This window comes from Streptomyces sp. NPDC093586 (assembly GCF_044764905.1).
Lineage (GTDB): Bacteria > Actinomycetota > Actinomycetes > Streptomycetales > Streptomycetaceae > Streptomyces.
Map to the genome: position 1 here is coordinate 159,467 of NZ_JBIWJA010000001.1, position 225,556 is coordinate 385,022.

Sequence of the window (225,556 nt, forward strand, 5' to 3'; positions counted from 1 at the left end):
GGGTGCTCCCCACGCCCCTCTGGGCGCTCCCGCACCCTTGATCTTTGGCCAATGATTGGGCGTTCCGTCATCGTTACGGAATTCAGTCAACAGCAGCCGTAACCTCTGGTCCGCACCTTTGCGGACCAGGGGTTTTCGGCATCCGAACACCCGTCCTTTAGGGCGGTCTTGTCCAGATTCGTCGATAGATGTGTAACAGCGGTTAAGGGGCGGACCGGACCCGGGAAAGTCCCGGTCATGACGCACAACACCCCGCTCTCCCCCCGCCCCCTCCACCACCTGGCCGACGGCCGGCGCCGCCTGATGACGGCCGCGCAGCTGCGGGCGCACGGTGTCTCGGCCGCCGAGGCCGTCGAGCAGTGCCGACCCGGCGGGCCCTGGCAGCAGCTGCTGCCGAACGTCGTCCTGCTCCACCCGGGTCCACCGACCAGTGACGAGCGGCTGCACGCGGTACTGCTGTACGCGGCCCGGGAGCGGCCCGCCGGCCGGGCCGCCGGGGTGCCGGTCCAGCCCGGCGCGGAGGGCTCGCCGGACCCCGCCTACGCGGAGGCCGTGATCACGGGCCTGGCCGCGCTGACCCTGCACGGCCTGTGCGCCGCTCCCCCGCTGCCGTCCCTGGACGCCATCGACGTCCTGGTGCCGCGCACACGCCGGCTGCGTTCCACGGGCTGCGCGCGGATCGTACGCACGGCCGCGCTGCCCGCCGCCGTGCAGGTGACCGGGGTGCCGGTGGCACCGGTGGCGCGGGCGCTGGCCGACGCGGTGGCCGGGCTGACGGACGCGGGCGTCGTCCGCCGGCTGCTCACGGAGGCGGTGCGCGGCGGACACTGCGAACCCGCGGCGGTGGTGCGGGAGCTGAACCGGGCGCGGCTGCTGGGCCGGCCGCACGTGGTGGACGCCGTGGACTCGCTGGTGGCCGAGGGGCGGGCGATCGCGGAGCAGCGCCTGTACCGGATGGTGCGCGAGCACGGTCTGCCGGACCCGGTGTGGAACGTCGACCTGCGGCTGCCCGGCGGCCCCCACCTCGGCGGTCTGGACGCCTACTGGCCGGAGCAGGCGGTGGCCCTGGAGCTGGACACCCGCGCCCACCGCCGGGAGGACGACGCGCTGTGGTCGGAATACGCCCGCAAGCGCGAGCACTTGGAACGGCTGGGCATCACGGTCGTGCACATCACGCCGCGCAAGCTGCGGGAGTCGATGGAGCACCAGGCGGCCGTGGTCCGTACGGCGTTGATGGCGGCCAAAGACCGGGAACCCGCCGCGTACGTCGTGGTACTGCCCCGGTAGTGACGGACCGGGACCGTACCAGGAGGGGAGAGGAGGGACCGGCGGGCGCGACTGCCCACCGGTCCCTCCTCACGTCCCACAGGATTGTCACAGGCCGTCCCTTACATCCCCGATGGCGTATGGCGGAAGTACGCCAGGACTCGCTGACATCTCGAACAACTCTCCCCGAACAACAACCCCTTGGGTAAAGCTGAGCGGTCATCCGGGATCGCATTCCGGACCGCTTCGACCAGGGCCGATCGACCCCGGTCGTTCCCGCTCGCTCCTTCACCCCAAGGGATGCCGATGACCCACACTCCCCAGCGCGAACCGATACCGGGCGCGAGACGTGCGGCCCGCACGGCCGTGGCCGCGGGCCTCGTGGCCGCGCTCTGTGCGGCCGGGCCGATACCCCTGGCCCTCGCGGCCGACGGTCCGGGCACCGGGATCGTGCCGCCGGCCGACGCTTCCGTCAAATCCGCGCCCGACAAGCTCGGTTCGGACGACGCGGACCGGCTCGCCGAGGCCAAGGCCGACGGCGCGAAGAACGTCACGATGATGATCGCCACCGCGCCCGGCAGGACCGAGCAGGTCGCCGAGGAGCTGGACGCCGTCGGCGGCGGCGCCGTCGGCCGCACCGACGACGAGCTCGGCTACGTCCGCGCCACCGTCCCCACCGGCAAGGCGGACTCGGCCATCGCCGCCGCCGCGAAGCTCTCCTCCGTGCACGGCATCGACCTGCGCGACGAGATCCCGCTGGACGACCCGACCCCGAGCGCGGACACGGCCAAGGGCGCCTCGCACCAGGGCCGCCCCTACCCGGCGCCGGACCGGAACACGCCCGCCGAGAACCCGTACAACCCGTCCTTCGAGACGGGCGCCGTCGACTTCGTGGAGAAGAACCCGAAGGCGGACGGCCGCGGCGTCACCATCGGCATCCTCGACTCCGGCGTGGACCTCGCCCACCCGGCGCTGCAGAAGACCACCACCGGCGAGCGCAAGATCGTCGACTGGGTCACCGCGACCGACCCGGTCGTCGACGGGGACGCCACCTGGCGGCGCATGGACACCGCGGTCTCCGGACCCGCCTTCACCTACGGCGGACAGAGCTGGACGGCGCCCGCCGGGTCCTACCAGGTCAACGTCTTCCGCGAGTCCGTCACCGCCGGCGGCGACGCCCAGGGCGACGCGAACCGGGACGGCGACACCACCGACTCCTGGGGCGTCCTGTACGACGCGCAGGCCGGCACGGTCCGCGTCGACCTGAACAACAACCACGACTTCGCCGACGACACCCCGATGAAGCCGTACAAGGACGGCTTCCAGGTCGGGTACTTCGGCACCGACGACCCGAAGACGGACGTGGCCGAGCGCCAGCCGTTCGTGGTCGAGATCCGCAAGGACGTCGTCGTGGGCGCCGGCGCCAAGGCCGACTTCGTCAACATCGGCGTCATCGAGTCCGAGCACGGCACCCACGTGGCCGGACTCACCGCCGCCCACGGCCTGTTCGGCGGGAAGATGAACGGCGCGGCCCCGGGCGCGAAGATCGTCTCCTCGCGCGCCTGCTCCTGGTCCGGCGGCTGCACCAACATCGCGCTCACCGAGGGCATGATGGACCTCGTCAAGAACCGCGGCGTCGACATCGTCAACATGTCCATCGGCGGCCTCCCGGCGCTGAACGACGGCAACAACGCGCGCGCCGAGCTGTACACGCGGCTCATCGACACCTACGGCGTCCAGCTGGTGATCTCCGCGGGCAACTCCGGCCCCGGCGCCAACACCATCGGCGACCCCGGCCTGGCCGACAAGGTCATCTCGGTCGGCGCGTCCATCTCCCGCGAGACCTGGGCCGCCAACTACGGCTCCGCGGTGGAGACCAAGTACGCGATGATGCCGTTCTCCTCGCGCGGCCCGCGGGAGGACGGCGGGTTCACGCCGACGCTCACCGCGCCGGGCGCCGCGGTCAACACCATCCAGACCTGGATGCCCGGCGCCCCCGTCCCGGAGGCCGGCTACCCGCTCCCGGCCGGCTACGGCATGCTCCAGGGCACCTCGATGGCCGCCCCGCAGGCCGCCGGCGCCTCCGCGCTGCTGCTGTCCGCCGCGAAGCGCGAGGGCATCGACCTCACCCCGGCGAAGCTGCGCACCGCGCTGACCTCCACCGCCGACCACATCAAGGGCGCGCAGGCGTACGAGGAGGGCGCGGGCCTGGTCAACGTGCCCGACGCCTGGCGGGCGATCGAGCGCGGCGCCGCCGCGCACGACTACACGGTCAAGGCGCCGGTCGACACCGCGATCGACCAGTTCCTGAAGACCCCGGGCTACGGCACCGGCCTGTACGACCGCGAGGGCGGCCTGAAGGCGGGCCAGAAGAAGACGTACGAGATCACGCTCACCCGCACCTCCGGCGCCGACAAGGCGATCCGGCACGAGCTGCACTTCGAGAACAACGCCGGGCGCACCTTCCGGATCGTCGGCTCCGACGAGGTGAAGCTGCCGCTGAACGAGCCGGTGACCGTCAAGGTCGAGGCGCGGCCGGGCTCCGCCGGCCTCAAGAGCGCGATCCTCGAGGTCGACGACCCGCGCACCGAGGGCATCGACAAGCAGGTCCTGACCACGGTCGTGGTCTCCGCGCCGCTGAAGTACACCTTCTCCGCGAAGGACTCCGTGCAGCGCAACAGCACCCGGTCGTACTTCGTGACCGTCCCCGAGGGAGCGAAGACGCTCGAGGTGGCGATGGGCGGGCTGAAGGACAGGAGCCAGACCCGGTTCATCTCCATCCACCCGTACGGCGTCCCGGCCGACACCACGTCCACGCCGTACTGCTACCACAACTACCTCGACGGCAACGGCTGCCGGCCCGACGTGCGCGCGTACGCCGACCCGCAGCCCGGCGTCTGGGAGATCGAGGTCGAGTCGCGGCGCACCTCGCCGCTGCTGGACAACCCGTACACCCTGGACGTCTCCGTCCTCGGCGTCGCCTTCGCCCCGGAGGTCGTGACCGTGCCCGAGGCCGAGGCGGGCACCCCGGTGACCGCCTCCTGGACGGTGACGAACCGGTACGCCGCCCTGGAGGGCAGGCTCGTCGGCGGCCCGCTCGGCTCGGCCGCGTCGTCCCGCCCGACGATCAAGCAGGGCGAGACGAGGACGACCACGGTCGAGGTGCCCGCGGGCGCCACGTCGCTCGACGTCGCCGTCGGAGGCGTCTCCGACGCGGCCTCCGACCTGGACCTGACGGTCTACGACAAGAACGGCAAGGTCGTCGGCACGTCCGCCGACGGCGACTCGGAGGAGTCGGTGTCGATCCCGGCCCCGGCCGCCGGCACGTACACCGTGAAGGTCGCGGGCTACTCGGTGCCGTCCGGCACCACCGAGTACGACTACCGGGACGTGTACTTCGCCGCGTCCCTCGGCTCGGTCACCGTGGACGGCTCGGCGCCGGTGAGGCTCGGCACGGGCGCCTCGGCGACGGTCACCGGCAACGCGACCGCGCTGGCCGCCGCTCCGGAGGGCCGTGAGTTCTTCGGCCGGGTCCAGCTGGTGAACGCCCGCGGCACGGTCGCGGGCCAGGGCAGCGTGCGGATCGGCACGGTCGTGCCGTAGTCCGGTCGTGCCGTAGTCCGGTACGGCGGACCTCGGGGGCGGGCGCCCGGTGGGGCGCCCGCCCCTTTTCCGTGCCCCCGGCGACCGGCCGGGCGCGGGCGAGGCGGCGGGGTGCCGAGGACCGCGCCGGTCTCCTCCCGGGGCCCGCGCCGTGGCGCGAGGCGTATGTCACATCGTCGTGTGCGGCCGAAAGGGATGGGCAGGGGCGGGACAGCACAGCTTGCGGCGCGGGGTCCGGCCGGGCTGAATTTCTGCAGCTCAGAGCGGGTTTTCACCGAAGGACCACGCCCGCTGCCCGAGCCACCGCGTCCCAGGGTGCGGGCACCTCGCGCAAAGGATTGGACAGGTGTGCCCGGCTGAGCCCCATGATGGAAAGGTCTCGGCCGAGCAACGCGCGCGTGAAGACACGCGCACAGACGGAGAAGGAGTCACCGTGAGGGTCGGAATCGTCGGAGCCACCGGTCAGGTCGGCACGGTCATGCGCAGGATCCTCACGGAGCGGAACTTCCCGGTCACCGAGCTGCGCCTGTTCGCCTCGGCCCGCAGCGCCGGCCGGGAGCTGGACGGGGTGACGGTGGAGGACGCGGCCACCGCCGACTACTCCGGCCTGGACATCGTGCTGTTCTCCGCGGGCGGCGCCACCTCCAAGGCGCTGGCCGAGAAGGTCGCCTCCCAGGGCCCGGTCGTGATCGACAACTCCTCCGCCTGGCGTCGCGACCCCGAGGTCCCCCTCGTGGTCTCCGAGGTGAACCCGCACGCGATCGCCGACCGCCCCAAGGGCATCATCGCCAACCCGAACTGCACCACGATGGCCGCGATGCCCGTGCTGCGTCCGCTGCACGCGGAGGCGGGGCTCGAGGCGCTGGTCGTCGCCACCTACCAGGCGGTGTCCGGTTCCGGCCTGGCCGGCGTGGACGAGCTGTTCGAGCAGGTGAAGAAGGTCGGCGACGACGCCCCGAAGCTCACCCACGACGGGTCGGCGGCCGAGTTCCCGAAGCCGGAGAAGTACGTCGCGCCGATCGCGTACAACGTGCTGCCGCTGGCCGGCTCGATCGTCGACGACGGTCTGCACGAGACGGACGAGGAGCAGAAGCTCCGCAACGAGTCCCGCAAGATCCTGGAGATCCCGGAGCTGAAGGTCTCCGGCACCTGCGTGCGCGTGCCCGTCTTCAGCGGCCACTCCCTCCAGATCAACGCGCGCTTCGCCCGCCCGATCAGCGTCGAGCGCGCCAAGGAGCTGCTGGCCGGCGCCCCCGGCGTCGCGCTCACCGAGGTGCCGACCCCGCTCCAGGCCGCCGGCCAGGACCCGTCGTACGTGGGCCGCATCCGCCGGGACGAGACCGTCGAGAACGGCCTCGCCCTGTTCGTCTCCAACGACAACCTGCGCAAGGGCGCGGCCCTGAACGCGGTGCAGATCGCGGAGCTGGTGGCGGCGGAGCTGAAGGGCTGACGCCCCCGGTCAACCCCTGGCGACCTCGTAGAGGAAGCAGCCGTACTCGACGGCCCGGACGTGGACGAACGCCACGGCCGGGTCGTCGAACGCTTCCCGGAGGGCGGGCTCGAAGGCTTCCGGCTCCTCGACCAGCCGCCCGCCCAGGATGCGCCCGTCGGCGGAGTAGCGGCGCAGGGTGCGGTGCGAGTTGGTGAAGGCCGGGCCGTCCCCCTCCGGCCCCGCGCACTCCTCGGCGTGGACGAAGACCGGCCCCTGCTCGTCGTACGGGCCCGGGTCGGCGCCCGTCGCCGCCGCCCAGCGGCGCAGCGGGGCGTAGGAGACCAGGGTGATCCGCTCCCCGGGCACGCTGTGGCGCAGGCAGCAGCGCAGGGGCGTGCCGCCCTCGTCGTCGGTCACGGGGACGGGGACGCGGCCCGCGTCGTCGGCGGTGCGCAGTTCCTTCAGGACGGTCGGCGCGATGGGCCGTACGGTGTGGTGGCTGCTCATGGCACCAGGCTCGCCCGCCGACGACCCGGCGACCGGCGGGAAACGGACATCGCGTTCCGTGCGGGTGCCGTGGAAGGATGGTGCAACCCACACATAACGAGGAGATGACCGCGTGCCTGGCACAAACCTGACTCGCGAAGAGGCGCAGCAGCGGGCGAAGCTGCTGACCGTTGACTCGTACGAGATCGATCTCGACCTCACCGGCGCGCAGGAGGGCGGCACCTACCGGTCCGTGACCACGGTGCGCTTCGACGTCGCGGAGACCGGCGCCGAGTCCTTCATCGACCTGGTCGCGCCGGCCGTCCACGAGGTGACCCTCAACGGCGACGCGCTCGACCCGGCCGAGGTGTTCCAGGACTCCCGCATCGCCCTGCCGGGGCTGCTGGAGGGCCGCAACGTCCTGCGCGTGGTCGCCGACTGCGCGTACACCAACACCGGCGAGGGCCTGCACCGGTTCGTCGACCCGGTCGACGACCAGGCCTACCTCTACACCCAGTTCGAGGTGCCGGACGCCCGCCGCGTCTTCGCGAGCTTCGAACAGCCGGACCTGAAGGCGACCTTCCAGTTCACCGTGAAGGCGCCCGAGGGCTGGACGGTCATCTCCAACTCGCCGACGCCCGAGCCGAAGGACAACGTCTGGTCCTTCGAGCCGACCCCGCGCATCTCGTCGTACATCACGGCGCTGATCGTCGGCCCGTACCACTCGGTGCACAGCGTGTACGAGAAGGACGGCCAGTCGGTGCCGCTCGGCATCTACTGCCGGCCCTCGCTCGCCGAGCACCTCGACGCGGACGCCATCTTCGAGGTGACCCGGCAGGGCTTCGACTGGTTCCAGGAGAAGTTCGACTACCCGTACCCCTTCAAGAAGTACGACCAGCTCTTCGTGCCGGAGTTCAACGCGGGTGCGATGGAGAACGCGGGCGCGGTCACCATCCGCGACCAGTACGTGTTCCGCTCGAAGGTCACCGACGCCGCGTACGAGGTGCGGGCGGCGACGATCCTGCACGAGCTGGCGCACATGTGGTTCGGCGACCTGGTCACCATGGAGTGGTGGAACGACCTGTGGCTGAACGAGTCGTTCGCCACCTACGCCGAGGCCGCCTGCCAGGCCGACGCGCCCGGTTCCAAGTGGCCGCACTCGTGGACGACGTTCGCGAACTCCATGAAGACCTGGGCGTACCGGCAGGACCAGCTGCCGTCCACGCACCCGATCATGGCGGACATCAGCGACCTGGACGACGTGCTCGTCAACTTCGACGGCATCACGTACGCCAAGGGCGCGAGCGTGCTCAAGCAGCTCGTCGCCTACGTCGGCCAGGACGCGTTCTTCCGGGGCGTGCAGGCGTACTTCAAGCGGCACGCGTTCGGCAACACCCGCCTGTCCGACCTGCTGGGCGCGCTGGAGGAGACCTCCGGCCGCGACCTGAAGACCTGGTCGAAGGCGTGGCTGGAGACGGCCGGCATCAACGTCCTGCGCCCCGAGATCGAGACGGACGCCGACGGTGTCATCACGTCCTTCGCGATCCGCCAGGAGGCCCCGGCCCTGCCCGCCGGCGCCAAGGGCGAGCCCACGCTGCGCCCCCACCGCATCGCGATCGGCGCCTACGACCTGGACGCCGACGGCAAGCTGGTGCGCGGCGACCGCGTCGAGCTGGACGTGGACGGCGAGCTGACGGCCGTGCCGCAGCTGGTCGGCAAGGCCCGCCCGGCGGTGCTGCTCCTGAACGACGACGACCTGTCGTACGCCAAGGTCCGCCTGGACGAGCAGTCCCTCGCGGTGGTCACCGAGCACCTGGGCGACTTCACCGAGTCGCTGCCGCGCGCCCTGTGCTGGGCGTCGGCCTGGGACATGACCCGCGACGCGGAACTCGCCACCCGCGACTACCTGTCCCTGGTCCTGTCCGGCATCGGCAAGGAGTCCGACATCGGCGTCGTGCAGTCGCTGCACCGCCAGGTGAAGCTGGCCATCGACCAGTACGCCGCCCCCACCGCCCGCGAGACGCTGCTCACCCGCTGGACCGAGGCCACGCTGGCCCACCTGCGCGCCGCCGAGCCCGGCAGCGACCACCAGCTGGCCTGGGCGCGGGCGTTCGCGGCCACGGCACGGACGCCGGAGCAGCTGGACCTGCTGGACGCGCTGCTGGACGGCACGACCACGATCGAGGGCCTGGCCGTCGACACCGAGCTGCGCTGGGCGTTCGTGCAGCGACTGGCGGCCGTGGGCCGGTTCGGCGGGGCGGAGATCGCCGCCGAGTACGAGCGGGACAAGACCGCCGCCGGTGAGCGCCACGCCGCCACGGCGCGGGCCGCCCGCCCGACCGAGGCGGCCAAGGCGGAGGCCTGGGAGTCGGTCGTGGAGTCCGACAAGCTGCCGAACGCCGTGCAGGAGGCGGTCATCGCCGGCTTCGTCCAGACCGACCAGCGCGAGCTGCTGGCGCCGTACACGGAGCGGTACTTCGAGGCGCTCAAGGGTGTCTGGGAGTCCCGTTCGCACGAGATGGCCCAGCAGATCGCGGTCGGCCTGTACCCGTCGGTGCAGGTCTCCCAGGAGACCCTGGACCGCACGGACGCCTGGCTGGCCTCCGCCGAGCCGAACGCGGCCCTGCGCCGACTGGTCTCGGAGTCCCGTTCGGGCGTGGAGCGGGCCCTGAAGGCCCAGGCGGCGGACGCGGCGGCGGCCGGCGAGTAGGCGGTACGCGTATCAGGGGCGCCCGGCACTCACGCCGGGCGCCCCTGGTGTTCCTTGAGGGCGCCGACGAAGGCGGTGAAGGCGGGAGCGGGGAGGGAGAGGGTGCCGCGGGAGGGGTTCTTGGAGTCGCGGACGGCTATGCGGCCGTGGCGGCGGGCCACTTCGACACAGGCGTTGCCTTCGCCGCCACCGGAGTAGGACGACTTCTTCCAGATGTCGCGGTCTGTCATCGCGGTCCTCACAGCTCCTTGGCCAGGCGGTGGATGAACTCACGGGAACGCCCTGGTTCGAGCGCCACCGTCTCCAGCCTATGGAAGAGTTTTCGAAAGCGGAGGAGCTGAGCCTCGGCATCGATGAACACCGTCCCGTGCGGTCCGTCGCGGACGACGGTGTCCAGTGCGGGAACCGCGCCGCCGGCGTACACCATGGCGCTTCCGGCCCCGCCGAAGCCGTCCATGTCGAAGGGGATGACGCGCACGCTGATGTGGTCCGCATCGGAGAGGTCCAGGATGCGCCGCAGCTGGGTCTTCGCCTGGGCGCGGTCACCGACCCTGATCCGCAGGGCGGCTTCGTGGATCACCGTTTCGTACGGAACCGGGTCCGGTCTCTCGATGATGACCTGGCGCCGCATGCGGTGCTCCACCCAGCGGTGCACGGCCTCCTCGGGGAACTCGGGGTTCACGTACGAGAAGAGGGCGCGGGCGTAGTCCTCCGTCTGCAGAAGCCCCGGAACGTGCAGGAAGTCCACGTCCCACCGGAAGCGGGCGTGGTGCTCCAGCTCCGACAGGTCGAGGAACGAGTTGGCCAGCACGCCCCGGTACTCCTCCCACCAACCTCGGCTCCGGTCGGTGGCCATGGCCACCAGCGCCGACACCAGTTCCTCATCGGTGCAGGCGTAATGGGCGGCGAGCCGCCGCAGACGTTCTTCACTGACTCCCGCGATGCCGGACTCGATCTGGCTCACCTGCACGGAGTTCACCCCGAGCAGACTCGCCGCCTCGGTCGCCTTCAGACCGGCGGCTTCTCGCAGCTTCCGAAGCTCGGTGCCCAGGCGCTCCTGGCGGGCCGTGGGCTGTCGTCTGGGCGGCATGGCCCCCTCCTCTCAACGGCCGCTTCGGAGCGACTCGTTCGGGGAGCAGATTACGCGACGGGCTTGCACCGTAATAAATTTATGCCATACCGTCGGTGACGCAGTGAGCACCCAACGGAGTCACGGATGCCGGAAGTGCACCGTTCCGTCCTGCCATGACGGAACGGCAACGACACCGCGTCCCGCGACCACGGCCCGCCTGCCCTCCTCTTCCTTTCCTCCTCCTCCGGACAAGCAGGAGTCCGCATGCCCGGGACCGAACCGTGGGAGTACTCCCTGTACATCCCGAACGACCCGAGAGCCGTCACCGTCTGCCGCCGCACCCTGCGCCTGGTCCTCACCGTGCACGGCCTGATCCGCCTGGTCGACGTGGCGGAGCTGCTGGCGACGGAGCTGGTCTCCAACGCCGTACGGCACACCAAGGGGCCGGCCGCCCTGCGGGTGCGCTGGTCCGGGTCCGGGGTCCTGCGGATCGGCGCCTGGAACGCGGACCCGACGCCGCCCGAACCCCCGCAGTCCTTCGTCCCCGACCTGGAGCGGGAGGACGGCCGGGGTCTGGCCCTCGTCCGCGCCTGCGCCGACGTCTGGGGCTGGCAGTCACTGACGAGGGACGGCAACCAGGGGAAGTACGTGTGGTGCGAGCTGGGTGCGGCTTAGGGCACGGCATCGCCCCCTGCGTTCTGACGAACCTCGAAGTCAGCCGCCGACGGACGGTCTACGGCGCACTCGATGCCGGGGCACGCGACCGGCTTGGCTCATAGAGCGGTCTCGCGCGGCGCGTCTTCACCCTCCCGAGGGGCCGTGGCGAGAACGGCGTCCAGCATTCGCCGGGAACTCTCCAGTCGGCTGATCGCCTCGGTGATGCGGACGCGTTCGCGCCGCAACTCCCCGACGAAGGTCGGGCATCCGGACGGCACCCTCAGTTCGTCCTTGTCGCGCACACAGTGCACGACCTTGCCGATAACCGCGGTGGAGAGCCCTGCGGCGAGCATGGCCCGGATGTGGCGCACCATGGCGACGTCTGCCTCCGCGTACTCGCGGTAGCCGTTGCCCGACCGGGCCGGCCGGAGCAGCCCCTGCTCCTCGTAGTAGCGCAACAGCCTTCTGCTGACCCCGGTTTCGCGGGCGAGGTCGCCAATTCGCATCGGAGGCCTTCCCCTTGACCTTCACATTGATGTGACGCCTTACCGTCCCCAGTATCGCTGATCACGAAAGGGAGGAGCCGGATCATGCCGGGTGCGGTGATCATTGGTGCGGGACCGGGGATCGGGCAGGCAGTCGCCTGTCGGTTCGCCCGGGAGGGGATGCCGATCACGTTGATCGCCAGGAGCGGGCAGACGCTGCGCGTCGTCGCGGACGGGCTTGCTCCCCATGACGTCCCGATCATGACGTTGCAGGCCGACAGCACCGACCGGGCCGAGCTGGACGCGGCCCTGGACCAGGCCGTCGGCGAGCACGGCGTACCGGAGGTTGCCGTGTACAACGCCGCGCTCGTCCGCGCGGACGGGCTGGGCGAGTTGTCGGTGCGCGAGCACATGGAAGCATGGGCGGTCAACGTGGTCGGCGCACTGAATGCCGCAGCGCGCCTCGCGCCGGCAATGGCGGCGCGAGGGAGCGGAACGTTCCTCGTCACAGGCGGCATGCCCGAACCCAAGCCGGAGTATGTGAGCCTCTCCCTGGGCAAAGCGGGCGTCCGGACCCTGATCGCGCTGCTCGATCAGCGGTACGGCTCCTTCGGGGTCCACGCGGCGAGCGTCACCGTGGATGGCCCGGTCGCCCCCGGCACCGACTTCGACCCCGACGACATCGCCGAGCACTACTGGCGCCTGCACACACAGCCGCGCCACCTGTGGGACCGCGAGGTGCTGCACGCCGGCCCCTCCTGACAGCACGCCGCCGCCGAGAACCGGCGAGCCGCCCGTTCCGTCGAACGATCCGCTTCACGGACTGCCGCTCACGACCGACGGGAAGCCCCTGAGGGGCCGTCACACCGGGCGCGAGGGAAGCCGCTTCAAGTGGGCGGAGGCTCCGCGGGGGCGCGGTGGGAGCATCCCCGTACCCGCGGAGATGCTCCCCTGCTGAGGGGCTGCCGCCTCGTCCGGTCTGTGCGACGGGAGGAGCCCGGTGCCGACGAGGTCGAGCGCCGGCGGTACGAGCGGTTCGGCCGGCCGGGCCGCTTCGCCGGGTGTGAGCGCGCCCCCAGAGGCGGCTGCGAACTCGCCGGTGAGCTTCTCGACCGCGGGTACGGACCAGGAACCCCGTTCAGCGGCAGTCTCCCGCCGCTGGACGGCGACCCCGCCGAGACCTTCCGCGCACTCGTCGATGACCACCCCGCCGCGGAGGTTCCGCAGCCGACCGCCGCCTTCAGCCGTCGATGCCTCCCGCGGCCTGTCGCAGGGCCGTGAGGACCCTGCCCACCGCGCCGCCCTCGCCCGCGCCCTTGCGGACGGCCGCGACGATGTGGCGGACCGGGCGGTCGGTGCGCAGGTCGCGCATCACCACGCCGTCGCGCGGCACCGCCGCCGTGCGGGGGACCAGGGCTACGCCCATGCCCGCCTCGACCATCGCCAGGATCGCCGTCCAGCCGGCCGCCGAATGCCCCTGGTGGGGGCGGAAACCGGCGGCCTCGCAGGCGGTTCGGGTGATGTCCGACCAGGGGCCGCTGCCGCCGAAGATCCACGGCTCGGCGGCCAGGTCCGCCAGCCGCAGCCCGGCCGCCGAGGCCAGCGGGTGGTCGCGGGGCAGGGCGACGTCCAGCGGGTCGGCGAGCAGCGGTACGCGGGTGAAGCGGGGGTCGGCGGCGGTCGGCGCCTCGGCCGCCAGGGACAGGGCCAGGTCCACGTCCTGGGCGGCCAGCAGTTCGTACGCCTCCTGCGCCTCGGTCTCCCGCACCCGCACCGTGATGCCGGGGTGCGTCGCCCGCAGCGCGGTCACGGCCGGTACGACGAGGGCGGGCACGGCGGTGGAGAAGGCGCCGACCCGGACCTCTCCGGCCTCGCCCCGGACGTGGGCCGCCAGGTCGGCCTCCGCGCGCTCCAGCTGCTCGAACACCGCCTCCGCGTGCCGTAGTACCAGGCGGGCCGCGTCCGTCAGGCGGACCCGCCTGCCGTGGGCCCGGAGGAGTTCTACGCCGAGTTGGCGGGAGAGGTTCGTCAGCTGCTGGGACACGGCCGACGGCGTCATGTGCAGCGCCTCGGCCGTCGCGGTCACCGTGCCCCGGTCGCGCAGCGTCCGCAGGATCTGCAGCTTGCGGATGTCCCAGTCGGCCATGGCGGCAACCTATCCGCGGGCCGCCCTCCTCACCGACGCGCCCCCGCGCCGAGTACGACCCCGCCCAGGATCAGCGCCATGCACCCGGCCTGTGCCCAGCCGGTCGGCTCGGCCAGCAGTACCCAGGACAGCAGGGCGACGCACACCGGCTGGAGGTAGTAGACGACGCCCGCGCGGCTCGGGCCGATCAGGGAGACCGCCTTGTTCCAGGCGAAGAAGGCCACGGCCGAGGAGGCGACGCCGACGTAGAGGAGGGGCAGGACGGTGCCGGCCGTCAGGGTGAAGCCGCCCTGGACGGCGAGGCTGACGCCCTGGGCGGGCAGCAGGAGGACGGTGCCGAACAGGAACGTGGTGAAGAGGAAGGCCACCCCGTCCAGGCCGTCGGGCCGGCGGCGCAGCAGCGCGCTGTAGGAGCCGAAGCAGCAGGCGGCGGCGATCATCCACAGGTCACCGGCCGAGAAGGACGCCCCGTCTCCTCCGACGAGCAGCAGCACGCCCGCGCAGGCGATGAGGAGCCCGGCGATCCGGCGGGCGCCGAGGCGGGTGCCGCCCGCGCGCTCGTAGACCGCCATCAACACCGGCGAGGCGGCCATGATCATGCCCATGTTGGCGGCGGGGGTGGTGACTCCGGCCTGGTTGACGAGCGTGTTGTAGACGGTCACGCCGAGCAGGGACGCGAGGAGCACGAAGCCGAGGTGGCGGCGGATGAGCGCGCGTTGCCGCCAGGCCCGGCGGGCGCCGAAGGGGGCGACGACGGCGAGGGCGATCACCCAGCGCCAGAAGGCGTGCTGGACGGGTGGGACGCTGTCGCCGAGGGCGCGGGAGGTGACGAAGCTGCCGGACCAGACGAGGGTGGCGAGGACGGCGAGCGCGAGGCCGAGGGCGACGGGGCCCGTGGGCTTCGGCCGGGAGCCGGGAGCCGCCGGGCCGGAAGCCTCCGGGCCGGAAGCCGCCGGGGCGGGACCCGTCGGGGCGGGACCCGTCGGGGCGGTGGGCGGTTCGGTGGGTGGTTCGGCGGTCCGGCGGTCGGCTATGGCCACGGAGGTCCTTTCCCGGTCAGAGGTCTGGCACGCCTACCGTCGCAGGGCCGGACCCGTCAGGTCCATCGAATCTTTTCGACCGTTCTTTGAAGGAGAACTGAAAGGTTCGGTGGTCCCCTCTCCGGTCCGTTTCCCCGTCCTCTCTCCGGTCCGTCCGCCCGGTGCGAGCTGGCCCGCGACGGTCGCGCCGAACGCCAGCGCCATGCCCGCCAGCTGTACCGGCGTCAGCGCCTGCCCCAGCGCCACCCAGCCGACCACGGCGGCGGTCAGCGGGGAGAGCGGGCCGAGGAAGGTGACCTGGGTGGCGGTGAGGCGGCCGATGCCGCGGAACCAGAGCCAGTAGGCGACGGCCGTGTTGGCCAGCGCGAGGTAGAGGTAGCCGCCGATCGCCGGGCCGTCCAGCGCCGGGGGCGCACCCTCGACCAGGAGGGCGAGCGGTGCGATCAGCAGGCCGCCGGCGGTCAGCTGCCAGCCGGTGAGGGCGAGGGGGCCGACGCCGTCGGGGCGCCCCCACCGCTTGGTGAGAACGGTGCCGGCGGACATGGAGGCGGTGGAGGCGAGGGCCGCCAGCGCGCCGAGCGGGTCCAGGGCACCGGCCGCCCTCAGTACGACCAGGCTGACCCCGAACGCGGCGACGAGGCCGGTGAGGACGGCTCGGGCGGTGGGTCGCTGTCCCAGCAGCAGCGCCGAGAGGCCGACGACGAAGAGCGGGCCGACCGAGCCGACGACGGCCGCCATGCCGCCCGGCAGCCGGTAGGCGGACAGGAACAGCAGCGGGAAGAAGGCCCCGATGTTCAGCGCGCCCAGCACCGCCGCCTTCCCCCACCAGGCGCCGCGCGGCAGCACCCGGGCGAGGGCGAGCAGCAGCAGGCCGGCGGGCAGGGCGCGCACGAGCCCCGTGAACAGGGGGCGGTCGGGCGGCAGGAACTCGGTGGTGACGGCGTAGGTGGTGCCCCAGGAGACGGGGGCGAGGGCGGTGAGCGCGATGAGGGCGGGGCGGCCGGTGGCCATGGAGGCACCCTTCGTGACGGAGGAACGGCTCCGGGGAGCGGCTCGGGAAGCAATCCGGCAAGTAGCTTGCTTGAGAGTAGCTTAGCGCTAAACAAGTTTCTGGCAAGCCGCTTTCTTGCGGGTGACCGGAAGGGCCTCGATACTCGTGCCATGACTGAACGCCCCCAGCCCCTGCCCGACCGGCGCCAGGACCCCGTCGACGCGATCATCGCCCAGTGGGCGGCGGTGCGGCCCGACCTGGACACGGCCGCCATGGAGGTGTTCGGCCGCGTCTTCCGGCTCTCGCGCGCGATGGGCGACCGGATGGAGAAGGCGTACACGCCCTACGGGATCTCCCGGGGCGAGTTCGACGTGCTGGCCACCCTGCGCCGCTCCGGCGAGCCCTACGCCCTCTCCCCCCGGCAGCTGTCGGCCACGCTGATGCTCACCACCGGCGGTATGACGGGACGTCTCGACAAGCTGGAACGGGCCGGGCTGCTGCGCCGCTCCCCCGACCCGCACGACCGCCGGGCACTGCGGGTCACGCTCACCGACAAGGGGCGCGAACTGATCGACGAGGCGGTCGGCGCCGGACTCGCCGTCCAGACCGAGGCCCTGTCCGTCCTCGACGCCGACCGGGCCGGCCACCTCGCCGACCTGCTGCGGGACCTGCTGGCCGGCACCGAGGGGTGATCGGGCCCGGGGGGCCGGGCCCAGGGAGGGGGCCGGACCCGGGGAGGGGCCGGGCCTCAGCCCACGTGTGCGGCGAGCACCGTCTCCGTCTCCCGCGCGTCCGCGTCGTCCGCGGCCCAGGCCACGTACCCGTCGGGCCGCACCAGCAGGGTCGTCCGCCGGTCCCCGGCCCAGCGTTCCACCGCGAGCCGGTCCTCGCGGCCGGCCCCGACCCCGTCGGCCCACGGGCACGCGCGCGCGGTGATCAGCACGAACCGTCCGCCGCGCAGCGCCTCGTGGAGCCGCCCGCCGTCCGTCAGGGCCACGTCGGGGACGCGGACACCGGTGAGGCGGTGCGCCCCGCGGGGCGCCGGGTAGCGGTAGCCGACGCCGGTGACCTTGCCGACCACGCGGCGCCGCACCGGGCCGACGTGGTCGACGGCGCCGGTCAGCACCGCTCGCAGGGCCAGCGTCCAGGGGTGCTTGGCCATGGCCAGGCGCACGATGCCGCCGCTGCTGCGCAGGACGGACCTGCCGACGGGGTGCCGTTCGCTCTGATAGGTGTCCAGCAGCCCGGGTGCGGCGTGGCCGTGCAGGACGGCGGCCAGTTTCCAGCTGAGGTTCGCCGCGTCCTGCAGCCCGGTGTTCATGCCCTGCCCGCCGGCCGGGGTGTGCACGTGCGCGGCGTCGCCGGCGAGGAAGACGCGGCCGACCCGGTAGGCGGGCACCTGACGCTCGTCGCTGTGGAAGCGGGACATCCAGCGGGCGTCGTGCATCCCGAAGTCGCGGCCCAGCGCGAGCCGGGTGATCTCCTTGATCTCCTCCAGGTCCAGCGGTGCGTCGTCGGGCAGGTTCCGGCCCCGGTGCCAGCCGATCACGCGGTGGTAGCCGTCACCGAACGGCGCCAGGAAGGCGAAGGCGTCGCCGACGGCGTCCGCGGTCATCAACGCCTCCGGTTGCTCGGCGAGCCGCACGTCGGCGAGGACCACGGAACGGATGACCGACCGGCCGGGGAAGGGCAGACCGATCGCCTCGCGCACGGTGCTGCGCATACCGTCGGCGCCGACGACGTACGCCGCCCGCAGCGTCCCGGGTTCGCCGCCGGGACCGCGGACCTCGACGGTCACCCCGCCGTCCGCGGTCTGCGTCAGGCCGGTCACCTCGGTCTCGTGGCGGAACTCCACGCCGGCCCGCACCGCCCGCCGCTCCAGCGCCTTCTCGACCTCGTACTGCGGGATCACGATGAGGTGCGGGAAGCGGGAGGGCAGGGTGGAGATGTCCAGGGCGAGCCCGTCGAAGAGGCGGAGGCGGTCGAGGGGGCGGCCCACGGCCTCCAGTTCGTCGGCGAGGTCCCGCGCGTCCAGCTGCTCCAGGGTGCGGGCGTGCAGGACGAAGGCGCGCGAGAGGTTGCTGACGCGGCGCGGGCGCTTCTCGACGAGGGTGACAGGGACGCCGGCGGCGGCGAGGTCACCGGCCAGGAGCAGCCCGGTGGGGCCGGAGCCGACGACGATCACGGTGCGGAGGGTGCTGTTCGGAGTGCCGTTCAGGGCGCCGTTCGGAGTGCTGTTCATCCGGGCCTCCATGCGGGGTGCGATGCCAACGCTTTTTGCACCAACGGTTGTTGTACCGGCGGCTGTTTGCCTACGACTATTGGCCCACGACTGTTTGCCTACGACTGTTAGCCAACAAATGCTGACCGACGTTCGCTCGCCGACACCCGGCGCCCACGCCCGTTCACCGGAGCCCGTTCGCCAACATTCGTTTGCCAACGCTTGTTGTCAAGCGTAGAACCACGACCAACACGCGTCAACACTTGTTGGCCAACACGTGGAGACCTACGCTCATGGGCATGTCCGTCGATCAACCCTCACCGTCCACCACCGCCCCACCCACCGCCGCCTCGTCCACCGCCACCCCGTCCCCCCGGCGCTCCGACGCCACGCGCGCCGCGATCCTCGACGCCGCCCGCGAGCGGTTCGCCACGGACGGGTACGAGCGGGCCACCATCCGCGCCATCGCCCGGGACGCGCGCATCGACCCGTCGATGGTGATGCGCTACTACGGCAGCAAGGAGGGCCTCTTCGCGGCGGCCGTCTCCGTGGACCTGAAGCTGCCGGACCTGTCGGGCGTGCCCCGCGACCAGGTGGGCCGGGCCCTGGTGCGGCACTTCCTCACCCTGTGGGAGGAGAACGAGGAGTTCACGGCCCTGCTCCGGGTCGGCGCCGGCAACCGGGCCGGTGCCGGGCGGATGGAGGAGGTCTTCCGCGAGCAGTTGCTGCCGGCCGCCCGGCAGGTGTGCCCGGACCCCGAGCAGGTGCCCACGCGGGCCGCGCTCCTCGCCACGCAGATGCTCGGGCTGGCCCTCACGCGGTACGTGCTGCGCCTGCCGCCCGTCGAAGCGCTGCACGGCGAGGAGATCGTGGCCTGGCTGGCGCCCACCGTCCAGCGCTACCTGACGGCACCGTCCCCGTGAACACCGTGAACACCGTGAACACGCCGAGGGCGCCGGTCCCGCCCGCGTACGGCTGGTGCGTACGTGCGGCGGGGCCGGCGCCCTCGGTGGAGCGGTGGTGGGCCGTCAGGCCTTCGCGTTGGCCTTGGTCTTCACGTTGCGGCTGGTCACGCGGTGCTTCTCCTGGGACCTGTCCAGGACCATGACCAGGCCCGCGATGACCACGAACAGGCCGATCGGGAGCAGGACGTAGAGGCCCAGCGTCTCGATGACGCTCAGGCCCGTGCCGGGGTCGTCGCCGTCGTCGCGGGTCAGCGCGAGCGCGGGGGACGACATGAGCAGCATCATCAGCGTCGTACCGGCTGCCAGGGCGCCGGCGCGCAGGGCGTTCTTCTTGTCCACGGTGCAAAGTTAGCGAACGCCCGGACAGGGCGCGCGCCCGGGGTGCCGTACGGGGCCCCGGGCGTCCCGTTCAGCGTGCGGAGCGGGCCCGCATCACCTCGATCAGGGCGTGCAGGCGTGGTGAGGCGGCCAGTTCCTCCAGGGTCACCGGGCGGCCGTCCGCGTCGGCGACGGGCAGCCGCCAGTTGGGGTACTGGTCCCAGGTGCCGGGGAGGTTCTGCGGGCGGCGGTCGCCGACGGTGTCGGGGAGCCAGAGGCCGACCATGCGGGCGGGGGTGCGCAGCAGAAAGCGGTGGACGGCCTGGATCCCGGCCTCCTCGGAGGGGGTGTCGGTGCTGCCGCCGGTGCCGTGCAGCAGACCGAGGCGGGCGAGCAGGCCGAGCCACTCCGCGGTGTCCGTCGCCGCCTCGGCCCGTTCCTGCTCCAGCGGGCGGGTCAGCAGGCCGAGGCGGTCGCGGAGTTCGACGTGTTCGCCGGTGAGCCGGGCGGCGGTGGACGGCAGGTCGTGGGTGGTGGCGGTGGCCAGACAGTCGGCACGCCACCGTTCGGGAGGCAGGGGCCGGCCGTCGCCCGTCCAGTCCCGTTCGAACCAGAGCACCGACGTGCCGAGCACCCCGCGTTCGCGCAGGGCCTCGCGCACGCCCGGTTCCACGGTGCCGAGGTCCTCGCCGATGACGACGGCGCCGGCCCGGGTGGCCTCCAGGACGAGGACGGCGAGCATGGCCTCGGCGTCGTAACGGACGTAGGTGCCCTCGGTGGGCGGGTGGCCCTCGGGGACCCACCAGAGCCGGAACAGGCCCATGACGTGGTCGATGCGCAGGGCGCCGGCGTACCGGAACAGGCCGCGCAGCAGGTGCCGGAAGGGCGCGTAGCCGGAGTCGGCCAGGCGGTCGGGGCGCCACGGCGGCAGTCCCCAGTCCTGGCCGCGGGCGTTGAAGGCGTCGGGCGGGGCGCCGACCGACATGCCGGTGGCGAAGTACTCCTGCTGGGCCCACGCGTCGGCGCCCTGCGGGTGCACGCCCACGGCGAGGTCGTGGACGATCCCGACCGGCATGTCGGCCTCGCGGGCGGTGTGCTGGGCGGCGGTGAGCTGGGTGTCGGTGAGCCAGGCGAGCCGGGAGTGGAAGTCGACGCGGTCCATCAGCTCGCGGCGGGCGCGGGCGGTCTCGGCGGAGCGCGGGTCCCGCAGCCCCTCGGGCCAGCGGCGCCAGTCGGAGCCGTGCATCTCGGCGAGCGCGCACCAGGTGGCGTGGTCCTCCAAAGCCGTGCCCTGTTCGGCGAGGTAGTCGCAGTAGGCGGCGCGGCGGCCGGGTCCGAGGGGGACCTCGCGGAGCAGCTCCAGGGCCTCGCGCTTGAGCTCCCACACGGCGTCCCGGTCGATGAGGGCGCCCTTGTCCAGTACGTCCTCCCGCAGTCGCCCGGCCCGTTCCCGGAGGGCGCGCACGCGGTCGGGGCCGGGGACGTACGCGAACTCGGGCACGGCCTCGATCCGCAGGTGGACGGGGTCGGGGAAACGCCGGGAGGAGGGCCGGTAGGGCGAGGGGTCGGTGGGGGTTCCGGGCACGGCCGCGTGCAGGGGGTTGACCTGCACGAATCCGGCGCCGAGGGCGCGTCCGGCCCAGGCGGTCAGTTCGCCGAGGTCGCCGAGGTCGCCCATGCCCCAGGAGTGGCGGGACAGGAGGGAGTAGAGCTGGACGAGGAGCCCGTAGGAGCGTCCGGGCGGGGTGGGCAGCCGGTCCGGGGCGACGATCAGGTGGGCGGTGGCGGTCCGGCCGTCGGGCGCGGTGGCGGTCAGACGGTGGTAGCCGGCGGGGAGCCGCCTGGCGTCGGCGCGGGTCTCGCCCTGCTCGGTCTCGACGCGCAGCGCGGTGCCCTCGGGCAGCGCGGCGAGGGCGGCCGGGGTGCCGCCGCCGGCGCGGGCGACCACGGTGGGCGGCAGCAGGCGCTCGCGCAGTTCGTCCTCGCGGGCGGCGAGGGCGGTGCGCACCGCCGCGGGACCGTTCGCGTCGACGCCGAGGGCGGCCAGCGCGAGGGTGACGGCGGTGACCGAGGCGGCGACGGTGCGGTCGGGCGACGGGTTGTAGGAGGTGGCGACGCCGTGCAGGGCGGCGAGCCGGATCAGATCCTCGGGAAGGTCGTCGACGGGGGGCTCGGCCGGCCGGTCGGCTGTCATCTAGGACCTCGGGGACCGCGTGGGTTCCGGGACGGCGAAGGAGGGGCCGCCCTGCTCCGGCACGTCCGCCGTGAGTTCGGGCGAGGACTCGCTGGTCAGCGGTACGGCGTCGGCGAACGGCGACTCGCTGGTGAGGGGCTCGGCGTCGGGCAGCGGCGGTTCGCTGGTGAGCGGCGTCCCGGCGCAGCTGCCGGAGGCGCCGAAGACGCGGTAGTGGGGGGTGCCGGCGTCGGCGGAGGGCTCCGCCCAGGGGGCGGACGGCTCCGCCACGGGTTTGGAAGGGGCCGGGAGCAGCAGGGGTGCCGGTGCAGCCACGGAGGGGTCTCCTTGTATGTCGAGCACGTTTTTGACGGGTTACGGCAGCCCTACCCAGTCGGCGCGCGGACAGACGCTCCGGGGCGGACAACGTGACCCTGGCCACATTCTGCCCCGGGGAAACGTCTCGGATCCGGACGAACGGTCCACCTGGGCCGTCACTCGTCCGGGTGCGACACGGCCCGACTATTCACTCAGTACATGTACGTGTTGAATACTGATCGGCATGAGCACCCGTCACATCCTGCTGGGGCTGCTCGCCTCAAGGCCGAGCCATGGCTACGACCTGAAGCGGCGCCACGACGAACGCTTCCCGCAGGCCCGTCCGCTGGCCTACGGGCAGGTCTACACGACTCTGCAGCGCCTGGTCCGGGACGGCCTCGCGGAGGTCGACGGAACCGGATCGGACGGCGGCCCGGAACGGACCGCGTACCGCGTGACGGACGAGGGCGCGCGCGAACTGGCGCGCTGGGCGGCGGAGGTCACGCCGCCCGCGCCCTTCGTGACGAACGAGGTCTTCGCCAAGCTCGTCGTCTCGATCCTCACCGGCGCCGACGCGGACGCGTACCTGCTGGCCCAGCGCGCCGCCCACATGCGGCGGATGCGGGAGCTCACGGCGGTCAAGACCGCCCCGGGCACGGACCTGACGACCGTGCTCTCGGCCGACTACGCCCTCAACCACCTCGACGCCGACCTCCGCTGGATGACCACCACGGCGGCCCGGCTCACCACTTTGACCGCGGAGGTCCGCACGACATGACGGACGAGGAGACGAGCGTGCCGCTGCTCGCCGCCACCGGGCCGGTCAAGGCGTACGGCAGGACCGAGGCCCTGCGCGGCGCGTCCGTCGAGCTGCGCACCGGTGAGGTCCCCACCGTCACCGGGACCAGCGGCAGCGGGAAGTCGACGCCGCCGCACCGCCCGGCCGGGATCGTCCGGCCGGACACCGGATCGGTGACGTACGACGGGCAGCGACTGGACCGGCTGCCGGAGAAGCGGCCGGCGCGGGTCGAGCGCGCCGATCCGCACGTCCTCGGCCGGGGCGCGGCGCCGCACGGCCCGGGGATTTGATGGACTGGCCGGTATGACCACGCTGCCGCACCGGGTCCTGCGGGCGCTCGACCGGTTCAACGCCGCCCACCCCTGGGATCACAACGCCCATTACCACCGGTGGATCCTGCGGCAGCTTCCCGGACGCTTCGACAGGGCGCTGGACGTCGGCTCCGGCAGCGGTGACCTGGCCCGCCTCCTGGCCACGCGCGCCGCCGAGGTCCGAGGCGTCGACTCCGACCCGGTGATCACCGCCCGGGCGCGGCGGCTGACTCCCCCCACGGCCCCGGTGGCCTTCACGATCGCCGACGCCCTGACCGGTGTCCCCGCCGGGCCGTACGACGTCATCACCTGCGTCGCCACCCTCCACCATCTGCCGTTCGCCGAAGCGCTCACCGTCCTGCGGCAGCGCCTGGCCCCGGGAGGCACCCTGGTGGTCGTCGGCCTCTACCGGGCCGACACGGCCGTGGACCATCTGCTCGGCGCGGTGGCCGCCCCGCTGAACGCCGCCACCGGGTGGCTCAAGAACAAGGGCGGCAGCGCGCCCCGTCCCCTCTCGATGACGGCCCCGACCCGACCGGCGGGCATGACCTTCGCCGACATCGTCGGCGGGGCCCGGGACGTCCTGCCCGGCGCGCGGCTGCGCCGTCGGCTGTTCTGGCGCTACACGCTCGTATGGCGTCGCCGCTGAGGGCGGAGCGAGCCGGGTTGCGGAGCGGTCCTCACGCAGATCACTGGTCTGATGACCTCATGAACGCCGCCCGGGCCCGCGGCCCGGGACGGAGTGCCGGGCCACCGCCCGAGTCCTCGGAGTCGCGGACGGCCACGGTGCGGGGGATGCTGCGGACGACCTCGACGCACTCGCCGCTTCCCCCGCTGCAGCCGGGCTTCACGGACTCGAATCCGTTCATCGCTGCGTGCCCTCGCTGATGTTCTCGGGCGGAGGTGAGCGACCCACGCGGCGAGCGGTTGCCGGGGACGTCGCCGGGCGGTTCGGGCGGGAACTGTTGCCGGTCGGAGCACTGGCCACGCGGTGGGACCGGGAGTCTCACGGACCGTGTACGCCGAGTGGGATCTCCCCGCCTGCCAGGCCGGTCTTCCCCTACGCTGAGCGTGTGGACCCCCGCGCACCCGGAGGAGCCCTGCGACCGTGACCGCCGACAGGCCCCAGATGCTCGTCACCGAGTTCGAGGAACTCGCCCGCCATGCCGCCCGGAGCATAGAAGGCGCACGGCTCGAGTTCATCAACGGACATCTGGGGGGGAAGGCCGTGCCCGACGGCGGCCACGGACGCGTCATCCAGTGGCTGACGCGCATCTGCCTGCAGCACCGGCCCGACCTCTGGCTGGACCCCACGCAAGGACTGGTGATCGAGGCCTACCGCGAGGGTCGTGCCCGCCCGGACTGCTCCCTCGCCCCGGCGGAGGCGTTCGTCGGCCAGGGCGAATGGGCCGACCCCGCCCCCGTCCTCATGGTCGTCGAGGTCACCTCGTACGACTCCGACACCGATCGGCGCGACCGGGTCGAGAAGCCCCGGGCGTATGCCGAGACCGGCATCCCGGTGTACCTGCTGATCGACCGGGACACCTGCGAGGTCAAGGTGCACAGTCGGCCGGACGGCGGGCGGTACGAGACCGTGCAGACGCTGCCCTTCGGCAAGGAGGTCGTCCTGCCCGAGCCGGTCGGGATCCCCCTGGACACCGAGCCGCTGAAGAACTGGGTGCGCCGAGCGCCGCGCCCCCTGCCCCGGACCCCTCCGTGAAAGCGTGAACACTTCGGCCCCGAGTGTTCACGCTTTCCGACGGAGCCCCGCGGCGCCCGCACAGGAAGGCCCGGATCGTCAGGCGGAGATGCCGTCGATGCGGGCCAGCGCGTCGTCCGCGCCGTACGGCTGCAGGTACGGCAGCCAGCGCGGGTCCCGGTGACCCGTGCCGATGATGCGCCAGGCCAGACCGGTGGGCGGGGCCGGTTTGTGGCGCAGGCGCCAGCCGATCTCGCCGAGGTGCCGGTCCGCCTTGACGTGGTTGCAGCGGCGGCAGGACGCCACCACGTTGTCCCACGCGTGCTGCCCCCCGCGGCTGCGCGGGACGACGTGGTCGACGCTGGTGGCGACCCCGCCGCAGTACATGCACCGGCCTCCGTCGCGCGCGAAGAGCGCCCGCCTGGTGAGAGGGACGGGCCCCCGGTAGGGGACCCGCACGAATCGCTTGAGCCGGACCACGCTGGGTGCGGGGACGGTGACGGTCGCGCTGTGCAGGAAGGCGCCGGACTCCTCGAGGCACACGGCCTTGTTCTCGAGGACGAGGACGAGCGCGCGGCGGAGCGGTACGACGCCGAGTGGCTCGTACGACGCGTTGAGGACCAGGACATGCGGCACGGATGCCTCCTTGTACGCCGGCGGCGCGTGGCTCGCGCCGGGACGATCCGTAGTCAGTCTCCCCTCATGCCTGGTGGACGCGCCACCATGTCCCGGTAACGGGCTGGGAGTGTTTTCGACCACACCTGATGCATCCCCCGCTGCCTGACCAGTTCAAGCGCGGGTGAGCACCGTCTCTCCTGTGAACTTCACGCCGATCCACCCGCGGTGCCCCGTTAGTGTGGTTGTTCTGCCCGTCCGGTGACCTTCCCGTGACCTTGGACCAGACCCTCGGACCGTAGTCGCCCGGCCGCGCGCCGCGGACGGGCCGTCGCACCTGGAGGTATCCGTCGTGTCCCTGTCCACCGCCGTCTCACTGGCCGCCGGTACGTCCCCGTCACCGTCGCCCTCCACGACGGCCCCGGGAGTGCCCACGCTCCAGGACGCCCAGGAGCACGCGACGAACGCCGCCAGCTGGGTCGAGCAGAACTGGTCGACCTGGCTCGCGATCGGGTTGCGCGTGGTGCTGATCCTGGTGATCGCGACGGTGCTGCGCACGGTGGTGCGGCGGGCGATCACCAAGCTGATAGACCGGATGAACCGCACCGCCGGGGCCGTGGACGGCACCGCGCTGGGCGGACTGCTGGTGAACGCCGAGCGCCGTCGGCAGCGGTCGCAGGCCATCGGCTCGGTCCTGCGTTCGGTGGCCAGCTTCCTCATCCTGGGCACCGCCGCCCTGATGGTCCTCGGCACCTTCCAGATCAACCTGGCCCCGCTGCTGGCGTCCGCCGGTGTCGCGGGCGTCGCGATCGGTTTCGGCGCCCGCAACCTGGTCACCGACTTCCTCTCCGGCGTCTTCATGATCCTGGAGGACCAGTACGGCGTCGGCGACACCATCGACGCGGGTGTGGCCTCCGGCGAGGTCATCGAGGTCGGGCTGCGCGTGACCAAGCTGCGCGGCGCCGACGGCGAGATCTGGTACGTCCGCAACGGCGAGGTCAAGCGGATCGGCAACCTGTCCCAGGGCTGGTCGACGGCCGGCGTGGACGTGACGGTCCGCGCCGACGAGGACCTGGACAAGGTGAAGGAGACCCTCGACTCCGTCGCCGAGCGGATGAGCAAGGAGGAGCCCTGGAACGAGCTCCTGTGGGGGCCGATCGAGGTGCTCGGACTGGACAGCGTCCTGCTGGACTCCATGGTCGTGCGCGTCTCGGCGAAGACGATGCCCGGCAAGTCCCTCACCGTGGAGCGCGAGCTGCGCTGGCGCATCAAGCGGGCCTTCAGCGCGGCCGACATCCCGATCGTCGGCGGCGCCACGGTCCCGGCGGACGGGGACGCGGCCCCCGACCCGACGGCGGGCGTCGCGGCGCCGTCGGTGTACGCGAGCACCGCGTCGCCGCAGTCGATGGCCGCCTCTCCGCTCACCCCGCCGAGCACCGCCAAGTAACGGCCCGCTCCCTTCTCCCGCCCCCGGGGCGACGACCGCGTCGCTCCGGGGGCGGTCGCATGCGCGGCCCCGCCACCTCGCCCGGAAGACCGGAAGAGCAGAAGACCGGAAGGCCGGAAGGCCGGAAGGCCGGAAGGCCGGCGGGCCGGGGCCGCCTCGACGACCTGGTGCGGGAGCCGCAGGCGGCCCGCGCGCGCCCAGGGCCGTGGTCCTCGGCGCCGTCCTTGTCGCGGCCCGGCGCCGGCGGCCCGCGCCCCCGGTGCCGCGGGGGCCGGACCGGGCGGGAGCGGCCGTCGAGACGCGGGCGCGGGTGCGGGCGCGCTCCGGCGCGTGAGGTCACCGCGGGGAACCGAACCGGTCCCGCAGGCGTGTTCATGGGCGGGGCTGAGGGCGGTCCGCCGGTCGTCCGGCGCCGGGAGCGGGGAAGCGGAACCCCGCGATCGGATCAAGATCGGGTGAAGACCGGTGCGAATGTCGGTGCGGGACGCGATACTTGCGGCGACGGATGACCACGGGGGAGGTCAGCAGTGACTCGACCGCCGGCGAACAGCTCGGTGCCACCGCCCGGCACGGGCGTGCCCTCGCTGCCCGCCGTGCCGCCGCAGCCGCTGCCGCCGCAGAGGTCCACCGGCGGGGCGCCGCCCGCGTCCCCGCCGCCGGCTCCCCGCCGCACCGCGTTCGCCGAGGGCGTGGACCGCCTGCGCGCCGCGGCCACCACCGAGCCAGGCCGGCTGCGCATCATCGGTGCCCTGCTCGCCGCCCTCCTCCTCGCCTTCGGCGCCGTCACCGCCTGGCAGACGACCGAGCGGTCCGCCGCGGCGGACGACGTGCTGAACCGCAGTCAGCCGCTCAGCTCCGCCGCCGCCGACATCTACCGCTCCCTCGCCGACGCCAACACCGCGGCGTCCAGCGGGTTCCTGGCCGGCGGCCAGGAGACGAAGGCCTCCCGCGACCGGTACGAGAAGGACGTCCGCGCGGCCGCCGAGGGGCTCGTGGCGGCCGCCGCCAACTCCGACGCCGGCTCCCCCTCCGCCGCGACGATCACCAAGCTGAACCGTCTGCTGCCCGAGTACAAGGGCCTGATCGAGCGGGCCCGCACCTACAACCGGCAGGGCTACCCGGTCGGCGGCGCCTATCTGCGCTACGCCAACGAGAAGATGCAGAAGGAGATGCTCCCGGCGGCGGAGGACCTCTACACACGGGAGAACCAGCGGCTGGGCGACGACTACGCCGACGCCGAGCCCTACCCGTGGGCGGCGATCGCCCTCGGCGTCCTCGCGCTCGCGGCCCTGGGCTGGGCGCAGTACCGCACCTACCGGCGCACCAACCGGGTGTTCAACCACGGCCTGGTCGCCGCCACGGCCACCGCGACGGTCGTCCTGCTCTGGCTGGTCGTCGGTCACAGCGTCGCGCGGTCGGACCTGGACGACTCCTACGACCACGGCGTGCGCTCCCTGAACGCGCTGCACGGGGCCCGCATCGCCTCCCTCAAGGCGCGCGGCAACGAGAACCTCACACTGGTGGCGCGCGGCGCGGAGACGAGGACGGTCGGCGCCAGGAAACTCGACGCCTACGACCTCGACTTCCGGAAGAACATGGACACCCTCGGCAAGGGCCTGGCCGTGGCACGGCGGCTCGCCGACGACGAGGCGGGCGAGAAGCCGGTCGCGGCGGCCGGCGCCGACATGACGGAGTGGAACAAGCGCCACGCCGCCGCCCGCAAGCAGGACGACGACGGCAACTACCGGCAGGCGCTGGACCTGGTGATCGGCGGCAAGGGCGCCACGGGCGAGTGCTTCGACGGCGTCGACGCCTCGCTGGCCGCCGCACTCGACCACGAGAAGAACGAGTTCGAGCAGGCGGCGGGCGACGGCCTGGACGCGATGGGCCTCCTTCCCCAGGGCGCCGCCGTCCTCGCCGTCCTGGGCGCGGCCGGTGCGCTGCTGGGCATCGGCCGCAGGCTGTCGGAGTACCGGTGAGGCGGGGCCGGAGCCCGGTGAGCGGGTGGGAAGAGGTGACCGTGAGAGGGGGCGTGAGGATGCGTGTGCGACGGCTGCGGACCGGCCTGAAGGGCTGGGGCGGGGTGGGTGCGATGGCGGTCGCCTGCGCCCTGGCGGTGCTCTTCGCCCTGCTCCTGCCGGTGGTCCGGTCGCACGGTGAGAGGGGCGGCGCGGACGCCGGCGGCCACGGCGTCGTCCAGAGCCGCCAGGCACGCGCCGCCGAGGAGTGCACGGACCCGGAGAAGCAGACCCTGCCCCCGAGCGGCGCGGACGGCCCCACCATCGAGGCCATCCGCAACCGCGCGGGCGCCAAGCGCAAACTGGTCGTCGGTGTCGACCAGAACAGCTACCGCTGGGGCTACCGCGACCCGAACAGCGGCGGTGACGCGAGGCTGGAGGGCTTCGACATCGACCTGGCGCACCGGATAGCGGAGGAGATCCTCGGCGACCCGGACGCCGTGCTGTTCAGGGCGGTCCCCACCAACCAGCGCGAGGAGGCGATCGACAACGGCACCGTCGACCTGGTGGTCCGCACCATGACCATCACCTGCGAACGCCTCGCCAAGGTCGCTTACTCCGCACCGTACTTCAAGACCGGCCAGCAGGTGCTCGCCCCCAAGTCGTCCCCGATCACCGGTTACGACGACACGCTGGCCGGCCGGAAGATCTGCACGGCGACGAGTTCCACCGCGCTCAGCACGCTGGAGCAGGACCGGAAGGACGGCGGACCCGCCGCGGACGCCGACCTGAGCACCACCGTGCCCAACCAGCTCGACTGCCTGGTGCGGCTCCAGCTCGGCGAGGTCGACGCGGTGGTCACCGACGGCGCCCTCGCCGCGAGCCAGGCCGCGCAGGACCCCACGGTCGAGCTGAAGGGCGCCCCCTTCACCACCGAGTACTACGGCGTGGCGATGAAGAAGGACGCCGACGACCTGGTACGCCGGGTCAACCAGGTCCTCGTGGAGTGGCGCGCGGACAGGACCGGGGGCTGGCAGCACTCGTACGACGAGTGGCTGAAGGAGACCATGGGCGCCGATTCCCGGCAGTCGGAACCGCCGGCCCCCCAGTATCTGCGCGGGAGCTGAACGGCCGCCGCACCACGGGGCAGGAAAAGCACGAGTCCGCAACAGCGAAAGGTGATCGATGGGCGACACGGGACCCACCGGGCCGGTGATGGACCGGGACGAGGTGGACCGTGCGCTGGCGCGGCTCGGCGCGGAGCACGAGGCCATCGAGACCTCGCTCCTCGCCCTCCAGGACCACGCGGGCCGCAGGCTCCTGGAGGGCGCCGAGCTCACGGGCGTGACCCGGGAGCGCTGGGCCGCCGCGGAGGCGTCGATCACCCTGCTGTGGACCTACTTCGACGCCTACGCGGGCGCGTTGCGCACCGCCCGGGAGATCCGCGCCCGGCGCCGCTGGTCCAGCCGCGAGGACCTGGCGGAACTGACGGAGCTGCTGCGCGGCGAGGCGGTCACCGTGGCCGGCAGCGCCGCCACCGCGGGCGCGCCCGCCCCGCACGGCGGTCCGGGCCGGCTCAGCGAGCGGTACTCGCTGGTCACGCTGGTGGACCGGATGAACCAGCTGTACGCGGCCTCCCTCGACCTGGTGGTCGCCGCCGACGCGGTGTGGTCGGCCCTGCCCGCGCGCATCGATTTACTCGCCGCCGAGCTCCAGCGCACCCGTCGGCTCGCGCACTCGGTGGGGGTGCGCCCCGGCGAGCACCCGGCCGGGGACGACCTGGAGCGGATCACCCGCTCCCTGACGAAGCTGCGCGAGCGGGTGGTGTCCGACCCGCTGGCGTTCTGGCTGCCCGCCGAGGGCAGTTCGGCGCCGGGCGGCGGCCGGCCGGACACCACGGTCTACGACCGGGAGGCGCGCGCCCTGGAGGACGTGCGCCGGGAGATCGACGCGGTGCTGGCCGTCCGTCAGGACGCCGAGCAGCGGATCGTGCGACTGCGGGACCTGCTCTCCCGCGCGGACCGCACGCTCGCCGAGGCCCGCACGGCGCGCGGCGAGGTGCTGGCGAAGATCGCCGCGACGGAGGTGCCGGTGGTCAGCGGACCGCCGACCGTGCTCCAGGAACAGCTGGCGACGGCCGCCGAGTACCGCAGACACGCCCAGTGGCACCGCCTGTCGCCGCTCCTGGAGTCCCTGGAGCAGAAGGCGGAGGACGAACTGCTGCGGGCCCGCGAGTCGTTGACGGCGGTCACCGCGCCGCTCGCGGTCCGCGCCGAGCTGCGCGGCCGGCTGGACGCGTACAAGGCGAAGGTCACCCGGCTGGGCTTCGCGGAGGATCCGGAGCTGGTCGAGAAGTACGAGAAGGCGCGCCGCATGCTATGGAGCGCGCCCTGCGACCTGCGCGTCGCCGAGCAGGCCGTCCTGCGCTACCAGCGGGCGGCGGCCGACGTGCTGGGCTCCGCACCGCGCGTGCCCGGGCAGGGCGGGCCGGTGGACCGGACGGGTCCCGGCGCATGAGCGACAACGGGGAGGCGGCGGCATGAGCCAGGAGCAGCGGACCTGTCAGCGTCCCGGTTGCGGCGGGTCCTACGAGGACGTGGGCGGCGGCGAGCTGTACTGCGACACCTGCGGTCTCGCACCGGTCGTCGCGTCCAACGGCACGGTGGGCGGGGCGCCGACCGGCATCACCGGCGGCGGACGGGGTTCGCGCGGCTCGGCGGGCAGCGGGAGCGCGCGCTCCGGCGGCCGCAGCGCGCGGACGTCGTCGCAGTCGTCGCAGTCGTCGAAGTCCCGGCGTTCGGTGTCGGGGCGGCTGTCGCGGTCCGTGTCGGGCCGGTCCACGGGCCGCTCGGTGTCGGTGCGCAGCTCGGGGACGCCCGCCGGTTCCTCCGCGCGGGGCCGGCTCGGCGCCGGCCTGGTCGAGGTCCCGGCGATCCCGCGGCCCGACCCGCGCGTGATGGTCCTGGACCGTCCCGAGGTGCCCGAGCGCAAGCGGTTCTGTTCGCGCTCGGACTGCGGGGCGCCGGTCGGGCGGGCGCGCGGGGACCGGCCCGGCCGCACGGAGGGCTTCTGCACCAAGTGCGGCCACCCGTACTCGTTCGTGCCGAAGCTGAGGTCCGGGGACGTCGTGCACGGCCAGTACGAGGTGGTGGGCTGCCTCGCGCACGGCGGGCTCGGCTGGATCTACCTCGCCGTGGACAAGGCGGTCTCCGACCGCTGGGTGGTTCTCAAGGGACTGCTGGACACCGGCGACCAGGACGCGATGGCGGCGGCGATCTCCGAGCGGCGCTTCCTCGCCGAGATCGAGCACGCCAACATCGTGCGGATCTACAACTTCGTCGAACACCTCGACCAGCGCACCGGCTCCCTCGACGGCTACATCGTCATGGAGTACGTGGGCGGCAAGTCCCTCAAGGAGATCGCCAACGCCCGCCGCACGCCCGAGGGGCGGCGCGATCCGCTGCCGGTGGAGCAGGCGTGCGCGTACGGCATCGAGGCGCTGGAGGCGCTCGGCCACCTGCACAGCCGCAACCTGCTGTACTGCGACTTCAAGGTCGACAACGCCATCCAGACCGAGGACCAGCTCAAGCTGATCGACATGGGCGCGGTGCGCCGCATGGACGACGACGAGTCGGCGATCTACGGCACGATGGGCTACCAGGCGCCGGAGGTCGCCGACGTGGGCCCCTCGGTGGCCTCCGACCTGTACACGGTCGGCCGCACCCTCGCGGTGCTGACGTTCGACTTCCAGGGCTACACCACCGTCTACGCCGACTCGTTGCCGGACCCCGACACCATCGAGGTCTTCCGGCAGTACGAGTCGTTCTACCGGTTGCTGGTGCGCGCCACCGATCCCGACCCGGCCCGCCGGTTCGCCTCCGCGCAGGAGATGGCGGAGCAGCTGACGGGCGTGCTGCGCGAGGTGGTCTCGTTGCAGACGGGCCGCGCCCGGCCCGCGCTGTCCACGCTGTTCGGACCCGAAGTACGGGTGACCGACACGGAGTTGTTCCCCCGGCTGGACGGCGAGGTGTCGCTGCTGGGGGCCCGGACGACGGGCACCGGGAGACGCGGTGCCGGTACCGGCGCGGCGATGGTCCCGCAGGCGGGCGGCGGTGCGGTCCCGGCCGTCGGGGCGCCCGGCGGGACGGTCGCGGGCACCGCGGTCCACGGCGGGGCGGGTGCGGCGGCCGCACTGCCCGCCGGAGCGGGCGCGAGCGCCTCGCTGCCGGGCTCCGTGAGCACGGTCGGCAGCGTCGGGGGCGGTTCCTCCGCCCTGGTCGAGCCCGTCGACGCGCCCGCCGCCGCCCTCGCCCTGCCGGTCCCCCGGGTCGACCCCGGCGACCCCAACGCCGGTTTCCTGGCAGGTCTGATGGCGTCGGCGCCGGGTGAGCTGCTGACCGCGCTGGGTGCCGCGCCGGCGCCGTCGACCGAAATCCGGCTGCGGCAGACACGGGCCCGGCTGGAGCAGGGCGACGCGCGGGGCGCGCTGGAGGTTCTGGACGTGCTGGAGGGCGAACGGCCGGACGACTGGCGGGTGGTCTGGTACCGGGGCCTGGCCTCGCTGGTGACCGGCGACCACGAGGGCGCCGCGCTCGCCTTCGACGCGGTCTACGACGCCTTCCCGGGCGAGATCGCGCCCAAGCTGGCGCTCGGCCTGTGCGCGGAGGTGCTGGGCCAGCTCGACAACGCCGCGGAGTACTACCGCCTGGTGTGGTCGGCCGACCCGAGCCATGTGAGCGCCGCGTTCGGCCTGGCCCGGGTCCAGCTGGCCGGCGGCGACCGGTCCGGTGCCGTACGGACGCTGGAGTCGGTGCCGGAGTCGTCCGTCCACTGCACGGCCGCGCGCGTGGCGGCCGTACGGGCGCGGCTGCGGCGGCGCACGGCGGCCCCGGGCGATCTCGCGTTCCTGGACGACCTGGCCGCGGCCGCGCGGCAGGTCGAGGCGCTGGACGTGTACGGTCTGGATCCGGCGCGCCGCGAGCAGTTGTCGGTCGAGGTCCTCGGCTGTGCCCTGGACTGGGTACTCTCCGGGGGCCGGGGTTCCGTTCCACCCGCCGCCGGGGGACGGACGCTGCTCGGCAGCGGCCTGGACGAACGCGGCCTGCGTTTCGGCCTGGAACGTTCGTACCGCACGCTGGCCCGGCTGGCGCGGGGCGGCGAGGAGAGGATCGACCTGGTGGAACGTGCCAATCGTTACCGCCCCCGGACGTGGGTGTAGTTGATGTCGCAGATGCCCCAGCAGGCCGCTGTGTCGAAGTGCCCGAGCTGCGAGGAGCCCCTCGAGCCGGGTGACCGTTTCTGCGGCGCGTGCGGATACGACCTGTCCGCCGTGCCCGCGCGGCCCGAGGACAGCCCGACGATCGCCATGAACGGCGCGGTGCCCGCCCCGTCGACGCCGCCCGACGGCGTCGACTGGCCCGCCGCCCGGGAGACGGACGGCTCCGGCCGGCCCGTGCCCGCGCACGCGCCGGCCGACGTGCCGGGCACGGACTCGGGCGGATCCCCGCTGCCGCCACCGCGGCCGGCCGCACCGCCGCCGCCGTCCGGCACCCCGGCGCCACCGGCCGCGCCGCCCGCCGCGCCGCCCGCCGCGCCGCCTGTCGTGCCGGGTCCGGCCGGGTCCGAACCGGCCTCGTCCGGTGTGCGGTTCGACCGTCCGGGCGAGCCCGACGAGTACCCGTTGCAGGCACCCGACCCGCGAGCGGCGCCCGACCCGGTGCCGGCCCCGTCGACCGCCCCCGTGCCGGCCGCGTCCGGCACGGTGTGCGTGGCCTGCCGCGCGGGCCGCGTGGACGGCGACGGCTACTGCGAGAACTGCGGGCACGCCCAGCCCCGCGAACGCGACCACATAGAGCAGGAGTCGGGCCCCGTGGCCGCGGTCAGCGACCGCGGTCTGCGCCACCACCGCAACGAGGACGCGTTCTGCGTCGGCCACACCGCGCTGCCCGACGGGACGCCCGCGAGCGTGGCGATCGTGTGCGACGGCGTCTCCTCGGCGACCCGTCCCGACGACGCCTCCCTCGCCGCGTCCCGCGCGGCCGGCGAGTCGCTGCTCGCGGTGCTGCCGCGCGGCACGCACCCGCAGCAGGCCATGCACGACGCGATCGTCGCCGCCTCGCACGCCGTCAACGCGCTGGCCGACGAGCCCGCCACGGCCCGCGAGCAGGCACCGCACCAGAACGCCCCGGCCTGCACCCTCGTCGGCGCCGTGGTGACCTCGGACCTGCTGGTCGTCGGCTGGGTCGGCGACAGCCGCGTCTACTGGGTGCCGGTGGACCGCAGCGCCCCGCCGGCCCGGCTCACCGAGGACGACTCGTGGGCCGCGCAGATGGTCGCCGCCGGCCTGATGAACGAGGCCGAGGCGTACGCCGACGAGCGCGCCCACGCGATCACCGGCTGGCTCGGCGCCGACGCCTACGAACTGGAGCCGCACACCGCGTCGTTCAAGCCCGACCGGCCGGGCGTGGTCGTGGTGTGCACGGACGGCCTGTGGAACTACGCCGAGTCGGCCGAGGAGATGGCCCGCGCCGTGCCCCTCGACGCCGCCGCGCGCCCGCTGCACAGCGCCCGGGTCCTGGTCGGCCACGCCCTGGACGGCGGGGGCCACGACAACGTAACAGTGGCCGTCGTGCCGTTCCCGGCCCCGCCCGCGGGGGCAGGATCGGGCTGAGGCCGCGCAGCCGGGCCGCGCACGCGCGGCCGGGTACGCGGCGGGACGGCCGCGCGGACCGCAGGGGGCGGTCCGCACCACGAGCCACACCCCACCACCGTGGGGACGTAGAGGGGGATGCGATCCGGCATGGCCAATTTCTCGAAGTCGAGCGTGCCGCAGTTCTCGGTGGACGTCTACCAGAACGAGTACCTGCCCGAGGGCGGCCGTGAGGTCAACGCGATCGTCACGGTCACCGCGACCGGCGGCGGCACGGTCGGAAGCGCGGTGGCCGCGCCCCACCTGTACTCGCCCGGTCAGGGGCCGTCCGCGGCCGTGGCGCTGATGGTCGACTGCTCGGGCTCGATGGACTACCCGCCGGCCAAGATGCGCAACGCCCGGGACGCGACGGCCGCCGCGATCGACACCCTGCGCGACGGCGTGCACTTCACGGTGATCGGCGGCACGCACGTGGCCACGGAGGTCTACCCCGGCAACGGCCGGCTCGCGGTCGCCGACGCCACCACCCGGGAACAGGCCAAGCAGGCCCTGCGCAGGCTGAGCGCGGGCGGCGGCACGGCCATCGGCACCTGGCTGCGGCTGGCCGAACGGCTGCTGTCCACCGCGGACGTCGCCATCCGGCACGGCATCCTGCTCACCGACGGCCGCAACGAGCACGAGTCGCCCGACGACCTGAGGGCGGCACTCGACTCCTGTGCCGGGCGGTTCACGTGTGACGCCCGTGGCGTGGGCACCGACTGGGAAGTGAAAGAAGTCACAGGGGTCGCCTCCGCCCTGCTCGGCACCGCCGACATCGTCGCCGACCCGTCGGGCCTCGCCGACGACTTCACGCGGATGATGGAGGCGGCCATGGGCAAGGAGGTGGCCGACGTGTCCCTGCGCCTGTGGACCCCGGTCGGCACCACCGTGAGGTTCGTCAAGCAGGTCGCTCCCACGGTCGAGGAACTGACCGACCGCCGCACCGAGGCGGGGCCGCGCGCCGGGGACTACCCCACCGGTTCCTGGGGCGACGAGTCCCGCGACTACCACGTCTGCGTGGAGGTACCGGCCGCGGACATCGGCCAGGAGATGCTGGCCGCCCGAGTCTCCCTGGTCGTCCCGGAGCCCGGAGGGAGCGTCCGGAACCTCGGCGCCCAGGGTCTCGTGCGCGCCGTGTGGACGGACGACATGACCGCGTCCACGTCGATCAATCCCCAGGTCGCCCACTACACCGGCCAGGCCGAACTGGCACAGGTCATCCGACAGGGTCTGGATCTGCGCAAAGCGGGAGACATCGACGGAGCGACGGCCAAACTGGGCCGTGCGGTCCAGCTGGCCGGAGCCTCCGGAAACGCCGATACGGCGAAACTGCTTGCGAAGGTGGTGGACGTGGTCGACGCGGCGGCAGGTACTGTGCGACTGAAAGCGAAGGTCGAGGAGGCCGACGAGATGACTCTCGAGACCCGGTCGACGAAGACTGTTCGCGTGAAGAAGTGACGCAGTACCGCAGGACAACGCAGTACCGCAGGACAACACAGCGACAAGCTCCGCAAGAGGGGGAAGCTCCGACATGCCGACCTGCCCGAACGGACACCAGTCGGGTTCCGACGACTGGTGCGAGGTCTGCGGTCACCGCATGGCCGGTGCCGTGCCGCCCCCTCCGCCGCCACCGCCCCCGGGCGGGGGTTACGGCTTCCCGCCGCCCGGTGGTCCCGGTGGCCAGGGCGGCCCCGGCGGACAGGGCGGCCCGGGCGGCCCGGGCGGGGAACCGCAGCTGTGCCCGCAGTGCCGCACGCCCCGCGAGGGCGGTGCGCCGTTCTGCGAGGAGTGCCGGTGGAACTTCCTGACCAACACCGCCACCTCGTACACCCCGGCGGCCCCCCGGCCGCCGGCGCCCGGTCCGGGGCCCCGGTTCCCGCAGCCGCCGGGCGGCCCGTCGTACGGCGGCGGTGACGCGTACGACTACCAGGGCTCGCGCCCGTCCCAGATGAACCGGCCGGCCGAGCCGATCCCGCCGGGCCCGCCCTTCGGCGGCGACCCGTCGGGCCCCGGCGGCCAGGGCGGTCGCGGTCAGCACGGCCAGAGCGGTCCCGGAGGTCGCGGTCAGCACGGCCAGGGCGGTCCCGAGGGCCCCGGTCCGCACGGTCCGGGTGGCCCGAACGGCCCCGGTCCGCACGGCCCCGGCGGTCCGAACGGCCCCTCCGGCTACCCGGGCCCCGGCGGCCAGGGCGGTCCCTCCGGTCCACCGGCCCCGCCCTTCGGCGGCGACCCGTCGCGGCCGGTTCCGCCGCCGCCCGGCCCCGGCGGTCCCGGTGGCCCGGGAGGTCCCGGCCGTCCCGGTGGGCCCGGTGGCCCCGGTGGGCCTCCGCAGGCGTTCCAGCAGTCCGCGCCGCCGGCCCCGCCCGGCTTCCCGCAGGAGACCGGCCGCCCCCAGCAGGGCGGTGGCCCCCGGCAGGGCGGTGGCCCGTCCTTCGGCGGCGGTGACGACGACTGGGTGCTCTCCCCGCCGTCGTCCGGCCCTGGCGGTCCGGGTGGTCCTGGCGGTCCGGGTGGCCCCGGCGGTCCCGGCGGCGGCCCCTCGCAGGGCGGCGGCTACGGCTACCCGCAGCCCGGCGCCACCCAGGCCCCGCCCGACCAGGGTTTCCCGCCGCGCCCCCAGCAGCCGGCGACCTGGACGGCGACCATCGGTCCGGACCGCGAGTACTTCATGGCGATGATGCAGCGCTCCGGCCCCGAGGCCGCGGGCCTGAACCTGCCCGCGTACTCGCCCGAGCAGCAGCGCACGCTCACCGGCAACCAGATCACGATCGGCCGCCGCCGGCACTCCACCGGCGACACCCCGGACATCGATCTCGCGGTGCCGCCGGAGGACCCGGGCGTCTCGCACCAGCACGCGGTGCTGGTGCAGCAGCCGGACGGCAACTGGGCGGTCGTCGACCAGAACTCGACGAACGGCACGACGGTCAACGGCGGCGAGGAGCCGATCCAGCCCTTCGTGCCGGTGCCGCTCCAGGACGGCGACCGGGTGCACGTCGGCGCCTGGACGACGATCACGATCCGCCGCGGCTGAGGCGGGCCCGGGCCGTCAGGCGAAGGGCCAGGCGTAGGGACCCTCCGGGTCGTCCAGCCAGGCCCAGGCCCGCTCGCCGCGGACGGTGATGCCGTAGCGCTCGCGCCGGGGGGCGTCCTCGCGCTCCCACAGCGCGTACGCCTCCTGCGGGTCGAGGCTGCCCCGGGACAGGGCGAGCAGGAACCGGAACAGGTCGTCGCCGCGGGCCCCGCGCGGCACCCCGGCGAGGCCCGGCGGCTCCGGCTCGGTGTGCCCGGTGCCGCGCAGCGGCACGAAGTAGGCGGGCGTGTGCAGGAAGCGGCCCTCGGCGTGCCCGGCGTCGTGGACGATGAGCGCGATCAGGCCGGTGGCGAGCGGCGCGAGGATCCGTCCTCCGGGCCGGCACTGGACGAGCCAGGCGCGGGGGATCGCCGACAGCGCGCAGGTAGCGATGATCCGGTCGAAGGGGGCGCGCTCGGGCACCCCGCGCGCCCCGTCGCCGGTGACGACGGCCGGACGGTACCCGGCGGCGGTCAGGTGCCGACGGGCCGACTCGGTGATCTCCGGGTCCAGGTCGATGGTGGTGACCAGGCCGTCGTCGCCGAGCCGGTGGGCGAGCAGGGCGGCGTTGTAGCCGGTGCCGGCGCCGATCTCCAGGACCCGGTCGCCGTCCGTCACGTCCAGCTCCACCAGCATCGTCGCCATCAGGGACGGCTGGCTGCTGGAGGAGAGCAGCTCGCCGTCGCGCAGCCGGGTGGCGAGCGGGACGTCGGCGTACGCGCCGCGCACCCAGCGCTCGCGGGCCGCGGGGTCGGGGTGCTCGCCCCACCGGCGCTCGTAGCCGCCCCGGACGCCGACGTAGTAGGAGGGCACGAAGAGGTGGCGCGGGACCGCCTCGAACGACTCCCGCCAGACCGGGTCGGCCGCCCAGGCGCCGCTCAGCTCGATCTCGCGCACCAGCGCCGCCCGCGCGGAGGCGGCGAGGCCCTCCAGGTCCTGCTGCCCGCCCATGCCTCCACAGTAGGGCCCGGCACCTGCCTGTGGCGGCCCGCGCGCGGACGGTCCGGAGAGGTCCTGGGTCTCCGGACCTGTGCCGCCCCGTCTGAGACCATGGACGGCGTGAATGAGATTCGGCGCGGCACGCTTCAGGAGCAGACCTTCTACGAGCAGGTCGGCGGGGAGGAGACCTTCCGCCGGCTCGTCCACCGTTTCTACGAGGGGGTCGCCCAGGATCCGGTCCTGCGGCCGATGTACCCCGAGGAGGACCTGGGCCCGGCGGAGGAGCGTTTCGCGCTCTTCCTGATGCAGTACTGGGGCGGTCCGACGACGTACAGCGAACGGCGCGGCCACCCCCGCCTGCGGATGCGGCACGCCCCCTTCGCCGTGGACCGCGCGGCGCACGACGCGTGGCTGAAGCACATGCGGGTGGCCCTCGACGAGCTCGGTCTGTCCGAGGAGCACGAGCAGACGCTGTGGAAGTACCTGACGTACGCGGCGGCCTCGATGGTGAACACCGAGGGCTGACTCCCGGGGCGGCTCCCAGTGGCTGTCCCCCGACGGCTGCCCCCCCCCCGGCGGTTGATGAGCGGATTCCGGTTCCGCATCGCCGGAATTCGGTCACGATCCGGTCAAGTCCGTCCCCCGAGCGGTTACCCGCGCCGTGCGCCCTCTGACAGCATCACCGGAAGGTCTGGACAACGGCGCCGGGGGGCCGGGTGGCGGGGAGCGGGGGACTCGGAGGGTTCGTGCTGCTGCGCGCGCGGGCGCATCGCCTGCTGCTCGCCGCCGCGCTGCTCACCGTCCTGCTGACCACGGCGGTGCTGGCGACCCTGGCCGCCTACTCGGGCGCGATCGGCGACGCGGCCCTGCGGCACGCCCTCGCCGATCCGCGCAACGCCGCCGACACCGCGCTGATCGTCAAGGCGGACGTGCCCGAAGGCGGGCGCGAGGAGGCCGACGCCACCGTGCGCAAGGGCGCCCGGGACACCTTCGGCGGGCTGCCGGTCACCGTCCGCGCCCTGACGCGGTCGGGCCCGTACGCCCTGCCGGCCACCCTGCGGCCGCGCGGCGAGCGGTCCGGCGGCGACCCGGACCTGACGTACCTCGCGGCGCTCGACCCGGCGCAGGTGCGGATCACCGAGGGACGGATGCCGCGGGAGGGCGGCCCGGTGACCGAGGCCGCGCTGCCGACGGCCGCCGCCGAGCGCCTCGGCGTCCGGACCGGCGCCCGCCTCACCCTCGCCGACCGGTTGGACGGCCCGGCGGTGCGGATCGAGGTCACCGGCCTGTACCGGCCGGCCGAGGCCACGTCCCCGTACTGGCGTCTGGACGACCTGGGCGGGCGCGGGATCAAGCAGGGCGGCTTCACCACGTACGGGCCGCTGCTCGCCGCCCCCGGTGCGCTGACCGGCGGCCGGGTGAGCACCGGGCCGTCCGGGTGGCTGGCGACGGCGGACTTCTCCACGCTGACGGCCGGCCGGACGGACGCGCTGCGCGGGGCGGCCCGGGACGGGACGGCGTGGCTGCGCGGCCGGCCGGTCCTCAGCAGCACGACGGCGGTGAGCACGTCCCTGCCCGAGGTGCTGGACCGGCTCGACCGCTCCCTGCTGGTGTCCCGCTCCACCCTCCTCGTGGTGGCGCTCCAGCTGGTCCTGCTCGCGGGCTGCACGCTGCTGCTGGTGGCCCGGCTGCTGAGCGCCGAACGCGCGGGCGAGCTGCGGGTGCTGCGGGCGCGGGGCGCCTCCCGGGCCAGGATCGGGTGGTTCGCCGCGCTGGAGGCGCTGCTGCTGGCCGTCCCCGCGGTGGTCTGCGCGCCGCTGCTCGCCGGTCCGCTGACCCGGCTGCTGGCCGGGCAGGGTGCGCTCGCCCGGATCGGGCTGCGGCTGGAGGTGCCGGTCCTCGGCGGGGGCGGGGTGTGGCTGGTCGCCGGGGTGGCCGCCCTGGGGTGCGCGCTGGCGGTGACGCTACCCGCGCTGACCGCCTCCCCGGCCGCCGGTGGCCGGGCCCGGCCGCTGCCCGCGCCGCTGCGGGCGGGTGCGGACGTCGGCCTGCTGGTGGTGGCCGGTGTCGCCTACTGGCAGCTCTCGCGGCAGACCTCGGGCGCGGTGACCGGTGACGACAGCGGTGTCCTGGGCATCGACCCGCTGCTGGTCGCGGCGCCCGCGCTGGCGCTGCTGGCCGGCACCGTGCTGACACTGCGGCTGCTGCCGCCGGTGGCGCGGCTCGCCGAGCGCCGGGCGGCCGGCGGGCGCGGACTGGCGTCGGCGCTGGCGGGCTGGCAGCTCAGCCGCCGCCCGATGCGCGGGGCCGGCCCGGTGCTGCTGCTGGTCCTGGCCACGGCGCTGGGCATGCTGGCCATCGGCCAGGGCGCCTCCTGGGATCGCTCGCAGGACGACCAGGCGGACTTCCGCGCCGGGGCGCCGGTGCGGGTGCTCGCCGCGGGGACGGCGGACCTCGGCCGCACGGAGACGTACGCGGCCGTCCCGGGCGTCCGCGAGGTGGCCCCCGCCGCCCGTACGACGCTGCAGCTGTCCGGCGACCGGACGGCCACCGTGCTGGCGCTGGACACCGCGAGCGCCGCGGACACGATGCTGCTGCGCCCGGACCTGTCCCCCGAACCGGCCCGGACACTGCTGTCCCCTCTGGGGCCCCAGGGCGCGACGGCGGGCGCGAAGGTGCCGCAGGGCACCACGCGACTGGCCCTGACGGCGACCCTGGGCAGCGCGGGCGGGGACACGGGCACGACGGCGGACGTGACCGTCTCGGTGCAGGACAGCCACGGCACGCCGTACCGGCTGCCGGCCGGCGTGCTGGCAGCAGACGGCCGCAGCCACACCCTGGACCTCACCGTCGCCTCCGGCCCGCTGACCGTGACCGGCCTGGAGCTGGTCGAGACCCAGCCGGTCGACCGGGCGCAGCAGCACCGCTTCACCCTGGAGTCGCTGACGGCCACGGCGGCCGACGGCACCGTGCGGCGGCTGGCGCTGCCCCGCTCGTGGACGGCCTCCGCGCACGGCACCGGCCAGTCCTGGCTCCCGGACGCGTCCGCCGACCCGACGAAACCCCGGCTGCGGGCGTCCGGGCCGCCGACGATCGAGTACGGCACCGGGTACGTCCCGGCCGACATGGCCTGGCAGGCGGCGCCGCTGATCGTGCGGCTGGACGCCGAGCAGCCCGCGCCGCCGCAGCTCACGGCCGTGGCGACCGACCGTTTCCTCGCCTCCGCGGGCGCCCGCGCCGGGCAGTCGGTGGACATCGCGCTGAACGGCCGGACCGTCACCGTGCGGATCGCGCACACGGTCCACGCCCTGCCGACCACCGGCCCGACGGACGCCTCCGAGCACGACGGCGGGGCCCTGCTGGTCGACCTGCGGTCGGTGAACCGGGTACTGCAGGCCCGCTACGGGGAGAGCCTGACGCCCACCGAGTGGTGGCTGCGGACGGCACCGGGGAAGGCGGCCGGGACGGCCGTGGCCCTGCGCGCCTTCCCGGACGTCGATCCGGCGCAGGTCGTGGTGCGGGACGAACTGGCCGAGCGGTTGCGCGACGACCCGTTCGGCACGGGATCCGAAACGGCGTTCACCGCGGCGGCCGGGGTGGCGGCGGCGCTGGCGGCCGTCGGGTTCGCGGTGAGCGCGACGGGATCGCTGCGGGAACGGGGCACCGAGTACGCGGTGCTGCGCACCCTGGGCGCCACGCGCCGCCGGCTGGCCCGCGCGGTCGCCGCCGAGCAGGGCGTCCTGGTGGCGCTGGCGCTGCTGGTGGGCGCGGCGCTGGGTGCCGTACTGGCCCGGGCGGTGATTCCCCTGATCGTGCTGACCCCGGAGGCCGCCCACCCGGTGCCGGCCGTCCTCGTCGACCTCCCCGTGGGTCGCGTCGCCGTCCTCCTGGCCTCCGTGGCGCTCACCCCCCTGCTGGTCACGGCGGCCCTCGCCCTGCGCCGTACGGACCCGGTGTCCGCACTCAGGGAGCAGGGGGGCGAGGCCCGGTGACGACGTCCCGCGCGGCGCGGGTGGCAGGTGTGCCGTCGCCCCACCGCCCTCACCCGGCACACGTGGACGTCCGGCACCCGTCACGAAAGCACGGTCCGCTCGTCGTGGGACAGGGAGTGGGACAAGGAGGTGGGCGCAGGTGAACCCCGTCGCCGCCCCGTGGGTGCGGACCCGGCTGCGCACCGCCCCCGGCGCCGCGTGCGCGCTGGCGCTGCTCGTGGCGCTGACCGCGTGTCTGGCCGCCGCCTTCCCGAGGGCACTGGACCGGTACGCGGACGCGGGCCTGCAGCACGATCTCCGGCAGGCCCGCCCCGCCCGGACCGGCGTGCAGCTGACCGCCGGGCTGCCCGACATCGGCTTCGGCCCCGTGCTGGAGCGGTGGCAGCAGGACATGCGCCCCGACTCGCTGCGCGAGCACTACGGCAAAGCGCTCGGCATCGTGGCCGGCCGGCTCCCCGTCGACCGGGCGCGGTCGACGTACGGGGTGCGCACCACCAAGAGCATCGAGGTCTCCGATCCCTGGCTGCCCCGGCCCAGTGGGCTGCCTCCCCAGATGCATCTCGCCGCCCAGCAAGACCTCGGCGACCACGCCCGGCTGCGTTCCGGCCGACTGCCGCACGCGTCCGACACCCCGGTCACCGCGTCCACCGGCCGGGTGGAGGCGGTCGTCACCACCGAGACCGCCGAGGCCCTGCACATCGAGGCGGGCAAGGTCATCCACGTGCCCCGCGCGGCACGCGCCCCGCTCGCCGTCCACATCACCGGCGTCCTCGCCCCGCGCGAACCCGACGGCGCCTACTGGGCCACCTGGCCCGATCTGCGCACCCCGTCGCTGGTGAAGGTGCCGGGGCCGACCAGCGACACGTACTGGGTCGGCACCCTGCTCGTGGCCCCCGACGCGGGGCCCGCCCTGCTGGGCACGACCGGTTCCCCCATGCGCTACTGGCAGTTCGCGCCGGACGCCGGCGCGCTGCGCGCCCACGACCTGGACCGGCTGAACTCGTCCGTCGCCTCCCTGGAGGCCGGGCCGGACCTGCGGAGGGTGCGGTCGGCCGTCGCCCCGGACGCCGACGTGAGCACCGATCTGGACGAGGTGTTCTCCTCCTTCGACCGGCTGCGGTCGGGCATCGGACCGCTGGTCATGATCGCCGCGGTCGGCACCGGCACCGTCGCCGGCGTGGTCCTGCTGATGGCGGCCGGCCTCGCCGCCGACCGGCGCCGCGCGGAACTCGCCCTGCTGCGCGCCCGGGGCGCGTCCCTGCGGGGCCTGGCGGGGCGGCTGCTGGCCGAGACGGCGGTGGCGGCGGTGCCCGCGGGCGCCCTCGGTCTCGCCGCCGCGCTGCTCGCCCTCCCCGGCGCCCGTCCCGGCCCGGCCGTCGCGGCCGCCGTCGCGGTCACCGTCGTCGGCTGCGCCGCGCTGCCTCTGCGGGCCGCGATCGCCCACCGCACCGTCCGCGTCCACGGCGGCCGGCAGGACGTGGCGTCGGCACGCCCGTCCCGGCGCCGTACGGTCGCCGAACTCACCGTCGTCGTCCTGGCCGTGGGAGCGGTCGAGACACTGCGCCGACGCGGTGCGCAGAGCCCGGCCGACGATCTGGTGTCGCTCGCACCGGTGCTGGTCGGGGTGATCGCCGCGCTGGTCCTGGTCCGCCTCTACCCGCTGCCGCTGCGGCGCCTGGCCGGCCCGGCGGGGCGGCTGCGCGGCGCGGTGGGACACCTGGCGCTGGCCCGCACGGGCCGTACGTCCGTCTCGGCGGTGCTGCCCCTGCTCGCGCTGCTGACCGCGCTCACCACGGCGGCCTTCGGCGGCTCGGTCCTGGCCGGCGTGGCGGACGTCCGGGACCGGGCGGCCCTGCTCACCACCGGCGCCGACGCCCGCGTCGAGGGGACCGGCCCGCTGCCGGCCGCCCTGGCCGACCGGGTCCGCCACACCCCGGGCGTGACCGGGCTGGCCGAGGTGAGCATCGCCTACCAGGCCAAACCCGGCGACGCCCCCCAGCCGCTGCCCGTGGCGGGCGTCGATCCCGCCGCCTACGCGAAGCTGGCCGCGCGGACGGGCCTGGGGACCTTCGACGCGGGCGGGCTGAAGCAGCCGGGCGGCCGGGAAGGGCCCCTGCCCGCGCTGGCCTCGCCCACGGTCGCCGAGCGGTTCGGCACCGAGCCGTTCCCCGTGCGCATGGAGGACGGCACCTTCGTCACTCTGCGGATCTCCCTCGTACGCGAACGGACCCCGGCCGTGTCCAGCGACGAGTTCCTGGTCGTGGACCGGGCCGGGCTGTCCGCGGAGGCTGCCCGTCCGACCGTCCTGCTGCTGACCGGCGACCGGATCGACGCGGGCGCGCTGAGCCGGGCGACCGGCGACGCCGGCTCCGTGCTCCTGCGCGAGCAGGAACGGACCCGGTACGTCGACTCACCCCTCCAGACGGGTGCCGAACGCGTCTACACGGCGGCCGTGGCGGCCGGTGCCGGGTACGCCGTGCTCGCGCTGCTGCTGTCCCTGCTGCGCGCCGCACCCGAACGGGCCGCGCTGCTCGCCCGCCTGCGCACGATGGGCCTCACCCGGTCCCAGGGCCGGCGCCTGCTCGTCCTGGAGTCGCTTCCCCAGGCCGCCCTGGCGGCGGCGGGCGGGGCGCTGACCGGCTGGGCGGCCGTGCGGCTGCTCTCCCCCGGCATCGACGTGACGGCGATCGCGCTGGCGGCGGCGCCGTCCCCGGGCGGCCGGGCCGAGCTGCGCGTCGACCCGTGGTCGCTGGCCGTGCCGACGCTCGCGGTGCTGGCGGTCGCGGTGGGGGCCGCGGCTGTGCAGGCGTGGTGGTCGGGCCGGCGCGGGTCGGTCACGGAGCTGCGGGCGGGGGACTCCGGATGAACGGACCGGGCCGAGCGCGCCACCGGAACGGCCTGGGCATCGGAAGCGACCCGCACCACGGGAACGGCCCCGACCACCGCCTGCGCCACGAAAGCAGTCTCAACCACCCGCACCACCTGAGCGGCCGGAACGGCCCGCGCTGCCGGAGCAGCCCCGACCACCGCCTGCGCCACGAAAGCAGCCTCAACCACCCGCACCACCTGAGCGGCCGGAGCCGACCAGGTCACCTGGACCGCCCGAGCCACCCGAGCCGCCTCAGCGGCCTGAGCCACACCCGCCACCCCAGCCGCCCGAGCCGCGCACATCACCCGCACCCCCCATACCTCGCGCACCACGCGCACCACCCGCACCGCCCGCGCCGCCCGCGCCGCCCGGCCCGGAGACACCCAGGGCATCTGCCGAGGAGGCCCCGATGACGACGAACCCGACCCTCGCCGACCTGGCCGACCGCGCCACCGCGTCCCGTGACCGCCCCGCCTACGGCCACGACGCCCTCATCGCCTGCGACCGTCTGGTCCGCGTCTTCACCGCGGACGGCGTCGAGGTGCAGGCCCTCCAGGGCCTCGACCTGCTGGTCCGGGAGGGTGAGCTGATGGCCCTGGTCGGTGCGTCCGGCAGCGGCAAGTCGACGCTGATGAACATCCTCGCCGGGCTGGACACCCCGACCGCCGGCGCGGCCCGCGTCGCCGGCCGGGATCTGCTCACGATGACCGCGAAGGACCGTCTCGCCTACCGCCGCGAGGTGGTCGGCTTCGTCTGGCAGCAGACGTCCCGCAATCTGCTGCCCTATCTGACGGCTGCCCAGAACGTCGCCCTGCCCGGGCAGCTCGCGGGCACCCGCGGCCGGGGCCGTGCGGCCCGGCGTGCCCGCTCCGAACGCGCCTTGGAGCTGCTGGAGCTGCTGGATGTCGCCGACTGCCGCGACCGCCGTCCGCACCAGATGTCGGGCGGCCAGCAGCAGCGCGTCGCCATCGCCGTGGCCCTGGCCAACGACCCCGCGGTCCTGCTCGCCGACGAACCGACCGGCGAACTCGACTCCCACACGGCGGAACAGATCTTCGCCGCCTTCCGCACCGCGAACGAGCGGCTCGGCACCACCGTCGTCATCGTCACCCACGACCAGGCGGTGGCCGGTGAGGTCCGCCGCACGGTCGCCATCCGCGACGGCCGCACCTCCACGGAGGTGCTGCGGCGCAGCGAGGTGGACGCCGCGACCGGCCACGAGACGGTGGTGGCCCGCGAGTACGCCATGCTCGACCGCGCCGGCCGTCTCCAGCTGCCCGCCGAGTACACCCGGGCCCTCAACATGCGCGACCGCGTCGCCCTGGAACTGGAGCCCGACCACATCGCCGTACGGCCGGACGACAGCGAGCGTCCCTGACCCCCCTGGCCGGTGCGGCGGGGCGGGCGGTGTCAGGGGGCGCGGCTCAGCGCACGCTGAGGCCCAGCGTCCCGGTGCCCGCGCGGCGCAGGGCGACGGATCCGTACGGGGTGCGCAGCCGCAGCCACGCGCCCGAGGAGACCAGCGCGAGCCCCTCCCCGGCCGGGTCCGCGGGGCGCAGGAACCCCAGCGACTGGGCCGCGTGCACGGCCCGCACCGGCAGTCCGGTGTCCGCGACCGTCCGGGACCATATCTCCCGGCCGATCCGGTCGAGCTCGGCCCGGGTGCGCTTCTCGGGGGGCAGCTCCCCGGTCCGTGCCCGGAACTCGGCGACGGCCGCGGAGACGAGGGCGCGCAGCGCGTCCGGGGCGGGCAGCCCCGGCTCGGGCCGCCAGCCGCCGCGCGGGGGCAGCACGCCGGCCCACGGCGGTCCGGTGACCGCGCCGGGCACGGCGGCGGTGGCCGCCGGTTCGTCCACCGACTCGAGGAGCTCACCGGCGGACACGGTCACGTCCAGCGTGACGTCGAGCCCGTTCTCGTACGGCTTCGCCAGCCGTACCGCCCGTACGGCCAGCACCTCGAAGGAGGGCGGCCGGCCGAAGACGGCGAGCGCCGTGCCGTGCGCCTGGAGGCGGACGGCGGCGCCGCGGTCGTAGTGGAGCAGGCGGGAGAGGAAGGCCGCGAGGTCGGCGGCCTCCCCCTGGTCGGCGAGATGGAGGACCGTCATGCGGCGACGGCCTCCTCCTCGTTCTCCGGGTTCTTCGGGCCGTTCGTGCCGTCGTCGTCCGTGTACTCCTGGAGGAACTCGCGCTCCGCCGCGGTGATCCGGCGGGGCCGCTGCGCCTCGAAGTCGAACGGCACGATCACCGTGGACGCGCGGACGTAGACCTGGTCGCCGTCCTTCACCTCGTAGGAGATCGTGAAGGACGCCGCCCTGATCTCGGTGACCCACAGCTCGATGTCCACGGGCGCGTGCCGGTGGACGAGCTGCCGCTTGTAGTCGATCTCGTGGCGTGCCACCACCGACCCCTGCTGGAAATCCTTGTCCGGGCGGAACAGGAAGTCGATACGGGCCTCCTCCAGGTAGCGGAGGAAGACCACGTTGTTGACGTGGCCGTACGCGTCCATGTCCGCCCAGCGCAGCGGGCAGCGGTAGATGTGCCGCAAGATCGATCAGCCCCGGGTCAGCTTCTTGTAGGTGGCACGGTGCGGACGCGCCGCGTCCGGGCCGAGTCGCTCGATCTTGTTCTTCTCGTACGACTCGAAGTTGCCCTCGAACCAGAACCACTTGGAGTTGCCCTCGTAGGCGAGGATGTGCGTCGCGACGCGGTCGAGGAACCACCGGTCGTGGGAGACGACCACGGCGCAGCCCGGGAACTCCAGCAGCGCGTTCTCCAGGCTGGAGAGGGTCTCGACGTCGAGGTCGTTGGTCGGCTCGTCGAGGAGCAGCAGGTTGCCGCCCTGCTTGAGGGTGAGCGCGAGGTTGAGCCGGTTGCGCTCACCGCCGGACAGGACACCGGCCGGCTTCTGCTGGTCCGGGCCCTTGAAGCCGAAGGCCGAGACGTAGGCGCGGCTCGGCATCTCGACCTGGCCGACGTTGATGTAGTCCAGCTCGTCGGAGACGACGGCCCACAGCGTCTTCTTCGGGTCGATGTTCTCGCGGCTCTGGTCGACGTACGAGATCTTGACGGTCTCGCCGACCTTGATGGAACCGGAGTCCGGCTCCTCGATGCCCTGGATCATCTTGAACAGGGTGGTCTTGCCGGCGCCGTTCGGGCCGATGACACCGACGATGCCGTTGCGCGGCAGCGTGAAGCTGAGGTCGTCGATGAGGACCTTGTCGCCGAAGGCCTTGCTGAGGTTGTTCACCTCGACGACGACGTTGCCCAGGCGCGGGCCCGGCGGGATCTGGATCTCCTCGAAGTCCAGCTTCCGCATCTTGTCGGCCTCGGCTGCCATCTCCTCGTAGCGGGCGAGGCGCGCCTTGGACTTGGCCTGGCGCCCCTTGGCGTTGGACCGCACCCACTCGAGCTCGTCCTTGAGGCGCTTCTGCCGCTTGGCGTCCTTCTGGCCCTCGACCTTGAGGCGGGTGGCCTTGGTCTCCAGGTACTTGGAGTAGTTGCCCTCGTAGCCGTGCAGCCGGCCGCGGTCGACCTCGCAGATCCACCCGGCGACGTTGTCCAGGAAGTACCGGTCGTGGGTCACGGCCACGACGGTGCCCTCGTACTTGGCGAGGTGCTGCTCCAGCCAGTTCACCGACTCGGCGTCGAGGTGGTTGGTGGGCTCGTCGAGCAGCAGCAGGTCGGGGGCCTCGAGCAGCAGCTTGCAGAGCGCGACGCGGCGCTTCTCACCACCGGAGAGGTTGGCGACGGGCCAGTCGCCGGGTGGGCAGCCCAGGGCGTCCATGGCCTGCTCGAGCTGGGCGTCGAGGTCCCAGGCGTTGGCGTGGTCGAGCTCCTCCTGGAGCTTGCCCATCTCCTCGAGCAGCGCGTCCGAGTAGTCGGTCGCCATCTGCTCGGCGATCTCGTTGAACCGGTCGAGCTTGCCCTTGACCTCGGCGACGCCCTCCTGGACGTTCTCCAGGACGGTCTTGTCCTCGCTGAGCGGGGGCTCCTGCAGCAGGATGCCGACCGTGTAGCCCGGCGACAGGAAGGCGTCACCGTTCGACGGCTGCTCCAGACCCGCCATGATCTTCAGAACGGTCGACTTGCCGGCTCCGTTCGGGCCGACGACGCCGATCTTCGCCCCTGGCAGGAAGCTCAGGGTGACATCGTCGAGGATCACCTTGTCGCCGTGCGCTTTGCGCGCCTTGCGCATGGTGTAGATGTACTCAGCCAAGAGAAACCGTCCGGCAGCTTGATCAGGCAGTGGGCAGATACACCCCATCTTGCCTGACCGCCACCCCTGCGAGGAAATGCGTCAGCCCGGGGAGCTCTGACCTGGCATTTCACGGGTGATGCCGGAGTTCCGGCCGCCTACCGGGCCACCGCGGGGCGTGTGACCGGCTGGAGCCGGAACGAGATGGCCTCCATCAGGCGCTTGCGCCGGGTCTTCTGGACGGCGGCGATCTGGCCCGCGGCCGCTGGCAGCGGTGGCCCGACGATCACGCCGGTCCGGTACGCGAGTTCCTGCACGCCTGGTGGGTGCGGAGCCTCACCGATCCGGACGCGGCCGTACCGGCGCACCAGGTCTTCGCACTGTGTGCCGAGGCGTCCGGAACGCTCGGCCCCTGGCTCGCCGACCGGGAGACGCGGACCGGGGACCTCAGCGACCGGCGTCTCGCCGAGGCGGCGACGGAGTGGGAGTACGAACTCCTCGGGGACAGCCTGCCGTGGTACGTCCACTGGTACGAGCACGGCGAGGACGGGAGGCGTGCCGAACTGGTCGCCCGGCTCCTCGGCCACGGCGCGGCGCGCCTGCGCGAGTCGGGCGCCTTGGCGGAGGAGCGGCACCGGATACGGCTGCTCGGACTCACCGGCGCGGACCGCTGGACGGACCCGCACCGGCCCGGCCACCGCTACTGACGGTGCCGAGCGAATGCGCCGGCGGGCGGATGAGCCGGCGGGCGAATGCGCCGGCAGCGGGGGCGGCCGGGGCTCACCCCCGTCCCGCCCCGGCGCCGGTCAGCCCTCGCCGGGCTCGTTCCTCCTGCGGAGGAACAGCAGGACCGCGCCGCCGATCACGACCAGGCCGATGGCCGTGCCGCCGATCAGGGGCGTCGCGACGGAGCCGCCGGTGTCGGCGAGGTCGGTGTCGGGGGCGGGGTCGACCACCGCGGCGGGAGCCGGCTCACCGAGGGTGTGGGTGGTCCGGTCGACCGGACTGCTCTGCGTGCGGCAGTCGAGGACGCCGGTGAAGCGCTTCTCGAAGCCGTCGGGGCCGCGGGCGGCGAAGTCGTAGGCGCGGTCCTCCGGCAACGGGATCGTGACCGTCCGGGTCTCGCCCGCCGCGATGATGTACTCGCTGTCCAGCACCTCGAAGGCGAACGCCTTGTCGCCCTTGTTGACCGCGGTGATGTCCAGGCCGCCCTTGGCGCAGTTCTTCGCCCCGGACAGCGCGGGTACCGCGCCCTGGTCCGCCCAGGTCGCGCTCGCCGTCGCCGCCACCGTCGACTCGCTGGAGCCGGCCAGGATCTGCGTCTGGCTGCGGCTCTCGGAGGCGAAGGCGCGGCCGACCGGCACGGTGGTCGAGGCCTGGACGGTCAGCCCGACGGTGTCCGCCGCGGTGTCCTTCGGCACGTCGAAGAAGACCTGGGTGCCGTCGGTCACGGAGGTGACGGGTCTGCCGTCCTTGTCGACGAACCGCACCCCGCCCGTGGTGGCGTCCGCCGGCGGGGTGACCGTCGCCCTGTCGGCGTTGGTGTGCACCGTCACGGGGCCGAGCCGCTCGCCCGGACGTCCGGAGACCGCGGGCGGGTTCAACGTGAGCGACGCCGTGGGCTCGGCCAGGTTGCGGGCGTGCTTCTCCAGGTAGTCCGCGAGCCGCTCGGCCTGCGGGTCGAGGGCCTCGACGTCCGTGTCGTCCGAGTAGCGCCAGATGGCCACCTGCGTGCCGGCCGCCGCGTCCTGCTCGGTGAGCCCGCCGCGCACCCCGGCCTTCTTCGCGAGTTCCGTCAGGTCGTTGACCTGCGGGTAGGAGTTCTGCAGGATCCAGCGGATGCGGCCGGCGTCCTTGTTGGTGCCCAGCGAGGTCCCGCTCCAGGGCGTCTCGTGGTACTTGGCGTCCTTCTGCGTCGGGTTCTGGATGTCGACGCAGTAGGTCTGCAGCATGCCGCCGCCGTCGACGGACATCTCGAACAGGCCGGCCGACACCTCCTGATCACCGCCGGCCCCGTGTATGACCGCGGTGCCGTAGGTCTTCAGGCCGCCTATGGTGGCCGCGGCTCCGCCCTCGCCCCGCGTCTCCCCCTGGGCGGCGGCCGGGGCGGCACCCGCCGCCACGCCGGCCGCGGCGAGCGCGGAGACCAGCACCGTGGCGGTGAGCCGTGCCGCCGCTCCACGGCCGGGCAACAGGACAGAGAGCGAAGAAAACACCAAATTCCCCTTCGAGCAGGACCCGTTGACGTGGGGGCACGGTCCCACCAGCAGAATCAGCAGCCCCGCAGGACATGTTCGGCATCCTAAGGACGTGGCACACCGCGCCCCTCGGTGAGGTCGGCCCGAGCGGGGATCCGACTCGGAATCGTTATGGCCGACACCCTCGTGAGCAGGGCTTATCGACAAATCCACCCGGGTTGATCCGTGCGCTTTCGCCGATAAGCCGCACTTCGGTCACCGACGTCGAGGCGCCCGCGTCATGCCACCACGGCGGGCTGCGGCCGCTGTTCGCCGCTCACGGACGACGAGTCCACCGGCGGCGTCTCCCAGTTGGGCTCCGGCTGCGGCGGGGAGGTGGCCGTCTCGGCCCTGTTGGTGCGCCGGAACGCCGCCGTCCCCCGTGAGAGGTCGTGTCCGATCGCCACCGCGTCGATGTCCGCGGAGGTCCAGTTCTGCCCCTCGCGCACGTCCGTGCGCACCTTCAGCCGACCGTGCACGACGACGGGTTCGCCCACCGCCAGCGACGCCGACGCGTTGGTGGCGAGTTGCCGATTGGCCCACACCGTGAAGAAGTTGGTGTGGCCGTCCGTCCACGCGTTCTTCTCGCGGTCCCAGTAGCGTGCGGTGACCGCCAGCCGGAACCGCGCCGACGGCCCGCTCGCCAGGTCCCGGTACACCGGCTGCGTCGCCACGTTGCCCACGGCACAGATCATGGTCTCGTTCATCGCGAGTCCCTCCCTCCACGCGTACGGGCCCGGCCCGTACGGCTGTCGCGTCTGCCTGCCGGCGATCGCTTCCGCCGCGATCGCCGCGAGGCCAGACTGCCTCCGTCCGGTCCGGGCCCGCCGAGCGCTGTGGACCATCCGCCGCCTGTGGAGAACCCCGTCACCCGAACGGGTGGGGAGGGCTCGAGACCGAGGACGGCCCCGCCGGGCGGCGTGATCCGCCACCCGAACCGGTGGGGAGGCCCCCCACCGGCCTCCGTCCGCTACCTCACCCGGGCCCCCACTCCCGCACCGGCTCCCGTACCGACCCCGGCCCCTACGCCCGTTCCCGCGACGCGCCCGTACTGCTCCCGTACCTCCCGGTACCGCAACAGCTCCGCCGCCAGCGGATCGAGCACCCGGGCCCGGCCGCACCCCGCGGCCGCCTCGCGCAACCGGCGTTCCGCCTCGTACCCGTAGCGCCGTGCCGGTCCGCGCGCCGCCATGCGGCAGCTCCACTCGATGACCGGACCGCCGATGATGCCGGACAGCATCAGCAGCACCGGCACGCCCAGGTTCGGCGACATGACGCCGACGATCTGGCCGAGCAGCCACAGGCCGTCCACCACCTGGAGGAGCGTCATGGACGCCTGGGCCAGCACGGCCACCGGCCACCACCCGGGGCGCGGCGGACGTCCCGCCGGCAGCCCCTGCCGCGCCGCCAGCTCGTCGAGCGCCTCGGGCAGTCCCTGCGCGCCGCGGACGGCCGCCTCCCGCACCGCCTGCGCCCACGGCGCCGGCAACCCGGCCGACGCCCGGTGGGACACCGTACGCACCGCCTGCTCGACGCGCTGACGGGCCGTGACCTCCTCGTCCGCCGGGGTGCGCAGCGGCAGCCGGCCCGTGGTGGACTCGCGTCGGTCGTGGCACCAGCGCCACAGCCGCAGCCAGGGCGTGCCGCAGGCGCGGTTGGCGTTGCGCAGCCAGGCGCGTTCGGCCGCGTCGCCCGCCGCGGTGGCGCCCACCGCGTCGGCGAGCCGGTCCGCGAACTCCTCCCGGGCCTCCTCGCTGAGCCCGGTGCGCCGCCCGGCGACGTACACGGGCCGCAGACGCCGGGCGGCGGCGTCCACGTCGGCCGCGATGCGGCGCGCCGGCGCCTGCCGCTCGGCGACGAACTGGCCGAGGGTCTCGCGCAGCTCGCCCATGCCCTCCCCGGTGAGCGCGGACAGCGCGAGCACGGCCGCGCCGGGTTCACCGTGCTCTCCCAGGGCGATGCCGTCCTCGTCCAGCAGGCGCCGCAGGTCGTCGAGGACCTGTTCGGCGGCCTCCCCGGGCAGCCGGTCGACCTGGTTGAGGACGACGAAGGTGACCTCCGCGTGGCCGGCCATCGGCCGCAGATAGCGTTCGTGGAGCATGGCGTCGGCGTACTTCTCGGGGTCGACGACCCAGACGACGGCGTCGACGAGCCCCAGGATGCGGTCCACCTGCTCACGGTGCTGCACCACCGCCGAGTCGTGGTCGGGCAGGTCGATCAGGACCAGCCCGCGCAGCGGCGAGTCGGCGTCCGGGGGCTGGATCGGGCGGCGGCGCAGCCGGCCGGGAATGCCGAGCCGGTCCAGCAGGCTGGCCGCGCCGTCGCTCCAGCTGCACGCGATGGGCGCGGCGGTGGTAGGCCGGCGGACGCCCGTCTCGGAGATCATCACCCCGGCGAGCGCGTTGAACAGCTGCGACTTGCCGCTGCCGGTCGCGCCGGCGATGGCGACGACGGTGTGCTGCCCGGAGAGCCTGCGCCGCGCGGCGGCCTCGTCGAGGACCCGTCCCGCCTCGGCCAGCGTCCCGCCGTCGAGCCGGGTGCGGGAGAGCCCCACCAGTTCGCGCAGCGCGTCCAGCCGCGACCTGAGGGGCCCGTCGTAGGCCAACGGCATCAGGGACGAGGAACTCGCCGGTCTGCCCGGCACGGCGGTGAACCGTTCCGCGCCGCCGTTCTCGTCCACCCGCCGCGCGATGAGCCCGTCGTCCCAGACCTCCTCCTCGTCCCGGGCGTCCCGGGCCCCGGCTCCGGCCGCCGATCCGCTCCGGACGCCGTCCACCCGCTCCTTGCGGTCCGTACGCCGAGGGGCGACGTCGTCCGCCACGCGCGCGTGGGGACGGGACTCGCGGGCACGCTCACCGTCCCCGCGCGCCTCACGCTCGCTCCCTCCCCTCCGCGCGCGCTCGTCCTCGCCCCTCCCCGCGTGCTCGCCCTCCGCCCGCCCCGCGCGCTCGCCCCCACCGCCCGCCGCCCGCTCGCGCTCAACGCTCCGGGCACGTTCGCGCTCGTCGTCGCGGGCTCGCCCGCCCCGGCCCGCGTCCGCGGCGGCACGGTCCTCCCCGGCACGCCTCTCGCCGGCGCCCGCCCCGTGTGCGCGCTCCCCGGCATCGTGTTTCCCGGCATCGCGTTTCCCGCCGAGCCCGCTCCGGGGGCCCGCCTCCTCCGTGTGGTCGGTGTGCTCGGTGGGGTCCTGGTCAGTGACGGCGGTCACCGGTCACCTCTCCTTCTGCAGTACGGACAGCGCGGCGATGAGCTCGGCCTGCGGCTCGGGGTGGACCTCCAGCGCGTCGAGCGGAGCGAGCCGGCGCTCGCGCTCCGCGTGCATGACGCGGTCCATGTGGTCGGTGAGCAGCCGTCCGCCCCGATCGCGCAGCCGCAGCGCGCCATGGGCGCCGATGCGTTCGGCGAGCCCCTCCCCGGCGCTGCGCGCCCGCCTGCCGCCGAGCAGCGCGGTGGCGCCGAGGGCGGCGACCATCTCCGGATCCGGTGCCAGGCTCCGGTCGAGCCGCCGCACCTCCTCCTCGGCGTACTCCTCCAACTCCCGCCGCCACCGCCGTACGGCCACCCCGATGCGGTGCTCGGTGCCCTCGGACGAGGACGCGCGGGCCGCGAGTTCCGGGGCACCCGCCGCGGGCTCGCTCCGCCATGCCTCGTCGACGTGTTCGTCGGCGGCGGTGACGGCGCACAGCAGCAGTGCGCCGAGGCTCTCCACCAGCGAGTCGAGGAGTTCGCCGGGAGTGCAGTCGAGCGGGAAGGCCCGCCACCGCTTCAGGGCGTCACCGGCGAGCACGGCCCCCGCCTGCAGCCGTCCCCGTACGCGCGCGTACTCGGCGTCGTACGCCCCGTCGACGGCGGCGGTGAGCCGCAGCGCGGCGGCGTACTGCGCGGCGGCGGCACTGGCCAGCTCGGGCATCCGGGCCCTGAGGGAGTCGAGGACTCCGTAGGCCGTACGGGCCATGGCGTCGTGCCGGGCCGCGAAGTCCTGGGCCCGGTGGACGAGCCAGGCCCGCAACGGCGCCACGGCGGTGGCCGGCAGCAGCCCGCCGCCCCAGGCCGACTCGGGCAGTTCGGGGACGGTGAAGCGGGGGGCGTCGCCGAGCCCGGCCTTGGTGAGCAGCGCCGCATACTGACGTGACACCTCGGCCACCACCTGGTGGGGCACCCGGTCGAGCACGGTGACCAGCGTGACGTCGTACTCCTTGGCGGTGCGCAGCAGTTGCCAGGGCACGGCGTCGGCGTACCGGGCGGCGGTGGTGACCATCACCCAGATGTCGGCGGCACAGATCAGCTCGGCGGCCAGGACGCGGTTGTCGGCGATGAGGGAGTCGATGTCGGGTGCGTCGAGGAGGGCGAGTCCGGGCGGCAGGGTGTCCGCGGTCTCGACGCGCAGCACGCGCTCGGGGTTCTCGCCGGGCAGGAGCATGTCGTCGTCCGGGGAGTGGTGGGGCGCCCACACGCGCGTGAGGTCGGGCAGTACGCGCATGCCGCTGAACCAGTGGTGGTCCTCCGGGTGGCACACCAGCACCGGTGTCCGGGTGGTGGGCCGCAGGACGCCCGCCTCGCTGACCCGCCGGCCCACGAGCGAGTTCACCAGCGTGGACTTCCCGGCGCCGGTGGAGCCGCCCACGACGGCCAGCAACGGCGCTTCGGGATCTCTCAGCCGGGGCACCAGGTAGTCGTCGAGCTGGGCGAGCAGCTCGTCGCGGTTGGCACGCGCACGGGGAGCCCCCGCGAGGGGCAGCGGGAAGCGTGCGGCCGCGACACGGTCGCGCAGGGCGGAGAGTGCGTCGAGCAGCTGAGGCCGTACGTCCAAGGTCACCACATGTGAAGAATGCCCAATTTTAGGGGAATTCTGAAGCATATGAGCATGTCTGCGCGCCGACCAGACATTACGGACGGAAGGGACTACTGGGACGCGAGGAGAGTCCAGGCATAACGAGTGCACAACACCCGATGCGCGAGACGCCAAAAGCGATGCACGATTCGTACCTGCCTGCGATTATCGGGACCGCTTCACCGAACCTCCACATCGAGCCACGGAGGCGAAGCGTCAGGGACACGGAACCGGGAGCCCTATCCTTGTCCCCGGCAACGTCATGGATCGGCCCCACCCGGCCACCACGACCGAGGCCACCACACCAGGCCCCCGTAGCTCAGTGGATAGAGCAGGCGCCTTCTAAGCGCTTGGCCGCAGGTTCGAGTCCTGCCGGGGGCGCCCATCTCTGCCCTCCCGTCGGGGAGGGCTTTTTGCTGGTCAGGCCGGGTATCAGCCGCCACGACGAAGCCCCGGGCACCCTTCTGACGATCAAGGGCGGGCTCCGGGGCTGTCCGGCTGTCACCGGGTTTTCGCGGGTGGCCGTGTCGAATACGTGTCGAAGTTCTCGGCTGGAGATCAGCCGGCGCCGGGTGCCTCCGGCAGGTCCCCCGCGGCTTCGAGCCGCCGCTTCAGATCCGGCAGCTGCCCGTCGACGCACCGGGCGTACGTGGCGAGGAGCACGGCCACGCTGTTCCCGGCCCACTCCGCCACCTGGGCGGGCGGGATCCCGTCGTTGAGCCACTTGGTCAGGCGCGTGTGCCGGTTGTCGTACACGCGCCGTCCGGTCGGCGACTCGAAGACGTGGGGAGGCAGCACGGCCTTACGTGCACTGCGCCAGGCCCGACGGATGACCGAGCCGGCGAGGATGCCGCCCGACTCCCCTTGGAACAGCAGATCGCCTGGCTTCAGCTGCTCCTCCTGGATGTGCTGCCGCAGGATGCGGGTGAGGGCCGGATGCCCCGGCACGGTGCGTGTCTCGCCCTCCGCACGGCCCTTCAGGTCACGCCGTTCGTGGATCTCCCCCGTGTCGGTCCACTGCTTCCCGACCTCCGGAGTCGCCGTGTGGATCAGCAGCTCGCACCACTGGTCCTCGGCGTCGGGCTCGGGCAGCGTGACGTCCTCCACCCGCATAGCCACGGCTTCCTCGGGTCGCGGACCGCAGTAGTACAGCGTGGCGAAGAAGGCGTGGAGCCGCCTGCCACCGCGCGGCCGACGCCGTATCCAGTCGAGGATCGCCGCCGCCTGCTCGGGGTTCAGCAAGGACCGCTTGTCCACGGCGTTCGAGGTCTTCGTGGCGGCCGTCGCCTCCTTGCCCTTGGGAAGGGGATTGACCCGCAGGATGCGCCGCCGGACCGCGTGCTTCATGACGACGTTGAGGATCCGCCGGTTGCGCTTCCGGGACCAGGCCGCCGCCTGCTTGCCATCAAGGCGGGTGTCGATGGCCCGCAGGACCTGGTCGACCTTCTCGGGGTCCTCCCAGGCCGAGACGGGCAGAGAGTTCCGTTCGACCCACCTGAGGATGGCCACCACGTCCCGCGGCGCGTCAGGACGTCGGTTCGTGTTGAACGCCCACTCACGCAGGGCGGTGCGCACGGTCGCGGGCGCGAACTGGGTGGGCTTGGCCCGCAACAGCGCGATGGTCGTCGCGGTCAGGGTCTTGGCGATGTTCTTGCGGCTGTTGCCGCCGAGCTGGGACCAGCGGGCATCCACGTACTCGACGGCGAACTTATACTAGCTCATGGCAGCCGACTTGGAGCGGTGGGACACCGGAAGACCGGTGGTGACGACGAACGCCTCCCCCTTACCGGTGGCCCGGATGAGTTCGGACCGGAAGCCTTCGGCGAGCGCGACCGTGTCGAAGGGCTCACGCCAACGCTTCCCCGCGACCACCCAGCGCACGGTATACGTGTTCTTCCGGGCGCCCTTGTACGCGAGGATCTTGTAGACCTTGACGTCGTACGTCGTCTCCATCAGGCGGCGTCCTCACGGGCGTAGAGCCAGTCTTCGAGGTCGCTCCGACGGATCCGGAGGTCGCCGTTCGGGAGCTTGATGCAGCGCGGCGCACGGTGCTTGGCCCGCCAGTCGTAGAAGGTCGAGCGCGAGATGGCCAGTTCCTCGCAGACCTCCGCAAGGGTGAGCATGCTGCGTGACCGGACGGCCGTGGTCATTCCGTGCTCCCTTCGTCCAGGAGGGCTTCGCGAGCGGTCTCGCGGTTGGTCCGGAGGTCGCGGGCGATGGTCGCGGCGAGGGCGGCTTCACCCGGCGTGTGGCCGTGGCCGGCGTACTGCCAGTCGGCCAGGACCAGGACGGTGTCCGGCTCACGGTCGTCGAGGCCGAGGACGGAGGCTTCCTGGGCGGCGCGGTAATCGGCCCGTTCCTGGCGGAGGACGCCGAGGGTGGTGGAGTAGCTGCGCGACTTGGACGAGAAGTGCCCGCGGAATCCGAGCATGTGTGCCCAGGCCCAGAGACGGCGATCCGGATAGAGGCCGTCCAGGTCGCGGCACACGGTGATGAGGCGGCGAGTGTGGTCGGGGACGCCGTGGCGGTCGAGTTCGGAGAGTTCGCCGATGCGGCGGTCCAGGGTGCCGGTGTTCTCGGCGGCCTTAGTGGCGTACTTGGCCACGTACGAGGCGACGGCCTGTTCGGTGATGTCGGAGCCGTCGCCGAAGGCCTGCACCGGGCGGACGTCGAGTTGCCGACCCCAGCGGAAGATCCGGCTCGGCTGGTCACCGGCGGCCGGGACGGAGACCGACGTGTACGAGTGCGCGGCGGCAGCACGTAGCGCGTCCGTGAGCACGTCGACCGTGGCCCAGGCGGGCGGTGGCGTCCCGGGCCCTTCCGGGCCGTCGAGGCGTACGACGGCATGGAAGTGCAGCGCCCCGCGCTTCTGGAACTCGGCGACCTTGCCGTACGAGACGCGAAGGTGATCGGCCAGTTCCCGGCGGGTCAGACCGGCGCGGACGGCGAGTTCGCGGCGGAGTCGCGTGGTGAAGCGCTGCCAGAGCTGCCCGGCGTGGTTGTTGAACAGCACGGCGCCCGCGTAGTCGTATGCCTCGGGGTCGAGGGCGGTGCCCAGCTCCGGGGCGTCGGGCGCGTGCGGGGTGCCGCAGCGGCAGCTGCCGTGGTCGGGTCGGTTGTGGACCGGGCCGAACGACGGGGCCGTGAGGGTGACGAAGACCCGCGGGTGATCGCGGACGGTGGCGGGGACATCGCGGCGGTCGTCCCCGGCCAGGCCGGCGCGGATGAGGTGGTAGGTGTCGCCCGCGTAGGTCCAGGCGCAGGACGGGCAGCGGGACGCGCGGCGGTTTCCGCAGGCGAGGCGAAGACGTCCGCCCGGCTCGTTCGCGGTGGAGTAGTGGTGCAGGGTCTCACCGCTGGTCTTGTCCTTGTGCAGGATCCAGCCGGTGAGGTGGATCGGGTCGGAGCAGCCGCCAGTGCGACGGATCTGGTCTTCCCAGCGTGCGTAATCGGAAGCCGAGGCCACTCGGAGCACGTCCCCGAGGGCGATCGGGTCGAGCAGGATGTCTGGCGTGGGCGCACTCGGTGTCGCGGATGAGGCGCGGTGGGCCATGCTGGATGTTCCTTCCGGTTGCGAGATCGGACAGGGACGGCGCCCGGGCGGCGGATGCTTGGCGGTATCGAGGCCGCCCGGGGGCCGGTCAGCGTCGCTTGGCGTCCGCGTGGACGAGCGAGCGGATCACCAGGGCGCAGATGGCGACCGAGACGCCGGTGACCGCGACGGCCAGGAGCATCGAGACGAGGACGGCGCCGACGACCAGGACCACAGCGGTGCCGCCGCCGACGAGGGCGAGCGCGGTGCCGGGGGTGAGCTGGACCGTGGGCCGGGACGACGCCGGGGTCGGCGGGGTAGCCGGCGGGGGCGCGGTGGTCGGGGTGATGGTGGTCGGCTCGACGACGGCGGGCGGGGTGGCCAGGCCGGTCGGCGTCGGCATGGTGGGGATCTTCGGGCGGAACATCGGTGATCTCCTTCGGGCGGTTACTTGATCAGGCTGTTGACGGCGGGGGCCAGGACGCTGTCGGCGAGGAGGAAGCCGCCGAGGAGCAGCACGGCGATGAGCCAGGCGGGCGGGCGGATGAGCTTGACGCCGAGGTAGCCGACGACGAGGAGCGCGAGCCAGAGCGGGACCTGCATGGCGGTTGCCTCCTAGCGGACGCGGCAGCGGTGGGTGCGGGCGGCGAGCTGGGCGGCGGTCTGGCTGGTGTAGTCGGCGGACCAGCCGCAGCCGTCGGAGCTGCATACGGCGGCGTGTTTGGTCCGGCCGTTGCGGTCGCGGTGGGTGCCGATCTGTACCGGGCCGATGCGCATCACGGAGTGGAAGTTGTCGCGGGCGGGCATGGCTGGTTCTCCTTCCGGGTCAGGCGAGGTGGGCGGCGATGGCGTCGGCCAGGTGGGGCGGGACGCCGAGGCGGGCGCGGAGGGTGTCGGTGTCGATCGGGGAGCCGGTGCGGACGCGGTACTCGTCGGCGACCTTGCGGGCGTGGTCGACGAGGACGGGGGGAACCGCGGGGGCCGGGGGCGGAGCCGGAAGGGCTGGGGGCTCGTCGTCGGCTGCGGGGGTCGAGGGCTCCGGTTCGGGCTCGGAGGCCGTGTCCCGCTCGGGGATGGTGTCGGGCTCGGGCTCGGAGGCCGGCGGTTCCGGCTGCGTCTGGTGCTTGGCGGAGTGGGCGAGCAGGGTGCCACCGAGGAAGGCGAGGGCGGGCCATCCGGCGATGCCGAGGCGGAGCAGGGCGGGCGGGTCGGCCAGGTCGAGGAACCCGGCGGTGGCGACGTTGGCGCCGAGGGAGGCGAACAGGGCGATGAGGAACCAGGACCAGGCGAGCCGGGATGGTCCCTCGCTGCGGAGCCGTCGCCAGGCGGCGACCAGGAGCAGGTCGACGCTGACCGGGTAGGCCCAGGCTTTCCAGCCGTCCTGTCCGGCAGCGGCGGCCAGGTCGTGCAGGTGGGCGAAGGACAGGGCTCCGGCGATGACGGCCTGGACCAGGACGGCGTCGACGCGCAGACCGAGGCGGCCGGCCATCAGAAGTCCTCGGCGGCGGTGTCGGGCGGCTCGGGGAGCGAAGCGGCCAGCGAGGGGCTGACGGCTTCGACGAAGTCGAGGTCTGCGCCGCTCGTGTCGGCGTAGAGGGCGAGTTGGCCGAGCAGGAGCACGGTGCGGGCGAAGTCCTCGCAGTCGGGGCACATGGCGGTCGTTCTCCCTTCATCAGGCATGGCGGGGGTAGGGACGTGGCGCGAGGGCGGTCGCGCCGACCGGGGAGGTGCGGAAAGGTCAGGCCGTGACGGGTGCTGTCTTGGACAGCGGCGCGGGGGCTGCGGCGGTGCCGATCAGCGCGGGGCGGAACGGGGCCAGCTCGGGCAGTTCCGGGGCGCGGTCGGCATACCGGTTGCAGATGTTGGCGGCCTGGCGGAGCGAGGTGTGCGGGGCGCGGATACGGTGCCAACCGCCGGTCGAATCACCGGCGATGGCGAGGCCGCGCATCTCCGCAGGGATCTGGATGGCGGCGAGGACGGCGTCCGGCGAGATGTCGCCGAAGGCCATGTTCGCGCTGGTCTCGTCGTTGACGCGGTGGGCGGTGCGGCCGGTGAGCTGGGCGCGGAGCATGGTGATGCCCTTGCCGAGTTCGGAGCCGAATCGCTGGCCGCAGACTTCGAGGTAGATGCCGGACGCGCGGCCGAGCTGGGCGAGGCGGACCAGGGCGGTGATGATCCGGTCGCGCCGCTTCTCTTCTTCCTTGGTGGCGAAGAGGGCGAGTTCGGCGACTTCGTCGATCAGGACGACGATGGGGGGCGGGCGAAGGTGGTCGGGCAGGTCCCAGATATCGGCGGCGATCTCCGCATCCGGGACGTCGGCAGTGATGCGCTGCTCGGCCCGGATGAGTTGGTAGACGTCCTCCATGAGGGCCACAAGTGCGTCGAGGAGTTCGGCGGCGGTGTCGGGGTTGTCGGCGAGCGCGGAGAACCGACGGGCGAGCGGGAAGAGTTCGACGCCTTGCTTGCAGTCGATGCCGACCAGGGCGACGTCCATCGGAGCGAGCCCGGCGACGAGGTTGCGCTGGTAGACGGACTTGCCGGACTCGGTGGCACCGAGGGTGAGCGCGTGAGGTATCGCCCGGTAGTCGCGGTAGTGGATCGAGCCGTCCTCGCGCAGGGCGACCGGAACCCGCATCGGACGGGTGTCGGCCTTGGCCGGCATCTGCACCCGCTTGAGTACGTCGTAGCCGGTCATCCGCACCTCGACCACCCCTGAGCGCAGCTCACGGGAGGTGACCCCGTACATCGAGAAGGAGTGGCGGAGCCGGTCGGAGGCGGCGGCGATGTCGAAGGCGTCCTGTCCGGGCCGCAGTTTGAGCCGTAAGACCAGGCCGGTACGGGTGGGCCGGACGCGGAGGATGCGCGGCGAACGGGACTCCGGGACCGGCCGGTTGGTCATCCGGGCGACGGCGAGGCGCCAGCGCGGAGCCGGGACGGTGAGCCCGCAGGCGTCCATGACCGAGGCGTACCGGATCAGGACCCGCAGCGCGGCGAGGGTGATCCCGAAGGTCAGCCAGTACCAGGCGGGACGCCGCCACCGCAGGAGACCCGCAGCGGCGACGACCAGCACGAGCGTGACTGTGAAGGCGGTCATGGTCAGGCCGCCTTCGTCTGCGCGGCCATGTCGGCGAGGGAGGTCACGGCGACCGCACGGAAGGCGATGCCGTGCCGCTTCTGGCCGTTGAACTCGTTCTCCCACGGCCGGGCGATGAGCCCGGTGAGGGCGACCGGGGTGCCCATGGCCAGCTCACCGGAGATGCCGGTCTCCGGAACGGTGATGGACAGGATCTCGACCTCGTCGTTGGCGGCAAACATCACGTCGACGGTCATGAGCTTGGCGCCGGTGTCGATGTCCGTGGCGATCTCGCCCGTACGGCGGTCCTTGACCTTGGGCTGCGGGGTCTTGGCGACCATCACGGTGGCGGCGGTGGTGTCGACCGGGATCTGACGCATGGCAAAGCACTCCTATGCAGAGGTGGGACTCCGTCACTCATGTATATGAGTGACATGAAGAAGAGTGCATCACTCCTATATATGAGTCAACCCGCCGCGGCTCAGAAGTCGCGACGGGTTACGAAGAGTTGAGGGCGCGTCAGTCGTCGGCCGGGATGCGGTACTCAAAAACGAACTGGTCAGCGGCCATGAGCGTGTCGCAGACCTCGACCACGCGCCCCTCGGTCGTACGGGCCTCGCGGATCAGATGGACCACGGGCGCACCGGGGCTGAGGGCGAGTTCCGATGCCTCCGCCTTGGAGGCCGGCCGCGCCTGCAAGGTCTCGACGAACTCCGCGAACTCGTGCCCGTGGTCCTCGAGTCGGGCGTAGATGCCACCGCCACCGGGGTTCTCGGCGAACAGCTCGGGGATCTCCTTCACCACGTCCCACGGGAGGTAGGAGGAGGCGGTCTCGACCGGAGTGCCGTTGCGGAAGTAGAGGCGGCGACGGGCGAGCACCTGGGCGCCGGCGTCGACACCGAGCCGTCGGGCGGCATCCTCGGGGGCCTCCATGGGGCCGATGTAGAGGACGCTGACCTTGGCGGTGGCGCCGGACTGTGCCGACTCGGCCAGGTAGGCGGCCTTGCCGCCGCGCCGGTGCGAGCGGCGGAAGCGGTCGGAGGAGCGGTGCCGTACCGGCGGCCGGTCCTTCACAATCGAGCCCTTACCGTGCCGGGTCTCGACGAGCCCGCTGGCCCGCACCTCCACCATGGCCTTGCGGATGGTCCCGCCGGACACGCCGTAACGGTCGACCAGCTCCGATTCACTTGGCACCATCTCACCGGGCTTGAGGACACCAGCCCGGATCTGCTGCACGACCTCCTCGGCGATCTGCACATACCGAGGTACGGACCGCTCACCTCCTGCTGCGGTTCCCATAGTCCTTCCCTGCCTCCTATGCTCCTGTACATGAGTGAATCACAAGGAGCAACGTCCGCGCCGCTGCACTCGGTATCCGTAGCCGGGGTGGTGGTCCGCGAAGACGGTCGGCTGCTGGCGATTCGCCGCGCGGACAACGGCACTTGGGAACTCCCCGGCGGAGTACTCGAACTAGACGAGACCCCGGAGGCCGGCGTCGCGCGCGAGGTCCTGGAGGAGACGGGCATCCATGTCGAGGTCGACGAGCTGACCGGCGTCTACAAGAACACCACCCGCGGCATCGTGGCCCTGGTCTTCCGCTGCAAGCCATCCGGCGGCACCGAGCGCACGTCCAGCGAGTCGACAGCCGTCGAGTGGCTCACGCCCGACCAAGTCAGCGAGCGCATGGCCGAGGTCTACGCCATCAGGCTCCTGGACGCCTTGGACGGCAACGGCCCCCACGTACGGAGCCACGACGGCAAGCGCCTCATCTCAGCGGGATAAGACTTTCTCTACTTCATCAAGGCGGCTCGCTCCCGCTCCCCGCGCGCGGCCCGGCCCCCGGCCGGGCCTGCGCTCCTGCCTCCGTCCCGCTCCAGCCCGGCCGACGCCCGTGCCGCGCGCACAGCAATCAGCCGCTTGCGTCAGAGAAGGGGTACGTCGTGGCCGGGGCGGTCGGCTCCACGGCTTTAGGCAGCCACTTTGGCGCGAGCCTCGAAGATCATGGCCCCAACGTCGTGCTTTACCGGGCAGGTCCACAGACTGCCCGACGCGCAGGAAGCTTACGGGGCCATGATCACTCGCGCCAAAGCAGCTCCAGCCCAAAGCCGCTCCACCGCCCGCGATGCCCCGCTCAGGTCTGCGCTCGCACCTGAGTCGAAATGGGCACAGGAAGTACCGACAGAACAGGGAACTCCGCCTGAGCCAACTGGTAAACCGGTACGCCAGAAAGCGACATTACGGTAACCAGCAGCGTGAAGTCCACCGGTGCCGCGCCGCGAGTGAGGATGCCGCCAGCCCGCGTCAAATACTCAATATCCAGCCTGGGAAGCCAAAGGCTATTCGCCCGGAGACGATCCTGCCCCTGCATGACCGTCTCCCACTTACCCCCGCGACGCCTCCTGGCCTCGGATTCTTTTGGCCCCTTCCCCTGAGACCGAGAGATTGGATTTTTGCTGCGGACCCAGCCCTCCTCCTCCAGTTCCGCCGCCCGCTCTGATTCGTCACGAATATTAACCTTCACGACATGCGACGAGTCTTCCGGGTCACGAAAGGAGTAAATCGCCGCATGCGGCCTTAGCGTGAACTCAAGGCCGGATTCCGTATATTCAACCGCCTCAGTCGGATCCGTGGGTGATGCATAGGCGAGCGTCCACCTCACCTTCACCAGCCCTCGATCAAGACCTTCCGGCACTGGAAGTTGGAATCCCAGAACCTGATCACGCTCAACAGAAGCCTGGTACATGACAGTGACTTCATTACTGTCACACCAAAGGGCGGAAGCATGGTCACTGATAAGCCGTCCATGCCCAGTACTTATGTCCGGGTCAGCATGCGATTCTGCAAAATGGACCGCAAATGCCTTCAGCGCCGAAGCACTTGCTCGGTCCCCAAGCTCACCAGACAACACGGCCAGCTCGTGGGAAACCAGGGGCGCTGCGTAACTTGTCCCGCAGTCGTACGAGATCCTGCCGTCGGCCCTTAGTCTAGCGAATGGCAGCTGGTCATCGCCCCCGAACGCCACGACCGTCGGCTGTATTAGGGCACCAGGCCGCCCGGGACCAACGCAACTATAGGGCGCGCGTGTCCACAATGCCTCAGGGTAGGGGCGATCACACGCTCCGACACTGAGCCCGTTAACCATATCCGCCGGAACCATTATCCGGTTGTCGTTGGTTTCACCGTTGTTTCCAACTGCGGTAACGAAAAGAATGTCCCTTTCGTAGGCCAGGCTATCAAGAACAGCTGTCCAGCGGTGCGGCTCTCCATCGTCTACGGAGACTTCCGGTCCAAGACTTAGATTGACAATCATTGCGTCTTTTTCCGTTACTGTTTTCTGGATTTGATCCAGAAGCCAGTAAAGTTCCGTGCCGTCCTCGGCTGGCCCCGGAATGCACCTGTAGTGGGTGGCCTTGACCGGTGGCTTCGACAACTTCTCCCCAGGTTGCACATTCCCGTAAAGGACGGCTCCCGTAACAGCGCTCCCATGCTCAATACAGCCGTATTCGGGGTTTTCGTTTGTCAGATGCACTTGTTGAGCAGAGCCTGCGAAGTAGTCGCCGTCATCATCTATTCCGGCATCAAAGATAAGAACCTCGGGCGCAGTCGCGTCAGCTGCTGGAGGTGCCGGCCGCGCTACCCGCGCCGCCGACCGGAGCGGCGACGTAGGAACGGGACGGATCCGCGGCATACGCCGAATCGACCGCAGGGGATTGAAGGCAGCAGCCTGCTCTGCCTGCTCCTCGGGCAGCAACACAGGGACGAACGTCAACCCGCCAACTACATCGCGACGCGTAGCCGCTACTTCTCCACCCAGGCTCACAATGTACTCTTCGAATTTATGGAAGAGTCGATTATTCATCGGCTGACGGCCCGATCCAGGGTTATCTGGATCAGGGTGTAGGACTGCCTCATAGACCACACGATCACGGCCAGAAGCACCAGTATCTGCCCGAGGACCCCGTAAAACTTCTTCCCGACGCGGCAAGTTGATTTGTGAGAACTGACGCAGTTCTTCTGCGGCTGCCTTTTCGGCGCGGTTTAGTTCGCCCCCTTCAAGCATGTTAGCCAAGCGACTTAGGCTCGCATCATTGCCGGCGACGATCAGCGATTTGGTGGGCACATCCGGTGTGGTGCCACTCCGAAGTGTTAAGTTCCCCGTGGCCGGACGAGATCCGAGCGGAGTGAGATCCAGCAGCCTGACTAGGCGATCTGGGAAGTAACTGTTGGCGAGAAAATTGGGCAACAGAGTAGCCTCGAAGACTACATGATCAGCACGCAGTGATGAATCAATCTGTACTGCAGAGTCACGGAGTGACCGTGCTTGGGGGCCAAGGATCTCCCTGGTCTCCTCCATAGAGTACGGGTAGAACTTGTTTCCTCCTCCTGAAGCTCGATCAATCATTTCGGACATCTGCTCGCCTCCGACGAGGATTCGTCCACCCGTCTTTTGGTTCATTTATTCCCCCCCAGGAAAATTAGCTACGGTTCCGTCATTTTTCTTGTGAAGCCAGAACTCGACTCACTGTCGGATGGCTTACACCAAGAATGCCTGCGATCTTTCGTTGCGAGTAGCCAAGTGATTGATAGGCAAGACGGATGATCTGAGATCGAGTTTCTGAGTCTAACTTCGAATGTTCCCGAAGCGTGACCATGGCGTACTCAGCAATACGCTCCGAATATTTTTCCAAATTGCCATCTTGGATTATCACTTCCCTCGCGAGCCCACTCACAAGCTTAACGATATCGGAATGCGATTTCCCTTCAGTTGCGAGCGCCAGCAAAGAGATGCAGTCTGCGCCGATACTCGCAGCTGCGATAACGGGAACCTGAGATAGAAGGTTTTTCCGCTGCTCGCATTCGGGCATAGGCATTTCGATTTTCACATCGAAGCGCCTTGCGATAGCCGGATCAACTAGGTCTAGGTGGTTGGTGGCGGCGACCAAGAAGCTTCCAGCGGGCCAGCGGTCGAGTTCCAACAGCAAAACGTTGACCAACCGCTTTAGTTCGCCGACGTCAGTATTGTCGTCTCGCCGTTTCGCTAGAGCGTCGAACTCGTCCACAAAAAGGACGCACTCCGTTTGTGACGCATAATCGAGTACCGCCCTCAAATTGCGCCCGGTCCGCCCCAAGTAACTCGACATTACGGATGCCAGATCCACGATGAGGAGCGGCTGCTTCATTTGCTCAGCGATGTACGCAGCGGTCATGGACTTACCTACCCCTGGGGGACCGCTCAAGAGAACGCTGCGAGACGGCTGCAGGCCAACTTCCAGGAGACGCTCACGTAGGGGGCGCTCAGCGACAACCCTGTCGACTTGGGCCCTGCAAGCCTCATCGAGCACGGGACCTGAACTTGGAGGCGGCTCACCCAAGCGAAGCAACGTTTGGTTGGTTTCCGGGTCTCTAGGCAAGTCGACGGTGGCCGGCGGCCTCCAGTCAGTGCTAGGTGCCGCGCCACCTCGAAGAGGAGAGCGTCCAGGCAGAGCCGTGAGCAAGGCCCTCAGCTCTGCCCGGAGAGCAACTGCATGACCTGACACTGTGGGAGGCTTTCGCATCCACCGTCGGCATAGTTCCTTCGCGGCTTCCTCGTCCGCCTTCAGCGCAGCCGACATCAGCTCAAGCAGCGCGTGTTCTGTGTCGCTCAGGCCCGACCAGCTGCCATCCTCCGGCTTACTCATGCCGCGTAGGTTACCAACTGGTTTTCCGCCCTGACCAGGCCGCATACGTCAACTGGTACATGACGTTCACTCTCGGCGCGTACATGTACCACAGAGACAGCGCTGGTCAGCGAGTCCAGCGCGCTCTGACCTCGAAGGTCGAGTCAGCCTTGACTTTGCCCACCAGGGGAACGCCTCCCTCACCGCTGAGGGATACCCCGAACTTGACCTCCAACTCGTTGGGCGCAGCTTCGGCAAAGCGTTCACGAATCGCGGCTGACACGTCTTCGCAGGTTTGGACGATGGCATCTCCCACCTGACGCAAGCTGGTCAAGGCCTGCTCTGGCGCTCCGCGCCCCCTCAGAATCTTTGACTGGTCGACGCTCTCAACAGCGAGAGGAATGACCTCAACGAGGAACTCCGACTCGCTACCATCGATCTTGACCGCTTTGTACACATCCGCCCCCTGTGGCTGATCAATTGCAGCCCGATGATCCCGCACGAGGGGTCTCCCGCGGAGGGGTTGGTACGAATCATCGCGCAGGATTGGCTGATTACCGCACTTTGGCCTAAAAGTGTCGCTGCCACCAGTACCTATTTCCTAGTGTCGGCTCCCAGGAACACCAGAACAGCGAGCCATATGCCCCGGTCAGATAGGGCTGTGCAGCGTCCCGGCACCTGGGCCCTCTGCGGGATGCCGCCGGCACGGCTGATCCACATGAGTGCGCCACGCCGGTCGCTCTCAAAGCTGAGGCTGACATCAACGGCGCCAGACGGACGCGTGCCCCTGGGCATCTGACCGGCTGTCGCACCAGTCAGCGGAAGCGTCCGGAGCAGGCTCGGATCGAACTCCTAAAGGTGCTCAGTCGGTCGTGGGCCTGCCTGTGGACTCGTACTGCCTGATGTGCCGCATGTAGGGCGGCGATGCCTTGAGCAGGGCCGTCGCCAGCACGTCATGTCCGAGCCGAAGCCGAGGTCCTGAGGCAGGTACTCCCACTGGATCACGGTGTGCAACACGTACAAGATCCCGCACAGTACATCCCTGTCCGGCAACGGCTTGCGGCCCGGATGCCGGAACCTGCGCTCACGCTGCGGCAGCAACGGCTCCAGGAGATCCCACAGCTCGTCCGACACGATCCACGGTGACGTCCCCGCAGCGGACAGAACGCTCAACTTCCGCCCCGGACACGGCAGCCAGGAGCGATACGCCTCATTGTGTTAGCCGTTACTAGGCCCTGGTCTCGGTGTCAGTGGTGGCATCTAGGCTCACCTCGGTCCAGAAGGTGCTGTCTGCGCAGGTGTGACCACGAGCAGTGTGCGTCCCCGTCCGAGACGCGATCGCAGGTAGGAGGCCGCACCATCTGATCCCACAGGAAGATGCCCACACGTAAATGACAATAATGAACGATAGGGACGGCCAAAATGACCGTGAAGATGTGCGCTTTTCGAGGCTGCGGTCGGCCCGCAAAAACCATGCTCCTCTGCGCTGGGCATTACACCCAACGCTCAAGAGGATTGGATCTGAAGCCTTTGAGGATGCGAAAGGGAAATGGTCTGCCTAGTGCCGCCATCGCGGGGTCTTGCTCCTTTGATGGATGCGAGAAGCCTCACCATGTTCGAGGTCTCTGCATGGCGCATGATGGACAAAGACGGCGCGGCGTGGAGTTGAAGCCTCTCCGCAGGCGGCGATCGAGGGGGGAGTCTCAGGCCAAGAATGGGCTTAAGGAATGTAGCGACTGCCTTGATATTAAGCCAGTCAAAGAGTTCACATTCGACACCGGTTCACTTGATGGTCTCGCGCACAAGTGCCTTGAATGTCACCGCTGGTACAAGACTCTTCGCATGTACAAAATGACTCGAACGAATTACGAAGACATGCTGGCTTCCCAAGGGGGAGGATGTGCCGTATGTTCGACTGCCGCTTGCGGAAGTGGCATGAGATTTTGCGTAGACCATGACCACAGTTGTTGCCGCACCGTGCCCACCTGCGGAAATTGCAACCGCGGCCTCTTGTGCCATTCTTGCAATCGAGCGATTGGGCTTTTGGGGGACTCACCAGTTCTGCTAATTAAGGCACTTGCATACCTGAAAGGCGGCTCGCGACCCGATGATCGTGTTGAATTAACCGAGTGACGCAATCGCCGAAAATGTTCCCACACGCCTGAACCTTGCCGACAATCCGCAGTTGCTAGCTTTTCGTGGCTCAGAACACAGGCGCCGCCATTTTCCCCTCGTCTCGGCGTCACGGCGACGGCCCTGACACTGCCCGGCTGCCGCGCCTATGGGGTTACCTCTTACTTGTTCGATCCAAGGTGACCGAGGTGTATATTCGCAGCCATGATCAATGGTGAGCGGAAGACCATCGCGGAAGTCCACGGTGAACGCATTGAAGAGATGTATCGAGATGGCGAGTCAATGGCTCGAATTGCCCATCTACTGAACATCTCCTTCGCTTCGGTCCGCAACACTCTCGTCGCCAGAAGCGTAGACATCGCCCGGCCCGGCGGCACCAGCAGTCATACGGTTGACGCCAGCGAGGTCCTCCAAGCGTACGCATCGGGCACCAGCATGACGATCCTGGCCGAGAAGTTCGCAGTTCCTTACTCGGTCATACGCAGAACCCTGCTTCAGAACGGCGTCGAGCTTCGAGAGAAGAGCCCCAAGCGTCAGTTCAATGAAACCGAGGCAGCTCTGTGCATCGAGATGTACGCCAGTGGCTCATCGGTGGCGGCGATAGCCAGGGCTGTAAATGCAGGCAACGTGGTGGTTAGGCAGTTTCTCATTGATCGAGGCGCGTATGTGCCAAAGTCCAAGACCCGGGCTGAAGTCTGTACACGCTGCAAGTCCGCGCCTGTCTATATCAAAGGCAAGTGCAAGCCATGCCTCAGTGAGTACCACCGAGAGATGCATCTACTGCGCAAGTACGGCATAGATATCGCCGAGTATAAGCGTCGTCTGGATTCTCAGGGCGGCGCGTGCGCAATTTGTAGGCGCACTGATACCGGAAAGACGAACGCTCCGTTCCAGGTTGACCACTGTCATGAGACAGGAAGGATTCGAGGGCTCCTGTGCTTTCACTGCAATAAGGGACTCGGGTACTTCGGTGACAATTTGGAGGGGGTGATGAAAGTAGTGAGGTACCTCCAGCAGCATGAGTCTTGATATACGCACCATCAACACTACGCCGCCTACTCGCTGACTCACGACACGTGGTTTACGAGCAAGGCTACGGCTGCGAAGTGTGGTGCCCTGCTGAGGGCTGTCCCATAATTCCCGGCGGGCACGCGACGACAGCTACGGCACCTTGCCGCGTTGTCGGATCGCCCGAGTACGCCCAGCATGAGGACGACCCTCCGCATTGCGATGCACCGCATCAGACGCCGCGCGCTGACCCACCCGGGATTACAGGACAGCTCTTACGGCGGCTAACACAATGAGGTCGTCTGTCAGCCCATGCAGGCGATGCAGTGCGTGAGGTCCTCTGCAAAGACTGCACACTTGATGGTCATATGCCAGCCTTCCTTGCCGACGAGCCGCGGCAGAAGCGGCGTGGCAGCGCATGCGTGCCAGGCCCGGGGGATCGTGGACCATCCGTGGACGGGAAGATGTGAGGCAGCGGGCTGTATGGCTCTGAGGTGGGCGAAAGGCCCACTATCCAACGCCCTCCGGAGCCGTCGCCGTATCGCCGCCTCTCTTGGTGCACGCGCAATCAGTTGGTCCGGCCCGACATGACAGGACGGGGAGGGGACCCAGACATTGTCTGGGTCCCCTCCCCGTCGAGGTGGAGTGAAGTGTGACGAACGCCGTCGCTGTACGCAGTCACCCCTCAGCGGCTTTGAGGCTCATTCGCCGCTAGGAGGTGCCCCCGGCTGATCGCAACGCGGAGCACGTCTCGCAGTGCACCGGTCAGCTCCTGTGCCAGCCGTCGTACGTCCTCGCGGCCGGCGCCCTCCTCGTCGAGGGTTTCCAGGGCCTCATCCAGCAGCTCGGCTGCCGTTCCCAGCTGCACCGCTTCGATGTTGTCCGCCAGGCGGGACAGGTAGCCGCCCCTGTCGTCGGTGCTCAGGTAGCACGGCTTGCCCTCCGGTCCCGACCACGGGAGGAGTCGCAACTCGTCCGATGCCGTCATGCTTGCGTCTGCCTCTCGTCGGTCATGTGGTGGGTGGTGAAGACCGCGTCGACGCGATCCCCCGGGAGCACCAGGAGCGCGGCCTCGACAACCCGACCAGTGGCGTCGGTCGCGACGCGTGTGATCGCGAGGATGGGTGCGGTGGAGTTGGTCCGGAGGGTCGATGCTTCGTCCGGTGTCGGTGGGCGGGCACAGACCGTCTCCTGGACAGCAGCCGGCGGCACGCTGAGGACGGCGAATCTCGCGACCGCCTCACGGCACGACGCTTCGTCGTCGAGCACTCCAGCCGGGGCCAGGTCGCGCGGGATGTAAATGCGTGCCAGCCCGTGCGGTGACTCCCCCTCATGGCTTATGCAGACGAACTCTGCGAGGGGGCTGCCCGTCGGCACCTTCAACAAGGTCGCCAAATGCCCCTGTGCCTGGACCGTGGTGCTGCGCACGGTGACGTGTAGGGCCGCTTCAGCGGCCGTCCACGGGTCCAGCGTCCCCCATCCGCCGACATACACGATCTTGCGGGGCGGACGGCGGACGAAGTTGCCTTTGCCGTGGATCTTCTCGACGAGACCTTCGCCCTGGAGGACCGCGAGGGCGCTCCGCAAGGTCACTGTGCTGACCTTGTACCGATCGGCCAGGCCGGCCTCGGACGGCAAACGTTCGCCGGGCTTGATGCGGCCGGTCGTGATCTGGTGCCGGATGTCATCGGCGATGTCGTGATGGCGCGAGGACACGGACCGGTCACCGCCTTCTCATCAGCCGCACGGCGCCGAGCCGGGTACGCGTGTGTATGGTCAGCAGCTCACCCGACTCGAAGAGCAGTTGCTTGGCGCCCTGGGGCAGTTGGAAGAGATCCCGCACCCGGCAGGCCCGGCCGCCGAGTTGGATGATGTCGCCGCGCTGCACCGTGGCCGCGGTCACCTCGATGTTGGAGGCCAGCGCGCTCCTGGGGGTCCGGTCGATCACTGTCCCGCCTCCGCATCTGTGGACCGGCCGGGCATCGAGTGGCACGGGCAGTCGCACGTTTCGTAGACCAACGGCAGTTCGACCGGTGCCAAGGCCGGGGAGGATTCCGCGCAGACGAGATGCGTGCCGATCCGGCATGCGGCCGATCGGTAGGGGACGGCCGCCGCGTCGGTGAGGTGAGGCTGTCGGCGAGAGGTCATCAGCGGACCCCCACAAGGGCCGACCAGGCCTCAGCCGATAGACGGGGAGCAACGACCACTGAACGCGTCCGGACGCGCCTCTCACAGGCCAGCACGTACGGACGGACGAGCGCGACGTCCTCACTTGGGAGCGGGTGCCGGCGGTTCACGCCGCCGAGGGCCCGGCTCGGGGTTGCCGTCGGCTCGTCGGTGGACGCGGGGAAAGCAAGAACGGCCGACGGCCGATGGAGCATTAACGGGCGGCGGTGCCTGCCCTTGGGGAAGTACCGCGCTCTGGTGAGCGATACGGCACGGCGGACACGGTTGAGCACGCTACTCAGCTCCTATCGCTGATGGCTCGGTCCCCCGACATCGCCCGTCGTGGGGACCGCTTTGCGTACGACCGCCCAGAGGGTGCGGCCGTTCAGGCTGGTGGCAAGGAGCCCGAACCGATCGGCCTCGGCCACCGCTTCGAGCACCTCCCGCCATAAGTCGGCGGAGGGCGCTTCCGGCACCTCCGCCTCGACCGTCGTGTACCGGTCGTGCTCCTCCACGCGGGTGAAAAGCCCGACGGTGGACAGCCGGGCGGCGATGGCCGCCGCGCTAACTCCCGAAGCGGGCACAGGGCAGCCTCCGTCACCGGCGATCACTTTAAGTAATGCTAGTTAACTAGATTAGAGCTAGTGGACTAGATTTTCCATATGCCTGAGCAGCCGCCCTATCTCCGCGTCGCCGACGAACTCCGACGGCGGATCGCGGAGCACGTATGGGAGCCCGGGGATCGCCTGCCGTCCCGCGCCCAGATCGGACAGGAGTGCGGTGTTGGCGAGAACGTGGTCCGGCGGGCCCAGGAGCTGCTGATCTCCCAGGGCGTGCTGGAGGGTCGCGCCGGTTCGGGCACGTACGTCGCCGAGCCCCGGCAGCGCGTACGCATGGTCCGGTCGTCCGCGCGCGAGCAGCCCGACGGGTCGCCGTTCCGGGCGGACATGAAGGCCGTGGGCAGGCAAGGGGACTGGGAGAGCCGGACCGACGCCAAGATGCCGGCGCCCGCGGACATCGCGGCACGGCTCGGCATCACCGAGGGCGACCTGTGCGTCCGCACCGCGTACGAGTTCCTGGCCGACGGCAGGCCGGTGCAGCTCGCGACGAGTTGGGAGCCGTACGACCTCACCGGCGGCACGCTCGTCGTCCTCCCCGAGGGAGGGCCGCACGCCGGCGCGGGCGTCGTGAACCGCATGGCCGCGATCGGCGTCACCGTCAGCCACGCCACCGAGCAACCGGAGCCGAGGCAGGCGACCGCCGAGGAGGCGTCACTCCTGGGCGTCCAGAAGTCCGCGCTCGTCACCCACATCCGCCGGACGTACTACAGCGACCAAGGGCGGCCCGTGGAGACGGCGGACATCGTGGTGCCCGCCGCTCACTGCGAAATCGTCTACGAGATCCCGGTCAACCGTCCCTAGCCCTGCCACTCCCCCGGTCGAATGCGTGTCGAAGTCCGGCCGACGCGACGCCGAGCGTGGGAGGGTGACCAGGTCAGCGAGGGTGCGGCACTCGATACAGCAGGCGCCTTCTAAGCGCTTGGCCGCAGGTTCGAGTCCTGCCGGGGGCGCCCGTTCCCGCGGTCGCCGTTTCTCCGGGCCCGTGCGCGCCCTCTCGCCGGGTGTCATCCCCTCGCGCGGACGCCGGGTCGCGGCGCGGCAGGCGCCCGATTCGCACGTTCATTCACAGGATCGCCCACAAATGAGTGGTTACGGCCAATCGGTGGGGCCGTTGGTCATCATGGGCTGGTTCGTCGTTCCCTTCGCCGCGGAGCCGTCCATGCGCACCACACCCACCACCGTCCAGGACTCGTCGAGCACGCAGGGTCACGGGTCTGCTTCTCCCGCACCGGAGCAAGTGGAGGAACGGAACCTCGTTTTCGAGGGCTTCGGATACACGTGCCGAGTCGTCCACCAGGGTGCCCCCCGGACGGAGCCGTTGGTGCTGCTCGGCGGCTCGTCCCAGAACAGGTACTCGTGGCAGGGACACGAGAAGTGGCTGTCACCGCTGTGCACGTTGATCACCGTGGACCTCCCCGGTTACGGCACCTCGGACTTCCTGCCCGCCGAGTACGACATCGACTTCCTCGCCGCAGCGATCGAGCACATGCTGGTGACTCTCGACATGCCGAGAGTGAATCTGTTCGGCGGCTGCTTCGGTGAGGTCGTCGGTCTCCGCTTCGCGCAGCTCCATCCCGGGTTCGTCCGCCGCATCGTCTTCTGCGGCGCGGCCAAGCGCCTTCCCGAGATCTACACCGACGCCGTACCGCGTCTGTCGCGGGCGCTCGAACGCGGCGAGATCGACGAGGCCGCCGACGGACTGGTGCGGCTGTTCATGTCGAACCCGGAAGCCGGTCGGGTCCACAAGCACGCGGCCGTGGCGCGTCTCCTCCAGCGGCAGTTCATCAACCAGACGCCGGACGAGATCAAGAAGGCGGTCGAGCACAACACGAGGTTGATGACGCACGGTTGTTACCGGTCCCTGCCGGTCCCCGACGTGCCGTCCCTGGTGTTCACGGGGGAGTACGACACCCTGTGCACCCCTCAGATGGGCCGTGAACTCGCCGCGACGATGCCCACGGCGTGGTTCACCACCGTCAAGGAAGCGGACCACCTGGTCACCGTCGAACGCAGGGAGGAGTCCTCCGAGTTGATCGGCCGGTTCATCACCGACCGCTCCGTCGACGGCCTGCCGTACTGCAACGCCGTCGAGTCGCTGTGCGCCGGTACGGTCCGGTGATCCGACTTCTGGAAGGGGTGGGTGACGCCGGCGGTGCCGCCCACCCCTTCCGCATGACCAGCACCCCACAACCAGCGCCCCACAACCGGCTCCGCTCCTCGGAACAAGCACAGAAAACGCCGAGAATGGCCGGGACCCGGTATCGGATCCCGGCCATTCTCGGCGGCAGGAGGGGCGTCACGACGGGCGCCGTCCTCACACAGGGCGCCTCGGCTGCCTCGTCGAACGTCAGTGCTTCTGCTTGGGCAGGACAACGTCGGTGTTGCAGCTCATCTCACCCGCGGTCGAGCAGGTCAGCGACTGCTTGTTGACGAGTTCGACCTTCCCGCCCTTGTCGGTGAGCCGGTACTCGCTCACCTGAACGCAGCGAATGTTGCCGTTGCTGTCCTCGACGCACTTGGCGGGCTCGCTCCCGGCGAAGGCGTGGCCGGCACCCATGCCGGCCAGTGCGATGCCCCCCAGGGCCCCCACCGTCGCTGCGATCTTCTTCGAAATGAACATCTGCTCTTTTCCTTAACGGGCGCCCCTCCGTGGATGGACGGAGGGTCGTTCCGAATGCCTGGATCGGCATATAAGCCGAGCAGGCCCGGGACTCGAGCACCTGGGCTCGAGTCCCGGAGCCTGCCTGGATCAGCTGGTCAGCGACCGTCAGCCACCGAGGGCGACGGTGGCGTTGCAGGTCGCGGAGTGGGTGTCCGTGGCCTGGCCCTGGACGCCCGCGAGCACGTTGGCGACAACGTTCACGTCGCTGACGTTCACCAGGCCGCCGAAGGCGGACTCGTCCGACGAGCACTTGGTGCTCTGCTGGTTGTCCAGCTTGAAGCTCGGGCCCTCACCGGCCTGGCTGACGCCAGCACCGAGGAAACCGACACTGCCGAGCATGGCCGCGACGACCGCAACCTTCTGGATCTTGCGCATTACCTCTCCGTTTCTGGTTCATGTCGATACAGTCCGTCGTGGACTGCTCACCGACAGTCACGACTATACGTCGTCTTTCAGGCTCTTGGTAGCCGAAACGCCCGAACGCGTAAATTTCTTCAGAAATGCCTTGGATGGGCCGCCCCGGCTCATCCGTACCGGTAGATCCGGCCCACGTCCTCCAGCTCGCCCGGTGTCACGTCCCACGGCGGCAGCTTCTCGTGGCGTGCCACGACGCGGCCGTGCTGCGTGTCGCCGGAGCCCGGCGGCGTCGCGGGGAGGTAGCGGGCCCCGCCGTGCCGGCGCTGCCAGCGGTACCACTGCAGGTCGACGAAGGCGTGGTGCAGCCAGAAGACGGGGTCGTTGACGGAGGCCGCGCCGAGCATGTCGCCGCCGATCCAGCGGTGCACCCTGTTGTGGTTGCGCCAGGAGGCGCTGCCTCGGCCGGGCCCCCACCCCTCCAGCTTGTTGCGGAAGCCCCGCGTGACCGTCGAGTTCCAGGGGGCCACGTCGTATACGGGATCCTTCAGCGCCTCCTCGACGTCGCTCTTCGCGGGCAGGGCGATCGGGGCGCTCCGGCGGCCGAGGTCCCGGGTGAGGAAGCCGCCGTCGGTCACGCCCACCCTGATGGTCCAGCCGCCCCCCTGATACGCGAACGGGCCGGTCGTCACCCGGTGGTCGGAGGCGCGTCCGTTGCCACCCATGAGGTCCTCCGTCCAGGGCGGGGAGACGGCCGTGCGGTCACGGGTCCAGTCCCAGTACGGAAGGGTCACCGAGGAGTCCACGCGGCGCAGGGCCTCCTCCAGGTCGAGGAGGAACCGGCGGTGCCAGGGGAGGAAGGAGGGGGCCATGTGCGCGGTGCGCAGTCCGCGCTCGCCGTCGGAGGCGTAGTACGCGATGTGCATGCGCACGAACTCGTCGTACTCGCCCCGCCGTTTGACCTCCAGCAGGGCATTGACGAAGCGGCGCCGCTCGGCCCTGGTGAGCGTGGCGGCGTCTTTACGCACGTACACCATGCCGGCCCCCCGCGTGTCCGTGCGCCTGTCCCCCGCCCGTCGGCGCCGGGGCCGGGTCGCGCAGCCGTCGTCCGGGGCCGAGCGCGTCGACGGCGGCGCGGGCGGCTTCGAGCGGTGTCCGGTACGAGCAGTAGTGGTCGGCCATGCTCAGCCAGGTGCCGTCGGCGCGGCGCATCAGGTGCAGGGGGCGGCCGTCGACGGTGACGTGCCACCGGCCGCCCTCGTCCGCGCCCCGGGCGGGGGTCCGGACTCCCCGGATGCGGTGGCTGCGATACGTCACGTCGAACCCGGTGTCGTGCGGGGCGCTTCCGGGCAGGGCCCTGGGCGCAGGCCCGCGGGCGGCGAGCACCGGGGCCAGGGCGGCGGCGAACGCGAAGGCGCGCAGACCGCGCGCCATGTCCCGCCGTGTTCCGCCCACCGGTTCGGGCGGCGTGGGATCCGGCGTCCCGTCCTGGGCGCCTGTCGGCGCCCCGCCCATATTGATGTTCATGGAGACTCCTCGTCCGTGCGGTCGTCGGTAGCGGTAACCGGCGCACGCACCACGCGGTCACCGTCGTACGGCGAAGACGGTGACCGCCCGGCGGACCGGTCCCCCGCCGGGGGACCGGTCCGCCGGTGGCGTCGGGAGCCGGTGGCGTCATCGGCCGCGGCAGACGAACGCCGGCCCCCATGTCCAGGGGGCCGGCGTCCAGGTGGCGCGGTGTCAGGCGTGCAGCCCGAGGTCGCCGTGCACCGGCTTGGCCGCGTTGACCGCGGCCGCCGCGTCCTTCGTCGTCTTCAGCAGCGAACCCTCGTCCCGGGTGCCGGGGGCCTGCGACTCCGACTGCGGCGACGTCAGTTCGAAGGGGACCGCGGTGCGCAGGCCGGTGTCGAGGCCGGTGGACGCCAGCTCGGTGCTCCCCGCGTACGCGGGTGCGGCGGCGCCGGCGACGATCAGGGACCCGGCGAGGACGGCGGCAGCCTTCAGGGATTTCATCGTCTTCCTTTCTTCGGCAACCCAGGTCGCCGGTGGGGGATCCGTCGCCGTGCCCAACGATCCCCGGTGGGAGCGGAAACCGGAGAGCCGAAGATTGCCGAGTTCTCATATGAGAACTTCGGACGGCGGCCGCGCCGACGCTCCGGAGGCCGGCTCCGGGCCGGCGTCCTACCGGGCCGCGCCGCTCACGGAGCCGTCAGCAGCGGAGGGAGCACGGGGAGCTTGAGGCCCGCCAGCAGGGGAACCTGCGTCGCGGAGGCCGGGGCGGGCAGGGTCGACGCCTGCGGGGCGGAGGGGTCGAGCAGCGCGTCGACGAGGTCCTTCACCTCGGTCAGCAGGCCGCCGAGGGACGCGGGCGCCGACGCGTCGTCCGTCTCGTCGTCGGAGAGCAGCAGGTCCGTGAGGTTGCCGATGGCCTCCCGCACCATGTCCAGCAGGTCGCTCATCCCCTCTGCCGTGTCGTCGGCGAGCAGCGTGTCGTCCGCCGGGTCCGACGCTTCCGACGCATCCGGCGCTTCCGGCGTGGCCGTGCTCGTGGCCGCCGGGTCCGACGCTTCCGGCGTGGTCGCCGGAGCCGGTGCCGCGGGCGCGGGCGCGGTCTCCCGGGCCTTCGCGACCGCCTCTTCCAGGGCCTTCTCGGCGGCCTCGCCCAGTCTCTTCGCCTCGGCGGGGGGAAGGTGGCCGCCGTCCGCCGCGAGCACGGCCTCCAGCAGGTCGACGACCGGGGCGAGGTCGCCCTCGTGCGCGTGAAGGGTCCTGACCTGCGCGAGCAGCGTGTCGGACGACGCGACAGGGGGGCGTTCCCGGAACGAGTCGGCCGCCATGGCGACGGAGCCGGTGGTTCCGACAAGGAGGGCGGCGCACAGTGCGCCGAGTGCGATGGGCCGTGCGGGCAGGGCGCGCATGAGGGTCCTTTCGACGGAGGTCGGAGTTTGAGCCCACCGTCGGTGCGCCCGTGCCGGCCCGCAACCGGTGTCGGGCCGCCGTCGGCCCGCCGTTCACCCTGCTGCCGCGGCGTTCCTGATGGGGCACCGTGTCGGGCCGGCGTGCCGCCGTCCCCGTACGGCGGCACGCGGGCGGCCGCACGCGACGGACGTGGGCCGGCTCCTGGTCCGCGTCACCCGGAGGACGACACCTTCACGCTTTCAACACAGATCGCGCTATGCCCCGAATTTCGGTGAATTCGTCCACTTGGTGACTAGAGTTGCGAAACGCTGACGCACTCCTCCAGGCGGACGTATCGCACCCGTGCCGCTGCCTGGCATCCCCCAGTTCCGAAAGGGCACCGACGGTCATGCGCCATTCCCCGGGCCAGCTGCTTCGCCGTGCGACGGTGGGCGTGCTCGCCCTCGTCTCGATGTGGGCCTCCAATGGCTACGCGGCGGCCGCGCCGCCCGCACCCGAGGCGGACAGCCTCACGTTCGCCCAGCGGTACACCGCACTCCAGCACGGCGACATCGTGCGCGCCGCCAACACCTCCATCACCTGCCGCGCCCAGGCACCGTCGTGCTCCGGCGCGCAGGCCGGCGGCTCCGGGGTGAACGGGGACTTCGACATGTTCTACGTCGACGTCGACCACGACCCCAACACCTACAACTCCTCCCGCGCCGAGGTCCGCCTGCCCGCGGGCGCCCGGGTGACGTACGCGCGCCTGTACTGGGGCGGCAACCTGCGCGTGGGCGAGCAGAAGCCGTCGGCGGACAACGGGCGCGTGCTGCTCGCCGAACCGGGCGGGGAGTACAAGGAGATCCTCGCGGACACGCTCGTCGGACACCGCGTGGCCGACGGCGCGGACGCCTTCCAGGCCTCGGCGGACGTGACGGGCCTGGTGCGGGACAGCGTGCCGGGCCTGTACACCGTGGCGCAGGTCAACGTGGCCGCGGGCGGTTCCGCGGCCGGCGCGTGGGGCGGCTGGACGCTGGTCGTGGCGTACGAGGACCCGGCGCAGCCGCTGCGGCGCCTCGCGCTCTGGGACGGCTTCGTCCCGCTGCGCTCCCGCGCGGCGGAACTCCGGCTGAGCGGCGCGGACTTCGCCGCGGGCGCCGGGGGCCGGGTGGGCATGGTCGCGTACAACGGCGACCGCGGCACCACCGGCGACTCCCTCACCCTGACCACCGGTTCCGGCTCCACGCCGCTCAGCGGCCCCGCCGATCCGCGCGGCGACGTCCTGAACTCCACCATCAGCGGACCCGCCGGGGCCTCCCCGGCGCGGGTGCCGGCGTACGGCAACACCCTCGGCTACGACTCGGACGTCTTCGACGTTCCGGGCGGCATGCCGCGCGCCGGTGACCAGGCGACCGTCCGGCTCGCCTCCGAGCGCGACGCCGCGTGGGCCGGCGTGCTCTTCGCCGCCGTCGACGCCCGGCGGTGAACACACCGCCGCCCGTCCCGAGCACCTTCGTGAGCGAGGAAACCGTGTCCGTGGCCCCGTCCCCCCGCGGCCGTCCGCCGCGGGTCCTGCACCTCACCCAGCCGGTGGACGGCGGGGTCGCGCGCGTCGTGACGGACCTCGTCCGGGCCCAGGTGGCGGACGGCCTGGACGTCACCGCGGTCTGCCCCGACAGCGTGCTCGCCGCCCGGCTGCGGGCGGCCGGCGCGCACGTCCGGCACTGGCGGGCGACGCGGTCGCCGGGCCCCTCGCTCCTCGGGGAGGTGCGGCGTCTCGCGCGGGCGATCGACGAGGTGCGCCCCGACCTGGTGCACGCGCACAGCGCGAAGGCCGGGCTCGCCGGCCGGCTCGCGGTGCGCGGGCGGATCCCGACCGTCTTCCAGCCGCACGCCTGGTCGTTCGAGGCGGTCGGCGGGAGCACCGCGGCCCTCGCGCTCCGCTGGGAGCGGTGGGCGGCGCGCTGGGCCGCGCGGACGGTGTGCGTGAGCGAGGCGGAACGCGCGACCGGCGTCCGGGCCGGGATCACCGGCAGGTGGGCGGTCGTCCCCAACGGCGTCGATCCCGAGCGCTACCGCCCGGCCGTGCGCGGCGCCGTGCGGGCCGGGCTCGCCCCGCTCGCCGACGTCCATCCGTCGGCACCGCTCGCGGTCTGTGTGGGACGGCTGTGCCCGCAGAAGGGACAGGACGTCCTGCTGCGGGCGTGGGACGCCGTCGTGCGCGAGGTGCCCGAGGCCCGTCTCGTCCTGGTCGGCGACGGACCGGACCGCGAGCGGCTGCGCCGGGGCGCCCCCGGGTCCGTGCTGTTCGCGGGGGCCGTCGCCGACACCTCCGTCTGGTACCAGGCCGCCGATCTCGCCGTCCTGCCGTCCCGCTGGGAGGGCATGGCCCTGGCCCCGCTGGAGGCGATGGCCTGCGGGGTGCCGGTGCTGGTCACGGACGTCGACGGCGCCCGCGAGAGCCTGCCGCCCTCCTTCGCCGCCCGGTGCGTGGTCCCGCCGGAGAACCCGGGGGAACTGGCCGCGGCCATCACCGCGCTGCTGCTCGACGCGCCGCTGCGGGCGTCCCTCGGCGTCCGGGGCCGTCGGCACGTGCTGTCCCTCCACGACGTACGACACACCACCGAGGCGGTCGCGGACGTCTACCGCGACCTCCTCGGCCCATGGCCCGCCTCACAGGGCGCGCGCCCGTCCGCAGCGGCCGGACGCGCCACGGCCCACGGTGCCGAGCGGGGCCGGCCGCTCGGCACGGGCCGGGGCTCCGGGGCGGACCGGACCACCCAGGACGCCGAGTCCACCGAGCACAGGGAGTCCATCCACTCGTGACCGCCGAACGTACCGTGCCCTCCCCCGGTGTAACGCCACGGGACCACGGCCTCTCTTCCGTATCCGTCATGCCGCCGCTCGGCACCGCGACCGGCGTGCGGGCCCCCGTCCCGCGGCCCCCGGCGCCGGCGGCCTCGCCGCTGCCGCTGTTCCTCGTGGACGGCGTCGCCGCCGTGCTGGGCACGCTGGCGCTCACCGGTACCCAGCGGCGGCCGTCGCTGATCGCCCTGCTGATCGTCGTCTCCCTGCTGCTGCGCGTCCGCGACGGCCGGTCGCCGGTGCCGGGCCTGCTGGAGGAACTGCCCGCCGTGTGCGGCCGCACCGCCGTCACCTGGCTGTCACTCGCGGCGCTGTGGGCGGCGTACCGGCCGGAGCACGCGCTGTCCGCCGGCACGGTGCTGACGGGCGTCGTCCTGCAGGCGGGGGTGTGCTGTGCGCTGCGCGCGGCCGTGCACGGGCGGCGGCGCGCCGCACTGCTGCGTCACCCGCACGCCGCGCTCGTCGTGGGTCCGCCGGCGACCGCGCAGCGCGTGGCCGCGGCCCTGCTGCGCCACCCGCGGTGCGGGGTGCGGCCGGTGGGCGTCGTCGCCGGGCAGCCGGAGGGCGCCGAGGGCGTCCCGGTGCTGCGGACCGGCGAGGAGGTCGAACGGGCGGTCATCCAGAACGGGGTGCGCGCGGTGCTGACCGTCCACCCCTCGGTCCGCGCCGAACAGGCGCCGCTGCTGCGCACCCTGGCCGGGGCGGGCTGCGTGGTCTGGGAGCTCGACGCCGACTCCCCGTCGTACACCACGGGGGAACGGCTGGCCGGGTTCGCCTGCCGGCGTCTGGACCTGTCCCCGGCGCGCCCCGGCGGCGCGGGCAAGCGCGTGCTCGACGTCCTCGTGTCGGGCACGCTGCTGCTGCTGGTCAGCCCGCTGCTGCTGGTGTGCGCGACAATCCTGCGCCTGAGCGACGGTCCGGGCGTGGTGTTCCGGCAGGAGCGGATCGGCCGGGGCGGCGAGCCGTTCACGCTGCTGAAGTTCCGTACCCACCGCCCGGTGAACGAGCACGAGTCGGCGACCCGGTGGAGCGTGGCCGACGAGAACGAGATGAGCCGCTTCTGCCGGATGCTGCGGCGCACCTCGCTCGACGAGCTGCTGCAGCTGTGGAACGTGCTGCGCGGCGACATGAGCCTGGTCGGACCACGTCCCGAACGCGCCTATTTCGTCGCGCAGTTCAGCGGGGCGTACCCCGGTTACGCGGCCCGTCACCGGATGCGGACCGGCATCACCGGTCTCGCCCAGATCCACGGGCTGCGCGGCGACACCTCGATCGAGGACCGCTGCCGGTTCGACAACGCGTACATCGACGACTGGTCGCTGTGGCGGGACATCTGCATCCTGCTGCGCACCGCGGCCACGCTGGTACGCCCGACGGGGAGCTGACCGACGTGAGCCACGCTCTCGCACCGCTCCCGCACCGGGCCGCCTCGCTCGCGCCGGTCCTGCCCCTGGCGGCGGTGCTCGCCCTGCTGGTGCTGCCACCGGCCGGGTCCGGCGCGGGGCCCGCCGACGTGGGCTCCGGGCTGGTGGTGGGGTACTGCGCGATCCGTCTGCTGCGGGAGCGGCGGCGCCCGCTGTCGCCGGCCGCGGCCCTGGTGCTGGGCCTGCCGGTCGTGGGGATCGCGCTCGCCGCGCTGGGGACGTCCTCGCCCGGGGCCGGGCCGGCGGGCCTGGGCCGCTACCTGCAGATCTTCGTGCTGGTCCCGGCGGCGGTGCTGCTGCTGCTGCGGGACCACCGCGACTTCCGGGTGCTGGCCTGGTCGTTCGTGGGCCTCGCCCTGTGCGAGGGTGCCGTCGGCGTGCACCAGTACGTCACCCGGACCGGCGCCTCCTACCAGGGCGAGGACATCCGGGCGGTCGGCACCTTCGGCGCCCAGGACGTGATGGGCATGGCGTCCGTGGTCTCCCTCGGCCTGGTGTGCGCCGTCGGGATCGCGCTGGGCCGTACGCCGGTGTGGCAGCGGGCGGCCGCCGTGGGCTGCGCGCTGGCGCTGCTCGCCCCGCTCGCGCTGTCCTTCAGCCGGGGCGCCTGGATCGCGACCGCCCTCACGTGCACCCTGCAGCTGGTGCTGACCGGACTGCGCCGGGCCCTGAAGGTGGCCGCCGCCCTGGCCGCCGCGGGGGTGGTCCTGGTGGGCGGGTTCGGTGCCGGCACCGCGCAGCTGCAAGAACGGATCGACAGCATCGCGCAGGTCACCGACGCCCCCGACCAGTCCGTGGTCGACCGGTACGCCCTGTGGTCGTCGGCCACCGGCATGTGGCGCGACCACCCGCTGACCGGCGTGGGCCTGAAGAACTTCCCCGAGTACCGCGACGGACACGCCACGCTGGCCCTGTCGTCGGGCAGCGACGTCGAGGGCGCCGGAGCGGAGTACCGCAGGCAGGAGCTGCTGTCGCCGCACAACATGTACCTGCTGGTACTGAGCGAGCAGGGACTGGTCGGACTGCTCGCCCTCGCCGGGAGCTGGCTGGCGCTGCTGGTGTGCGGGACGCGCAGGCTGCTGCGCGTGCGCCGCCGGGGGCCGGGGCTCGACTGCGCGCTGGTCGCCTGCGGGCTGCTGGTCTGGACGCTGACCGACTTCCTGTACGGGGACATCGGCGGTCCCTCGACCATGGTGACCGCCCTGGCCCTGGGGCTCGTGGCGTGGTGGGCGCTGGGCGACGGCGAGCACCGGGACGTCCTGCCGCGCGGCGGCGTCCGGGACCGCGTCGAGAAGGCGGTGGCCCGATGACGGTGGCGCCTTCGCAGCTCCCCGGGCCCGGCACCGGCGAGGCGGCTCCCGTGCCCGCGGTGCGTGCGGCCGGCCCGGTGACGGCCGGGCCCGACCACGCCTCGGCCTCCCGGAAGTTCCTCGCCCGGGCGACGCTCGTCACGGCGGCGCTGTCCATCGCCGGCTCGCTGCTCGGCCTGGTGCGCGACCAGTCGCTGGCCCGGCTGTTCGGCGCCGGGAGCGACACGGACGCCTTCCTCGTCGCGTGGACCGTGCCGGAGCTGGCCTCCACGCTGCTGATCGAGGAGGGGCTGGCGCTGGTGCTGGTCCCGGCGTTCAGTCTGGCGCTGGCCCGCCGCGCCCGGGGCGCCGCGGGGGACCCGGTGCGGGCCCTGGTCGCCGCCACCCTGCCCCGGCTGTGCCTGGCCCTGGCCGCGGTGGCCGCGCTGGTCGCCGCCGCGGCCCCCCTCCTGGTCCGGGCCCTGGCGCCCGGCCTGCCCGACCCCGGCCTCGCCGTCGACTGCACCCGGCTCACGGCGATCAGCCTGCTGGCCTTCGGGCTGGCCGGGTACTGCAGCGCAGCGCTGCGGGCGCACCGGTGTTTCTTCGCACCGGCGGCGATCTACGTCGCCTACAACACCGGCATCATCGCCACGATGTTCCTGTTCGGCGGCCGGTGGGGCGTGCGTTCCGCCGCGGCCGGCGTGGCGGCGGGCGGCTGTCTGATGGTGGCGGTGCAACTGCCGTCGCTGTGGCGGCGGCTGACGGCGCGCGCACCGGTGTCCCGGGCGCCCGAGGCCGGGGCGGAGGCCGAGGAACGGCCGATGCGTTTCGCCCTGGTCGCCGCCGTGCTCCTGTTCGCCCTGTGCCGCCAGTCGCAGGTCCTCGTCGAACGCTTCCTCGCCTCCTCCCTGCCGGCCGGGGCCATCTCGCACCTGAACTACGCGCAGAAGGTCGCCCAGATCCCGATGACGCTGTCGCTGATGGTGTGCACGGTCACCTTCCCCGTGGTGGCGCGGGCGCTCGCCGACGGCGACACCGAACGTGCCCGCAGCCGGGTCCAGCGGGACCTCGTACTGGCCTCCTGCATGGTGCTGATGGGCATGTCCGCGGTGATCGCCTGCGCCCCGCAGATGATCGGACTGCTCTTCCAGCGGGGCGCGTTCACCGGGGCCGACACCGCGGCGACGGCGGGCGTCATGCGCGTGTACGCCCTCGGGCTGCTGGGCCAGACCCTGGTGGGCGCCCTGATCCGCTCCTACTTCTCGGCGGGCCGGCCCCGCTGGTACCCCGTCGGCGTGATGGCCGCGGGCATCGGCGTGACGTCCCTGGTCGGCGCCGCGACGGTGCGCCCGTGGGGCGTGGCGGGGATCGCCGCCGCCAACGCCTTCGGCATCACCGTCACGGCCGCCCTGCTGCTCGCCGGACTGCGCACGGGCCGGGGCGAGGACCCGCGCGGTGTCACGGTCCGCGTCCGGCGGGTCCTGGCCGAGCTGGGCGGGCCCGTGCTCGCGACAGTCGCCGCCACCGTCGCCGGGGCGTTCGCCGCGAGCCGGTTCGCGTCCCCGGTGGGGGGGCTCGCGGCCGGCTGCCTGACCGTGACCGCCGTCTTCGTCCCGCTCGCCTGGGCCTCGGGCGCCCGGGGTCTCCCATCCGCCGTGCGTTCCGTACGCACCGTCACACGAAGGCTCACCCATGGCCGCTTCCGTTGATTCCGTCCGGACCGCCGGACCCGCCGCCCCGCACCCGGGCCCGCCGCCCTGGGTGGCGATGTACCACTCGGTGGGCGACTGCTCGGACGACCCGTACCGCATCACGGTCGCTCCCGAGCGCCTCGACGGGCAGCTGGCCTGGCTGCGCCGCCGCGGGCTGCGGGGCGTGTCCGTGGCCGACCTGCTCGCCGCCCGCGCCCGGGGCGGGGGACGGGGCCTGGTCGGTCTCACCTTCGACGACGGGTACGCCGACTTCGTCACCACCGCCCTGCCGGTGCTGCGCCGGTGGAACTGCGGCGCCACCCTCTTCGTGCTGCCCGGGCGGCTCGGCGGCGACAACGCCTGGGACCCGCTCGGCCCGCGCAAGCCGCTGCTGACCGCCGACGGCATCCGGCAGGCGGCCGCGGAGGGCGTGGAGATCGGCTCGCACGGACTGACCCACGTCGACCTCACCCGGGCGGACGACCTCACCCTCAAGACCGAGGTCGTCGAGAGCCGCGAACGGATCGCGGAGCTGACCGGTGTCCGGCCGGGCGGCTTCTGCTACCCGTACGGCACCGTCGACGCCCGCGCCGTCGAGGCCGTGCGCGACGCCGGATACGCGTACGCCTGTGCCATCGACCCCGGCCCGCTGACCGGCCCGCACGCCCTGCCCCGCGTCCACGTCGGCCAGAACGACACGGCCTGGCGGCTGTACCTCAAGCACCGGCTGCACCGGCTGCGCCGACGCCCCGTGGAAGGCCTGTGAGATGAGGGCCCTGCACATCATCACCGGCCTCGGCGTCGGCGGGGCCGAGCAGCAACTGCGCCTGCTGCTGCGCCACCTGCCCGTCGCCTGTGACGTCGTCACGCTCACCAACCCCGGCCCGGTCGCCGAGGGCCTGACCGCCGACGGGGTCCGCGTCGTGCACCTGGGCATGGCCGGCAACCGCGACCTGACCGCCCTGCCCCGGCTGGTCCGGCTGATCCGCGCCGGCGGGTACGACCTGGTCCACACCCACCTGTACCGGGCCTGCGTCTACGGCCGGCTCGCCGCGCGTCTCGCCGGGGTCCGCGCCGTCGTCGCCACCGAGCACTCCCTGGGCGACTCGCAGATGGAGGGCCGCAGGCTCTCCGCCGGGGTGCGCGCGCTGTACCTCGCCAGCGAGCGGCTCGGCTCGACGACGGTCGCCGTCTCCCCGGCGGTGGCCCGCCGGCTGACGCACTGGGGCGTGCCGGCTCCCCGCATCGAGGTCGTCCCGAACGGCATCGAGCTGGACCGCTTCCGCTTCGACGCCGAGCGGCGGGCGCGCGCCCGCCGGCGTCTCGGCCTGCCCGAGGAGGCGTTCGTCGTCGGCGGTGTCGGCCGGCTCACGCGGGGGAAGCGGTTCGACGTCCTCGTCCGCGCGCTCGCCCGGCTGCCCGAGGACCACTGGCTGCTGCTGGTGGGCGGCGGCCCCGACGAGCGCGCCCTGCGCCGCACGGCCCACGAGGCCGGCGTGTCCGGGCGTGTCCTGTTCACCGGCGAACGCCCCTACGTACCCGACGGCTCCGCGGGCCCCGACCTGCCCTCGCTCACCTCCGCCATGGACGTGTTCGCGTCCCCGTCGCCGGACGAGGCCTTCGGTCTGGCGGCGGTGGAGGCGCTGGCATCGGGCCTGCCCGTGCTCTACGCCTCCTGCCCGGCGATCGAGGACCTGCCGCCGTCGGCCACCGCCGGCGCCCGGCGCGTGCGCGGCGGCCCCGACGCGTACGCCCGCGCGATCGCCGAGGTGCGCGCGGCGGGCGCCGGGCCCCGCACGGTCCCGGACGTCGCGCACCGCTACTGCATCACCCGCAGCACAGCCCGCCTCGTCGACGTGTACGCGGCAACGGTCTCCCGTTCGCCGTCGTCCCTCTCACCCCTCGGAGCAAGCCCGTCATGACCGACACCCCGGCCCGCCGGCGTCTCCCGTCCGCGGCACGTGTCAAGAAGCTGCCGTCCTGGTCCGTGCTCGCGGCCGGCGCCCTCGCCGGCGGCCTGCTCGGCGGCGCCTACGGCCTGTTCACCCCGGACACCTACACGGCCACCAGCTATGTCGTCGCCGTGCCGACGGCGAAGTCCACCCCGGAGGCCGCCCGCGGTTTCGCGCAGGCGTACGGCCGCGTGGCCACCCAGCTCGCGGTGCTCGGGGACGCCCAGGTGTGGGCGGGCGTACCAGTGCGCACGCTGCGGGAGAAGGTGCGCGCGGCGACCTCGCCCGACGCGCCGATGGTCGCCGTCTCGGCCACCTCCGCGCGGCCCGGCCTCGCCGTCGACATGGCCAACGCGGTCTCCCGCGCGCTGACGCAGCACGCGGAGCACACCAAGGACAGCACCCAGGTCCGGCTCGTGCAGTTCTCCCGTGCGGTGCGGCCGACCAGCCCGACGTCCGCGTCGACGACGGTGACCACGGCGGTGGGCGCGAGCGCGGGCGGTCTGCTGGGCGGCCTGGCCCTGCTGGTACGGCCGGGGCGCACCCGCCGGGGCGACGAGCCCGTCCCCGTTCCCTCGGTGCCCGGCCCGGCCACGGCCGCCGACGTGCACGGACAGCGGTGACGGCGGCGCGGTGCCCGGCGGTGGCGGCGGACCCCGGCACGGGCCGGCCGCCACCGGCCGGGACGGTGGCGGCCCTAGTGCCGCAACAGGCGACGTTCGTCCCGCCGCGACGCCCGGCACGCACTCCCGCCGCACCGGACGAAAGCCCGAGTACGTCCAGTACGAGGGCTTCCGGCCGGCACGCCGGGAGCACGCACCGGACGCCGCTCCTTACCGGGCGAACGTCGCCTGCCGAGGCACTAGTCGTCGGGCGACCACCACTCGAAGCGGAGGCAGAGCTTGCCTCCGAGCCAGTACTCCACCCAACTGCCCAGGTCCAGCGGCGAGCACTCCTTCGGGGGCAGCGGCGCGGTGGGCCCGGTCGGCGAGGGAACGGGTGTGGGAGCGGTGGGAGCGGTGGGAGCGGTGGGCGTCGTCCCGTCGGCGAGGCGGGAGACGACGTACCGGTAGACGCGGGACGCGTCCGGGTTGGCCCCGCACTGCCACACACCGTGCGGGCAGTAGTCGGTCAGTGTGTTGTACAGCGGCTTGTGCTCGGTGAACCACTCCAGCATGCGCCGCATGTACTCGGGATTGTCGCCGTTGCGGAAGAGCCCCCACTCGGGGTACGAGATGGGCTTGCCGTGCGCCTTCGCGAAATCCACGTGCGCCTGAAGCCCGTAGGGCTCCGTCACCTGCCGGTCGAAGGGCATCCCGGCCGGCTGGTCGTAGGAGTCCATGCCGATGATGTCGACCGTGTCGTCGCCCGGGTAGCACTCGGTCCACGGAACGGCGTCGCGGCCGCGGCTCGGGGCGAAGTCGAACCGGAACTTCTGGCCCGGCACCGACCGCATGGTGGTGACGATCCTGTTCCAGTACTTCTTCCAGGACTCGGGATCCGGCCCGCACCGGTGGGTGTACGTCGTGCCGTTCATCTCCCAGCCGAGCACCAGGACCGTGTCCGGCACCCCCAGCCGGACCAGCCGCTCGGCCAGGGCGCGGAAGTGGTGGTCGAACTCCCCGGCCGCGCCCCGCCGCAGGAGCCGGCGGACCTCGTCGTCGGGGACGCCCGCCTCGTTGCGCTCCTGGAGGGGCACGTTCAGGACGAGCATCCGGTCGTCCTTCGCGTTGCGCCAGCGCGCCCACGACTCGAGGAAGCCGATGTCCCCCTCGATGTCGCTCCAGCGGTTGCCGGGCAGGTAGGTGTGACCGACCCGGAGCTCCGCACCGCCGAGCCAGTGGCTGAGCTGCGCCATGCGGGCCACACCCCGGGCGTCGGAGGCGAGGAAGGCGCCGAAGGCCGGCATCTCCGGGCCCGGCACGGCCAGGAGCGCCGGTGGCGTCGTCGACGGCTGGGGGACGACCGGGCGCGGACCGGCGGGTACGGCCGGGGCCGGCGACGGAGCGGGGGGATCGGTGCCTCGCACCGCCCCCACCCCCACCGCGGGTCCGGACGCCAGGACGGCCGACGCGGCGACCGTCACCGCGCCCACGGCCAGCCTGCCGAACCGGATCCGCTTGTGCTGTGGAGCCATGCCTGCTCCTTTCTTCGCTCTCGTCTCTTCGCTCTCGTCCGACCTCTTCCGCTGTTCTCCTCCACCGACCTCTGTGGTGACGAACAGTCATATGAATTCAGGCACACGCCATTCCGGGGCGCCACCGCCCTTGGGGCTTTCGAGTGCCGTACTCGCCCGTGCGGGTGAACATCCGAAAGAAAGAGAGATTTCATGTCGCAGCTCGACACCCGCGTTCCCGCGGTACTGCTGCGGGTCGACCGGAATCCGTTTCACCACGGAACGCTGGGCGCCGTGCGTTCGCTCGGCAGGGCGGGAGTGGAGGTGCACGTCGTCGCCGACTCGGCGGGAAGTCCCGTCCCCACGTCGCGTTACGTACGGCGGATGCATCCCCCGCCGCTCCCGGGGGCGTCCGCGGACGACATCCTCACCGTGCTGCGCCGGGTGGCCGACGACCTCGCCTCCCCCGCCGTCCTGGTCCCGATGGACGACGCGAGCGCGATCGCCGTGGCCCGCATGCGCAACGCCCTGGCCCCCTCCTACCTGCTGCCCGCGATGCCGGGCACGCTGGCCGAACGCGTCGCCGACAAGGGCGAACTGGCCGCCGTGTGCGCCGCCGCGGACGTTCCGCACCCGGTGACGCTGGTCCCGGACGGCCCGGCGGAGGCCGCCGACGCCGTCCGGCGGCTCGGAGCACCGGTGGTGGCGAAGTGGAGCCGCCCCTGGCTGCTGCCGGCCGGCAGCGGGCTGCGCAGCACGCTGCTGGTGCGGTCCGCGGCGCAGGCACGTGAGCTGTACCTGCGCACCGCGGAAGCGGGCAGCCCGCTGCTGCTCCAGGCCTACCTGCCGCCGGGGCCCGACCGGGACTGGTTCTTCCACGGCTACGCCGACGGCTCGGGCACGCTGCGCGCGGGCGGAGCGGGTCGCAAGCAACTGGCCTGGCCGCGGGGGGCGGGCCTGACCGCGGTGGGCCGCTGGACGCCCAATCCGCAGGTGCGGGAGCAGGCCGAACGGCTCGTCGGTGAGCTGGGCTACCGGGGCGTCCTCGACCTCGACTTCCGCCGCTGCGGCACGACGGGCCGCTATCACCTGCTCGACTTCAACCCGCGCCCCGGCGCCCAGTTCCGGCTCTTCGCGGACGGCACGGGGCTGGACGTCGTACGCGCCCTGCACCTCGACCTGACGGGCCGCCCGCTGCCGGACGGGGCACCGCTGGCCGGGCGGTCCTTCGTGGTGGAGAACTACGCCCCGCTGGCCGCGCTGCGTCCGGCCCCGGACGGACGCGAACTGGCCTGGTACGCCCCGGACGACCCCGGTCCCGGACGGGCGATGTGGTCCCTGTGGGGCCGTCACGTCGCCGGCCGGCTGCGCGAACGGGTGCGCGGGGCGGCGCCGGCCCGGACGTCACCGGCGTCACCCCTGATCCCCGGGGCGGCCTCACCCTCCCTGACCGACAACGAGAAAGCGAGCAAGTGATGATGTACGACCTTCTGGTGGTGGGCGCCGGCCCGTACGGTCTGTCGATCGCGTCGCACGCCGCGGCCGCCGGGCTGAACCTGCGCGTGCTCGGCCGGCCCATGGCGTCCTGGCGGGACCACATGCCCGGCGGCATGTTCCTGAAGTCGGAGCCCTGGGCGTCCAACCTCTCCGACCCGCAGGGACGCTGGCGCCTGGACGCGTACTGCGCGGAGAGGGGGCTGACAGCGCGTCACGCGCAGCCGATCCCGGTGGAGGAGTTCGCGTCGTACGGCCTGTGGTTCGCGCGTCACGCCGTGCCGGAGGTGGACGAGCGCATGGTCGCGCGGGTGTCGGCCGGTCCCGGCGGCTTCACTGCGGTCACCGAGGACGGGGAGGTGCTGCACGCGCGGACGGTGGCGATGGCGGTGGGGGTGATGCCGTTCATCGAGGTACCGCCCGCACTGCGCGGACTGCACCCGGCGCTGGTGACGCACAGCAGCCACCACAACGACCTCGCCCCGTTCCGCGGCAAGGACGTGACCGTGATCGGCGGTGGCCAGGCGGCGCTGGAGACCGCGGCGCTGCTCGCCGAACAGGGCACCCGGGTGCGGGTGCTGGCGCGGGCGGAGCGGGTGCGGTGGAACGACGTGCCGCCGCCCTGGGAGCGCCCCTGGACGCAGGCGGTCCGTTCGCCGCACAGCGGTCTCGGCCCCGGCTGGCGGAACTGGTTCTACTCCGAGCGTCCCGGTGTCTTCCGGTGGCTGCCGGAGTCGACCCGGACCCGGATCGCGGCCACCGCGCTGGGCCCGGCGGGCGCGTGGTGGGTGCGGGAGCGGGTGGAGCGCGCGGTGGAGCTGATGCCGGGTCACGAAGTCACCGCGGCCTGCGCGGTGCCGGGCGGCGTACGGCTGGACACGGTGGACCGCGAGGGCACCGTGCGCACCCTGGAGACCGAGCACGTCATCGCCGCCACGGGGTTCCGGCCGCGCTGCGACCGGATGGGGATGCTCGCCGCCGACCTGTGCGGCACGCTGGCGGTGCTGCCCGACGGCTCCCCGGCGACCGGCCGGGAGTTCGAGTCGTCCCACCCGGGGCTGTTCCTCGCGGGCCTGGTGACGGCCTCCGGTTTCGGCCCGGCCATGCGGTTCGTCCACGGCGCCACGTTCACGGCGAGGACCCTCGTCCAGGGGGTGCGCCGCCGGCTCAGGTCGACCCCGGTACGGGGGGCGGTCCCCGTCCCGTCGGTGCCCGGCCGGAGCGCGTCGCCGTCGCCGGTGGGCCACTGACGGGGAGCGCCGCCCGACGGCGGGCCGCTGCCGCGGGGCGGGCCGGCGGCGTCCCTCCCGGGTGCCGCCGGGAGGGACGGACACCGCCCCGGCACGCCGACACGCCCCCGGTCCGTCCGGCCACCTGGTGGGGTGGGCCGGGCCGGTCCGGGGGCGTGTCGGCTGGGAAGGGGGCGGGTGCCGGACGGGGCGCGTCCGGCACCCGGAACGGCTGGGGCCGGGCCCTAGCGGCGGGCGGCGACGCGGCCGCGGCGGTACAGCATCGCCCCGCCCACGAGCAGCGCGGCGCCGGCGACCGAGGCCGTCATCATGCCCTCGCTGCCGGTCTCGGCCAGCTGGGGCGTCGTGCCGGGCTCCTCGACGCCGACCGAGGGCGGCGTCTCGACCTCGCGCGTGGGCGGGGTGCTGGTGACCGGAGGCGTCTCGGAGGGCGTCGCGGGCGGCTGCTCCTCGGTGCCGTAACCGGGCTCCACCGTGTTGCCGCACGAGTTGCCGTACGCGTCGTTGAGCGCCGCCAGCACGTCGACGGTGTTGCCGCACACGTTCAACGGCACGTGGACCGGCACCTGGATGCTGTTCCCGGACGCGATCCCGGAAGCTTCCTCGGTGTGCCCCACGGCCTCGGCGCCGTAGGCGGAGTCACCGTAGGCGGAGTCGCCGTACGAGGACGTGGACGACGCGGCCGTGTGCGAGACGTTGCCGCACGCGTTGTCGTGCGCGCTGTTGAGCGCCGCGACCACGTCGACGCTGTTGCCGCACACGTTCACCGGCACGTGGACCGGCACCTGGACGTTGTTCCCGGACGCGATCCCGGAAGCTTCCTCGGTGTGCCCCACGGCCTCGGCGCCGGCGGTGGAGCCGGACTTGCCCGAGTGCGAGACGTTGCCGCACGAGTTGCCGTACGCGTCGTTGAGCGCCGCAAGGACACCGACGGTGTTGCCGCACACGTTCACCGGCACGTCGATGGGCGCCTGAACGTTGTTCCCGGACGCGATCCCGGAAGCATCTTCGGTGGATCCCACCGCGATGCTGTCAGCGAGTGCCGGGGTGCCGGACAGGGACAGAATGCCCGTGGCGGCGGCCGCCGCGAACACTCCCCTGCTCAGGGTCTGTCGCAATGTCGTGATCTTCCTGCTTGAAGTACTGCGCGAATTCCTGCGGGAAAGGCCCGTGTACCGCGGGTGGAGCAGGCGACGGCGTCGGCACCCAATCTGCCTTCTCGGGCACCGCGCGTTCCTTTCTCGTGGCGTCGCATGCCTACGCCTCATCAACCCGACACGAGGGAATCGGTTGCGCAGGTTCACCCGGTTGGCCCGCACGGCGAGCGGAAAGACATGGAAAAAGTACGAGTGGCGCACGTCCGCTCAGGACACCACGTCCTTACGGGCGAAGCCCCGGAAAGCCAGTGCGAACAGGACGAGCGCGTACGTCACGGAGACCGCGGCGCCCTGGACCATGCCGGCCCACTCGGGGTGCGGCTGGACGGCGTCCGCCCACGCGAACTGCCAGTGCGCGGGCAGGAAGTCGCGCCAGTGGCCGAGGGCGGTCACGGCGTCCAGGACGTTGCCGACGATGGTGAGGCCCACCGCGCCGCCGACCGCGCCGAGCGGTGCGTCGGTCCTGGTGGACAGCCAGAACGCCAGCCCCGCCGTGACCAGTTGGGACACGAAGACGTACGCCACGACCACCACGAGCCGCAGCGCCGCCGTCCCCGGGGCGAGCGAGCCGCCCGTCGGGATCACCAGCGGCCCCCAGCCGTAGGCGACCGTGCCCACGGCGAGGGCGACCAGCGGCAGCAGCACCATCGCGGCGAGGCCGAGTCCCAGCCCGACGGCGAGCTTGGACGCGAGGAGCCGGGCGCGCGGCACCGGCGCGGCGAGCAGGTAGCGCAGGGAGGACCAGCTCGCCTCGGAGGCCACGGTGTCCCCGCAGAACAGGGCGACGGGGACGACCAGCAGGAAGCCCGCCGAGACGAACAGGTTGACCGCGGCGAAGTTGGCGCCGGAGGCGGTGGCCGTGTCCATCAGGGTGACGCGGTCGCCGGGGCCGTCCGGCTCGCCGCCGATCGCGAAGGCGACGACCAGGACGAACGGCAGCGCGGCGAGGATCGCGCCCATCACCAGGGTGCGGCGCCGCTTCAGCTGGCGCGCGAACTCCACCCGCAGGGGCAGGGTGCGGCCGGGCCGGTAGCCGTACGCCGACTCGGCCGGCTGCCGGGCCTCTTCCGTGGGCGCGCTCATGCGGAACCTCCGATCAGGGTGAGGAAGGCGTCCTCCAGGCGGCGGTGCGGGCCGACCGAGGCGACCGGGACCTCCAGCCGGACCAGTTCGGCGACGAGGCGGGGCGCCGTGCCGTCGGCGGCGAGGCGGATCAGCAGCCCGTCGTCGGTGTGCACGACCGAGGCCACGCCCGGCAGGGCCGCGACCTTCTCCACGACCGGTTCCTCCACGGGGACGTCGGTGCCGACGAGGAGGGTGTCGCCGGAGCCGATGATCTCGGCGACGGGGCCGGCCTGCACCAGGCGTCCGCGGTCCATGACGACGAGGTGGGTGCAGGACTGCTCGACCTCGGCGAGCAGGTGGCTGGAGACGATGACGGTGCGTCCGGCGGCCGCGTACCGGATCATCACCTCGCGCATCTCGCGGATCTGGGGCGGGTCGAGGCCGTTGGTCGGCTCGTCCAGGATGAGCAGGTCGGGCAGGCCCAGCATGGCCTGGGCGATGGCGAGGCGCTGGCGCATGCCCTGCGAGTAGGTGCGCACCGCGCGGGCCAGCGCGTCGCCGAGGCCGGCGATCTCCAGGGCCTCGTCCAGGTGGGCGTCCTCGGCGGGGCGGCCGGTGGCCCGCCAGTACAGCTCCAGGTTCTCCCGGCCGGACAGGTGCGGCAGGAAGCCGGCGCCCTCGACGAAGGCGCCGACCCGGGACAGCACGGGGGCACCGGGCCGGATGGCGTGGCCGAAGACGCGGATCTCGCCGTCGTCCGGGGTGATCAGGCCCATCAGCATGCGCAGGGTGGTCGTCTTGCCGGCGCCGTTGGGGCCGAGCAGGCCGAGGACCTGGCCCTTCTCGACGCGGAACGACAGCTCCCGCACCGCGTACCGGTCGGCCGCACCGGCGTAGCGCTTGGTCAGGCCGGTGATCTGGAGCGGGACGCCGGCGAGCGCGGGGTCCGGGGCGGGCGTGGCGGTGCGGCGGCGGCCGGTCAGCAGCAGGGCCAGGGCGACGGCGAGACCGGCGAGCGGCAGCCACCACACCCAGGCGGGCAGCGGCGCGGCGGCCGTGGTGACGCCGGGCGCGGTCGGCGCCTTCAGGTCGCCCGCGAGGGAGACCGTGTACGTCGCCGGGGCGGCCGGGGAGGCGTAGCCGAGGTCGGTGGAGGCGAGGACCAGGCGCAGCCGGTGGCCCTTCTCCACCTCGTGGTCGATCGCCGGGAGGGTGAGGGTGACGTCCTTGCCGGCCTTCGCGCCCTCGACGCGGACGGGCGTGACGAGCTGGGCGGGGAGCACCGGGGCGGCGCCGCCGGGGCCGACGTCGTACACCTTGCCGAAGAGGACGGCGTCGTCGGAGGTGGAGCGGACGTGGACGGTCGCCGTCGGGGAGCCGGTGATGCGCAGGTCCTCGGACAGCGGGGCCGACTGGAAGGCGGCGTACTGGCCGGGGAAGTCCAGGGACACGCCGACGCCGAGGGAGGACAGCCGGGCGAGCCCGCCGATGCCGGGGAGGGCGGAGACGGCGGGCGGACCGGCGCCGGCCGGGTTGGCGAAGCGCTGCTCGCGTCCGCTCAGGGGCACGGACACGGGCCCGTCGGCCAGGCCCGGGTACCGGTCCGCGCTCGCACCCCGCAACTGGGCCCGTCCGTCGGTGGAGTCCACCCCGCCGGTGCGGGTGACCCGGAAGGCGGGGCCGGTGCCGGCGCCCTCGTCGCCCTTAAGGTGGCGGTCGAACCAGGAACGCACGCGCGCCTGGACGCGGTCCGTCTCCATGTCGCCGCCGTCGTGCCCGCCCGCGATCCAGTCGACGTCGACGGGCGCGCCGTTCGCCCGGATCGCCCGGGCGGCGGCGTCGGCCTGGCCGAGCGGGAAGAGGGAGTCGGTCTGGCCCTGCGCCAGCAGGGTGGGGACCCGGATGCGGCCGGCCACGGCCTGTGGGCTGCGGTCCTCCAGCAGCTTCACGGCCTCCGGGTCCGGCACCCCGGACTCGGCGACCCGCTGGTACATCCGGCAGACCGCGTCCTCGAAACGGTCGCAGCCGCCGCCGGTGTTGACGAACAGGCCCGCCCACAGTTTCTTGAAGACGCCGTTCGGGAACAGCGCGTCCGCGAGGTTCCAGTAGGTGACGGCCGGGGCGATGGCGTCCACCCGGTCGTCGTGGCCCGCGGCGAGCAGCGCGACCGCGCCGCCGTAGGAGGCGCCGGCCACGCCCACGCGCGGGTCCCCGGTCTTGTCGAGCCGCACCTGCGGCTGCTGAGCCAGCCAGTCGATCAGCCGGGAGACGTCGGCGACCTCGCCGTCCGGGTCGTTCAGCCCGATCTTCCCCGTGGATCTGCCGAAGCCGCGGGCCGACCAGGTCAGCACCGCGTACCCGTCGCGGGCGAGGCCCTCCGCCTGCTGCCGCAGGTCGGCCTTGCTGCCGCCGAAGCCGTGCGCGAGCAGCACGGCGGGGCGGCGGCCGCCGGAGTCCGTCGTGAAGTAGGAGGTGTCCAGGCGCACCCCGTCGCCCACGGACACGGTCCGGTCGGTGCGCCGCACCGGGGGCGGGTCGTCGGAGGCGACCGCCGTCCACGTCCCCGCACCGGCGAGCACGACGACGGCGGCCGCGGCGGAGAACGTCCGTCGCGGCCGCCGCAGCAGCCCCCGCAGGCGGGGCAGTCGAAGATCCATGCGTCAACGGTACGGGCGCCGGCCCGCGCCGGAGGCCCTCCAGGGGCTGAACCGCCGCCCCTCCCACGGACGTACCCGGCCCCGCCGCCTACCGCGGACGCGGTACGGCGACGGGGCCGGGTGCGGCCGGGTCACGCCCCGGCGGGCTCCTCGGTGTCCTGGGCGGCCCGGGTGTCCTGGGTGTCCTGGGTGTCCTGGGTGTCCTCCGGGACGGTCACCAGCCAGCGGGTGTCGCGGCGCGGACGCAGGTACAGGGCCCAGTACAGGGTGGCGAAGGCGGTGATGCCGCCGGTCCACAGCAGGTAGCTCGTCTCCTGCTGGGTCAGGATGTAGGCGAGGACCACGATCAGCAGGACGGGCACGGCGGGCCACAGCGGCATCCGCCACGCCTGCGTGTGCCGGTGGTCGCCGCGCCGGCACAGCAGGGCGGCGATCGCGACCAGCAGGTACATGCCGGTCACCGAGACGCCGGTGACGCCGTACAGGGTGTCGAGGTTGACGAAGCAGAGCACCGCGCCCGGCACGCCGACCGCGAGGGTGGAGACCCACGGGGAGCCGAACCGGCCGAGCTTGGCGAAGAGGCCGTTCACCGGCTCGGGCCACGCCTTGTCGCGGGCGGAGGCGAACAGCACGCGCGAGTTCTGGATGACCATCACGATGCCGGCGTTGATGATGGCGAGGGCCACGCAGAGGCTGACGAAGGTGCCGACGGCCGAGTTGGACCAGGCGGTGACCATGGAGCCGATGTCGCCGCCGGTCAGTTCGGTGAGGTCGGAGGCGCCCAGGGTGATGGCGACGACCGGGACCAGGATGATCACGGTGGAGATGGCGAGGGTGGCGAGCACCGTGCGGGCGACGTTGCGGCGCGGGTTCTCCAGCTCCTCGGAGAGGTAGACGGCGGTGGAGAAGCCCTGCGTGATGAAGAGGGCGATGGCGAGCCCGGAGACCACCAGCATGGCCGTCACCGCGTCCGTGCGGCCGTCGGCGCCGGCCACCTCCATGGAGGCGAGGCTGCCGAGGCCGCGCTCGCCGTGGACGAAGCCCAGCACCGCGACGACGGCCGCGGCGATGACCTCCAGGACCAGGAAGACGCCGGTGATCCAGGCGTTGGCGCGCAGGTCGAGCAGACCGGCCAGGGTGGCGAGCACCATGACGCCGGCGCCGGCGACCGACGGGTCGAGGTGCACGATCGGTTCGAGGTAGTCGGCCGTGCCCATCGCGATCACCGGCGGGACGATCATGACGACCAGCAGGGACAGCACGAAGACCAGCCAGCCCGCCAGCCGCCCGGCCATGGTCGACACCATGGCGTACTCGCCGCCCGCGCTGGGGATCATGGTGCCCAGCTCCGAGTAGCAGAACGCCACGGCGATGCAGAGCAGGGAGCCGATGGCGATCGTCAGGGCGGTGGCGGTGCCGAGCGAGCCGAACAGGTCGGGCACGACCACGAACAGCGTGGAGGCGGGGGTCACGCACGAGAGCGTCAGGAGAGTGCCGCCGACGACCCCGATGGACCGTTTGAGCGTCCGGGACTCCGGGTGGTCCGGCTGTTCCGGGGGCGCTGCGGTGACGGCTTGGGCGGGGCGGAGCGTGTCGGTCATGGAGCGGTTCCGATCGACTCGTGCTGTGTGGTTCGGGCGGGAGCGCTATCGCCTCCGGCGGCTTGGTCGTACGTGGTTCTCGTCCGCTCCCGGCGCCAGATAGAACCCCTGACGGAACCAGCACGTCAATGGGCGTTTACCTACGGAATCCGTTGTCCTGGGCCGATGGCGCAACGGAAAAACGCGTCACAGGCCGTCGGCGGGGGGCTGTTGGGACGTACGGGAACCGTAGTCGGGGCGGTGAAAAAGGCGACGGCCTTCCGGGATCCGGACGCTGTCGGTGGTGCCCGGTAGAGTCCCGCGCACAGATGAATCACAGGATCACGGCAACGGGGTGGGGGCTCATGGAGCTGAGGTACGCAGCGGTCTGGGTGGGGCTGACGGTGGCGACGATCGTGGCGACGTCCGCGTGCGGTTCGGGAGGCGCCGAGACCGCCGCCGACGCCGCGGACAAGGTGGACAAGGCGGCGACCAAGGCCGTGGACAAGGCGGACACGGTCATGGCGGCCCTCACCCGGGCCACCGACCGCACCGAGGAGCTGGGCTCCGCGGAGGTCAGGACGACGACCACGCTGGAGGCGGCCGGCGGCGAGCCGATCTCCATGGACGGCACGTACTCCTGGGGGGACGGCGCGGCCATGGACGTCGAGATGGACACCGCCGCCGCGCGGATGAGCGCCCTCCAGGACGACCCGACGACGCGGGTCATCCTGGTCGACGGCGCCTACTACTACGACATCGATCCCCAGCCGAAGGGCCCGATCGCGGGCAAGGAATGGATGCGCATCGATGTCGCCGCCGTGGCGGGCGAGGCGGGCGCCGACAACATCGCGGCCAACGCCGACCCGACGGCGGCGCTGCGCTACATGACGGCCTCCACGAAGGTGGAGAACCTCGGCGAGGAGACCGTCCTCGGCAAGAAGACCACCCACTACCGGGGCAGCGTCGGCGCGGAGCACATCGAGAGGTCCAGGCTCACCGAGGCCGAGAAGAAGGCCGCCATCACCGCTCTGAAGGCGAGCGGCGGGAAGTTGACCAGCGACATCTGGGTCGACGGCGAGGATCTGCCGGTGCGCATCTCGCAGACCGGCGCCGGAATGACCGTGAACATGGACTTCGTGAAGTTCGGCGGCACCGAGAAGATCACGGCTCCGCCCGCCGCCGAGACCGGCGACCTCACCGAGCAGGTCAGGAAGCAGCGGGACGCGGCGATCGGCCAGTGACCCGCCGGCGCCCCCGGCCCGCCGTGTCGCTCGGCGGGCCGGGGCGTCCGGGTCGGTTCAGTGGTTGCGGGGGAAGCCCAGGTCCACGCCCGCCGGGGCGTCGGCCGGGTCGGGCCAGCGGGTGGTGACGACCTTGCCGCGGGTGTAGAAGTGCGTGCCGTCGTTGCCGTAGATGTGGTGGTCGCCGAAGAGCGAGTCCTTCCAGCCGCCGAAGGAGTGGTAGCCGACGGGGACCGGGATCGGGACGTTCACGCCGACCATGCCGGCCTCGACCTCCAGCTGGAAGCGGCGGGCCGCGCCGCCGTCCCGGGTGAAGATCGCGGTGCCGTTGCCGAACGGCGAGGCGTTGACGAGGGCCAGGCCCTCCTCGTACGTCTCGGCGCGCAGCACGCACAGGACGGGGCCGAAGATCTCGTCCCGGTAGGCCTTGGCCGTGGTCGGCACCCGGTCCAGCAGGGAGATGCCGATCCAGTGGCCGCCCTCGTGGCCGTCGACGGTGAGGCCGGTGCCGTCGAGGACGACCTCGCAGCCCTCGGCCGCCGCGTTCTCGACGTAGGAGGCGACCTTGTCGCGGTGGGCCTTGGTGATCAGCGGGCCCATCTCGGACGCCGGGTCGTCCCCGGGGCCGATCTTGATCTTCTCGGCGCGTTCGCGGATCTTCTCGACCAGTTCGTCGCCGACGGCGCCGACCGCGACGACCGCGGAGATGGCCATGCAGCGCTCCCCGGCCGAGCCGTAGGCCGCGGAGACGGCCGCGTCCGCCGCCGCGTCCAGGTCGGCGTCGGGCAGCACCAGCATGTGGTTCTTGGCGCCGCCCAGGGCCTGGACGCGCTTGCCGTTGGCCGAGGCGGTGGTGTGGATGTGGCGGGCGATCGGGGTGGAGCCGACGAAGGAGACGGCCTGGACGTCCGGGTGCTCCAGCAGGCGGTCCACGGCCACCTTGTCGCCGTGCACGACGTTGAAGACGCCGTCCGGCAGACCGGCCTCGGCGAGCAGCTCCGCGAGCTTCACGGCGGCCGACGGGTCCTTCTCGCTCGGCTTGAGCACGAAGGTGTTGCCGCACGCGATGGCGACGGGGAACATCCACATCGGCACCATCGCCGGGAAGTTGAACGGCGTGATGCCCGCGACGACGCCGAGCGGCTGCCGGATCGAGGACACGTCGACGCGGGTGGCGACCTGCGTCGACAGCTCGCCCTTGAGCTGCACGGTGATGCCGCACGCCAGGTCGACGATCTCCAGGCCGCGGGCGACCTCGCCGAGGGCGTCGGAGTGCACCTTGCCGTGCTCGGCGGTGATCAGCGCGGCGATCTCGTCGCGGTGGGCGTCGAGCAGCGCGCGGAACCTGAAGAGGATGGAGGTGCGCTGCGCCAGCGAGGACTGGCCCCAGGTCAGGTACGCCTCCTTGGCGGCGGCGACCGCGGCGTCCACCTCGTCGACCGAGGCGAAGGCCACCTTGGTGGTCACCTCGCCGGTCGCCGGGTTCGTCACCGGCCCGTACGTGCCCGAGGCGCCTTCGACGGTCTTGCCGCCGATCCAGTGGTTGACGATGTTCGTCATGACCGAGAACTCCTTCACAGTGGGCGGCGACGGGTCGTAGCGTGCCGTTGGTCCAGCTCACGGGCCGTTGTCGGCGACGGTCCGGTCGCGGTCACGGCCATGGGTCCATCCCAGCAGCCGGGCGCCCGGCCGCGCGCCCGACACTGTGTCTGCGGTTCGGGTGTCCGCGTAGACACGTGGGGCACTGCGGCGGGCCGGGCGGGACCGGGAACCTCCGGCGCGGGGCCGTGGCGGGCGGGGAGTCGTCGCGCGCCCTTCGCTCCTGCCAGGGCGAAGCGGCCTTCCCGCGCCGGAGGCGTTTCGTGGGAGGAGGCGGCGACGGCGGGAGCGGACCTCCGTCTCCGGTGATCGGGTCGTACGCCATCGCGTTCCCTCCGTACCCGGCCTTGGGTCTTCCCCGGTTTCTAGCCCCGGCGCACGAGGCGTGTCAATGTTTTGTCCGGACATTCGGACGACGCACTCCGGGTGGCGGATCACCCGCGCGCGTACGGCCGTCCGCCGATCGGAGTCAACCCTCCGCGCCCGGAGTCCGGGTGACGCCTCTGCGGCACTCGTGTCACAAACTCCGCCTCCGTGTCACAGGTGTCACGAACGCGCGCCCCTTCCGTCACACCTGGGAACGGGGCCTGACCATCGGTCACCGGGCGTCGTTCACCCGGAACAGGCTTGGTGATCACCAGCGCAGCACCCGGCTCCCCCCGGCGGCCGTCCCCGGTCGCCGCCGCGGTGCGCGCGGGGAGGTGCGTTCCGTGACCGACCGAAGGCTCTGGTCCTACAAGGACATCGCGGCCCACATCCGGGTCCAGCCGGACACCGTGCGCTCGTACCGCAAGCACGGCCTGCTGCCCCCGCCCGACCACGTGGAGGGCGGAAAGCCCTACTGGTACGCGGACACGGTCCGGGCCTGGGTGGCGTCCCGGCCCCGCAACCGGGGGCGGGGGCAGACGTGACGCCCGGTTCCGCCGGACGGCGAGCCCGCCCCGGTGCGGCTTCGCACCCGGTACGGCTCACCGCCCGGCCCGGCCGCCTCGGTCCCGCGGTCACCGGCCCCGCCGACGGCACTCTCCTCGGCGGGGCCGTGCTCCACGAGCGGGCCGGCCGCGGCGGCCGGCCCGGGGCGGCGGGCGTCACGGCTCGATGACCGTCACCCCCGCGCCGGGCGCCGTCCCCATCGCCTCCAGGGCGGCCGGTACGGCGTCCAGCCCGATGGTGGAGGTCACCAGCAGGTCGGGGCGGAGCACGCCCGTGCGGACCAGTTCCAGCATCGGCGGGTAGGTGTGCGCGGCCATGCCGTGGCTGCTGAGCAGGGTGAGTTCGAGGGCGACGGCGCGGGCCATCGGGACCGGGGTGGTGCCGGTCGGCGAGGGCAGCAGGCCGACCTGGACGTGACGGCCGCGGCGGCGCAGGCCGTTCACGGACGCGGCGCAGGTGACGGGTGAGCCCAGCGCGTCGAGGGAGAGGTGGGCGCCGCCCGAGGTGAGGTCGCGGACGGCCGCCGCCGTGTCCTCGGTGCGGCCGGCGTCCACGCACGCGGCCGCGCCGAACGTCCGCGCCAGCTCCAGCGCCCGGGGCGACACGTCGACGGCGACGACCCACGCGCCCGAGGCGGCGGCGATCATCACCGCCGACAGGCCCACCCCGCCGCAGCCGTGCACGGCGACCCACTCCCCCGCCGCGACCCGGCCCTGCTGCACCACGGCCCGGAACGCGGTGGCGAACCGGCAGCCGAGGGAGGCGGCCGTCGCGTACGACATGTCCTCGGGGACGGCGACGAGGTTGACGTCGGCGTGGTCGAGCGCCACGTACTCGGCGAAGGAACCCCAGTGGGTGAAGCCCGGCTGGGTCTGCCGTTCGCACACCTGCCGGTCGCCGGCCGCGCAGGCGGCGCAGGTCCCGCAGGCGCAGACGAAGGGCACGGTGACCCGGTCGCCGGGCCGCCATCCGGTCACCCGGTCGCCCGTCGCCTCGACGACACCGGCGAGTTCGTGGCCGGGGACGTGCGGCAGCGTGACGTCCGGGTCGTGGCCCTGCCAGCCGTGCCAGTCGCTGCGGCACAGCCCGGTGGCCCCGACGCGGACCACCACTCCGTGCGGCGCGGGCTTCGGATCCTCCACCTCCCGCACCTCGGCGGGCTCCCCGAACCTCTCGAACACGACCGCGCGCATCCCTGTCCCCGCTTCCGTCCCTCGTGTGTCCGCCGTGGCCCGTGTGCACGGCAATCCCGCTGCACGACGGAAGGCTGAGCCGTATTCATACCCCCTAGGGGTACAGTGGGGATTGCGTGGTCCACGCTGGACCACGGTACTCGCGGGTACCCGCCCGCTCACGGGTACCCGATCCCCGCACGGCCCGACGAGGAGTACGACATGACCGCCCAGACCGACACCCAGGGTTCCGTCACCACCGTCTACAAGGTGAGCGGCATGAGCTGCGGACACTGCGAGGGCGCCGTCTCCGGCGAGATCTCCGGGATCCCCGGCGTCGCCTCGGTGCGGGCCGTCGCCGCGACCGGCGAGGTCACCGTCGTCTCCGAGGCCCCGCTCGACGACGCGGCGGTGCGCGCCGCCGTGGACGAGGCGGGCTTCGAGCTCGTCGGCAGGGCCTGAGCCCCACCGTCCCCCTCGGTCCCTCGCCCCCCAGCAGCACCCACAGCCCCGCCGACCGGGCCGCCCCCCACCGGCTCACGGGCCGGCCGCGTCCGGCCCGGTCGGCCCCCCTGGAGCCCGGACATGACCACCACCGCGGACACGCCCACGGCCGCCGAGCCGGACCTCGCCGAGGTCGAGCTGCTCATCGGCGGGATGACCTGCGCCTCCTGCGCGGCCCGCGTCGAGAAGAAGCTCAACCGCATGGACGGCGTGACCGCCACGGTGAACTACGCGACGGAGAAGGCCCGGATCACCTACCCGGCGACCACCCCCGTCGCCGACCTCGTCGCCACCGTCGTCAGGACCGGTTACACCGCCGAGGAGCCCGCGCCGCCGCCGGAGCCCGCCGGCGACGTGGCGGAACCCGGACGGGACGACGATCCCGAGCTGTCCTCCCTGCGGCAGCGCCTTCTCGTCTCGGCCGTCCTCGCCGCCCCCGTCGTCCTGCTCGCGATGGTCCCGGCGTTCCAGTTCGACAACTGGCAGTGGCTCTCGCTCACCCTGGCCGCCCCCGTCGTCGTCTGGGGCGGGCTGCCCTTCCACCGCGCCGCCTGGACCAACCTCCGGCACGGCGCGGCCACCATGGACACGCTGGTCTCGCTCGGCACGCTGGCCGCGTTCGGCTGGTCGCTGTGGGCGTTGTTCTTCGGGGACGCGGGGATGCCGGGCATGCGGCACGGCTTCGACCTCACCGTCTCGCGCGCCGACGGCGCCTCCGCCATCTACCTGGAGGCCGCCGCCGGGGTCACCGCCTTCCTGCTCCTCGGCCGCTGGCTGGAGGCCCGCTCCAAGCGCAGCGCCGGTGCCGCGCTGCGGGCCCTGATGGAACTGGGCGCGAAGGACGTGGCCGTGCTGCGCGACGGCCGGGAGGTGCGCGTGCCCGTGTCCCGACTGGCGGTCGGCGACCGGTTCGTCGTCCGGCCCGGCGAGAAGATCGCCACCGACGGCACCGTGACCGAGGGCACCGGTGCCGTGGACGCGTCCCTGCTGACCGGCGAGTCGGTGCCGGTGGACGTGACCGTCGGCGACACCGTCACCGGCGCCACGGTCAACGCCGGGGGCCGGCTGGTGGTCGAGGCCACCCGGGTCGGCGCCGACACGCAGCTCGCGCGGATGGCGAAGCTGGTGGAGGACGCGCAGAGCGGCAAGGCCGAGGTGCAGCGGCTCGCCGACCGGGTCGCCGGCGTCTTCGTGCCCGTCGTGCTGCTGATCGCGGCCGGCACGTTCGGGGGCTGGCTGGGCGCCACCGGGGACACGGTCGCCGCGTTCACCGCGGCCGTCGCCGTGCTGATCATCGCGTGCCCGTGCGCGCTCGGGCTCGCCACGCCGACCGCGCTGCTGGTCGGCACGGGGCGCGGCGCGCAGCTCGGCATCCTGATCAAGGGTCCGGAGGTGCTGGAGTCCACGCGGCGCGTCGACACGGTCGTGCTGGACAAGACCGGCACCGTCACCACCGGCCGCATGACCCTCCACGAGGTGTACGCCGCCGAGGGCACCGACGAGAAGCAGCTGCTGCGGCTGGCGGGCGCGGTCGAGCACGCCTCCGAACACCCCGTGGCCCGCGCGGTCGCGGCCGGTGCCGAGGAACGGGCCGGCGCGCTGCCGGACGTGACGGACTTCGAGAACGTTCCCGGGCGCGGCGTACGCGGCCGCGTGGAGGGCCACGAGGTGGCCGTGGGGCGCCTCCACGACGACCTGCCGGACGACGTGGCCCGAGCGAGGGAGGAGGCCGAGAGCGGCGGTCGTACGGCCGTCGTGGTCGGCTGGGACGGGGTGGCCCGGGGTGTCGTCGCCGTCGCGGACGCGGTGAAGGAGACCAGTGCCGAGGCGGTGGCCGAGCTGCGCCGGCTGGGCCTGGCGCCCGTGCTGCTGACCGGTGACAACCGGCGGGTCGCCGAGTCGGTCGCCCGGTCCGTCGGCATCGACGAGGTGATCGCGGAGGTCCTGCCCGAGGAGAAGACCGACACGGTCCGGCGGCTGCAGGCCGAGGGCCGTACGGTCGCCATGGTCGGGGACGGCGTCAACGACGCCGCCGCGCTCGCCGTCGCCGACCTGGGTCTGGCGATGGGCACGGGGACGGACGCGGCGATCGAGGCGGGCGACCTGACGCTGGTGCGCGGGGACCTGCGGGTGGCGGCGGACGCGATCCGGCTGTCCCGGCGGACCCTGGCGACGATCAAGGGCAATCTCGTGTGGGCCTTCGGCTACAACGTGGCCGCGCTGCCGCTGGCCGCCGCGGGGCTGCTGAACCCGATGATCGCGGGCGCGGCGATGGCGTTCTCCTCGGTCTTCGTCGTCACCAACAGTCTCAGGCTGCGGACGTTTCGCTGAGGTCGGGGGCGAAGTGTGGTGAAGTGCCTATGGAGTCCGGCACGTACCTCACATAAGCTCTTCACAAGGCTCACGCATCTCCCTTGCGCCGGGCCCCGTTCTGCGCAACGGGGCTCTTGCGCATTTAACGGACATATGCAAGAGACACAGATCACAGTGGAGCGAACGTAACCACCGGAGGGGTTCGAAGGTCTAAGTTGGCGATGTCAGGCAGCGTCTTGGGGGGCGCCACCTGGCGTCTGGGAATGTCTTGGGGGACCTTCCCAGAGATGCGTTGCCGGGACACGTACACCGGGAAGCTTTGAGCGGCCCTCCCGGACGTGCGCTGTCCCGGCAGACCGCAGCAGACACAGCGATTCAGGCGCTGTCCTCTCAGACGCCCGGCCGGATCCCGTGGGGGGAATCCGCACCGGGACATGGGAAGGCGCCCCGGTCGTCGGCCCGTGGGGGGACCGACGCCGGGGCGCCTTCTGCTGCGCGCGGTGTCTCTTCCCCACGCTGTGCACCGCATCCCGAACACGGGAGAGTCCCGTACCGCTCGGGGCGGCACGGGACTCTCGGGTGCGCTACGGGGCGCCTGCGGCTCAGCGCTCCTCGACCGGGACGAAGTCGCGCTCGACGACGCCCGTGTAGATCTGGCGCGGGCGGCCGATGCGGGAACCCGGCTCCTTGATCATCTCGTGCCACTGGGCGATCCAGCCCGGCAGGCGGCCGAGGGCGAACAGGACCGTGAACATCTCGGTCGGGAAGCCCATGGCCCGGTAGATCAGGCCGGTGTAGAAGTCGACGTTCGGGTAGAGGCTGCGCGAGACGAAGTAGTCGTCGGAGAGCGCGTGCTCCTCCAGCTTCAGGGCGATGTCCAGCAGCTCGTCGGACTTGCCGAGGGCGGAGAGCACGTCGTGCGCGGCGGCCTTGATGATCTTGGCGCGCGGGTCGAAGTTCTTGTAGACCCGGTGGCCGAAGCCCATCAGGCGGACGCCGTCCTCCTTGTTCTTCACCTTGCGGATGAAGGAGTCGACGTCGCCGCCCGCGTCGCGGATGCCCTCGAGCATCTCCAGCACCGACTGGTTGGCGCCGCCGTGCAGCGGGCCCCACAGGGCGTTGATGCCGGCGGAGATCGAGGCGAACATGTTCGCCTGCGAGGAGCCGACCAGGCGGACCGTGGAGGTCGAGCAGTTCTGCTCGTGGTCCGCGTGCAGGATCAGCAGCTTGTCGAGGGCCGCGACGACCGTCGGGTCCAGGTCGTACTCCTGGGCGGGGACCGAGAAGGTCATGCGCAGGAAGTTCTCGACGTAGCCGAGGTCGTTGCGCGGGTAGACGAACGGGTGGCCGATCGACTTCTTGTACGCGTACGCCGCGATCGTCGGGAGCTTGGCGAGCAGCCGGATCGTGGAGAGGTTGCGCTGGCGCTCGTCGAACGGGTTGTGGCTGTCCTGGTAGAACGTCGACAGCGCGGAGACGACCGAGGACAGCATGGCCATCGGGTGGGCGTCGCGCGGGAAGCCCTTGTAGAAGTTCTTGACGTCCTCGTGCAGCAGGGTGTGCTGCGTGATCTCGTCCTTGAAGGCGGCCAGCTGGTCGACGGTGGGCAGCTCGCCGTTGATCAGCAGGTAGGCGACCTCCAGGAAGGTGGAGCGCTCGGCCAGCTGCTCGATCGGGTAGCCGCGGTACCGGAGGATGCCCGCCTCGCCGTCCAGGTACGTAATGGCGGATTTGTAGGCGGCGGTGTTGCCGTATCCGCTGTCCAGTGTCACCAGACCGGTCTGGGCGCGGAGCTTCCCGATGTCGAAGCCCTTGTCACCGACGGTGCTGTCGATCACCGGGTAGGTGTACTCGCCGTCGCCGTACCGCAGTACTACCGAGTTGTTGGTGTGCTCGCTCACGTCTTCCCTCACCGACGTAGTGCCTCATCTTCGAGGTGCCCTGACTGTCTCTACCATCCCCCACTTGGCTCAGGAGAGTGCACTCGGGGTCGACCATCGGGCCTATCGGCGGCACTGAGTGCCGTCAACTTGCCCATCCTGCCCCCTCTCCCCCGCTTCCGGAAGGGCTCTGTGACCTTTGCGACTCGTTTGATCGATCATTTTTTTCCTGGCGGCGGACGGGCGTGGCGTGAACCTTCCCGGTCAGGAGCCCGCGAGCCGGAAGTCGAGCGCCGTGCAGCGCCTTCCGGCGGAGACCGTCCGCACCGCCTGCCCGATCGCCCTGCGCGAGCCGACGAGGACGACCAGCTTCTTGGCCCGGGTGACCGCCGTGTACAGCAGGTTCCGCTGGAGCATCATCCAGGCGCCGGTGGTCACGGGGATCACCACGGCCGGGTACTCGCTGCCCTGGGAGCGGTGGATGGTCACCGCGTAGGCGTGGGCCAGTTCGTCCAGTTCGTCGAATTCGTACGGAACCTCCTCGTCCTCGTCCGTCAGCACGGTGAGGCGCTGCTCCACCGGGTCGAGCGAGGTGACGACGCCCACGGTGCCGTTGAAGACACCGTTCTCGCCCTTCTCGTAGTTGTTGCGGATCTGGGTGACCTTGTCGCCGACGCGGAACACCCGGCCGCCGAACCGCTTCTCGGGCACGTCGGGGCGGCCCGGGGTGACGGCCTGCTGGAGCAGCCCGTTCAGCGTGCCGGCGCCGGCGGGGCCGCGGTGCATGGGGGCGAGGACCTGGACGTCCCGGCGCGGGTCGAGCCCGAACCTGGCCGGAATGCGGCGGGCGGCCACGTCGACCGTGAGCCGGCCGGCCTCCTCGGTGTCGTCCTCGACGAAGAGGAAGAAGTCCTTCATGCCGTCGGTGACGGGGTGCTGCCCGGCGTTGATCCGGTGCGCGTTGGTCACCACGCCGGACTGCTGGGCCTGGCGGAAGACCCGGGTGAGGCGGACGGACGGAACGGGACTGCCGTCGGCCAGCAGGTCGCGGAGCACCTCCCCCGCGCCGACGCTGGGCAGCTGGTCGACGTCGCCGACGAAGAGCAGGTGGGCGCCCGGCGGCACCGCCTTGACGAGCTTGTTGGCGAGGAGCAGGTCCAGCATGGACGCCTCGTCGACCACGACCAGGTCGGCGTCGAGGGGCCGGTCCCGGTCGTAGGCGGCGTCGCCACCCGGCTTGAGCTCCAGCAGGCGGTGCACGGTCGACGCCTCGGCGCCGGTCAGCTCGGCCAGGCGCTTGGCGGCGCGGCCGGTCGGGGCGGCGAGGACGACCTTGGCCTTCTTGGCGCGGGCCAGCTCGACGATCGACCTGACCGTGAAGGACTTGCCGCAGCCGGGACCGCCGGTGAGGACGGCGACCTTCTCGGTCAGCGCCAGCTTGACGGCGGCCTCCTGCTCGGGGGCGAGGTCGGCACCGGTACGGCCCTTGAGCCAGCCGAGCGCCTTGTCCCAGGCGACGTCCCGGAAGCCGGGCATCCGGTCCTCGCCGGTCGCGAGGAGGCGGCGGAGCTGCGCGGCCAGGGCCAGCTCGGCACGGTGGAAGGGGACCAGGTAGACGGCGGTGACGGGGTCGCCGCCCTCCGGGTCGGGCACCTTCTCGCGGACGACGCCGGGGTCCTCTTCCGGATTCTCCGGCTCGGCGGCCAGCTCGCCGAGGCACTCGATGACCAGGCCGGTGTCCGCCTGGAGCAGCTTGACCGCGTCGGCGATCAGCTTCTCCTCGGGGAGGTAGCAGTGCCCCTGGTCGGTGGCCTGCGACAGCGCGTACTGGAGTCCGGCCTTCACCCGGTCCGGGCTGTCGTGCGGGATGCCGACGGACTGGGCGATCTTGTCGGCGGTGAGGAAGCCGATGCCCCACACGTCGGCGGCGAGGCGGTAGGGCTGGTTCTTCACGACGGAGATGGAGGCGTCGCCGTACTTCTTGTAGATCCGCACGGCGATCGACGTGGACACCTCGACGGTCTGGAGGAAGAGCATGACCTCCTTGATCGCCTTCTGCTCCTCCCAGGCGTCGGCGATCCTCTTCGTCCGCTTGGGACCGAGGCCGGGGACCTCGATGAGCCGCTCGGGCTCCTCCTCGATGACGGTGAGGGTGTCGAGCCCGAAGTGCTGGGTGATGCGGTCGGCGAAGACCGGGCCGATGCCCTTGACGAGGCCGGAGCCGAGGTAACGCCGGATGCCCTGGACGGTGGCGGGCAGGACGGTCGTGTAGTTCTCCACGTGGAACTGCTTGCCGTACTGGGGGTGCGACCCCCAGCGCCCCTCCATCCGCAGCGACTCCCCCACCTGCGCGCCGAGCAGCGCGCCGACGACGGTCAGCAGGTCGCCGGCGCCCCTGCCGGTGTCGACGCGGGCGACCGTGTAGCCGTTCTCCTCGTTGGCGTACGTGATGCGTTCCAGGACGCCTTCGAGCACGGCGATCTTGCGTTCGCCGGGGGCGGCGGGAGCGGCGGCTGCGGGCTGGTTGGGCATGGTCCGACGGTACCCGTGGGGTGTGACAGGGAGCGGGCCCGGTGGAGGCTTCTCCGTACTCTTGGGACATGGACTACGCGAGGATGCGCGCCATCGCCGAAGACCTCGGGGCATATGCGGAACGGCTCGAAGGGGCCTGGAGCGTCGAGATCGGGCCGTCCGGTCCGATACTGGCCATGATGCGTCCGTCCAAGCGCCATGAGGGCACGGTCCGTCGAATCTGCAAGCAGTTGGACGCGCAGCTTCTCAGCACTCACCCCGGTTACATCTGCGCGAACGGTCCCGAGATCGAGCACCCGGCGATCGGCCGCCTGCGTCGCCCCGACGCCGTCGTCATCCCGGAAGCCACCCTCGACGAAGAAGGCCTCGCTGTCGACGCGACGCAGGCCCTGGCCGCCGTCGAGATCGTCTCGCCGTCCAACCCGGGCAACGACTACGACGAGAAGCTGGCCGACTGTCCGGCCATGGGCATCCCGCACTACATGATCGTGGACCCGCGCACGGGCACGATCGAGGTGCACTCCGACCCGTGCAGGGGCCGCTACAGCCCCGCAAGGAGCCGTACGTCTTCGGCGACATGGTGCCGTTCGGACCGTGGACCGTGGAGACGGCGGAGTTCCGCCGGTACGGCAAGGACGGCTGAAGGCCGGCCGAGGCGCGACCGCTCCTGAGGGAGGGCCGGTCGAGGGGCGTGACCGACTGGCCGCTGTGCCGCTGTGCCGCTGTGCCGCTGTGCCGCTCAGGCTGCCGGTCGGTGCCGGCCCCCGCTGACGCGGTCCCGATGGCGGACGCCGCGGTCAGCAGCTCTCCTCGATGTAGAGGAGGGTGAGACCGTCTGCGGAGACGAACTCGTACGGGGCGTAGCTCGGTGTGCACTCCGCCATGAGCCGGTCCTCTATCTGGTGCCAGGCAGCGATCCGCTCGGTCGCGGGCACGTGGCGGAATCGTTCCCCAGCGCCTTCTCCGATGATCAGCTCATCCGCCCGGGTCACCAGACGCCGGGCGAGCCGTCGGTGGAGCGGGCCTCGGACCTTCCGCCAGAGCCGGCCCTCGTCGTCGGCGAACTCCTCACGGCCGGCGGGCGACGGCATCCATTCGACGGGCGGCTCCGGGGCCGGTGGCAACGAGGCCACGATCTCGGCCAGAGTCGCGTTGCGCGGCCGCTTGCCGGGCATGCCTGCGTCCTTCCACGCGGTGCGGGCGGATCTCCTCGCGGCGGTCCTTCACACACAGGGGTGCCTCAGGGCTGCCCCGCCGTCCTTTTCAACGCTTCGAGGAAGGGGGCGAAGGCCCCTGCCGGGAAGGTGAGGGTGGCTCGGGCGGGGGCTTTGGAGTCGCGGACGGCGACGTGGGTGGGCGAGGTCGCGATCTCGACGCACTCGTTGCCGTCACCCGGGCCCGAGTAGGACGACTTCCGCCAGTTATCCATGGGGTCCTACAGCTCCTTCGCCAGGCCGTGGATGAAATCACGCGACCGTCCGGGATCGAGTGACGCGGCCTCCACCTTATGAAAACTCGTTCGGTAGGTGTTGAGCTGAGCCTCGGAATCGATGAAGGCCGAGCCATGCAGTGCGTCGCGGACCACGGTGTCCAGTTTGGGCATGGGCCCGCCCACGTACGTCATCGTGCTGGAGGCCAGGGCGAATCCGTCCAGGTCGAAGGGGATGACCCGCACGGTGATGTGGTCCGCTTCGGAGAGTTCCAGAAGGCGCACGAGTTGGGCTCTTGAGGTGGCACGGTCACCCACTCTGATGCGCAGTGCCGCCTCGTGGATCACCGCTTCGTAGGGGATGGTGAACTGCTGGCGCGCCTTGCGGTGCCGGATGCGCAGTTCGAGTTCCTCGGCGGTCAGTTCCGGCAGCCTGGACGAGAAGACGGCACGCGAGTACTCCTCGGTCTGCAGCAGGCCCGGCACGTACAGGATCGCTACGTGACGAAGGAACCGAGCATGGTGCTCCAGCTCGGACAGGTCCAGGAACGACGTGGGCAGGAGCCCCCGGTACCCCTCCCACCAGCCGTTCGTCCGGTCGGTGGCCATCTGCACGAGGGCGTCGATGAACTCCTCGTCGGTGCAGGCGTAGTGGGAAGCGAGGCGACGAACGCGCTGCTCGCTCACACCGGCGAGTGCGGACTCGATATGGGTGATCTGGGCGGGGGCCACGCCGAGCAGCTCGGCTGCCTGACGGGAGTTGAGGCCCGCTGCTTCACGGAGCCTGCGCAGCTCGGTTGCCAGTCGCACCTGCCGTGCCGTTGGTTCGCGTCTCTTCACCACCGACTACCCCTCCCCGTACGTCTGTTGACGCAACTCGTTCGGCGTCAGATTACGCGATCGACTTGTCGCGTCCCTAAATTTAGATCTACCGTCGGTGACGCGACGCACACCGTGCGGCACCGGGCCACCGGAAGCGCACCGCCCCGTCCTGCCATGACGGCTGCGGCGATGGCACCGGCCCGCCCCCACCCCCTTCGCCCCTGGAACGGAGCTCCGCATGCCCGAGAACGAACCCTGGGAGTACTCCCTGTACATCCCCAACGACCTCCGCGCCGTCACCGTCAGCCGCCGTACCCTGCGCCTGATCCTCACCATGCACGGACTGATCCGCCTCGTCGACGTCGCCGAACTCCTCGCCACCGAGCTGGTCACCAACGCCGTACGGCACACCAAGGGCCCCGCCGCCCTGCGCGTGCGCTGGTCACCGCCGGGGACGTTGCGGATCGGGGCCTGGGACGCGGACCCCGAACCGCCCGAGCCGCCCCGGGCGTTCGACGCGGAGGCCGGGCAGGAGGACGGGCGGGGACTGGCGCTGGTGCGGGCCTGCGCCGACGTATGGGGGTGGTACCCGCTCGCCAGGCACGGCGACCGGGGCAAGTACGTGTGGTGCGAACTGGCGGCGGCCTGAAACGGACCCTGGTCACCCCACAACGCTACGGAAAAGAAAGGACGTTGAGGGCCGCTACGCAGCCTCCGTGTAGCCTCGACGGTACGCATCGTCTCGCCGCTTGGAGGAAGTACCCATGACGAAGGGCCCGTTCGTCGCCATGGCCGCCGCGACCGCCGCGCTGGGAACGGCGCTCGGTTCGTTCGCCCTCCAGCTGGAGGCGAACGGCTACGGGCAGTACGTCGACTCCGTGGCGACCTTCAGCGTCCTGATGTTCATCACCTCGGCGCTGACCATGGTGACCTGGGTGCGGGACGGACGCCCGCACTCGGACTGAGGGCGGCGACGAACCCGGCCGCCGATCAGCCCGTGATGGAGAAGAAGATCGTGTCCTGGGTGTACCAGTCGATGTTCTTCGTGGCGTACTCCCATTCCTCGTGCTCGAACTCCAACTTCTCGATCACCTCCCGGACGTCGTACCGGAAGCCCTCGTCCATCCGGTCCAGCACCGCGCGGTAGGCGTCGGCGGCCGGCTTCGCCCTGTCCAGCGGGAACATGCCGATGTGCGGCCCGTCCACGGGGTGGGGGATCGGGAAGGGGATCTCCGCCGGCGGACCGGAGAAGAGGTGGTCGTGCAGCAGGAGGTCGGCGCTCACGCCCAGTCGGCGCAGTTCCTCGTCGAGCAGGCCGAAGAAGGTGGAGGGCTTGGAATACACGCCCAGTTCGGCGGGGTCGGACGCGTTGCGGTCGATGACGATCTGGAGAGCGCGGTAATAGGCGCTCGCCGCGTACTCGGCCGTCGAGCTCGCGTGGCCGGCCACCAGGTGGTCGAGCGCGTCGGGTATGGACAGGCCCAGGTCGATACCCTGGTCCTCCAGGCCGTGTTGGTGCTCCTGCGCCTTCTCACGCATGACGCCGAGCCGACGTCGCTGGTCCGCCGTCAGGTCGTCGGCGGCTCCCAGGAAGGCGAGGACGTCGGCCTTGTCGGCCGTGCTGTACGAGATGATCCGGCTCATGATCGTCATACTGTCAGCCGCCACTGACAGCGAGGGTCCGCAGCCGGAGAGCTGGGCGGTCAGAGGGCGGCGAACAACCCGGCCAGCGGGGCGGGGATGCCGTCGGGGTCGAGGGCTTCGACCAGGACGCGGCCGTAGTGGATCTTGCGGCCCTTCTTCGTGCCGAGGAAGCGGCGCAGCCGCTGCTCGGCGGTGCGGTCCCGCTGCGCGGGCTGGCGCAGGAAAGTCTGCAACGCGCGCAGGTCGCCCTCCGCCTCGACCAGTTCCGTCACCCGCGGCACGCCGAGCGCGCGGATGAGCTCGTCCTCCAGGTCGGCCGCGCAGACGAAGAGGTCGTGCGGGGCGGCGTGCGCGCGGTCCAGGGCGCGGACGTAGTAGCCCCGCTCCCGTTCGTCGCACAGGCCCGTGAGGCGCAGGTCCAGGCCGGACGGGCCGAGGAGGGCGGCGAAGCGGCCGACGTTCATCGCGCCGCCCATGGGGAGGACGCAGATCCCCTCCGCCGCCAGGTCCCGGCCCTCGCGCGCGGTCAGCGCGTCGACCGCCGCCGCGTCGCTCGGCCCTTCGAGCAGGACGGCCGTCCGGACGGACAGGCGTCCGGCCAGCTCGCGCGCGGGCCCGCCGGGGCCGCCGGCCGCCCACGTGGTGACCGCGTCCCGGAACGATCCCATGTCCGCCATGGGGCCGAGTCTGCGTCCCTCGCGGCCACCGCGCCAGGGGATTACGGGAGCGGGCGCTACGCGTCCGGGGCCGCGTACACGCGCCGGCCCGCCACGAAGGTCTCCAGGACGCGGGTGGCCGCGATCTCCTCGGGCGGCCCGGCGAACGGGTCGCGGTCGAGGACGACCAGGTCGGCCGCCTTGCCGGCCGTGATGCTGCCGGTGATGTCGTCGAGGTGGTTGGCGTAGGCGCTGCCCGCCGTGTACGCGGCGACGGCGGTGCCCAGGTCGATGCGCTGCCCGGGGAGGAAGACCGGGGTGCCGTCGGGCGCGTCCGGGGAGACGCGGTTGACGGCGACGTGGATCGCCTGGAGCGGGTCGGGGCTGCTGACCGGCCAGTCGCTGCCCGCGGCCAGGGTCGCGCCGGCCCGCAGCAGGTCGCCGAACGGGTACTGCCGGGTGCCGCGTTCGGCGCCGAGGAAGGGCAGGGTCAGCTCGTCCATCTGCGGTTCGTGGGCGGCCCACAGCATCTGGAGGTTGGCGGTGGCGCCCAGGGCGCGGAAGCGGGGGACGTCGGCGGGGTGCACGACCTGGAGGTGGGCCAGGTGGTGCCGGGTGTCCCGCCACCCGTTGGTCTCCCGGGCGGCCCGCACGGCGTCGAGCGCCTCGCGCACCGCCCGGTCGCCGAGGGCGTGGAAGTGGACCTGGAAGCCGGCCGCGTCGAGTTCCGTGACGTACTTCCTGAGGTCCGCCGGTGCGACGAAGCTGATGCCGCTGTTGTCCGAGGCGCAGCCGCAGCCCGTGAGGTACGGGTCGAGCATGGCCGCCGTGTGGTTCTCCGCGATGCCGTCCTGCATGATCTTCACACTGGTCGCCCGGAAGCGGCCGCGGGTCAGCTCCTCGCGGCGGGCCGCGAGTTCGGGGATCTGCTCCGCGCCGCGCTCGCGGTTCCACCACAGGGCGCCGACGACGCGGGCGGTGAGAAGGCCCCGGTCCAGGGCCGCCCGGTAGGCGGGGGCCGGGTCGGGCATGTTGGCGTAGACGCCGACGATGGCGTCCTGCCAGGCGGTGACGCCGTGGGAGTGCAGGACGGACTGGGCACGCAGCAGGGCGGCGAGCTGGTCCTCCGGTGTGGGGTCCGGGACCAGCCTGCCCACCAGGTGGACCGCGCCCTCCTGGAGCGTTCCCGTGGGGTTCCCCGAGGCGTCGCGCTCGATCCGGCCGTCGGCGGGGTCGGGGGTGCGGGCGTCGATGCCCGCGCGCTCCAGCGCCCGGCTGTTGACCCACGCGCCGTGGTGGTCTCGGTTGGGCAGGAACACGGGCCGGTCCGGGACGATCGCGTCGAGGGCGGCGGCGGTGGGCGTGCCGCCGGGGAACGCCTCCATGGACCAGCCGCCGCCGGTGATCCACTCGGCGTCCGGGTGCTCGTCCGCGTACGTCCTGATCCTGCGCAGGTACTCGTCCGGGTCGTCGGTGTCGGCGAGGTGGCAGAGGCCGAGTTCGAGGCCGGCGCCCTGGGGGTGGACGTGGGCGTCCTGGAAGCCGGGCAGCAGCAGTTTGCCCGCCAGGTCGACGACCTCGGTGCGCGGCCCGATCAGCTCGCGCACCTCGTCGTGGCCGACGGCCGCGATCCGCCCGCCGCGCACGGCCACGGCGGTGGCGCGGCTGCGGGCGGGGTCGACGGTGTGCACGGGGCCGCCGGTGAGGACGAGGTCGGCGGGGCCGGTAGCGGTGTCGGCGGGTGCGGTGTGCTGGGCGTGCGGCATGGGGCGCGAACTCCGTGGGACGGGGGCGGGGACGGGTCGGAACGGGAAGATCCGACGGCAAGGCGATGGAACAACCGGGGTGTTGTCACGTCAATGGTGTCGACGGTGCGGGTCCTCGACGGGCCGCCGAGACGACGCCGGGCGCGCGCTCAGCGGTGCAGGGCGGTCTCCCGCCGCATGCCCGTGAGCTTCTCGGGGTTGCGGACGGCGTAGAGGCCGGTGATGCGGCCGTCGTCGAAGCGCACCGCCATCACGGTGTCGAGTTCGCCGTCGAGCCGGAGGACCAGGGCCGGGTGGCCGTTGACATGGGCCGGTTCCATGGACACGGCGGCGCTCTGCTTCATCAGTCCGCCGATCATCAGACGGGCCACCTTGTCGGCCCCCCGGACGGGCCGCAGGACGGCCTGCTTGATGCCGCCTCCGTCGCCCAGCAGGACGACGTCCGGGGCGAGGATGTCGAGCAGCCCCTGGAGGTCGCCCGTCTCGACCGCCCGCCGGAACGCGTCGAGCGCGTCCCGGGTCCTCGTCGGCGGGACGGCCCCGCGCGGCCGGCGTGCCGCGACGTGCGCGCGGGCGCGGTGCGCGGTCTGGCGGACGGCGGCCGGGCTCTTGCCGACGGCCTCGGCGATCTCGTCGTAGTCCAGGTCGAAGACCTCCCGGAGCACGAACACCGCCCGCTCGGTCGGCGTGAGCGTCTCCAGGACCAGCATCATCGCCATCGAGACACTGTCGGCGAGCTCGACGTCCTCGGCCACGTCGGGCGTGGTGAGCAGCGGCTCGGGCAGCCAGGAGCCGACGTAGGTCTCCTTGCGGCGGCCGAGCGTGCGCAGCCGGTTCAGCGCCTGGCGGGTGGTGATCCGGACGAGGTACGCGCGCGGGTCGCGCACCGCGGCGAGATCGGTCCCCGCCCACCGCAACCAGGTCTCCTGGAGGACGTCCTCGGCGTCGGCGGCCGAGCCGAGCATCTCGTAGGCGACGGTGAAGAGGAGGTTGCGATGGGCGACGAAGGCCTCGGTGGCGGGGTCCGTGGCGCCACCGCCGGCGGTGGTGCCGCGCCGGGCCGTGTCGTCCCGCACTCGTCCGCTGCTCTCGCTCGTCACCGGCTTCTCCCGTTCGTCGACCGACGGTCTTCCGCCCCCAGGACACCGGCCGCCGCTGTTCCGTGACACCCGTCGGCGGTGTTCCACGTCACACCGGCGTCCTGTCACAGGGGCCGGACCGTCGGGGTCTTGTGTTCGTCAGCGAGGCACCGAGAGCGAGGACGAGATCATGGACACCCGATTCAACCTGTTCGAGAACGAGATCGGCAGCAGGTTCGCCAAGCGGTTCGCGGGCACCGCCCTGGTACTTCACGACGCGTCGCTGCCGAGGTCCACGCAGGAGCTGGTGTCACTGCGGGCCAGCCAGATCAACGGCTGCGGGCACTGCATCGACATGCACGTCAAGGAGGCCGCGGCCGCCGGGGAGAGCCAGGTCCGGCTCCACCTGGTCGCCGCCTGGCGCGAGTCCACGGTCTTCACCGAGGCGGAGCGGGCCGCGCTGGCGCTCGCCGAGGAGGGCACCCGGCTCGCCGACGCGCACCAGGGCGTGTCCGACGAGACCTGGGCCCTGGTGCGCAAGCACTACGACGACGACCAGACCGCCGCGCTGGTCTGCCTGGTCGCCCTGATCAACGCGGCCAACCGGCTGGCCGTGATCACGCACCAGAAGGGCGGCTCCTACGAGGCCGGCATGTTCGCCGCCGCGCTGGGCTGACCGTCCCGCGAACGCCGCCGGCCCGGCCCGGTCCGGGATCCTTCGGTCCCGGACCGGGCCGCCGCGTGTTCCGGGGCGCGCCCTCGTCCGTTCCGGGGCGCGCCCTCGTCCGTTCCGGGGCGCGCCCTCGTCCGTTCCGGGGCGCGCCCTCGTCCGTTCCGGCCGCGCCGCCGGCTCTCGGTCACGATTGGGTGTCAGCCACCCCTCCGCCCCTTGCCAGCCACCCGTGTAATCGATTCCAATCCTCCGTGTAATCGATTCCACGAGGAGGTGGAACGGCGATGGCGAGCATCAAGGACGTCGCCGCCGAGGCGGGCGTCTCCGTCGCGACGGTCTCGCGCGCGCTCAACGGCCACCCGTCCGTCAGCACGGACGCCCGCACCCGCGTGCTGGCCGCCGTCGAGGCGCTGGGCTACCGCCCGAACGCCGTCGCCCGGTCCCTGCGCACCGCCCAGACCCGCACGCTCGGCCTGGTCATCAGCGACGTGCTGAACCCGTACTTCACCGAACTGGCCCGCTCCGTGGAGGAGGAGGCCCGCGCGCTCGGCTACAGCGTCATCATCGGCAACGCCGACGAGCGGCCCGACCTCCAGGACCACCACGTCACCACGCTGCTGGACCGCCGTATCGACGGGCTCCTCGTCTCCCCCACCGACGGCGGCTCCCCGCGCATGCTGGACGCCGCGCGCGCCGGGACGCCCATGGTGTTCGTCGACCGCTGGATCCCCGGCGTCGACGTGCCCGTGGTGCGGTCGGACGGGCGGGCGGCGGTGCGGGACCTGGTCGCGCACCTGTACGGGCTCGGGCACCGGCGGCTCGCCATCATCGCCGGGCCCGCCGCCACCACGACCGGCCGCGAGCGCGTGGACGCCTTCCGCGAGGCGCTCGGCGCCTACGGGCTCCCCCTGCCCGACGCCTGCATCGGCCAGGGCGACTTCCAGGCCGACAGCGGACGCCGGGTCACCGAGGGCTTCCTCGACCTGCCCGAACCGCCCGAGGTCGTCTTCGCCGCCGACAACCTGATGGCGCTGGGCGCCCTGGACGCCGTCCGCGCGCGGGGGCTGCGCGTCCCCGACGACATCGCGCTCGCCGCGTTCGACGACATCCGCTGGTTCGTGCACACCGATCCGCCGATCACCGCGATCGCCCAGCCCACGGGCGACCTCGGGCGGGCCGCCGTGCGCGCGCTGGTCGACCGCATCGAGGGGCGGCCCGGCGAGTCCGTCACCCTGCCGGCGCGGCTCGTCGTCCGCCGCTCCTGCGGCGAGGCCGCCTCCCCGCACGACCCGTCCCCGTCCCCCGTACGAAGGAGTACGCCGTGAGCAGCCGCGATCCCGACGAGTTGCTGCGCATCGAGGGCATCCGCAAGACCTTCCCCGGCGTCGTCGCGCTCGACGGCGTCGACTTCGACCTGCGCCGGGGCGAGGTGCACGTGCTCCTCGGCGAGAACGGCGCGGGCAAGAGCACCCTCATCAAGATGCTCTCCGGCGCCCACACGCCCGACGCCGGGCGGATCCTGGCCGGCGGCGAGGAGGTGCGCATCGACGGCGCGCAGGACTCCGAACGGCTCGGGATCGCCACCATCTACCAGGAGTTCAACCTCGTCCCCGATCTGACGGTCGCCGAGAACATCTTCCTGGGGCGCCAGCCGCGCCGGTTCGGGATGATCGACCGGAAGAGGATGGAGGCCGACGCGGCCGTCCTGCTGGAGCGGGTGGGCGTCGACGTGTCACCGCGGGCGCGGGTGCGTGAACTGGGCATCGCACGGCTCCAGATGGTCGAGATCGCCAAGGCGCTCAGCCTGGACGCGCGCGTGCTCATCATGGACGAGCCGACCGCCGTGCTCACCTCCGAGGAGGTCGAGAAGCTGTTCGCCATCGTGCGGCGGCTGCGCGAGGACGGCGTCGGCATCGTCTTCATCACCCACCACCTGGAGGAGATCGCCGCCCTCGGCGACCGGGTCACCGTCATCCGGGACGGGCGCAGCGTCGGACAGGTGCCCGCCTCCACGCCCGAGGACGAACTGGTGCGCCTCATGGTCGGGTGGTCGATCGAGCAGCAGTACCCGCGCGAACGCGGCGACGCCGGCGAGGCGCTGCTCAAGGTCGAGGGGCTGACCAGGGACGGCGTCTTCCACGACGTGAGCTTCGAGGTGCGGGCCGGCGAGGTCGTCGGCATCGCGGGGCTCGTCGGCGCCGGGCGGACCGAGGTCGTGCGGGCGGTGTTCGGCGCCGATCCCTACGACGCCGGGACCGTGCGCGTCGCGGGCGCGCCGCTGCGGCGGCACGACGTGAACGCCGCGATGGCGGCCGGGATCGGGCTCGTCCCCGAGGACCGCAAGGGGCAGGGGCTCGTCCTCGACGCCTCCGTCGAGGAGAACCTCGGACTGGTGACCCTGCGGTCCACCTCCCGTGCGGGACTCGTCGACCTCAAGGGACAGCACGAGGCGGCGGAGCGGATCGCCGGGCAGCTCGGCGTGCGCATGGCCGGGCTCGGGCAGCACGTGCGGACCCTGTCCGGCGGCAACCAGCAGAAGGTCGTCATCGGCAAGTGGCTGCTGGCGGACACCAAGGTGCTGATCCTCGACGAGCCGACCCGCGGCATCGACGTCGGCGCCAAGGTCGAGATCTACCAGCTGATCAACGAACTGACGGCCGCCGGTGCCGCCGTGCTCATGATCTCCAGCGATCTGCCGGAGGTGCTCGGCATGAGCGACCGGGTCGTCGTCATGGCGCAGGGCCGGGTCGCGGGCGAACTGCCCGCCGAGCAGGCCACGCAGGACGCCGTGATGGCGCTCGCCGTCAGCACGCACACCAGTGACTCCCCGCACACCAACGGAACGGACGGAACGGAGGCCTCCCGTGGCCACTGACACGCTCAAGAGCAAGCCGGGCGCGCAGGGCGGCGCCACGGGCGGTCTGCGCCGCCTGCTGCTCGACAACGGCGCGCTGACCGCGCTGATCGTCCTGGTCGTCGCCATGTCGGCGCTGTCCGGCGACTTCCTGACCGCCGACAACCTCCTCAACGTCGGCGTCCAGGCCGCCGTGACCGCGATCCTCGCCTTCGGCGTCACCTTCGTCATCGTCTCGGCGGGCATCGACCTGTCGGTCGGCTCGGTCGCCGCGCTGTCGGCCACCGTGCTGGCGTGGAGCGCCACCGAGGCCGGGATGCCGGTCGTGCTCGCGGTGCTGCTGTCCGTCCTGACCGGCATCGCCTGCGGTCTGGTGAACGGTTTCCTCATCTCGTACGGGAAGCTGCCGCCGTTCATCGCGACGCTCGCCATGCTGTCGGTCGGGCGCGGTCTGTCCCTCGTCATCTCGCAGGGCTCGCCGATCGCCTTCCCGGACTCGGTGTCCCACCTCGGCGACACGCTGGGCGGCTGGCTGCCGGTGCCGGTGCTCGTGATGATCGTGATGGGCCTGATCACGGCGTTCGTCCTCGGCCGTACCTACATCGGCCGGTCCATGTACGCCATCGGCGGCAACGAGGAGGCCGCGCGGCTGTCCGGCCTGCGCGTGAAGCGGCAGAAGCTCGCCATCTACGCCTTCTCCGGCCTGTTCGCCGCCGCGGCGGGCATCGTGCTCGCCTCCCGGCTGTCCTCCGCGCAGCCGCAGGCCGCGCAGGGCTACGAGCTGGACGCCATCGCCGCCGTCGTCATCGGCGGCGCCTCCCTCGCGGGCGGCACCGGCAAGGCGTCGGGCACGCTGATCGGCGCGCTGATCCTCGCGGTGCTGCGCAACGGCCTCAACCTGCTGTCCGTCTCCGCGTTCTGGCAGCAGGTCGTCATCGGTGTCGTCATCGCGCTGGCGGTGCTGCTGGACACGCTGCGCCGCAAGGCGGGGGCGACCACCCCGGCGGCCGGGGCGTCCGGTGACGGGGGCCGGGGCAAGCAGGCACTCACCTACGTGATCGCGGCCGTGGTCGCCGTGGCGGTCGTCGGCGCGACGTCGCTGCTGCACAACGACTCCTCGGCGGGCAAGTCGCAGAAGATCGGCCTGTCGCTGTCGACGCTCAACAACCCCTTCTTCGTGCAGATCCGGGCGGGCGCGCAGGAGGAGGCGAAGAAGCTGGGCGTCGACCTGACGGTCACCGACGCGCAGAACGACGCCTCGCAGCAGGCCAACCAGCTGCAGAACTTCACCAGCGGCTCGCTCTCCTCGGTCATCGTCAACCCGGTGGACTCCGACGCCGCCGGCCCCGCGGTGCGCGGCGCGAACAAGGCCGACATCCCCGTCGTCGCCGTGGACCGCGGCGTCAACAAGGCGGACACGGCCGCGCTGGTCGCCTCCGACAACGTCGAGGGCGGCCGGCTGGGCGCCAAGGCGCTCGCCGAGAAGCTCGGCGGCAAGGGCACGATCGTCATCCTCCAGGGGCAGGCCGGCACCTCCGCCAGCCGGGAGCGCGGGGCGGGCTTCGCGGCCGGTCTGAAGGCCTACCCGGGCATCGAGGTCGTCGCCAGGCAGCCCGCGGACTTCGACCGCACGAAGGGCCTGGACGTGATGACGAACCTGCTCCAGGCGCACCCGGACATCGACGGCGTCTTCGCGGAGAACGACGAGATGGCGCTCGGCGCGGTCAAGGCGCTCGGCTCCAAGGCCGGCACGTCGGTCCAGGTCGTCGGCTTCGACGGCACGCCGGACGGGCTGAAGGCGGTCGAGGCGGGCACGCTGTACGCCTCCGTCGCGCAGCAGCCGAAGGAACTGGGCAGGATCGCCGTGCGGAACGCGCTGCGGGCCGCCGAGGGCAAGAAGGTGGAGAAGACGGTGAAGGTGCCGGTGAAGGTGGTCACCAAGGAGAACGTGGCCGGCTTCGAGGGCTGACACCGGCGCACGGAGTGTGCACGGGCGGGCGGTCGCACGACCGTCCGCCCGCCTCACTCGTTTCCACTGCGGTTCACTCGGACTCAATCGGGTTCACTCGCATCTGACTCGGATCGGGGAGCGATTCATGTACGACTACGACCTGCTGGTCGTGGGGTCGGCCAACGCCGACCTGGTGATCGGCGTCGAGCGGCGGCCGGGTGCCGGCGAGACGGTGCTCGGCTCCGACCTGGCCGTCCACCCGGGCGGCAAGGGCGCGAACCAGGCGGTGGCCGCCGCCCGGCTCGGCGCGCGTACGGCCTTGCTGGCCCGGGTCGGCGACGACTCCTACGGCCGGCTGCTGCTGGACTCGCAGCGGGCGGCCGGCGTCGACACGGTCGGCGTGCTGGTGGGCGGCGCCCCGACCGGCGTCGCGCTGATCACCGTCGACCCGTCCGGGGACAACAGCATCGTCGTCTCGCCGGGCGCCAACGGCCGCCTGGCCCCGGAGGACGTACGCGCCGCCGCGAGCCTCTTCCACGCCTCCCGGGTCGTGTCGGCGCAGCTGGAGATCCCGCTGGAGACGGTCGTCGAGGTCGTCCGGTGTCTCGCGCCGGGCAGCCGCTTCGTGCTGAACCCGTCGCCGCCGCGTCCGCTGCCGCGCGAGGTGCTCGCGGCCTGCGACCCGCTGATCGTCAACGAGCACGAGGCGAAGGTGATCCTCGGCGACGCGTGCGTGAGCGAGCGCCCCGAGGACTGGGCCGGGCTGCTGCTGGCCAAGGGGCCGCGCTCGGTGGTCGTGACCCTGGGCGCCGAGGGCGCGCTGGTCGCCTCGGCGGCGGAGGGCGTCCGCCGGGTCCCGTCGGTGAAGGTGGACGCCGTGGACACCACCGGCGCCGGGGACGCCTTCACGGCGGCGCTGGCCTGGCGGCTCGGCACGGGCGCGTCGCTCGCCGAGGCCGCGGCGTACGCGGCACGGGTGGGCGCGGCGGCGGTCACGAAGGCGGGGGCGCAGGTGTCGTACCCGACGGCGGCGGAGGTCGACGCGCTGTGAAGCGGGCGGGGATACTCAACCGTCACCTCGCCGGCGCCCTCGCCGCACTGGGCCACGGCGACGGCGTCCTCGTCTGCGACGCGGGCATGCCCATTCCCGACGGCCCGCGCGTCGTCGACCTGGCCTTCCGCGCCGGGGTGCCGTCCTTCGCGGAGGTCCTGGACGGACTGCTGGCCGAGCTGGTGACCGAGGGCGCGACGGCGGCGGAGGAGGTACGGGAGGCCAATGCGCGGGCCGCGGCGCTCCTGGACGCCCGCTGCCCCGGCCTGGAACTGGTCCCGCACGAACGCCTGAAGGCGCTCTCGGCCGGCGCCCGCCTGGTGGTCCGCACCGGCGAGGCCAGCCCGTACGCGAACGTGCTGCTGCGGTGCGGGGTGTTCTTCTAGCGGGACGGCACGCGCGACGCGTCCCCGGGGGGGCGGCCACCTGCGCCGGCGGTCCCCCCTGCTCCCCGGCACGTCGCCCGGACGCCGACGCGCCGAGGCGGGCCCTGTCGCGATGCCGTCGGGGTGAGCCCGGCAACAACCGGACTCGCCCGGGCTGTTCTACTCTCCTCCCATGACCTCGGGCGAAACAGCGGGTGCGTCTTCTGATACGAGCGCCGTCACGGAACCCCCCTCCGTGGTGGTCCTGCCCGGACGCCGCCGCGGCTTCGAGGCCAGGCTTGAACGGGGCGCGCTGGTCCTGAAGACACCGGCCTCCGACCGGCGCATACCGCTCACCGCGATCGAGCGGACGGAGACCCCGGGGGCCGGCGGACGCAGCTTCACCGTCGTGCTCACCGCTCCGCGGACGATCCGCCCGACGTCCTGGACGGTGCACGGCCGTCGCGCCCCGGCGGTGGAGGCTTTCGCGGACGCGCTCCAGCGGAGACTGCCCGTCCGGGACGCGGCCGAACTCCGGGCCGACGGCGCCCTGCTGGTGACCGAGACACCGGTCGCGAAGCCGCCCGCCGACCGGCACCGGACCGCCTCACGCGTCGCCGTGGCCCTTTACCTGCTGGCGGCCGCGGCGATGTCGGCCGCCGGCTTCCTCGGCTCGTACGGGTGGTTCGTCGCGCTGATCTGCTGGCTGTTCGGTTCCCTCGCGATCCCTATGCGCCACTTCGTGTGCGGGGGTTGGGAGTTCACCGGGGACACGTGGCGGCTGCGCACCCACGGCGTCCTCGTCGAAGGCCGGAGGCTGTACGCCGGCGCCTACGAGTACACCGACCTGGAGGGCCGGGGCCGCAGGCTCACCGGCACGTCCGAGTACGCGGAGCAGGCGGAGATCCTCTACGACCCGGAAGGCCGGACCGAGGCACAGGTCGGCCGCGGCACCACCGGCACACTGGTCTTCGCCGTCTTCGTCCTCATCGTCAGCCTCGCCATGACCGCGGCGCTGGTGGCCCTCGCCCTGGCAGGCCCGCTCGGCGCCTGGGGCGTCATCTCCTTCAGCCTCGTCTGAGACCGGCTCCGGCTCCGGCTCCGCGAGCACGGCCGGGACCCGTCCGCCGGGCGGCCGCCGGGAGGAGACGCCGAGCGTGCTGCCACCGGGTGCGCGGGCGGTCGGACGTCAGGGTGAGGTCCGGGTGTCCGTCCGCGGGGTGCGGATGCCGTCGATGATGCGGGTCCAGTTGTCCTTGCCGTGGCCGTCGGCGATCGCGCGGCGGTAGTGGGCCTGGACGGCGCGCGGGAGGGCGAGGTCGACGCCCACGGCCGTGCTGGTGTCGACGATGTGGTCCGCGGTGGCCCCATCATGGTCACCGTGCTCAGGTGGCCCGGATGCTCGCCGGCGTCGATCTGCGCGCCGGCGTCCCCACCGGCCTCGAGCATCGCCGGGATGCCGGCCAGTGTCGGCATCAGCTCCTGGAACGCCCGCGTTGCGCTGACCCCCGCCGTGCCTAGCAGCGCGGTGGCGTGCAGGAGGGACGAGAGGCTCGTCAGGAACACGTCGAGGTGGGTCTGGTACATCAGCTGCGCCAGCCCGGGGTCCTCGCCGAGGTGGCGCGGCGCCCCGATCCGGGCCAGTGCGGGGCGGTGCGCCTCGAAGGCCTCGGTCGGTCCGCTGTAGTACACGTACGCCGCCTCCGTGCCGACCATCGCCGCGGGCACCATCACACCGCCGGTCACGAAGTGCGCCCCGTGTCCGGCCGCCCACGTCGCCGCCTCGCGGGCGCGGTCGGGGGTGAAGAACAGTTGAGTTCTGGCTGAGCGCGAGTGTGTTCTGGCGTGCGTGGGTGAGCGCGGAGGGTCACGGTCGGGGTGCGTGCTGTTCTGCGGAGAGGTGGGAATGAGGGTTCGCCTGTCGAATGGGTGACCTTTGCGGGTGGTGGTCGTTGGGTGGGATGGGTCGGGCTTCGGGGCCGGGCCGGAGGGCCGGGAGGGGGTGTGGGGATGGGCGGGGTGGTGCGGGAGCTTGCGGCGCCGTTCGTCGCACCGGGCCCGTCGGGGGTGGCGGTACGTACCCGGCTCAAGCAGCTCACGCCTGCCGACATGGAGGTGCTGCGGCGGGTAGGCACGCATCTGGGCACGCTCGCCGGCCGTGACCTGAAGGCGCGCTGCCGCGACGGGCTGGACCACGACGCGACGGCGTGGGCGGCACGCAAGCGGGAGCTGACCCCTGGATCGTCGGCCCGGTGGGCGGGTGCCATCACCAAGGCCACGCACGATCAGTGGGCGCTGGCCCGCCGCGGTGCCCTCGCCCACCTCCAGTCGTTGGAGGCGGGGGTGCGGATGCTGCGGCACCGGCTGTCGCTGCCCGTCGGATCGAGGGGGTCGCGGAAGGCTCCGGGTGGGTATCGCAGCCGTTGGGAGTGGCATGCCAAGGCCCGGCGCCTGCACGTCCTGGAGGACCGGCTGCAGCAGGCGCGCGCGGACTGGACGGCCGGAACCGTACACATCGTCCGGGGCGGCAAGCACCTGGCCCGCACCCGGCACCACCTGCCCGCCGCCCAGCTCACCGAATCCCAGTGGCGTGCCCGCTGGGAGGCGCAACGCTGGTTTCTGCAGGCAGACGGGGAGTCCGGGAAGCGGTTCGGTAACGAGACCATCCGCATCGCCCCCGACGGTGAGGTCAGCATCCGGCTCCCGGCCCCACTCCAGGGCCTGGCGAACGCGCCGCACGGCCGGTACCTCCTCACCGGCAAGGTGGCGTTCGCGCACCGGGGGCAGGAGTGGGCCGACCGGGTGACGGCGAACCGGGCCGTCGCCTACCGCATCCACCACGACCCGGCCCGGGACCGCTGGTACGTGACCGCGTCCTGGCAGAAACCCGCCACCCCCACCCTCCCCCTGCAAGCGGCGCTGGCCGAGGGGGTGATCGGCATCGACATGAACGCCGACCACCTCGCCGTCTGGCGCCTGGACACCTACGGCAACCCCATCGGCCACCCACGCCGCTTCCCCTACCAGCTCACCGGCACCGCCGGGCACCGCGACGCCCAGGTCCGCCACGCCCTGACCCGGCTCCTGCACTGGGCCCGCACGTGTGGGGTGAAGGCCATCGCCGTCGAGGACCTCGACTTCACCGCCGAGAAGACCCGCGAGAAACACGGTGGCCGCAAACGGTTCCGCAAGCTGGTCTCCGGCATGCCCACCGGCCGGCTCCGCGCCCGCCTGACCTCCATGGCCGACCAGACTGGCATCACCGTCATCGCCGTCGACCCGGCCTACACCAGCAAGTGGGGTGCCCAGCACTGGCAGAAACCCCTGACCAGCAGCACCCGTAGGACGACCCGGCACGATGCGGCCAGCATCGCGATCGGGCGACGCGCCCAGGGCTTTCCAGTCCGGCGTCGGACGGCACCGCCCCGCACCCACCAGAGCGATGGATGCGGGCATCGGACCGTCCAGGCCGCACCGGATACCCCCGGGCGTGAGGGACCCCGCCCCCGGATCCCCGGACCACGGACCCGATCCGTGCCACCGGACCGTGGAACGAACGCGGGCGACCAGGACACCCAACACCGTTCGGGGCGTCCGGCTGAGCACGAGTCCTGGCACCAGGACTCACTCCCGCTCAGTCCCTAGGAACGGTGTCCGAGCTCAGGTTGACGGTCGTGCGACCGGCCAGCGCCCCGGTCGCGGTCCGCAGGACGTCACACATCGCCTGGTAGTCGGTGAGGCTGAGGATCACCAGCTCGCCGGCAGAGAGCAGCGTCCGCACCATGGCCTGGCCCATCGGGCCGAGACCGATGAGCGTGACGGGAGTCGAATGGACTGGGTTTCGTGTGGATTCAGGCACGTCGACCATGCTGCGGAACGCTGTATCGTCGCGGAAGTACTCACATATGCGGCATCGACGCCGCACTGGACCTCGTCAGCGGCACGTGAAGGGCCTTGTCCTGTGGGAGCTGCACGCCCACGGCATCCGGCGCTTCGCCGAACTGCGCCGCGCGCTGCCGGGCGTGAGCGAGAAGATGCTGACGCAGCATCTGCGCCAGTTGGAGGAGGACGGTCTCGTCCACCGCACGGTCTACGCCGAGGTGCCGCCGCGGGTGGAGTACTCCCTGACCGAGTCGGGCGCGGCGCTCAACGAGGCGCTGCGGCCACTCGGCGAGTGGGGCCGCGACCGGATCCGCCGGGACGGCCTCGACGTCGTCGCGATCCCCCCGGCCTCGGTGCCGACGGCCTCCTGACCCCGAGCCCCGGGGCATCCGGGCCGGGGACGACCGTCGGGAGGGCCCGGTCACCGACCGGACCCTCCCGGATCCCCTCCCCTCAGTCCCCCCGCGATCCCCCCGGATCTCCCCCCGCAGGCGTCCTGATGCCACGTACGACCGGCGGGGCGCGGGAAGGGTTGCACGACCCACGAAAGATCTTTCCGGCCGCCCACGGAGGGCGTCGCATGAAGAAACGTGAACTTCCCGCTTGCGCGCGGGGGCATTTCGACCAACGCCAAACCTTTGTGGCCCTGTCCCACCGGAAGGACGATGACTGGCATCACATTGCGGGCGAAATGATCAAACACAGCCCCGCACTGCACGGTGTCGACACGTCGGAACTGAGAGACAGCGTCATGGAGATATCCCACAACGGGGCTCTCCAGCTGGCCACGCTGATTTCCGTCGGCTCTCTCCTCTATGGGCCGCGTTCGCTGCCCAATCATGACCACGAGCGAGATACCTGCCTGTCCCGCGTGCTGGACTGTGCAGGCGAGGGAGCTCGGTACTTCACCAATCACGGAGAGGCCGAGGAGGGCGACGAGGCAGACTTCCTGTCCTCAGCCTTTCATGCCAACACCCTCGCCGATGCGACCATCGACGTCTGCCTCATCGGGGTCTCGGAAGACGCAGTACTGATTCTTTGGAGGTTCGAAGATGACTGAGAGACGATGCGGAATTCTCCGATACGCGCCCGCCCCACACGACGGCGTTGCACCGTCCGCCCGGAAGTCTTTCGTCCGACAGATATGAACAGGAGCCCCGTGCCCCAGCAGGAGAACACGCTCGATGCCGCTGTCTGGGAGGCGGCGCTGCTCGATCTCTTCGGCAGCGGTTGGACGTTCGTGCAGGTGGGCCCGCGCCGGCACGAGGACTGGCGTCGCGACGCGGTCGCCGTCATGACGCTCAGGAGCACCGACCCGAGGAAATGGTCCTCGATGAACTACGCGCCCGAGGTCGACGAGAACCGCAGCGGCATCGGTGCGCCGTTCATGCCGTGGAGCGCCGACCAGCTCGGACGGAGTCTGTACGAGGTCGGCCGGGAACAGGCCGGCCGACTGCTGGTCGCCCTGCAGGGGGAGTTCTATCAGGCGGCCCGTGTTCCGGACTTCGAGCAGCGCAAGGACAGCCTCTTCGCGTCCTCCCGCTCCGTCCTCTCCCGTTTCGCCCCGGACGCGCGCTTCTTCACCAACGCGTCCGTCGCGCGGGACGATCCCGACGCCGATCTCCTGAATCCCGACACCGTCTGGGACTGCCTCTCCGTCTACACGACCGACTGCGGTCTCGTCGCCGTGTCGGACACGGAGGTCGGCGTCTTCTGGGCGTTCTGGGAGGACTGAGGAACGCGCCGTGTCCCCCGCGTCAGAGGGCGAACGGCCTGGTCGTCGAGCCCGGCGGGCCGACCGGGGGTGTCGCCGGTGCGGGAGCCGGGTCTGGACGGCGGAGGAAAGATCGCTCACGGGCGATGACTTCGCTCCGGAACGGGAGTCTCCGTCACGAGCACCCGTACCAGACGGAGACTCCCGTTCCGGACCGGGTGCGACGTGGAGCACGACCCCGTGACAGGAGACCCTTCCCCATGACCGACCCGAAGCCGACCGCTGGACGCAGCCACGGGACCGGCGTCTGGCCCCTCATACACACCGAGCGAGCCGCACTGGCGGCCGACCTCGACGAGCTGACCGACGAGCGGTGGGCGACGCCGTCGCTGTGCGCCGGGCTGTCGGTGCGCGAGGTGCTGGCGCATCTCACCGCGGGGGCGAGCCTCAACGCCGTGCGCTGGATGGCGGGGGTGATCCGCTGCCGGTTCGACTTCGACAAGCAGGTGGCCGTGCGGCTGGCCGAGCAGCTGGGCGCCACCCCCGCCGAGACCCTCGCGCGGTTCCGGCGCGTCGTCGCGAGCACGACCAAGCCGCCCCTGCCGGCCATCGCCATGCTGGGCGAGACGCTCGTGCACGGCGAGGACATCCGGCGCCCGCTGGGCATGCGGCACGACCGTCCGGTCGACGCCGTCACCCGCGTCGCCGAGTACTACGCGGGCTCGGACCTCGTGGTCCTCGCCAAGGGCCGCATCGGCGGCCTGCGGCTCACCGCGGACGACGGCCCCTTCACGACCGGTTCCGGCCCTGTGGTGTCCGGCCCCACCCTGGCCCTGGTGATGGCCATGACGGGACGCGCGGCGTACTGCGACGACCTCGAGGGCGACGGCGTGGAGATCCTGCGCGATCGCTGCGGGACGGCGTGAGCGCGGTCGTACGGCCGTGCCGCACGGGGGTCATGCCCGCCGCGCGGCACGGTGTCCACGGGTCCCTCACGTCGGGGAAGCGACCGAGCGGCCGTTCCTACAGCGCGTGTTCCACGAAGCGGGCCGCCGTCTCCGCCAGGACCTCGCGGCCGTCCCGTGCCCACAGGGCGTCGTTGAACAGCTCGACCTCGATGGCGCCCGTGTAGCCCGCCGCCTCCACGTAGGCCTTCCACTCGCGCATGTCGATCGCGCCGTCGCCGATCTGGCCGCGGCCGTTGAGGACGCCCTCCGGGAGGGGGGTCGTCCAGTCGGCGAGCTGGAAGGTGTGGATGCGGCCCTGCGCGCCGGCCCGGGCGATCTGCGCGGGCGCCCGGTCGTCCCACCAGATGTGGTACGTGTCGACCGTGACGCCGACCTGGTGGGCCGGGAAGCGTTCGGCGAGGTCCAGGGCCTGGGTGAGGGTGGAGACCACGCAGCGGTCCGAGGCGAACATCGGGTGGAGGGGCTCGATGGCCAGGCGGACGCCGTGTTCCTCGGCGTACGGCCCCAGTTCCGCGAGGGCGTCCGCGATGCGTTCGCGGGCCGCGTTCAGGTCCTTCGAGCCGGCCGGGAGGCCGCCCGAGACCAGCACCAGGGTGTCGGTGCCGAGGGCGGCGGCCTCGTCGACCGCGCGGCGGTTGTCGGCGAGGGCGCGGGCGCGCTCGTCCGGGTCGGTCGCCGTGAGGAAGCCGCCCCGGCACAGGGTGGTGACGGTCAGGCCCGCGTCGCGGACCAGTTTCGCCGCCGCCTCGACGCCGTAGGCCTGGACGGGTTCGCGCCACAGGCCGACGTTGCCGATACCCAGGTCGCGGCAGGCGGCGGTCAGTTCGGGCAGCGAGAGCTGCTTGACCGTCATCTGGTTGATGCTGAAGCGCGCGAGGTCGGTCACTGGTCCACTCCGTACAGGCTCAGCAGGGTCCGCATGCGCTCCTCCGCCAGCTTCGGGTCCGGGAACAGGCCGAGTCCGTCGGCGAGTTCGTAGGCCCGGGCGAAGTGCGGCAGGGAGCGGGCCGACTGGAGGCCGCCGACCATCGTGAAGTGGCTCTGGTGGCCCGCGAGCCACGCCAGGAAGACCACGCCCGTCTTGTAGAAGCGGGTGGGGGCCTGGAAGAGGTGGCGGGAGAGGGCGACCGTGGGGTCGAGGAGGGCGCGGAAACCCTCCGTGTTCCCGGTGTCCAGGACGCGGACCGCCTCCGCCGCCAGCGGGCCCAGCGGGTCGAAGATGCCGAGCAGGGCGTGGCTGAAGCCCTGCTCGTCGCCGGCGATCAGCTCGGGGTAGTTGAAGTCGTCGCCCGTGTAGCAGCGCACGCCCTGCGGCAGGCGGCGGCGCAGGTCGACCTCGCGCCGGGCGTCCAGGAGGGAGACCTTGATGCCGTCGACCTTGTCGGGGTGGGTGGCGATGACCTCCAGGAAGGTGTCCGTGGCGGTGTCCAGGTCGGACGAGCCCCAGTAGCCCTCCAGGGCCGGGTCGAACATCGGGCCCAGCCAGTGCAGGATCACCGGCTCGGCGGCCTGGCGCAGCAGGTGGCCGTAGACCTCCAGGTAGTCCTCGGGGCCGCGGGCCGCGGCGGCGAGGGCGCGGGAGGCCATCAGGATGGCCTGGGCGCCCGACTCCTCGACGACGGCGAGCTGCTCCTCGTAGGCCGCGCGGACCTCGGCGAGGGTGCCGGCGGTGAGCTGGTCGGTGCCGACGCCGCAGGCGATGCGGCCGCCGCACGCCTTCGCCTCGGCGGCGGACCGGCGGATCAGCTCGGCCGCGCCGGCCCAGTCCAGGCCCATGCCGCGCTGGGCGGTGTCCATGGCCTCGGCGACGCCGAGACCGTGGGACCACAGGTGGCGGCGGAAGGCGAGGGTGGCGTCCCAGTCGACGGCGGCGGGCGAGTCGGGGGACACGTCCGCGAACGGGTCGGCGACGACGTGCGCCGCGGAGAAGACCGTCCGGGAGGTGAAAGCGCTTCCTCCGGAGACGGCCAGGGGCTCGGTGCGCGGCTCGTAGGCGCGCAGGGTGCCGTTCGCGTCGGGCAGGTGGAGGGTCACAGGGAGACCTCCGGGACGTCGAGGCGGCGGCCCTCGGCCGAGGACCTCAGGCCCAGTTCGGCGAGCTGGACGCCGCGGGCGCCGGCCAGCAGGTCCCAGCGGTAGGGGGCGTCGGTGTAGACGTGGCGCAGGAACAGCTCCCACTGGGCCTTGAAGCCGTTGTCGAACTCGCCGTTGTCGGGGACCTCCTGCCACTGGTCGCGGAAGACCTCGGTGGCGGGGATGTCCGGGTTCCAGACCGGCTTCGGGGTGGCGGAGCGGTGCTGGACGCGGCAGTTGCGCAGGCCCGCGACGGCGGAGCCCTCGGTGCCGTCGACCTGGAACTCCACCAGCTCGTCGCGGTTGACGCGCACCGCCCAGGAGGAGTTGATCTGCGCGACGGCACCGCCGTCGAGTTCGAAGATGCCGTACGCGGCGTCGTCGGCGGTGGCGTCGTAGGGCTTGCCGTCCTCGTCCCAGCGCTGCGGAACGTGGGTGGCGGTCAGGGCCTGGACGGACTTCACGCGGCCGAACAGCTCGTGGAGGACGTACTCCCAGTGCGGGAACATGTCGACGACGATGCCGCCGCCGTCCTCGGCGCGGTAGTTCCAGGAGGGACGCTGGGCGGACTGCCAGTCGCCCTCGAAGACCCAGTAGCCGAACTCGCCCCGCACGGACAGGATCCGGCCGAAGAAGCCGCCGTCGACGAGGCGCTTGAGCTTGAGCAGGCCGGGGAGGAACAGCTTGTCCTGGACGACGCCGTGCTTGATGCCGGCGTCGTTCGCCAGGCGGGCCAGTTCCAGGGCCCCGTCCAGGCCGGTGGCGGTCGGCTTCTCGGTGTAGACGTGCTTGCCCGCGGCGATCGCCTTCCTGATCGCCTCCTCGCGGGCCGAGGTCACCTGGGCGTCGAAGTAGATCTCGACGCTCTCGTCGGCGAGGACGGCGTCCACGTCCGTCGAGACGTGCTCCAGCCCGTGCCGCTCGGCCAGTTCCCTGAGCGCGTGCTCGCGGCGGCCGACCAGGACCGGCTCCGGCCACAGCACGGTACCGCCGCCGAGGTCGAGGCCGCCCTGCTCGCGGATGGCCAGGATGGAGCGGACCAGGTGCTGCCGGTAGCCCATGCGTCCGGTCACACCGTTCATGGCGATACGCACCGTCTTGCGTGTCACGTCATTCCCTTCGTACGCGGTCCGCGCGCCGCATACGCCGGAGAACGAGACAGGCGATACAGCAAGCGCTTTCTATTCACTATGAAGCTAGCCTGTGGTCGGAGGTCCGGACAAGACCACTGCGCGGACCAGTTGCCCGGGCCGCGAACGGCGGCGGGCGGTGGCCGTAAGGTCGGCACGGAACCGGGCCGGACCCGGCTCCGTGTACGAGGGCGTACGACGAGAGCGCGACCGGAGGACGAGGACATGACGGTGACACTGGCGGACGTGGCGGCCCGCGCCCAGGTCTCCCCCGCGACGGTGTCGCGCGTGCTGAACGGGAACTATCCCGTGGCCGCCTCCACCCGGGAGCGGGTGCTCAAGGCGGTCGACGAGCTGGACTACGTGCTCAACGGCCCCGCGAGCGCCCTGGCCGCCGCCACGTCCGACCTGGTCGGGATCCTGGTCAACGACATCGCCGACCCCTTCTTCGGGGTGATGGCCGGTGCGATCCAGTCCGAGATCGGGGGGCCGGGCGGCAGGGCCGGCGGCGAGAGACTCGCCGTGGTCTGCAACACCGGCGGCGCCCCGGAGCGCGAGCTGACCTACCTCACGCTGCTGCAGCGGCAGCGCGCGGCGGCCGTCGTGCTGACCGGCGGGGCGATGGAGGACGCGGCGCACCAGGCGGCGGTGGCGACGAAGCTGCGCAAGCTGTCGGAGGCCGGGACGCGGGTGGTGCTGTGCGGGCGGCCGCCGGCGCCGGGGACCGGGGCGATCGCGCTGACCTTCGACAACCGCGGGGGCGGCCGGGCGCTGACCGAGCACCTGCTCGGGCTCGGACACCGGCGGCTCGGCTACATCGCGGGCCCCGAGGAACGGACCACCACCCGGCACCGGCTGGAGGGACACCGGGCCGCGCTCGCCGCGCACGGCGTCGAGGAGGACCCCCGCTGGACGGTCCACGGCCGCTACGACCGGCGGTCCGGCTACGAGGCCACGCTCGAACTCCTGCGCAGGGACCCGTCCCTGACTGCGGTCGTCGCCGCGAACGACACCGTCGCGCTGGGGGCGTGCGCGGCGCTGCGGGACTCCGGGCTGCGGATCCCGGCGGACGTGTCGGTCGCCGGCTTCGACGACCTTCCGTTCAGCATCGACGCGGTGCCCGCGCTGACGACGGTCCGGCTGCCGCTGGCGGAGGCGGGGGCGCGGGCCGGGCGGATCGCGATGGGGCGCGAGGAGGCGCCGCCCGGGGACATCGCCACGGTGCGGGGGGAGCTGATGGTGCGGGGCTCCTCCGGAGTGCCGCGGGCATAGGGTGCCGTCTTCCGGAGGTGCTCGGCGTCCGCGCGGGCGTCGCCGGGGGCTGCCGCCCCCGTGCCCCCGCTTCGGCCTGAACGGCCCCGTGGGACGGTGACCGTCGCGACACCTCCGCGAAGAGGGAATCCCCGCGCCGATCGCGGGTAGGGTCCCCGGGCATGAAGCTGGCGTTCTCCACCCTCGGCCTGCCCGGACTGCCGCTGCCCGACGTGCTGCGGCTCGCGACCGCCCACGGATACCACGGCGTCGAACTGCGCGCCCACCCCGAGGAGCCGGTCCACCCCGGCCTCTCCCCCGCCGAACGGGCCGACGCCGCCGCCGCGTTCAAGGCTGCCGGTGTCGAGGTGCTCGGTGTCGCGGGGTACGCGCGGGTCGCCGCGCCCGGTGACGACGACGCCGTCGTCGCCGAGATCCGCGGCCTGCTCGACCTGGCCCGCGACCTGGGCGCCCCGTACGTCCGGGTCTTCCCCGGCGGCGACCCCGGCCAGAGCCCCGAGGAGGCCGACCGGACGGCCGCCCGGCGCCTGGGCGTCGCCGCCGAGCACGCCACCGACGCGGGCGTGCGCATCCTGCTGGAGACCCACGACTCGCACCGCACCGGCGCCGACGCGATGCGCGTGCTCGGTCTGGTCGGCCACCGGCAGGTCGGCGCCCTGTGGGACGTCATGCACACCTGGCTGGGCGGCGAACAGCCCGTGGAGACCTACGCGGCGCTCTCCCCGCACCTCGGCTACGTCCAGGTCAAGGACATCGCCTCCGTCGACGACACCACTCCGCTGCCGCTCGGCGCGGGCGTACTGCCGCTGGCCGAGTGCGTGGAGGTGCTCTCCCGCGAGGGCTGGGACGGCTGGCTGTGCTGGGAGTACGAGAAGCGGTGGTACGAGGCGGCCGCCCCGCTGCCCGGCCTGCTGGACGAGGGCCGCCGTCACCTCGCCCGGCTGCTCAACGAGTCGGCCTGACGGCCGGAGCGCCGGGGCTGCGGGAAGGGACCGGCCGGCCGCTGCGCCCGGTTCCGCAGCGGCCGGTTGTCACTGATCACGTACGTCTTCGCCGTGGGCGCCGACGGCCGGTGGCCGTCGGCGGCCCGGGTGCCCTCGCGCCGCGCGCCCGGGGCGCCGGCGCCCGGTGCCGGGTCCGGAGCCGGGCCGGGCGCCCGCGCCGCGCCGGCCCCCTCCGGGGACGAGGACCGCAGACGGTGCCGGGGCACGACGCGCCGGGGCGGCCGGGTCAGGGTGATCTGGCGTACGAGCTGCTGGAAGCAGGTCAGGGACGCCAGGCTCGGCAGGGCCGCGGCAGCGATGTCGACGACGGTCCTGGGTGTCTGGGCGGCCACGCACAGGAGCATCGCGATGAGCGAGAACGCCAGGACGACGCACCAGGAGTGCACGGCACGGCGCCGGTGCAGCGCCGCCCGCAGGACGGACAGTGACGCCGCGAGCCAGGGGCCGTAGACGAGCAGGGGCCACCACGCCACGGCGTCCGTCTGCAGACGGGTCAGGGCGACGACGCGCAGGGGGTCGTAGGCGACCATGCCGCCGAAGAGGCTGACCGCGGAGGTGATGACGGTGATGGCGGCGGCGATGACGTAGCTGACCGCCTGGAGTCCTCGCGGGCCGCGTCGTTCCCGCACCTTTCGGTGACTGCGGGCGGACGCTCTCAGCGGTGGCAGCTCGGCCGTGATGTCCTGGAGGTTCTTCAGGGGGCTGCCCGGCGCCGGGGCCGCGGCCGGTGCCTCGTCCCCGGGGGGCGGTGTCTGGGGGAGCTGCTCCTCCAGGGCGTCCTGGAGCATGAAGGCCAGTTCCTCGGCCGGGTCCCAGGACATGTCCGGCAGGGGCAGCGAGAGGTCGTCGTCGGGTGCGCGGTGACGGCCGTGGCCCGCTTCGCGGCGAGGTGCGTCGTAGGGGGAGAAATCCGGTCCGCCATATCGTTCTTCGTCGTGCACGGCCCGGTCACTCGGCCCGCGAGAAGACGGGCCGTTCCTTCGTCGCGGCCCACCGTCCGGCGAAATCCTTCTGAAGCTCGCCCATGACATTCAGGAAATCACGCAGAATGGGCTCGGTTTCCCTGAGTACGACGGGTGTTCCGCCCTGGTCCCCCACCGCATTCTTCCGCCCGGAAGCCCAAGGGAGACGCTTCCCCCCAGTTACCTTGGTCATGCCCTCACTAACCGTCGGCCGACTCAGCCGGATGCGCGGCAAACGAGTGAAGGATTAACCAGACAAGTAGCCTGTCATGGCGTCCGACCATCTATGGCTTCAAGAGGATCGTGCGGTGGATTTCCCGAGCTCGCGGGACGCGACCCGGCTCTCCAGCCGGGCCCGGCACCCGGGCCACTCCGCCGCCGTGATCGAGTAGACCGCGGAGTCGCGCAGCCGTCCCTCCTCGCCCGGCACCCAGGAGCGGGACCAGTTGCGCAGGACGCCCTCGAAGCGGGCGCCGACCGACTCGATGGCCGCGCGGGAGCGGCTGTTGCGGGCGTCCGTCTTCAGGTCGACCCGCGAGACGTCCCAGACCTCGAAGGCGTGCCGGAACAGGAGCAGTTTGGCCTCGGTGTTGATGCCGGTGCCCTGGGCGGAGCGCGCCAGCCAGGTGAATCCGACCTCGACGGCGTCGAGCCGGTCCTCCGCCCGCCACGACCGCGGCTCCCAGTACGCCGTGGCGCCGACCGCCCGCCCCGTGGCGAGGGAGATCTGCGCGAACGGCGCCAGCCGTCCCGTCGCCGCCCGGGCCGCCTGGGCGTCCAGGTACGCGCCGACCTCCTCGGCCCGGGGCACCCAGGTGAACGCGTAGGTGCCGCGCTCCTCCTCCGCCGCCAGGGCGAGATCAGCCGCGTGCCGCGGACCCAACGGCTCCAGCCGTACCAGCGTGCCTTCGAGGACCGGTGCCTTCAGTGTGAACGTCACCGGCCGGATTCTTCCGCTCCGGCCCGTCGCCGTCGAACGGGTTTTCCGCGCGGCGCGGGCGGGTCACCGATGTCAGCGCCACCCCGCCCACCAGCAGGGCCGCCGCGCACCACCGCAGCGGGCTCACCGGCTCGCCCAGGAACAGGGCCGCCGACGTCATCCCGAAGACGGGGACCAGGAGGGAGAACGGCGCGACCGTCGAGGCGAGGTGGCGGCGCAGCAGCCAGCCCCAGGCGCCGAAGCCGAAGACCGTCGAGACCCAGGCGACGAACAGCAGCGTGCCCGCGCCCTGCCAGTCCAGGCCGCGCAGGGCGGCGAGGTCCCGGGAGGAGCCCTCCGTCAGCAGGGACAGGGCGAGGAGCGGCAGGACGGGGACGGTGGACACCCACACCATGAAGTTCAGCGCGTCCGGCGGGGAGGCCTTGCGGGTCAGGACGTTGGACACGCCCCAGGCGGCCGCCGCGCCGACCACCATCGCGAAGGCGCCCAGCGGGCCGGAGGCACCCTCGTCGACGGCCGCCACGCCGATGCCGGCGCAGGCCACCACCATGCCCAGCACCCGGACGCCGGTGGGGCGTTCGCCCAGGACGAGCGCCGCGATCACCGCCGTGAACACCGCCTGGATCTGCAGCACCAGCGACGACAGGCCGGCCGGCATGCCCGCGTCCATGCCGACGAAGACCAGGCCGAACTTGGCCACCCCGAGCACCAGGCCCACCGCCACGATCCACTTCCAGGCCACCTTCGGGCGGCCCACGAAGAAGACGGCGGGCAGGGCCGCCGCCAGGAAGCGCAGGGCGGAGAAGAGGAGGGGCGGGAAGTGGTCGAGGCCGATCTCGATGACCGTGAAGTTGACGCCCCAGACGGCGGCGACGAGCACGCCGAGGGCGAGGTGGGAAGGTCGCATGCGTCGAGGATCACCCGGCCCGACCATGTAGCACCAGCGATGATTGCTGCATGGTTGGATGAAGCAACGCTAATTCCTCGTGGTCCGGGAGCCGTCATGCTCGATCTGCAGCGTCTGCGCGCCCTGCACGCCGTCTCCGTGCACGGCACCGTCGCGGCGGCCGCCGCCGCGCTCGGCTTCACCCCGTCCGCCGTCTCCCAGCAGATCGCCAAGCTGGAGCGGGAGACCAGGACGGTGCTCCTGGAGCGGGAGGGCCGCGGCGTGCGGCTCACCGACGAGGCACGTCAACTGGCCGCCGCCGCCCGCGAACTGATGGCCCTCGTGGAGCGCGCGGAGACCGAGCTGGAGGAGCGGCGCGGGGTGCCGGCGGGGCGGCTGACCATCGCCGCGTTCCCCTCGGCGGCGCGCGGGCTGATGCCCCCCGTGCTGGCCGACCTGGCGGCCCGCCACCCCGCGCTGGACGCCCGGCTCGGCGAGGCCGACCCGCACCTGTCGGTGGACCTGGTGGCGAAGGGCGCCGTGGACCTCGTCGTCGCCCACGACTGGGACATCGCGCCGCTGCCCGCCGCGCCCGGCGTGGAGCAGGCGCCGATCGGCGAGGACCTGTGCGACCTGCTCGTCCCCGAGGGGCACCCCTTCGCCGGGCGCGGGGCCGTGCGGCGCGAGGAACTGGGCGGGCAGCGCTGGATCTGCCAGCCGCCCGGCCGGGTCTGCCACGACTGGCTGGTGCGGACCCTGCGGACGGTCGGGCACGAGCCGGACATCGTCCACCAGGCCGACGAGAACCCGACGCTGGTCGCCCTGGTCGCCGCCGGGCTCGGCATCGCGGTGATCCCCCGGCTGGGGCGCGGCCCGCTGCCCGCCGGCGTGGTGGAGGTGGCGCTCGACCCGATGCCCGTACGGCGGCTGTACGCGCTGTGGCGCACGGAGGCCGCCCGGCGTCCGGCGATCGCGGAGACCGTGCGCGCCCTGCGCGCGCACTGGCCGGCCGTCTCCGCGCACGCCGGTCCGTCCCCGGCACGGACGTCCCGCTGACCCCACCGGCACCGACTTCGGAAACCGGGCCCGGACCGGGAACCGGGGCCGGGCCCCGCCCGTCCAATGCGCACGTTGCCGGAAGAGTCACCACGGTGCGGTGTCGGCCTCGCTGCTGGCTGCGATCGCTGACCACCCTCTCCTCCGTACCGCGGCCGGCAGCACGCCGCCACCGGCGCGCCCCCCTCCCGAGCGCCGGTGGCGGCCCCCGAACCCTCCCCGCCCGGTCCGCGGCACGACTCCTGTGCGCTCCCTTGACTGGCAGAAACTTCCCGGATATTGGTGACTCCTTGGAAGTTTCCTTCAGCAGCCCTCCAGCGATCCCGCAGCGGATCACTCCGGAAGGAGCGCACGTGCACAACAGCAGCACGGCCGGCCCGGGAAGCACCGCACGACCCTCCAGACGCACCGTCCTCGCCGCCACCGCGGGTGTCACCGCGGCGCTCGCGGCCGGCGGCACCGCCTACGCCGGTCCGCGCCGGCCCGACGACGACAGGCTCCGCGCCCTCATCTCCCGCATGACGCTGGAGGAGAAGGTCGGCCAGCTCTTCGTGATGCGGGTCTACGGCCACTCCGCCACCGCCCCCGACCAGGCCGACATCGACGCCAACCTCAAGGAGATCGGCGTCCGCACCGCCGCCGAGCTGGTCGCCAGGTACCGGGTGGGCGGGGTCATCTACTTCGCCTGGGCGCACAACACCCGCGACCCGCGGCAGATCGCCGCCCTGTCCAACGGCATCCAGAAGGCGTCCCTGTCACTGCCGCGCGGGCTGCCGGTGCTGATCTCCACGGACCAGGAGCACGGGATAGTGGCCCGCGTGGGCGAACCGGCGACCCTGTTCCCCGGCGCGATGGCCGTCGGCGCGAACGGCTCGCGCTCCGACGCCCGCAGCCTCGGGCAGATCTCCGGCGCCGAGCTGCACGCCATGGGCATCCGGCAGGACTACTCCCCCGTGGCCGACGTGAACGTGAACCCGGCCAACCCCGTGATCGGCGTACGCTCCTTCGGCGCCGACCCCGAGGCGGTGGCCGCGCTGGTGGCCGCCGAGGTGACGGGGTACCAGCGCTCCGGCGTCGCCGCGTGCGCCAAGCACTTCCCGGGGCACGGGGACACGGCCACCGACAGCCACACCGGGCTGCCGGTCATCACGCACAGCCGCGCCCAGTGGGAGAAGCTGGACGCGCCGCCGTTCCGCGCGGCGATCGCGGCCGGCATCGACTCGATCATGACCGCCCACCTCGTGGTCCCGGCGCTCGACGGCTCCGGCGACCCGGCCACCCTCTCCCGCCCGATCCTCACCGGCATCCTGCGCGAGGAACTCGGCTACGACGGGGTCGTGGTCACCGACTCCCTCGGCATGGAGGGCGTACGGACGAAGTACGGCGACGACCGGGTGCCGGTGCTGGCGCTGAAGGCCGGGGTCGACCAGCTCCTCAACCCGCCGAACCTGGACCTCGCGTGGAACGCGGTCCTGACGGCCGTGCGCACCGGCGAGCTGACCGAGGCGCGGCTCGACGAATCGATCCTGCGCGTGCTGCGGCTGAAGGCGAAGCTCGGCCTCTTCGAGGACGCCTACACCGGGAGCCGGGACGTCGACCGCACGGTCGGCACCCGGGGGCACCTGGCCGCCGCCGACCGGATCGCCGAGCGGAGCACCACCCTGCTCGTCAACGAGGGGCGACTGCTGCCGCTGTCCCGGCGCCGGACGCCGAGGCTGCTGGTCGTCGGCGCCGATCCCGCCTCCCCGTCGGGCACGACGGGCCCGCCGACGACCACGCTCGCGGACGCCCTGGACGAACTCGGCTTCACGGCCACCGCCCTGTCCACGGGCACCGCGCCGTCCGCCGCCGTCATCGACCGGGCGGTCGCCGCCGCCGGGGACGTGGACGCGGTGGTGGTCGCCACGTACAACGTCACCGCGGGCAGCGGCCAGCGCACGCTGGTCACGCGGCTGCTGGAGACCGGGAAGCCGGTGGTGGCGGTCGCGGTCCGCAATCCGTACGACGTGGCCCAGCTGCCCGGCGTCCGGGCCTTCCTGGCCGCGTACTCGTGGACGGACGTCGAGGTGCGGGCGGCGGCCCGGGTCATCGCCGGGCGGGTCCGGCCGCGCGGGAAGCTGCCCGTACCGGTGGTGCGGGCGGACGATCCGGCGACGGTGCTGTACCCGGTCGGCCACGGCCTGTCGTACCGGGCGTAGCGCGGCCTACGTCACGCGCCGGGAGCGCCCCCCGTCACCGTGCGCAAAGCACCCGCGCGCGACTGGCGTGCGCCCGCCGCGGCGGGTCACGCTGGGCGGGGGACCCGGGGGGCTGCGATGCGTGGGAGACGGTTCACGGGCGTGCTGTGCGCGCTCTCGGCGCTGCTCGCCGGGCTGCTGGCGGGCTGTCAGGCCCCCTCGTCCGGCGGGACGGGGCCGAGCGGGCGGCTCGGCGAGCAGACGCCGGCGGCGGCCGGCCGGCCGTCCGGGTACGGGGCGGTGTTCCTGGCGGTCGACGAGTGCAGCTCGTTCGGAACGGTCGGCTTCACCGAGGTGCCGTGCGCCGGTGAGCGGGCGGCGGCCCGGGTCGTGGCCCGGCACGACGGGAAGGCGTCGGGCGGGCCGCCCTGCCCGGCGACCACCGACTTCGTCCTGCACATCAGCGAGCAGCGGCCCTCCGCCGACGAGGACGGGGACGGAGCCGTGGCCCAGGGCTACGCCTGCATGCGGTCGCTCCAGCCCCCGCACCCCGGCGATCCGGGGGGCGGGGGCGGCCCGCGCACCATCGTCGGCGACTGTCTCTACGACGCCGGCCGCGGGAAGGTCCGCGAGACCGCGTGCGACGGCGGGGGCGGGCACAGGCCCCGGTACATGGTGGCCGAGGCGGTCGCCCACCGGGACCGGTGCCCCGCCGGGACCGCCCTGTTCGTCCGCCTCGGTGACGACGAACGCCCGGTGGGCTGCGCCCGGTCGCTGTGAACGCCTGCGCGCACAGCGGCCGGACGCCGCCGGGGTGTCACGCGGTGTTACGGACGCAGCGTCGACTCGTGCCGCAGGTCCCGCTTGTCCAGCCTGGCGTCGAACGCCGCCAGCGGCCTGGCCGCCGACGGGTTCTCCTGGACGGTGGCGGAGGCGACGCCGGCCCAGTCGAGGATGCGGGCGGTGGCCAGGGCCTTCTGCTCGGGCACCAGGCCGGCGACGTTGGCGCCGTGGTTCATGCCGGGGGCGGTGAGGACGTAGGAGTCACGCGCCCCGTGGCCCAGGCGGAAGCGCTCGGCGCCCCACGGGTCGTTCTCGCCGTACACGAACAGCATGTGGCTGGCGTTGTGCCGTACCCAGGTGTCGACGTCCCGCATGGCCCACGGCTGGAACGACATCGGGATGTCCCGGGGCACGAAGTTGCGCGGCGGCTGGTAGCCGTAGCGGATGTACTTCTTCTCGATGTGCGGGAAGTGGATCGTCGGCGCCCCCAGCTGCGTGCCCGCCTGGTAGTAGTACGGCGTGTACGTGGCCAGGCCCTGGTCGGTGTAGGCGGAGAAGCCGGAGATCGTGTCGACCGACTCCCAGATCGCGTCGTCGGTGGCGTTCACGGCGTCGGCCGGGATGTCCGCGCAGTCCTTCAGGGTGCTGTACTGCCAGAAGCCCCAGACGTAGTCGAGGACGACGGCCTCGTAGGCGCGGTCCAGGCTGCCGATGGTGTCGAAGGTGTAGCCGTTGTCGGCCGCGTACGCCGCGTACCTCTTCTCCAGCGGCGCCCGGCGCACCAGCGCCTCGCGCTGCACGCCGTTCAGACGGTCGCGGCACTCCTCGGTGCCGACGGTGGCGAAGAAGCGGTCGTAGGCCGAGTCCTCCTTGTTCACCACGTCGTTGGGGGCGACGTAGGCGACGACGCCGTCCATGTCGCGCGGGTAGAACCGCTCGTAGTAGGTGGCGGTCATGCCGCCCTTGGAGCCGCCCGTGGAGATCCAGTTCTTGGAGTAGACCGGCTTGAGGGCCGTGAAGATGCGGTGCTGGTCGCTGGCCGCCTGCCAGATGTCCAGCTTGGACCAGTCGGCCGGCTGGGGCCGGGACGGGGTGAAGTAGCGGTACTCCATGGAGACCTGGTTGCCGTCCACGATCTGGGTCGGCTCGCGCCGGCTCGGGTTCGTGGAGACGTTGTAGCCGCCGGTGTAGAAGACCGTCGGGCGGTTCACGTCCTTGTGCAGCACGGTGATCCGCTGCTGGAACGTGCCCTTGGACGGATGCCGGTGGTCGACCGGCTGCGTGTAGTTCAGGACGAAGAAGCGGTAGCCGGGGTACGGCTTCTCCTCGACCAGGCTCATGCCCGGTACGGACAGCAGCCGGTCCTTGATGTCGACGGCCTTCGGCTCGGCGGCGGTGGCCGCCCCCGCCGTGCCGGCCGCGGTGCCTATGAGCACCACGAGCGCCAGCAGCCATCTGAGCGCCTTGCGCATGCACCCTCCCTGTGAAACAGATGTGCGCCGGAAGCTATCGGAGCAAGTCACCCGTGCACCAGGGGAGATGAGGAAACGGTCGGCGCGGTCCGGTCTCAGCAGAGGATCCAGCCGGAGCTGACGGCGCCCCGGTCCACCCCGCCGCGCACCCGTACGCACCGCTGTCCGGCGTGCACGGTCACCGGTCCGGCCCGGTAGGTGTAGCGCCCCGCGTCGACGACCGGCCGGCCGCCGCGCGCCTGCACGCTGACGGACATCTTCCGCTTGGTGCCCGTCTTCTTGGGGACGGTGACGGCGCAGACGTAGCCGCCGCGCTTGTAGACGAGCACGGACCCGGTGGGGAACGGCAGCGCGCGGACCTTGCGGCCCGCGCACGGCGCGGCGGCCGCCCGCACCTCGTGGGGCGCCGCGACCGCGAGGAGTCCCGCCGCGGTCAGTACGGCCGCGCCGGCCGCCAGCCGCCGGCGTATTCCGCCTCCACCCCTGCCCACGGCGACCCCTTCCGTACGGTGATCACTGACGTACGGGTGTACGGACGCGTGGGCCGGGTCGAATGGTTGCGCGAGTACGCGTGGCCGTCAGCGGGACGCGCCGACCGGCTGCTCCGGCTCGGCCGCCCCGGTGAACGTCCGCCACAGCCGCGCGTACCGCCCGTCGAGCGCCAGCAGTTCGTCGTGCGTGCCGTCCTCGACGACCCGTCCGTGGTCCATGACGACGACACGGTCCGCGCGGGCGGCCGTGGTCAGCCGGTGGGCCACGACCAGGGTCGTACGGCGGCCCGCCAGCCGGTCGGTGGCCTGGTTGACCTGCGCCTCCGTGGCCAGGTCCAGGGCCGCGGTGGCCTCGTCGAGGAGCAGGACGTCCGGGTCGACCAGTTCGGCGCGGGCCAGCGCGATCAGCTGGCGCTGCCCGGCGGAGAGGTTGCGGCCCCGCTCGGCGACCTCGTGGAGGTAGCCGCCCTCCAGCGTGGCGATCATCTCGTGGGCTCCGACGGCACGCGCCGCCGCCTCCACCTCGGCGTCGCCGGCCTCGGGACGCCCGTAGGCGATGGCGTCCCGGACGGTGCCGGGGAAGAGGTACGCCTCCTGCGGGACGACGCCCAGCCGGTGCCGGTAGGAGGTGAGGTCGAGGTCGCGCAGGTCCCGCCCGTCGACGGTGACCCGTCCCGCCGTCGGGTCGTAGAACCGGGCGACCAGCTTGACCAGCGTCGACTTGCCCGCGCCGGTCTCGCCGACGAACGCGACGGTCTGCCCGGCCGGGACGGTGAGGTCGACACCGGTGAGGGCCGGCTCGTCGTCGCCGTAGGAGAAGTGCACGTCCTCGAAGGCGATCTCGCCGCGCAGGGACGTGACCTCGGCCGGCTTCTCGGCGGCCCGGGTCGAGGTGGGCTCGCGCAGCAGCTCCTGGATCCGGCCGAGGGAGACGGTCGCCTGCTGGTAGCCGTCGAAGACCTGGGAGAGCTGCTGGACGGGAGCGAAGAACAGGTCGATGTAGAGCAGGTAGGCCACCAGCGCGCCGGTCGTCAGCGTGGCGTCGTCGATCCGCGTGCCGCCCACGACCAGCACGGCGGCCGCCGCCACCGAGGACAGCAGCTGCACGAACGGGAAGTACACCGAGATCAGCCACTGGCCGCGGACACGGGCCTCACGGTAGCTGTCGCTGCGCTCGGCGAACCGCCGCCCGCCGTCGCGCTCGCGCCGGAACGCCTGCACGATCCGCAGCCCGGCCACGGACTCCTGCAGGTCGGCGTTGACCGCCGACACCCGCTCGCGGGCCAGTTCGTACGCCTTCACGCTGGCCCGGCGGAAGAAGAACGTGCCGACGACCAGTGGCGGCAGCGTCGCGAAGACGACCAGGGCGAGCTGCACGTCGATCACCAGCAGGGCGACCATGATGCCGAAGAAGGTGACGACCGAGACGAAGGCGGTGACCAGGCCCGTCTGGAGGAACGTCGACAGCGCGTCGACGTCCGTGGTCATCCGGGTCATGATCCGGCCGGTCAGCTCGCGCTCGTAGTAGTCCAGGCCGAGCCGCTGGAGCTGGGCGAAGATCTTCAGGCGCAGGGCGTACAGGATCCGCTCGCCGGTGCGGCCGGTCATGCGGATCTCGCCGGTCTGCGCCGCCCACTGGGCGAGCACGGCGAGCAGGCCCAGCAGCGAGGCCGCCCAGACCGCGCCGAGGGCGAGCCGGGTGACGCCGTCGTCGATGCCGTGCCGGATCAGGACTGGCAGCAGCAGGCCCATGCCGGCGTCGACGGCGACCAGGGCGAGGCTGACGAGCAGCGGGCGTCCGAAGCCGCGCAGGAGGCGCCGCAGGCCGTACGACTCCTCCGGCAGCACGGCGCGGGCCTCGTCGACGTCCGGGGTGTCGGTGGCCGGGGGCAGGGCGTCGACCCGGGCGAGCAGCTCGGGCGTGGCCGGGGTGCCGGCGAGGGCGGTGTCCTTGGGTGCGCGGTCGCCGGTCCACAGCCGTGGGGTGACCCCGCGTTCGGCGTCGAACTCGGCGTCCAGCTCGTCGCGGACGGAGGTGTCCTCCCGCCGCTCGGCGGGGCGGGCGTGGCCGGGCGAGACGCCGCCGAGCTCGTCCGGGTCGGTGAGCAGGCGGCGGTAGAGCGCGGAGCGTTCCTGGAGCTCCTCGTGGGTGCCGATGTCGGCGAGGCGGCCCTGGTCGAGGACGGCGATGCGGTCGGCGAGGCCGAGGGTGGAGCGGCGGTGGGCGATCAGCAGGGTGGTGCGGCCCCGCATGACGTGGGCCAGCGCCTCGTGGATCTCGTGCTCGACACGGGCGTCCACGGCGGACGTCGCGTCGTCCAGAACCAGCAGCCTGGGATCGGTGAGGATCGCGCGGGCGAGCGCGACGCGCTGGCGCTGGCCGCCGGAGAGGGTCAGGCCGTGCTCGCCGACGGTGGTGTCGTAGCCGTCGGGCAACTCGGTGATGAACCCGTGGGCCTGCGCGGCCCGGGCGGCGGTCTCGATCTCCTCGTCGGTGGCGTCGGGGCGGCCGTAGGCGATGTTGGCGCGCACGGTGTCGGAGAAGAGGAACGAGTCCTCGGGCACGAGCCCGATCGCGGCGCGCAGCGAGTCGAGGGTCAGCTCGCGCACGTCGTGGCCGCCGACGAGGACGGCGCCGCGCGTCACGTCGTAGAAGCGCGGCAGGAGCAGGGAGACGGTGGACTTGCCGGAGCCGGAGGAGCCGACGACGGCGAGGGTCTCGCCGGAGCGGATCTCGAAGGAGAGGTCGTCGAGGACGGGCCGGTCCGGGTCGTAGCCGAAGGACACGTCGTCGAACTCGACGGTGGCGGGCGCGTCGGCCGGCAGCTCCTTGGTGCCGTCGGTCAGGGACGGCTCGGTGTCGATCAGCTCCAGTACGCGTTCGGTGCCGGCGCGGGCCTGCTGGCCGACGGTGAGGACCATGGCGAGCATGCGGACCGGGCCGACGAGCTGGGCCAGGTAGGTGGAGAAGGCGACGAACGTGCCGAGGGTGATGTGCCCGCGCACCGCCAGCCAGCCGCCGAGGGCGAGCATGGCGACCTGGCCGAGGGCGGGGACGGCCTGGAGGGCGGGGGTGTAGGTGGCGTTCAGCTTGATGGTCCGCAGCCGTCCGGCGAACAGCCTGCGCCCGACCTCCCGGAGCTTGCCGGTCTCCTGCTCCTCCTGCCCGAAGCCCTTCACGACGCGTACGCCGCTCACCGAGCCGTCGACCACGCCGGCGACGGCGGCGGCCTGGGCCTGGGCGTACCAGGTGGCGGGGTGCAGGCGGGTGCGGCTGCGCCGGGCGATGAACCACAGGGCGGGCGCGACGGCGACGGCGACGAGGGTGAGCGGCGGCGACAGCCACGCCATGATCACCAGGGAGATCAGGAAGAGCAGGACGTTCCCGATGGTCATCGGGAGCATGAACAGCAGGCTCTGGATCAGCTGGAGGTCGCTGGTCGCGCGTCCGACCACCTGGCCGGTGGACAGCTCGTCCTGCCGTCGCCCGTCGAGCCGGGTGATCGTGCCGTACATGTCCGTGCGCAGGTCGTGCTGCACGTCGAGGGCGAGCCGGCCGCCGTAGTAGCGGCGCACGTAGGTGAGGCCGTAGACGGCGAGCGCGGCGCCGATCAGGAGACCGGCCCAGGTGGCCATGGACCTGCTCTTGTCGCCGATGACGTCGTCGATGATCACCTTGGTGATCAGCGGGACGAGGGCCATGACGGCCATGCCGCCGAGGGAGGACCCGAGAGCGAGGACGACGTCCTTGGGATACCGCCAGGCGTATCCCGCCAGTCGTCGTGCCCATCCCCGTTGCGCGTCCACGCGGTGTCCTCCGGTCGGTCGTCCGTCGTCCTGCTTCACCTGATCTACCGCAAGGCACCAACACGGGCGAGCGGGGATTTCATCCCGCCGCAACATTCGGGCGGACCCCTCAGACGCGGTACGCCCCCGTTGTCGGCGGGCCCTGTTCGGCCGCGAGCGGGGTGAGGGCGACGACGCCCCGGCCGCGGACCGCGGTGCGCGGGCCCAGGGCGAAGGGGTTCGTCGCGCCCAGCCGGAGTGCGAGGTCCGGGGCCATGTACGGGGCGGTGTCCTCCCACTCGGCGTCCTCGTCGTCCTCCGCCCACTCGGCGTGCAGGGCGAGCTCCTCGGGAAGCCGCTCGCCCAGCTCGGGGATCTGCCCGCCGCCGCAGGAGGAGGCGTCGGCGCGGCGCACCACGGTCCCGTGCTCGGCCAGGGCCCAGCCCGATCCGCCGCCGTGCTCGCCGAAGTGGTACGCCTGGGCGCGGCCGTAGCGGCGGCTCAGTGCGGTGACGGCTTCGAGCACCCCGTCGGCGCGCTCCGGGTCGACGGGGTTGCACCAGGGCCCCACGATCAGCGTCCAGCCGTCCACCTCGGGGGTGACGTACACGCGGCGGTGGTCGGGCCGGTCGTCGCTGTCGTGGAGGACGACGCTGTGCCCCAGTGCGAAGGTCGCGAGCCGTTCGCCGGACAGGCCCAGGGCGCCCGTGATGCCCGTCCTGTCCCCGCCGGGGACGGCGATCCAGGAGGCGGAGCAGCCCTCCAGCGGCTCGGCCCGGTCGTCGAGCGCCTTGATCCGGATCAGCCGCGCCACGGCCGCCCGGTCCCGCTCGGACAGCGCCTCCTCGCCGCCGGCCGAGGCCAGCGCGGTGAGGACGCGGGCCCGCAGGGCCCCCGGGCCGTCGCGCCGTATCCGCCGCAGCGGTTCGAGGACGGCGTCCCCCAGCATCGGCAGCACCCACAGGGCGCGCTGCGCGACGTGGGGGTCCGGGTCGGCGAGGAGGGGGACGAGCGCCTCGATCACCGGGGCCATGTCGCCCTGGTACGCGGGGGTGCGGTCGAACATCACCGAGCACGCCGACTGGATGCCGAAGGCGGCGGACTCACGGACGGTCGCCGAGGGGTGGGACAGTGCCTCGGCATAGCGGTCGACCGCGCCCAGACCGCTGAAGGCCGCGCCCGCCCGCCGTCTCGTCTCCTCGTCGTGGGCCGCCTCCAGGGCCGCCAGCACGTCGTCATAGGCGGCCGGTCCGATGGCGTGGATGAGCAGCTTGATCTGGAACCAGTCCACCGGCGAGGACTCGTCCAGCATCTCCCGCAGCAGTGGCGGTACCACCGACCGCCCCTGGGACATCAGGGCCTCGCGAGCGTCCTGGAACTGCCGGGGGTCTCCGAGCTCCTTGATCAACTCCATGTACCGCCTCCTGCTTCGGTCCGCCAGAGGTGATCACTATGCCCGCGCACCACGGGGTGCCGCCGTGCCCCCGGTGGACCCGCCCGCCTCTGTCCCCCTTCCGAAAAAGCGTGAGCGATCCGGCCCCCACTGTCCTCTGGTCGCTCATCTGAGTGGACCGAGGACGTTCCGGTGCCGAGTGCTCACGTTTTTTCGATGCTGGGTGCCATGGAGCGCAACCCTCTCGGCACCGGGCATGTGATCAACACGGTGCGCACGCTGATGCGGGACGACGGTCTGGACGTATCCCTGGCGGCCGTCGCGCGGGCGTGCGGGGTCTCACGCAACTTCCTCTGGACGAACTGGAAGTCGGCCTCCGCCCTGCATCTGCCGGCGCTGAAGGCGGAGCTGGCTCAGGCCTTCCGCACCGCGCAGCGGACCCACCCGAGCGACGGCACCGTGCCGGGCATCATCGAGCACCTGTGTCAGGTCGTACGCGTGGTGCGGGGCCATCCGACGACGGCCGCCGTCGCGCGGACCGCCCGTGAGGCGTTCCCGCGGGTGCACGGGGCCGTGGACGGGCTGCTGGTGGGCGTCGTGACGGAACACGTCAGCGACCTGCTGCACCCGCTCGCCCCGCACGGCGGGGTGTGGAGCGATCCCGCGCTGCACGACCTGCCCTGGAAAATTCTGTGGATCGCCCGCCCCGCCGCCCTCTGCGTCGAAGCGGTCGGCGACCGGGAGTGGGAGGGCAGGCTGGACGGGGCGTTCAGAGGGCTGCTGCGCGACCTGCTCCGCCCCTGGGCCGCGGCGGGGCCGCCGGAGGAAGTCCCGTGAGGGGGCGCCGGTCCGCCCGGCCGGACGCCCCGCGGGGACGCCCGGCCGGGTGGCCACCGGTCACAGGTACGGGCGGGTGATCAGTTCGATCGCGTGGCCGGACGGGTCCTTGAAGTAGACGCCCCGGCCGCCGTGCCCGGTGTTCGTCTCGCCGGGGCGCCGCATCTGCGGGTCGGCCCAGTGCTCGATGCCGCGGTCGCACAGGCGCCGGTACGCGCGGTCGAAGAGGTCGTCGTCGACCAGGAACGCGTAGTGCTGCATCTGGATCTCGACCGGCGGCTCGGCGAACTGGAGCAGGACGCCGTCGGCCAGCTGGACGTTGGTGAACGGCCCCCAGGACGGAGCCGCGGGGGCTTCCAGCAACTCCCGGAAGAAACGGGCGGATTCCTCGCGGTCCTGGGACGCGATGATGGTGTGGTTGAACGTGGCTGCCATGCGGGTGACCTCACGGTGGGTTCGGCGCGGAAACGGGCTCGTCGTGGTGCACGAGCACGTGGAGGTCCGCGTGCCGAACCGAGGGGGCGCCTGCCGCGCACCCGGCGCGGGGTCAGCCCACCACCGGGTCGCCGATCCGTGTGTGGCCCAGGGCCGGTCCGGTGTTCACGTCGGACGACGATAGGTGACGCGGCCTCATACGGCAACAGCCCGTGGGTGGTTCGCCGTCCCGCGCCCCGTCACGCAATCGCCACCCTCCCTTCACGCCGCCGGTCGCATGCCCATGTCACTCTCTGCGGTATCACCCAGTCATCAACCCGCGTAGATCGGACACCCCACATGCTCGCGATACGCACATCCGCAGGCAGGCGGCGTCGGAGGGCGACCGCGCTGGCCGCCGCCGCCCTCGTCGGCATCGCCGCCCCCACGCTCTCGGCGACCCCGGCGACGGCCACGGCCACCGTCACCGCCGGCGACTACGACTCGACGTACTACAAGGACGCGGTCGGCAAGACGGGCGCCGCGCTCAAGTCCTCGCTCCACACGATCATCAGCGACCAGACGAAGCTCTCCTACTCGGCCGTCTGGGACGCGCTGAAGAACACCGACCAGGACCCCGCCGACAGCGGCAACGTGATCCTGCTCTACTCCGGCGTCTCGCGCAGCAAGTCGCTGAACGGCGGTGACACCGGCGACTGGAACCGCGAGCACGTCTGGGCCAAGTCGCACGGCGACTTCGGCACCTCCATCGGGCCCGGCACCGACCTGCACCACCTGCGCCCCGAGGACGTCACCGTCAACAGCGTCCGGGGCAACAAGGACTTCGACGACGGCGGCAGCGCCGTGAGCAACGGCGGCGGCAGCCTCACCGACTCCGACTCCTTCGAACCCCGCGACGCCGTCAAGGGCGACGTGGCCCGCATGATCTTCTACATGGCGGTCCGCTACGAGGGCGACGACGGCCGGCCCGACCTGGAGGTCAACAGCAGCGTGAACAACGGCAGCAAGCCGTACATCGGCAAGCTCGCCGTGCTGAAGGCGTGGAACGACGAGGACCCGCCGGACGCCTTCGAGGAGCGCCGCAACCAGGTCATCTACGACTCCTACCAGCACAACCGCAACCCGTTCGTCGACCACCCGGAGTGGGTGGAGGCGATCTGGTAGGCACTGCCGCGGCCGGACTCCCTCTTTCGCGGAGGGAGTCCGGCCCGGTTTACCGGACGTCTCCCGTCCAGAGCCGCCGCCCCAGATCGGCAAAGGGGGCGGGTCAGGTGCCGGAGTCCTCGTCGCCGCGGGGCACGGCGAGACGCTCTCCCCTGCTGCGGGCGATGCGGTGCACGTCATGGAGCGCTTCGGCCAAGCGAGCTGTCAGGTAACGGAGTTGGGGCACGGTGGCCTTGCCGTCGCCCAGAAGGTCGACGGCGTGCCCGAGAAGGTCGTCGGCCATGCCGAGCTGGACGGTTTCGACGTCGTCGGCGAGGCGCGAGAGACGGCCGGTGCCAGTGTCGTCGGTGACGAGATAGCAGGGATTGCCGTCGAGGCTGGACCAGGGGAGGAGCCGGGGCCGGCTGCCCGTGGGGGCGGGGGCGTCATGGCTCTCGTAGATCATGCCGCGACCGCCTCGGCGTCCCGGATGCGGCGCGAGCCGACGTCGGTACCGTGGATGTGCCGTGGCCCCACGTCGATGCCGTGCACGGCGAGCCAGAGGGCCCGCCGGCGGGCACACTGCCGCCCGGCTCGGGCACGTTGTTCGTGGGCGAGGAGGTAGGGGCGGACGAGCCGGGAGTCCTCGCCGCGGAGAAGGGCTTCGTGCGGGGAGGGGCGGCGGCCGGGGGCGGCCGGCGCGGGGGCGGGTCGCGCCCCTCCCTCGGCACGGTGCCGATGGCGCCCGGAGGCGGGCCACAGGAGCCGCAGCAGCGGCTCGACGAGGCGGGCGATACGGTTCAACACGTCTTCGATTCCCCTGTGGTCGAGGGCCATGCCCCGGGCCGTCGCCAACGGTCGCGGGGGTCTTCCGTGCCCGAGGGCAGGTCGACGCGCATGGACATCGCTGGGTAGCGATCCGCTCACAGAGTGAGACCGGCCGGGCTAGGCTCGCCAGGGGGTCGGAGGTGACAACGCATCTGTCACATGGGAGTTGACGTTGAGCAACATCTATGGGGAGTGGTTGAAGGCGCAGCGCGAGGCGGCCGGGCTGACTCAGCAGGAGCTGGCCACGGCCGCCGTCATGACGCGTTCGCACATCGCCCACATCGAGGCGGGCCGGCGCACCCCGTCCAAGGAGGACGCGAGACGCCTCGACAGGGCGCTGAACACGGGCGATGTGCTCAGCAGCTTCCTGCCGGATGACGACAGCGCGGTGGCGAAGCACTTCGAAGCGGCCCATGTACTCGAACAACAGGCCGCCGAAATTCGGGAGTTCGCACTCTCCTTCGTGCCCGGCATCCTCCAGACGGAAGGGTACGCACGTGCGGTCCTGGGCTCCTCCTACCCTCCTTTGAGTGAAGAGGAATGTGACAGGCTCGTCGTCACACGGCTGGAGCGGGCGAAGATCCTTGAGCATCCCGTGTCACCAGTAGTGTGGGCGCTTCTGGACCAGAGCGTCCTGGACCGGCCGATCGGCGGCCCAGAGATCATGGCCGAGCAGATCACCCACATCATCAGGCTGGCGGAGGCAAGACGGGTCCGCGTGCACGTACTACCGCGCTCCTTGGGGTTCCACCCACTGTTGGAGAGCATGCTGACGCTGATGTGGTTCGACGACCAACCACCGGTGGCATACAGCGAGGGGGTTCGCATGGGGAAGGTGCACGACTCCCCGGCCATGGTTCAGGAGCTGCAAGGTCGTTACGCTCTCGCACTGAGCGACGCTCTGCCGCTCAAGGAGTCACTGGCTCTGCTGAGGGCGACAGCAAAGGATTACGGGCATCATGACTGAACCAACCATCTCGAACGCTGCCGCGCTGACCGGCTGGCGTAAGTCCTCCTACAGCGGCAGCGAGGGCGGCAGCTGCCTGGAGGTTCTGGACGACCACCCGGTAGGCGTCCCCGTCCGCGACTCCAAGGTTCCCGAGGGACCCGCGTTGGTCTTCTCGTCGGCCGGGTGGGCGTCGTTCGTCGCAGGGGTCAAGTACGAGCGCCTCTTCATCTGACTACTGACCGCCGCGATTCGTCCGGCCCGCCTCGTGACGGTCCGCTCGGTCGTCCCGTCCTCGACGGCCTCAAGGGCCGGCGGCCTCGCCTGTGGGCGTCGCGGCCCGGACCTCGGCGTACCAGGCGCGGGCCGCGACGGTCTCGGGGTGCTCCTCGCCCAGGATCGCGGCCCGCTGCTCGGCCACCTCACGCGCGCTCTCGGCGGCCTGCTCCCGCTTGCCCTGCGCGTACTGGGCCCGGCTGAGCTGGAGGAGCACCCCGAGGACCAGCGGATGGTCGTCCCCGTACCCGGCCCGCTGTCCGGCGAGCGCCCGGCGGAAGAGGTCCTCGGCCTCGGCACCCCGGCCGGAGCGCAGGAGTCCCCGCGCCAGTGCGTCACGCGCCCACACGGTCACCAGGTGGTCGGGGCCGAGACGGCGTTCGCAGTCCCCCACCAGTTCCCCGGCCGCCTCCGTGTAGTGGTCGGACTCGTGCTGGGAGAGACGGAGTTCCAGCATCTCGCAGCGCGTCTTGAGGGTGGCGACGTGGTCCTCGCCGAGCACGTGGCGGCGACCGTCCAGGACCGCTTCCAGCAGCGTACGGGCCTCGGCCAGGTCGCCCAGGCGGTGCAGCACCCGTTGCAGTTCGTAGGCCGCGTCCAGGGTGCGCGCGTCATGGGGTCCGAGCGTGCGCAGCGCGTCCTGGTGCACCGGCCGCAGGAGGCGGGCGGCTTCGGCGTACCGGCCGAGTCGGAACAGGACGGGGCCCTGGCCCGACCGGGCCTCGATGGTGGCCGGGTGCTCGTCCCCCAGGTGCTCCGCGGCCGTCCTGGCGGCGGTGGAGGCCAGGGCCAGCGCGGCGGTCCAGTCCCCGGCCTCGTACACCAGCCGCGCGAGACGCACCGTGGTCCGTACGGATTCGGCCGTCACCAGGCCGTGGCGGTGGGACCGGTGCAGCAGGCCGGTCGCGTGCGGTGCCAGGAGCCGCACCTGGGAACGCGCCCGCGGCGACGCGGCGCCTTCCCGCGGCAGTGCCGCCCGCAGCAGCAGGCCCGCCGACTCCGCCAGGAGCGCGCGCTCCGCGTCGGGCACCCCCGCGGCGACAGCGTCCAGCAGTACCCCGTGGGCTTTCACGCAGCGGTGCCCGTCCGTCTCGACCAGGTCGATCAGCGAGTGGTCGAGAAGCGCGCGCAGGGCCGGTTCGACCCGGGAGGCGGGCAACGGCGGATCGAGGTGTCCGAGGCCGGTTCCGCCCTGTGCCGCCGGTGTGAGCAGCGACAGCGGCACGGGGTCCGCCGCCCAGAAGGACAGCAGCCGCAGCAGGGTCGTCGCCTCCGGCAGGCCGCCTTCCGCGAGGCTGTCCAGGGAGAGCTGCCAGGTGCGGCCCACGAGGCGACGGGACTGTCCGCTCCCGGTCGCCGGCGCGCCCCGGTCGACCAGGGCCGTCGACTCCTCGCCCAGTTTCCGTTCGTACTCGTCCATGGACCACGACTCCAGCAGCTGGTGGGCCAGATGCGTCCCGGCCAGCGTCAGCGCCAGGGGCAGGCAGCCCAGGCGCTGGGCGACCTTCCGCGCGGACTCCGGCGTGCCCGCGTCCGGGGCCAGGTCGCACAGGACCCGGGTCGCGTCCTCCAGGGGAAGCACGCCGAGCCGGTGGCTGGTCGTTTCCGGGGTGCGCCACAGCGGGGAGGTCGCGTGGCGGGTGGTCACCAGCACCGTTCCCGAGGGGCTCGGGCGCAGCCAGGCGCCTTCCTCCAGGATGCCGGGGTCGTCGGCGTTGTCGAGGACCAGCAGCCAGGGCTGCGCCGAGTGGTCCAGGTAGTGCCAGACCAGGTCGGCGGCGGCGCGCTGGCCACCGGCCGCCGCGGCCAGTTCGCCGGAGGCGGCGCCGCGGTCGCCGGCGGCGGCGAGCATGCCGGCGCGCAGGGACACCCGCTCGGAGGCGTTGATCCACAGGCCGACGCGGCCGTGGTCCCGTACGGCCTCGGTGAACAGGGTGTGGGCGACGGCCGTCTTGCCGCAGCCGCCCATTCCGTGCAGGACGTGGATGTCGCCGCCGGGTCCGGCCACGGCGTCCCGCAGGCGCCGCATGAGGTCGGTGCGGTCCCGCAGGATGCCGGGCGCGCGGCCGACCAGGGGCATGCGGACGGAGTCGGGAGCGGCTCCCCGGGGCTCGGCCGGGCCCGTCCACGGGTTCCCGAACAGCGGGGCCGCGCCCGGGGCGTAGTGGTGGACGTGTTCCTCGATGTACTGGTCGCCGCCGGTCTGGTAGATCCGGGCGCTGCCCGAGGCGCGTCCCTCCATCGGCGTCGGCGCGCTCATCGTTCGGTGATGTGCTGGTCGCGTCCGGCCTGGTAGATCCGGGCGCTGCCCGAGGCGCGTGCCTGCAGCCGGACCCGCTCCGTGCCCGGCTCCTGTGGGGGCGAGGGGTTCAGTTCGTCCAGGATGCGGCGCAGCGCGTCGGCGGCCTCCGGCCGGGCCAGAAGGAACCGTCGTACGCGGCCCTGCCATTCGGCGGCCAGCTCGGCCTCGGACTCGGCGTCACCGGTCCGGCGGGCGAGGAGGAGCTCCTCCCGGCCGGCGTCCAGCTCCTCACCGATGTTCTCGGCTCTGGCCGGCTGGAAGCGGCGCCACAGGGCGACCACGCCGTCCCTCGCCGATTCCCAGGCGTTGGTGGCCATCAGCGTGACGACGGTCGTGCCCGCCGTCCCTGCCAGTGCGACGATCTCCGGATCCACGGTCCCCCCTACGGCCGACCCCCGATCCTAGGGCCCGGGGCCGCCCGCGGCACCAGGATTCACGCGCCGTGCGTCGGTCACCACCTCCGCGGTGCGGTGGGGAGTACGACGGGCGTCGGGGCGCCTGGTAGGCCGTCAGGCCACGAGGTCGGCGTAGACGATGATGTTGTCCGGGCGGTGCCCGTCGGTGATCTCGCCGCCGCAGGTGATCAGCCGCAGCTCGGGCCGGTCGGTGTCGCCGTAGACCTTCTGCGTCGGGAACGCGTGCTTGTCGACCTGCTCCAGCTCGGTGACGGCGAAGCGCGCGTGGGTGCCGTCCTCACGGGTGACGTCGATCCTGTCGCCCGGCTTGATGCGGGAGACGTTCTTCATGACCGCCGGGCCGTTCACCGTGTCGAAGTGGCCGACGAGGACGGCGGGGCCGGTCTCCCCGGGGGTGACCCCCTTGCCGTACCAGCCGATGCGGTCGGCCTGGGCCACCGAGGGGACCTCGATGGTGCCGTCGTCGTTCAGGCCGAGCCGGAGCAGGGGGGAGGCGTCGACCGCGGCGGAGGGGATGGTGACTCTGACGGGCGTCGACGCGGGCATGCCCGCCGGTGTCCCGCCCTGTGCGGGGGGCGCGGCGTGCGCGGCGGCGGAGGTGGAGACGGCCGGGGGTGGGGTGGCCGCCTGCCCGTCCGCCCCGCAGCCCGCCAGGGCGACAGCGAGGGGCAGGGCGAGCAGGGCCGCGACCGGCCGGCGTGGGACGGACAGGCGCATGGTCGGTCTCCTCGAAGCCCTGGTCGGGCCCCGCGGTACGTTCCGCGGGACCCGACCAGGGCGTGGGGCGTGCGGTTTCAGCGAGGGGTGACGGCCGAGGCGCGGCGGCGCAGCGCGACGAAGGCAACACCGGCGGCACCGAGGGCCGCGGCGGCCCCTCCGACCGCGAGGAACGTGGTGTCGCCGTCGTCCGCGGCCTCGTAGCCCGCCGCGACGCCGCCCTTCGGGACCACGGAGGTCTGGGCGCCTCCGTGGGTGCCCTGCGAACCGGTCGAGCCGCCGGCCGAGCCGCCGGTCGGGTACTGGAGGCTGCAGCCGTCGGGCAGGCGGGGGAACGCGTGGACGGACGCCGGGTGGCCACCGCCCTCCATGTTCGTCCGCAACTGGGGAGCGGCGCTGTTCGGGCCGATGATCTCCGCGACGAAGCCCGCGCTCGCCGGCAGCTTCGGGTGCGTACGGTCCAGCGACAGACCGGGTACCGGCTTGTCCTCCCCCGTTCCCTGGAACCGGACGGACGGGCCGGACGGGCTCATCGTCATCAGCGCGCTGGTGCCCGCGCCGATGCTCTGCGTCACCGTCACCACGCATCGGTCCGTCGTCGACGGGCTCTTGCTCCCGGAGCCGCCGTCACCGGCCGGGGCCGTGGGGCTCGGCGAGGCGGTGGCCGGGGCGGAAGCCGACGGGGACGCCGGAGCGGTGGGCGTCGCCGGAGCGGTGGGCGTCTCGGGCGTGGAGGGCGTCTCGGGCGTGGAGGGCGTCGCCGGGGCGGTGGGAGAACCCGCCGGCGAGGGGGACGTGTGGGCGACCGCGGTCACGGCGGAGGCGAGCACGGCTCCCGTCACCGCGGCGGCTCCAACGGCTCCGCGCAGCGCGCGGCGGCGACGAGAAGAGGACGAGGACAGGGCAACAGCAAGGGGAGCAACGGACTTTCGCAAGGGAAGACGCCTTTCCGGTCGACGCGGCCCCATGAAGCTATGGACCTTCCGTGAGGGGAATTGTGCGCTCCACGTCACAGCTCTGTCACAGGTCGCGCGAAGGTGTCAGCCCAGGTGCGTCGGCGCGAACATCCGCAGGACGGCCGGGAGGACGACCACCGACGGGCCCGGTGACGCCAGCGCCCGTGCCAGGTCCGTCTCCAGGGTCTGCGGGGACGTGCGCACCCCCGGCACCCCGAACGACTCGGCGAGCGCCACGTAGTCCGGGCGGGTCAGTTCCGTCGCCGTGGGCTGTCCGAAGGCATCCGTCATGTACTCGCGCAGGATGCCGTAGCCGCCGTCGTCGACGATCAGCCAGGTGACGTTCAGGCCGTACTGGCGGGCGGTGGCCAGTTCGGCGACGGAGTACAGGGCGCCGCCGTCGCCGGACACCGCCAGCACCGGGCGGGTCGGGTCGGCCACCGCGGCTCCCAGGGCGGCCGGGAAGGCGTAGCCGAGGCCGCCGGCGCCCTGCGCGGAGTGCATGGTGTTGGGCGCCTTGGCGTCGAAGGCCGACCAGGCCCAGTAGGCCAGGATGGTCATGTCCCAGAAGGACGGGGCGCCGGGCGGGAGGGCGTTGCGCACGGCCGCGAGGACGTCCTGTTCGAGGGTGAGGTCCTGGGAGGCGATGCGTGCGCGGACCTTGTCCAGCAGGGCCCGCACGCGCTCGGGCGCCGTCGGGTCGTGCCGTTCCTCCACCGTCTCCAGCAGGGCCTGGAGGGCGAGGCGGGCGTCGGCGTGGATGCCGAGGGCGGGGTGGTTGGACTCCAGCTTGCCGAGGTCGGCCTCGATCTGGATCACCCGGCCGCGGGGCCGGAAAGTGTGGTAGTTCGAGGAGAGTTCGCCCAGGCCCGAGCCGACCACCAGCAGGACGTCGGCGTCCTCCAGGAAGTCGGTCGTGTGGCGGTCCTCCAGCCAGGACTGGAGGGAGAGGGGGTGCGTCCACGGGAACGCGCCCTTGCCGCCGAAGGTCGTCACGACCGGGGCCTGGAGCCGCTCGGCGAGCTGCCGCAGCTTGCCGGAGGCGTCGGCGCGGACCACTCCCCCGCCCGCGATGATCACGGGGCGTTCGGCGCGCGACAGCAGGTCGGCCGCCACCGCCGTCAGCTCGGGCCGCGGGGGCAACTCCTCGGGGAAGGTGTCGCCGCCCGTCACCACCGGGATCGGTGTCTCGGCCAGGAGCACGTCCTGCGGGATCTCCACCCACACCGGTCCGTGCGGGACGGTCAGCGCCGACGTCCAGGCCTCGGCGATCGCCGACGGGATCTGGGACTGGGTGCGGACCGTGTGGACGGACTTCACCACGCCCCGGAACGAGGCGGCCTGGTCCGGGAGTTCGTGCAGATAGCCGTGGCGGCCGCCGCCCAGGCCGGCCGTCGGGACCTGGCTGCCGATCGCCAGGACGGGGGCGGCGGCCGCCCGCGCCTCCTGGAGCGCGGCCAGGGAGGTGAGGGCTCCCGGGCCGGTCGACAGGAGGAGCGGGGCGGCCTCGCCGGTGATCCGGCCGTAGGCGTCCGCCGCGAAACCGGCGTTGTTCTCCACCCGCAGGCCGATGTAGCGCAGGTCCGAGCGGCGCAGGGCGTCGAACATGCCGAGGGCGTGCTGGCCGGGCAGGCCGAAGACGGTGGTCGCGCCCAGAGCGGCCAGGGTCTCCACGACCAGGTCTCCGCCGATGCGGCCGGGGGGAGGGTTCAGCGCGGCCTCCGTCTGGGCGGCGGTCGGACGGAGCTCCAGGTCGTGGTCGTGGGTCACTTCGAACGGGCCTCGGCGATCTGGCGGGACATGATGGTGGTCAGTTCGTACGCCGTGTGGGACGCCGCCACCGAGGTGATCTCGGCGTGGTCGTAGGCGGGGGCCACCTCGACGACGTCGGCCGACACCAGGTTGCAGGAGGCCAGGCCGCGCAGGATCTCCAGCAGCTCGCGGGAGGTCATGCCGCCGGCCTCGGGGGTGCCGGTGCCGGGGGCGTGGGCCGGGTCGAGGCAGTCGATGTCGATGGAGATGTACAGCGGGCGGTCGCCGATGCGCTGGCGCAGCTGGTCGGCGATCTCGTCGGCGCCGCGGCGGTAGACGTCGGCGGAGGTGACGATGCCGAAGCCCATCTTCTCGTCGTCGGTCAGGTCCTTCTTGCCGTACAGCGGGCCGCGGGTGCCCACGTGGGAGAGCGCCTCGGTGTCGAGGATGCCCTCCTCGACCGCGCGCCGGAACGGCGTGCCGTGCGTGTACTCGGCGCCGAAGTAGGTGTCCCAGGTGTCCAGGTGGGCGTCGAAGTGGAGCAGGGCGACCGGACCGTGCTTCTTGGCCACCGAGCGCAGCAGCGGCAGCGCGATGGTGTGGTCGCCGCCCAGGGTCATCAGGCGGGCGCCGGTGCCGAGCAGGTCGTCGGCGGCGGCCTCGATCGTCTCGACGGCCTCGTTGATGTTGAACGGGTTCACCGCTATGTCGCCGCCGTCGGCGACCTGGGCGAGGGCGAAGGGGGAGGCGTCCTGCGCCGGGTTGTAGGGGCGCAGGAGCCGGGAGGCCTCGCGGATGGCGTTGCCGCCGAAGCGGGCGCCGGGGCGGTAGGAGACGCCCGAGTCGAACGGGACGCCGACCACGGCGACGTCGGCCGTGCCGACCTCGTCGAGGCGGGGCAGGCGGGCGAAGGTGGCGGGCCCGGCGTACCGGGGGACGCGGGAGGAGTCGACGGGGCCGCGGGGCGTCTCGCTGCTGCTCATGAATTGCCTTCCTTCTTACGCTTCTTCGCGTATCTACTGCTCTGTACCGCTCGGTACGACTCTACTGGTGGGCGGACACCGGTTCGGGTGCGGATTCGGGGGCGCGGCCGGCGAGGCGGTCGCGCCAGGCGGCCAGGACGGCCGCGTCGGTGGGCCGGGTGGCCAGGGAGACGACGACGTAGGCCGCCAGGGAGGCCAGCAGGCCGTAGTAGACGGGCTCGTTGGCGAGGATGCCGTAGCCGGCCATGAGGCCGACGACCGCGAGGCCGCCGACGGCGACGGCGGCGAGGGCGCCCTGCGCGGTGCCGCGCTTCCACAGCAGCCCGCCGAGGATGGGCACGAGGAGGCCGCCGACGAGGAGGTTGTAGGCGACGGTGAGCGCCTCGACGACGTCGTTCAGGGCGATGGCGGCGCAGATCACGGCGGCGCCCATGACGAGGATGAAGACGCGGTTGCCCTTGACCTCGTCGTGTTCCTCGTCCGCCTTGCGCATCGCGCCGCGCAGCCGGGACCAGATGTCGTTGTTGGCGACGGTGGCGCAGGCGATGAGGGCGCCGGAGGACGTGGACATCACCGCGGCCAGGGCGGCGGCCAGCACCAGTCCGCGCACGCCGATGGGGAGTTCGTCCTTGACGATGGTGGCGAAGGCGTCGTCGGGGCTGGCCAGCTTCGGGTAGAGGACCTTGGCGGCCGTGCCGATGATCGCGCCGGCGACGGCGTAGACGAGGCAGTAGGTGCCGGCGACGGTGCCGCCCCACTTGGCGGTGCGGTCGCTGCCCGCGGTGAAGACGCGCTGCCAGATGTCCTGCCCGATGAGCATGCCGAAGGTGTAGATCAGGACGTAGGTGAAGATCGTCTCGCCGCCGACGCCGAGCGGGTCGAAGTACGAGGTCGGCAGCTTCGCCTTCATCTCGCCGAAGCCACCGGCCCGGATGACGGCGATGGGCAGCAGCAGGAGCAGCACGCCGATGGTCTTCACCACGAACTGCACCATGTCGGTGAGCGTGATGGACCACATGCCGCCGAGGGTGGAGTAGGCGACGACGATCGTGCCGCCCAGGATGATCGCCACGGTGCGGTTCACGTCGAAGAGGACGTCGAAGATCGTGGCGTAGGCGATGGTGGAGGTCACCGCCAGCATCAGCGTGTACGCCCACATGACGATGCCGGAGATGATGCCCGCCTTGCCGCCGTAGCGCAGGTCCAGCATCTCGGAGACGGTGTAGACCTTCAGGCGGGCGATGCGGGCGGAGAAGAAGAGCGACAGGGCGAGGATGCCGAGGCCGATGGTGACGACCATCCAGGCGCCGGAGAGCCCGTACTGGTAGCCGAGGCCGACGCCGCCGATGGTGGAGGCGCCGCCGAGGACGATCGCCGCCATGGTGCCGGAGTACATCGCGGGGCCGAGGCGGCGCCCGGCGACGAGGAACTCGCTCTTGGACTTGGCGCGGCGCATGCCCCACCAGCCCATGGCGAGCATGCCGGCGAGATAGACGACGATCACTGTGTAGTCGACGGCCATGGGGGGCCTCCTTCGCGCACTCGTCGGTGGCGTGTCGTGCTGATGGGGGGGTGTCCGGACGCACTGTCCGGCCGGCGCCTGGCGGGGACATCCGCCCGTACCCGCGGCAGCCGGTCCGACACCGGAGGGGGATTCCGGTCTGGATCGACACTAGGTGGCCGAAAAGCAACTGCGAAGTGTACGTTCCATCCATTCGGTCCCGCCGGAGTGGAGGTAACGTCCATGACGCAGGAGAGGGTCGCTCCGCCCACGCCTCCCGTGTCCCTCGCGGCTCTGCTGTCCCGTGAGGATCTCGCCCTGCGCCAGATCGCCGGGCCCCCGGCGGCGGAGGTGGCGGTCCACTGGGCGCAGGCCTCCGAGATGGCCGACCCCTGCCCGTACATGCTGGGCGGCGAGCTGCTGCTGACGGCCGGCGTGCACATCCCGGCGGGGGCGGAGGCGGAGGGCTACTTCGACGCGTACGTCGCGCGGATCGTGGCGGGGGGCGGCGCCGCCCTCGGTTTCGGGGTGGCGCCGGTGCACGACACGGTGCCGCGGGCGCTGGTCGCGGCCTGCGAGGCGCACGGGCTGCCGCTGGTGGAGGTGCCGCCGCGGACGACGTTCTCCGGGGTGGCCCGCGCCGTGTGGCAGCTGATGGCGCGGGCGCGGCTGGCCGAACTGCGGCGGGTGTCCGAGGCCCAGCAGCAACTGGCCGCCGCGGCCTCCCGGCCGGATCCGGTGCCGTCGGTGCTGCGGCGGCTGGCCACGCGGCTCGAGGGCCGGGCGGTGCTGTACGGGCCGGAGGGCGCCGAGATCGCGGCGGCGGGGCGGGAACCGGCCGACGAGGTGCGCGGGGCCCTGGCGAAGCTCGCCCGGTTCGTCTCCAGCCGGGCCTCCACGACCGCCACCGACACGGTCGCCGGTACCCGTCTGGCGGCCTACGCCCTCGGCGCCGGCGGGGGGTTCGTCCTCGGGGTCGCGGCACCGCAGCGAGAGTCCGGGGACCACACCATCGCCTCGGTCGCCGCGGTGCTGCTCTCCCTGCTCACCGGCGAGCACCAGAGCGGCACGGGCGCGGCCCGTTCGTCCGCCCTGGTGCGGCTGCTGCTGGGCGCCCGCCCCGAGGAGGTCGCGCCCCTGCTCGACGGCGGGGAGGACACCCGCTGGCACGTCGTGCACGCCCGCCCGGACTGCGGCCCTCCCGACCCGGTGGCGGCCTCCGCCCTCGGCGCGGCCCTCGGCTCCCCCCTGGTCGACCCGGCCGGCGACATCGTCCGGGTCCTGGTGCCGGCGGGTCCGGAGCCCCGGGGCGGGACGGACCGGCCGAGGGCGACGGAGCCGGGCGGCACGGGACCGGCGATCGGGCCGGGCGGTCCGGCCGGTGCGGGCCGGACAGGGGCCGCCGTCGGGACGACCCGCACGGGCGGTCCGGCAGGACCCCCGGGCAAAACGGCGGGCCCGGGCTCCACAGGATCCCTCGGCGGAACGACCCCGGGACGGGGCGGGCCCCCGGGCGGGACGGCCGCCCCGGGCCGGGAAGGAGCCGTGGGCGAAGCAGCCCGCACGGGCCCGGCAGGGGCCCGGGACGGGGCTGCCGGCCCGGGTCCGGCCGACGGGCCGGCCTGGCCGGGGCCGCAGCGGGGGTGGACGCTGGGCGTCAGCGCCGCCGTCACCCCGGCCGAGTGGGCGACGGCCGACGCGCAGGCCGCGCGGGCGCTGGCACGGGCCCGGGCCACCCGGGTGCCGCTGGTGCGGCACGCCGCCCGGCCCGCCCTCGCCGACCTGGTCCCGGACGCCGAGGCCGAGGCGCACGCCCGTGCGCTCCTCGCACCGGTCGCGGCCGCGCCGGCGCTGACGGAGACGCTGCGCGCCTGGCTGTCCCTGCACGGCAGCTGGGACCGCACCGCCGTCGCCCTGTCCGTGCACCGCAACACCGTCCGCCAGCGCATCGCCCGCTGCGCGGCCCTGCTGGACGCCGACCTCGACGACGCGGACGTACGGATGGAGCTGTGGTTCGCCCTGCGCAGACTGTGACCCGGCGGGGCGCGGGGCTCGGCGGGGCACGTGAGCCGCGTCCCAGCGCGCGATACCCCGAAGACGCGCACAGTCGGCTGCCCCACAATGGAGCCATGCCGATATCCGGGACACCCAGCCGCGCCGAACTCGTCGAACACCTCGTCAGGACCCGTATCGCGGGCGACGTCGCCACCCCCCGCGAGAACAACCTCTCCCACTACCGGAAGCTGGCGAACGGCGACCGCAACTACTGGTTCGGTCTGGAGCTGGGCGACCGCTGGAGCGACGAGCAGGACGTGCTCGCGGTGATGGCGGAGCGGGTCGGCGTCAACGACGACCCGGAGTACCGGTACGGCCAGGACACCATCGACCCCGAGCTGACCGTGGCCGCGCTGGAGCGCATGGCCGGGCGGCTGCGCAAGGCCGCGGACGGCGGTCAGCGGGTGCTGTTCGCCACCGGTCACCCGGGCGGGCTGCTCGACGTGCACCGCGCCACGGCCGCCGCGCTGCGCACCGCCGGTTGCGAGATCGTCGTGATCCCGGAGGGTCTGACGACGGAGGAGGGTTACGTCCAGCAGTTCGCGGACGTGGCGGTGCTGGAGCACGGCGCCTCGCTGTGGCACACACACTCCGGGGAGCCGATGAGGGCCGTCCTGACCGGCCTGGAGCGCGCGGGCCGCCCGCTGCCGGACCTGGTCGTCGCCGACCACGGCTGGGCGGGGTACGCCGGTCAGCACGGTGTCGACTCCGTCGGGTACGCCGACTGCAACGACCCGGCCCTCTTCCTCGCCGAGTCCGAGGGCGTCCTCCAGGTCGCGGTGCCGCTGGACGACCACGTGGTCAGCCCGCGCCACTACGACCCGATGACGGCGTATCTGCTGACGGAGGCAGGACTGGGGACGGGCCCCGAGTAGACCCGAGTAGAGGGGCGTTGCGGGACCGGCCCGCGACCGCGGTGTGCGGCTCCGTCGGTACGGAGCCGCACCCGCGTCTCACTTCACCGGCGGATCAGTGACCGCCGTGCCCGCCGCGGCCACCGTCGTGGCCACCGCGGCCACCGTCATGACCACCGCGGCCGTTGTCGTGACCGCCATAGCCGTTGTCGTGGCCACCACGGCCGTTGTCGTGGCCACCACGGCCGTTGTCGTGGCCGAAGCGGCCGTTGTCGTGGCCGAAGCGGCCGTTGTCGTAACGGCCGTTGTCGTAGCGGTCGTGACCGCGGCCGTTGTAACCCCAGTCACAGTCGTCGTTCCACCGGTTGTGGTTGTCGCAGTAGCGACTGTAGGAACCACGGTCGTGGTGCGACGAGTCGTTCGCCGACGCAGTGCCCGCTGTACCTATCGCGATGCCACCGGCCATCGTCAGCCCGGCGGCCGACACCGCGAGAAGTCGCCTTGCGCGCTGTGCTCGCATGAGATATTCCCTTTCGTTCCACCGACTCCCGCGCATGGCGCGAAGCAATGTCGAGAGCGGATGGCCGCCGCCGCACTGAAAGTACGGCAGGGTCGTGGGGTGTAACCGCACGTTCATGGACACGCACCCGACCGCCGATGCCGCCGAGTCGCCCGGAACGGTTCACGAGCGGGCTCTTGACCCTGGCCCGGAGGTACACGAGTCGGATCGGTCGGGTAAGCCGTGCCTGCGGCCTTTCACTCATAGAGCCTAGCCGCGCATGTGGCGCACGTCACCTCGAGGGGGGCATCGGGCGCAAAGTCACCGGGGGACCCGGACCACACCCTCCTGGACCACCGAGACGGCCAGCCGTCCGTCCTGCGTGTGGATGCGGGCCTGGCCGAGGCCCCGGCCGCCGGACGCGGACGGCGACTCCTGGTCGTACAGCAGCCATTCGTCGGCGCGGAACGGCCGGTGGAACCACATGGCGTGGTCCAGCGAGGCCCCGACGACGTCCCCGACGGCCCAGCCGCCCCGGCCGTGCGCGAGCAGCACGGAGTCGAGGAGGGTCATGTCGGAGACGTACGTGGCGAGCACGACGTGCAGGAGCGGGTCGTCGGTGAGCTTGCCGTTGGTGCGGAACCACACCTGGGAGCGCGGCTCGCGCGGTGCGCCGAAGTCCCCGAAGGGCGGGTCGTCGACGTACCGCAGGTCGACGGCGGCCCGGGCCTCCAGGAACCGCTCCACGGTCTCGGCGGGCAGGTGCGGGTAGCCCCGCAGCCGCTCCTCGCCGGTGGGGAGGGTCTCCGGATCGGGGGCGGCCGGCATCGGGGCCTGGTGGTCCAGGCCCTCCTCGTACGTCTGGAAGGACGCCGACAGGCCGAAGATCGGCTTGCCGTGCTGGACGGCGACCACCCGGCGGGTGGTGAAGGAGCGGCCGTCGCGCAGGCGGTCGACGTTGTAGACGATCGGCGCGCCGGGATCGCCGGGACGCAGGAAGTACGCGTGCAGGGAGTGCGCGTGCCGGTCGGCGGGGACCGTGCGCCCGGCGGCGACCAGGGCCTGGGCGGCCACCTGCCCGCCGAAGACCCGGGGGACGACGGCGGAGCGGGACTGCCCGCGGTAGATGTCCTCCTCGATCCGCTCGAGGTCGAGCAGGTCGAGGAGGGACCGGAGTGCTTCGCTCATGTCCTGTGGTCTACAGGCCCATGTCCTTCGCGATGATCGTCTTCATGATCTCGCTGGTGCCGCCGTAGATGCGGTTGACGCGGTTGTCCGCGTACAGGCGGGCGATCGGGTACTCGTTCATGTAGCCGTAGCCGCCGTGCAGCTGGAGGCAGCGGTCGATGACGCGGTGGGCCACCTCGGTGCAGAACAGCTTGGCGCTGGCGGCCTCGGCGGGAGTGAGCTCGCCGGCGTCCAGGGCCTCGGTCGCGCGGTCGGCGACGGCCTCGGCGGCGTCCACCTCGGCCTGGCAGGCGGCCAGCTCGAACTTGGTGTTCTGGAAGTGGGCGACCGGCTTGCCGAAGACGGTGCGGTCCTGCACGTACTGCTTGGCGAAGCGGACGGCGGCCTTGGCCTGGGCGTAGGCGCCGAAGGCGATGCCCCAGCGCTCGGAGGCCAGGTTGTGGCCGAGGTAGGAGAAGCCCTTGTTCTCCTCGCCGAGCAGGTCCTCGACGGGCACCTTGACGTCGACGAAGGCCAGCTCGGCGGTGTCGGAGACGCGCAGGCCGAGCTTGTCCAGCTTGCGGCCCACCGAGTAGCCCTCGGACTTGGTGTCCACGGCGAACAGGGAGATGCCGAAGCGGCGGTCGTCCTCGCGCGGGGCGGAGGTGCGGGCGCAGACGATCACCTTGTCGGCGTGGACGCCGCCGGTGATGAAGGTCTTGGCGCCGTTGAGGACGTAGTGCGTGCCGTCCTCGGAGAGCCTGGCGGTGGTCTTCATGCCCGCGAGGTCGGAGCCGGTGCCCGGCTCGGTCATCGCGATGGCCCACATCTCCTCGCCGGTGACGAACTTCGGCAGGTAGCGCTTCTTCTGCTCGTCGGTGGCCAGCATCTTGATGTAGGGCAGGGCGAGCAGCACGTGCACGCCGGAGCCGCCGAAGCTGACGCCCGCGCGGGCGGTCTCCTCGTAGAGGACGGCCTCGAACTTGTGGCTGTCCAGGCCGGCGCCGCCGAACTCCTCGGGCACGTTGATGCCGAAGATGCCCAGCTCGCCGAGCTTGTAGTAGAACTCGCGCGGCGCCTGGCCCGCGGCGAACCACTCGTCGTAGACGGGGACGACCTCGGCCTCGATGAAGGCGCGGAGGGTCTCCCGGAACGCCTCGTGGTCCTCGTTGAACACCGTACGGCGCACGGCGCCACCTCCAGGGTACGTGTCTAAGCGCTTGCTCAGACTTCACCGTACCGGCGGGTAGGGAGGGCGTCCAGAGAGGGAGGCGGGTAACCCTCGTCACTCCGCGGGCGGCACCCCTACGCCTCGGCCACCGCCGCGAACGCGCCCCGCGCCATGCGGTGCAGGAGGTCCGCCGTCACCGCACGGCCCGGGAGCGAGCCGGGGCGGCCCAGGTGGGGGGTCGAGTTCAGGAGGCCGAAGACCGAGTGGACCGCCGAACGGGCGCTCGGTTCGGCCACGGCCGGGTACACCTGGCGGACCACCCCGACCCACAGCTCCACGTACTGCCGCTGCAGCTGCCGCACCATCTTGCGGTCGGCGTCCCGGAGGCGGTCCAGCTCCCGGTCGTGCAGGGTGATGAGCGGGCGGTCGTCGAGCGCGAAGTCGATGTGCCCCTCGATGAGCGAGTCGAGGACCGCCTCGGGCCCCGTCCCGCCGGGTCCCGCGCCGGAGCCGGCCACCCCCTCGGCCTCCGCGATCCGCCGCTTCGCCCCGGTCAGCAGCGAGTCGCTGATCCCGACCAGCAGCTCGGCGAGCATCGCGTCCTTGCCGGGGAAGTGCCGGTAGAGACCGGGGCCGCTGATCCCGACCGCGGCGCCTATCTCGTCGACGCCGACCCCGTGGAAGCCGCGCTCGGCGAAGAGCCGGGCGGCCTCCTTGAGGATCTGCTCGCGGCGGGTGGGGGCGTCGGTTCTGGTGGCCATGGGAACGATTCTAGACAGGGAGGTTAGCGGTCGTTAACCTGAAGGCCATGCGTTAACGCTCATTAACTGGTCGATCACTGGGTGAGGGGACCGCAGGATGCACGAGGCACCGGAGCTGACGAGCGATGGGGGTCCCCCCGCGCGAGTCCTTTCGAGCGTGGGGGACGATCCCGCGTCGGAGGCCTTTCGGGCCAACGAGGAGGCGCACCGCGTCCTCGTGGAGGAGCTGCGCGCCAAGCTGGCGGCGGCCCGGCTCGGCGGCGGGGAGCGGGCCAGGGCCCGGCACACCGCGCGCGGCAAGCTGCTGCCGCGCGACCGCGTGGACACGCTGCTGGATCCGGGCTCGCCGTTCCTGGAGCTGGCGCCGCTCGCGGCCGACGGACTGTACGACGGCCAGGCCCCGGCCGCCGGCGTCATCGCCGGGATCGGACGGGTCAGCGGCCGGGAGTGCGTGATCGTCGCCAACGACGCCACCGTCAAGGGCGGCACGTACTACCCGATGACCGTGAAGAAGCACCTGAGGGCGCAGGAGGTGGCGCTGGAGAACCGGCTGCCGTGCCTGTACCTCGTCGACTCCGGCGGCGCCTTCCTGCCGATGCAGGACGAGGTCTTCCCCGACCGCGAGCACTTCGGGCGGATCTTCTACAACCAGGCCCGGATGTCGGGCGCCGGCATCCCGCAGATCGCCGCCGTCCTCGGGTCCTGCACGGCGGGCGGGGCGTACGTCCCGGCGATGAGCGACGAGGCCGTCATCGTCCGCGGACAGGGCACGATCTTCCTGGGCGGCCCGCCGCTGGTGAAGGCGGCCACCGGTGAGGTGGTGACCGCGGAGGAGCTGGGCGGCGGCGAGGTCCACTCACGCGTGTCGGGGGTGACCGACCACCTCGCCGAGGACGACGCGCACGCCCTGCGCATCGTGCGGACCATCGTCTCGACCCTTCCCGCGCGCGGCACACCGCCCTGGGAGGTGCGGCCCGCCGTCGAGCCGAAGGCCGATCCCCAGGGGCTGTACGGCGTGGTGCCGGTCGACTCCCGCACGCCCTACGACGTCCGCGAGGTCATCGCGCGCGTGGTGGACGGCTCCCGGTTCGCCGAGTTCAAGTCCGAGTTCGGGCAGACCCTCGTCACCGGCTTCGCCCGGATCCACGGCCACCCGGTGGGGATCGTCGCCAACAACGGCATCCTGTTCTCCGAGTCGGCCCAGAAGGGCGCCCACTTCATCGAGCTGTGCGACCAGCGCGGCATCCCGCTGGTCTTCCTCCAGAACATCTCCGGCTTCATGGTCGGCAGGGACTACGAGGCGGGCGGCATCGCCAAGCACGGCGCCAAGATGGTGACGGCGGTGGCGTGCACGCGCGTGCCGAAGCTGACGGTCGTGGTCGGCGGGTCGTACGGCGCGGGCAACTACTCGATGTGCGGCCGGGCGTACTCGCCGCGCTTCCTGTGGATGTGGCCCAACGCCAAGATCTCCGTGATGGGCGGCGAGCAGGCCGCGTCCGTGCTGGCCACGGTCAAGCGGGACCAGCTGGAGGCCCGCGGGGAGGACTGGCCGGCGGAGGAGGAAGAGGCGTTCAAGGCGCCGGTCCGCGCCCAGTACGAGCGGCAGGGGAACGCCTACTACGCGACCGCCCGCCTGTGGGACGACGGGATCATCGAGCCCGCCGACACCCGGCGGGTGCTGGGGCTGGCCCTGACCGCGTGCGCCAACGCGCCACTGGGCGAGCCCCGGTTCGGCGTCTTCCGGATGTGAGGAGGGGACCCATGGGAAACGCACACGAGGTTTCACGCATGTTCGACACCGTGCTCGTCGCCAACCGGGGCGAGATCGCCGTCCGGGTCGTCCGGACGCTGCGCTCGCTGGGAGTGCGCTCGGTGGCGGTCTTCTCCGACGCCGACGCGGACGCCCGGCACGTGCGGGAGGCCGACACGGCGGTGCGGATCGGTCCGGCGCCGGCGGCGGAGAGCTATCTGTCCGTGGAGCGGCTGCTGGACGCGGCGGCCCGTACGGGGGCGCGGGCCGTGCACCCCGGGTACGGCTTCCTCGCGGAGAACGCCGGTTTCGCGCGGGCCTGCGAGGAGGCGGGGCTGGTCTTCGTCGGGCCGCCCGCCGACGCCATCGCGCTGATGGGCGACAAGATCCGCGCCAAGGAGACGGTGCGGGCGGCCGGGGTGCCGGTGGTGCCCGGCTCCAGCGGCAGCGGCCTGACGGACGCGCAGCTCGCCGACGCGGCCCGCGGGATCGGGATGCCGGTGCTGCTGAAGCCGTCGGCCGGCGGTGGCGGCAAGGGCATGCGGCTGGTGCGGGACGAGGCCGTGCTCGCCGACGAGATCGCCGCCGCCCGCCGCGAGGCCCGCGCCTCCTTCGGCGACGACACGCTGCTGGTGGAGCGGTGGATCGACCGGCCCCGGCACATCGAGATCCAGGTCCTGGCCGACGGCCACGGGAACGTGGTGCACCTGGGCGAGCGCGAGTGCTCGCTGCAGCGCCGGCACCAGAAGGTCGTCGAGGAGGCGCCGAGCGTCCTCCTCGACGAGGCCACGCGGGCCGCGATGGGCGAGGCGGCCGTGCAGGCGGCGCGTTCCTGCGGCTACCGGGGCGCGGGCACGGTGGAGTTCATCGTGCCGGGCGGCGACCCGTCGCAGTACTACTTCATGGAGATGAACACCCGCCTCCAGGTGGAGCACCCGGTGACCGAGCTGGTGACCGGTCTCGACCTGGTGGAGTGGCAGCTGCGGGTCGCGGCCGGCGAGCGGCTCGGGTTCGCACAGGAGGACGTCCGGCTGACCGGGCACGCGATCGAGGCCCGGCTGTGCGCGGAGGACCCTGCCCGTGGCTTCCTCCCCTCCGGCGGCACGGTGCTCGCGCTGCACGAGCCCGAGGGCGACGGGGTGCGCACCGACTCCGGGCTCAGCGAGGGCACGGAGGTCGGCAGCCTCTACGACCCGATGCTGTCCAAGGTGATCGCGTACGGCCCCGACCGCGCCACCGCGCTGCGCAGGCTGCGGGCGGCCCTCGCGGAGACGGTGACGCTGGGCGTGCAGACCAACGCCGGGTTCCTGCGCCGGCTCCTCGCGCACCCGGCGGTGGTGGCGGGCGAGCTGGACACCGGGCTGGTGGAGCGGGACGTGGACGCGCTCGTCCCGGACGAGGTGCCGACGGAGGTCTACGCTGCGGCGGCGCTGCTGCGCCGGGCGGCGCTCGTCCCGGCCGCCGGCGGCACCGGCTGGTCGGACCCGTTCGACGCCGGAGACGGCTGGCGGATGGGCGGGGAGCGGGCCTGGACGGCGCACCACCTGCGGGTGCCGGGCCGGGACCCGGTCACCGTGCGGGTGCGCGGCACGGCGGACGGCGGGACCGAGATCCTGCCGGAGGGCGCGGAGCGGCCCCTGCCGGCGTCCGAGGTCACGGCGGCCGGGGACGGGCTCCGGTACACCTTCCGGCTCGACGGCGTCGCCCACACCGTCGCCGCGCTGCCGGACGGCACCTGGCTGGGCCGCGACGGCGACGCCTGGCAGGTGCGCGACCACGACCCCGTCGCCGCCTCGCTGAGCCGCGCCGCCCACGCCGGCGCCGACTCGCTGACCGCGCCGATGCCGGGCACGGTGACGGTGGTGAAGGTCGCCGTCGGCGACGAGGTGACGGCCGGGCAGAGCCTGCTGGTGGTGGAGGCGATGAAGATGGAGCACGTCGTCTCCGCCCCGCACGCCGGCACCGTCGCCGAGCTGGACGTGTCCCCCGGCACGACGGTCGCCATGGACCAGGTGCTGGCGGTCATCGCCCCCGCCGAGAAGAGCGAGGAGGAGACGGCATGAGCACCCCGGACCTGGGCCTGCCCATGACCGTGCCGGCCGAGGGCCTGCCCGCCCGCGTCCGCATCCACGAGGTCGGCGCCCGCGACGGCCTGCAGAACGAGAAGGGGACCGTGCCGACGGCCGTCAAGGCGGAGTTCGTCCGCCGCCTGGCGGGCACCGGTCTGACCACGATCGAGGCGACGAGCTTCGTCCACCCCGAGTGGGTCCCCCAGCTGGCGGACGCGGAGCAGCTGTTCCCGGCGGTCGCTGACCTGCCGGTGGACCTCCCGGTCCTGGTGCCGAACGAGCGCGGCCTGGACCGCGCGCTCGCGCTCGGCGCCCGCCGCGTCGCCGTCTTCGCCAGCGCCACGGAGTCCTTCGCCAAGGCCAACCTCAACCGCACGGTGGACGAGGCGCTGGCCATGTTCGAGCCGGTGGTGGCGCGGGCGAAGAGCGAGGACGTCCACGTCCGCGGCTACCTGTCGATGTGCTTCGGCGACCCCTGGGAGGGCGCCGTGCCCGTCGGGCAGGTGGTCGCGGTCTGCCGGGCCCTGCTGGACATGGGCTGCGACGAACTGAGCCTCGGCGACACGATCGGCGTGGCCACGCCGGGCCACGTCGAGGCCCTGCTGCGCGCGCTCACCGGGGCCGGGGTCCCCGTGGCGGCGCTCGGCGTGCACTTCCACGACACCTACGGCCAGGCCCTGTCCAACACCCTGGCCGCGCTGCGGCTCGGCGTCACCACGGTCGACGCCTCCGCCGGCGGGCTGGGCGGCTGCCCGTACGCCAGGTCCGCCACCGGCAACCTCGCCACCGAAGACCTCGTGTGGATGCTGCGCGGCCTCGGCATCGACACCGGGGTGGACCTCGGCCGTCTGGTCGCCACCAGCGTCTGGATGGCCGCGCACCTGGGCCGACCCAGCCCGTCCCGCACCGTACGAGCCCTCGCCGGCTCGGGCGCCGACTCCCACCAGGAGCAGTGACAGCCATGGACCACAAGCTCTCCCCCGAACTGGAAGAACTCCGCCGTACGGTCGAGGAGTTCGCGCACGACGTCGTGGCACCGAAGATCGGCGACTTCTACGAGCGGCACGAGTTCCCGTACGAGATCGTGCGGGAGATGGGCCGCATGGGCCTGTTCGGCCTGCCGTTCCCGGAGGAGTACGGCGGCATGGGCGGCGACTACCTGGCCCTCGGCGTCGCCCTGGAGGAACTGGCCCGGGTCGACTCGTCGGTGGCCATCACGCTGGAGGCCGGTGTCTCGCTGGGCGCGATGCCGATCCACCTGTTCGGCACCGAGGAGCAGAAGCGTGAGTGGCTGCCGAAGCTGTGCTCGGGCGAGATCCTCGGCGCCTTCGGGCTGACCGAGCCGGACGGCGGCTCGGACGCGGGCGCGACCCGCACGACGGCACGGCTGGACGAGGCCACGAACGAGTGGGTGATCAACGGCGCCAAGTGCTTCATCACCAACTCGGGCACGGACATCACGGGTCTGGTGACCGTCACGGCGGTCACGGGCCGCAAGCCGGACGGCCGGCCGCTGATCTCGGCGATCATCGTGCCGTCCGGCACGCCGGGCTTCACGGTGGCCGCCCCGTACTCGAAGGTCGGCTGGAACGCCTCGGACACCCGTGAGCTGTCCTTCTCCGACGTCCGGGTGCCGGCGGAGAACCTGCTGGGCGAGCAGGGGCGCGGCTACGCCCAGTTCCTGCGGATCCTGGACGAGGGCCGGATCGCCATCGCCGCGCTGGGCACGGGGCTGGCGCAGGGCTGCGTGGACGAGTCGGTGAGGTACGCGAAGGAACGTCACGCCTTCGGCAGGCCGATCGGCGCGAACCAGGCCATCCAGTTCAAGATCGCCGACATGGAGATGAAGGCCCACACGGCCCGCCTCGCCTGGCGGGACGCGGCGTACCGGCTGGTGGCGGGCGAGCCGTTCAAGAAGGAGGCGGCCATCGCGAAGCTGTACTCGTCGACGGTCGCGGTGGACAACGCCCGCGACGCCACGCAGATCCACGGCGGCTACGGCTTCATGAACGAGTATCCGGTGGCCCGCATGTGGCGCGACTCCAAGATCCTGGAGATCGGCGAGGGCACCAGCGAGGTCCAGCGGATGCTGATCGCCCGGGAGCTGGGTCTGGCGGGCTGAGCCACCGCCCGCCCGGTCCCTGACGGACACCGGCCCCGCGCCTGGACGGCGCGGGGCCGTCGCGTTCGTCCGGCGGTGGACGGACGCCCGCCGAAGAGCCGCCCCGCTCCCCTGCGACGTGGTCCGCCGCTGAGGGGGCGTCACCCCGTCCCGACGCCCGGCACGGGCCCGGGGCCGCGCGCGGTCCTCCTTCCCCCCCGGTCACGTTTCCATCACGAAGCCTCCTCTTCGATTCCCCGGAACGACACAGTCCGTCACGGTGAACGAAAGATCAAGAACGTTGCCGGAGCGCGCGGCCGGTGCGCCGGACACAGGGGCGAGGGGGGACATCCGGTTCCGCGCAACGGTTTCCGGCAGCGTCGCCGCCGTACGGGCGGTGTGCGCGGACACTCGGGGGGTCTGTTCCATGTCTCCGCACCACGATCCGGTGGCGGGCGTTCCACCGACCCGCGCCCTCTGAGGAACGGCTCTGCCGTCGAGCGGCCGTGTTCCCGCGGCCGGCGCACGTCCCCCGCACCCCGCCTCTCACCGCCGGGACGCACGACGTCACGCCCGAAGCCGCCGCGCAGGCCACGAACGACCTCATGACCAGTGGGCCCCCAGGGCCCGCTCCGTGCCGGACCGACAGGAGAAGACGGAGTCATGGCTGACGAGATGGTGCTTCGCGCCCAGAGATTCATCAACACCACGTACGACAACGGCGCGACCCTGGGCATATCCAAGCTGGAGGAGAACGGCCAGACCGGCTGGCCCGTGATGTACGCCCTGACCCGGGCGCTGCAGTACGAGATGGGCATCACCGCCCTGTCCAACGCCTTCGGGCCGACCACCCTCGGCAAGCTGGGTGAGCTGTACGGCAAGCTCGACGAGACGACGATCCCGTCGGCCGACTTCTGCCGCATCGTCCAGTCCGCCCTCTACTGCAAGGGCTACGACGGCGGTGAGATCGACGGCACGTACAACGACCGGGTGAAGGCCGCCGTCGTCAGGCTCAACCAGAACATGGGAGTGGACAGCACGTATCCGGGCAGCGCCCTGTGGCCGAAGGTGGTCAAGGGACTGTTCACCATGGACGCGTACGTCACCGTGAGCGGCGGTTCCGACGCCATCCGCTCCGTCCAGCAGTGGCTCAACGGCCGGTACATCCTGCGCAAGGACTACTACGTCATCCCGTGCGACGGTCACCACTCCCGCGACGTGGCCAAGTCGATGCTGCTGGCGATCCAGTACGAGCTGGGCATGGCGGACGGCGTCGCCAACGGCGTGTTCGGACCGGGCACCCAGTCCGGCCTGAAGAGCCGCACCGTGTCGCTGGGCACCACCGACGTCTGGGCGCAGCTGTTCACCGCGGCGATGATCCTGAACAAGCGGAACGTCCCCTTCGGCAACTTCACCTCCGCGGTGCAGTCCGGCGTGCAGACCTTCCAGTCCTTCAGCAAGCTCCCCGTGACCGGCAAGGGCGACTTCCAGACCTGGGCCTCGCTGCTCGTCTCCTACGGCGACCAGTCCCGCAAGGGGGAGGCCTGCGACGGCGTCACCATGATCACGCCCGCTCGCGCGCAAGCGCTGAAGGCCGCCGGCTACAAGTACATCGGCCGCTACCTGTTCAACCCGTCCAGCACCGACCTGCCGGAGAAGCAGATCCAGCCCGGCGAGCTGGCCACCATCAAGGAAGCCGGGCTGCGCTGCTTCCCGATCTTCCAGACGTGGAGCCGGTCCGCGGACTACTTCAGCTACAACCAGGGCACCGCCGACGCGTTCCGGGCGATCGAGTGGGCCCGGTTCCACGGCTTCAAGCCCGGCACCATCATCTACTTCGCGGTGGATTACGACGCCATGGACGGTGAGGTCACGCAGTACGTCATCCCGCACTTCCGCGGGGTGATGCGCGCCATCGGCGAGAATTCCGGCTACGGGGTGGGCGTGTACGGTCCCCGCAACGTGTGCCAGCGGATCGCGGACGCCGGGTACGCCGCGGCGAGCTTCGTCTCCGACATGTCGAGCGGCTTCTCCGGAAACCTCGGCTATCCGTTGCCCACCAACTGGGCCTTCGACCAGATCTCCACGATCACCGTCGGCTCGGGGACGGGGTCCATAGAGGTCGACAACAACATCGCCTCGGGCCGCGACACCGGGCAGGGCGACTTCGACCCGGGCGTCTCCCTGGACGGTCTGGACACGGACCTGGACAAGGAGGCGTACGGGGACGCGTTGCTCCAGGACGTCCGGACGTACCTGGAATCGATCGGCGTTCCGGAGACCGGCGGCGAGGCCTGGACGCCCGACAAGGACTGGGCCACCCTCGGCGGCATCTCCAGCACCAAGGCCACCGAGCTGGTGCTGAGCGCGGACTGGCTGTTCACCTCGCTGGCGCGGCAGCTCAAGCTCCGCAAGGCACTCATCCAGGCGCCGGTGCTGTGGGAGCTGCGCAAGTTCAACCCGTTGGACATCGCTGCGGACGAGGCGGTCAAGGCCGGGGCGGACGACGACTGCAGCACCGGCTGGGGGCAGATCTTCGCCTGGGTGACGATCGACGCCCGCAACTACTGCATGCAGCAGGGAATCATCAACGGCACCCCTCTCACCGACGACGACATCCCGTCGGTGTGGAGGCAGCTCAACGAGGACACGACGTACAACATCCGTTCGGTGGCCTACCTGACCATCTACAACGCCCACCAGATCGGCGCCCCCCGTCCGGGTCTGTCCACCACCCTGTCCCAGACCCAGGCTCTGCTGGCACGGTACAACGGGACCGGTGACGATGCCGCGCAGTACGGGCGCGAGCTGATCGGCCTGTACAACGTGCTGGAGAACTACAACATGCTGTCCCGCGGCCAGTAGGACCGAGTGAGACCGAGTGAAGACAAGCACCGCACACCCACGCCTCATGCTGGGCATGTCCCTGGTCGTCAATGTCCTGCTGGGGATTCCAGCCGTCGTCCCCGCATTCCTGCTCTGGTACTTCGCGGCCAACTGGCCGCTGGCCTCCCTGGGCTGGACCAGTCGCGAGCCGACCGAGAACGACGGGATGCTCCCGTGGGTCCTGGTCGCGGCGCCCGTCCTCACTCTGTTCGGTCTCGTGTGGTGGCTGGCCAACCATCCGCTGCGGCGGAGGTCGGCGCTGACCCCACGCGGCTACTGGCTGCTGAGCGCCGCGGCCACCGCGGTGCCCACGCTCAGCCTCGTCATCATCAGCTGGGGAAGGAACTGAAAGACGTGTCTCACGACAAGAACGGTGTACCGAGACGGTTCGTCGTCAAGAGCGCCGGCGTGCTCACCGCGGCAGCCGCCGTCGGGGCTGCCGTCCCGTCCGTGGCCGCGGCCGCCCCGGTGACCGCTCCCCGGAGCGCGCCTCGCACCCCGGACAGGGCCCCCACCTCGGCCAACGGCTGGACCCTGGAGAAGCAGGCCAATCACGTCTCCACGGTCTGGACCCGCTCCGTCTCCGGTACGGGACGGGAAGTCGACGTCCGCATCGGCGACGCGCAGGCGATCCTGTTCCACGTCGTGCGGCGCTTCCACTACGAGGTCGAGCAGCTGCACCGCGCCGACCTCGCCGGCTGGCAGCCGATCGGCGGGCTGAAGAAGGACCTGCCGGAGTCGAACCTCGCCTCGGGCACCGCGGTGCGGATCCGTCCGGGTGCGAGCGCGCCCGGTGGGCTCTTCCCGCTGCAGCTGCTGACCGTGCGCGACATCCTCGCCGACTGCGGGGGCGTGGTGCGCTGGGGCGGCGACGACAGCCCGGTGGACGAGTCGCTGTTCTACATCGGCCTCGGCCCGGACGACGTGCGGGTGCGCGAACTCGCCGACCGGCTCCGCGTCCGGGAGGCCACGCCCGGCCTGGGGGCCGGCGCCGCCGTGGACGTGCCGGCCACGTCCCGGCGCGAGCGCGCGAACCGCTTGCACCGACAGCAGCGGGCCCACTGACGGGACGACACGAGGGGCCGCCCCGGAGGTGACTCCGGGGCGGGCGCCCGGCCGTGCGGTGGTGTCAGGCGCGGGTCGCGTATGCGAGGAAGCGGGCCCAGGGCGGGCCGGACGTGTTCACCGCGCTCCTCGCATGCGCCTCGACAGGGCCGAGGAGTCCTCGGGGGTCAGGGCCCGTGAACGGATCTCGGCAGAGCGCCGGCGGAGTCGGCCGATCCCCTTCGGGGTGGTGATGAGCCGCCCGGGTGCCGTTCCGGTACGGCCTGTTCGCTGATGAAGCCGAACGCCGTCACCGGTCTCCGGCTCGTCGCCGGGGGCCGTGCCGGGCCATGCGCGCGGTGATCCGGTCGTTCCTCTCCTCCTCGGCGGGCAGCGGCGGCACGCCGAAGGACACCGCCCGCGCGGTCCATGAAGCCGGCCGGAAGGAAAAGCGCCGCCCCGGTTCGACGGAGGCCACCGTCCGCCCTCCGCACTCGTACGCTGCCCCTGCGTACCGGTCTTCGGTCTGACGAGTCCGCAGCCGCCGCAGGGGGGACGTGCGGCACGAGGTCAGCCCCGTCCCTCGACTCCCGGTTGCCGCACACGTGTTCAAGCGGCGACTCAACCCCGCCCCGCGCGATCGGGTTCCAGACCGCCAGGGCCGTGACGGGCAGTGGCCCGCGTCACACCGCCACCCCGTGGGGGGACGCCTTGAGGTTAGGCTAACCTAAGCTCCGTTCCGACCAGTGGACCAGCAGACACGAAAGCAGACCGAACCCATGCCCAACGCCCGCCCCACATCCCTCACCCGCCGCGGAATCCTCGCCGCCGGCGGCGCCCTCGGCCTCGGTGCCGTGCTCGCGGCCTGCGGGGACGACGACGGGAAGAGCGGCGGCTCGGGCAAGGAGACGGGTGCCGCCAAGTCCGGCCCCTGGACGTTCAAGGACGACCGCGGCACCACCGTGAAGCTGGACAAGGTCCCGGCGAACATCGTCGCCTTCACCGGCGTGGCCGCCGCCCTGTACGACTACGGCATCGAGGTCAAGGGCGTCTTCGGTCCGACCAGGACGAAGGACGGCAAGGCCGACGTCCAGGCCGGCGACATGGACGTCAGCAAGCTGACGATCTTCGGCAACAAGTTCGACAGCTTCAACGTCGAGCAGTACGCGGCCTTCCAGCCCGATGTGCTCATCTCCACGACGTTCGACGACGCCGGCACCCTCTGGTACGTGCCGGAGGCCTCCAAGGACAAGATCGCCAAGCTGGCGCCGAGCGTGGCGATCTCGGTCTACGACCGCCAGATGCCGAAGCCGCTGCAGCGCATGGCCGAGCTGGCCGAGTCGCTGGGCGCCGACATGAAGGCCGCGAAGGTCGTCGAGGCGAAGAAGAAGTTCGAGACCGCCGCCGAGCGGCTGCGCAAGGCCGCCAAGGCCCGGCCGGAGATCAAGGTGCTGGCCGGTTCCGCCGCGCCGGACCTCTTCTACGTCTCCGGCTCGAACTACTCCATCGACCTGGAGTACTTCAAGGCCCTCGGCGTGAACATCGTGGAGCCCCCGGAGGAGGCCAAGAAGGCGACCGGCGGCTGGTTCGAGAGCCTGAGCTGGGAGAACGCCAACAAGTACCCGGCCGACGTCATCATCATGGACGACCGCGCCTCGACCATCCAGCCCGCCGACATCAGCGAGGGCACCTGGAAGGCGCTCCCCGCGGTCAAGGCCGGCCAGGTCATCTCCCGCTCCCCCGAGCCGATCCTGTCCTACGACAAGTGCACGCCACTGCTCGACAACCTCGCCGAGGCCATCGAGAAGGCGAAGAAGGTCAGCTGACCCCGTCCGCCCCGACTCGCAGGAGCCCCCCGTGACGACTGCCGTAGCCGCCCCGTTCCGTTTCTTCTCCCTCCAGGTCGTACGGACGAGGCGGCTCGGCCCGTCTCTGACCCGGGTCACCTTCGCCGGGCCCGACCTCGCCGCCTTCCGCTCCGACGGACGCGACCAGTCCCTGTCGCTGTTCCTGCCGCACCCCGGCCAGACGGAGCCCGCGGTGCCCGTGGAGCTGGGGGACGGGTGGTGGCAGGCGTGGCGCGAACTCCCGGACGACGTGCGGGCGGTGATGCGCTCGTACACGCTGCGGGGCCTGCGCCGGGACGCCCTGGGGAACACCGTCGAGATCGACATCGACTTCGTCCTGCACGGCGTCGTCCCGGAAGTGCCGGAAGTGCCGGAAGTGCCGGGACCGCCGGGGCCGCCGGCCGGTCCGGGCGAACCGGGTGAGCCGGAAGCCGCGGTCCAGGCGGGCCCCGCCTCCCGCTGGGCCGCCCGCGCCGCCGCCGGCGACCGGGTCCTGCTGCTGGGCCCGGCGGTCGCCGACAACCGGGCGATCCGCTTCCGGCCGCCCGAGGACACCGACCTGGTGGTCGTCTGGGGCGACGAGACCGCCCTGCCCGCCGCCTCGGCCGCACTGGAGTCCCTGCCGGCCGGCACCCGCACCCGCGTGTGGCTGGAGGTGCCGCACGCCGAGGACGTGCAGGAACTGACGACCGCGGCGGACGCCGAGATCACCTGGCTGGTCCGGGACGGGGCCGAGGACCCGGACGGCATGGCCCTCGGCGCGCTCCGCGCGGCCCGGCTGCCGTCCGCCCGGCACCCGTACGTCTGGCTCGCCGGCGAGTCCGGCCGCGTCAAGGCGCTGCGCCGGCACTTCGTGGGCGAGCGCGGCGTCGACCGGCGCCGCGTCACCTTCGTCGGCTACTGGCGGCGGGGCCTGACGGAGGAACAGCTCCGCGAGCAGGGCTGACGGCCGGCACCGCCCACCCCGCAACTCACCGCCCGTGACGGGCACATGAGCCGTGCGTGACGGCCGTCACGCACAGGCGCGCATCCGAACGACATCAATTAGGTTAGGCTAACCTAAGTTCGAAGCCCGGGCCCCGTCCCTTCCCGTCCCTCTCGGACCATCCCCACCGGAGGACCCCCACATGCGCTCGCACCTGCTCAACGGCACCACCGCGGAGCGGTACCGCCGCTCCGTGACCCAAGGAGTCGAGCGGGTGGCCGCCAAACTCGCCGCCACCGACCGGCCGTTCACCGGCGTCACGGTCGACGCCCTCGCCCCGCGCATCGACGCGATCGACCTCGACACGCCGCTGCACGACACGGCCGCGGTCCTCGACGAGCTGGAGGACGTCTACCTCCGCGACGCCGTCTACTTCCACCACCCCCGTTACCTCGCCCACCTCAACTGCCCGGTCGTCATCCCGGCCGTGCTCGGCGAGGCGGTCCTGTCCGCCGTCAACTCCTCCCTGGACACCTGGGACCAGTCGGCCGGCGGCACCCTCATCGAGCGGAAACTGATCGACTGGACCGCCGCCCGCGCCGGCCTCGGCCCCGCCGCCGACGGCGTGTTCACCTCCGGCGGCAGCCAGTCCAACCTCCAGGCGCTGCTGCTGGCCCGCGAGGAGGCCAAGACCGAGGAGCTCGGGAAGCTGCGCGTCTTCGCCTCCGAGGTCAGCCACTTCAGCGTGCAGAAGTCGGCGAAACTGCTCGGCCTCGGCCCCGACGCCGTCGTCACGGTCCCCGTCGACCACGACAAGCGCCTGCAGACCGTCGCCCTCGCCCGCGAGCTGGAGCGCTGCGCCGCGGACGGCCTCGTCCCCATGGCCGTCGTCGCCACCGCCGGCACCACCGACTTCGGCTCCATCGACCCGCTGCCGGAGATCGCCGCGCTGTGCGCCCAGTACGGGGTGTGGCTGCACGTGGACGCCGCTTACGGCTGCGGACTGCTCGCCTCCCTGAAGTACCGGGACCGGCTGACCGGCATCGAGCGGGCCGACTCCGTCACCGTCGACTACCACAAGTCCTTCTTCCAGCCGGTGAGTTCGTCCGCCCTGCTGGTGAGGGACGGGGCCACCCTGCGCCACGCCACCTACCACGCGGAGTACCTCAACCCGCGCCGCATGGTGCGCGAGCGCATCCCCAACCAGGTCGACAAGTCCCTGCAGACCACCCGCCGTTTCGACGCCCTCAAGCTGTGGATGACGCTGCGCGTGATGGGCGCCGACGGCATCGGCGAGCTCTTCGACGAGGTGTGCGACCTCGCCGCCGAGGGCTGGCGGCTGCTCGCCGCCGACCCGCGCTTCGACGTGGTCGTCGAACCGAGCCTGTCCACGCTGGTCTTCCGCTACGTCCCGGCGGCCGTCACCGAGCCCGCCGAGATCGACCGCGCCAACCTGTACGCCCGCAAGGCCCTGTTCGCCTCCGGCGACGCGGTGGTCGCGGGCACCAAGGTGGCCGGCCGCCACTACCTGAAGTTCACCCTGCTCAACCCCGAGACGACCACGGCCGACATCGCCGCCGTCCTCGACCTGATCGCCGGCCACGCCGAGCAGTACCTGGGAGAGTCCCTTGACCGCGCTTCCTGAAGCCAGTGCCCCGTACGACTTCGTCGGGATAGGCCTCGGCCCCTTCAACCTCGGCCTGGCCTGCCTCACCGAGCCCATCGCCGAGCTGAACGGCGTCTTCCTGGAGTCCAAGCCCGACTTCGAGTGGCACGCCGGCATGTTCCTGGACGGCGCCCACCTCCAGACCCCGTTCATGTCGGACCTGGTCACCCTCGCCGACCCGACGTCCCCGTACTCCTTCCTCAACTACCTGAAGGAGAAGGGCCGGCTCTACTCGTTCTACATCCGGGAGAACTTCTACCCGCTGCGCGTCGAGTACGACGACTACTGCCGCTGGGCCGCGAACAAACTGAGCAGCGTCCGCTTCTCCACGACGGTCACCGAGGTGACGTACGACGAGGCGGAGGAGCTGTACGCCGTCGCCACCACGTCCGGCGACACCTACCGCGCCCGCCGCCTCGTCCTCGGCACCGGCACCCCGCCGCACATCCCGGACGCCTGCCGGGGCCTGGCCGGCGACTTCATCCACAACTCCCGCTACGTCCAGCACAAGGCGGAGCTGCAGAAGAAGGAGTCGATCACGCTGGTCGGCAGCGGCCAGTCCGCCGCCGAGATCTACCACGACCTGCTCAGCGAGATCGACGTCCACGGCTACCGGCTGAACTGGGTGACGCGCTCCCCGCGCTTCTTCCCGCTGGAGTACACCAAACTCACGCTGGAGATGACCTCCCCGGAGTACGTGGACTACTACCGCGCGCTGCCCGAGGCGACCCGCTACCGGCTCACGGCCGAGCAGAAGGGCCTGTTCAAGGGCATCGACGGCGACCTGATCGACGCGATCTTCGACCTGCTCTACCAGAAGAACCTCGGCGGTCCCGTCCCCACCCGGCTGCTCACCAACTCCGCGCTGACCAGCGCCCGCTACGCCGACGGCACGTACACGCTCGGCTTCCGCCAGGAGGAGCAGGGCAAGGACTTCGAGATCCGCTCGGACGGCCTGATCCTGGCCACCGGCTACCGGTACGCCGAGCCGGAGTTCCTCAAGCCCGTCCGGGACCGGCTGCGGTACGACGGGCAGGGCAACTTCGACGTCGGCCGCAACTACGCGATCGACGTCACCGGCCGGGGCGTGTTCCTCCAGAACGCGGGGGTCCACACCCACAGCATCACCAGCCCCGATCTGGGCATGGGTGCCTACCGCAACAGCTACATCATCCGAGAGATGCTCGGTGGCACCGAGTACTACCCGGTCGAGAAGACCATCGCGTTCCAGGAGTTCGCCGTATGAGCACCCCCACCACGGCCGCCGGCATCGGCGCCCTCACCCTCCGCCCCCTCGACCCGCTGAAGGACGCCGAGCTGCTGCACGGCTGGGTCACGCACCCCAAGTCCGCGTTCTGGATGATGCAGGACGCGAAACTGGAGGACGTCGAGCGGGCCTACCTGGAGATAGCCGCCGACGAGCACCACCACGCCTACCTCGGCCTGCACGACGGCGTCCCCGCCTTCCTGATGGAGAGGTACGACCCGGCCCACCGCGAGCTGGTCGGCCTGTACGAGCCGGAGCCGGGCGACGTCGGCATGCACTTCCTGGTCGCCCCCACCGACCGGCCGCTGCACGGCTTCACCCGGGCCGTGATCACCGCCGTGATGACCGAGCTGTTCGCCGACCCGGCCACCGCCCGCGTCGTCGTCGAGCCGGACGTCGGCAACAAGGCCGTCCACGCGCTGAACGCGGCCGTCGGCTTCGTGCCCGAGCGCGAGATCCAGAAGCCGGAGAAGAAGGCGCTGCTGAGCTTCTGCACCCGCGAGCAGTTCGAGAAGGCGGTGTCCGCATGAGCCTCGCCGACGCCGTCGCCCACCTCTCCCCCGAACGCTGGGAGCGGGCCAACCGCCTCCTGGTCCGCAAGGCGCTGGCCGAGTTCACGCACGAGCGGCTGCTCACGCCCGAGCGGGACGGGGACGCGTACGTCGTCCGCAGCGACGACGGCCTGACCTGCTACCGCTTCACCGCCACCGTCCGCGCCCTGGACCACTGGCAGGTGGACGCCGACTCGATCACCCGCCACCGCGACGGCGCCGAACTCCCGCTCACCGCGCTGGACTTCGTCATCGAGCTGAAGGAGTCCCTGGGCCTGAGCGACGCCATCCTGCCGGTCTACCTGGAGGAGATCTCCTCCACGCTCTCCGGCACCTGCTACAAGCTCACCAAGCCGCAGGTCACCTCCGCCGAGCTGGCGAGAAGCGGCTTCCAGGCCGTCGAGACCGGCATGACCGAGGGCCACCCCTGCTTCGTCGCCAACAACGGGCGGCTCGGCTTCGGCATCCACGACTACCTGTCGTACGCCCCCGAGACCGCGAGCCCCGTCCGGCTGGTGTGGCTGGCCGCGCACCGCTCGCGGGCGGCGTTCACGGCGGGCGTGGGCATCGAGTACGAGTCGTTCCTGCGGGAGGAGCTGGGCGAGGCGACCGTCGAGCGCTTCCACGGCGTCCTGCGCGAGCGGGGCCTGGACCCGGCCGACTACCTGTTCATCCCGGTCCACCCCTGGCAGTGGTGGAACAAGCTCACCGTCACCTTCGCCGCCGAGGTCGCCCGGCAGCACCTGGTGTGCCTGGGCGAGGGCGACGACGAGTACCTGGCCCAGCAGTCCATCCGCACCTTCTTCAACACCACCCACCCCGGGAAGCACTACGTGAAGACGGCCCTGTCCGTCCTCAACATGGGCTTCATGCGCGGCCTGTCCGCCGCCTACATGGAGGCCACCCCGGCCATCAACGACTGGCTGGCGCAGCTCGTCGAGAACGACCCGGTGCTGAAGTCGACGGGCCTGACGATCATCCGGGAGCGGGCGGCCGTCGGCTACCGGCACCTGGAGTACGAGCAGGCCACCGACCGCTACTCGCCGTACCGCAAGATGCTGGCGGCGCTGTGGCGCGAGAGCCCGGTGCCCTCGCTCCGGGACGGCGAGACGCTCGCCACGATGGCCTCCCTCGTCCACGTCGACCACGAGGGCGCCTCCTTCGCGGGCGCGCTGATCGAGCGGTCGGGGCTCACGCCCACCGAGTGGCTGCGGCACTACCTGCGGGCCTACTTCGTCCCGCTGCTGCACAGCTTCTACGCCTACGACCTGGTCTACATGCCGCACGGCGAGAACGTGATCCTCGTGCTGGAGGACGGGGTGGTGCGGCGGGCGGTCTATAAGGACATCGCCGAGGAGATCGCGGTGATGGACCCGGACGCGGTGCTGCCGCCGGAGGTCTCGCGCATCGCCGTGGACGTCCCCGAGGACATGAAGCTGCTGTCGATCTTCACGGACGTCTTCGACTGCTTCTTCCGCTTCCTGGCCGCGAACCTCGCCGAGGAGGGGATCCTCGAGGAGGACGGCTTCTGGCGGACGGTCGCGGAGGTCACCCGCGCCTATCAGGAGTCGGTGCCGGAGCTGGCCGACAAGTTCCGCCAGTACGACATGTTCGCGCCCGAGTTCGCGCTGTCCTGCCTCAACCGGCTCCAGCTGCGCGACAACCGGCAGATGGTGGACCTCGCGGACCCGTCCGGCGCGCTGCAGCTGGTCGGCACCCTGAAGAACCCCCTCGCGGGCCTCTGACGGCCCCGTGCAAACGGGCGGGCACCCCGGAGACGGTCCTCCGGGGTGCCCGTCGGGCGTCGCGGGTCAGTCCGTCCAGGGGACCTGGGGCGACCGGTAGTAGTCGATGCCCAGCGCCTCCCAGCGCGGCGCCTGCGCGGCGAGCCGCTGCTTGTAGGCGTCCCAGTCGTGGGTCCCGGCCGGGGACCAGCCCAGCTCGGCGACGCCCGGCAGCCTCGGGAAGGCCATGAAGTCGAGCTGCTCCGCGTTCGCCAGCGTCTCCGTCCACATCGGCGCCTCGACGCCCCGGACCGCGGCGGCCGGCGCGCCCGGCAGGTAGGCGGCCGGGTCCCAGTCGTAGGACCGCTGCACCTCCACGTAGCCCGCCCAGGACAGGCCCAGCGGGGTGTCCTTGGTGTACTTCATGTCGAGGTACGTCCGGTCGGCCGGGGACAGGATCAGCCCGGTCCCGTTCCGGGCGGCCTTCGCGACCTGCGCCTTCTCCGCGTCGCTGGTGCGGTCCAGGCCCCAGTACTGGACGAGCGCGCCCTCGGCGGGGGTGGCGCCGGCCAGCTGGTGCCAGCCGACGACCGTCTTGCCGTACTTCGCGACGATCGGCTGCACCCGCTCCATGAACGCCACGTAGTCGGGGTGGCTGGTGGAGTGCGCCTCGTCACCGCCGATGTGGAGGTAGCGTCCCGGGGTGAGCGCGGCGACCTCGCGCACGACGTCGTCCACGAAGTCGTAGGTGACGTCCTTGCCGACGCACAGCGAGCTGAAGCCGACCTTGGTGCCGGTGTACAGCGGGGGTGCCACGCCGTCGCAGTTCAGCTCGGCGTAGGAGGCGAGGGCCGCGTTGGTGTGCCCCGGCATGTCGATCTCGGGGACGACCTCCAGGTGGCGGGAGGCCGCGTAGCGCACGATCTCCTTGTAGTCGTCCTTGGTGTAGTACCCGCCGGGCCCGCCGCCGACCTCGGTGGAGCCGCCGTACGCCGCCAGGCGCGGCCAGGAGTCGATGGCGATGCGCCAGCCCTGGTCGTCGCTGAGGTGCAGGTGGAGCTTGTTGTACTTGTAGAGGGCGATCCGGTCGATGTAGCCCTTGACCTCGTCGACGGTGAAGAAGTGCCGGGACACGTCCAGCATGGCGCCGCGCCACGCGTAGCGCGGGGTGTCCTCGACGGTGCCGCCCGCGACCAGCCAGGGGCCTGGCTGGACGGAGTTCTTCTCGACGGCCGCGGGGAGCAGTTGGCGCAGGGTCTGGACGCCGTGGAAGAGGCCGGCGGGCTTCGCGGCGGTGATGGTGACGCCGGCGCGGCCGCTGTCGAGACGGTAGCCCTCGTCGCCGTAGGGGCCTTTCGCCAGGCGCAGCCGGATGCCGCCGTCGCCGTGGGTGGTGACGGGCAGGCGGTAGCCGGTGGAGGGCCGCAGGATCCCGGCGAGGTAGTCGCCGACGCGGCGCGCCTCGCGCGAGCCGTCGACGCGGATGTGGGTGCCCCGGGTGATGCGGTACGGGGATCCGCCGGGGTCGACCGAGGACGGGGCGGGGATCACCCGGTCCAGGGGGGTCGCGGTCGCCTTCTGGGCCGGGGCCGCGCCGACGGTGAAGGCTCCCGCCGCCGCCACGAGCAGCAGCGCCCCGAGCAGCCGGGTCATGCGGGGAGTCGTTCCGCGGTGCCGTTGGTGCCGTCTCACGTGCTCTCCCTTCACGATGGGTATAGACCACTCTCCCGCACAATCGCCGTACACAGAAGCGATGGAACAATCCCCGCATGGCGGAAATCATCCAGAAGGACGGAACGTGGGTCTTCGACGGCGACACCCTGCGGCTGACGCCCGGACGTGACAAGAACGTCAGCCCGCTCCGCCGGGAGCTGGGCGAACTGCCCGTCCCGCTGCGGGCGTTGGCGGGCATATCGTTCGAGCAGGGAAAGAGGTCCGGACGGCTCAGGCTGCGCCTGCGGGACGGCGCCGATCCCCTGCTCCACGCGACCGGCGGCCGGCTGACCGAGCCGCACGACCCGTACCAGCTGGTCGTGGAGTCCGACCGGTACGGCGTCGCCGAGTACCTGGTGGACGAGGTGCGCAACGCCCTGCTGCTGGAGCGGGTTCCGTCCGGCCCGGTGGACTCCTACCTGCTGGCGGGGCCCTCCGTCCCCCTCTCGGTGTCCGCCGGGGACGGCACGGCGAGCTTCGACGGCGAGCGGGTGCGGCTGGAGTGGAAGTGGCAGGCGGAGGACGCCAAGTCCGCCGGCGGGCCGCGCGTCCTCGCGCTCGCGGACGTCCTCGCCGTGGAGTGGCAGCCGGCGGTGGGCCTGGAGAACGGCCACCTCCGCTTCACCGTGCGGGGCGCGCCGGCCAAGGTGCCGCCCAAGTACGACCCCAACGCGGTCGAGTTGTGGGGGTTCAGGAAGGACCCACTGATGGCCCTGGTGGCCGCCGCCGTCCAGGCCCGGCTCCCGCACCCGTCGGGACCGCCCGCCCCCGAGGACACGCGCCCGGCCGAGCCCACCCCGGCCCTCGCCCCCACCGCCACCCCTGCTCCCGCTCCCGCTCCCGAGGACGACCACGACGCGCTGCTGCGGCGGCTGCGGGAGCTGGGTGAGCTGCACCGCTCCGGAGTGCTGACGGACGAGGAGTTCACCCTGGCCAAGCAGGCGGTTCTGAAGCGAATGTAGGACCCCTGCCCGAAATCGGGCAAGATTCTTGCGAAACCGTCTGCCGTACTCCAGGATCTACCGGGTGCACGACGAACTCGTTGATCATCTGACGCGGTCCACGCCCCTCAACCGGGGCGAGGCACTGCGCGTGATCCAGGACGTGCTCGCCTACTTCGACGAGACGACCGAGGAGTACGTCCGTCGCCGCCACCGCGAACTCCAGGCCCAGGGCCAGGTGAACGCGACGATCTTCGAACGGATCGCGGCGGAACTGAAGTACCGCGCGGTGGCACCGCCGGAGCTGACGCTCCGCCAGCTGCGCCGCATCGTCTACGGCTGACCGGCCGCCGGACACGAGACCTGCGAGGAATACGGTATATGTGCGGAATCGTCGGATACATCGGCAAGCGTGACGTCGCGCCCCTGCTGCTCGAGGGCCTCCAGCGCCTGGAGTACCGCGGCTACGACTCGGCGGGCATCGTCGTCACGTCGCCGAAGGCGGCCGGCCTGAAGATGGTCAAGGCCAAGGGCCGCGTCCGCGACCTGGAGGCCAAGGTCCCGGCGCGCTTCAAGGGCACCACCGGCATCGCCCACACCCGCTGGGCCACCCACGGCGCCCCCTCCGACGTGAACGCCCACCCGCACATGTCGGCCGACCACAAGGTCGCCGTCGTGCACAACGGCATCATCGACAACGCCGCCGACCTGCGTCGCAAGCTGGAGGCGGACGGCGTCGAGTTCCTCTCCGAGACCGACACCGAGGTCCTGGTCCACCTCATCGCCCGCTCCGAGGCCGAGAAGCTCGAGGACAAGGTCCGCGAGACCCTGCGGGTGATCGAGGGCACGTACGGCATCGCCGTGATGCACGCCGACTTCCCCGAGCGCATCGTCGTCGCCCGCAACGGCTCGCCGGTCGTCCTCGGCATCGGCGAGAAGGAGATGTTCGTCGCCTCCGACATCGCCGCGCTGGTCGCCCACACCCGGCAGATAGTCACCCTCGACGACGGCGAGATGGCCACCCTCAAGGCCGACGACTTCCGCACCTACACCACCGAGGGCACCCGGACCACCTCCGAGCCCACCACCGTGGAGTGGGAGGCCGCCTCCTACGACATGGGCGGCCACGACACCTACATGCACAAGGAGATCCACGAGCAGGCCGAGGCCGTGGACCGCGTGCTGCGCGGCCGGATCGACGACCGCTTCTCCACCGTGCACCTCGGCGGCCTCAACCTGGACGCCCGCGACGCCCGCGCCGTGCGCCGCGTGAAGATCCTCGGCTGCGGCACCTCGTACCACGCGGGCCAGATCGGCGCCCAGATGATCGAGGAGCTGGCCCGCATCCCCGCCGACGCCGAGCCCGCCTCCGAGTTCCGCTACCGCAACGCGGTCGTGGACCCCGGCACCCTCTACATCGCCGTCTCCCAGTCCGGTGAGACGTACGACGTGCTGGCCGCCGTGCAGGAGCTCAAGCGCAAGGGCGCCCGGGTCCTCGGCATCGTCAACGTGGTCGGCTCGGCGATCGCCCGCGAGGCCGACGGCGGCATGTACGTGCACGCCGGCCCCGAGGTCTGCGTCGTCTCCACCAAGTGCTTCACCAACACCTGTGTCGCCTTCGCGCTGCTCGCCCTGCACCTGGGCCGCACCCGCGACCTGTCCGTGCGCGACGGCAAGCGGATCATCGAGGGCCTGCGCAAGCTGCCCGCGCAGATCTCCGAGATGCTGGAGCAGGAGGAGGACATCAAGAAGCTGGCCGCGCAGTACGCCGACGCCCGCTCGATGCTCTTCATCGGCCGCGTGCGGGGCTACCCGGTCGCCCGCGAGGCCTCCCTGAAGCTCAAGGAGGTCTCCTACATCCACGCCGAGGCCTACCCGGCCTCCGAGCTCAAGCACGGCCCGCTCGCCCTGATCGAGCCGGCCCTGCCGACGGTCGCGATCGTGCCGGACGACGACCTGCTGGAGAAGAACCGCGCGGCCCTGGAGGAGATCAAGGCCCGCAGCGGCCAGATCCTCGCCGTCGCCCACCAGGAGCAGGAGAAGGCCGACCACACGATCGTCGTCCCGAAGAACGAGGACGAGCTCGACCCGATCCTGATGGGCATCCCGCTCCAGCTCCTCGCCTACCACACGGCCCTGGCCCTGGGCCGGGACATCGACAAGCCGCGCAACCTCGCCAAGTCGGTCACGGTGGAGTAGCACACCGGCAGACGGCCGAACGGCCCCGCACGTACGCGTGCGGGGCCGTTCGCGTCACCTCGGGCCCGTCCGGCCGTCCGGCCGTCAGGGAATGACCACCACGGGCCGCTGCGCCCGCTTGGCGAGGCGTCCCGCGACCGAGCCGAAGAGCCGGCCCACGAGACCGTGGCTGGAGCCGACGACGATCGCGTCCGCCTCGTACTCCCGGCCCACCTCTTCGAGTTCGTGGCAGATGTCGCCGCCGCGCTCGACCAGGATCCAGGGCACCTCGGTCAGGTAGTCCGCACACGCCAGCTCCAGACCCAGCACCTCGGTGCGGTGGTCCGGCACATCGACGAAGACGGGGGGTTCGCAGCCCGCCCACACCGTGGTCGGCAGCCGGTTGGCGACGTGCACGATGACCAGGCCCGCGCCGAGCCGCCGCGCCATGCCGATGGCGTACGCGAGCGCGCGCTCGCTGGAGGTGGAGCCGTCGAAGCCCACGACGACCCCGTGCTTGAAGGCTGGGTCGCACGACTGGCGTGGCTCTTCCGCCGCCAGGGGCTCGGCCGCCGTCGGTTCGGCGACGGGCCGCTTGCGGTCCGCGGGTTCGAAGAATTCGTGACCGGCCATGGCTGTCTCGGCGTTTGTATCCTCTATGGGGCCAACAAGGTGCGGCGGAGCGGAGCTGTGTCCGGGAATCGTCTTCCCAACCCCATACCCCCAAGGGTACGGCGGCACGCCTCCTTCGCCCAGATCCCGCGCACGTCCGCCACGGGTTCCCCGGAGCATGCCCGAGGGGGCGCCCGTAACGCAATGGTTGCTGCGCTGTACAGGCGGTTTGCACGGGATTCAACTGCCCGTTCACCCGGCCGCGGCCCGTCGTGACCGACGGACCGGACGGCCGCCGCTCCCCGCGAGCCGGCCCCCGGGGAGCACGCGCGTCCGGACCGCACCGCCCGCCGAGCCGCCGCCCGGCGAGCCGCCGTCCGGCACTCCCGGACCGACGGCGCCCCCGCGGGACGGTGTCGCGGACCCGGTCCGCCGGGCGGCGTTCGGCCGCGTCCTCGTCCCGGTCGTGCTCCTCCGGTACGGCACCTCCCTCGCCGGCGCGGCCTGTACCGCCGCGGGACCGGCCGGCCGCCCTCACCGGCGTCCGCCGCCCGCCGCTGTGCCGGTCGGGGCGGGCGCGGGCACCGGCCGGGGAGAACACCGGTCGGTTGACCGGTTTCCGCGCACACGCCCGCTTCTTTTCGGCCAACTTCCGCAGGGGGTTCTCCCCCGACCCGAACCACCCCCCAATCCCCGTTCCACCTGCACGGACAGGTTCTCGGGGGCCTCGCGCACCCTACGGGGATTGGCCACTGCCACAAGGCGCACTTCCCTGGGGCGTCCCGGAGTGCGACGCTTCGTGATCGACTGCTTCACGCCAAGTTGCCATGTCGACAATGTCCCAAGTGCCGAACCGGCCACCTCGGTACGACGGGACGCAGTAGATTCGATCTTGACTGTCTACGGCGGGGGACTCGTGCAGGACCGAGGGGAAACGTGTTGGAGCGACAGACCCGAAAGGTTGAGGGCGCCGCGACCACCGAGGGGGGCTTAGCGGGATGAGCCACGACTCCACTGCCGCGCCGGAAGCCGCGGCCCGGAAGCTCTCCGGGCGACGCCGCAAGGAGATCGTCGCGGTGCTGCTGTTCAGCGGCGGCCCCATCTTCGAGAGTTCCATACCGCTGTCGGTGTTCGGGATCGACCGCCAGGACGCCGGCGTGCCGCGCTACCGACTGCTGGTGTGCGCCGGCGAGGACGGCCCGCTGCGCACCACGGGCGGCCTCGAACTCACCGCGCCGCACGGCCTGGAGGCGATCTCACGCGCCGGCACGGTCGTCGTGCCGGCCTGGCGGTCGATCACCTCCCCGCCGCCCCAGGAGGCGCTCGACGCCCTGCGCCGGGCCCACGAGGAGGGCGCCCGCATCGTCGGGCTGTGCACCGGCGCCTTCGTCCTGGCTGCGGCGGGCCTGCTGGACGGCCGCCCCGCCACCACCCACTGGATGTACGCGCCGACGCTGGCCAAACGCTACCCGTCGGTGCACGTCGACCCGCGCGAGCTGTTCGTGGACGACGGCGACGTGCTGACGTCGGCGGGCACGGCGGCGGGCATCGACCTGTGTCTGCACATCGTGCGCACGGACCACGGCAGCGAGGCGGCCGGCGCGCTGGCCCGCCGCCTGGTGGTCCCCCCGCGCCGCAGCGGCGGCCAGGAGCGCTACCTCGACCGGTCTTTACCGGAGGAGATCGGCGCCGACCCGCTCGCCGAGGTCGTCGCCTGGGCGCTGGAGCACCTCCACGAGCAGTTCGACGTGGAGACGCTGGCGGCCCGCGCGTACATGAGCCGGCGCACCTTCGACCGCCGCTTCCGCTCGCTGACCGGCAGCGCGCCGCTGCAGTGGCTGATCACCCAGCGGGTGCTCCAGGCGCAGCGGCTGCTGGAGACGTCCGACTACTCGGTGGACGAGGTCGCGGGCCGCTGCGGCTTCCGTTCGCCGGTGGCGCTGCGCGGCCACTTCCGCCGCCAGCTGGGCTCGTCCCCGGCCGCCTACCGGGCCGCCTACCGGGCCCGCCGCCCGCAGGGCGACCGGCCGGCGGACGCGGAGGGCGGTACGGCGGGGGCGTCCCGGCCCGCCACCGCGCACGAGGGCGGCCAGCAGGCCGCCGCCGCACCGGCGGAGAACCAGGTCCCGTTCCAGTCCCGTCGCACCCCGCTCCCGGCCACCGCGGCGAGCCTGCCGGGCCAGCGCAGCGCGCCGTGAGGTGACTCCGAAAGCGCCGGGCGGGCAGCCTCGCCCAGCCTGTCCGGCGCTTCCGGCCCGCCCGGGCCCCTCCCACGCCGGGCGGGCGGGCCCACTCGGCCCGTCCCGGGGTCCCCCTCCGGGAGAGTTCGCGGACGAGGCCGTCCGGGCCGAAGCGGGGGTTCGGGGACGGCAGCCCCCGGGAGCCCGCACCGACGCCGGGGGTCCGACGGACCGAGGCCGGTCGTAGGGTGTCCCACATGAACGATCGCATGGTGTGGATCGACTGCGAGATGACCGGCCTCTCGCTGTCCGACGACGCGCTCATCGAGGTGGCCGCCCTCGTCACCGACTCCGAGCTGAACATCCTCGGCGAGGGCGTCGACATCGTCATCCGCCCGCCGGAGCGGGCCCTGGAGACGATGCCGGAGGTGGTGCGTCAGATGCACACCGCGTCCGGCCTGCTCGCCGAGCTCGACGGCGGCACGACGCTGGCGGACGCCGAGGCACAGGTCCTGGCGTATGTGCGGGAGTACGTGAAGGAACCCGGCAAGGCCCCCCTGTGCGGCAACTCGGTCGGCACCGACCGGGGCTTCCTGCTGCGGGACATGCCGACGCTGGAGGACTACCTCCACTACCGGATCGTGGACGTCTCCTCGATCAAGGAGCTGGCCCGGCGCTGGTACCCGCGGGCGTACTTCAACAGCCCCGAGAAGAACGGCAACCACCGCGCCCTCGCCGACATCCGCGAGTCCATCGCCGAGCTGCGCTACTACCGGGAGGCCGTCTTCGTCCCGCAGCCGGGCCCCGACTCCGACACCGCGAAGGCGATCGCCGCCAAGCACGTCGTGTCCGCCCCGTAGCGGCGCCGCGAAAGGCGGGCGCGAGCACCCCTTCGGACCCTGTACACTTTTTCTCAGCCGGTCGGGGAACCCCGCAAAAGGTTCCGACTACCGGCCATGGTGGGTGTAGCTCAGCTGGTAGAGCACCTGGTTGTGGTCCAGGATGCCGCGGGTTCAAGTCCCGTCACTCACCCTGAGTAATCAGCCGGTGACCCTCGGAAGAGGGTCACCGGCTGATTACGTTGAGGCCGATGAGGCCGATGAATCTGATGAGTCCGATCGCACGGGGCGTGAGCGGGGCGGACCCGCGCCCCGCCCCGCCCCGCTCACGACGAGGCGCGCTCCACCAGCTCCGTCGCCAGCACCACCTGATGCCGTTCCCGCGCCCCCGCCGGACGGCGGTCCGCGATCTCGGTCATCAGCAGGTCGATCATCGCGCGGCCCATCTCCTCGATGGGCTGCCGGACGCTGGTCAGCGGCGGGTCCAGGTGACGGGCGATGGCCGAGTCGTCGTAGCCGACCAGCGCCACGTCGTCCGGGATGCGCCGGCCCGCCTCCCGCAGGGCCTGGCGGGCACCGGCCGCGGTGACGTCCGAGGCGGCGAAGACCGCGTCCAGGTCCGGACAGCGACGCAGCAGCTCCGCCATCGCGCGCCGGCCGCCCTCCTCGGTGAAGTCGCCCGGCTCGATCAGCTCGTCGGCGGCGGCGAGTCCCCCGTCGCGCAGGGCGTCGCGGTAGCCGTCCACGCGCCGCTGGGCGCCGTAGACGTCGAGGTGGCCGGTGATGTGGGCTATGCGGCGGCGGCCCCGGGACATCAGGTGCTCGACGGCCGAGCGGGCGCCGCCGTAGTTGTCGGAGTCCACGGAGGCCAGCGTCTCCGCGGCGGAGCGCGGACCGCTGATCACCGCGGGGATCTCCAGCTGGGTCAGCATGTCCGGCAGCGGGTCGTCGGCGTGCACCGAGACCAGCAGGACGCCGTCCACCCGGTGCGCGGCCAGGTACTGGGCGAGCCGCTGCCGTTCCCGGTCGCTGCCCGCGAAGATCAGCAGCAGTTGCATCTCGGTGTCGGTGATCTCCGCGCCGACGCCGCGCAGCATCTCCGAGAAGTAGGGCTCGGCGAAGAACCGGGTCTCCGGCTCCGGGACGACCAGGGCGATCGCGTCGGTACGGTTGGCCGCGAGCGCGCGGGCGGCGGTGTTCGGGACGTAGCCGAGTTCCGCGACGGCCGCCTCGACGGCGGCCCGGGTCGCGTCGCTGACCCGGGGCGAGCCGTTGATCACCCGGGAGACCGTGCCGCGGCCGACGCCGGCCCGGGCGGCGACCTCCTCGAGGGTCGGGCGTCTGACGCCCCGGCTCCGCCCGCCGTTGACCGCCATGGTCGTCGCCTTTCCCTCGCTGCTGTCCGGCCAGGAATCTAACAGTCCCGGCCCGGGCGTCCCCGCCCCCGGCGTGCCCCGCGGGCGGCGGAATCCCCCCGCCCGTGCCGGTGCGGGAACCGTGGGGGCGCGACCGGTGCCGGAGGTGCCCCCACGGGGTGGGTACGGCAGGTCTCAGCCGGGTTCACCGGGGACGGGCAGCGCGTTGCGCCGGATCACGTCGGCGTACCAGTGGGCGCTCGCCTTGGGGATGCGGCGCTGGGAGGCGTAGTCGACGTAGACGGCGCCGAAGCGCTTGGAGTAGCCGTAGGCCCACTCGAAGTTGTCCAACAGGGACCACAGGAAGTAGCCGCGGACGTCCGCGCCGTCGGCGACGGCCCGGTGCACGGCGTCCAGGTGGGAGCGGAGGTAGGCGATGCGCTGCGGGTCCTCGACCCGGCCCTCGGGCGAGACGTAGTCGTCGAAGGCGGCGCCGTTCTCGGTGACCATCAGCGGCAGGCCGGGGTGGGACGCCGCCAGGCCGGTGAGCAGGGTGTGCAGTCCGTCCGCGTCGATGGCCCAGTTCATGGCGGTCACGTCGTCGTTGGCGAGGTGGAAGGCCACGTCCTCGGCGCCCGTCCACGGCGAGTGGTCGCTGGCGCCGTGGCCGTCGTTCTTCGTGGTGCCGGCGCCGTCGGCGGGCGCGGAGACCACGGTCGGCGAGTAGTAGTTGACGCCGAGCACGTCGATCGGACGGGAGATCTCCGCCAGGTCGCCGTCCTTGACCAGCGCGTTCCAGTCGACGAGGTGCGCGGTGTCGGCGAGCAGGTCCTCGGGGTAGGCGCCGTCGAGGAGGGGGCCGGTGAAGATCCGGTTGCCGACCGCGTCGATGCGGCGGGCCGCCTCGACGTCCTCGGGGCTGTCGGTGAGGGGGCGCACCTGGTGCAGGTTGAGGGTGATGGAGGTCTGGGCGGCCTGTGGCAGGGCCGCGCGCAGGACGCCGACCGCCTTGCCGTGGGCCAGGTTGAGGTGGTGGGCGGCGCGCAGGGTCGCGGCCGGGTCGGTGCGACCGGGGGCGTGCACGCCGGAGCCGTAGCCGAGGAAGGCGCTGCACCACGGCTCGTTGAGGGTGGTCCACACGCCGACGCGGTCGCCGAGGGCGCGGGCCGTGATGGCGGCGTACTCGGCGAAGCGGTCGGCGGTGTCGCGGTGCGGCCAGCCGCCGGCGTCCTCCAGCTCCTGGGGCAGGTCCCAGTGGTAGAGGGTGACGACGGGGGTGATGCCCGCCTCCAGGAGCTCGTCGGTGAGACGGCGGTAGAAGTCCAGGCCGCGTTCGACGGCGGGACCGCGGCCGGTGGGCTGGACCCGGGACCAGGAGACGGAGAAGCGGTACGCCTTGAGGCCGAGGTCCTTCATCAGGGCCACGTCGTCGCGGTAGCGGTGGTAGTGGTCGGCGGCGATGTCCCCGGTGTCGCCGTTGCGGACCTTGCCGGGGGTGTGGCTGAAGGTGTCCCAGATGGAGGGCGTGCGGCCGTCCTCGGCGGCGGCGCCCTCGACCTGGTAGGCGGCGGTGGCGGCGCCCCAGACGAAGCCCGTCGGGAAGGAGGCGCCGGTGGCCGGCCGGGCGGGGGTCTCGGGTCGTACGGCGGTCATGGTGAGGACGCTCCCAAGTGGCGTGAGGAGGGGCCGGACGGTGGGGCCCGGCGGTGCGGGAAGGCGGGGCGCGGGGGTGGGCGCCCGGGGTGCGGCAGGACCCGTGTGCGGTCCGGACCCCGCCGGCAAAGGGGTGGGGCGCGGGGTCAGCCCTTGACGGCGCCCGCCATGATGCCGCCGACGATCTGCTTGCCGAAGACGACGAAGACCACCAGCAGCGGCAGGGTGCTGATCAGCGCTCCCGCCATGACGATGCTCTGGTCGGGGGTGTAGGAGGCGCTGAGCTGGCCGAGCGCGACCTGGATGGTCGGGTTCTCCTGGTTCAGGGCGAGGAACGGCCAGAAGAAGTCGTTCCATGCCTGGACGAAGGTGAGCATGCCGAGCACCATCATCGCGGGCCGGGCGGCGGGCAGGACGACGTGCCACACGATGCGGAGGTTGTTCGCCCCGTCCATCTTGGCCGCCTCGATGAGTTCGTACGGCAGGGCCTCGATGAGGTACTGGCGCATGAAGAAGACACCGAAGGCGCCGACCAGGGTCGGGAAGATCACCGACTCCAGGTCCCCCTGCCAGCCGATGTCCGACATCATCATGTACAGCGGGACGACGCTGAGCTGCGGCGGGACGGTGAGCGTGGCGATGACCGCGGTCATCAGCACGTTCCGGCCGCGGAAGCGCATCTTGGCGAAGGCGTAGCCGGCGAGGGTGCAGAAGAACAGCGTGGCCGCGGTGATGGAGCCGGCCACGATGGCGGTGTTGACGATGGCCTTGCCGAGGTTGGCCTGTTCCCAGGCCGTTTCGAGGTTGCTGAGCAGCCTGCCGCCCGGGAGGAACGGCGGCGGGTCGTCGAGGACCCTCTGCTGGTCGTGCGAGGCCGCCACCAGCGTCCAGTACAGCGGGAAGACGGACCCCAGGCCGACGACGATCAGCGCGAGGTAGGTGAAGGGGCCGCCCTTGAGCTGCTGGCCGGCGCCCATCCTCAGGCGGCCACCCCTGCCGCCGGGGCGGGAGGGCGGGGCCGCGTGGGCCGGGCGCGGGGCGGTCTTGTAGGGAGTATGTGTCGTGGTCATCGTTGTCGCTCCCGTCAGGCCGCGCTCTTGCGCACGAACCGGCTGACGATCCAGTTGATCAGGGCGATGAGCAGCAGCAGGACGAGCATGGCCCAGGCCACGGCGGCGGCCGGCCCCAGGTGGCCCAGCTTCCAGCCGTAGTTGAAGAGGTAGATGCTGAGCGTCTCGTACTGGTGCTCGCTGCCGCCGACGGAGCCGAGCGTGCCGCCCTGCAGCAGCAGCGGCTCACCGAACAGCTGCATGGCGCCGATCGTCGAGATGACGATGGTGAACAGGATCGTCGGCCGCAGCGCGGGGATGGTCACCTTGCGGAACTGCTGCCAGCGCGAGGCGCCGTCGATCGAGGCCGCCTCGTACAGGTCGGTCGGCACGGCCTGCATGGCCGCCAGGTAGATCAGGGCGTTGTAGCCGGTCCAGCGCCAGATCACGATGATCGAGATGGCGATCTTGGACGACCAGTGGCCGTTGCCCCAGTCGATGCCGTCGACGCCGACGAGGCTCAGCGCCCAGTTGAGAAGGCCGCCGTCGGCCCGGAACACCAGGGCGAAGACGAGGGCGGCGGTCGCGACCGAGGTGGCGTACGGGGTGAGGATGACCGTGCGCCAGAAGGTGCTGGCGCGCAGCTTGTAGTTGAGCAGGTGGGCCAGGCCCAGGGCGACCAGCAGCTGCGGGACGGTCGAGATGACGCCGATGACGAAGGTGTTGGAGACGGCCGTCCAGAACTCGGAGTCCTGGAGGATCTTGGTGAAGTTCTCGAAGCCGACCCACTCGGACTGGTCGAGGCTCGTCATCTCCACCCGGTGCAGGGCGATCCAGCCGGTGTAGAGGAGCGGGTAGAGCCCGAAGGCACCGAAGACGAGGAAGAAGGGGGCGATGTACGCGTACGGCGACACCTTGTCGTCGAAGCGCCACAGTCGCGAACGCCACGCGCTGCGTGGTGCGGACGCGGCGCCGGAGCCGCCGGTGAGCGGAGACTTGGCACCCCGTGTGGGGGTTGTCGTTGCCACGGAGGGAGTCCTTCCCTGGGAGGTCGGGCCTGGCAGTCGGGCCGGGGGTCGGGCCGGATGGGGCGGGAGGCGGGCGGGCCGGTGCCCGTTCCGCCTGGTCCCGCCCGCGCGGTTGCGGCACGCCGCCGGGCGGCCCGGGCGGCGGTCTGCGGTGGGTACGGCGGCCGGCGGCACGTGCGGTGCGGAGGTGCGGGCGGTGTGTGCGGTGCGGAGGTACGGGAGTGCGGGCCGCTCGGGCGGTGCGGTGCGACCGCACGCGGGCCGGGCCGGGCGGATACGGCGAGGGCGCTGTCCCGACGCCGCGCAGCAGACCCGACGCGGACGGCCGGGTCTGCTGCGGACGCCCCCGCGCCCGCGGGCGGGGGGCCGTCGTTCTCTCACGGCCCCCCGGTGCGCACGGGGCGGGCGGTGCGGGGCGGCTGGTGGGACCGCCCGCCCCGTGCGCGGGTCAGCCGATGGCCTTGTCGATGGCCTCGGTCGCCGCGTCCCAGGCCTTGTCGGGCTTGGTCCCCCGCTGCTCCATGTTGTTGATCTCGCGGGAGATCGTGTCCTTGATCGCACCGTCCTTCGGGCCGAGCACGGCCACCGGGATGGTCTTGGCCTCCTCGGCGTAGATCTGGCCGACGGGGGCGTTGTTGAAGTACTCCAGCTTGCCGTTCTTCACGTCCGGGAGGTCGTAGGCGACCTTGTTGGACGGGAAGAGTCCGGCGGCCTTGAACACGGCGGCCTGCTGCTCGGGCGCGGTCAGCCACTTGACCAGCTCGGTGGCCTCCTTGACGTGCTTGCCGCTCTTGGGCACGGTCAGGAAGGAGCCGCCCCAGTTGGCCGCGGTCGCGCCGGGCGCGCGCGAGATGTCCCACTTGCCCGCGAAGTCGTTGCCGGAGTAGTTCTGGATCTGCAGCGCCATCCAGGCCGGGCACACGACGGTGGCCACGGTGCCGTTGCGCAGCGCCGACTTCCAGGGGTCCTGGAACTGCGGCGTGCCCTGGCTCAGTTTCTTGGCCGCGGCGTCGGCGGCGAGGTTCCAGCCCTTCTGCACCGAGGGGCTGTCCTTGTAGATCGGCTTGCCGTCGGCGTCGTAGTACTGGCTCTCGGAGGAGCTGACGACACCGTTGAACATGGCGCTGGCGGAGTCCATGAAGTAGGTGCCCTTGGGCGCCTTCTCCTTGTACTGCTCACCGAGCTTGAGGTAGTCCTCCCAGCCGCCCGCGATCGCCTCGGCGACCTTCTCGCGGTCGGTCGGCAGGCCCGCCTTCTCGAACAGGTCCCTGCGGTAGCAGAGGGAGATCGGGCCGATGTCGGTGCCGGCGCCGATGACCTTGCCGTCCTTGGTGGTGGCCTGCTTGGCCTTCCAGTCGACCCACTGACCGGTGTCGATGCTGCCCTTGAGATCGGTGAACTTGTCCGCCCGGGTGTCCACGACCTCCTTGATGCGGGCCACTTCGACGCCGACGACGTCTCCCAGGCCACTGCCCGAGTTCAGCTGCTGAAGGAGCTTCGGGTAGTAGTCCTGCTCGTCGGCGGTGGTCTCCTCCTTCACCTCGATGTTCGGGTGGAGCTGCTGGTACTTCTCGAACAGGCCCGCTTCCTTGTAGCCGAACTGCCCGTAGTCGGTCACCTTGAGGACGATCTTCCCGTCGGAGCCCGAGGCGTCCGAGTCGCTGTCGCTGCAACCGGTCAGCAGCAGGGCCGAGGCCGTCAGGACCGACGTGGTCAGGGCCGCTGCTCCGCGGCCGCGGACGCCGCCGGTTCGGGTGATGCGCATTCCACTACTCCTTGTTCCAGTGGGAACGGGGACCTCAGGAATCAGACCGCCGGGTTCGACGGTCCCGACCTGCCCTCTCGGTTCGAGCAGCGGCCAGCCCAGAGCAACGCGGCGCGCGGTGCGAAGATGCTGGTCAACGGTGTGCCATGCGAGGTGGAGGGAAGGGCCGATGGTGCTTCGTGCCATACGGAAGCCGGCCCCGGAACTCCGTGGGACCGCTCCCACGCGGCTTGCCCCGAAGACTCGTTGCTGCCGGGCCCAGGTGTCAAGACTTGAAAACGGCGTTGTTGCGCAAGCGTGTTCCGCGCGTCACGGGAATGTGTCGCGCCGCGGGCCGTGTTACGCCCGGGCATCGGTCCGGTGGAGCAGAATTCCCGCAGCTCAGCGGGGAGTTGATGGCCGTCCGGGGCTCGGGAGGGGGCCGCGCGGACGGGGGCGGGGCTTTCTGGGCCAGAATGAGGCCGGTCCCCCACCGAACGCCGGAAGGTGAACGATGAGCCCTGCCGAACAGCCGCCCGCCGCCGCGGACGTCCGGCGTCCGACCCTGAACGCGGTGGCCGCGCGCGCCGGCGTGGGCCGCGGCACGGTCTCCCGGGTCATCAACGGTTCCCCGAAGGTCAGCGACCGTTCCCGCGCGGCCGTGGAGCGGGCGATCGCCGAACTCGGCTACGTCCCCGACCCGGCCGCCCGTTCCCTCGTCACCCGCCGCACCGACTCGGTGGCCCTGGTGGTCCCCGAGGCGCAGAGCCGGCTGTTCTCCGAGCCGTACTTCTCCGGGATCATCCGGGGCGTGTCCGCCGGGCTCGCGGGCGCGGGGATGCGCATGCTGCTGGTCATGGTCCACGACGAGAAGGAGTACGCGCGGCTCGCCCCGTACCTGTCCGGACAGCGCGTGGACGGGGTGCTGATGGTGGCGGTGCACAGCGACGACACGCTGCCCGACCAGCTGGAGGCGCTCGCCATCCCGACCGTGCTGGCCGGCCGGCGCAGCGACCGGGAGCCGCTGGGGCACGTCCGTCCGGACAACCGCGGCGGGGCCCGGGGCGCGGTCCGGCATCTGCTGGCGAGCGGCCGCCGGGCCGTCGGCACCATCACCGGGCCCCTCGACATGGAGGCGGCGCGGGAACGGCTCGACGGTTACCGCGAGGCGCTGCGGGACGCCGGTGCCGCCGTCACCGGGGACCTGGTCGCGAACGGCGACTTCACCGAGGAGGGCGGACGCGCGGCCATGCGGGAGCTGCTGCGCCGCCGCCCGGACCTGGACGCGGTCTTCGCCGCCTCGGACGTGATGGCCTCCGGCGCCGTGCTGGAGCTGCGCGCCGCGGGCCGGCGGGTGCCCGGCGACGTGGCCGTCGTCGGTTTCGACGACTCCATCGTGGCCCGGCACGTCGATCCGCCGCTGACCAGTGTCCGGCAGCCGCTGGAGGAGATGGGCCGCACCATGGCGAGGCTGCTGCTGGACGAGATCGCCGACCGCGGCTCCGGGCACCGCGGAGTGGTCCTGCCGACGCGGCTGGTGGTGCGGGAGTCGGCCTGAGCGACGCCCGGCGCGACGGGGCCGGGCACCTGGCCGGGCGCGGGACGGGGCGTCAGGTTCCGCCGAAGTCGGCCGGTGGGCAGGGGCTTTGCCATGGGAGCGCTCCCATGCATAATGGGGACCCCCGACCCCGTGGGAGCGTTTCCATGCCAGAACCGACACGCGTCTCCTTCCCCCCCGCCTTCCTCTGGGGCGCCGCGACCTCGGCCTACCAGATCGAGGGCGCGGTGCGGGAGGACGGCCGCACCCCCTCGATCTGGGACACCTTCAGCCATACGCCGGGGAAGACGGCCGGTGGTGACACCGGCGACATCGCCGTCGACCACTACCACCGCTACCGCGACGACGTGGCGCTGATGGCGGAGCTGGGTCTGGGCGCCTACCGCTTCTCCGTCTCGTGGCCGCGGGTGCAGCCGACCGGCCGCGGCCCCGCCGACCGGCGCGGCCTGGACTTCTACCGCCGGCTGGTCGACGAGCTGCTGGCCGCCGGGATCAAGCCGGCCGTCACGCTCTACCACTGGGACCTGCCGCAGGAGCTGGAGGACGCGGGCGGCTGGCCGGCGCGGGACACGGCGTACCGGTTCGCCGAGTACGCGCAGATCGTCGGCGAGGCGCTCGGCGACCGCGTCGAGCAGTGGATCACGCTCAACGAGCCCTGGTGCGCGGCCTTCCTGGGGTACGCCTCCGGGGTGCACGCGCCCGGCCGTACCGACCCGGCGGCCGCGCTGCGCGCCGCCCACCACCTGAACCTGGCACACGGCCTGGGCACGGTGGCCCTGCGTTCGGTGACGCCGGCCGGCAACTCGGTGGCGATCAGCCTCAACACCTCGGTCGTCCGGCCGCTGTCGCAGCGACCCGCGGACCTGGCGGCGGCGCGGAAGATCGACGACCTGTCCGGCGGGATCTTCCACGGCCCGATCCTGCACGGCGCCTACCCGCAGACCCTGCTCGAGGCGACGGCGTCGGTCACCGACTGGTCGCACGTCCAGGACGGCGACCTGGGGCTGATCCGCCAGCCGCTGGACGCGATCTGCCTCAACTACTACACGCCCACCGTGGTGTCGGCGGCCGACGCGGACGCGCGCGTCCCGGGCGCCGACGGGCACGGCGAGAGCGACCACTCGCCGTGGCCAGCCACGGACGACGTGGCGTTCCACCAGCCGCCGGGCGAGCACACGGCGATGGGCTGGAGCGTCGACCCGACCGGCCTGCACGAGCTGATCATGCGCTACCACCGGGAGGCCCCCGGCCTGCCGCTGTACATCAGCGAGAACGGCGCCGCCTACGACGACAAGCCCGACGCGGACGGCACGGTCCACGACCCCGAGCGGGTCGCCTTCCTGGACGGCCACCTCAGGGCGGTCCACCGGGCCATCGCCGACGGCGCGGACGTGCGCGGCTACTACCTGTGGTCCCTGCTGGACAACTTCGAGTGGGCCTACGGCTACGAGAAGCGGTTCGGCGCGGTCTACGTCGACTACGCCTCCCAGGAGCGCACCCCCAAGGCGAGCGCCCACTGGTACGCGCGGGCGGCCCGCACGGGGACGCTGCCGCCGGTGGAGTCCGCCGGGTAGACCTCGCCCGAGGGGGAGCGGGGAGGTACGGGGCGCGGTGTCCGACGGGGGGACCGCGCCCCGTACTCCTGTTCAGGGTGCGCCCGGGGAGGACTCCGCGACCGGCGGCTCCAGCTTCACGCCGACGCCGCGCAGGGTGTGCAGATAGCGGGGCCGGGCCGCGGTCTCGCCCAGCTTGCGGCGCAGCCAGGAGAGATGGACGTCGATGGTCTGGTCGTCGCCGTAGGACTGCTGCCAGACCTCGGCGAGCAGTTCTTTGCGGGGGACGACCACTCCGGGACGGCCGGCGAGGAAGGCGAGCAGGTCGAACTCACGCCGGGTCAGGTCGAGCCGTGTGCCGTCCAGTTCGGCATGGCGGCGCAGCGGGTCGACGGTCAGGCCGCCGACCCTGAGGACGGTGGGCGCCGGTGCCTCCCCGCCGCCGGTGCGGGCGCGGCGCAGGACGGCGGCCATGCGGGCGGACAGGTGCTCGACCGAGAACGGCTTGGTGAGGTAGTCGTCCGCGCCCGCGTTCAACAGGCGGACGATCTCCGCCTCGTCGTCCCGGGCGGTGGCCACGATGACGGGGACGTCGGTGATGCCGCGCAGCATCTTCAGCGCCTCGGAGCCGTCGAGGTCGGGCAGGCCGAGGTCGAGGATCACCACGTCGAACGGGAGGTGCGCGACCTCCCGCAGCGCCTCCAGCGCCGTACCGACGCTGCGCACGAGGTGCGAGGCGTCGGTCAGGTGCCGGATGAGCGCCGAGCGTACGAACTGGTCGTCCTCGACCACGAGCACACGTGCCATGGGCGGCACCGTACGCCATGCGGAAGAGCCCGTGGGGGGCTGTGGACAACTCCGGCCGGGGCCCGGGCGCGGCTGTGGACGACCCCGGGGCCGCCCCGTTCGGGCGACACGCGTGTGACCGGTGGGGCAGTATGGCCGCGATGCGCAGAGGACTCGTACACGTACTGGCCTGGCTGCTCGCCACCGGCGCGGCGGTCACGCTGTCGTGGTGGGGCGTGCACACGGTGATGGCGGGCACGGCCTACGACGCGCCCCGCGTCCTGCCCGTCACGGCGGCCGACGCGGCCGTGCGGGGTTCACACGGGTCCGGACCGTCGGCGTCGTCCACCGAGCGCCCTGCGCCGTCGGGCAGTCCGTCGGGAAGCCGGTCCGGCGGCCCGTCGGCGACACCGGGCCGGACGCCCCGCGAGCCGGGTCCGGCGCCCTCGCGGACCGCGCCGGCCGTCACCCCCGCCCCCTCGGTCCTCTCCTCCCCGGCCTCGGGCCGGATCCGGAGCTACGAGACCGACGGGGGACGCGCGGTGTTCGACCTCGGGACGTCGTCCGCGTCGCTGGTGTCGGCGACCCCGGATGCGGGCTGGTCGATGCAGGTGTGGAAGACGCGGACGTGGATCCGGGTGGAGTTCACCTCCGGCCCGGACCGGGTGTCGGTGTTCTGTACCTGGCACGACGGCCCGCCGCGGGTGGAGATCGGCAGGTACTGAGCCGGCCGCCGGGTCACCGGAAGACCGAGGCCGGCGGTGCCGGTGAGGCGACCGCCGCCGCGTCCGTCACGGGCTGGACGCCTCCGGTGAAGTCGGTCAGGGCCCTGCCGTGCTCCACGCGCGCGGAGTGCGGGTCGGAGGCGGCGCGGCGGGTGAGCTCGGCGATCGGCAGCGGACGGTCGCCGGCGGCGAGGACGGCGTTGCCGAAGCGTCTGCCGCGCAGCACGGCGGGGTCGGCGATCAGGGCGAGTTCGGGGAAGCGGGCGGCGGCGGTGGCGATCTGGCCGCGCAGGTGGGCGAGCGGCGGGCCGTCGGCGAGGTTGGCGGTGTAGATGCCGCCGGGCGCGAGCGCGCGCCGCACCTCGTCGAGGAACTCGGTGGACGTCAGGTGCGCCGGGGTGCGAGCGCCGCCGAACACGTCCGCGACGACCAGGTCCGCCCAGCCGTCGGGCACCTTGGCGAGCCCGGCGCGGGCGTCGGCGGTCCGGATCCGGATCCGGGCGCCGGGGTCCGGGGGGAGTTCGCGCCGGACCAGTCGGACCAGGGCGGCGTCCCGTTCGACGACCTGCTGGGTGGAGCGGGGGCGGGTGGCGGCGACGTAGCGGGCGAGGGTGAGGGCGCCGCCGCCGAGGTGCACGGCGCGGACGGGCTTCCCGGGCGGGGCGGCCAGGTCGATGACGTGTCCGATGCGGCGCTGGTACTCGAACGACAGGTACGCCGGGTCGTCCAGGTCGACGTGCGACTGCGGGGCGCCGTCGATCAGCAGCGTCCAGGCCCGCGGCCGCTCGCGGTCGGGTATCAGTTCGGCGACCCCGCCGTCGACGTCCTCGACGACGGCTTCCACGGCAGCGCGCCCGCGGCGGGCGTTCCTGGACTTTCCCATCGGACCATTATCGAACGCCCCCGGCGCCGACGCGCCCGGCGGTGCGGTCCGCACGGCCCGCGTGCGCAGGCGGACGGTGCGATCGGGTGGGGCGGACGGGGCATCGATCCGCTCCCGACCGGGCGGAACGTCCGTCCGCGGCCAGGACGCGCGCGACGCCCCGGTGCTCAGCGGCAGCTGTCCGCGGCCTCGATCAGCCGGGCCGCCTCCCCCAGCGCGGCCCGCAGGACGGCGGGGTCGGTCGCGAGGTCCGCGTCACCGGGCGGCAGCAGCCAGTCCGAGCCCTCCACCGGCGGCTCGGGGACCGGGTCGAGCTTCGTGCCCCGGCCGTCCGTCTCCGTGCAGGTGCTGCCCGGCACGTCCCAGGCGGCGGCCGTCCCCGGGGGCACCAGGAAGCCGAGGGTGTCGCAGCCGTGGTCGTGGAGCACGCGCCCCACCGCGTCCCCGGCTCCCCGTCTGAGAATGTCGACGGCCTCCAGGCCCTGCCGCGCCGGCACGGTGACGACGTCACAGCCGCCGCCGTCGCCGCCCGTGTCGCAGACGCCTGCGAGGTCACTGCTCCGGCTGGTCTTCATCCCGGCCTCCACCACGGAACTCCTCTTGGACGAGTCGGTCGGGAGTCGGGGGGCCTCCCGGTCCACGGGATTCAACGCGGCAGACCGTCAACGGCTACGGCACAAGTCCGCCACAAAGGATGGCACTTCATGGCAGATCGCGGGTGAGATATCCGGTTTACAGCCGAACAGTGCGTGGCGGATCCGTCACAGCCGGTACGTTCTTGCTCGCCGGAAACGGGGTGGCGATCGGAATGATTCCCGCAACTCACACCTTTTCCGGCGTGGTTCGACGGTTCGCACGAGAGGACCCGGCCATGGCGTCGTCAACGGTGACCTCCGCCCAGCCCGATCGGCCACCGCGGCCGAACCTCGCCTTCCGGCGCCTGCGCGGACAGCGCTCGCCGGCCGAGTTCGCCGCGGCGGTGCGCCGTGCCGCGCGCGAGATCGGCGAGCGGGTCAGCTGTGACGCGCGCTACATCGGCCGCGTGGAGGCGGGCGAGATCCGCTGCCCCAACTACGCGTACGAGCGGGTGTTCCTGCACATGTTCCCCGGCCGCTCGCTCACGGATCTGGGATTCGCGCCCCGCTCGTCCGTACGCGGACGCCGGGCGCGCACGGACGGGGACGCGCTCCCGGCGCGCCTCGACCGGCCGCCGAGCGCCACGAGTGAGACAGGTGGGGCGGGCGAGCCGTATGACACGCACAGCCCGTACGACACGCACGACAACAACGAGGAGAGCGACGTGCTGCGTCGCGCATTCATGACGAGCGGCGTCACCGCGGCCGCCGTCTCGCTGGGCCCCCTGGGGTTCGCCACCGACGCCAAGGCGACGCCGCGTGCCGTGCGCCGGGCCGGGACGAGCGACGCGGGAGCCCTCGAAGAGGCCGTCCGCCGGATCCGGTTGCTCGACGACCGGCACGGCGCCGACGGCCTCTACCGGCGCGCGGCGGCCCCGCTGCGCGCCGCGTACGCGCTGCTGGACGCCGGCGCGACCCGGCAGACGACGGCGGACCGGCTCTATGCGGGCGCCGGGGAACTGGCCATCTCCGTGGGCTGGCTGGCCCACGACTCGGGCCGCTTCGACGACGCGCGCTCCCACTACGCCGAGGCCCTCGCCACCGCCCGGATGACCGACGACCCGGGTCTGGAGGCGCACGCCTTCTGCAACACGGCGTTCCTGGCCCGGGACGCCGGCCGGCCGCGCGAGGCGGTACGGGCGGCCCAGGCCGCGCAGCGCGCCGCCCGGCCGCTGGGATCACCGCGGCTGATGTCCCTGCTCGCGCTGCGCGAGGCGGGCGGCTGGGCGGGGCTCGCGGACCGCGTCGGCTGCGAGCAGGCGCTGACCCGTGCGCAGATCCTCTTCGAGCGGGGCCCCTCGGACGCCGACCCCGAGTGGATGAGCTTCTACGGGGAGGCCGAGCTGGAGGGGCTGGAGGCGCAGTGCTGGTCCACGCTCGGCGACTGGACCCGGGCGGCCGGACACGCGCGCCGGGCGGCCGAACTGCAGAACCCGCACTTCACGCGGAACCTCGCGCTGTACTCGGCGGAACTGGCGGACGACCTGGCGCGGGGCGGGCGGCCCGACGAGGCGGCCGGGGCGGGGATGCGGGTGCTGGATCTGCTGGGCGAGGTCCAGTCGTCGCGGATCCGCACGATGCTGGCGGGAACGGCGCGGGTGCTGCTGCCGCACCGGCGGGCGTCGGGGGTGTCGGCGTTCCTGGAGCGGCACGCGTCACTGCCCCGGACGGCCTGACCGGGCCGACGGTCGTCGGCCGGTCGGACCGGCCGGGTCTGCCGGGCACCCAGGCGCGGGGGTGGGCGCATCCGGCCGCCGACGCGCCCGGCCGCCGACGCGCCCGGCCGCCGACGCGCCCGGCCGCCGACGCGCCCGGCCGTCGGCGCATCCCGGCCGTCGGCGCATCCCGGCGGCCCGGGTGCGCCGGCGTACTCAGGACCCGTCGGCGAGCTGGTGCCGGAGGTGGTCGTAGGCCCAGGCGGCGAGCGTGGTCGGGGTGGTGGTCCGGACCGTGCGGCGCTGTTCGGGCACGAAGTCCTCACGCAGACCGGTCGCCATGCCCAGCATCGCCTCGACCCGCTTGTCGGGCATCCCGGCCAGGCGGAGCTGCGCGCGCAGGGTGTCGTCGGGGACCTGTTCGACGTGGATCTTCCGGCCCGTGGCGGCGGTGAGGATGTCGGCGACCTGACGCCAGGTGAGGTCGGCGGGCCCGTGGACCGCCTGCACACAGCGTCCGGACCAGTCGGGGGAGAGGAGCCGGCCGACGGCGACCTCGGCGATGTCGCGGGGTGCCACCCAGGGCATGGAATGGTCGAGCGGGTAGGTCACCTGGAGGGTGCCGGCCCGCAGGGCGTCGAGCTGGTACCCGAGATTGGTGAAGAAGTAGCCGCAGCGCAGGTGGGTGACGTCGACACCGAGACCGTCCAGAGCGGTCTCGGTGTGTGCCAGGCCGTCGATCTCGCCGGCGCCGTGCCGCTTCTCGGCGCCGACGCTGCTCTGGAAGACGACGCGGCCGATCCCGTTGCCGGTGACGGCACGCACCACGGCGGCGGTGGCACGGGCGTAGTCGGCGAGGGGGTCCTCGCCGACGGCGGGCGGGTCCACCCAGAAGAGCGCGTCGACGCCCTCGGTGGCGGCCGCCACGGCTTCGGCGTCGTACAGGTCCACCGGTACGGCGTCCACCTCGTCCCGCACGGGGGAGGCCAGCCGGGCGGGATCACGCAGCAGGGCGCGCGGGCGGATCCCGGCCCGGACCAGCATGGCGACGACGTGCCGACCGACGTTCCCGGTCGGGGTGGTGACAGCGATCCGCACGATCTCTTCCTCTCGCTCGATGACTCGGCCGCGGACCGGGAACCGCGGGCCGGAAACCACGGCCCGGTACCGCGGACTGGAACCGCAGGCTAGGAACAGAGGCGGCCAGATCTCGTCCTCCTCTCCTGGAAAACTGCCGGCATGGACCTCGACCCGGTGACCAGGACCCTGAACCTGCTGGCTCTCCTGCAGTCGGGAGGCGAGCGGACCCCCGCCGAACTGGCCGAACGGCTCGGTACGAGCGTCCGCACCGTGCGCCGCGACGTCCAGCGGCTGCGCCGGCTCGGCTACACCGTCGAGGCGCGTCCGGGACCCGGCAGCGCCTACCGGCTGCGCCCCGGGGTCAGGATCCCGCCCCTGCTGTTCACCGCCGACGAGATCACCGCGCTGGTGGCCGGGCTGCGTCTGATCCACGCCTGGCTCCCCGGGGAGACGGTCACGGCGAGCGCCCTGCTCAAACTCGACCAGGTCCTCCCCCGATCCCTGCGCAGCCGGGCGGCCGCCACCGACCTGGCGACCGAGGTGCTGCAGCAGCCCGACGCCGCGATCTCGGCGGCGACGGTCGGGGTGATCGCCGACGCGGTGGCCCAGGAGGGCAGGCTGCGGTTCCGGTACACCGATCGGCACCGCCGGCCGTCCACCCGCCTGGTCGAGCCGTACCGTCACTTCCTGCGCGCCGGCCACTGGTACCTCGTGGCGTTCGACGTCGACCGGGAGGACTGGCGCACGTTCCGCCTCGACCGGATCACCGACGTCTCCCGGGAGCCGGGCGGCCACCGGCCCCGCGAGTTCCCGAGCCCGTCCCTCGAACACTGGCTGTCCCACGACTTCGGCCGCGCCACCGCGTCCCCTGCCGCCGAACCGGCTGGGTGACCTCCGCACGGCACCGGTCACGACGACGCGCCGTGACCGGTGCCGTGCGGTTCCCGGTGTCAGAGGGCCGACGTCGCCGGCTGCGGGGCCGGGGTCCCCGGCCCCTGCTCCTGCCGTGGCTCGGTGGGTGTGCTCGTGCCGATCGGCGGGACGTGGCGCAGCAGTACCGCCACCAGGGCCGCCGTCTGGAGCCCCGTGGTGAAGGCGTCCTTCGCCGCGGCCAGCAGGGCGGCACCGTCCGGCAGGCGTTCCGCGGCGGCGATCGCGGCGCCCACGGTGTCCCTGGCCTCGGCGGGCGCGCTGTCCGGCGTCTCCCCTCGGTAGACGGCGGCCGCGAGCGTGCCCGTGAGGGCGATGCCGAGGGCGAGGCCGAGGACGTAGGCGGTCTGGCCGGTCGCGGCGGCGGCGCCCGCCTTCTGCTCCGGTGCCGAGCCGACGGCCGGGGCCGTGCCGAGGACACTGATCGGGGCGACGCCGAACATGATCACGGTCAGGCCGGGCGAGGCGGTCGGAACGCCTTCCGACAGGGCGATGGCGCCGTAGCCGGTCAGGGACAGCAGCAGGCCGCCGACCAGGACGTACGCCGGACGGAACCGGCGGGCGAGGGCCGGGGTGATCCCGGAAGGAGCGATCCCGGCAGGGGTGACGCCGCCCGCGGCGCGTGACCGTTCCCTCCGGGCCGGTCGCCGGACTACGCGGTCAGGTGGCCGTGGTCGTTCCAGCTCTCGATGGCCGGTTCGCCGTAGGCCCAGCCGAGGACGGAGAGGGAGGTCGGGTTGAGGCGTATCCGGGCCGCGAAGTCCAGCGGCAGGCCCAGCCAGCGGGCGCCGACCGAGCGCAGGATGTGGCCGTGGGCGAAGACCAGGACGTCGCGGTCCGCCTCCCGTGCCCACGCGACCACCTCGTCCGCGCGCGCGGTGACGTCGGCCGGGCTCTCGCCCTGCGGGACCCCGTCCCGCCAGATCAGCCAGCCGGGCCGGACCGCCTGGATCTCGGCCGGCGTCATGCCCTCGTACGCCCCGTAGTCCCACTCCATGAGCGTGTCCCAGGTGCGGGCGCGCTCGCCGAAGCCGGCCAGTTCGCAGGTCTCGTGGGCCCGGGACAGGGGGCTGGTGCGCACCTCGACGCCGGGCAGGCCGTCCAGGGGCGCCCGGTGCAGGCGCTCGCCGAGCAGCTTGGCGCCGCGCCGGCCCTCCTCCAGGAGCGGCACATCGGTCCTGCCGGTGTGCTTGCCGGACAGCGACCACTCGGTCTGTCCGTGCCGGGCCAGCAGGATGCGCGGTGCCATGGAGGGGCCTTTCCGGGAGGTGCGTCGGAGGGAGTCCCCTCCATCATCGCGTACGCCGTGCGCGGGCAACCCGCAGGGACGTACCGGCGTCTGTCAGGGCTGGGGGGTGCTCCACGGGGAGGGCTGCCGGACGCCGTAGAGTGGCACGCCATGCCCCGCCGGGCACGCGTGAGAAGAAGGGGAGGGCGATCGGATTGCCGCACACCGAGACACCGGGCACCGAGGCGGCCCCGCAGACTCGGCTTCGCTGGTGGACCGAGCTCCCGCTGATCGTCCTCGTGTACGCCTGCTACTCCGCGGGCCGCCTCCTCGTACGCGGTGACGTCTCGGACGCCGTCGACCACGGGCTGGCGATCCTGCGCGTCGAGAAGGCGCTGTTCCTCAACGCGGAACACCCGCTCAACCGTCTCTTCACCCGCGAACCGTGGCTCGGCGTCCCGGCCGACTTCTGGTACGCGTCGCTGCACTACGTCGTCACCCCGGCGGTCCTGGTCTGGCTGTTCCGCTCGCGCGCGGTGCGCTACCGGGCGGCCCGGACCTGGCTGATGACGTCCACGTTCATCGGGCTGATCGGTTTCACGCTGCTGCCGACCTGTCCGCCCCGGCTGCTGGAGGCGAGCCACGGGTTCGTCGACACGATGGCCCACTACAGCTCGTACGGCTGGTGGGGCGGCGAGGCGAGCGCGCCGCGCGGTCTGGGCGGGATGACCAACCAGTACGCGGCCATGCCGAGCCTGCACGTGGGCTGGGCGCTGTGGTGCGGTGTGATGCTGTGGCGCCACGGCGGCACGCGCACGGCGAAGGTGGCCGGTGTCGTCTACCCGCTGGTGACGACGCTCGTGGTGATGGGCACCGCGAACCACTACTTCCTCGACGCCGTGGCGGGCGCCGCCGTGATGGGCGCGGGGTTCCTGCTGGCGCCGTCCGTGATGCGGGCCGCGGACCGGGTGCGGGCCCGCGTCACCGCTCGTTTCTCGCCCGCCCCGCAGGGTTCCGGCGGCGCGAATTCCCCGATTGTCAGTGGGGGGTGCCAGACTTCTGCGGGTGATCGATTTCCACGGCAGCGCGAGCAGCGGCCCGGAGCGGGAGCCGAGCCGGACGCCTCCTCCACGGACGCGGGGAACGAGACTCCGGCACCGGCTCGCTGAGCTGCGCGGTCCCGACGTCCCGGCGAAGGCGCTGGACGCTCGGGCCCTGGCCGCCCTCGCCGCCAACCCGGGGTGCAGGCGGCGCGCGCTCCTCGACGGCGCCGGGGTGGACAAGGGTTCGCTGGCGAGTGCGCTGGGTTCGCCGTCGGTCTTCGGGCAGTCGCAGTTCGCGCTGACGCGGGGCAACGCCTTCGAGGCGCGGGTGAAGGCGGACGGCGGCGCCGAGCTGCTGCGGCTCGTGCACGAGAAGCTGGACCGGGGCGCCGAGCCGCCCGCCGGGGCACGGGTGCCCGACCTGTCGGCGACCGGCCCCGAGGGCCGCGCCGCCCGCACCTCGCTGGCGCTGCGGGAGGCGACCCGGGCGTCCGGCGCCTGGACGCTCCTGGAGCACCCGATGCTGGCCCTGGACGTCGCCGGCTCCCCCGCCTTCCTGGAGCCGGACGCGGTGGTGGTCCACCCGGACGGCACCTGGACGGTCGTCGAGATCAAGTCCTTCCCGATGCTGGACGGCTCCGCGGACCCGGCGAAGGTGGGCGCCGCCGCCCGGCAGGCCGCGGTGTACGTGCTGGCGCTGGAGGAGGTGGCCGGCCGCCTGGACCCGGCACCGCGCGTGCGGCACCGGATCCTCCTGGTCTGCCCCGAGGACTTCTCCAACCTGCCCACCGCGTCCGCCGTCGACGTGCGCAGGCAGCGCGCGGTGACGGGCCGCCAACTGGCCCGCCTCACCCGCATCGAGGAGATCGCCGACGCGCTCCCCGAGGGCGTCTGCTTCTCCCCCGAGCTGCCGGCCGGCGAGCTGACGGCCGCGGTCGAGGCGGTCCCGGCGACGTACGCGCCCGAGTGCCTGTCCGCGTGCGAGCTGGCCTTCCACTGCCGGGCCCGGTCCCGCGCGGCCGGCGCGGTGACCGCGCTGGGCCGCCCGGTGCGCGCCGAGCTGGGCGGGCTGTCGACGGTGGACGAGGTGCTGGCGGCGGCGCGCGGGGAGGCCGGCGACCCGGACGACCCGGCGGTGGCCGCGCTGCGCCGGGCCGCGCAGCTGCGGGCCGAGGCGCTGGCGGCGGTGGGCGGCGGGGAGGTGGCCGCATGTCGCTGATCACCACGCTCGCCCGGCTCGAGGCGGTGCGCAGCGGCCGTGCGCAGCCCGTCGCCACCGTCCGGCACCGGCACCTGTCCGACCGCCCCCTGGTCTTCGTGCCGCTGATCACCGCCGGTGAGGCGGGCGCCCCGCTGGGCGCGCTGGTCGGCACCGACCGGGAGGCGCCGCACCTGCTGGTCGTCCCGCAGCCCCGCGACCGCGACCTGCGCTTCGCGTTCCTGGCCGAGCTGGCCGGCATCGTGCTGCCGCACATCGAGGCGTACGCCGACGCCGTCGAGACCGCCGAGCGCACGGAGACCGACCCGGAGACCGGCAAGCGGGTCAAGGTCGAGGTCGACCTGTGCGCGGACGCGGCGCAGCTGATCGTGCCGAGCCGCGCGGGCATCGACTTCGTCCGGCTGCTCGGCCGGTCCATGCGCTTCCGGCGTACGGCGGAGCAGGACCCGGAGACGCCGCATCCGGCGCCGCCGAGGGTGCCGCTGCTCGGCCGGTGGCTGACCCACTACGGCGAGCGGGCCCGGGTGCCCGGCTCGTCCCTCCTCCTCGCCGTGACCGACCTGCTGGGCCGGCACTGGGCGACCGGGCAGTCCACCCTGGAGGACCAGCACCTGGGGGCGCTGCTGGGGTGGATCGCCCCGCCGGCGGAGTTCCCCGGCGGCGCCGAGGCCGCGCGCCACGCCGAACTCGCCCGTGACGCCGACGGCCAGCTGCGGTGCCCGCCCGCGGGCCCGGCGACCGACCCGGCCTTCGACAACAAGCTGCTCGCGCCCGCCATCGAGCGCTACGACCGCGCCCGCACGGCGCTCGCCGCCGCCGAGGACGGGCTGGAGGCCGACGACCGGCTGGGTGCGCTCGCCGCCGCCGAGCGGGAGATCCGCGATCTGGTGGAGAGCCGTACGCGGCCCACCTGGGACGCGGTGTGGCGGGGCCTGGACCTGGTGCGGGAGCTGCCCGCCGGGGCGCACGTCGAGGACCGGTGGACGCGCGACCGCTGGTCGTTCACCTCGCACCGCGACCGCGTCCTCGCCGGTGAGCCCCCGCAGCCGCGCCGGGACGACGCGGTGACGGCGGCGAACAAGCTCGCCACGCGCGAGCGCGAGCAGGCCCGGCTGGAGGCGCAGGAGGCGCTGGACGACCCGCTGGTGATGGCCGGGCGGCGGCTGTCCGGGGAGGCGTTCGCGGGCGAGGTCGTCGACGTGGTCATGGCGTACAGCGAGAGCAGGCGGCCCAGCCCGCGCCCGCTGGTCACCGTCCGCACGGACGACCGGCCGCACCTGGACGAGCGGGTGAAGGTGTACCGGTCGCTGGGCGGCAAGCCGCAGGCGGCGGAGTACGTCGGGCAGGACGACGAGGGCGGCCTGGTCCTGCGGATCGTGGACAGGATGGGCCGCGGCAAGGAGCCCGAGGCCGGGTCGGTGCCGGAGAAGGGCGACCGGGTCTGCTTCACCCTCTTCGAGCACGAGCAGCGGGGCGGGGCGAAGCTGCCCGACCCGGAGCGGACCCCGTGGACGCACGGCGGGCCGCCCGGTGAGACGGCCGCCGTTCCGGAGCCCGCCGACGCCCACACCGAGGAGGACGTCCTGTGACCGCCGAGGCCACCACCGCTCCCCTGGACCGGTCCTTCGACCCGGGTGCCGAGGCCGCCCGCGCCACCGCGGCGATCCTCCACGACACCCTGCACGGCACCGAGCGCGGTGTCGTCGTGGACTCCCCGCCGGGCGCCGGCAAGTCCACGCTCGTGGTGCGGGCGGCGCTGGAGCTGGCCGGGGCCGGACGTCCGCTGATGGTGGTGGCGCAGACCAACGCCCAGGTGGACGACCTGGTGCTGCGCCTCGCCGAGAAGGACCCGGACCTGCCCGTGGGCCGCCTGCACAGCAGCGACGCCGACCCGTACGACAAGGCGCTCGACGGCCTGGCGAACGTCCGCACGTCGGCGAAGGCCGCGGATCTCGCCGGGCAGGCGGTGGTCCTGTCGACCGCCGCGAAGTGGGCGCACGTCACGGTGGACGAGCCGTGGCGGCACGCGATCGTCGACGAGGCGTACCAGATGCGCTCCGACGCGCTGCTGGCCGTGGCCGGCCTGTTCGAGCGGGCGCTGTTCGTCGGCGACCCCGGTCAGCTGGACCCGTTCACGACGGTGGGCAGCGAGCAGTGGGCGGGGCTGTCGTACGACCCGTCGGCCTCCGCGGTGACGACCCTCCTCGCCCACAACCCGGGCCTGCCGCAGCACCGGCTGCCGGTGTCGTGGCGGCTCCCCGCGTCGGCGGCGCCGCTGGTGTCGGCGGCGTTCTACCCGTACACGCCGTTCCGCAGCGGCACGGGCCACGGTGACCGACGGCTGTCCTTCGCGGTGCCGTCGGACGGTTCGGGGCCCGACCGGGTCATCGACGAGGCCGCCGTCTCGGGCTGGGGACTGCTGGAGCTGCCCGCCCGGCACACCCCGCGCACGGACCCGGAGGCGGTGCGGGCGGTGGCGGCGGTGGTGTGCCGGCTGCTCGACCGCGGGGGCGCGGCGACGTCCGAACGCTCACCGGACCCGGCCCCGCTGACGGCGGGCCGCATCGCCGTGGGCACCGCGCACCGGGACCAGGCGGCGGCGGTCCGGGCGGCGCTGGCCGACCTGGGGGTGCGGGACGTGACGGTCGACACGGCGAACCGGCTCCAGGGCCGGGAGTACGACGTGACGGTCGTCCTGCACCCGCTCTCGGGCCGTCCCGACGCCACCGCCTTCCACCTGGAGACGGGCCGCCTGTGCGTCCTGGCCTCCCGGCACCGGCACGCGTGCATCGTGGTGTGCCGCGCGGGGGTGGACGCCCTGCTGGACGACTACCCGTCGACGGAGCCGGTCCAGCTGGGAACGCTGGTGAAGTTCCCGGACGGCTGGGAGGCGAACCACGCTGTCCTGGCCCACCTCGCGGAACACCGGGTGCCCTGGCAACCCTGAACACGACACCGCACCCCACCCACCGGACGGAGTCCGGCACGCCGCCGGAGGCGGCCGAAGGACACAGCCCCGGACGGCTGGGAGGCCAACCACGCTGTCCTGGCCCACCTCGCGGAACACCGGGTGCCCTGGCAACCCTGAACACGACACCGCACCCCACCCACCGGACGGAGTCCGGCACGCCGCCGGAGGCGGCCGAAGGACACAGCCCCGGACGGCTGGGAGGCCAACCACGCTGTCCTGGCCCACCTCGCGGAACACCGGGTGCCCTGGCAACCCTGAACACGACACCGCACCCCACCCACCGGACGGAGTCCTGACCGCGCCCGTGTCCGGTGCCCGTTCCCGCGGGGGCGAGGCCCACTTGCACGGGCGCGGGACAATGGACGGTGGCCCACTCCACCGAGTGCCCCCGCCCGCGGGGGAGGGTCGTTCGTGACGTACGAGAAGGAGAAGACATGGCGGAGCCCACGCCGGGTCGGAACCAACCGCGGCTGCGCCCCGCGCCCCTGCTCTTCGAGCCCGCCGAGGCGGCCGCCGATCCGGAGCACTTCTTCGACCTCGAGTCGATCGACGACCCCCGGGCGCTGCTGGACCGCGCGACGGAGCTGACGCAGGCGTTCCGGGCCGCGGCGGACCGCGCGGTGGAGTTCCAGGCGATGGCGGCGGCGCAGTTGGCGGACCCCCGGAAGTTCGACCGGCTGACGGCCGCGGACATCGCCGACCGGGCCGAGTGGACCGAGGACTACGCCAAGAAGATGGTGGAGTTCGGGCGGGACCTGCTGCGCGGTGCCGAGGGCGGCGGTCCGGGGCGCGTCGACCCGGTGTGACCGCGCCCTGAGACCCGTCGTCCGTCCAGGACCGTCGTCCGCCTGTTCGACCAGACCGGACGCATATGCCAGACGGGCAAGATACCCGCTCCCCCTCCCCTCCGTCCCGGTTTCCCGCAACTCAGCGGAGCGGCGGTCTCACGCCCGGTAAAGGTAAGGGGCATGAGCAGCTCACGGAATGTCTCGGACGTCACCGCGGACGGCGCCGCCTGGCTGGCCTCGGCGGGGGCCTACCCGCGCAGCACCCTCGCCCTGTGGGAGGAGCGGCCGGACGCCCCGGTCGTCCTGCCCTGCGGTTCGGCCTTCGACGTGGTGAGCGTCCCCACGGTCTTCGGGCATCGGATGCTGGACCGGATGTGGGACGAGGGCCCGGGATCGGGACCCGTGGCCGAGTTCCGGGGCCGGACGCTGCTGTTCGCCGCGCCGGGCACCGCCCAGCGGCTCCCCTCGCTGCTGGAGTGGGAGGAGTGGAGCGCGCGCGGCCGGCGGGGCGGCCGTACCGGCGCCGTGCCGCCGCTGCTGTGCCACGGCGCCGGGGACGCGGTGACCGTCCCGGCGCTCACCGGCGCGTCCCCGCGTTCCGGTTCCCGCTGGCTGGTGGCCCCCGACACCCGCCTGCCGTGGCTGCCGGGTCCGGAGATCCTGCTCTGGGCGGCCGTGCGGGCGGCCAGGGCCGCGGTGCGGATTTCGATTTTTCCTCCCGCCGACCCGGATGCTAAGGTCTACGACGTCAGCAGGCGCCGCTAGCTCAGTTGGTTAGAGCAGCTGACTCTTAATCAGCGGGTCCGGGGTTCGAGTCCCTGGCGGCGCACCGACACCGGAAGGCCCCTCGTGAGAGCGAGGGGCCTTTCGCGTGCCCGGCACGCCCCGGCTGCGTCGAGGTCCGCCCGGAGGGGCTCAGCCGGGTGTGATCTTCACCGTCCAGGCGCCCGACGCCGTCCGTCCCTCCACCTCGACCCGTACGCCGTCCCCCGGCACCGTGAAGCTCTCGCCGAGCCCGACCGGCGCGTCCGCGAGCGGGGGGTAGACCGAGTCCTCCCAGCAGGCCTCGGTGTGCGGGTGGGCGTCGACCACCTCGACCGGTCCGCCCCCGGACTCCGCCCCGCCGCGCACCCGGTACACCAGCAC

General features: G+C 72.6%; 197 protein-coding genes, 3 tRNA genes and 7 pseudogenes (1 of these 207 only partly in view). 102 read left to right on the forward strand and 105 right to left on the reverse strand.

Features of this window, described 5'->3' with window-relative positions:
• The first annotated feature begins 237 nt into the window (after positions 1-237).
• The 3 genes from ACIRFH_RS00715 (at position 238) to ACIRFH_RS00725 (ending at position 6,319) form a co-directional block, all read left to right on the forward strand.
• Positions 238-1,287, forward strand: a complete 1,050-nt coding sequence (locus tag ACIRFH_RS00715; RefSeq protein WP_403516327.1) for a hypothetical protein — start codon at positions 238-240, stop codon at positions 1,285-1,287.
• 285 nt (positions 1,288-1,572) lie between these two features.
• On the forward strand, positions 1,573-4,869 hold the full coding sequence (locus ACIRFH_RS00720; RefSeq protein ID WP_403516330.1) for a S8 family serine peptidase: 3,297 nt from the start codon (positions 1,573-1,575) through the stop codon (positions 4,867-4,869).
• Between the two features lie 433 nt (positions 4,870-5,302).
• Entirely contained in the window at positions 5,303-6,319 is a 1,017-nt protein-coding gene (locus ACIRFH_RS00725; RefSeq protein ID WP_403516332.1) for an aspartate-semialdehyde dehydrogenase, read from the forward strand.
• A 9-nt stretch (positions 6,320-6,328) separates the two neighbouring features.
• On the opposite strand, the gene ACIRFH_RS00730 is transcribed toward ACIRFH_RS00725, so the two are convergent.
• Positions 6,329-6,808, reverse strand: a complete 480-nt coding sequence (locus ACIRFH_RS00730) for a DUF1203 domain-containing protein (protein WP_403516335.1) — start codon at positions 6,806-6,808, stop codon at positions 6,329-6,331.
• Positions 6,809-6,920: 112 nt separating this feature from the next.
• Between ACIRFH_RS00730 and pepN the strand changes: the two genes are divergently transcribed.
• Complete coding sequence (pepN, locus tag ACIRFH_RS00735) at positions 6,921-9,497, forward strand: aminopeptidase N (RefSeq protein ID WP_403516338.1); 2,577 nt, start codon at positions 6,921-6,923, stop codon at positions 9,495-9,497.
• A 29-nt stretch (positions 9,498-9,526) separates the two neighbouring features.
• Here pepN and ACIRFH_RS00740 read toward each other — a convergent pair whose 3' ends face one another.
• Positions 9,527-9,727 carry a DUF397 domain-containing protein gene (locus ACIRFH_RS00740; RefSeq protein ID WP_403516341.1) on the reverse strand — a complete coding sequence of 67 codons (201 nt, stop codon included), beginning with the start codon at positions 9,725-9,727 and terminating at the stop codon, positions 9,527-9,529.
• An 8-nt stretch (positions 9,728-9,735) separates the two neighbouring features.
• Positions 9,736-10,587: a helix-turn-helix domain-containing protein gene (locus tag ACIRFH_RS00745; RefSeq protein WP_403516344.1), complete on the reverse strand. Its 852-nt coding sequence runs from the start codon at positions 10,585-10,587 to the stop codon at positions 9,736-9,738.
• A 246-nt stretch (positions 10,588-10,833) separates the two neighbouring features.
• Between ACIRFH_RS00745 and ACIRFH_RS00750 the strand changes: the two genes are divergently transcribed.
• Positions 10,834-11,244 carry an ATP-binding protein gene (locus tag ACIRFH_RS00750; protein WP_403516346.1) on the forward strand — a complete coding sequence of 137 codons (411 nt, stop codon included), beginning with the start codon at positions 10,834-10,836 and terminating at the stop codon, positions 11,242-11,244.
• Between the two features lie 98 nt (positions 11,245-11,342).
• Here the strand turns inward: ACIRFH_RS00750 and ACIRFH_RS00755 are convergent, their stop codons facing one another.
• Positions 11,343-11,732, reverse strand: coding sequence for a MerR family transcriptional regulator (locus ACIRFH_RS00755; RefSeq protein WP_403516349.1), 390 nt, complete (start codon positions 11,730-11,732; stop codon positions 11,343-11,345).
• Positions 11,733-11,816: 84 nt separating this feature from the next.
• Between ACIRFH_RS00755 and ACIRFH_RS00760 the strand changes: the two genes are divergently transcribed.
• The gene (locus ACIRFH_RS00760) at positions 11,817-12,473 is read left to right on the forward strand and encodes an SDR family NAD(P)-dependent oxidoreductase (RefSeq protein ID WP_403516352.1); all 657 of its coding nucleotides are present in this window, start codon (positions 11,817-11,819) and stop codon (positions 12,471-12,473) included.
• 478 nt (positions 12,474-12,951) lie between these two features.
• Here the strand turns inward: ACIRFH_RS00760 and ACIRFH_RS00765 are convergent, their stop codons facing one another.
• From ACIRFH_RS00765 to ACIRFH_RS00775, 3 genes are read right to left on the reverse strand one after another with little or no spacing between them, the layout of a single operon-like run.
• Positions 12,952-13,857 carry a LysR family transcriptional regulator gene (locus tag ACIRFH_RS00765; RefSeq protein WP_403516355.1) on the reverse strand — a complete coding sequence of 302 codons (906 nt, stop codon included), beginning with the start codon at positions 13,855-13,857 and terminating at the stop codon, positions 12,952-12,954.
• Between the two features lie 29 nt (positions 13,858-13,886).
• Complete coding sequence (locus ACIRFH_RS00770) at positions 13,887-14,897, reverse strand: DMT family transporter (protein WP_403516358.1); 1,011 nt, start codon at positions 14,895-14,897, stop codon at positions 13,887-13,889.
• 33 nt (positions 14,898-14,930) lie between these two features.
• Complete coding sequence (locus ACIRFH_RS00775) at positions 14,931-15,908, reverse strand: EamA family transporter (RefSeq protein ID WP_403516361.1); 978 nt, start codon at positions 15,906-15,908, stop codon at positions 14,931-14,933.
• 150 nt (positions 15,909-16,058) lie between these two features.
• On the opposite strand from ACIRFH_RS00775, the gene ACIRFH_RS00780 reads away from it, so the two are divergent.
• A complete protein-coding gene (locus ACIRFH_RS00780; RefSeq protein ID WP_403516363.1) occupies positions 16,059-16,580 on the forward strand; it encodes a MarR family winged helix-turn-helix transcriptional regulator in 522 nt (173 codons plus the stop codon).
• A 56-nt stretch (positions 16,581-16,636) separates the two neighbouring features.
• Here the strand turns inward: ACIRFH_RS00780 and ACIRFH_RS00785 are convergent, their stop codons facing one another.
• Positions 16,637-18,130 (reverse strand): FAD-dependent monooxygenase, encoded by a 1,494-nt coding sequence (locus ACIRFH_RS00785; RefSeq protein WP_403516366.1) that lies wholly within the window; start codon positions 18,128-18,130, stop codon positions 16,637-16,639.
• A gap of 278 nt (positions 18,131-18,408) precedes the next feature.
• Here ACIRFH_RS00785 and ACIRFH_RS00790 point away from each other — a divergent pair, with 278 nt between their 5' ends.
• Entirely contained in the window at positions 18,409-19,032 is a 624-nt protein-coding gene (locus ACIRFH_RS00790; RefSeq protein ID WP_403516370.1) for a TetR family transcriptional regulator, read from the forward strand.
• 105 nt (positions 19,033-19,137) lie between these two features.
• Here ACIRFH_RS00790 and ACIRFH_RS00795 read toward each other — a convergent pair whose 3' ends face one another.
• From ACIRFH_RS00795 to ACIRFH_RS00805, 3 genes are all read right to left on the reverse strand, one after another.
• Complete coding sequence (locus ACIRFH_RS00795) at positions 19,138-19,413, reverse strand: hypothetical protein (RefSeq protein ID WP_403516373.1); 276 nt, start codon at positions 19,411-19,413, stop codon at positions 19,138-19,140.
• A gap of 70 nt (positions 19,414-19,483) precedes the next feature.
• Positions 19,484-21,586 (reverse strand): 4-alpha-glucanotransferase, encoded by a 2,103-nt coding sequence (gene malQ, locus ACIRFH_RS00800; RefSeq protein ID WP_403516376.1) that lies wholly within the window; start codon positions 21,584-21,586, stop codon positions 19,484-19,486.
• Positions 21,587-21,901: a hypothetical protein gene (locus ACIRFH_RS00805; protein WP_403516379.1), complete on the reverse strand. Its 315-nt coding sequence runs from the start codon at positions 21,899-21,901 to the stop codon at positions 21,587-21,589. It lies immediately after the preceding gene.
• 226 nt (positions 21,902-22,127) lie between these two features.
• Between ACIRFH_RS00805 and ACIRFH_RS00810 the strand changes: the two genes are divergently transcribed.
• The 3 genes and pseudogenes from ACIRFH_RS00810 (at position 22,128) to ACIRFH_RS00820 (ending at position 23,642) form a co-directional block, all read left to right on the forward strand.
• A complete protein-coding gene (locus ACIRFH_RS00810; protein WP_403516381.1) occupies positions 22,128-22,661 on the forward strand; it encodes a PadR family transcriptional regulator in 534 nt (177 codons plus the stop codon).
• Positions 22,658-22,924: pseudogene (locus ACIRFH_RS00815) on the forward strand (ATP-binding cassette domain-containing protein); the annotation flags it as partial. The gene ACIRFH_RS00810 and the pseudogene ACIRFH_RS00815, both read left to right, overlap by 4 nt.
• Before the next feature lie 61 nt (positions 22,925-22,985).
• Positions 22,986-23,642 (forward strand): class I SAM-dependent methyltransferase, encoded by a 657-nt coding sequence (locus ACIRFH_RS00820; protein ID WP_403516384.1) that lies wholly within the window; start codon positions 22,986-22,988, stop codon positions 23,640-23,642.
• A gap of 40 nt (positions 23,643-23,682) precedes the next feature.
• Here ACIRFH_RS00820 and ACIRFH_RS00825 read toward each other — a convergent pair whose 3' ends face one another.
• Positions 23,683-23,862, reverse strand: a complete 180-nt coding sequence (locus ACIRFH_RS00825; RefSeq protein ID WP_403516387.1) for a DUF397 domain-containing protein — start codon at positions 23,860-23,862, stop codon at positions 23,683-23,685.
• 260 nt (positions 23,863-24,122) lie between these two features.
• Here ACIRFH_RS00825 and ACIRFH_RS00830 point away from each other — a divergent pair, with 260 nt between their 5' ends.
• On the forward strand, positions 24,123-24,713 hold the full coding sequence (locus tag ACIRFH_RS00830; RefSeq protein WP_403516645.1) for a Uma2 family endonuclease: 591 nt from the start codon (positions 24,123-24,125) through the stop codon (positions 24,711-24,713).
• Between the two features lie 78 nt (positions 24,714-24,791).
• Here ACIRFH_RS00830 and ACIRFH_RS00835 read toward each other — a convergent pair whose 3' ends face one another.
• Positions 24,792-25,328, reverse strand: coding sequence for an HNH endonuclease (locus ACIRFH_RS00835; protein ID WP_189230782.1), 537 nt, complete (start codon positions 25,326-25,328; stop codon positions 24,792-24,794).
• Positions 25,329-25,659: 331 nt separating this feature from the next.
• Here ACIRFH_RS00835 and ACIRFH_RS00840 point away from each other — a divergent pair, with 331 nt between their 5' ends.
• From ACIRFH_RS00840 to ACIRFH_RS00875, 8 genes are all read left to right on the forward strand, one after another.
• Complete coding sequence (locus tag ACIRFH_RS00840; RefSeq protein WP_403516390.1) at positions 25,660-26,754, forward strand: mechanosensitive ion channel family protein; 1,095 nt, start codon at positions 25,660-25,662, stop codon at positions 26,752-26,754.
• Between the two features lie 527 nt (positions 26,755-27,281).
• Entirely contained in the window at positions 27,282-28,733 is a 1,452-nt protein-coding gene (locus tag ACIRFH_RS00845) for a hypothetical protein (RefSeq protein WP_403516393.1), read from the forward strand.
• 59 nt (positions 28,734-28,792) lie between these two features.
• The gene (locus tag ACIRFH_RS00850; RefSeq protein ID WP_403516396.1) at positions 28,793-29,839 is read left to right on the forward strand and encodes a glutamate ABC transporter substrate-binding protein; all 1,047 of its coding nucleotides are present in this window, start codon (positions 28,793-28,795) and stop codon (positions 29,837-29,839) included.
• A 58-nt stretch (positions 29,840-29,897) separates the two neighbouring features.
• Complete coding sequence (locus tag ACIRFH_RS00855) at positions 29,898-31,229, forward strand: hypothetical protein (protein ID WP_403516399.1); 1,332 nt, start codon at positions 29,898-29,900, stop codon at positions 31,227-31,229.
• Between the two features lie 22 nt (positions 31,230-31,251).
• A complete protein-coding gene (locus tag ACIRFH_RS00860; protein WP_403516401.1) occupies positions 31,252-33,930 on the forward strand; it encodes a tetratricopeptide repeat protein in 2,679 nt (892 codons plus the stop codon).
• A gap of 3 nt (positions 33,931-33,933) precedes the next feature.
• Positions 33,934-35,382 (forward strand): protein phosphatase 2C domain-containing protein, encoded by a 1,449-nt coding sequence (locus ACIRFH_RS00865; protein WP_403516403.1) that lies wholly within the window; start codon positions 33,934-33,936, stop codon positions 35,380-35,382.
• A 129-nt stretch (positions 35,383-35,511) separates the two neighbouring features.
• On the forward strand, positions 35,512-36,858 hold the full coding sequence (locus ACIRFH_RS00870) for a VWA domain-containing protein (RefSeq protein ID WP_403516405.1): 1,347 nt from the start codon (positions 35,512-35,514) through the stop codon (positions 36,856-36,858).
• Between the two features lie 73 nt (positions 36,859-36,931).
• Positions 36,932-38,431: an FHA domain-containing protein gene (locus tag ACIRFH_RS00875; protein WP_403516407.1), complete on the forward strand. Its 1,500-nt coding sequence runs from the start codon at positions 36,932-36,934 to the stop codon at positions 38,429-38,431.
• 15 nt (positions 38,432-38,446) lie between these two features.
• Here ACIRFH_RS00875 and ACIRFH_RS00880 read toward each other — a convergent pair whose 3' ends face one another.
• Positions 38,447-39,421 carry a methyltransferase domain-containing protein gene (locus ACIRFH_RS00880; protein ID WP_403516409.1) on the reverse strand — a complete coding sequence of 325 codons (975 nt, stop codon included), beginning with the start codon at positions 39,419-39,421 and terminating at the stop codon, positions 38,447-38,449.
• 99 nt (positions 39,422-39,520) lie between these two features.
• On the opposite strand from ACIRFH_RS00880, the gene ACIRFH_RS00885 reads away from it, so the two are divergent.
• From ACIRFH_RS00885 to ACIRFH_RS00900, 4 genes are all read left to right on the forward strand, one after another.
• A complete protein-coding gene (locus ACIRFH_RS00885; RefSeq protein ID WP_225639114.1) occupies positions 39,521-39,934 on the forward strand; it encodes a globin in 414 nt (137 codons plus the stop codon).
• Between the two features lie 221 nt (positions 39,935-40,155).
• Entirely contained in the window at positions 40,156-43,401 is a 3,246-nt protein-coding gene (locus tag ACIRFH_RS00890) for an FtsX-like permease family protein (protein ID WP_403516411.1), read from the forward strand.
• A gap of 139 nt (positions 43,402-43,540) precedes the next feature.
• Entirely contained in the window at positions 43,541-46,267 is a 2,727-nt protein-coding gene (locus ACIRFH_RS00895) for an FtsX-like permease family protein (protein ID WP_403516413.1), read from the forward strand.
• A 412-nt stretch (positions 46,268-46,679) separates the two neighbouring features.
• A complete protein-coding gene (locus ACIRFH_RS00900) occupies positions 46,680-47,648 on the forward strand; it encodes an ABC transporter ATP-binding protein (RefSeq protein ID WP_403516415.1) in 969 nt (322 codons plus the stop codon).
• Positions 47,649-47,694: 46 nt separating this feature from the next.
• Here ACIRFH_RS00900 and ACIRFH_RS00905 read toward each other — a convergent pair whose 3' ends face one another.
• The 4 genes from ACIRFH_RS00905 to ACIRFH_RS00920 all read right to left on the reverse strand — a co-directional run bounded on the left by ACIRFH_RS00905 (position 47,695) and on the right by ACIRFH_RS00920 (position 50,782).
• Positions 47,695-48,375, reverse strand: coding sequence for a hypothetical protein (locus ACIRFH_RS00905; RefSeq protein WP_403516417.1), 681 nt, complete (start codon positions 48,373-48,375; stop codon positions 47,695-47,697).
• Positions 48,372-48,815, reverse strand: coding sequence for an acyl-CoA thioesterase (locus ACIRFH_RS00910; RefSeq protein ID WP_403516419.1), 444 nt, complete (start codon positions 48,813-48,815; stop codon positions 48,372-48,374). Before ACIRFH_RS00910 ends, ACIRFH_RS00905 begins: the two co-directional genes overlap by 4 nt.
• A 6-nt stretch (positions 48,816-48,821) precedes the next feature.
• Positions 48,822-50,486: an energy-dependent translational throttle protein EttA gene (ettA, locus tag ACIRFH_RS00915; protein ID WP_403516421.1), complete on the reverse strand. Its 1,665-nt coding sequence runs from the start codon at positions 50,484-50,486 to the stop codon at positions 48,822-48,824.
• A 137-nt stretch (positions 50,487-50,623) separates the two neighbouring features.
• Positions 50,624-50,782: a hypothetical protein gene (locus ACIRFH_RS00920; protein ID WP_403516423.1), complete on the reverse strand. Its 159-nt coding sequence runs from the start codon at positions 50,780-50,782 to the stop codon at positions 50,624-50,626.
• A gap of 9 nt (positions 50,783-50,791) precedes the next feature.
• Here ACIRFH_RS00920 and ACIRFH_RS00925 point away from each other — a divergent pair, with 9 nt between their 5' ends.
• Positions 50,792-51,172 (forward strand): hypothetical protein, encoded by a 381-nt coding sequence (locus ACIRFH_RS00925; protein WP_403516424.1) that lies wholly within the window; start codon positions 50,792-50,794, stop codon positions 51,170-51,172.
• Positions 51,173-51,271: 99 nt separating this feature from the next.
• On the opposite strand, the gene ACIRFH_RS00930 is transcribed toward ACIRFH_RS00925, so the two are convergent.
• The 4 genes from ACIRFH_RS00930 to ACIRFH_RS00945 all read right to left on the reverse strand — a co-directional run bounded on the left by ACIRFH_RS00930 (position 51,272) and on the right by ACIRFH_RS00945 (position 57,521).
• A complete protein-coding gene (locus tag ACIRFH_RS00930; protein ID WP_403516425.1) occupies positions 51,272-52,657 on the reverse strand; it encodes a Cys-Gln thioester bond-forming surface protein in 1,386 nt (461 codons plus the stop codon).
• Between the two features lie 284 nt (positions 52,658-52,941).
• On the reverse strand, positions 52,942-53,409 hold the full coding sequence (locus ACIRFH_RS00935; RefSeq protein ID WP_403516426.1) for a single-stranded DNA-binding protein: 468 nt from the start codon (positions 53,407-53,409) through the stop codon (positions 52,942-52,944).
• A gap of 263 nt (positions 53,410-53,672) precedes the next feature.
• A complete protein-coding gene (locus tag ACIRFH_RS00940; RefSeq protein WP_403516427.1) occupies positions 53,673-55,910 on the reverse strand; it encodes a GTPase in 2,238 nt (745 codons plus the stop codon).
• A 3-nt stretch (positions 55,911-55,913) separates the two neighbouring features.
• Entirely contained in the window at positions 55,914-57,521 is a 1,608-nt protein-coding gene (locus tag ACIRFH_RS00945) for a dynamin family protein (protein ID WP_403516428.1), read from the reverse strand.
• Between the two features lie 320 nt (positions 57,522-57,841).
• On the opposite strand from ACIRFH_RS00945, the gene ACIRFH_RS00950 reads away from it, so the two are divergent.
• A tRNA-Arg gene (locus ACIRFH_RS00950) sits at positions 57,842-57,914 on the forward strand.
• A gap of 177 nt (positions 57,915-58,091) precedes the next feature.
• Here the strand turns inward: ACIRFH_RS00950 and ACIRFH_RS00955 are convergent.
• The 12 genes from ACIRFH_RS00955 to ACIRFH_RS01010 form a co-directional block, all read right to left on the reverse strand.
• Positions 58,092-59,225, reverse strand: coding sequence for a tyrosine-type recombinase/integrase (locus tag ACIRFH_RS00955; protein WP_403516429.1), 1,134 nt, complete (start codon positions 59,223-59,225; stop codon positions 58,092-58,094).
• A gap of 21 nt (positions 59,226-59,246) precedes the next feature.
• On the reverse strand, positions 59,247-59,486 hold the full coding sequence (locus ACIRFH_RS00960; RefSeq protein ID WP_403516430.1) for a hypothetical protein: 240 nt from the start codon (positions 59,484-59,486) through the stop codon (positions 59,247-59,249).
• Complete coding sequence (locus ACIRFH_RS00965) at positions 59,486-59,683, reverse strand: helix-turn-helix transcriptional regulator (RefSeq protein ID WP_403516431.1); 198 nt, start codon at positions 59,681-59,683, stop codon at positions 59,486-59,488. The genes ACIRFH_RS00960 and ACIRFH_RS00965 overlap by 1 nt, the downstream gene beginning before the upstream one ends.
• Positions 59,680-61,086: a replication initiator protein RepSA gene (gene repSA / locus ACIRFH_RS00970; protein WP_403516432.1), complete on the reverse strand. Its 1,407-nt coding sequence runs from the start codon at positions 61,084-61,086 to the stop codon at positions 59,680-59,682. The genes ACIRFH_RS00965 and repSA overlap by 4 nt, the downstream gene beginning before the upstream one ends.
• Positions 61,087-61,174: 88 nt before the next feature.
• On the reverse strand, positions 61,175-61,492 hold the full coding sequence (locus ACIRFH_RS00975) for a SpdD-like protein (protein ID WP_217142687.1): 318 nt from the start codon (positions 61,490-61,492) through the stop codon (positions 61,175-61,177).
• A gap of 20 nt (positions 61,493-61,512) precedes the next feature.
• A complete protein-coding gene (locus ACIRFH_RS00980; protein ID WP_078912063.1) occupies positions 61,513-61,668 on the reverse strand; it encodes a hypothetical protein in 156 nt (51 codons plus the stop codon).
• Positions 61,669-61,680: 12 nt separating this feature from the next.
• Positions 61,681-61,872, reverse strand: a complete 192-nt coding sequence (locus ACIRFH_RS00985; protein WP_031019958.1) for a mobile element transfer protein — start codon at positions 61,870-61,872, stop codon at positions 61,681-61,683.
• Positions 61,873-61,891: 19 nt separating this feature from the next.
• A complete protein-coding gene (locus ACIRFH_RS00990; RefSeq protein ID WP_403516433.1) occupies positions 61,892-62,554 on the reverse strand; it encodes a DUF2637 domain-containing protein in 663 nt (220 codons plus the stop codon).
• Positions 62,554-62,718 carry a hypothetical protein gene (locus ACIRFH_RS00995; RefSeq protein WP_193453671.1) on the reverse strand — a complete coding sequence of 55 codons (165 nt, stop codon included), beginning with the start codon at positions 62,716-62,718 and terminating at the stop codon, positions 62,554-62,556. Before ACIRFH_RS00995 ends, ACIRFH_RS00990 begins: the two co-directional genes overlap by 1 nt.
• An 85-nt stretch (positions 62,719-62,803) precedes the next feature.
• Positions 62,804-64,159: an FtsK/SpoIIIE domain-containing protein gene (locus ACIRFH_RS01000; protein ID WP_403516434.1), complete on the reverse strand. Its 1,356-nt coding sequence runs from the start codon at positions 64,157-64,159 to the stop codon at positions 62,804-62,806.
• Positions 64,160-64,161: 2 nt separating this feature from the next.
• Entirely contained in the window at positions 64,162-64,518 is a 357-nt protein-coding gene (locus ACIRFH_RS01005) for a hypothetical protein (protein WP_030971328.1), read from the reverse strand.
• A 139-nt stretch (positions 64,519-64,657) separates the two neighbouring features.
• Positions 64,658-65,437, reverse strand: coding sequence for a GntR family transcriptional regulator (locus ACIRFH_RS01010; protein ID WP_403516435.1), 780 nt, complete (start codon positions 65,435-65,437; stop codon positions 64,658-64,660).
• A gap of 18 nt (positions 65,438-65,455) precedes the next feature.
• On the opposite strand from ACIRFH_RS01010, the gene ACIRFH_RS01015 reads away from it, so the two are divergent.
• On the forward strand, positions 65,456-65,920 hold the full coding sequence (locus tag ACIRFH_RS01015; protein ID WP_403516436.1) for an NUDIX hydrolase: 465 nt from the start codon (positions 65,456-65,458) through the stop codon (positions 65,918-65,920).
• 349 nt (positions 65,921-66,269) lie between these two features.
• Here the strand turns inward: ACIRFH_RS01015 and ACIRFH_RS01020 are convergent, their stop codons facing one another.
• The 4 genes and pseudogenes from ACIRFH_RS01020 to ACIRFH_RS01035 all read right to left on the reverse strand — a co-directional run.
• Positions 66,270-68,594 carry a S8 family peptidase gene (locus tag ACIRFH_RS01020; RefSeq protein WP_403516437.1) on the reverse strand — a complete coding sequence of 775 codons (2,325 nt, stop codon included), beginning with the start codon at positions 68,592-68,594 and terminating at the stop codon, positions 66,270-66,272.
• A 34-nt stretch (positions 68,595-68,628) separates the two neighbouring features.
• Positions 68,629-69,861, reverse strand: coding sequence for an AAA family ATPase (locus ACIRFH_RS01025; protein WP_403516438.1), 1,233 nt, complete (start codon positions 69,859-69,861; stop codon positions 68,629-68,631).
• 61 nt (positions 69,862-69,922) lie between these two features.
• Positions 69,923-70,252 carry a CU044_2847 family protein gene (locus ACIRFH_RS01030; protein WP_403516439.1) on the reverse strand — a complete coding sequence of 110 codons (330 nt, stop codon included), beginning with the start codon at positions 70,250-70,252 and terminating at the stop codon, positions 69,923-69,925.
• A 482-nt stretch (positions 70,253-70,734) separates the two neighbouring features.
• Positions 70,735-70,989, reverse strand: a pseudogene (locus ACIRFH_RS01035) (transposase); the annotation flags it as partial.
• A 648-nt stretch (positions 70,990-71,637) separates the two neighbouring features.
• On the opposite strand from ACIRFH_RS01035, the gene ACIRFH_RS01040 reads away from it, so the two are divergent.
• Together ACIRFH_RS01040 and ACIRFH_RS01045 are read left to right on the forward strand one after the other, a co-directional pair.
• A complete protein-coding gene (locus tag ACIRFH_RS01040) occupies positions 71,638-71,928 on the forward strand; it encodes an endonuclease domain-containing protein (protein ID WP_403516440.1) in 291 nt (96 codons plus the stop codon).
• A gap of 204 nt (positions 71,929-72,132) precedes the next feature.
• Positions 72,133-72,957 (forward strand): endonuclease VII domain-containing protein, encoded by an 825-nt coding sequence (locus tag ACIRFH_RS01045; protein WP_403516441.1) that lies wholly within the window; start codon positions 72,133-72,135, stop codon positions 72,955-72,957.
• A gap of 664 nt (positions 72,958-73,621) precedes the next feature.
• On the opposite strand, the gene ACIRFH_RS01050 is transcribed toward ACIRFH_RS01045, so the two are convergent.
• The 4 genes from ACIRFH_RS01050 to ACIRFH_RS01065 all read right to left on the reverse strand — a co-directional run bounded on the left by ACIRFH_RS01050 (position 73,622) and on the right by ACIRFH_RS01065 (position 75,686).
• A complete protein-coding gene (locus ACIRFH_RS01050; RefSeq protein ID WP_403516442.1) occupies positions 73,622-73,924 on the reverse strand; it encodes a hypothetical protein in 303 nt (100 codons plus the stop codon).
• Positions 73,921-74,652 carry a GntR family transcriptional regulator gene (locus ACIRFH_RS01055; protein WP_403516443.1) on the reverse strand — a complete coding sequence of 244 codons (732 nt, stop codon included), beginning with the start codon at positions 74,650-74,652 and terminating at the stop codon, positions 73,921-73,923. Before ACIRFH_RS01055 ends, ACIRFH_RS01050 begins: the two co-directional genes overlap by 4 nt.
• Before the next feature lie 7 nt (positions 74,653-74,659).
• Positions 74,660-74,884, reverse strand: a complete 225-nt coding sequence (locus ACIRFH_RS01060; RefSeq protein ID WP_077801490.1) for a hypothetical protein — start codon at positions 74,882-74,884, stop codon at positions 74,660-74,662.
• A gap of 523 nt (positions 74,885-75,407) precedes the next feature.
• The gene (locus ACIRFH_RS01065) at positions 75,408-75,686 is read right to left on the reverse strand and encodes a hypothetical protein (protein ID WP_403516646.1); all 279 of its coding nucleotides are present in this window, start codon (positions 75,684-75,686) and stop codon (positions 75,408-75,410) included.
• 78 nt (positions 75,687-75,764) lie between these two features.
• Here ACIRFH_RS01065 and ACIRFH_RS01070 point away from each other — a divergent pair, with 78 nt between their 5' ends.
• Both ACIRFH_RS01070 and ACIRFH_RS01075 read left to right on the forward strand, forming a co-directional pair.
• Positions 75,765-76,523, forward strand: coding sequence for a GntR family transcriptional regulator (locus tag ACIRFH_RS01070; RefSeq protein WP_403516444.1), 759 nt, complete (start codon positions 75,765-75,767; stop codon positions 76,521-76,523).
• Positions 76,524-76,803: 280 nt separating this feature from the next.
• Positions 76,804-77,841 (forward strand): alpha/beta fold hydrolase, encoded by a 1,038-nt coding sequence (locus tag ACIRFH_RS01075; RefSeq protein WP_403516445.1) that lies wholly within the window; start codon positions 76,804-76,806, stop codon positions 77,839-77,841.
• Between the two features lie 228 nt (positions 77,842-78,069).
• Here ACIRFH_RS01075 and ACIRFH_RS01080 read toward each other — a convergent pair whose 3' ends face one another.
• From ACIRFH_RS01080 to ACIRFH_RS01105, 6 genes are all read right to left on the reverse strand, one after another.
• On the reverse strand, positions 78,070-78,342 hold the full coding sequence (locus tag ACIRFH_RS01080) for a hypothetical protein (protein ID WP_403516446.1): 273 nt from the start codon (positions 78,340-78,342) through the stop codon (positions 78,070-78,072).
• A gap of 147 nt (positions 78,343-78,489) precedes the next feature.
• Positions 78,490-78,759 carry a hypothetical protein gene (locus tag ACIRFH_RS01085; RefSeq protein WP_403516447.1) on the reverse strand — a complete coding sequence of 90 codons (270 nt, stop codon included), beginning with the start codon at positions 78,757-78,759 and terminating at the stop codon, positions 78,490-78,492.
• Positions 78,760-78,908: 149 nt separating this feature from the next.
• Positions 78,909-79,775: a tyrosinase family protein gene (locus tag ACIRFH_RS01090; protein WP_403516448.1), complete on the reverse strand. Its 867-nt coding sequence runs from the start codon at positions 79,773-79,775 to the stop codon at positions 78,909-78,911.
• The gene (locus ACIRFH_RS01095) at positions 79,759-80,265 is read right to left on the reverse strand and encodes a tyrosinase family oxidase copper chaperone (protein ID WP_403516449.1); all 507 of its coding nucleotides are present in this window, start codon (positions 80,263-80,265) and stop codon (positions 79,759-79,761) included. Before ACIRFH_RS01095 ends, ACIRFH_RS01090 begins: the two co-directional genes overlap by 17 nt.
• A 213-nt stretch (positions 80,266-80,478) precedes the next feature.
• Entirely contained in the window at positions 80,479-80,751 is a 273-nt protein-coding gene (locus tag ACIRFH_RS01100) for a hypothetical protein (RefSeq protein ID WP_403516450.1), read from the reverse strand.
• 185 nt (positions 80,752-80,936) lie between these two features.
• On the reverse strand, positions 80,937-81,656 hold the full coding sequence (locus ACIRFH_RS01105) for a hypothetical protein (protein WP_403516451.1): 720 nt from the start codon (positions 81,654-81,656) through the stop codon (positions 80,937-80,939).
• A gap of 389 nt (positions 81,657-82,045) precedes the next feature.
• Here ACIRFH_RS01105 and ACIRFH_RS01110 point away from each other — a divergent pair, with 389 nt between their 5' ends.
• Genes ACIRFH_RS01110 through ACIRFH_RS01145 form a run of 8 tightly spaced genes read left to right on the forward strand, consistent with a single transcriptional unit; the run spans position 82,046 to position 91,483 of the window.
• Positions 82,046-83,122 (forward strand): DUF3344 domain-containing protein, encoded by a 1,077-nt coding sequence (locus ACIRFH_RS01110; RefSeq protein ID WP_403516452.1) that lies wholly within the window; start codon positions 82,046-82,048, stop codon positions 83,120-83,122.
• A gap of 50 nt (positions 83,123-83,172) precedes the next feature.
• Positions 83,173-84,462: a glycosyltransferase family 4 protein gene (locus ACIRFH_RS01115; RefSeq protein ID WP_403516453.1), complete on the forward strand. Its 1,290-nt coding sequence runs from the start codon at positions 83,173-83,175 to the stop codon at positions 84,460-84,462.
• Entirely contained in the window at positions 84,459-85,886 is a 1,428-nt protein-coding gene (locus tag ACIRFH_RS01120) for an exopolysaccharide biosynthesis polyprenyl glycosylphosphotransferase (protein ID WP_403516454.1), read from the forward strand. Before ACIRFH_RS01115 ends, ACIRFH_RS01120 begins: the two co-directional genes overlap by 4 nt.
• Before the next feature lie 5 nt (positions 85,887-85,891).
• Complete coding sequence (locus ACIRFH_RS01125; protein WP_403516455.1) at positions 85,892-87,235, forward strand: O-antigen ligase family protein; 1,344 nt, start codon at positions 85,892-85,894, stop codon at positions 87,233-87,235.
• Entirely contained in the window at positions 87,232-88,926 is a 1,695-nt protein-coding gene (murJ, locus tag ACIRFH_RS01130) for a murein biosynthesis integral membrane protein MurJ (protein WP_403516456.1), read from the forward strand. The genes ACIRFH_RS01125 and murJ overlap by 4 nt, the downstream gene beginning before the upstream one ends.
• The gene (locus tag ACIRFH_RS01135; protein WP_403516457.1) at positions 88,910-89,674 is read left to right on the forward strand and encodes a polysaccharide deacetylase family protein; all 765 of its coding nucleotides are present in this window, start codon (positions 88,910-88,912) and stop codon (positions 89,672-89,674) included. Before murJ ends, ACIRFH_RS01135 begins: the two co-directional genes overlap by 17 nt.
• A 1-nt stretch (position 89,675) precedes the next feature.
• Positions 89,676-90,830 (forward strand): glycosyltransferase, encoded by a 1,155-nt coding sequence (locus tag ACIRFH_RS01140; protein WP_403516458.1) that lies wholly within the window; start codon positions 89,676-89,678, stop codon positions 90,828-90,830.
• Positions 90,827-91,483, forward strand: coding sequence for a lipopolysaccharide biosynthesis protein (locus ACIRFH_RS01145; RefSeq protein WP_403516459.1), 657 nt, complete (start codon positions 90,827-90,829; stop codon positions 91,481-91,483). The genes ACIRFH_RS01140 and ACIRFH_RS01145 overlap by 4 nt, the downstream gene beginning before the upstream one ends.
• A 239-nt stretch (positions 91,484-91,722) precedes the next feature.
• On the opposite strand, the gene ACIRFH_RS01150 is transcribed toward ACIRFH_RS01145, so the two are convergent.
• The gene (locus tag ACIRFH_RS01150) at positions 91,723-92,997 is read right to left on the reverse strand and encodes a glycoside hydrolase family 26 protein (RefSeq protein WP_403516460.1); all 1,275 of its coding nucleotides are present in this window, start codon (positions 92,995-92,997) and stop codon (positions 91,723-91,725) included.
• Positions 92,998-93,189: 192 nt separating this feature from the next.
• Here ACIRFH_RS01150 and ACIRFH_RS01155 point away from each other — a divergent pair, with 192 nt between their 5' ends.
• Complete coding sequence (locus ACIRFH_RS01155; protein ID WP_403516461.1) at positions 93,190-94,452, forward strand: ATP-grasp domain-containing protein; 1,263 nt, start codon at positions 93,190-93,192, stop codon at positions 94,450-94,452.
• Between the two features lie 2 nt (positions 94,453-94,454).
• Entirely contained in the window at positions 94,455-95,720 is a 1,266-nt protein-coding gene (locus ACIRFH_RS01160) for an NAD(P)-binding domain-containing protein (RefSeq protein ID WP_403516647.1), read from the forward strand.
• Positions 95,721-95,944: 224 nt separating this feature from the next.
• Here ACIRFH_RS01160 and ACIRFH_RS01165 read toward each other — a convergent pair whose 3' ends face one another.
• The 4 genes from ACIRFH_RS01165 to ACIRFH_RS01180 all read right to left on the reverse strand — a co-directional run bounded on the left by ACIRFH_RS01165 (position 95,945) and on the right by ACIRFH_RS01180 (position 102,200).
• Entirely contained in the window at positions 95,945-96,838 is an 894-nt protein-coding gene (locus ACIRFH_RS01165; RefSeq protein ID WP_403516462.1) for a chaplin family protein, read from the reverse strand.
• Positions 96,839-97,084: 246 nt separating this feature from the next.
• Entirely contained in the window at positions 97,085-97,960 is an 876-nt protein-coding gene (locus ACIRFH_RS01170) for an ABC transporter permease (protein ID WP_403516463.1), read from the reverse strand.
• Complete coding sequence (locus ACIRFH_RS01175; RefSeq protein ID WP_403516464.1) at positions 97,957-100,599, reverse strand: CocE/NonD family hydrolase; 2,643 nt, start codon at positions 100,597-100,599, stop codon at positions 97,957-97,959. The genes ACIRFH_RS01170 and ACIRFH_RS01175 overlap by 4 nt, the downstream gene beginning before the upstream one ends.
• Before the next feature lie 131 nt (positions 100,600-100,730).
• The gene (locus ACIRFH_RS01180) at positions 100,731-102,200 is read right to left on the reverse strand and encodes an APC family permease (protein ID WP_403516465.1); all 1,470 of its coding nucleotides are present in this window, start codon (positions 102,198-102,200) and stop codon (positions 100,731-100,733) included.
• A 344-nt stretch (positions 102,201-102,544) separates the two neighbouring features.
• Here ACIRFH_RS01180 and ACIRFH_RS01185 point away from each other — a divergent pair, with 344 nt between their 5' ends.
• Complete coding sequence (locus ACIRFH_RS01185; RefSeq protein ID WP_403516466.1) at positions 102,545-103,423, forward strand: hypothetical protein; 879 nt, start codon at positions 102,545-102,547, stop codon at positions 103,421-103,423.
• Positions 103,424-103,480: 57 nt separating this feature from the next.
• Here the strand turns inward: ACIRFH_RS01185 and mmsA are convergent, their stop codons facing one another.
• Together mmsA and ACIRFH_RS01195 are read right to left on the reverse strand one after the other, a co-directional pair.
• On the reverse strand, positions 103,481-104,983 hold the full coding sequence (gene mmsA / locus ACIRFH_RS01190) for a CoA-acylating methylmalonate-semialdehyde dehydrogenase (protein ID WP_403516467.1): 1,503 nt from the start codon (positions 104,981-104,983) through the stop codon (positions 103,481-103,483).
• A gap of 194 nt (positions 104,984-105,177) precedes the next feature.
• Positions 105,178-105,280: pseudogene (locus ACIRFH_RS01195) on the reverse strand (5-deoxy-glucuronate isomerase); the annotation flags it as partial.
• 452 nt (positions 105,281-105,732) lie between these two features.
• Between ACIRFH_RS01195 and ACIRFH_RS01200 the strand changes: the two are divergent.
• Positions 105,733-105,933, forward strand: coding sequence for a helix-turn-helix transcriptional regulator (locus tag ACIRFH_RS01200; RefSeq protein ID WP_403516468.1), 201 nt, complete (start codon positions 105,733-105,735; stop codon positions 105,931-105,933).
• 177 nt (positions 105,934-106,110) lie between these two features.
• Here ACIRFH_RS01200 and ACIRFH_RS01205 read toward each other — a convergent pair whose 3' ends face one another.
• Positions 106,111-107,148 (reverse strand): zinc-dependent alcohol dehydrogenase family protein, encoded by a 1,038-nt coding sequence (locus ACIRFH_RS01205; protein ID WP_403516469.1) that lies wholly within the window; start codon positions 107,146-107,148, stop codon positions 106,111-106,113.
• 201 nt (positions 107,149-107,349) lie between these two features.
• Between ACIRFH_RS01205 and ACIRFH_RS01210 the strand changes: the two genes are divergently transcribed.
• Both ACIRFH_RS01210 and ACIRFH_RS01215 read left to right on the forward strand, forming a co-directional pair.
• The gene (locus ACIRFH_RS01210; protein WP_403516470.1) at positions 107,350-107,589 is read left to right on the forward strand and encodes a heavy-metal-associated domain-containing protein; all 240 of its coding nucleotides are present in this window, start codon (positions 107,350-107,352) and stop codon (positions 107,587-107,589) included.
• Positions 107,590-107,712: 123 nt separating this feature from the next.
• Positions 107,713-109,962, forward strand: coding sequence for a heavy metal translocating P-type ATPase (locus tag ACIRFH_RS01215; protein ID WP_403516471.1), 2,250 nt, complete (start codon positions 107,713-107,715; stop codon positions 109,960-109,962).
• A 584-nt stretch (positions 109,963-110,546) separates the two neighbouring features.
• On the opposite strand, the gene ACIRFH_RS01220 is transcribed toward ACIRFH_RS01215, so the two are convergent.
• Entirely contained in the window at positions 110,547-111,857 is a 1,311-nt protein-coding gene (locus ACIRFH_RS01220) for a citrate synthase (RefSeq protein WP_403516472.1), read from the reverse strand.
• 231 nt (positions 111,858-112,088) lie between these two features.
• A complete protein-coding gene (locus tag ACIRFH_RS01225) occupies positions 112,089-114,356 on the reverse strand; it encodes an ATP-dependent RecD-like DNA helicase (protein ID WP_403516473.1) in 2,268 nt (755 codons plus the stop codon).
• A 68-nt stretch (positions 114,357-114,424) separates the two neighbouring features.
• Between ACIRFH_RS01225 and ACIRFH_RS01230 the strand changes: the two are divergent.
• Positions 114,425-114,999 (forward strand): annotated as a pseudogene (locus ACIRFH_RS01230) (Uma2 family endonuclease).
• A 154-nt stretch (positions 115,000-115,153) separates the two neighbouring features.
• On the opposite strand, the gene ACIRFH_RS01235 reads toward ACIRFH_RS01230, so the two are convergent.
• From ACIRFH_RS01235 to ACIRFH_RS01245, 3 genes are all read right to left on the reverse strand, one after another.
• Positions 115,154-115,531, reverse strand: coding sequence for a hypothetical protein (locus tag ACIRFH_RS01235; protein WP_403516474.1), 378 nt, complete (start codon positions 115,529-115,531; stop codon positions 115,154-115,156).
• A 65-nt stretch (positions 115,532-115,596) separates the two neighbouring features.
• On the reverse strand, positions 115,597-115,785 hold the full coding sequence (locus ACIRFH_RS01240; RefSeq protein WP_403516475.1) for a DUF397 domain-containing protein: 189 nt from the start codon (positions 115,783-115,785) through the stop codon (positions 115,597-115,599).
• Positions 115,786-115,791: 6 nt separating this feature from the next.
• Positions 115,792-116,628, reverse strand: a complete 837-nt coding sequence (locus tag ACIRFH_RS01245; RefSeq protein ID WP_403516476.1) for a helix-turn-helix domain-containing protein — start codon at positions 116,626-116,628, stop codon at positions 115,792-115,794.
• Positions 116,629-116,845: 217 nt separating this feature from the next.
• Between ACIRFH_RS01245 and ACIRFH_RS01250 the strand changes: the two genes are divergently transcribed.
• Positions 116,846-117,256 (forward strand): ATP-binding protein, encoded by a 411-nt coding sequence (locus ACIRFH_RS01250; protein ID WP_403516477.1) that lies wholly within the window; start codon positions 116,846-116,848, stop codon positions 117,254-117,256.
• A 115-nt stretch (positions 117,257-117,371) separates the two neighbouring features.
• Positions 117,372-117,572 (forward strand): SCO3870 family protein, encoded by a 201-nt coding sequence (locus tag ACIRFH_RS01255; protein ID WP_403516478.1) that lies wholly within the window; start codon positions 117,372-117,374, stop codon positions 117,570-117,572.
• A gap of 25 nt (positions 117,573-117,597) precedes the next feature.
• Here ACIRFH_RS01255 and ACIRFH_RS01260 read toward each other — a convergent pair whose 3' ends face one another.
• The 4 genes from ACIRFH_RS01260 to ACIRFH_RS01275 all read right to left on the reverse strand — a co-directional run bounded on the left by ACIRFH_RS01260 (position 117,598) and on the right by ACIRFH_RS01275 (position 121,773).
• Complete coding sequence (locus ACIRFH_RS01260) at positions 117,598-118,251, reverse strand: hypothetical protein (protein ID WP_403516479.1); 654 nt, start codon at positions 118,249-118,251, stop codon at positions 117,598-117,600.
• 59 nt (positions 118,252-118,310) lie between these two features.
• Positions 118,311-118,928 carry a TOPRIM nucleotidyl transferase/hydrolase domain-containing protein gene (locus ACIRFH_RS01265; protein WP_403516480.1) on the reverse strand — a complete coding sequence of 206 codons (618 nt, stop codon included), beginning with the start codon at positions 118,926-118,928 and terminating at the stop codon, positions 118,311-118,313.
• A 56-nt stretch (positions 118,929-118,984) separates the two neighbouring features.
• Positions 118,985-120,673 carry an amidohydrolase gene (locus ACIRFH_RS01270; RefSeq protein WP_403516481.1) on the reverse strand — a complete coding sequence of 563 codons (1,689 nt, stop codon included), beginning with the start codon at positions 120,671-120,673 and terminating at the stop codon, positions 118,985-118,987.
• Positions 120,674-120,822: 149 nt separating this feature from the next.
• A complete protein-coding gene (locus ACIRFH_RS01275; RefSeq protein ID WP_403516482.1) occupies positions 120,823-121,773 on the reverse strand; it encodes an RNA polymerase sigma-70 factor in 951 nt (316 codons plus the stop codon).
• Between the two features lie 169 nt (positions 121,774-121,942).
• On the opposite strand from ACIRFH_RS01275, the gene ACIRFH_RS01280 reads away from it, so the two are divergent.
• From ACIRFH_RS01280 to ACIRFH_RS01310, 7 genes are all read left to right on the forward strand, one after another.
• The gene (locus ACIRFH_RS01280; protein ID WP_403516483.1) at positions 121,943-122,428 is read left to right on the forward strand and encodes a carboxymuconolactone decarboxylase family protein; all 486 of its coding nucleotides are present in this window, start codon (positions 121,943-121,945) and stop codon (positions 122,426-122,428) included.
• Positions 122,429-122,709: 281 nt separating this feature from the next.
• On the forward strand, positions 122,710-123,750 hold the full coding sequence (locus ACIRFH_RS01285; RefSeq protein WP_403516484.1) for a LacI family DNA-binding transcriptional regulator: 1,041 nt from the start codon (positions 122,710-122,712) through the stop codon (positions 123,748-123,750).
• Positions 123,747-125,300, forward strand: a complete 1,554-nt coding sequence (locus ACIRFH_RS01290; protein ID WP_403516485.1) for a sugar ABC transporter ATP-binding protein — start codon at positions 123,747-123,749, stop codon at positions 125,298-125,300. Before ACIRFH_RS01285 ends, ACIRFH_RS01290 begins: the two co-directional genes overlap by 4 nt.
• Positions 125,290-127,248, forward strand: a complete 1,959-nt coding sequence (locus ACIRFH_RS01295) for a substrate-binding domain-containing protein (protein ID WP_403516486.1) — start codon at positions 125,290-125,292, stop codon at positions 127,246-127,248. The genes ACIRFH_RS01290 and ACIRFH_RS01295 overlap by 11 nt, the downstream gene beginning before the upstream one ends.
• A gap of 127 nt (positions 127,249-127,375) precedes the next feature.
• Positions 127,376-128,281, forward strand: a complete 906-nt coding sequence (locus ACIRFH_RS01300; RefSeq protein ID WP_403516487.1) for a ribokinase — start codon at positions 127,376-127,378, stop codon at positions 128,279-128,281.
• Positions 128,278-128,667 (forward strand): D-ribose pyranase, encoded by a 390-nt coding sequence (gene rbsD / locus ACIRFH_RS01305; protein WP_403516488.1) that lies wholly within the window; start codon positions 128,278-128,280, stop codon positions 128,665-128,667. Before ACIRFH_RS01300 ends, rbsD begins: the two co-directional genes overlap by 4 nt.
• 235 nt (positions 128,668-128,902) lie before the next feature.
• Complete coding sequence (locus tag ACIRFH_RS01310; protein WP_403516489.1) at positions 128,903-129,727, forward strand: hypothetical protein; 825 nt, start codon at positions 128,903-128,905, stop codon at positions 129,725-129,727.
• A 108-nt stretch (positions 129,728-129,835) separates the two neighbouring features.
• Here the strand turns inward: ACIRFH_RS01310 and ACIRFH_RS01315 are convergent.
• Positions 129,836-130,449: pseudogene (locus ACIRFH_RS01315) on the reverse strand (NAD(P)-dependent oxidoreductase); the annotation flags it as partial.
• Between the two features lie 207 nt (positions 130,450-130,656).
• Between ACIRFH_RS01315 and ACIRFH_RS01320 the strand changes: the two are divergent.
• Positions 130,657-132,291: pseudogene (locus tag ACIRFH_RS01320) on the forward strand (IS200/IS605 family accessory protein TnpB-related protein).
• Here the strand turns inward: ACIRFH_RS01320 and ACIRFH_RS01325 are convergent.
• The gene (locus ACIRFH_RS01325; protein WP_403516654.1) at positions 132,281-132,505 is read right to left on the reverse strand and encodes a hypothetical protein; all 225 of its coding nucleotides are present in this window, start codon (positions 132,503-132,505) and stop codon (positions 132,281-132,283) included. The pseudogene ACIRFH_RS01320 and the gene ACIRFH_RS01325 sit on opposite strands and share 11 nt — an antisense overlap.
• Before the next feature lie 20 nt (positions 132,506-132,525).
• Here ACIRFH_RS01325 and ACIRFH_RS01330 point away from each other — a divergent pair.
• The 4 genes and pseudogenes from ACIRFH_RS01330 (at position 132,526) to ACIRFH_RS01345 (ending at position 135,168) form a co-directional block, all read left to right on the forward strand.
• Positions 132,526-132,899, forward strand: a pseudogene (locus ACIRFH_RS01330) (winged helix-turn-helix transcriptional regulator).
• A gap of 209 nt (positions 132,900-133,108) precedes the next feature.
• Positions 133,109-133,588: a hypothetical protein gene (locus ACIRFH_RS01335; RefSeq protein ID WP_403516490.1), complete on the forward strand. Its 480-nt coding sequence runs from the start codon at positions 133,109-133,111 to the stop codon at positions 133,586-133,588.
• A 99-nt stretch (positions 133,589-133,687) separates the two neighbouring features.
• The gene (locus ACIRFH_RS01340; RefSeq protein WP_403516491.1) at positions 133,688-134,263 is read left to right on the forward strand and encodes a hypothetical protein; all 576 of its coding nucleotides are present in this window, start codon (positions 133,688-133,690) and stop codon (positions 134,261-134,263) included.
• A gap of 239 nt (positions 134,264-134,502) precedes the next feature.
• On the forward strand, positions 134,503-135,168 hold the full coding sequence (locus tag ACIRFH_RS01345; RefSeq protein WP_403516492.1) for a maleylpyruvate isomerase family mycothiol-dependent enzyme: 666 nt from the start codon (positions 134,503-134,505) through the stop codon (positions 135,166-135,168).
• A 97-nt stretch (positions 135,169-135,265) separates the two neighbouring features.
• Here ACIRFH_RS01345 and ACIRFH_RS01350 read toward each other — a convergent pair whose 3' ends face one another.
• Genes ACIRFH_RS01350 through ACIRFH_RS01360 form a run of 3 tightly spaced genes read right to left on the reverse strand, consistent with a single transcriptional unit; the run spans position 135,266 to position 138,392 of the window.
• Complete coding sequence (locus ACIRFH_RS01350) at positions 135,266-136,096, reverse strand: sugar phosphate isomerase/epimerase family protein (protein ID WP_403516493.1); 831 nt, start codon at positions 136,094-136,096, stop codon at positions 135,266-135,268.
• Positions 136,093-137,244 carry a dihydrodipicolinate synthase family protein gene (locus ACIRFH_RS01355; protein WP_403516494.1) on the reverse strand — a complete coding sequence of 384 codons (1,152 nt, stop codon included), beginning with the start codon at positions 137,242-137,244 and terminating at the stop codon, positions 136,093-136,095. The genes ACIRFH_RS01350 and ACIRFH_RS01355 overlap by 4 nt, the downstream gene beginning before the upstream one ends.
• Complete coding sequence (locus ACIRFH_RS01360) at positions 137,241-138,392, reverse strand: Gfo/Idh/MocA family protein (RefSeq protein ID WP_403516495.1); 1,152 nt, start codon at positions 138,390-138,392, stop codon at positions 137,241-137,243. The genes ACIRFH_RS01355 and ACIRFH_RS01360 overlap by 4 nt, the downstream gene beginning before the upstream one ends.
• Positions 138,393-138,638: 246 nt before the next feature.
• Between ACIRFH_RS01360 and ACIRFH_RS01365 the strand changes: the two genes are divergently transcribed.
• A complete protein-coding gene (locus tag ACIRFH_RS01365; protein WP_403516496.1) occupies positions 138,639-139,685 on the forward strand; it encodes a LacI family DNA-binding transcriptional regulator in 1,047 nt (348 codons plus the stop codon).
• Between the two features lie 161 nt (positions 139,686-139,846).
• On the forward strand, positions 139,847-140,647 hold the full coding sequence (locus ACIRFH_RS01370) for a sugar phosphate isomerase/epimerase family protein (RefSeq protein ID WP_403516497.1): 801 nt from the start codon (positions 139,847-139,849) through the stop codon (positions 140,645-140,647).
• Here ACIRFH_RS01370 and ACIRFH_RS01375 read toward each other — a convergent pair.
• The 3 genes from ACIRFH_RS01375 to ACIRFH_RS01385 form a co-directional block, all read right to left on the reverse strand.
• A complete protein-coding gene (locus tag ACIRFH_RS01375; protein ID WP_403516498.1) occupies positions 140,614-141,630 on the reverse strand; it encodes a DUF2637 domain-containing protein in 1,017 nt (338 codons plus the stop codon). The two genes, ACIRFH_RS01370 and ACIRFH_RS01375, sit on opposite strands and share 34 nt — an antisense overlap.
• Positions 141,631-141,943: 313 nt before the next feature.
• On the reverse strand, positions 141,944-142,591 hold the full coding sequence (locus ACIRFH_RS01380; RefSeq protein ID WP_403516499.1) for a GNAT family N-acetyltransferase: 648 nt from the start codon (positions 142,589-142,591) through the stop codon (positions 141,944-141,946).
• Positions 142,512-143,498: an EamA family transporter gene (locus ACIRFH_RS01385; protein ID WP_403516500.1), complete on the reverse strand. Its 987-nt coding sequence runs from the start codon at positions 143,496-143,498 to the stop codon at positions 142,512-142,514. Before ACIRFH_RS01385 ends, ACIRFH_RS01380 begins: the two co-directional genes overlap by 80 nt.
• 96 nt (positions 143,499-143,594) lie before the next feature.
• Here ACIRFH_RS01385 and ACIRFH_RS01390 point away from each other — a divergent pair, with 96 nt between their 5' ends.
• The 3 genes from ACIRFH_RS01390 to ACIRFH_RS01400 all read left to right on the forward strand — a co-directional run bounded on the left by ACIRFH_RS01390 (position 143,595) and on the right by ACIRFH_RS01400 (position 147,490).
• Positions 143,595-144,533, forward strand: coding sequence for a LysR substrate-binding domain-containing protein (locus ACIRFH_RS01390; protein WP_403516501.1), 939 nt, complete (start codon positions 143,595-143,597; stop codon positions 144,531-144,533).
• Between the two features lie 353 nt (positions 144,534-144,886).
• A complete protein-coding gene (locus ACIRFH_RS01395) occupies positions 144,887-146,731 on the forward strand; it encodes a glycoside hydrolase family 3 protein (RefSeq protein ID WP_403516502.1) in 1,845 nt (614 codons plus the stop codon).
• Positions 146,732-146,848: 117 nt separating this feature from the next.
• On the forward strand, positions 146,849-147,490 hold the full coding sequence (locus ACIRFH_RS01400; RefSeq protein ID WP_403516503.1) for a hypothetical protein: 642 nt from the start codon (positions 146,849-146,851) through the stop codon (positions 147,488-147,490).
• A 47-nt stretch (positions 147,491-147,537) separates the two neighbouring features.
• On the opposite strand, the gene ACIRFH_RS01405 is transcribed toward ACIRFH_RS01400, so the two are convergent.
• The 4 genes from ACIRFH_RS01405 to ACIRFH_RS01420 form a co-directional block, all read right to left on the reverse strand.
• Positions 147,538-148,965: a S28 family serine protease gene (locus tag ACIRFH_RS01405; RefSeq protein WP_403516504.1), complete on the reverse strand. Its 1,428-nt coding sequence runs from the start codon at positions 148,963-148,965 to the stop codon at positions 147,538-147,540.
• A gap of 95 nt (positions 148,966-149,060) precedes the next feature.
• The gene (locus tag ACIRFH_RS01410; protein ID WP_403516505.1) at positions 149,061-149,456 is read right to left on the reverse strand and encodes a hypothetical protein; all 396 of its coding nucleotides are present in this window, start codon (positions 149,454-149,456) and stop codon (positions 149,061-149,063) included.
• 87 nt (positions 149,457-149,543) lie between these two features.
• Positions 149,544-153,263: an ABC transporter ATP-binding protein gene (locus ACIRFH_RS01415; protein ID WP_403516506.1), complete on the reverse strand. Its 3,720-nt coding sequence runs from the start codon at positions 153,261-153,263 to the stop codon at positions 149,544-149,546.
• Between the two features lie 109 nt (positions 153,264-153,372).
• On the reverse strand, positions 153,373-154,656 hold the full coding sequence (locus ACIRFH_RS01420) for a HEAT repeat domain-containing protein (protein ID WP_403516507.1): 1,284 nt from the start codon (positions 154,654-154,656) through the stop codon (positions 153,373-153,375).
• Between the two features lie 207 nt (positions 154,657-154,863).
• Between ACIRFH_RS01420 and ACIRFH_RS01425 the strand changes: the two genes are divergently transcribed.
• Entirely contained in the window at positions 154,864-155,472 is a 609-nt protein-coding gene (locus ACIRFH_RS01425; RefSeq protein WP_403516508.1) for a hypothetical protein, read from the forward strand.
• A gap of 60 nt (positions 155,473-155,532) precedes the next feature.
• On the opposite strand, the gene ACIRFH_RS01430 is transcribed toward ACIRFH_RS01425, so the two are convergent.
• Positions 155,533-155,907: a VOC family protein gene (locus ACIRFH_RS01430; protein ID WP_403516509.1), complete on the reverse strand. Its 375-nt coding sequence runs from the start codon at positions 155,905-155,907 to the stop codon at positions 155,533-155,535.
• A gap of 339 nt (positions 155,908-156,246) precedes the next feature.
• Here ACIRFH_RS01430 and ACIRFH_RS01435 point away from each other — a divergent pair, with 339 nt between their 5' ends.
• Positions 156,247-157,071 (forward strand): endonuclease I family protein, encoded by an 825-nt coding sequence (locus ACIRFH_RS01435; protein ID WP_403516510.1) that lies wholly within the window; start codon positions 156,247-156,249, stop codon positions 157,069-157,071.
• A gap of 103 nt (positions 157,072-157,174) precedes the next feature.
• Here ACIRFH_RS01435 and ACIRFH_RS01440 read toward each other — a convergent pair whose 3' ends face one another.
• The gene (locus ACIRFH_RS01440) at positions 157,175-157,516 is read right to left on the reverse strand and encodes a hypothetical protein (protein ID WP_403516511.1); all 342 of its coding nucleotides are present in this window, start codon (positions 157,514-157,516) and stop codon (positions 157,175-157,177) included.
• Positions 157,513-157,857, reverse strand: coding sequence for a hypothetical protein (locus ACIRFH_RS01445; protein WP_403516512.1), 345 nt, complete (start codon positions 157,855-157,857; stop codon positions 157,513-157,515). Before ACIRFH_RS01445 ends, ACIRFH_RS01440 begins: the two co-directional genes overlap by 4 nt.
• Positions 157,858-158,050: 193 nt before the next feature.
• Here ACIRFH_RS01445 and ACIRFH_RS01450 point away from each other — a divergent pair, with 193 nt between their 5' ends.
• Together ACIRFH_RS01450 and ACIRFH_RS01455 are read left to right on the forward strand one after the other, a co-directional pair.
• A complete protein-coding gene (locus ACIRFH_RS01450; RefSeq protein ID WP_403516513.1) occupies positions 158,051-158,845 on the forward strand; it encodes a Scr1 family TA system antitoxin-like transcriptional regulator in 795 nt (264 codons plus the stop codon).
• Positions 158,838-159,059, forward strand: a complete 222-nt coding sequence (locus ACIRFH_RS01455) for a DUF397 domain-containing protein (protein WP_403516514.1) — start codon at positions 158,838-158,840, stop codon at positions 159,057-159,059. The genes ACIRFH_RS01450 and ACIRFH_RS01455 overlap by 8 nt, the downstream gene beginning before the upstream one ends.
• A gap of 69 nt (positions 159,060-159,128) precedes the next feature.
• Here the strand turns inward: ACIRFH_RS01455 and ACIRFH_RS01460 are convergent, their stop codons facing one another.
• The 7 genes from ACIRFH_RS01460 to ACIRFH_RS01490 all read right to left on the reverse strand — a co-directional run bounded on the left by ACIRFH_RS01460 (position 159,129) and on the right by ACIRFH_RS01490 (position 167,748).
• Positions 159,129-161,360: a tetratricopeptide repeat protein gene (locus ACIRFH_RS01460; RefSeq protein WP_403516515.1), complete on the reverse strand. Its 2,232-nt coding sequence runs from the start codon at positions 161,358-161,360 to the stop codon at positions 159,129-159,131.
• Entirely contained in the window at positions 161,357-161,776 is a 420-nt protein-coding gene (locus tag ACIRFH_RS01465; protein WP_403516516.1) for a hypothetical protein, read from the reverse strand. Before ACIRFH_RS01465 ends, ACIRFH_RS01460 begins: the two co-directional genes overlap by 4 nt.
• A gap of 135 nt (positions 161,777-161,911) precedes the next feature.
• Entirely contained in the window at positions 161,912-162,535 is a 624-nt protein-coding gene (locus tag ACIRFH_RS01470; protein WP_403516517.1) for a class F sortase, read from the reverse strand.
• 77 nt (positions 162,536-162,612) lie between these two features.
• The gene (locus ACIRFH_RS01475) at positions 162,613-163,377 is read right to left on the reverse strand and encodes a hypothetical protein (RefSeq protein ID WP_403516518.1); all 765 of its coding nucleotides are present in this window, start codon (positions 163,375-163,377) and stop codon (positions 162,613-162,615) included.
• Between the two features lie 198 nt (positions 163,378-163,575).
• Positions 163,576-165,261, reverse strand: a complete 1,686-nt coding sequence (locus tag ACIRFH_RS01480) for a thiamine pyrophosphate-binding protein (RefSeq protein WP_403516519.1) — start codon at positions 165,259-165,261, stop codon at positions 163,576-163,578.
• Positions 165,258-166,226: an agmatinase gene (gene speB / locus ACIRFH_RS01485; protein WP_403516520.1), complete on the reverse strand. Its 969-nt coding sequence runs from the start codon at positions 166,224-166,226 to the stop codon at positions 165,258-165,260. The genes ACIRFH_RS01480 and speB overlap by 4 nt, the downstream gene beginning before the upstream one ends.
• A gap of 61 nt (positions 166,227-166,287) precedes the next feature.
• Positions 166,288-167,748, reverse strand: coding sequence for a sodium:solute symporter (locus tag ACIRFH_RS01490; protein ID WP_403516521.1), 1,461 nt, complete (start codon positions 167,746-167,748; stop codon positions 166,288-166,290).
• 222 nt (positions 167,749-167,970) lie between these two features.
• Between ACIRFH_RS01490 and ACIRFH_RS01495 the strand changes: the two genes are divergently transcribed.
• Both ACIRFH_RS01495 and ACIRFH_RS01500 read left to right on the forward strand, forming a co-directional pair.
• The gene (locus ACIRFH_RS01495; RefSeq protein WP_403516522.1) at positions 167,971-169,761 is read left to right on the forward strand and encodes a helix-turn-helix domain-containing protein; all 1,791 of its coding nucleotides are present in this window, start codon (positions 167,971-167,973) and stop codon (positions 169,759-169,761) included.
• Between the two features lie 95 nt (positions 169,762-169,856).
• Positions 169,857-170,657: a phosphatase gene (locus ACIRFH_RS01500; protein ID WP_403516523.1), complete on the forward strand. Its 801-nt coding sequence runs from the start codon at positions 169,857-169,859 to the stop codon at positions 170,655-170,657.
• A 94-nt stretch (positions 170,658-170,751) separates the two neighbouring features.
• Here the strand turns inward: ACIRFH_RS01500 and ACIRFH_RS01505 are convergent, their stop codons facing one another.
• The 4 genes from ACIRFH_RS01505 to ACIRFH_RS01520 all read right to left on the reverse strand — a co-directional run bounded on the left by ACIRFH_RS01505 (position 170,752) and on the right by ACIRFH_RS01520 (position 174,234).
• Positions 170,752-171,156 carry a hypothetical protein gene (locus ACIRFH_RS01505; protein WP_403516524.1) on the reverse strand — a complete coding sequence of 135 codons (405 nt, stop codon included), beginning with the start codon at positions 171,154-171,156 and terminating at the stop codon, positions 170,752-170,754.
• Positions 171,157-171,456: 300 nt separating this feature from the next.
• Entirely contained in the window at positions 171,457-172,323 is an 867-nt protein-coding gene (locus ACIRFH_RS01510; RefSeq protein WP_403516525.1) for an acyl-CoA thioesterase, read from the reverse strand.
• Between the two features lie 10 nt (positions 172,324-172,333).
• Positions 172,334-173,491 (reverse strand): acyl-CoA dehydrogenase family protein, encoded by a 1,158-nt coding sequence (locus ACIRFH_RS01515; RefSeq protein WP_403516526.1) that lies wholly within the window; start codon positions 173,489-173,491, stop codon positions 172,334-172,336.
• 116 nt (positions 173,492-173,607) lie between these two features.
• Positions 173,608-174,234: a TetR/AcrR family transcriptional regulator gene (locus ACIRFH_RS01520; RefSeq protein WP_403516527.1), complete on the reverse strand. Its 627-nt coding sequence runs from the start codon at positions 174,232-174,234 to the stop codon at positions 173,608-173,610.
• Positions 174,235-174,331: 97 nt separating this feature from the next.
• On the opposite strand from ACIRFH_RS01520, the gene ACIRFH_RS01525 reads away from it, so the two are divergent.
• The 13 genes from ACIRFH_RS01525 (at position 174,332) to ACIRFH_RS01585 (ending at position 192,085) form a co-directional block, all read left to right on the forward strand.
• Entirely contained in the window at positions 174,332-175,984 is a 1,653-nt protein-coding gene (locus ACIRFH_RS01525) for a carboxyl transferase domain-containing protein (protein WP_403516528.1), read from the forward strand.
• A 38-nt stretch (positions 175,985-176,022) separates the two neighbouring features.
• Complete coding sequence (locus ACIRFH_RS01530; RefSeq protein WP_403516648.1) at positions 176,023-178,047, forward strand: acetyl-CoA carboxylase biotin carboxylase subunit; 2,025 nt, start codon at positions 176,023-176,025, stop codon at positions 178,045-178,047.
• A complete protein-coding gene (locus ACIRFH_RS01535) occupies positions 178,044-179,009 on the forward strand; it encodes a hydroxymethylglutaryl-CoA lyase (protein ID WP_403516529.1) in 966 nt (321 codons plus the stop codon). The genes ACIRFH_RS01530 and ACIRFH_RS01535 overlap by 4 nt, the downstream gene beginning before the upstream one ends.
• 5 nt (positions 179,010-179,014) lie before the next feature.
• Positions 179,015-180,175, forward strand: a complete 1,161-nt coding sequence (locus ACIRFH_RS01540; protein ID WP_403516530.1) for an acyl-CoA dehydrogenase family protein — start codon at positions 179,015-179,017, stop codon at positions 180,173-180,175.
• Positions 180,176-180,817: 642 nt separating this feature from the next.
• Positions 180,818-183,019: a glycoside hydrolase domain-containing protein gene (locus tag ACIRFH_RS01545; protein WP_403516531.1), complete on the forward strand. Its 2,202-nt coding sequence runs from the start codon at positions 180,818-180,820 to the stop codon at positions 183,017-183,019.
• A gap of 46 nt (positions 183,020-183,065) precedes the next feature.
• Positions 183,066-183,389: a hypothetical protein gene (locus tag ACIRFH_RS01550; RefSeq protein ID WP_403516532.1), complete on the forward strand. Its 324-nt coding sequence runs from the start codon at positions 183,066-183,068 to the stop codon at positions 183,387-183,389.
• Between the two features lie 5 nt (positions 183,390-183,394).
• Positions 183,395-184,105 carry a hypothetical protein gene (locus tag ACIRFH_RS01555; protein WP_403516533.1) on the forward strand — a complete coding sequence of 237 codons (711 nt, stop codon included), beginning with the start codon at positions 183,395-183,397 and terminating at the stop codon, positions 184,103-184,105.
• 758 nt (positions 184,106-184,863) lie between these two features.
• A complete protein-coding gene (locus ACIRFH_RS01560; RefSeq protein ID WP_403516534.1) occupies positions 184,864-185,910 on the forward strand; it encodes an ABC transporter substrate-binding protein in 1,047 nt (348 codons plus the stop codon).
• Positions 185,911-185,941: 31 nt separating this feature from the next.
• Positions 185,942-186,877 carry a siderophore-interacting protein gene (locus ACIRFH_RS01565; protein WP_403516535.1) on the forward strand — a complete coding sequence of 312 codons (936 nt, stop codon included), beginning with the start codon at positions 185,942-185,944 and terminating at the stop codon, positions 186,875-186,877.
• Between the two features lie 181 nt (positions 186,878-187,058).
• Positions 187,059-188,501, forward strand: a complete 1,443-nt coding sequence (gene desA, locus ACIRFH_RS01570) for a lysine decarboxylase DesA (RefSeq protein WP_403516536.1) — start codon at positions 187,059-187,061, stop codon at positions 188,499-188,501.
• A complete protein-coding gene (locus ACIRFH_RS01575) occupies positions 188,485-189,768 on the forward strand; it encodes a lysine N(6)-hydroxylase/L-ornithine N(5)-oxygenase family protein (protein WP_403516537.1) in 1,284 nt (427 codons plus the stop codon). The genes desA and ACIRFH_RS01575 overlap by 17 nt, the downstream gene beginning before the upstream one ends.
• Positions 189,765-190,319, forward strand: a complete 555-nt coding sequence (locus tag ACIRFH_RS01580; RefSeq protein ID WP_403516538.1) for a GNAT family N-acetyltransferase — start codon at positions 189,765-189,767, stop codon at positions 190,317-190,319. Before ACIRFH_RS01575 ends, ACIRFH_RS01580 begins: the two co-directional genes overlap by 4 nt.
• Positions 190,316-192,085 (forward strand): IucA/IucC family protein, encoded by a 1,770-nt coding sequence (locus tag ACIRFH_RS01585; RefSeq protein ID WP_403516539.1) that lies wholly within the window; start codon positions 190,316-190,318, stop codon positions 192,083-192,085. Before ACIRFH_RS01580 ends, ACIRFH_RS01585 begins: the two co-directional genes overlap by 4 nt.
• 66 nt (positions 192,086-192,151) lie before the next feature.
• Here the strand turns inward: ACIRFH_RS01585 and ACIRFH_RS01590 are convergent, their stop codons facing one another.
• Entirely contained in the window at positions 192,152-193,756 is a 1,605-nt protein-coding gene (locus tag ACIRFH_RS01590) for a beta-N-acetylhexosaminidase (RefSeq protein WP_403516540.1), read from the reverse strand.
• A gap of 77 nt (positions 193,757-193,833) precedes the next feature.
• Here ACIRFH_RS01590 and ACIRFH_RS01595 point away from each other — a divergent pair, with 77 nt between their 5' ends.
• The 3 genes from ACIRFH_RS01595 to glmS all read left to right on the forward strand — a co-directional run bounded on the left by ACIRFH_RS01595 (position 193,834) and on the right by glmS (position 196,917).
• Positions 193,834-194,739, forward strand: coding sequence for a DUF4429 domain-containing protein (locus ACIRFH_RS01595; protein WP_403516541.1), 906 nt, complete (start codon positions 193,834-193,836; stop codon positions 194,737-194,739).
• A 64-nt stretch (positions 194,740-194,803) separates the two neighbouring features.
• Entirely contained in the window at positions 194,804-195,061 is a 258-nt protein-coding gene (locus ACIRFH_RS01600; protein WP_403516649.1) for a hypothetical protein, read from the forward strand.
• Between the two features lie 38 nt (positions 195,062-195,099).
• Positions 195,100-196,917: a glutamine--fructose-6-phosphate transaminase (isomerizing) gene (gene glmS / locus ACIRFH_RS01605; protein ID WP_403516542.1), complete on the forward strand. Its 1,818-nt coding sequence runs from the start codon at positions 195,100-195,102 to the stop codon at positions 196,915-196,917.
• 84 nt (positions 196,918-197,001) lie between these two features.
• Here the strand turns inward: glmS and ACIRFH_RS01610 are convergent, their stop codons facing one another.
• The gene (locus ACIRFH_RS01610) at positions 197,002-197,529 is read right to left on the reverse strand and encodes a universal stress protein (RefSeq protein ID WP_403516543.1); all 528 of its coding nucleotides are present in this window, start codon (positions 197,527-197,529) and stop codon (positions 197,002-197,004) included.
• Between the two features lie 977 nt (positions 197,530-198,506).
• On the opposite strand from ACIRFH_RS01610, the gene ACIRFH_RS01615 reads away from it, so the two are divergent.
• From ACIRFH_RS01615 to ACIRFH_RS01625, 3 genes are all read left to right on the forward strand, one after another.
• Positions 198,507-199,706 carry a helix-turn-helix domain-containing protein gene (locus ACIRFH_RS01615; protein WP_403516544.1) on the forward strand — a complete coding sequence of 400 codons (1,200 nt, stop codon included), beginning with the start codon at positions 198,507-198,509 and terminating at the stop codon, positions 199,704-199,706.
• A gap of 239 nt (positions 199,707-199,945) precedes the next feature.
• Entirely contained in the window at positions 199,946-200,548 is a 603-nt protein-coding gene (gene orn / locus ACIRFH_RS01620) for an oligoribonuclease (protein ID WP_403516545.1), read from the forward strand.
• Positions 200,549-200,647: 99 nt separating this feature from the next.
• Positions 200,648-200,720 (forward strand) — tRNA-His (locus tag ACIRFH_RS01625).
• 133 nt (positions 200,721-200,853) lie between these two features.
• Here ACIRFH_RS01625 and ACIRFH_RS01630 read toward each other — a convergent pair.
• The 5 genes from ACIRFH_RS01630 to ACIRFH_RS01650 all read right to left on the reverse strand — a co-directional run bounded on the left by ACIRFH_RS01630 (position 200,854) and on the right by ACIRFH_RS01650 (position 207,377).
• Positions 200,854-201,903: a LacI family DNA-binding transcriptional regulator gene (locus ACIRFH_RS01630; protein ID WP_403516546.1), complete on the reverse strand. Its 1,050-nt coding sequence runs from the start codon at positions 201,901-201,903 to the stop codon at positions 200,854-200,856.
• Between the two features lie 174 nt (positions 201,904-202,077).
• Positions 202,078-203,535 (reverse strand): GH1 family beta-glucosidase, encoded by a 1,458-nt coding sequence (locus tag ACIRFH_RS01635; protein WP_403516547.1) that lies wholly within the window; start codon positions 203,533-203,535, stop codon positions 202,078-202,080.
• Positions 203,536-203,681: 146 nt separating this feature from the next.
• The gene (locus ACIRFH_RS01640) at positions 203,682-204,605 is read right to left on the reverse strand and encodes a carbohydrate ABC transporter permease (RefSeq protein ID WP_403516548.1); all 924 of its coding nucleotides are present in this window, start codon (positions 204,603-204,605) and stop codon (positions 203,682-203,684) included.
• A gap of 14 nt (positions 204,606-204,619) precedes the next feature.
• Positions 204,620-205,612 carry a carbohydrate ABC transporter permease gene (locus tag ACIRFH_RS01645; RefSeq protein ID WP_403516549.1) on the reverse strand — a complete coding sequence of 331 codons (993 nt, stop codon included), beginning with the start codon at positions 205,610-205,612 and terminating at the stop codon, positions 204,620-204,622.
• A 448-nt stretch (positions 205,613-206,060) separates the two neighbouring features.
• Positions 206,061-207,377 carry an extracellular solute-binding protein gene (locus ACIRFH_RS01650; protein WP_403516550.1) on the reverse strand — a complete coding sequence of 439 codons (1,317 nt, stop codon included), beginning with the start codon at positions 207,375-207,377 and terminating at the stop codon, positions 206,061-206,063.
• Positions 207,378-207,870: 493 nt separating this feature from the next.
• On the opposite strand from ACIRFH_RS01650, the gene ACIRFH_RS01655 reads away from it, so the two are divergent.
• The gene (locus ACIRFH_RS01655) at positions 207,871-208,914 is read left to right on the forward strand and encodes a LacI family DNA-binding transcriptional regulator (RefSeq protein ID WP_403516551.1); all 1,044 of its coding nucleotides are present in this window, start codon (positions 207,871-207,873) and stop codon (positions 208,912-208,914) included.
• A gap of 146 nt (positions 208,915-209,060) precedes the next feature.
• Positions 209,061-210,488 (forward strand): GH1 family beta-glucosidase, encoded by a 1,428-nt coding sequence (locus ACIRFH_RS01660; protein WP_403516552.1) that lies wholly within the window; start codon positions 209,061-209,063, stop codon positions 210,486-210,488.
• Positions 210,489-210,560: 72 nt separating this feature from the next.
• On the opposite strand, the gene ACIRFH_RS01665 is transcribed toward ACIRFH_RS01660, so the two are convergent.
• The gene (locus ACIRFH_RS01665) at positions 210,561-211,274 is read right to left on the reverse strand and encodes a response regulator transcription factor (RefSeq protein ID WP_403516553.1); all 714 of its coding nucleotides are present in this window, start codon (positions 211,272-211,274) and stop codon (positions 210,561-210,563) included.
• Positions 211,275-211,414: 140 nt separating this feature from the next.
• Between ACIRFH_RS01665 and ACIRFH_RS01670 the strand changes: the two genes are divergently transcribed.
• A complete protein-coding gene (locus tag ACIRFH_RS01670) occupies positions 211,415-211,978 on the forward strand; it encodes a hypothetical protein (protein WP_403516554.1) in 564 nt (187 codons plus the stop codon).
• A gap of 13 nt (positions 211,979-211,991) precedes the next feature.
• Here the strand turns inward: ACIRFH_RS01670 and ACIRFH_RS01675 are convergent, their stop codons facing one another.
• On the reverse strand, positions 211,992-212,861 hold the full coding sequence (locus tag ACIRFH_RS01675) for a spermidine synthase (protein WP_403516555.1): 870 nt from the start codon (positions 212,859-212,861) through the stop codon (positions 211,992-211,994).
• Between the two features lie 167 nt (positions 212,862-213,028).
• Positions 213,029-213,451: a hypothetical protein gene (locus ACIRFH_RS01680; protein ID WP_403516556.1), complete on the reverse strand. Its 423-nt coding sequence runs from the start codon at positions 213,449-213,451 to the stop codon at positions 213,029-213,031.
• Positions 213,452-213,732: 281 nt separating this feature from the next.
• On the opposite strand from ACIRFH_RS01680, the gene ACIRFH_RS01685 reads away from it, so the two are divergent.
• Complete coding sequence (locus ACIRFH_RS01685; protein ID WP_403516557.1) at positions 213,733-215,172, forward strand: hypothetical protein; 1,440 nt, start codon at positions 213,733-213,735, stop codon at positions 215,170-215,172.
• 195 nt (positions 215,173-215,367) lie between these two features.
• On the opposite strand, the gene ACIRFH_RS01690 is transcribed toward ACIRFH_RS01685, so the two are convergent.
• Positions 215,368-216,249, reverse strand: a complete 882-nt coding sequence (locus tag ACIRFH_RS01690) for an NAD(P)H-binding protein (protein ID WP_403516558.1) — start codon at positions 216,247-216,249, stop codon at positions 215,368-215,370.
• 141 nt (positions 216,250-216,390) lie between these two features.
• On the opposite strand from ACIRFH_RS01690, the gene ACIRFH_RS01695 reads away from it, so the two are divergent.
• Entirely contained in the window at positions 216,391-217,122 is a 732-nt protein-coding gene (locus tag ACIRFH_RS01695) for a helix-turn-helix transcriptional regulator (RefSeq protein ID WP_403516559.1), read from the forward strand.
• Positions 217,123-217,181: 59 nt separating this feature from the next.
• Here the strand turns inward: ACIRFH_RS01695 and ACIRFH_RS01700 are convergent, their stop codons facing one another.
• Both ACIRFH_RS01700 and ACIRFH_RS01705 read right to left on the reverse strand, forming a co-directional pair.
• The gene (locus ACIRFH_RS01700) at positions 217,182-217,604 is read right to left on the reverse strand and encodes a hypothetical protein (RefSeq protein ID WP_403516560.1); all 423 of its coding nucleotides are present in this window, start codon (positions 217,602-217,604) and stop codon (positions 217,182-217,184) included.
• Positions 217,605-217,813: 209 nt separating this feature from the next.
• Complete coding sequence (locus tag ACIRFH_RS01705; protein WP_403516561.1) at positions 217,814-218,410, reverse strand: histidine phosphatase family protein; 597 nt, start codon at positions 218,408-218,410, stop codon at positions 217,814-217,816.
• Positions 218,411-218,604: 194 nt separating this feature from the next.
• On the opposite strand from ACIRFH_RS01705, the gene ACIRFH_RS01710 reads away from it, so the two are divergent.
• The 7 genes from ACIRFH_RS01710 to ACIRFH_RS01740 all read left to right on the forward strand — a co-directional run bounded on the left by ACIRFH_RS01710 (position 218,605) and on the right by ACIRFH_RS01740 (position 225,239).
• Positions 218,605-219,558 (forward strand): phosphatase PAP2 family protein, encoded by a 954-nt coding sequence (locus ACIRFH_RS01710; RefSeq protein ID WP_403516562.1) that lies wholly within the window; start codon positions 218,605-218,607, stop codon positions 219,556-219,558.
• Entirely contained in the window at positions 219,455-220,651 is a 1,197-nt protein-coding gene (locus tag ACIRFH_RS01715) for a hypothetical protein (protein ID WP_403516563.1), read from the forward strand. The genes ACIRFH_RS01710 and ACIRFH_RS01715 overlap by 104 nt, the downstream gene beginning before the upstream one ends.
• Complete coding sequence (locus tag ACIRFH_RS01720) at positions 220,642-222,240, forward strand: hypothetical protein (RefSeq protein ID WP_403516564.1); 1,599 nt, start codon at positions 220,642-220,644, stop codon at positions 222,238-222,240. Before ACIRFH_RS01715 ends, ACIRFH_RS01720 begins: the two co-directional genes overlap by 10 nt.
• Positions 222,237-223,598 (forward strand): AAA domain-containing protein, encoded by a 1,362-nt coding sequence (locus ACIRFH_RS01725; RefSeq protein WP_403516565.1) that lies wholly within the window; start codon positions 222,237-222,239, stop codon positions 223,596-223,598. The genes ACIRFH_RS01720 and ACIRFH_RS01725 overlap by 4 nt, the downstream gene beginning before the upstream one ends.
• A gap of 458 nt (positions 223,599-224,056) precedes the next feature.
• Complete coding sequence (locus tag ACIRFH_RS01730) at positions 224,057-224,428, forward strand: hypothetical protein (RefSeq protein WP_403516566.1); 372 nt, start codon at positions 224,057-224,059, stop codon at positions 224,426-224,428.
• Positions 224,429-224,590: 162 nt separating this feature from the next.
• Entirely contained in the window at positions 224,591-225,175 is a 585-nt protein-coding gene (locus tag ACIRFH_RS01735; RefSeq protein ID WP_403516567.1) for a bifunctional DNA primase/polymerase, read from the forward strand.
• A tRNA-Lys gene (locus ACIRFH_RS01740) sits at positions 225,166-225,239 on the forward strand. Before ACIRFH_RS01735 ends, ACIRFH_RS01740 begins: the two co-directional genes overlap by 10 nt.
• A gap of 86 nt (positions 225,240-225,325) precedes the next feature.
• On the opposite strand, the gene ACIRFH_RS01745 is transcribed toward ACIRFH_RS01740, so the two are convergent.
• Positions 225,326-225,556: the 3' portion of a M6 family metalloprotease domain-containing protein gene (locus ACIRFH_RS01745; RefSeq protein ID WP_403516568.1), read on the reverse strand. 1,146 nt of this gene lie beyond the right edge of the window; the window shows 231 of its 1,377 coding nt (coding positions 1,147-1,377); the start codon falls outside the window, past its right edge — the gene reads right to left on this strand; its stop codon occupies positions 225,326-225,328.

What these genes read in the sequence shown, in the direction of transcription:
- ACIRFH_RS01440 (WP_403516511.1), bottom strand. Translation starts at nt 157,516, where the DNA reads ATGATCTACGAGAGCCATGACGCCCCCGCCCCCACGGGCAGCCGGCCC.
- ACIRFH_RS01400 (WP_403516503.1), top strand. Translation starts at nt 146,849, where the DNA reads ATGCGTGGGAGACGGTTCACGGGCGTGCTGTGCGCGCTCTCGGCGCTG.
- ACIRFH_RS01265 (WP_403516480.1), bottom strand. Translation starts at nt 118,928, where the DNA reads ATGGCGGACATGGGATCGTTCCGGGACGCGGTCACCACGTGGGCGGCC.
- ACIRFH_RS01505 (WP_403516524.1), bottom strand. Translation starts at nt 171,156, where the DNA reads ATGCGAGCACAGCGCGCAAGGCGACTTCTCGCGGTGTCGGCCGCCGGG.
- ACIRFH_RS00990 (WP_403516433.1), bottom strand. Translation starts at nt 62,554, where the DNA reads ATGGCCGGCCGCCTCGGTCTGCGCGTCGACGCCGTCCTGGTCCAGGCC.
- ACIRFH_RS01630 (WP_403516546.1), bottom strand. Translation starts at nt 201,903, where the DNA reads ATGGCGGTCAACGGCGGGCGGAGCCGGGGCGTCAGACGCCCGACCCTC.
- ACIRFH_RS01530 (WP_403516648.1), top strand. Translation starts at nt 176,023, where the DNA reads ATGTTCGACACCGTGCTCGTCGCCAACCGGGGCGAGATCGCCGTCCGG.
- ACIRFH_RS01000 (WP_403516434.1), bottom strand. Translation starts at nt 64,159, where the DNA reads ATGACCGCCTTCACAGTCACGCTCGTGCTGGTCGTCGCCGCTGCGGGT.
- ACIRFH_RS01205 (WP_403516469.1), bottom strand. Translation starts at nt 107,148, where the DNA reads ATGCGCGCGGTCGTGTTCGAGAGGTTCGGGGAGCCCGCCGAGGTGCGG.
- ACIRFH_RS01660 (WP_403516552.1), top strand. Translation starts at nt 209,061, where the DNA reads ATGCCAGAACCGACACGCGTCTCCTTCCCCCCCGCCTTCCTCTGGGGC.
- ACIRFH_RS01110 (WP_403516452.1), top strand. Translation starts at nt 82,046, where the DNA reads ATGCGCCATTCCCCGGGCCAGCTGCTTCGCCGTGCGACGGTGGGCGTG.
- ACIRFH_RS01700 (WP_403516560.1), bottom strand. Translation starts at nt 217,604, where the DNA reads ATGTTCGGCGTCGCCCCGATCAGTGTCCTCGGCACGGCCCCGGCCGTC.
- ACIRFH_RS01280 (WP_403516483.1), top strand. Translation starts at nt 121,943, where the DNA reads ATGGACACCCGATTCAACCTGTTCGAGAACGAGATCGGCAGCAGGTTC.
- ACIRFH_RS01420 (WP_403516507.1), bottom strand. Translation starts at nt 154,656, where the DNA reads ATGGAGTTGATCAAGGAGCTCGGAGACCCCCGGCAGTTCCAGGACGCT.
- ACIRFH_RS01105 (WP_403516451.1), bottom strand. Translation starts at nt 81,656, where the DNA reads ATGCGCGCCCTGCCCGCACGGCCCATCGCACTCGGCGCACTGTGCGCC.
- ACIRFH_RS01455 (WP_403516514.1), top strand. Translation starts at nt 158,838, where the DNA reads ATGACTGAACCAACCATCTCGAACGCTGCCGCGCTGACCGGCTGGCGT.
- ACIRFH_RS00975 (WP_217142687.1), bottom strand. Translation starts at nt 61,492, where the DNA reads ATGTTCCGCCCGAAGATCCCCACCATGCCGACGCCGACCGGCCTGGCC.
- ACIRFH_RS01460 (WP_403516515.1), bottom strand. Translation starts at nt 161,360, where the DNA reads ATGAGCGCGCCGACGCCGATGGAGGGACGCGCCTCGGGCAGCGCCCGG.
- ACIRFH_RS01025 (WP_403516438.1), bottom strand. Translation starts at nt 69,861, where the DNA reads ATGCGGCCTGGTCAGGGCGGAAAACCAGTTGGTAACCTACGCGGCATG.
- ACIRFH_RS00865 (WP_403516403.1), top strand. Translation starts at nt 33,934, where the DNA reads ATGTCGCAGATGCCCCAGCAGGCCGCTGTGTCGAAGTGCCCGAGCTGC.
- ACIRFH_RS00885 (WP_225639114.1), top strand. Translation starts at nt 39,521, where the DNA reads ATGGACGGCGTGAATGAGATTCGGCGCGGCACGCTTCAGGAGCAGACC.
- ACIRFH_RS01135 (WP_403516457.1), top strand. Translation starts at nt 88,910, where the DNA reads ATGGCCGCTTCCGTTGATTCCGTCCGGACCGCCGGACCCGCCGCCCCG.
- ACIRFH_RS01610 (WP_403516543.1), bottom strand. Translation starts at nt 197,529, where the DNA reads ATGGCCGGTCACGAATTCTTCGAACCCGCGGACCGCAAGCGGCCCGTC.
- ACIRFH_RS00715 (WP_403516327.1), top strand. Translation starts at nt 238, where the DNA reads ATGACGCACAACACCCCGCTCTCCCCCCGCCCCCTCCACCACCTGGCC.
- ACIRFH_RS01170 (WP_403516463.1), bottom strand. Translation starts at nt 97,960, where the DNA reads ATGAGCGCGCCCACGGAAGAGGCCCGGCAGCCGGCCGAGTCGGCGTAC.
- ACIRFH_RS00810 (WP_403516381.1), top strand. Translation starts at nt 22,128, where the DNA reads ATGAGCACCCGTCACATCCTGCTGGGGCTGCTCGCCTCAAGGCCGAGC.
- orn (WP_403516545.1), top strand. Translation starts at nt 199,946, where the DNA reads ATGAACGATCGCATGGTGTGGATCGACTGCGAGATGACCGGCCTCTCG.
- ACIRFH_RS01615 (WP_403516544.1), top strand. Translation starts at nt 198,507, where the DNA reads ATGAGCCACGACTCCACTGCCGCGCCGGAAGCCGCGGCCCGGAAGCTC.
- ACIRFH_RS01020 (WP_403516437.1), bottom strand. Translation starts at nt 68,594, where the DNA reads ATGAACCAAAAGACGGGTGGACGAATCCTCGTCGGAGGCGAGCAGATG.
- ACIRFH_RS00905 (WP_403516417.1), bottom strand. Translation starts at nt 48,375, where the DNA reads ATGACGGTCCTCCATCTCGCCGACCAGGGGGAGGCCGCCGACCTCGCG.
- ACIRFH_RS01095 (WP_403516449.1), bottom strand. Translation starts at nt 80,265, where the DNA reads ATGAACATCAATATGGGCGGGGCGCCGACAGGCGCCCAGGACGGGACG.
- ACIRFH_RS01500 (WP_403516523.1), top strand. Translation starts at nt 169,857, where the DNA reads ATGCCGATATCCGGGACACCCAGCCGCGCCGAACTCGTCGAACACCTC.
- ACIRFH_RS00780 (WP_403516363.1), top strand. Translation starts at nt 16,059, where the DNA reads ATGACTGAACGCCCCCAGCCCCTGCCCGACCGGCGCCAGGACCCCGTC.
- ACIRFH_RS01425 (WP_403516508.1), top strand. Translation starts at nt 154,864, where the DNA reads ATGGAGCGCAACCCTCTCGGCACCGGGCATGTGATCAACACGGTGCGC.
- glmS (WP_403516542.1), top strand. Translation starts at nt 195,100, where the DNA reads ATGTGCGGAATCGTCGGATACATCGGCAAGCGTGACGTCGCGCCCCTG.
- ACIRFH_RS01370 (WP_403516497.1), top strand. Translation starts at nt 139,847, where the DNA reads ATGAAGCTGGCGTTCTCCACCCTCGGCCTGCCCGGACTGCCGCTGCCC.
- ACIRFH_RS01155 (WP_403516461.1), top strand. Translation starts at nt 93,190, where the DNA reads ATGTCGCAGCTCGACACCCGCGTTCCCGCGGTACTGCTGCGGGTCGAC.
- ACIRFH_RS00785 (WP_403516366.1), bottom strand. Translation starts at nt 18,130, where the DNA reads ATGAACAGCACTCCGAACGGCGCCCTGAACGGCACTCCGAACAGCACC.
- ACIRFH_RS01085 (WP_403516447.1), bottom strand. Translation starts at nt 78,759, where the DNA reads ATGCGCAAGATCCAGAAGGTTGCGGTCGTCGCGGCCATGCTCGGCAGT.
- ACIRFH_RS01300 (WP_403516487.1), top strand. Translation starts at nt 127,376, where the DNA reads ATGTACGACTACGACCTGCTGGTCGTGGGGTCGGCCAACGCCGACCTG.
- ACIRFH_RS01510 (WP_403516525.1), bottom strand. Translation starts at nt 172,323, where the DNA reads ATGAGCGAAGCACTCCGGTCCCTCCTCGACCTGCTCGACCTCGAGCGG.
- ACIRFH_RS01685 (WP_403516557.1), top strand. Translation starts at nt 213,733, where the DNA reads ATGGCGTCGTCAACGGTGACCTCCGCCCAGCCCGATCGGCCACCGCGG.
- ACIRFH_RS01045 (WP_403516441.1), top strand. Translation starts at nt 72,133, where the DNA reads ATGATCAATGGTGAGCGGAAGACCATCGCGGAAGTCCACGGTGAACGC.
- ACIRFH_RS00775 (WP_403516361.1), bottom strand. Translation starts at nt 15,908, where the DNA reads ATGGCCACCGGCCGCCCCGCCCTCATCGCGCTCACCGCCCTCGCCCCC.
- ACIRFH_RS00980 (WP_078912063.1), bottom strand. Translation starts at nt 61,668, where the DNA reads ATGCAGGTCCCGCTCTGGCTCGCGCTCCTCGTCGTCGGCTACCTCGGC.
- ACIRFH_RS00790 (WP_403516370.1), top strand. Translation starts at nt 18,409, where the DNA reads ATGTCCGTCGATCAACCCTCACCGTCCACCACCGCCCCACCCACCGCC.
- ACIRFH_RS00870 (WP_403516405.1), top strand. Translation starts at nt 35,512, where the DNA reads ATGGCCAATTTCTCGAAGTCGAGCGTGCCGCAGTTCTCGGTGGACGTC.
- ACIRFH_RS00935 (WP_403516426.1), bottom strand. Translation starts at nt 53,409, where the DNA reads ATGAACGAGACCATGATCTGTGCCGTGGGCAACGTGGCGACGCAGCCG.
- desA (WP_403516536.1), top strand. Translation starts at nt 187,059, where the DNA reads ATGCGCTCGCACCTGCTCAACGGCACCACCGCGGAGCGGTACCGCCGC.
- ACIRFH_RS01070 (WP_403516444.1), top strand. Translation starts at nt 75,765, where the DNA reads ATGCCTGAGCAGCCGCCCTATCTCCGCGTCGCCGACGAACTCCGACGG.
- ACIRFH_RS01490 (WP_403516521.1), bottom strand. Translation starts at nt 167,748, where the DNA reads ATGGCCGTCGACTACACAGTGATCGTCGTCTATCTCGCCGGCATGCTC.
- ACIRFH_RS01435 (WP_403516510.1), top strand. Translation starts at nt 156,247, where the DNA reads ATGCTCGCGATACGCACATCCGCAGGCAGGCGGCGTCGGAGGGCGACC.
- ACIRFH_RS01595 (WP_403516541.1), top strand. Translation starts at nt 193,834, where the DNA reads ATGGCGGAAATCATCCAGAAGGACGGAACGTGGGTCTTCGACGGCGAC.
- ACIRFH_RS01390 (WP_403516501.1), top strand. Translation starts at nt 143,595, where the DNA reads ATGCTCGATCTGCAGCGTCTGCGCGCCCTGCACGCCGTCTCCGTGCAC.
- ACIRFH_RS00745 (WP_403516344.1), bottom strand. Translation starts at nt 10,587, where the DNA reads ATGCCGCCCAGACGACAGCCCACGGCCCGCCAGGAGCGCCTGGGCACC.
- ACIRFH_RS01140 (WP_403516458.1), top strand. Translation starts at nt 89,676, where the DNA reads ATGAGGGCCCTGCACATCATCACCGGCCTCGGCGTCGGCGGGGCCGAG.
- ACIRFH_RS01235 (WP_403516474.1), bottom strand. Translation starts at nt 115,531, where the DNA reads ATGCCCGGCAAGCGGCCGCGCAACGCGACTCTGGCCGAGATCGTGGCC.
- ACIRFH_RS01040 (WP_403516440.1), top strand. Translation starts at nt 71,638, where the DNA reads ATGTACAAAATGACTCGAACGAATTACGAAGACATGCTGGCTTCCCAA.
- repSA (WP_403516432.1), bottom strand. Translation starts at nt 61,086, where the DNA reads ATGGCCCACCGCGCCTCATCCGCGACACCGAGTGCGCCCACGCCAGAC.
- ACIRFH_RS00985 (WP_031019958.1), bottom strand. Translation starts at nt 61,872, where the DNA reads ATGCCCGCCCGCGACAACTTCCACTCCGTGATGCGCATCGGCCCGGTA.
- ACIRFH_RS01285 (WP_403516484.1), top strand. Translation starts at nt 122,710, where the DNA reads ATGGCGAGCATCAAGGACGTCGCCGCCGAGGCGGGCGTCTCCGTCGCG.
- ACIRFH_RS01100 (WP_403516450.1), bottom strand. Translation starts at nt 80,751, where the DNA reads ATGAAATCCCTGAAGGCTGCCGCCGTCCTCGCCGGGTCCCTGATCGTC.
- ACIRFH_RS01160 (WP_403516647.1), top strand. Translation starts at nt 94,455, where the DNA reads ATGTACGACCTTCTGGTGGTGGGCGCCGGCCCGTACGGTCTGTCGATC.
- ACIRFH_RS01240 (WP_403516475.1), bottom strand. Translation starts at nt 115,785, where the DNA reads ATGGATAACTGGCGGAAGTCGTCCTACTCGGGCCCGGGTGACGGCAAC.
- ACIRFH_RS01175 (WP_403516464.1), bottom strand. Translation starts at nt 100,599, where the DNA reads ATGGATCTTCGACTGCCCCGCCTGCGGGGGCTGCTGCGGCGGCCGCGA.
- ACIRFH_RS01005 (WP_030971328.1), bottom strand. Translation starts at nt 64,518, where the DNA reads ATGCGTCAGATCCCGGTCGACACCACCGCCGCCACCGTGATGGTCGCC.
- ACIRFH_RS01705 (WP_403516561.1), bottom strand. Translation starts at nt 218,410, where the DNA reads ATGGCACCGCGCATCCTGCTGGCCCGGCACGGACAGACCGAGTGGTCG.
- ACIRFH_RS01225 (WP_403516473.1), bottom strand. Translation starts at nt 114,356, where the DNA reads ATGCCCAACCAGCCCGCAGCCGCCGCTCCCGCCGCCCCCGGCGAACGC.
- ACIRFH_RS01720 (WP_403516564.1), top strand. Translation starts at nt 220,642, where the DNA reads ATGTCGCTGATCACCACGCTCGCCCGGCTCGAGGCGGTGCGCAGCGGC.
- ACIRFH_RS00730 (WP_403516335.1), bottom strand. Translation starts at nt 6,808, where the DNA reads ATGAGCAGCCACCACACCGTACGGCCCATCGCGCCGACCGTCCTGAAG.
- ACIRFH_RS01050 (WP_403516442.1), bottom strand. Translation starts at nt 73,924, where the DNA reads ATGACGGCATCGGACGAGTTGCGACTCCTCCCGTGGTCGGGACCGGAG.
- ACIRFH_RS01075 (WP_403516445.1), top strand. Translation starts at nt 76,804, where the DNA reads ATGAGTGGTTACGGCCAATCGGTGGGGCCGTTGGTCATCATGGGCTGG.
- ACIRFH_RS01525 (WP_403516528.1), top strand. Translation starts at nt 174,332, where the DNA reads ATGCACGAGGCACCGGAGCTGACGAGCGATGGGGGTCCCCCCGCGCGA.
- ACIRFH_RS01670 (WP_403516554.1), top strand. Translation starts at nt 211,415, where the DNA reads ATGCGCAGAGGACTCGTACACGTACTGGCCTGGCTGCTCGCCACCGGC.
- ACIRFH_RS01015 (WP_403516436.1), top strand. Translation starts at nt 65,456, where the DNA reads ATGCTCCTGTACATGAGTGAATCACAAGGAGCAACGTCCGCGCCGCTG.
- ACIRFH_RS01650 (WP_403516550.1), bottom strand. Translation starts at nt 207,377, where the DNA reads ATGCGCATCACCCGAACCGGCGGCGTCCGCGGCCGCGGAGCAGCGGCC.
- ACIRFH_RS00750 (WP_403516346.1), top strand. Translation starts at nt 10,834, where the DNA reads ATGCCCGGGACCGAACCGTGGGAGTACTCCCTGTACATCCCGAACGAC.
- ACIRFH_RS00755 (WP_403516349.1), bottom strand. Translation starts at nt 11,732, where the DNA reads ATGCGAATTGGCGACCTCGCCCGCGAAACCGGGGTCAGCAGAAGGCTG.
- ACIRFH_RS00875 (WP_403516407.1), top strand. Translation starts at nt 36,932, where the DNA reads ATGCCGACCTGCCCGAACGGACACCAGTCGGGTTCCGACGACTGGTGC.
- ACIRFH_RS00900 (WP_403516415.1), top strand. Translation starts at nt 46,680, where the DNA reads ATGACGACGAACCCGACCCTCGCCGACCTGGCCGACCGCGCCACCGCG.
- ACIRFH_RS01345 (WP_403516492.1), top strand. Translation starts at nt 134,503, where the DNA reads ATGACCGACCCGAAGCCGACCGCTGGACGCAGCCACGGGACCGGCGTC.
- ACIRFH_RS01550 (WP_403516532.1), top strand. Translation starts at nt 183,066, where the DNA reads ATGCTGGGCATGTCCCTGGTCGTCAATGTCCTGCTGGGGATTCCAGCC.
- ACIRFH_RS01695 (WP_403516559.1), top strand. Translation starts at nt 216,391, where the DNA reads ATGGACCTCGACCCGGTGACCAGGACCCTGAACCTGCTGGCTCTCCTG.
- ACIRFH_RS01150 (WP_403516460.1), bottom strand. Translation starts at nt 92,997, where the DNA reads ATGGCTCCACAGCACAAGCGGATCCGGTTCGGCAGGCTGGCCGTGGGC.
- mmsA (WP_403516467.1), bottom strand. Translation starts at nt 104,983, where the DNA reads ATGACGAACATCGTCAACCACTGGATCGGCGGCAAGACCGTCGAAGGC.
- ACIRFH_RS01495 (WP_403516522.1), top strand. Translation starts at nt 167,971, where the DNA reads ATGACGCAGGAGAGGGTCGCTCCGCCCACGCCTCCCGTGTCCCTCGCG.
- ACIRFH_RS01255 (WP_403516478.1), top strand. Translation starts at nt 117,372, where the DNA reads ATGACGAAGGGCCCGTTCGTCGCCATGGCCGCCGCGACCGCCGCGCTG.
- ACIRFH_RS01560 (WP_403516534.1), top strand. Translation starts at nt 184,864, where the DNA reads ATGCCCAACGCCCGCCCCACATCCCTCACCCGCCGCGGAATCCTCGCC.
- ACIRFH_RS01335 (WP_403516490.1), top strand. Translation starts at nt 133,109, where the DNA reads ATGAAGAAACGTGAACTTCCCGCTTGCGCGCGGGGGCATTTCGACCAA.
- ACIRFH_RS00850 (WP_403516396.1), top strand. Translation starts at nt 28,793, where the DNA reads ATGCGTGTGCGACGGCTGCGGACCGGCCTGAAGGGCTGGGGCGGGGTG.
- ACIRFH_RS01385 (WP_403516500.1), bottom strand. Translation starts at nt 143,498, where the DNA reads ATGCGACCTTCCCACCTCGCCCTCGGCGTGCTCGTCGCCGCCGTCTGG.
- speB (WP_403516520.1), bottom strand. Translation starts at nt 166,226, where the DNA reads ATGAGCAGCAGCGAGACGCCCCGCGGCCCCGTCGACTCCTCCCGCGTC.
- ACIRFH_RS01640 (WP_403516548.1), bottom strand. Translation starts at nt 204,605, where the DNA reads ATGACCACGACACATACTCCCTACAAGACCGCCCCGCGCCCGGCCCAC.
- ACIRFH_RS01730 (WP_403516566.1), top strand. Translation starts at nt 224,057, where the DNA reads ATGGCGGAGCCCACGCCGGGTCGGAACCAACCGCGGCTGCGCCCCGCG.
- ACIRFH_RS01535 (WP_403516529.1), top strand. Translation starts at nt 178,044, where the DNA reads ATGAGCACCCCGGACCTGGGCCTGCCCATGACCGTGCCGGCCGAGGGC.
- ACIRFH_RS01470 (WP_403516517.1), bottom strand. Translation starts at nt 162,535, where the DNA reads ATGCGCCTGTCCGTCCCACGCCGGCCGGTCGCGGCCCTGCTCGCCCTG.
- ACIRFH_RS01210 (WP_403516470.1), top strand. Translation starts at nt 107,350, where the DNA reads ATGACCGCCCAGACCGACACCCAGGGTTCCGTCACCACCGTCTACAAG.
- ACIRFH_RS00960 (WP_403516430.1), bottom strand. Translation starts at nt 59,486, where the DNA reads ATGGAGACGACGTACGACGTCAAGGTCTACAAGATCCTCGCGTACAAG.
- ACIRFH_RS01430 (WP_403516509.1), bottom strand. Translation starts at nt 155,907, where the DNA reads ATGGCAGCCACGTTCAACCACACCATCATCGCGTCCCAGGACCGCGAG.
- ACIRFH_RS00855 (WP_403516399.1), top strand. Translation starts at nt 29,898, where the DNA reads ATGGGCGACACGGGACCCACCGGGCCGGTGATGGACCGGGACGAGGTG.
- ACIRFH_RS01675 (WP_403516555.1), bottom strand. Translation starts at nt 212,861, where the DNA reads ATGGGAAAGTCCAGGAACGCCCGCCGCGGGCGCGCTGCCGTGGAAGCC.
- ACIRFH_RS01635 (WP_403516547.1), bottom strand. Translation starts at nt 203,535, where the DNA reads ATGACCGCCGTACGACCCGAGACCCCCGCCCGGCCGGCCACCGGCGCC.
- ACIRFH_RS01580 (WP_403516538.1), top strand. Translation starts at nt 189,765, where the DNA reads ATGAGCACCCCCACCACGGCCGCCGGCATCGGCGCCCTCACCCTCCGC.
- ACIRFH_RS00830 (WP_403516645.1), top strand. Translation starts at nt 24,123, where the DNA reads ATGCTCGTCACCGAGTTCGAGGAACTCGCCCGCCATGCCGCCCGGAGC.
- ACIRFH_RS00825 (WP_403516387.1), bottom strand. Translation starts at nt 23,862, where the DNA reads ATGAACGGATTCGAGTCCGTGAAGCCCGGCTGCAGCGGGGGAAGCGGC.
- ACIRFH_RS01090 (WP_403516448.1), bottom strand. Translation starts at nt 79,775, where the DNA reads ATGGTGTACGTGCGTAAAGACGCCGCCACGCTCACCAGGGCCGAGCGG.
- ACIRFH_RS01585 (WP_403516539.1), top strand. Translation starts at nt 190,316, where the DNA reads ATGAGCCTCGCCGACGCCGTCGCCCACCTCTCCCCCGAACGCTGGGAG.
- ACIRFH_RS00740 (WP_403516341.1), bottom strand. Translation starts at nt 9,727, where the DNA reads ATGACAGACCGCGACATCTGGAAGAAGTCGTCCTACTCCGGTGGCGGC.
- ACIRFH_RS01180 (WP_403516465.1), bottom strand. Translation starts at nt 102,200, where the DNA reads ATGACCGACACGCTCCGCCCCGCCCAAGCCGTCACCGCAGCGCCCCCG.
- ACIRFH_RS00965 (WP_403516431.1), bottom strand. Translation starts at nt 59,683, where the DNA reads ATGACCACGGCCGTCCGGTCACGCAGCATGCTCACCCTTGCGGAGGTC.
- ACIRFH_RS01250 (WP_403516477.1), top strand. Translation starts at nt 116,846, where the DNA reads ATGCCCGAGAACGAACCCTGGGAGTACTCCCTGTACATCCCCAACGAC.
- ACIRFH_RS01185 (WP_403516466.1), top strand. Translation starts at nt 102,545, where the DNA reads ATGGAGCTGAGGTACGCAGCGGTCTGGGTGGGGCTGACGGTGGCGACG.
- ACIRFH_RS00760 (WP_403516352.1), top strand. Translation starts at nt 11,817, where the DNA reads ATGCCGGGTGCGGTGATCATTGGTGCGGGACCGGGGATCGGGCAGGCA.
- ACIRFH_RS00820 (WP_403516384.1), top strand. Translation starts at nt 22,986, where the DNA reads ATGACCACGCTGCCGCACCGGGTCCTGCGGGCGCTCGACCGGTTCAAC.
- murJ (WP_403516456.1), top strand. Translation starts at nt 87,232, where the DNA reads ATGACGGTGGCGCCTTCGCAGCTCCCCGGGCCCGGCACCGGCGAGGCG.
- ACIRFH_RS01405 (WP_403516504.1), bottom strand. Translation starts at nt 148,965, where the DNA reads ATGCGCAAGGCGCTCAGATGGCTGCTGGCGCTCGTGGTGCTCATAGGC.
- ACIRFH_RS01260 (WP_403516479.1), bottom strand. Translation starts at nt 118,251, where the DNA reads ATGAGCCGGATCATCTCGTACAGCACGGCCGACAAGGCCGACGTCCTC.
- malQ (WP_403516376.1), bottom strand. Translation starts at nt 21,586, where the DNA reads ATGACAGCCGACCGGCCGGCCGAGCCCCCCGTCGACGACCTTCCCGAG.
- ACIRFH_RS00765 (WP_403516355.1), bottom strand. Translation starts at nt 13,857, where the DNA reads ATGGCCGACTGGGACATCCGCAAGCTGCAGATCCTGCGGACGCTGCGC.
- ACIRFH_RS01365 (WP_403516496.1), top strand. Translation starts at nt 138,639, where the DNA reads ATGACGGTGACACTGGCGGACGTGGCGGCCCGCGCCCAGGTCTCCCCC.
- ACIRFH_RS01735 (WP_403516567.1), top strand. Translation starts at nt 224,591, where the DNA reads ATGAGCAGCTCACGGAATGTCTCGGACGTCACCGCGGACGGCGCCGCC.
- ACIRFH_RS01520 (WP_403516527.1), bottom strand. Translation starts at nt 174,234, where the DNA reads ATGGCCACCAGAACCGACGCCCCCACCCGCCGCGAGCAGATCCTCAAG.
- ACIRFH_RS01665 (WP_403516553.1), bottom strand. Translation starts at nt 211,274, where the DNA reads ATGGCACGTGTGCTCGTGGTCGAGGACGACCAGTTCGTACGCTCGGCG.
- ACIRFH_RS01215 (WP_403516471.1), top strand. Translation starts at nt 107,713, where the DNA reads ATGACCACCACCGCGGACACGCCCACGGCCGCCGAGCCGGACCTCGCC.
- ACIRFH_RS01080 (WP_403516446.1), bottom strand. Translation starts at nt 78,342, where the DNA reads ATGTTCATTTCGAAGAAGATCGCAGCGACGGTGGGGGCCCTGGGGGGC.
- ACIRFH_RS01545 (WP_403516531.1), top strand. Translation starts at nt 180,818, where the DNA reads ATGGCTGACGAGATGGTGCTTCGCGCCCAGAGATTCATCAACACCACG.
- ACIRFH_RS00880 (WP_403516409.1), bottom strand. Translation starts at nt 39,421, where the DNA reads ATGGGCGGGCAGCAGGACCTGGAGGGCCTCGCCGCCTCCGCGCGGGCG.
- ACIRFH_RS00995 (WP_193453671.1), bottom strand. Translation starts at nt 62,718, where the DNA reads ATGTGCCCCGACTGCGAGGACTTCGCCCGCACCGTGCTCCTGCTCGGC.
- ACIRFH_RS00860 (WP_403516401.1), top strand. Translation starts at nt 31,252, where the DNA reads ATGAGCCAGGAGCAGCGGACCTGTCAGCGTCCCGGTTGCGGCGGGTCC.
- ACIRFH_RS01145 (WP_403516459.1), top strand. Translation starts at nt 90,827, where the DNA reads ATGACCGACACCCCGGCCCGCCGGCGTCTCCCGTCCGCGGCACGTGTC.
- ACIRFH_RS01010 (WP_403516435.1), bottom strand. Translation starts at nt 65,437, where the DNA reads ATGGGAACCGCAGCAGGAGGTGAGCGGTCCGTACCTCGGTATGTGCAG.
- ACIRFH_RS01270 (WP_403516481.1), bottom strand. Translation starts at nt 120,673, where the DNA reads ATGCCGCACGCCCAGCACACCGCACCCGCCGACACCGCTACCGGCCCC.
- ACIRFH_RS01655 (WP_403516551.1), top strand. Translation starts at nt 207,871, where the DNA reads ATGAGCCCTGCCGAACAGCCGCCCGCCGCCGCGGACGTCCGGCGTCCG.
- ACIRFH_RS01540 (WP_403516530.1), top strand. Translation starts at nt 179,015, where the DNA reads ATGGACCACAAGCTCTCCCCCGAACTGGAAGAACTCCGCCGTACGGTC.
- ACIRFH_RS00720 (WP_403516330.1), top strand. Translation starts at nt 1,573, where the DNA reads ATGACCCACACTCCCCAGCGCGAACCGATACCGGGCGCGAGACGTGCG.